Genomic DNA, 227,944 nt, shown 5'->3' with positions numbered 1-227,944 from the left:
GTTGGCCTCCGACCTGGTGAAGGAGTACCCGCGGGTCGCGGCTGTTGATGCGATCGTCAAGAAGGCCCTCGCCGCCGCGGCCGAAGTCGGCAACCAGCCCATCGGTTCTGTAACCAAGGACATCACCACGGCGTTCTCGCCGGATCCCGCCGGCGGTCCGGCCAAGCGCGATGACCGCGGCAGCGAATCCACGCTGGGCAACCTCGTGGCGGACTCGCTGGTGGATGCACTCAAGGACACGAACCTCGGGGGCGCAGAAATCGGCGTCGTCAACGCCGGCGGCCTCCGCAACGAGCTTTACTACGCACCGGACGGCACCATCACCTACGCCGAGGCGAATGCAGTACTGCCGTTCGTGAACAACCTGTGGACCACGTCCCTGACCGGCGCGCAGTTCAAGGTCCTGCTGGAGCAGCAGTGGCAGACCAACGCTGACGGCACGGTTCCCAGCCGCGCCTACCTGCAGCTGGGCCTGTCCAAGAACGTCAACTACACCTACGACGCATCCCGTGCCGCCGGTGACCGGATCACCTCGATCCGGGTGGGCGACGCCCTGATCGATCCCGCGAAGTCCTACCGTGTGGGAACGTTCAGCTTCCTGGCCCAGGGCGGTGACAACTTCCGGATTTTCAAGGAAGGCGCCACCACCAAAGACTCCGGCCTGATCGACCGCGACGCGTGGATCAAGTACCTGCAGGCGCAAAGCCCGGTTTCGCCGGACTTCGCCCGCCGCTCCGTCGCCGTGGTCAACACCACGGCCGCCGAGGTCAAGGCCGGGGACGCCATCACCCTGGCGGTATCCAAGCTGGACCTGACGTCGCTGGGCAGCCCGGTCAACACCTCGCTGCGCGCGGAGTTCACCGACGCCGCAGGCACTGTAACCCTGCTCGGCAGCGTGCCGGTCACTGCGGGCGCGGCCACGGTGGACCTTCAGGTGCCGGCAGGAGCGGCCGCGGGAACGGGCACCCTGGTGCTCACCGCCGTCGAGTCCGGCACCGTGGTCAGGACCGACGTCAAGGTGGCGGCCAGTGTCCCGGCCCAGCCGGTCTGCACGGCACCGGTCAAGCCCGCACGCCCCGGCGACCTCGTTGGCCAGGTCAACTACGGCAGCGCCATGGCCGCCTATCGCCACTGCCTGAACGGCGCGAAGGGCTAGCTCCTCCGCATTAGGCCAACGCGGGGTCACTTCGCGCCCAATCCGGAGAGGATTTCGGGCGTAAAGTGACCCCGCGTTGGTTAAGGTTCACGCGTTGGTTTAAGCTCCTACGCGCCCAGGATGGCCTGCGCGATTTCGTCGGCGTCGCGGAGGGTCCGCTGCCCGCTGGCGTAGACGGGTCCGCCGGGCTGGACCGCTTCGGCTGCAATGGCCGTGCCCCACTGGGTGGCGGAAAGCTGCAGGCCCAGAACGTACAAACCGTCCGTTACGGAGCCGTTGGCCGCCACGGGACGGTACGGATGCGGCCTGACGTCCAGGCCGGTCGCCTCCACCGGGGCACCCTCCGCCGTCATCATCAGCCGCGGACGCACCAGTCCGTCGTCGAGGAGCTGCTGCAGCAGCGGGGAGTCGTTGGCGGCAACCCGGTTGGCAGGTGCCAGGGCCTCGACCATCGTTGTCGCGGTTACCGGCTGGCCGCCCACCCATGGCGAGACGGCGGTGAAGCGGCGTGCCCGGCGGTCCACGCTAAACCGGGGATCGGGGCCCACAAAGCTCACCACCCCCGTGCGCGCCAGTGCAGCCAGCTGTTCAGCGCGCAGCGCGGGCGGCCCGCTGGCCAGGCCCTCCACGAACGACTCAAACCAGCCCCGCAGGCCGGCCACCCAGGACTCGTCGGTGATGCCGCCGTCGGCCACTGCCGTCTTCAGCACCGCCCGCCCGCGGTGCAGCGCCCCGATGGCCATTTTGACCGGGTCCTGCTCACCCAGTGCGGAGCGGCGGGCGTCATCGAGGAGGTAATCGACGACGGCGGCGTCCAGGTCCGCGCGCGACGGGAACGACCGGCCCGCGAGAGGGGATGCAAGGCCCAGCAGGTCCAGCCGGTGCCGCGGACCGACGTGCACGGCCAGCACACTCTCCACCGCGTCTTCCCAGTTGGTCGAACTGTGGGCGTGCGGCCGCATGGCCTCATCCAGGGCAGCGAGGAACGCCGGCACGTCCGGGACGGCACCCGGCTGCGAGCGCACCAGGGTGGAGTAGTAGGCCCAGAGGGTGTCACGGTGCAGCAGCGGCCAGAGGTCGTGGTCGAACCCGGGGAGGATGCCGGCGGCCGCGAACCGCTCCAGCGACGCTTCGGTCAGGTACCGCAACGTGACCGACGACGGGTAGTAACCGTCCAGCGCAGCTTTGGCGCGGTAGGGGGTACCTCTGCGGGAGGCGGCAATGATGAGCGGTTCCTGGCCGGACGGCTGGTACTCCAGCCCCGCGCCGGCGTCGATGAACTTCCCGCCCCTGCCCTCGGTGAGCTGGCCCATGGCGTCGAAGAAGTTCAGGCCCATGCCGCGGACCAGGACGGGCTCGCCGGCCGGGATGGCGGACCAGTCCACGTCGGCGGGCACGGCGGGCGGGAGGTAGCGCAGGCCCAGCTGGCCGGCCGAGGCCTGGAGTTCGCGCTGCTCCAGGTTGAGCCGGGACGGAATGTGCCCGAGGGCGAGGACCACGGAATCCACCGTGAGCGAACCGCCGCTGCCGAGTCCGACGTCGAGCGCGTCCCCCGTCCGGTGCACCGACTCAGCCGCCGTCTCATGAAAAGCGACAGTGACGCCGTCGGGCAGCCTTCCGAGGAGTTCCTCCACGGTGCAGCGAAGGTAGCGGCCGTACAGTGCACGGCTCGGAAAGTCACGGGATTCGAGGACGGCCAGCTCCTCCAGTTCCTCCGGCGTCAGGGTGGGCGACGGATCGGTCCGCTGGCGGGCACGCCACTGGTCGAACGTGGCGCCCGCCAGGGGCGCCGGGAGCCGGGGGTCTTCGGGAATTATCGTGGGGTAGAAGGACTGGGTGTTCATGAGGTACAGCCGGGACTGCGCCGGCTGCCAGACGTGCCCCGGGCCTGCCGGATAGGGGTCGATGACGTCGATGTGGACGGCGACGGAGCCGCTGAGGGTGGCGGCGTGGGCGAGCAGACGCTCCAGAACGCTGGTACCGCGGGGGCCTGCGCCGATGATGGCTGCCCGGATGCTCGTCGATTTACCCACGGAATCCAGAGTATCCGCCCGAACCCGGGCCCTTTGACGAGCGTTTGACTTGCTTGCCGGCCGGAGATGTTGTTTGGATGGGGCGCATGACCACCACTGCAGCTGATCAAGCGCCCGGTTCATCGTCCGCTTCCACCCCCACGCCCACCGGAACTGTCCAACCGGGGGTTGGGTCGGGGGTTGCGCCGGAGCCTCCCGATGAGAACGTTTGGCTGGAGGATATCTACGGCGAGGATCCCCTGGCCTGGGTCCGGGAACAGAATGCGCGTACCGAGGACCTCCTGGAGGACGCTGAGTACGCGGTCCTCGAGGGACGCATCCTCGAAGTGCTGGACTCCACCGACCGGATCGCCATGGTGGGCAAGCGCGGCGACTGGTACTACAACTTCTGGAAGGACCGTGCGAACCCCAAGGGGCTGTGGCGCCGCACCACGTGGGAAAGTTACCTGACCGACTCCCCGGAGTGGGATGTGCTGCTGGATGTGGATGCACTGGCCGCCGCCGAGGGGGTGGAGTGGGTGTTCCACGGGGCCACGTTCCTGCGCCCGAAAACCGGCGCACCGTACCGTCAGGCGCTGGTGGCGCTGTCCCCCGACGGGGGCGACGCCAACCGCTACCGCGAGTTCGACGTGGACGCCCGAACCTTTGTGGACCCGGCAGCCGGCGGTTTTGACCTGCCGACGGCGAAGGGCAACGTCTCCTGGCTGGACGCGGACACCCTGCTGGTCGCCTCCACGGCGGAGGACCTGCCGCGCACGGCGTCCGGATATGCCCGCACCGCCGTCACACTGCGGCGCGGCGAAGCCCTTGGCGCGGCTTCCCCTTTGTTTGAGGTCCCCGAGGCCCACATGATGGCCGTGGTGGCCCACGATTCCACCCCCGGGTTCGAGCGAACGTTCGCCGTAGACTACGTCGACTTCTACAACCGCAGCACCTTCGTCCGGTCCGCTGACACATGGGTGGAGATCGAGGCGCCCACCGACGTGAACCTCAGCGCGCACCGCGAGTGGCTGCTGTTCCGGCCGCAGCAGGACTGGGCCCTTGACGGCGAAACCTATCCCGCCGGCTCGCTGCTGGCCGCCAAGTTCGACGACTACCTGGCCGGGTCACGGGACCTGCTGGTGCTGTTTTCCCCGGATGCGCACACATCGCTGCAGTCCTGGAGCTGGACACGGAACTTCCTGCTGTTGAACCTGCTGCGCGACGTCTCGTCCGAAATCCGGGTCCTGGATCCTTCCATGCCGGCCTCCTCCGCCCCTGCTGTCTCGGCTGGCGGGGCTGTAACCGACTCTGCTTCCGGAGCGTGGGCTTCCTCCCTGCTGGATGCCTGCGCGCCGCTGCACGACGTCAATGCCTACGCCGTGGATGATGAGGATGAAGGCCCGGTCGACGGCGGTGCGGGCGACGATTTCTGGCTGGTCGCCACCGGCTTCACCACCCCCAGCACGCTGATGCGCGGAACGCTGGAGCGGGCTGCTCCCGGGAGCGCTGCCGAAGTAAGCACTGCCGCCGTAAGCACCGGCGTAGTGAGCCGGCACGCCCAGGTGAAGGCATCGCCGTCGTTCTTTAACGAGGCCGACTACGAAGTCGAGCAGCACTTCGCGGTGTCCGCGGACGGCACCCGCGTTCCCTACTTCCAGGTGGCCGCCCGCGGCCTGGTCCTGGACGGCCAAAACCCCACCCAGCTCTCCGGCTATGGCGGCTTCGAAGTCTCCCGCACCCCGGCCTACAGCGGGACGGTGGGCCGCGCCTGGCTGGAGCGCCGGACGGCCGTGACCGGCGATGCCGGCGAGCCGCAGCACTCCCGCGGCGGCGTGTATGTGGTGGCCAACATCCGCGGCGGCGGCGAGTACGGACCGGGCTGGCACCGGGCCGCGCTGAAGGAGAACCGGCACCGGGCCTTCGAGGACTTCGCGGCGGTGGCCAGGGACCTCGTGTCCCGCGGCGTCACCTCCCGCGAGCGGCTGGGCTGCGTGGGCGGATCCAATGGCGGACTTCTGGTGGGCAACATGCTCACCAGCTACCCGGAACTGTTCGGGGCAGTCTCCTGCGGGGTTCCCCTGCTGGATATGCGCCGCTACACCAAGCTCTCCGCCGGGCACTCGTGGATTGCTGAATACGGCGACCCGGACGTGCCGGAGGAATGGGAGTACATCAGGACGTTCTCGCCGTACCACCTGCTCCGGGACGGCGTGGAGTACCCCGAGACGTTCATTTGGACTGCCACCTCCGATGACAGGGTTGGCCCGGTCCAGGCGCGCAAGATGGCCGCCCGCATGGAGGCCATGGGGATTCGGAACGTCTGGTTCCACGAGTCGCTGGAGGGCGGTCACGCCGGGGCGTCGGACAACCGGCAGGCTGCCGCGCTGCAGGCCCGGAGCCAGCACTTCCTCTGGCGTGCCCTGGCTGGCGGCTGATGCCCAGCTTGTCCGTGCGGCGGGCGGGGCCGCCAGACGTTGCACGCCTGGCAGAGGTCCACGTCCGCTGCTGGCAGGAAACGTACCGCAGCATGCTGTCCGATGCCTTCCTGGCTGCCGTGGATCCGGCCGGCCGGCTGGCGCTGTGGCAGCAGCTTCTGGACCGGCCTGAACCCGCGTAGGCCTGGGTGGCGTGCGACGACGGCGTGGTGGGTGGGAGGGCGGCCAGCCTGTGGGTTGCGGCAGACAACCGCAAGGCCGTCGGCTTCTACACCCGGCTCGGCTTTACGCCCGACGGCGCCGAGGACACCATCGCGGACTGGGAAGGTCTCCGCGAAATCAGGATGGTCCGCCCCGCGCAGCCGGCGGCCTGAAGCAACGCGGGGTCACTTTCCGCCCGATAACCAGCCTTTTATTGGCGTGGAGTGACCCCGCGTTGGCCGTTTTGCGCTCGGTGCCCGCTTCTGCGTATCCTTGGTGGGCTAGGAATAGCAATTGGAGACGTGCCAGAGCGGCCGAATGGGCTTCACTGCTAATGAAGTGTGGGGCACAACTCCACCGGGGGTTCAAATCCCCCCGTCTCCGCGTTTGGCCCCGGTCCTGGACCGGGGCCTTTTGCGTCCCCGCGCCTGGGTCTGTTGCACCCTCCTCGCCCAACTGGGCAGCAGCAGATGTCTTTTGAGCCTTCATGACGGCATCAACTGCCACTTCCATGGGCGACGGGCGGCCCGGCGATGGCAGGATAATGGGATGGCATCAAGCAGCGTCCCGGCGCCCGAACCCGGCACAAGCCCCGCGTGGAATCCGCGCCTGGCGCTGTTGGTAGCGGCCACGCTCTTTATGGAATTTCTGGATGGCACCATCCTCACCACCGCCATCCCCAACATCGCAGGCGACTTCGGCGTACCCCCCGCGGACGTGAACATCACCATGACCGCCTACCTCATGACCGTGGCGATGGGGATCCCCTTGAGCGGCTGGCTCGCGGAGCGTGTGGGTGCGCGGAAGGTCTTTTGCGTGGCCATCACCCTTTTCACGCTCGCGTCGCTGGCCTGTGCACTGAGCCCCGACCTGGCGGTGCTCACTGTCAGCCGGATTGTGCAGGGCGCCGGCGCGGCAATGATGGTGCCGGTGGGAACGCTCCTGGTGCTTCGCGGCACCCCCAAATCTGAACTGCTGCGCGCGACGGCGTTTCTGGTGTGGCCTGCGTTGTTGGCGCCGGTGCTCGCTCCGCTCGTCGGCGGTGCCCTCACGACGTATCTGTCCTGGCACTGGATCTTCCTCATCAACCTGCCGCTGGGAGCGGCCGCCTTCATCACGGCATTGAGGATTGTTCCGGCTGTTCCCGGGGATCCGGGGCGGAGGCTGGACTGGCTGGGGCTGGTCCTCACCACCGCGGGAGTGGGCTCCCTCGTGGTGGGCCTGGAGTTGGCAACGGCGCACCCGGACGGGCCATGGGCCGCGATCTCAGCGCTGGCGGGCCTGGCCGCCGTCGTCTGCGCGGTCCTGTGGATGAGGCGCGCCAAAACCCCGCTCTTTGATCTTTCGGTGTTTCGCACCCGGACGTTCCGGGCGATGGCCACGGGCGGGTTTGTGTACCGGCTGACCATCAGCTCTGTCCCTTTCCTGCTGCCGCTGATGTTCCAGACGGGCTTCGGCTGGTCCCCGCTGCATGCCGGGATCATGGTGGCGGCTGTGTTCATCGGCAACATCGGCATCAAACCTGCCACCACACCGCTGATCCGCCGCTTCGGTTTCCGCGCCATGCTGGTCCTGGGCTCGCTGGCGTCCGCGGTCACCTTCGCGTTGTGTGCCCTGCTCACCCCTGACACTCCGCAGGCCCTGATTTTCGCCCTGCTTGTGTGCAGCGGGGCTTTCCGCTCGATCGGCTTTTCGGCTTACGCCTCGGTGCAGTACGCGGACATTGTGCCCGCGCAGCTGACGTCCGCCAATTCGGTGTCAGCCACGTTGGTTCAGCTGGCCGCCGGTTCCGGCATCGCTGTGGGCGCGCTGCTCATCCGCGTCTTCGACGGTGTAACGGTTTTTGATGCGGATGCCGCCGGGCCGTTCCGTGGCGCGTTCCTGACCATGGCAGTCCTGATGCTCTTGAGCACCGCGGACAGCCTGTCGTTGCATCGACAGGCCGGCGCGGAAGTCAGCCGTCCCGGCGATCCGGAACTCAGCCGGTCAGGCCACGCAGATCTTGGACGTCAGACAGTCACCCCGCCTGCCCCAGGACCAACGGAAGAACAGCGCCCGCTCCGGCCTGGCGCAGGGCGCGTCCGGCGACAGTAAGGCTCCACCGGCTATCCACCAGATCGTCGATCAGCATCACGCCCTGGCCACGGAGCGCCGCCACCGCTGCCTCGAGTTCGGGTCCCACAACCAAACGGTCCCAGACCCCCGCCAGCCGGTAGGCGCTGTTCCCGCCCCGGGTTCCCGTAGGTCCGCCGTGGCCAAGAGACAGTTCCCCGAGATAGGGCATCCTGCCGATTTCCGAGATCCCCTGTGCCAGGGAGCGGACCAATTCGGGTTTGCTCCGGGACGGCATGCTGACGATCGCCGCCGGCCGTCCCGCGCCGCTCCAGCCCGGGGTACGGGCATCTCCGGTGGCCCATTCGCGCAGGACCTGAACGCAGGCCTGGAGCATGGCCGGGTCCACCGGCCGGTCCGCCGCGCCGGCGGCAAAGAGTTCCCGCAATGCCCCGCCCCACCCCAGGTCGGTGAGCCGTGCCAGGATGCGGCCATCGGCAAGCCCATCATCTGCTTTGATCTTGCCCTTCACGGGTACGCCGAGTCGGTCCATGCCGCTGGGCCACTGCAGCCGTGCTTCCAGGACACCCCCGGCCCTGCTCAGGGTCTGGCCCGCGGCTGCCGTGGCCTCGGCGGCAATATCGGCCGGGAACCAGCGGCCGGCGCAGTTGTCGCAGCGCCCGCAGGCGTGCGCCGTCTCGTCATCAAGGACGGAGGTGATGTACTCCATCCGGCAACCGGCAGTGTCCTGGTAAATGACCATGGAGTCCTGCTCGTCCACCCGGGCCTCGGCGATCCTGCTGTAGCGCTCGGCGTCATAGACCCACGGTTTCCCGGTGGAACGCCACCCGCCGCCCACGCGCTCCACCGCACCGTCCACCGCCAGAACCTTCAGCAACAGCTCCAGCGGCGTGCGGCGGAGGTCCACCCGTGCTTCCAAGGCAACTGTGGAAACAGCGGACCCCGCTTCGGCCAGTGCCGTCAGCACCGCCGTGGCCTTCTCCTCAGACGGCATGGACGCCGTTGCAAAGTACTGCCAGATATCGCGGTCCTCGGACCCGGGGAGCAACAGCACGTCGGCATCCGCCGCGCCACGGCCTGCACGGCCCACCTGCTGGTAATACGCCACCGGAGAGGACGGCGCGCCGAGGTGAACCACAAAACCCAGGTCCGGCTTGTCAAAGCCCATGCCGAGCGCCGAGGTGGCTACGAGCGCTTTGACCTGGTTGTCCTTCAGCAGCTGCTCGGCACGCTCCCGGTCCGCGGGGTCTGTCCGGCCGGTGTAGGCCTGGACCTCGTGCCCCGCCTCAGCGAGGAGCCGCGCGGTATCCTCCGCTGCAGAAACGGTCAGCGTGTAGATGATTCCGCTGCCGGGGAGGTCGCCAAGGTGGGTCAGAAGCCAGCCCAGGCGTTGGCGCGAGTCGGGGAGGGTGAGGACGCCCAGCCGGAGGGAATCGCGGCCCAGCGTGCCGCGGATGGTCAGGACACCGGCGCCGAGCTGTTCCTCGATATCGTGGACCACGCGCGAGTTGGCCGTGGCGGTGGTGGCCAGGACGGGCACCGAGTCCGGAAGTTGCGTGATCAGGTCCGCGATGCGCCGGTAATCCGGCCTGAAGTCGTGGCCCCAGTCGGAGATGCAGTGGGCCTCGTCAATGACCAGCAGGCCGGTGCGCCGGATGAGCTCGGGTAACTGGTTCTCGCGGAAGGACGGGTTGGTGAGCCTTTCCGGGGAGACGAGCAGGACGTCCACCTCGTCGGCGGCCAGCTGTTCGCGCACGGAATCCCATTCCAGCTGGTTCGCCGAGTTGATGGCCACGGCACGCACGCCCGCGCGGGCGGCTGCAGCTACTTGGTCCCGCATCAGGGCGAGCAAGGGCGAGACGATCAGGGTGGGTCCGGCGCCGCGGCGCCGGAGCAGCAGTGACGCCACGAAGTACACAGCCGATTTTCCCCAGCCGGTGCGCTGGACCACCAGGGCCCTGCGGCCGCCGTCGACCAGTGCCTCAATCGCCTCGTACTGGCCGTCGTGGAATGCCGCTTCCGGATGCCCCACCAGTTCGCGGAGGACTTCCAGCGCCTGGGCCTTGGTGGTGGACGGCAAGTCAGGGGAAGCGGAAAGAAGGGCGGCGTTCTGGGTATCGACCATTGATTCAGTATCCCAGCCCCCACCGACACCCCATGCCCCGTAGCCGCCCTATGTGGACAACCCCACAGGTTCGGACACTGCGGCCGGGGCAGCGTCCGGCGTCCACTCCCCCTCAACAGGCTCCTGTGCAGTTCCACGTAAGATAAGACCCGTGACTAGCGAACAGACAAAGACTTTTGACCTCTCGGCATCCTTCAAGGCCTACGACGTCCGGGGCATCGTGGGCGATTCCATCACGGCCGAAATCGTCGAAGCCGTAGGTGCCGCGTTCGTCGATGTCCTGGAACTCGAAGGCCAGACCGTACTGGTGGGCGGCGACATGCGCCCTTCCTCCCCCGAGTTCGCCAAGGCTTTTGCCGATGGCGCCGCCACCCGCGGCGCGAACGTCCAGCTCCTGGACCTCATCTCCACCGATGAGCTCTACTACGCCTGCGGTTCCCTCAACGCAGCGGGCGCCACGTTTACCGCCAGCCACAACCCTGCCGAGTACAACGGCATCAAGATGGCCAAGGCCGGAGCGCAGCCCATTTCCTCCGAGTCGGGGCTCAAGGAGATCCAGGCCCTCGCCGAGGAGTACCTGAATACGGGCCACATCCCGGCGGCCGCCACCCGCGGCAAGATCGGCGTCCACGATGTCCTCAAGGGCTACTCGGAGTACCTCCGCGGGCTGGTGGACCTGTCCGGGTCCCGCCCGCTGAAGGTTGTTGTGGATGCGGGCAATGGCATGGCCGGCCTGACCACCCCCGCGGTCCTGGGCGACGCCCTCCTGCCGAAGCTGCCGTTCGAGATCATTCCCCTCTACTTCGAACTGGACGGTTCCTTCCCGAACCACCCTGCAAATCCCCTCGAGCCGGAGAACCTGCGCGACCTGCAGGCCGCCGTCATCAAACACGGGGCGGACATCGGCCTGGCGTTCGACGGCGACGCCGACCGCTGCTTTGTGATTGACGAAAAAGGCGAGCCCGTTTCGCCGTCGGCCATTACCGGCATGGTGGCTCGCCGCGAAATCGCACGCGCCCAGGGGCAGGGCGAGGCCACCCCAACCATCATCCACAACCTCCTGACCTCACGCGCGGTGCCGGAATTGGTGGCGAACGACGGCGGGCGCGCCGTCCGCACCCGCGTTGGCCATTCCTTCATCAAGGCAGTCATGGCCGAGGAAGGTGCCGTCTTCGGCGGCGAGCACTCCGCGCATTTCTACTTCCGCGACTTCTGGAACGCCGACACCGGGATGCTCGCAGCGATGCACGTCCTCGCGGCCCTTGGCGAGCAGGACGGCCCGCTGTCCGAGCTTGGCCGCGAGTACGAGCCGTACGCCTCCTCCGGTGAGATCAACTCCGAAATCGAGGACAAGACGGCGGCTGTGGACCGGGTCAAGGCTGACTTTGCCGCCGAGGACATCATCGTGGACACCATGGACGGAAGCACCTTCACGGCCAAGGACGGCAGCTACTGGTTCAACCTGCGCCCCTCCAACACCGAGCCTTTCCTCCGACTTAACGTCGAAGCCACGGACCGCCTCCTGATGGAACGCGTGCGGGACCGGGTGCTGGCCAATGTCCGGCGCTAATCACCCGGCGCCCCGAACAACGGCACAGTCAGTCGCCCGCGAAGCCGCGGACGGTGCCGCGGACGGCCAGATGGTGCCGTCCTGGCGGGATTCCGTTCCGGAGGCCAGCGCCGCGGATCTGGAGAACCTGATGGGCACCGGACTCGGTGCGGCCCAGGAACAGCTCCAGCGCAACGGCGGGTTTCTGCCGTTCGCGCTGGTGGTGCAGAACGACGGCGAGGTCCGGCTCATGGCCGTCACCCCGGCGGACGCTGCGGAAGGTTCGGACGGCGACTTTGACGCCGATGCGATGATCAGCGACCTCACTGAACTGCTGCGCCAGAACCGGGGCGATTTCCGCGCCGCCGCAGTGGTCTGCGACATCACGCTGGTTGAGGATGAGTCCGATGCCATCCATGTGGCTGCCGAACACCGGGACGGGTCAGTTTTCGCGGCCGTCCTGCCGTACGCCGCCAACACAGCCAGCCGCGAGTGGGAGTTCGGCGAGCTCGCCGCCGATTCCAACGAGCCCGCCATCTGGGTGGACTAGACCGGGGCGAATGGTCGTGAAAATCAATGCCTTTGCAGACGTCAGCCTCAGGGCCCTGATGGTTTTGGCCGCCGCCCCCGAGGCCACGCTCCTCACCACGCAGAACATCGCCGACGCCGTGGCCACACCCTACAACCATGTCAGCAAGGCAATTGCTAAACTGCGAGCCCTGGGCCTGATCGACGTTGAACGCGGCCGGAGCGGCGGCTCCCGGCTCAGCCCCGCCGGACGCGTGGCCACCGTGGGCCAGGTCCTGCGGTCACTGAACACCCGCACCGACGCCGCCGACTGCGTATCCCCCGGCGGCAATTGCCCGCTCATCAACGAATGCAAACTCCGGGCAGCACTTGCCCGGGCACGCGAAGCCTTCTACGGCGAACTCGACGACGTGGTGGTGGCCGACCTGCCCGGCTCGAAGCAGATGGCGCCCGTCTTCCAGATGATCGGCCTCCGCCCCGGCCTTCAGCCGCCGGTTCCGTCACAGTAGCCGCAAAACCGCGCTGCGCCGGGCTCACTTCCCTGTCAAAGCGCCATGTGACGGGCCGATTTGATTTCACATTTCTACAAGGTGTAGAACTTGGGGTATCAATACACGCATTCGAAATGCACGTATTATCCGACCGGACGAAGGCCCCGGTTACCTACCTCAGGAGTACACATGCTCTCGGACAAGTCCCGCCCCGTCATTGAGGCCACCCTGCCGCTGGTCGGCTCGCGGATCGGCGCCATCACCCCTAAGTTTTACGCCCGGCTGTTCGCCGCCCACCCCGAATTGCTGGACGGCCTGTTTAGCCGTTCCAACCAGCGCTCGGGCGACCAGCAGCAGGCCCTCGCCGGAAGCATCGCCGCTTTCGCCACGCACCTGGTCAACAACCCCGGCACGCTGCCGGAAACCGTTCTCGCCAGGATTGCCCACCGGCATGCCTCGCTCGGCATCACCGAACCCCAGTACCAGGTGGTCTACGAGCACCTGTTCGCCGCCATTGCCGAAGACCTTGCGGAGGTCATCACCCCCGAAATCGCGGAGGCCTGGACCGAGGTGTACTGGCTGATGGCGGACGCCCTCATCAAGCTTGAAAAGGGCCTTTACGCCATGCAGGCGAACGGCAAGATGTGGGCCCCGTGGCGGGTGTCCGCCAAGACTGCGGCCGGCGTCGGCGCCATGACCTTCACCCTTGAGCCGGCGGACGACACCCCCATCACCCCGGCGCTTCCGGGCCAGTACGTCAGCGTCAAGGTGGTCCTGCCGGACGGCCTTCGCCAGGTGCGCCAGTACTCACTGTCCGGCGAGGCGGGCACCAGCCGCAGCTTCACCACCAAGCTGGATGACGGCGGCGAGGTCTCCCCCGTGCTGCACAACACCGTGCAGGTCGGCGACGTCCTGGACATCTCCAACCCCTACGGCGAGATCACCCTCAAAGATGGTGACGGTCCGGTGGTCCTGGCCTCGGCCGGCATTGGCTGCACGCCCACCGCATCCATCCTGCGTTCCCTCGCCGAAGCCGGGTCGGACCGGCAGGTCCTGGTGCTCCATGCCGAAAGCACCCTGGACAGCTGGGCACTGCGCGGGCAGATGACGGACGACGTCGAACGCCTGGACAGTGCCGAACTGCAGCTGTGGCTGGAGCAGCCGGTGGAGGGCACCAAGGAGGGCTTTATGTCCCTGCGCGAGGTGGACCTCCCGGCCGATGCGTCGCTGTACCTGTGCGGACCGCTCCCGTTCATGAAAAACATCCGCAACGAGGCCATCAACGCGGGCATCCCGGCCACATCCATCCACTACGAGGTCTTCGGCCCGGACATCTGGCTCGCCAGCTAAGAGTCGCAGTACGACGGCGGCCCCGCACCTTTTCGAAAAGGTGCGGGGCCGCCGTCGTGATGTCTGTTTGACTCCAGCTAATCAGCTGTGGTCCGCCATGCGTTCCTTCAGTGCGTTCAGCTCGGCACTCAGGGCCTCCGGCAGGGAGTCACCGAAATTCGCGTACCACTCCTCGATCGAGGCCAGCTCGGCATCCCATTCCTCGCGGTCCACGCGGACGGCATCTTCCACGTGGGCGTGGGTAAGGTCCAGGCCGGTCAGGTCCAGAGAGTGGGGCGCCGGGACGAAGCCGATGGGCGTTTCGATCGCGTCAGCCTTGCCTTCGAGGCGCTCGATGGCCCATTTGAGGACGCGGGCGTTGTCGCCAAAGCCCGGCCACGCGAAGCCGCCGTCGGCGGTGCGCCGGAACCAGTTGACCAAGAAGATGTGCGGGAGCCGTTCCGGGTTGGCCTTTCCGGAGACGCTGATCCAGTGCTTCAGGTAGTCGCCGGCGTCATAGCCGATGAAAGGCAGCATGGCCATCGGGTCGCGGCGGAGCACGCCCACCTGGCCTGCAGCGGCGGCCGTGGTCTCCGAGGAGAGCGTGGAGCCCATGAAGATGCCGTTGGTCCAGTTGCGGGCCTGGGTAACCAAGGGAACGGTGGTCTTGCGCCGGCCGCCAAAGAGGATGGCCGAGAGCTCCACGCCCTCGGGGCTGTAGTACTCCTCAGCCAGCATGTCGACCTGCGAGATCGGGGTGCAGAAGCGGGAGTTCGGGTGGGCGGCCGGCTGGTCCGAGTCCGGCGTCCACGAGTTGCCCTGCCAGTCGGTCAGGTGCGCGGGGACCTCGTCAGTCATCCCTTCCCACCACACGCCGCCGTCGTCCGTGAGGGCAACGTTGGTGAAGATGCTGTGGCCCTTGGCAATGGCGCGCATGGCGTTGGGGTTGGTCCCCCAGCCGGTGCCCGGCGCGACGCCGAACAGGCCGGCTTCCGGGTTGGTGGCGCGCAGTTCGCCCTCTTTGCCGATCCGCATCCAGGTGATGTCATCGCCGAGGGTTTCGACCTTCCAGCCTTCGATGGTGGGGTCAAGCAGGGCGAGGTTGGTCTTGCCACAGGCAGAGGGGAAGGCCGCGGAGATGTAGTAGTTCTTCTTCTCCGGCGACGTGAGCTTGAGGATCAGCATGTGCTCGGCCAGCCAGCCTTCATCGCGGGCCATCACCGAGGCGATGCGCAGGGCGTAGCACTTCTTGCCCAGCAGGGCGTTTCCGCCGTAGCCGGAGCCGAAGGACCAGATGGAACGCTCTTCGGGGAAGTGGACTATCCACTTGTCCGGATTGCACGGCCAGGGCACATCAGCCTGGCCGGCCTCGAGGGGTGCGCCCAGGGAGTGCAGGGCGGGGACGAAGAAGGCGTTCGTGGAGGTGATCTTGTCCAGCACGGCGGTGCCGATGTTGGCCATGATGCGCATGGAGGCGACGACGTAGGCGCTGTCGGTGATTTCCACGCCGAACTTCGGATCCTCGGCCTCGAGGTGGCCCATGACGAACGGGATGACGTACATGGTGCGGCCGCGCATGGAGCCGGCGAACAGGCCGCGCAGCTTCTGCTTCATCTCGGCCGGAGCCATCCAGTTGTTGGTGAAGCCGGCGTCGCGTTCATTTTCCGAGCAGATGTAGGTCTGCTCCTCGACCCGGGCAACGTCGGCCGGGTCGGAGAAGGCTGCGAAGGAGTTGGGGAACGTTTCCGGGTTAAGCCGTGTCAGGGTCCCGGCGGCGACGAGCTCGTCGGTCAGCCGGGTGTTCTCTTCCTCGGACCCGTCAACCCAATGGATGCGGTCCGGCTGCGTAAGTTCTGCAACCTCTTCGACCCACGCCAGCAGTGCGGCATGGGTGGTGGGTGCTTGTTCAAGCAACGGTTTCTGCGCCAGTTCGCCCATTACGGTTCCCTTCCTCGGGTTCATCGGTGTGTCCTAAATGTTATTGGCCGCCCCGGGGTGGCCGAGGATGGCAGGCGTGCTCGTTTCTGCTCTTTTGGGACGGAAACCGCGCAAATTCAAGGAAACGGTGCGCAAATTGATGGAATTAAGTGATGAAGGTCACGTAGACCGGTCTAGTCACCCATATTACACGCCTTCCGATTTGGCACGAGGGCCAGACTCGCGTAAAGTAATTCGAGGTTCGGGGAGCGAGATACTCCGCGAAACAGAGAATGCGCCCATAGCTCAGCTGGATAGAGCGTCTGTCTACGGAACAGAAGGTCAGGGGTTCGAATCCCTTTGGGCGCACAGAATGAAAGTCCGCATCGGTTCGCCGGTGCGGACCTTCTGCTTTTAAGACCTCGCCAAAAGCCGTGACCGGAATGCGTAACTTTTTGTCACCGGCTTCACTCCGGACCCTGCAACACGGGCCGCCGCTCCCTTGCCTGGTCAACAGCGACGCCAGGCAGCAGCCAATCCGCCCGGCTCCGTCCCGGAAGGCGGGCGTAGGCTGGACAAATGACGCCCCAAACCTTGGAACGGGAATTTGATGTCGTAATCATTGGCGCAGGAGCCGTGGGTGAAAACGTCGCGGACCGTGCAGTCCAAGGTGGACTCACCGTTGTGGTGGTCGAGGCCGAACTGGTGGGTGGCGAGTGTTCCTACTGGGCCTGCATGCCCTCGAAGGCGCTGCTCCGACCGGGCACAGCCCTTCACGGTGCGCAGACCGTGCCCGGGGCCGAGGCGGCGGTGACCCGCACCCTGGATGTTGCGGCAGTACTCAAGCGCCGCGACTACTTCACTGCCAACTGGCAGGATGAGGGCGCGGTGAAGTGGCTCGAGGGTGCCGGCATCGAACTCATCCGCGGGCGCGGGCGGCTCACCGGGCCCCGCGCCGTGGAAGTAGCCGGCCTGGACGGAAACATCTACCAACTCAAGGCGCGGCACGCCGTCGTACTGGCCACCGGCTCCATACCCAACCAGCCGCCCATCCAAGGGCTGGCAGGACTGCACGTCTGGGGCACCCGGGAAGCCACGTCCGCCAAGGAAATCCCGGCACGGCTGCTGGTCCTCGGCGGCGGCGTGGCAGGCACCGAGCTCGCCCAGGCATTTGCCCGCCTCGGCTCGGAGGTGATTCTGGTGGCCAGGAGCGGGCTCCTGGGCAGCTTCCCGGCCGAGGCCAGCAGTCTCGTGGCGGCCGGACTGCGGGCGGACGGCGTGGAGATCCGCCTGGGCACATCGACGGAAAGCATCCATCAAAACGACGACGGCACCTTCACCCTGACGCTGCGTGACCGGACCGCCGGCGAACAGGGCATCGCTGAACACAGCACGAGTGACCAGCACGCCGGCGAACAGAGCGCCGTGACGGCGGACAAGGTCCTGGTCTCCACGGGCCGGCATCCGGCCCTCGAGGGCCTCGGCCTGGAAAGCGTGGGCCTCGGGGCCTCGGACGGGAAGCCACTCCGGCTGCAGACGGACCTGACTGGCCTAGTCCGCGGCACGGACGGGCACGAGCCTTGGCTCTACGCGGTGGGAGACGCCGCCGGCAAGAACTATTTCACGCATCAGGGCAAGTACGAGGCCCGGGCAACCGGTGATGCCATCGCCGCCCGCGCCAAGGGCGAACTGGCGGGAGACCCGGCAGCGTGGAGCCGCTACGCCCAGACCGCCAACCTGCACGCCGTTCCCAGTGTCGTGTTCACCGATCCCGAGCTGGCCGCCGTCGGACGAACCCTGGAGCAGGCCAGGAAGGACGGCTACAACGCCTCATCCGTGGAGCTGCCCATCGACGTTTCAGGGTCTTCCCTGCACTCCGAGCATTACGAGGGCTGGGCGCAGCTTGTGGTGGACGAGGACCGCCGGGTTCTCCTGGGGGCAACTTTTGCCGGACCCGACGTGGGAGAACTGCTGCATGCCGCCACCATCGCCGTGGTGGGCGAGGTCCCGCTTGAGCGGCTGTGGCATGCGGTGCCCTCCTTTCCGACCATCAGCGAAGTGTGGCTGCGGTTATTGGAAAAGTACGGCCTCTAGGCCTATTTGAACTGACTGGTCAGTTTAGTTAGGATGGGTGCAGACATTAATCGTCGAAAGGCCATCCTTGCTATTTGTCCAGCAGCTCCACGTGAAGGGCCGGCGCGATGAACTTCTTCCGCCCACCTCCCTGCGCGTCAGCCCCGGTGAGCTGCTGCTGGTGGCAGCAGACCGGCAGGACCAGAGAACCGCCCTCGCACTGACCATCAGTGGCCGCATGAAGCCCACCGGCGGCCTGATTACCTGGGCCGGCAACTCCCGTACCAAGACGCTTCGGCTGGCCAGCGCCCTGGTCGACTCCCCCGGAGTCAACGAACCCGAGCAGCACCTCAGCGTGCGCGACCTCGTGACCGAGGACCTCGCCCTGGTCCCCCGCCGCTACCGCGGCGCACTCCTCAGCAAGCCCTGGCTCAAAATCAACAGGTTTGAGGACATCGCGGATCTTTGGACCGAACAGCTCCCCGCCGGCAAACGGACGGAGTTGCTGACCGCCCTCGCGCTGGCCAACCCGCACACCGACCTCCTGGTGGTGGATTCCCCGGACCGGCACAGTGCCAGCGCTGCGGACTGGCTCCCGCGGCTTAAAGCGCTGGCGTACGACGGCGGGCGGCCACTCGCCGTCGTCGCTACCGTCACTGCCCTCCCGGACTCGTGGACGGGTCCCGCCGCCGTGATCGGCAACGCGGTCCAGCCGGCGGAGGAAGCGCCCGCCGCGCTGGAATCGGCACCTGAATCCACCCCGGCCCAAACCGCCGTGACCGACCAACCTTCCCTGGCTGACGACGAATCCGAAGCCCTCCTACGCGAAACCGAGGACGCCAAGTGACCGTGTTGCGGCTGGCCCGTTCCGAACTGAAGCGGATGACCGGCGGGTTGCTGCCGAAGCTCACCATCCTTGCCCTGACCATGGTGCCGCTCCTGTACGGCGCGGTGTACCTCTACGCCAACTGGAACCCCTACGGGAACCTGAATCAGATCGATGCCGCCCTGGTGGTGGAAGACACCGGAGCCACTTCCGGCGACGGCACAGAACTCCATGCCGGCACCAAGGTGGCGGACGGCCTGATCGAGGGCCACGTCTTCAACTGGAAGCCGGTCAGCACGGCATCGGAGGCCGATCAGGGCGTCAGCAACGGCAAGTACGCGTTTGCGCTGAAGATCCCCCGGGACTTCTCCACCAACCTGGTCTCACCGGGCAGCTTCGATTCCGCCAGCCAGGCAATGCTGAACGTCACCACCAACGATGCCAACAACTACCTGCTGAGCACCATCGTGGACAAGCTGACCACCTCGGTCCACACCACAGTTGCCAAGGAGGTGGGCGAAGAAACCGCCAACCAGCTCCTCACCGGCTTCGGCACCATCCATGCCCAGATGCTCAAGGCAGGAGACGGTGCCGGACAACTGGCCGACGGCGTGGCCACACTCCGCGACGGAACCGTTACCCTCCACGCGGGTACCACCGAACTCAGCAGCGGAGCCGCAGAGCTCTACGCCGGGCAACTGAAACTCCGTGACGGCGCGAACCAGCTGACCGACGGCGCTGGCCGGCTCAGCAGCGGCCTCACCCTGCTGAAGGATAAGACCGCCACGCTCCCCACGGACACCCAGACCCTTGCCAACGGGGCCGCTCAGGTGGCCGCGGGGAACGCCCAGTTGAACACCAAGGTCCAGTCCGTCGTCACCCAACTCGACGCCGCCGACCGGGGACTGCGGACACGCGTGCTCGAATCGAACACCCGCCTCGTTGCCGCGAAAGTGATTACGCAGGAACAGGCGAACAGCATCCTGGCCGATTTCGACGCCGCGGCAACCTCAAACCCGGTGGCTCGTGCGAAGACCACCCTTCAGGCCGACGCCGCCCAAATCCAGCAGCTGGCTGACGGTGCCGAGGCAGTGAGCGTGGGCGCGGCCCAGCTCGCTGCCGGTATGCCGGCCTTGAAGAACGCCGTGGCACAGGCTTCGGCGGGCGCGGACCAGCTCCACACCGGTGCGGCCGCGCTGGCCACCGGCCAGCAGTCAGCACTGGACGGAGCCGGCCGGCTGGCAGAGGGTGCAAATAAGGTCGACGCCGGTGCCGGGCAGGTGGAGGCCGGCGCCGCGACGGCCGCCGACGGATCGCGGACGCTCGCCACCGAAATTGCCAAGGGTGCCGGGCAAGTGCCCAACCCCGACGACGCCCAGAAGGACAGCCTGTCCCACGTGATCGCCGACCCTGTTGCAGTCAGCAACGTCTCCCAGGCCAAGGCGAACTCCTATGGGGCGGGCCTGGCGCCCTTCTTCATGACCCTTGCCTTGTGGATCGGCATCTTTATGCTGGTCCAGGCCATGCGTCCCATCACCCAGCGGGCCCTGGCGTCGAACGCCCCGGCCTGGAAAATCGCCGTCGGCGGCTGGCTGCCGTTCCTTGCGGTCTCAGCGGTCCAGGCCACCCTCCTGACCCTCGTGGTGGACCTGGCTCTGGGCCTGAACCCGGCGCATCCGGTCCTGATGTGGCTCTTTATGCTGGCGGCGGCGATGGCGTTCAGCGCCATCATCCAGGGCGTGGTTGCGTTGCTGGGATCGCCGGGCAAGCTGGTGGTGCTGATCCTGCTGGTGCTGCAGCTTGTTTCCTCGGGCGGAACGTTTCCCTGGCAGACCACCCCGCAGCCGCTGCACGTGGTCCATGAGGTCCTCCCCATGGGCTACGTGGTAACCGGAATGCGGCACCTCATTTACGGGGCGGACCTGTCCATGATTGTGCCCACCGTCCTGGGGCTCCTCGGCTACACGCTGCTGGGCGCCGCGATGTCCACCTTCGCGGTCCGGAAGCACAAGTACTGGACGCTCAAGACCCTCAAACCTGAGATCGCGGTATGAGCGCCGTCCTGCCCGACGATGGTGCGGCCGGGAAGAAACTCCGGCCGGCCCGGACCAACGCCACCCGGCAGAAGCTGTTCGACGCCTCGATGGAGCTGATCGGCGAGCGGGGTGCTGCCGGCGTGACCGTGGATGAGATCGCCGCCGCGGCCGGGGTTTCCAAGGGTACCGTCTACTACAACTTCGGCAGTAAGTCCGATCTGATTGCACAGTTGCTGCGCTATGGCGTGGACATCCTGAAGGCACGCCTGCTGAGCGCGTCCGCTGATCCCCGCCCCGCGGATGATCCCCGCCCCGCGGGTGATCCCGGCCCCGCGGGTGGTTCCGGCGCGTCGGGTGGTTCCGCCGGCGACCCGCTGCTGGCCATGGAGGCAATGATCGGCCAGGCGATGGACTTCATGGCCGATTATCCGTCCTTCGCGAGGCTGTGGGTCAGCGAAAACTGGCGCACCCCCAGCGTGTGGCAGGATACGTTTGCCGTGCTCAGGACCGAACTCCTGGCGGTTATCGGCGATGCCATCGAGGCGGTGGCGGCCGTCTACCCGGTGGACGCCGGCATCTCGCGCGGCAGCCTGGAGACGGCGATTTTTGGTGCCTGCTTTGTGGTGGGCCTGGACCGGGTGACCTACAACCCGGAGCGGAGCCGTGACCAAAGCGTTGCAGCAATCATGGCCAGCATGCGCGGCTACGTGCTGAAGTAACTCCTCCCTCGGGGATGATTGATCCCATGCGCCACATGGGTATCAGCGGAAAGTTCGCCCTCGTTATGGCCATCGCGGCCCTGGGCATGCTGGTGCTTACTGCCATCACGCTTGAGGAGGCCGTGATGGTCACGTTCCTGGGGCTCGTGGCCTTGGCCTACGTGGCCGCGGTAGGCGAAGTGCTTGTCCGGCGCCGCCATGCAGTCCTGGTGGCCACCGGGGCCGGGTCGAGCCTGGCCGTCGCTTTTTCGCTGGCTTTCCTCAGCACGTGGGAGCTCGCCTTCGTGGATCAGTCGACCATCATCGGCACGCCGCTTCCCACCAACGATCCCGACAATTACTTCTTCTGGGCCGCCGCCTCGGCCGCTGCCACAGTACTGGTCCTGTTTCTGGGTGTGGCGTGGCCCTCGGCACGTCGGCCCGGCTCCCGGAACCGGCCGGTGGCGGGAAGCGGCCGGAAGCCCACGGCGTCCCAGGGCCGCCCCTCGGCCCGGGGCACGTCCGCCAGCCACGGGCCAGTCACCCGGGGCACGGCTGCCCGCAACACTGGGGCACCGGTTCAGCGGGCTTCCGGCTCCCGCGCGCCTGCCCGTTTGCCGGCGGCGGCCAAGCGGGCGTCGTCGTCGGCATCTCCGGCGCGTAAACCGGCCGGCAAAGCGGCGCCCCCGCCGGCACCCAAATCCGGCACCAAGACCACGTCCCGGCGCTGACGCGGGCCGCCGCGTCCGGTGAGTACCGCCGTCGCCACTCCGCCCAGCAGAAGGACGCCACCGGCCAGTTCCGCGGGCGAGGGGACTTCGGCCAGTATCAGCCAGGCGGCACTCATCCCCACCACGGGCACCAGGAGCGTGAAGGGAACAACCGCCGACGACGGGTAGCGGGCCAGCAGCCGGTTCCAAATCCCGTACCCCACCAATGACCCGAAAATAGCCGTGTACAGCGCACTGGCGATGGTGACCGGCTGCAGATGGGCCAGCGTTCCGAGCACGGCGTCGGGCCCGTCCACCAGGAGCGACAGTCCGGCAAGGGGCAGCGGAACAACAGCCCCGGACCAGACCACCAGTCCCAGCCCGGATGCCGCTTTGGCCCGGCGGGCGACGACGTTTCCGGCCGCCCAGGACAACGCCGCCCCCAGCACAATGATCAACGGCAGCAGGGGCGCCACCGCGCTGCGCCCTACTGCCACCACGGCCAGTCCCGCGACGCCAAGGACAACGCCGAACAGTTGGCTCCGGCTGGGGCGCTCCCCCAGGAACCCCGCCGCCAGCAGAACCGTCAGCAGCACCTGCGCCTGGAGCACCAGCGATGCCAGACCGGCCGGCATACCCAGCGCCATGGCCAGGTACAGGAGGCCAAACTGGCCCGCGCTCATAAAGAGCCCGACGCCGATGATCGCCTTCCAGCTGACATCCGGCTTCCGGATAAAAAAGATCAGGGGGAAGACGACCAGGACGAACCGCATGGCAACGAACAGCAGCGGCGGAACGTCACCGCCGTCGGGATGCAGTCCCAGGTCGATAGCGACGAAGTTGACGCCCCAGAGGACGGCGACGAGCAGCGCCAGGAGGGAGTGTGGGAGGTTCACCGGTCAACTCTGACAGACGCTGCGCCTCAGTGGGCGCGCGGAACCTTGAATTTGGTGATCCGGGCGTCCTGGCCGTCGAGTTCGGCCCAGGACTTTTCCGTTTCCAGCACAGTCAGGGCACTGGTGGGGTAGCGCGTGGCGGCGTCCATGTAGGCATCGTGGTTTGAGTCCCGGGAAGCAAGGTGCATGGCGAGGTCCTGGACCCCGGGCATGTGCGAGATGAGCATCAGCGTCGTCACGGTGTCGGGCACATGGTTGACCACGGTCAGCATGCGCAGCGCGGAGGCGGCGTAGAGGCCGTCCTCAAGTTTCGGCGTCGGGGCCTTATCCCCCAGCTCGGCGCACACCCACGTACACGTCTGGCGGGTGCGCAGGGCACTGGAGCAGAGGATGAAATCCGGGAAAATGTTGTGCTTGACCAGCCATTTCCCGGCCAACGGCGCCTCCCGGTGCCCGCGCTCTTCCAGCGGCCGTTCATGATCATCAACCCCGCCGGGCCAGTCAGCCTTGGCATGGCGCATGATCACCAGTCGCTTGATGTGGTGGTCGCTCATTCCCCAAGCCTAGCCCCCAAAAACACCAGCTGCGGGGGTACATGCTCGCTGGCCCGGAACACACGAAAGCGGCTCCCGTGAGTAAGGGCGCTGCAGCGCAGCGGCACATCCCGAAAGCGCCGTTGTTGCGCGAGGAACGAGCGCAGGCGCAGAGGGATCGTGCCGCCTTCTTGCGGTACTGAAGTTAAGACTAGATCGAGTATTCCGGAGCGGCCCAGACCACTACTTCGGGGTGCTCGTAGAACCGGTAGCCCTGGCCTCGGACGGTGCGGACGGTGTTGGCGAGGCGGCCCAGTTTGGAGCGGAGGCGGCGGATGTGGACGTCGATGGTGCGCTCGTTGGGTACCTCCTCGGCATTGCGCCACAAACCTTCGAGCAGCTCGTCGCGGCCGACTGTGCGGGTGCCGTTCTCGACGAGGTAGTTGAGGAGTTCGAATTCCTTGAAGGTCAGGTTCAGGGATTCGCCGTCAAGGTGGACTTCGCGGCGGGCCAGGTCGATGAGGACGCCGGAGGGACGGGGCTCCGCCGCCTGCTGCAGCCGCGCAGTTTCGGTGCGCTTCTGGGCGTTGACAGTGGGGTCGCCAAAGGTGGACCGGACGACGTCGAGCGCGGAACCGGGGGTACCGGCCGGGGCCATGGCCACCGCAGCGTAGCTTTCGGCGCCGGTCACGAGCGACTGGGCGTAGGCGCGGATTTCCTGGGCAAGCTTGGCAATGGAGGTTCCGGCTGCCGCCGCGGTCTCCTCGTCGATGCCCATGTAAAGGACGAATCCGCGAGCAAGGTTATCGTTCGCGGACCTGGGTGCGTTGCTCCCCCCTACTACCGGCGTGGGCGCGGTGAGCGGGGCAGCTTCGGAGGGCTGCACGGCGCGGAGCTGGCCGTAGGAGTTGGGGTTGTAGCCCTGGGGTACGTACCCGGGAGCGGGGAAACCGGTTCCACCAGCGCCAGGCGCGAACGCCTGGCGGGTGCCAAAACCCTGACGGAGGCCGGACGACTGGCTGGGCTTACCGGCGTTACGGACGGAGATGTGGACGTATCCGGATGCAACTGACATGAATGCTTACCTCAAATGTGAATGGCCGTCACTGCGGCTCGAATGCTGGTTGCCCGCAATGAAAAATCTGGGAGGGCGCCCGTCTCTGGACTGGGAAGGCGAATGCCTAAGAACTTCGTGGGTCTGAAGGTCAGGCGTGCATTCGACAACAGCGCATGTCGGCAGCAGCTGATGTGCTGGACCAATATTCTGCGGCTGCAGTTGCTGTTGAGTTCTTGTTCACAATTGAAAGTGTGCAACGTAACAATGAAAACTTGCAAGTAACAAAGGGCCTGTTCGTCCGCATCGTGAGACAAAGCGGCAATAATGTGCGTCGTATCACAATTCGGCGAGTCGGCATTTGTATGACATGGATTTCTGTCGAGGGGCCCCATTGTGCTCAGATGAAGAATATTATTCGATATAACCCATCATCTGAGAATCGACAGGAACTTCATGCGCTTGACGTAAAATTGCCACACCGGTTGAGGCGTGTTGTCCAATCGTCGGCTGATTTTTTCGCCAGGACGCGCATTCTTGGCCGAACGAGCACGACCCTACTGACCGGTAAGGGGTTCTGCCAAGGCCAAAGCGGTTCAAAAGTCTTAGTTCGCAGCAACCGCCAGAGCCCGGTGAGTGCCCCGGTTCGGGGCGATCTCCTAATTCGTAGTTACTCCCGAGCTCGGAGTGCTGGATGTGCCGGAGTTCGGAGTGCTGGACGTGCCGGCGGCCGTCAATTGGATGGTCTCCGCCCGGTAGGAATCAGACTCCTTGAGGGCGGAAACACGGACACTGGCACCGGTGGTGACGGCCGACAGACCGAGTGTGTTGCCGGCAGAGCTCCCCCGCTGCCGCACTCCTTCGGAGACCTGCACATCCGAATCCACGGCGTAGGTGCGGGAAAAGCCGTCATCACTTTTGACGGTGAGGGAGTTCGCGGAGACGCTGGTGACGGTCCCTGCCTGGCCCGCCATGGTGACGTAGCCCGAGTCCTCGAGGATGACGTATTCGGAATGGATGGCGACACTGAGCCCAGCCATTCCCATGCCCAGTCCGGAAGGGCCGCCGTCCATTCCGGCGCCGGCACCGGGGCCGGTCATGCCGCCTTGGCTCCCTGGCCCGAACTGGCCCTGCGCGCCGAAACCCTGCCCGCCCGAACCCTGGCCGCCCGCGCCCTGGCCGTCGGCCGCAGCCGCGCTGGAACCATTCGCGGCGGCGTAAGCGCCGGCGCCCGCTGCGGCAGCAACCACCACCGCCACGCCCCCTGCAACCATGCCCTTCTTCGCCGTCCAGGTCCTGTTCCGGCCGGAACCCAGGGCACCATTCGGGGAGTAGGACTTCGGTGCGCCCCATCCGGTCCCGGCGTTCGCGCCCGCCGGGACTGCCGGCGTCGTACCCCAACCCTCCGGTTCTTGGTAGGACGCGTCCTTCTGCGGCGCGCCCTCCCACACCGGGGCTGGCCCGTTTTCCGGCTGTCTGTTGCCCGCTCCAGACCCCGGGACGGCGTGATTGTTTTGCTGATCCATGGCTTTTCTCCAAAGACGGTCGGTACTGCTGGCTACGGTTGTCCCAACAGCGTCGGCCGCTTTGCTGTGCGCACGCTGTGCCGCAACGAAACCCTGACTGTGACGTGGGTCCGATCTCCGGGCCACGGCATCCCGCCGCTACAAGCAGGTGACTACGCTGGAACTCACAGCACACACACAGGAACCGCAAAGCCCCGGCACACCGGCAGATCAGAGAGTTGTCCCATGGCATCCCCGCACTCCATGACCAACAACCTTCCCCAGCTCACGCACCCGGACGGCTCGCCTATCCGCGCCCTCGTGGTGGACGACGAACCCAGCCTGTCCGAGCTCATGAGCATGGGCCTGCGCATGGCAGGCTGGTCCGTGGCCGTCGCCGCCGACGGGCCCGCCGCCGTCAAGCTGGCCAAGGACTTCCATCCGGACGTTTTGGTGCTGGATGTGATGCTGCCGGGGTTCGACGGCGTGGAGCTGCTGGGCAGAATCCGCACCTTTGCGCCGGAGGTACCGGCGCTGTTCCTTACGGCCAAGGACGACGTCCAGGACCGCATCGTGGGCCTGGCCGCCGGCGGCGACGACTACGTCACCAAGCCGTTCAGCATGGAAGAGGTCCTGCTGCGCCTGCACCGGCTGGTCCAGCGCTCCGGGGTGGCCGCCATGGACACCGCCGAACTGGTAGTGGGTGACCTGGTGCTCAACGTGGACACCCGGGAAGTTACCCGGGCCGGGGAAGAGGTCCAGCTGACGGCCACCCAGTTCGAACTCCTGCGCTACCTGATGGAGAACCCCAAACGCGTGGTCAGTAAGGCCCAGATCCTGGACCAGGTGTGGGATTACGATTTCGGTGGCCAGGCCAACATCGTGGAGCTGTATATCTCTTACCTGCGCAAGAAAATCGAGGCGAACCACCCGCCGATGATCCACACGGTGCGCGGCGCCGGCTACGTCATCAAGCCTGCAGATTAGCCGGGGACCGCATGTCCGCTCTTTCCGGTGTTCCCCGGCGGTCCGGCCGGTCCTGGTTCAACCCCTCGACCTGGCACCTCCGGACCCGCCTCATTTTGCTCTCCATGGCACTGCTGGTGGCCATCTCAGGTGCCATTGGCGTGGTCAGCTACGCCTCCATGGACGTGGTCCTTTCCAAGCAACTGAACGAACAGTTGACCATGGCGTCCCGCGGCCGGCCGCCGGAGGGCAACCCGTCCGGGCGCCCCGACCCCCTGGATGCCCGCGGGCAGGCCGTGGGGACGCTGAACGCGCGGGTGGCGGGCGGGCAGATCAGCCGGGAAGCGGGCTTCCTGTCCTCTGATTTCACCCGCACCCCGCTGACGTCCTCCGATGTGGCCACCCTCCAGGCGCTCCCCCGCGACGGCGTACCGGTGGACCGCCAGCTGTCCAACGGCGACTACCGTGTCATGGCCACTCAGACTCCCTACGGTGACGTGGTGATTACCGGCCTGCCGCTGAGCACCAAACAGAGCACCGAGGCCTCGCTTGTGCTCACGATGGTGCTGGTGTCGCTGGGCGGCCTGCTCGTGATCGGACTGGCCGGCACAGCCTTGATCCGCCGGACCATGCGCCCCCTGGAGCAGCTGTCCGACGTCGCCACCAAAGTTTCCAAGCTGCCCCTCGACGCCGGCGAGGTGGCGCTCGCCGTCCGCGTACCTGCCTCCGCTGCGCATCCCACCACGGAAGTGGGCAGTGTGGGGCACGCCCTGAACCTTATGCTGGACAACGTTTCCAGCGCTTTGGAAGCCCGCCAGCGGAGCGAAATGAAGGTGCGCCAATTTGTGGCGGATGCCTCGCACGAGCTGCGCACCCCGCTGACTGCCATCCGCGGCTACACGGAGCTGATGCGCATGACGGAGACGTTCACCGAGGACGGCAGGAAATCGCTGGGGCGGGTGCAGAGCCAGTCCGAGCGCATGACCACGCTGGTGGAGGACCTGTTGCTCTTGGCCCGGCTGGATGAAGGCAAAGCCCCGGAGACCACCGATGTGGACCTCACCCAGCTGGTGGTTGAGACCGTCAGCGACGAGAAAGTGATGGCCCCGGACCACATCTGGCAGTTGAAACTGCCGGCTGAGCCCATCATCGTGCGGGGTGACAACACCCAGCTCCACCAGGTCCTCGCCAACCTGCTGTCCAACGCGCGCAAGCACACGCCGGCCGGAACCACGGTGGTGACGGGCGTGATGCGGTCAGCCGATGGCAGCGTTGTTGTCACCGTCACCGATGACGGGCCGGGCATTCCGGGAGAGTTCCAGGGCAGGATCTTCTCGCGCTTCGCACGGGTGGACGCTGCCCGGGCCGGGCTGAAGGGCTCAGCCGGTTTGGAAGGCTCGTCCGGGCTGGGGCTCTCCATTGTGGAGTCCATTGTCCAGGCGCATGGCGGGAGCGTTGAACTGACGTCACGGCCGGGCAGGACCGAGTTCGCCGTCCGGTTGCCCGCAGCCAAGGTTGCCTCCGCCTGAATCCGGCCGGCAACTGACTCCGGGCGGCAAGCTGAACGGCAAGCTGAATTACACAGGCACGTCACAGGTTGCGCCTAATGGCCTCAAATGAAGCGGCGCGAGTCTTGATTCATGACGCTCACCGACTCCACCTCAGGAAGCCTGCCGGACGCTGCAGTGGCGCCGCTGAGCTTCCCGCCGCGGCAATCCCGGCCGCAGCCGCCGCAGCCGCCACAGCCCCAGCCCCGGCCCCGGCCCCGGCCCCAGCGGAGCGCCGGGCGGCGTGCCCCTGTGAACACCCGCACCGCCGTCCCGGTCCTCGACGTCACCATCCCCGTTTTCAACGAGGAACGCGATTTGGAGGAATGCCTGCACCGGCTCCACTCGCACCTGCGCGAGTCTTTTCCACACAGCTTCCGTATTACCGTGGCGGACAACGCGAGCACGGATGGAACCCTGAAGATCGCCGAACGCCTGGCCAGGGAGCTTCCGGAACTTGTGGTGGTCCATCTGGGGGAAAAGGGCCGCGGCAATGCGCTGCGGAAAGTGTGGCTCGCCTCGCCGTCTCCGGTCCTGGCGTACATGGACGTGGACTTGTCCACCGATCTCGCCGCGCTGGCACCCCTGCTGGCCCCACTGATTTCGGGTCATTCGGACCTTGCCATCGGCACGCGCCTGACGCGTAGCTCACGGGTTGTCCGCGGGCCCAAACGGGAGTTCATCTCGCGGACCTACAACCTCATGCTCCATTCCTTCATGGGCGCCAGGTTCAGCGATGCGCAGTGCGGCTTCAAGGCCATCCGGGCCGACGTCGCTCAACAGATCCTGCCGCATACTCTGGACAATTCGTGGTTTTTCGACACCGAACTCCTGGTCCTCGCCGAACGTTGTGGCCTTCGGGTCCATGAAGTCCCGGTGGACTGGACCGACGACCCCGATTCCAGCGTTGATGTGGTCCGCACCGCCCTGGCAGACATGCGCGGCATGGCCCGGCTGACCCGGGATCTGGTCTACGGCCGGATCCCTGTTCCGGAATTGCGTGCCGCCTTGGCCCGCGGCCCGCTGCCCGCGTCATCCCGTACTGCCGAGCAGACGCGGGTGGGGAGCCTTTTCGGCCAGTTGGTCAGGTTTGCTGCCATCGGCGGCGCCTCGACGCTGGCGTACCTGTTCATCTTCCTGGTGGGTCGCGGGTTCTTGGACCCCCAGGTGGCCAACTTTGTGGCCCTGCTCATCACCGCGGTGGCCAACACCGCCGCCAACCGGCGGTTCACCTTCGGCATTCAGGGCGGGAACCCGGTGCGGCACCATTTCGACGGGCTGATCGTCTTCGGCATCGGCCTGCTACTCACCTCCGGGGCACTCGCCGTGGTGCACAGTACGACGACGCCGGACCGTTGGGCGGAAGTCCTCACGGTGGTGGCCGCGAATCTTGCCGCTACCGCAGTCAGGTTCCTGCTGTTCCGGCTGTGGGTTTTCCGCGGCCCGGCAGTCCCTGCGGCCACATCCCCCACTACTTCTTCGACGGAAACGGCAGCATCATGACCTCCACCATCACACCGGCTGACGCCGGCCCCACTTCCGGCGCCCCGCAGGAGGCTCCTGCCGTGCCGGACGCCGGCGCACATTCCGGGCACGCAGTTCCCTCGGGAACGGCCCCGGGTCCCGGCACTCGCTGGACCCGGTACGCGTTCGGCAGCCAGCCCCGCTGGGTCCGGCCTTCGGCTGCGGCTCTCCTGGTGGCCACGGCAGTCCTGTATCTGTGGAACCTCGCGGCCACCGGATATGGCAACTCCTTCTACGCCGCCGCCATCCAGGCCGGAACCAAAGACTGGACGGCCTTCCTGTTCGGTTCACTGGATGCCGGCAACGCGATCACGGTGGACAAGCCCCCTGCCGCACTCTGGATTCCTGCCCTCGCGGGAAGGATCTTCGGCTTCTCGTCGCTGAGCATGCTGGTGCCCGAAGCGCTCATGGGAGTGGCCGCCGTCGGCATCCTTTACCTGACCGTCAAACGCATCTCCGGACCGGGGGCAGGCCTGCTGGCCGGGGGCGCCCTGGCGCTGACTCCGGTGGCGGCGCTGATGTTCAAGTTCAACAACCCCGACGCTTTGCTCACCCTTTGCCTGGTCCTCGCCGCGTACTTCACCACCCGCGCCATTGAGCAGGCGGGGTGGAAGTGGCTCGCGGCCGCCGGAGCCGTGGTGGGCCTGGCCTTCCTCACCAAGATGCTGCAGGGTTTCCTGATTGTTCCTGCCCTTGGCCTCGCATATCTCTGGGCGGCGCCCACCACTGCGGGACGGCGGATACTGCACCTTCTCGGTGCAGTGGGCGGCATCGTTGTGGTGGCGGGGAGCTATGTGGCACTTTTCCAACTGACTCCGGCCTCGGCACGGCCCTACATGGCCGGTTCAACCACCAACAGTTTCCTGGAGCTGACCTTCGGCTACAACGGCTTGTCCCGCATCACCGGCTCGGGCGAGGGTATGCCAGGTGGCGGCGCCGGTGCGCCGGGCGGGACGGGTGCGGGCGGCTTCGGCGGCGGCAACGGCGGGTTCGGCGGAGCCGCCGGCCTGCTGCGGATGTTCGGCACCAGCTTCGGCGCCGAGGTTGCCTGGCTGTTGCCCGCGGCCCTGATCCTGCTGGCTGCCGGCCTGTGGTTCACCCGGAGGGAAATTCGGACCTCCCGTACCCGTGCTGCCCTGATCCTGTGGGGCGGCTGGCTTCTGGTCACGGCGGGTGTCTTCAGCTTCATGAGCGGCATCGTCCACCCCTACTATTCCGTGGCGCTGGCGCCGGCAATCGCAGCCCTGGCGGGCATCGGATCTGTGGAACTGTGGCGTGGCCGGGGTTACTGGCCAGCCCGGATCGTCCTGGCCGTCGTTATCCTGGGCAGTTCCATCTGGTCCGCGGTGCTGCTGGGCCGCGATGTGTCCTGGCTCCCATGGCTGCGCATCGTCATCGTCGTCCTCGGCGTCCTTGCCGGCGCGGCGGTGATCCTTCGGCTCGACGCCCGGGGCACCGCCGGCAGGTTCCGGCACGCCGGTGCGGCCGCCGTCGTCGTAGTTTCCATTCTGGCCGGGGGCCTGGGCACCGGGGCGTGGACCCTGGCGACTGCCGCCTCCGCGCACTCAGGCTCCATCCCGACGTCGGGGCCCGCGGGGTCCTCAACAGGCGGCTTCGGCAACCGGACAGCCGGTTTCCGGGACGGCCGCACCGGGGCCGGCAGTTCAAGCGACGGCTCCTCCGCCGGGGGTGCAGGCGGCGATACTGCTGCCGGCGACAGTGCTTTGGGCGGCCTGCCGGGCGCTGACGGCCCCGGCAGTGAGGGAACGGCGGATTCTGCGGTGACCGCCCTGCTCTCCTCCACCACCACAAAGTGGTCCGCGATTGTCTCCGGCGCTACCCAGGCAGCCAGCCTGGAACTGGCAACAAACACCAGTGTTATTGCCCTGGGCGGCTGGAATGGCGGCGACCCTTACCCCACGCTGGCACAGTTCCAGGACATGGTGTCCAAGGGCGAGATCGGCTACTTCATCGAAGGCGGTGGCATGGGCGGGGGCATGGGCGGCCGGGGCGGTAACTCCGAAGTGGCAGCCTGGGTTCAGGCCAACTTCCAGTCCCAAACCGTGGGCAGCGCTACCGTGTACGCGTTGGCGAAGTAGCCCACCGTGGCCATCGATATCCCGGGCCATGCCGGCGGGCTTCAGGGGCCCACGGACGGCCGGCGCGGTGTTCCTGTGCCGGAAGGTTTCCCGGCGGCCCGTTCACAGGACGGCCATTCACGGTCCGGCCCATCACGTGGCGCCCGTCGCAGGCTCCTCCGGCTGCGTCTGGAGTTGGCCGCGGTCCTGGTGGCCACGGCGGTGCTGTACCTCTGGAACCTGGGAGCATCGGGCTGGGCAAATGCGTTTTATTCCGCGGCGGCCCAGGCGGGCTCCCAGGACTGGACCGCCTGGTTCTTCGGCTCTTCGGACGCCGCCAATTCCATCACCGTTGACAAACCTCCGGCATCGCTGTGGATCATGGGCCTGTCGGTCCGGCTCTTCGGCTTGAGTTCATGGAGCGTCCTGGTACCCGAAGCGCTCATGGGGGTGGCCACGGCGTGGCTGCTGTATCTCGCAGTACGGCGGGCAGCGGGGCCGGCCGCTGCCGATAGCCTCCTGGCACACCGGGCGGGCCTGCTGGCGGCCGTGGTTCTGGCGATCACACCGGTGGCCGCGCTGATGTTCCGGTTCAACAATCCCGATGCCCTGCTTGTTCTGCTCATGACCGCCGCCGGCTACGCGACACTCCGGTCCATTCAGGACGGGAAGGTGCGCTGGCTGGTGCTGGCCGGCGTGCTCCTGGGCTTCGGTTTCCTCACCAAACAGCTCCAGGTGCTGCTGGTGCTTCCCGGTTTTGCCGTGGCCTACTTTGTGGCGGCACCGGAAGGAATCTGCCGTCGCCTGCTTCGCCTGGCGGCGGCGGGTGCGGCCATGGTGGCCGCCGCAGGGTGGTGGCTCCTCGCCGTGGAGCTCACGCCGGCAAACTTGCGGCCGTACATTGGCGGTTCGCAGAACAACTCGATCATTGAGCTCACGCTGGGCTATAACGGTTTGGGCCGCCTGAGCGGTGACGAAACCGGGAGCGTGGGCGGCGGCAACGGGTGGGGCGTTCCGGGCCCGTTGCGGATGTTCAGCAGTGAGTTCGGCGGCCAGATTGCGTGGCTGCTGCCGTCCGTGCTGATCCTCGCCGCCGGCCTGCTGTGGGTGGGCCGGCGGGCACCTCGCACGGATGGTGTCCGCGCCTCCGTCATCATGTGGGGCTCGTGGGTGCTGGTCACGGGGCTGGTCTTCAGTTTCATGGCGGGCATTATCCACCCCTACTACGCGGTGGCACTTGCGCCCGGAATCGCCGGCCTGGCCGGGCTGGGCGGCGTCCTCCTCTGGCAGCACCGGCGGCAGCCCGCCGCAGCGCTGCTGCTCGCCGCTGCCGTGGCGGCTGCGGCAAGCATGGGCTTCGCCCTTTTGGGCACCACCTCCGCCTACGGTCCGTGGCTCCGCTGGTTTGTCCTGGCCGCCGGGCTTGCGGGCGCGGCGGGTGTCTTGTTCGGCCGTTACCTGAGCTTCCGTGTGGTGCAGCGGACGACGGCGGTCCTCGCCGTCGCCGCCTCCCTTGCCGGACCGCTGGCGTTCTCGCTATCAACGGCCGCGGCCGTCCACAGCGGCGCGATCGTCAGCGCCGGACCTGCCACGAGCGCAGGCGGGTTCCGTCCAGGCGGTCCTGCTGCAGCCGGCCAAGGTAACCCGTTACGGAACGGCGCCAATCCCAACGGGCCTGGCGGCACCGCCAGCGGCACCGGCGCCAACATCAATGGACCGGGCGGCACCAGCCGGCAGGCCGGCGGAATGGGTGGCCTTCTGGGTGCCACCTCGCCGTCGGCTCAGTTGGTGACCGCCCTGAGAAGTGACGCGTCCCGCTATACCTGGGCGGCCGCCGTCGTGGGTTCCAACAATGCGGCCGGCTACCAGTTGGCAACGCAACTGCCGGTCATGCCCGTGGGCGGCTTCAATGGAACGGACCCCTCCCCCAGCCTTGGCGGGTTCCAGGATCTGGTGGCGCAAGGCAAGATCCACTACTTCATTGCCGGCGGAACGATGCGGTCCACCAGCGGCTCGGACGCCGCATCCCAGATTGCGCAGTGGGTGGCGGCAACGTTCCCTGCGCAATCCATCGGCGGAACCACGGTTTACGCGCTGGTTGGTTAGCCGCGTAGCGTTGCGGCACCCCTCCGGCGCCAGGCACCGCAAGCCAACACGCCGACGTCGTGATCCTCGTTACCAAAATGTGACTTCGACGGCCTCCTCCGGTACCGTTGATAACGTGCGGTTCCCGTTTGGTCCGCACATCCGGATGACGCCAAGCTCTGCCGCTTCCCGGATTCCGTTCGACCGAGGCAGAGGCGGGGGACCCAGAGTCCCGGGCTTTTAGTGCCCTTGGGGTGAAGCCAGCACGTGATATTCCGTGTGGCCGGATGCCCTCATCCGAACCCGACAGCTAACTCCGCAGGTGTGAGAGGCGATCAATCATGTCTGAATCCAAGGTACAAACGCGCCCGCAGGACGGGTCAAACAAGCTCCGCAACCGGATTCCCACGCTGGGACAGCGTGTGGCCGTTATAGGGACGGCGCTCACGCTCCTCATCGGGTTGGGCGCAGCAGGCCAAGCATCCGAGTCCGGCAGCCTGACGGCCGTCAGCGACACGCAGAAACTGTCCGCTGCCGACATCGAATCCCGATTGACGATGGAAAAGGCCGAAATACGAGCCAAATCTGCGCCGGAGGCCGCCGCTGCTGAAATCAGCGTGGCCCCGCAGGCCGCCGAGCCCGCAGCTGCACCCGCACCGGTTCCAGCTCCTGCGCCGGAGCCCGTGCCGGCACCCGCACCGGCACCTGAACCGGCGCCCGCACCTGAGCCTGCGCCCGTGGTGGCAGTCAATGACCCGGCAGGAGCCCAGGCCTACGCCGCCGGCCAGCTGGGCAGCTATGGCTGGTCCGCTGACCAGATGCAGTGCCTCCAGACGCTGTGGACCAAGGAATCCGACTGGACCACCACGGCCACCAACGCCAGCAGCGGTGCCTACGGCATCGTCCAGTCGCTGCCTGCAGAGAAGATGGCCAGTGCCGGCGCGGACTACCTCACCAACTACCGCACACAGATCAACTGGGGCCTGAACTACATCCAGGAGCGCTACCAGTCGCCGTGCGGTGCTTTGAACTTCCACTTGTCACACAACTGGTACTGATCCGATTCCCCGGAATCCGCACAGCCGCAGCAGGCCCTGAATCCCCCGGTTCAGGGCCTGCTGCCTTCTTTGGCTGAATATTTCCCTGGCTGAATCCAGCTGAATCAGCCCTGGGACTCCCGGCCCGGGATGTACTGCACGGCCCACTTGTTGCCGTCGGGATCCGCGAAGTACACAAAATGGCCCCAGTCCTGCACGTCCACGTCACTCACATCCACCCCGTTCTTCTTGAGATGGGCGTGGGCAGCCTGGATATCGCTGACCACCATCTGCAGGCTCGGGGCCGTCCCCGGCGGGGCGTCGTTGAGGCCCTCGCCAATGCAGATGGAACAGGCGGATCCGGGCGGCGTCAGCTGGACAAAACGGATGCCCTCACTGGGCCGCTCGTCGTAGTCAGCGTTGAAGCCGACTTTGTTGACGTAGAAATCCTTCGCACGGTCCACGTCGGACACAGGGACAAAGACAAGTTCAAGTTTCCAGTCCATCCGCACAGGCTAGCGGCGGGGTCCTGAAACCGGAAGGCCCTCTTACCGCCCTCTTGCTCCGGAAGCTAGCCGGCAATGCCGTAGAGGCGGTCTCCAGCATCGCCGAGCCCGGGAACGATGTAGGACTTGTCGTTGAGCTTTTCGTCGATGGAGGCCAGGACGATGGTCACGTTGGCATCCGCCAGTTCTTCTTCCAGCTTGGCCAGGCCTTCCGGCGCGGCCAGCAGGCAAATGCAGGTGACGTCGGAGGCGCCGCGCTTGAACAGGAACTTGATGGCTTCGCGGAGGGTCCCGCCGGTAGCCAGCATGGGATCCAGGACAAAGATCTGACGGTCCGTAAGGTCCTCCGGCAGACGCTCGGCGTAGGTGATGATGTCCAGCGTTTCCTCGTCGCGGGCCATGCCCAGGAAACCCACCTCAGCAGTGGGGACCAGTTTGGTCATGCCCTCAAGCATGCCCAGGCCGGCGCGGAGGATGGGGACCACCAGCGGGGTGGGCTTGGTGAAGGCGGTGCCCACGGTGGTGCTCACCGGCGTTTCGATGGTCACGGGCTGGGTGCGCACATCGCGCGTGGCCTCATACGCGAGCAGTGTCACCAGCTCTTCCGTCAGCATCCGGAAAACCGGAGACGGGGTGTTTTTGTCCCTCAGGACGGTGAGCTTATGGGCGACCAGCGGGTGGTCAACAACAAGAGTGCGCATGGGTCAAAACTATCATCCGGCCCGGGCGGCCCCGCCGGGAGTCAGCTCCGCTGCTCGTCCCGGATAGCAGGGTGTTCGAACGTCGGGGGCGGACCTGCGTGCTCGCGTCTCCGCAATACATGGAAAAGCCTGTGGGCCAGGATCACTATTCCCACCCACGCCAGGCCCAGGAACCAGCCGGCCATGACGTCCGTCATCCAGTGGTGCCCCAGGAAAACCCGGCTCAGGCCCATGGCAATGATGAAGACCACCCCGGCGACGATCGCGGTGATTCGCGCCCAGGTCATCTCAAACTGGAGGCACATGATGTAGATCAGGACACCAATGACCACCGTGGTGTTCAGGGTGTGGCCGCTGGGGAACGACGGCGAGGTCTCATACGGCGGGACCGCATCAGCGTGGTCCGGGCGGGTGCGGCCAACCAGGCGCTTACCCACTGTCGTCGCCGTCGTGGAGACGGCTGCGGCGCCGCCCACCAGGATGATGGGGCGCCATGTCCTGCTCAGGAACGTGAGCCAGGCTGTCAGGATGCTGGCCAGGATGGGCATGCCGATGCCGCCGCCGATGTTGGTGAATGCCGTCACGGCTGCGTCGAGGCCGGGGTTCCGCAGGCTTTCGGCCAGTTGGAGCGCAGGCCGGTCCAGGGACGTCAGCCCGGCATCGTCCACCACGTTGTCGTAGACCTCGGCACCGAGCAGCGCCATGATGACCACCAGAACACCACCCACCAGCATGGTGATCCACAGCGCCGCGTACGGTTTGAACCATTGGCCTGCACGGGCCCTGAATGTGTCAACATCCACGAGTTCCTCCTGGCGTCAGTGGGTGGCAAGGACGGATATCACTCGAAACTATCATTGAGCCATGGCGCCGGGCGAAAAGAAACACAGCGAATGGATGGGCCTTGCCCTTGAGGAGGCCCGGCGCGCCCTTGCCACGGAGGACGTGCCCATCGGTGCTGTTGTCCTCGGACCCGACGGCGCCGTGCTGGGTTCCGGACGGAACCAGCGGGAGGAACTCGGGGACCCTACCGCCCACGCGGAAGTGGTGGCCATCCGTGAGGCGGCCGAGAAGCTGCGCGCTTTGTCGAAGCTTGAGGGCGGAGCCGGGGACGGCTGGCGGCTGGCGGACTGCACACTGGTGGTCACGCTGGAGCCGTGTGCCATGTGCGCGGGAGCGGTAGTACTGGCCCGGATCCCACGGGTGGTTTTCGGTGCCTGGGATGAGAAGGCCGGCGCGGCCGGATCGGTCTTCGATGTCCTCCGCGAGCGCCGCCTCAATCATTGGGTGGAGGTCTACGGCGGCGTCAGGAAAGACGAGTGCGGGGCACTGCTGCGGGAATTCTTCGCCGCCCACCGCGGCAAGCTCTAGCCCCGGGGTTGCCCTTCCCCTTTGAGCCCGCAGACGGCCGGGATGCGCTGGGGCAGGGCTGTGTGCGTGGTTATGCGGGCGCGCCGGGTCAGGCCTGATGGCGCACCTGCGGTCCAACGCCGAGGATGCCCGCCACGTTACGGGCCGCGGATTCCCAGCCTGGCAGGTGTTCCCGAGCAGCAAGTGCAGCAGCCCGCCAGTCTGAACGCTCTACTGGGTCCGATAACCATTTCCCGATCGCCGCGGCGAGAGCCTCCGCCTCACCGCTTTCCCCGCCGGGAAGGTCAACGGCGGCTCCCGGCAGGACCGTCCCGGCGCCGATCGCCAGCGCGTCCACAGCACCGGTGCCGGCCCGAACAATCACCGGGATTCCGCAGGCCAGGGATTCCAACACCACCAGACCGAACGCTTCAGCCCGGGAAACGAGCACGCTCAGGTCGCTCCGATACCATTCGGCCGCCAGGGCTTGTCCGGCGAGTTGGCCAGTCAGCCGAATCCGGCCATCCAATCCGTGCGAGCTTATGGCTGTCCGGACCTCCGCGGCGTAGGCGGAATCGGCGTCGTCCGTGCCCACCAGGGAGGCAGTCCATTCCAGATCACGCAACTTAGCGAGAGCTTCCACCAGCAGTAACTGGGACTTGTTAGGCAGCAGCGCGGCTACCGAAATGATGTGGACCGGGTCTGAACCGGCAGCAACCGGCGCGGTATCGGTGCCCGGGAGTGCCACGTTTGCGGTGATGCCGTGCCGTTCCCTGACGTGATCCGCAGCAGACGCACTGGTGCAGATCACGCCGGCGGCGGCCTGCATTGCGCGCCGTTCTCCCTCGGCATGTCCCGGAAAGGGCATGTGGAGCAGGACCCACGCAGTGTGCCCGGCAGCCGCCGCTGCTTCCAGTTCGTCAGGGGCACCGCACGCGATGAGCCCGTCAACCACGGTGACCGCCGCTGACGTGAGCCCCGGTGCCGGTTCACCTTCTTCCAGCAGGGTCCCCAGGCGCCGTCGTTCAGTTATCCCGGCGTCCGGCCAGTCCCCGCCCACAGCAAGAACCTCAACGCTGATGCCCAGGCTCTGAAGCCCTTCGGCGAGTCGCGCGTTGTAGACATTCCCGCCTGAGTTGTGGCGGATGTTGCCGGGGACCAGGAGTCTGACACGCACGGTCAGGCGGACAGGTCCAGGGCGTAGGACGCCCACGCGTCAGGATTTTCACGCAGGGTGACGTCGATTCCGGCAAGCTCACGGCCGTCAGCGTCGTCCTTGATCCTGCCGGCAACAGTCCGGGCGATGTACTCGGCCAGGGCCTCGGTGGTGCTGAGTTTGCCGGCAAAGTCCGGGTGCTCATCCAGATTGGTGTAGTTGAGCCCTGCCAGGACCTCTTCGAGGATGCCGCCGGCGGCTCCGATGTCAAGCACAATCGCGTCCTCGTTCAAAGCACGACGCCGGAACGTCACCTCCGCGACGAAAGTGGCCCCGTGCAGGGCCTGGGCGGGGCCGAAAACCTCGCGAGGGAGGCTGTGGGCGATCATGAAGTGGCGGCGGATGGTGAGGCTGAACACGGGCTACGTCCTGTCTTGGGAGTTGGTTATTGCAGTGTGGTTACCGGGTGCTGCACCGTCATTACCGGGTACGGCACCGTCATCATCGGGGTACTCGATCACGTGGCACAGCGCTTCAAGTCTGCCCTCGGACAGGTTCTGCACCACGTCCGGCAGGTCTGCAAACGGCGACGCGCCGGTAAGGAAGGCGTCAAAAACGGGGTCTTTCAGGAGCGAAACCGCCAGGCTCAGACGCTCGGCGTTGGTTCTCCGGTGCCTCCGCGCCCGGGCTACAACCCCCACCTGGCTGGCCCTGATCGACAGCCGGCGGGCATGGAAGTCTTCGCCAAGGGGCAGCGTGACCTCGCGGTTGGCATACCAGGACATCTCAATGACGTCGGCTTCGTCGCCGGCCAGTTGCAGGCTGCGTGCCAATCCTTCCTGCGACGCAGAGCAGTGGAAGACGATGTCGCAGTCCGCTGCGGCATCATCCGGGTGGGCAAATTCCACGCCCAGCTGGTCCGCCAGCTGTTTCCGTTCAGGATCCAGATCCACCAGCTGCAAACGGGCCAACGGGAACGTCCGCAAGAGGGTGGCCACCATTCCGCCCACCAGCCCGGCACCGACAACCGCAATCCTGTCCCCGAGCCGGGGGCCGGCTTCCCAGAGTGCGTTGATGGCTGTTTCCACGGTGCCGGTGAGCACGGCCCGGCGTGGGGGCACGGCGTCGGGAATCCTGGTCAGCGCCGAAACGTCCACGATGTAGCGGTCCTGGTGGGGGTTCAGGCAGAAGACCTTTTGGCCCAGCCAATCCTCCGGCCCCTGTTCGACGATGCCGACAGACAGATAACCGAACTTCACCGGAGACGGGAACGAGCCCTCCTGATGTGGGGCTCGCATGGCCTCGGCCACTCGCGGCGGGACGGAGCAGGTGTGAACCACAATTTCCGTGCCCTTGCTGATGCCGGAGTAGAGCGTGCGGACCAGGGCTTCGCCCGGTCCCGGGACAGGCAGTTCCTCTGCCCGGAGTTCACCGCGTTCCGGGCCGGTGGTCCAATATGCCGTTGCCTGATCTGTCTGAGGGGTTGGTTCATCTGGAGTAGTCATCTTGCTTATGAATCTAGTCCGCCGGAGGCTGCTGGCGGAAGTTGCGTCGATTCAACAGCAGTGAGTCAGTGGAACCGTGTTGCCCGGACAACGTTGCAGCGAGCCAAGCACGTGCTTGTTGCACCGCTCATTCACGAGGTGCCAACGGATCGACGGACGACACCTGCCCGTCGGCATATGGAGTAGTCGTCCCGGGCCAAATTGGCGGTTCCCAGTCGGGGTGTTCGCTTCGGTAGTGGCGTCCCGCCGGTGAGGTCCAGCCCGGTGGTTCATTCTTGCCGGGTTTGGTGGGGGTCCAGGCGGTGGTGTGCCGGAGCCGGTGATGACGGCGGCAGGGCTGGCCAAGATTGCTGATCCCGGTGGTGCCGCCCTTGGCCCAAGCCAGGACGTGATCGGCGTCGTTGTCCAGGGACTGGTTTGGACAGCCCGGAAACGGGCATCGACCGTCACGGAGCCGAAGCCACCGACGCTGGGCTTTGGTGACCCGGTAACTGGTCCGGCCGATCTCCAGGGGCGCCCCATCGCGGGGGTCGATCAGGACCCGGTGGAACGACTCGGCGCCGTCGGCAATAAGTCTCCTGGCCATGGAGGGCGGGACCGGCCCGTACCCGTCCAGCATCGCCGGTTCCTCCGTGACACCGAGCAGGGCCAGCACCGGGACCGTGATCAGCACCTGCGCCCGCGGCGGGGGCACATTACCGCTGGACACACTACGGCTGGGCACTCCATGTTTGCCCACGCCACGACTGGACACACCGCTGCCGGGCACGCCGGGACCGGGGTTGTCCGCAGCGGCCGCGTGATGGACAGTGCCGTCCCCGTCTGTGCCGCCGACAGCGGCATCCCCGCCCAGGAGCCACGCCGCGGCGATGTCCGCCCGCAACTGGGTCAGTGTGCGGTCCTCACCGGGGCCCTGCAGTGCCCGGGCGGCCGCGGTGGTCCGCTGCCAGATCCCCGACGCCGTATCCGCCGGCAAATACGCCGAGCACCAGGCCATGCCGTCCCGGTCCGGAGAAAACAGCAGCTGCCGGTCCGCCACGCTCTTCGCATGCCGCGTCTCGAGACTGACCGGGTGATGCCGCTCCCGCCACGCCCGGGCCCTGGCACGGAACCGGCCAGGAACCAACTCACCCGCCGGACACCCCCGCCCCGGATTCGAAGCCTCCGGACCCAGAAAATGCGCCTCCAACGCCCCCGCTCCCGCCAGCCCAAGCCCCCCGGCCTCATCCACCACGATCCGGGCGTGCTGCCACGAAATCGACCCGGCCTCCAGCGCGGACAACGTCAACGGTAAGGACGTGCTCAGCGCCCGGGCCTCAACCAGCAGACCCGCGGCGGCAGACTCGCGAACCGTTAGCACGCCCGCCACTTCCGCCACCAGCGACATCTCCCGCGCGGTGTGTTCCTGCGGGGATGCAGCCGGCGGACCGAGGGCTTCCAGAGCCCCGGAATACCCGGCCGCCAGATGGACCCGTACCGCAGCTACTTGGCTATCAATCAGGGATGTCACCGCCAACCCATCCAGGTAATCATCCGCCAGCACCTGCAAGGGATCAGCGCCATAATCCTCAGCGTAGGGTTCAGCAGCGGCAGATTTTGTCCCCCGCAACGCTGCAACGAGCGCATTGGCAGTCGCCGCCAAGGCCTCCGCAACCAACACCGCAGCTCCACGTTCCATAAGAAAATCATCCCGCGAGAATTGGGACTTCAGCGTCAGGTAAAACGCCTATGTGCATAACCCTTCGATTATCGGGACCACATCCTCGATCGCTCTAGGAGGGCCTCTCGGGCCGCAGGCCATCCGGCAGCCGTTTTGGGGATGTGAGCCTTGCTCCGGTACCCTAGTCAGGTTGGTGACGTGTCCGAGCGGCCGAAGGTGCAACACTCGAAATGTTGTTTGGTGTCAAAGCCAACGTGGGTTCAAATCCCACCGTCACCGCCAATGAGAAAGGCCCTGCTTGCCTTGTAAACAAAGGGAAGCAGGGCCATTTCTTTGCCTGCAAATAGGCCCCGCGGTAACGCGGCAGTAACAGAATTCCTGCAGTGCTCCGCGTCCGGCCACGCCGAGACAATGTCTCGGTCTGCGAAGGACACCCATCGGGCCAGTCGAATGGCTGGATGTGTGGGCTTAAGAGGCGGCACATAACAGGGAATGTCCGGCTCCCGAACGCGGGCCTCCAAAGAAGCCCGATTGGACACCGTGATCCAAAGATGGCGACAGGGCAGCCATGCAAAGGCGCCAACAGTCGACGGAGTGCTACTCGCTGGCTACAGCTACTGGTTCTTTATCTCCTCGACAAACTCCTGCGCAATCTGCGACATCAGGCTGAGGCCTTCTTCCGCAGTTATCACCTGCCCCGTGTTGACCCCCATGTCAACAGAAATCGTTCCGTAAAGGACCCGAAGCCCGACAAAGACGCTGTTCCCGTCGAAGGATCCCTTGGTCACGTAAGCCTTCTCTCCGATGGCCGGACCCTGGAGAAGTTGGATGGTGAACCTCTGTGGCCCGGTAGCCGAGGACACCGTCTGGTCGAATGTGGCGCAGTGAACCATCAGCTCCTGACTGTAATCAAAGTCAGCTCTGGCTAGAGTCTCCCGGGGAGCGCTCCTGACATCAAAGAGGATCGTGCCGACTCCGTGTTCGCCAAGGTTGAACACTTCGCCCAGTGCGAAGTTCACAGCGGGATCCAACTGCGCCTCGTGCTGCCACGACCTGTGGAATACGTTGCACTCACCTGGATCGGTGGGGCCCAATATGGACGATGGCGATGCAGACGCTGGCGGCTGAGTCATCAAGGCATAAGACTTGCGGGCCATGGCCGTGTCCTCGGCCCTTCCGCCGTGTGGCTCCAGCACTCTGCTGCTAATCGTCATAAGTTCCTGGTCGGTGAAGACCTTCGGCAGCGTAGCGGTGGGCTCAGCTGATGGTGTGGCAATGCTGGGCGGCGCTGTCTTGATGGTGGTGCTGCCGTTGGTTGGCACAGTGTCAGCAGGCGTTTCGGATCCGCATGCCGTGAGGATCAACAGTCCTGCGACCACGGCCGCCCCGAACGGGGCCGAACGTGAGTTATTCTTCCCGGAGCTTCTGAAATCTCGATACATCTGAACCTCTCTGGGAGATCCGTCGCCAAACCTGTTGAGCCGAAGCGGAGGGTGGGTCAGAAGTCGATGCCCTTGACGAGGGTGACCAGCTGATCCTGCGTCTGCTCGATTGTGGGACCTGTCGGGGAGACGAGGATCTGTGCGGTGAAGATGCCCATGTTTTGGCCGCGGGCCACCATGAGGGACATGTACGTGAGCGGTACATCGCTCGGGGGTCGGAGGGATTTCGATCCCCCCGCGTCCGACCGCACAATGAGGATCGCCCTGTCTCCGACGCCGTCGATGTTTTGGCCGTCCGGCACCGGCCGTGACAGCAATGATGCGCCGCCCTGATGGATTTCGATGGAGAACATGAGCGAGTCCGGTCCGGGCGTGCCCGACGCGCCAAATATGTACCGGCAGTTGCCCTCGCCCGGGAGGACCTGCGGCTGGGTTGTCGCGCCGAAGGCCTGCTTGAGCGCATCGGCGCTGACCAGTGCGCACACGGGACTATCTGTCACGGTCTGCGGACCGACTGGCGGCGCGGACGGAACGCTGGGCGCGCTCCCGTTGCCCCACCCGCCCTGGACGGCTGCCTGGGTGAGCGCGCGGGCCGTGGCGTTGCCGTCCGGGAGCGGGCGCGTGCCAGTGGGTCCCGGGACGGTGGGTGGAGGGAGCAGATAGCGGAGGTCGAGGGACTCGTTGCCCCGGACGGCTTTGAGGACCGTGTTGGCCGACGCGTTGGCCTCGCCACGGAACCACCCCGTCCACTGCATGCATGCTAAGTCGCCGATGCCCTCCACCGCCGAGCAGTCAGGGGTCTTTTTCGCCTGGGCGATCTCCGCCGCCGATGCCGGAGAGGTCAACGACACGGTAAGCACACGGCCCTTGTCCGACATACTCATGTAGCTGCACACGTAGGCCCGGCTCCCGGGCGGTTTGCCGCTCTGCCCCATTTGAGCCAGGCTCGGGTCGATCTTGGCTGCTATCTCCTGCGTGATCAGATCACAGGCCGGATTGCCAGACCTGGATGACGGCGACTGCGTCGACGACGAGGGCTGACCCTCCTGCCCACATCCCCCCAGGAGAAGCGCAAGCGCCACGGAGAGCGCGAGGCCTAATCGAGGATCACGGATCCAGTGAGCGCGCATTACTCCCCCTCAGTGTCCCAAAGCTGCCTTGTCCCACGCCAGAGGGAGGCGCTCCTGCGCTCATGCTATGGATCTGTGGGGAGTGCCAGTAGAGGCCTAGGGCCCGCTGCCATGGGCGAGGCTCAGAAACGCCGCGACGGGGAGGTCAACTGGACCAGGAGAAGTGTCCCAGCTCAGCGGGCACGGCGGATGCACGTCCAACCGAAATCCGGCACACGCCAAGCCGGCTCAACCCTCCAAAGCGAAGTAAAAGCCTGGGTCAGCGCACTCAGCGCCAAGCGCACTCCAACGCAGTGACCGTCAACGGCCATATCATCGTCGGCACACCAAAGACACCTGAACGCACTTGCTCGGGCACGCCTCCGTGCGATGACGCTGGATCGGTATGCTGACCTCTTCGAGGACGACTTCGATGCAGTCGTCGCCGCCCTCCACCAGTCCGGTCCAAGCAGACTTTGCAGTAACGCCGCGGTAACGGAACATCTGCGAGCGGATGTTTGGACGCGTAATTAGACGTGGTCAGGACCCGCGGCCTTTCAAGGATTTTTGGGGTTCCGCTTAGTGCCGCGTGTGTTTATCTCGGTTCAAATCCCACCGTCACTGCCAATGAGAAAGACCCTCCTCCTCTTTACTGAGGGGGCAGGGCCCTTTGCCTTAAGCCATAAGCCCCCCCGGGGTTAATCGACAGGGCGACGTCCTCAACGCAAGTACCGGCGAGGGGACCGTTATACGGGCGTGGCAGGCAAAAGCCACCCATGTTCAAACGCCCGGCCCACGATGGAGCGGTGGCCCCTGTTCTTCCTTGGACCTGAGACGTACCCTTAGCGGAACCCCGGGCCCAGGACTGCGGGCTTGAGGACATGAGAAGGGTGAATTACGAGATGACACTCAAAGAAGAGTGGGATCGGCTTGATTCCAAAACGCGTCAGTGGCTTTTGAACAACCCGGGCTGTGTGATGGTGCCGAGAACCGTCGCTGCGACGATTAAACGGCATTCCGCCGGGCACATTGAAGTCGACGTCCATGGCCAAATGATCCTTTCCCGAGAGGACCTCGATTTCATTCGGGACAAGGGGGCCGGCGGGGAGACGGAGCTGGTTAGCGAGGAATTCCGGTTCTTCGATGCGGCTCAACCCGGAGAACGCACGTAGCCTGTCGGCCGCCCATCTGCTGACAGACCCACGGCTGTCGGCCCCACGTGTGGTCGGGCCGCTGAAGTTGGCTGTTGGCCTACTTCCCTCATAATCAGCTGGGAAGTAGGCCAATCGTTGCGCCCGGAACGGCTGGGGGAGTTAGTGATCAGCCTCGGCAGCGGCCATCTTCTTGGCGTTCTTCTCGGCGTCCTTCTCGGCCCGGAGAGCCTCGGTCTCGTGTTGTTCCTCGGCCTTTTCCTTGTGGATGACCTGCGCGAAGAGCTTCTCCATCTCCTTGGCCACGCCGGCGGCCGAGGCCGGGTTCTGGCCGGTCACCAACCTGTCGTCAACTACGACCATCTCCTCAAAGACACCAGCTGAGACGTGGGTGGCACCCTGCTCCTCCAGCCGGTCTGCCAAAAAGAACGGGATGACCTTGTCCTTCCCTGCCGCAACTTCCTCCTCGTTGGTGAAGGCGGCCACCTTCCGGCCTTCGACGAGGCGGAGCCCGTTCGCCAACTCAACATTGAGCAGCCCGGCCGGCCCGTGGCAGACCGCGCCCACCAGGCCGCCCGCGTTGTAGACGCGGGCAACAAGTTGCTGCAGACCGTCGCTGTCCGGGAAGTCCCACATGGTGCCGTGACCGCCGACGAGGTAGACGGCGTCGTACTGGTCGGGATCCACGACGTCGACGCGGGCCGTGTTGTACAACCCGGCCCGGGTGGTCTCGTCCTCCGTGAAGGCGACCTGGATGGGATCATCAGCGTCCACCTCGTCACGCGGGGGCTGGCCTCCCTTGATGGATGCAAAGTCAACGAAATGCCCGGAATCCTTGAAGACCTTCCAGGGGTGTGCTGCCTCGGCCACGTTGTAGCCGGTCTTCTCTCCCGTATCGCCGATCTCGGAAACGCTGGTCAGTACCATGAGGATTTTCTTCATGAAGTGCTCCTATCGTCCGGTCCCCACCCTACGCGCCCCAATCCTGGAGATCTCCTGCGGAGCGGTTGCCCTGGTCCCGGCGAGACGAGGACCATGGGTTCATGACTCGTCGCACAGCCCCCTTCCGGCAGGAGCAGCAGACCTCGTGATCATCCGCCGCAGCCAAGGGCCCGGCCGGCCGTCCGCGCTGCCTCCCGGCGCTGCTTCAGTCGTGCTCGACCTGCCCTTCCGGGGAAGCTGGCGGGTGGAGAACAGTCCGGCACGCCGTGTGCCGAGCCATGGTACATACGCTTTCGGGACTGCCCACGCGATCGATTTCGTGGCCGTCAATGCTGCCGGCAGGTCCGCGCCCCGAACGTGGCGCTCCCTCATCGCGGCGGAACGCCCCGAAGCGTTCGTCGGGTTCGGACAGCCCATCCTCGCTCCCCTGTCCGGGACTGTGGCAGCTGTTCTTGACGGCCAGCCAGATCATGAGGGGCGCCGTTCGCAGCTCGCGCTCGTGCCGTACATGCTGGGCCAGGCAGACCGGATCCGCCAAGGCATCGGGGCTGTGGCCGGCAATCACGTGGTGATCGCCGCAACAGCCAACGGCCCCTTCGTCCTGCTTGCGCATCTGAGGCAAGGCACGGTCCGGGTACACCCGGGACAGCGGGTGGAGGCCGGCGACCTGATCGGAGAATGCGGGAACTCCGGTAACAGCACCGAGCCCCACGTGCATGTGCAGGTGACTGATTCGACTGACTGGCCTCGGGCTCACGCCGTGCCGATTGCGTTCCGTGGCCGGGATGGGACGGTGTGGATTCCGCAGGAGTCTGAAATCGTCAGAACCTGATCCGATCGGGCCTCCCCGTCCGTGCACCCGGGTTCTTGGCGCGATGCGACGTTCCCAGATCCAGTCCAGCCTGGCTGTCGTGAGCATCGTCCCGATCCCCCGCCGGCGCCACCGCTGTGACACAAGGATCCCTCCCAGGTAGTGCCCCGCAGGCGCCTCCGCCCGGGCCTCGGGATGATGGTGTGTCTTTGCCACGCCCACGAGCTCCCCGCCCACGGTGGCAACCACTACGGTCCTTGCAGGATCCGCAGCGATCATCCCGGCAGTCCAAGCCGCGCCGTCGCCCGCCAGCCGGAGCCCGGCCACTCCGGCCAGGTCACCGTCCCTTGCCTCGCGCACCAGACACGGTGGCACGGCAGCCTCCAACCCAACCGACACTACGTGCCCTCCGCGCCGGCAACCCGGAACCGGCAACCCGGGAAGCGGACCCCGGCCTCCTGCACGAACGCAGGCACAATGTCGATGCCTTCTGCATCTGCACCCAGGCTGGCCAGGAAACCTGTCCAATGACCCGGGCCGCAGCCGGCATCGAGAACCGGCCCGCGCAGCGACTTCGCCCACTGAGTTATGAGCCGCCGGTCCCGCTGGTCTGCCGTGTCCACGGACCCGAACAGTGTGGTGTACTCCGGCGCACGCCTGGCATAGGCATCACGAACCTCTGTTTGTGTCATCAGCTCTGACCCTACCCCGCTCCCGCCAAACTGGACCGTTGACCGTCCTCTCGGCCCGTACGTACTGTTGAGCACCATGATCCGCACCTGCGGAGGCACCAAGGAGAACGCCATGCACCGTGAAGACAAAGGTGAAGTGCTCTGGCTGACTTCGCCCGAAGAGCAGGATTATCCCAACGCGTCCAGCTACCTTTCCCTGCTCGGTGCGGCCGAGGTGGTCGGCTCGCTCGTCGCGGCCCTCCGGGAGGCCCCTCTTGAGTACCGCAAGGCCAAGGACATCCTCAGGGCCGCCCGCTTGGAGCTGCTGCCTCCGGACAACGCCCATGTGGCTGCGGACCTGAAGAAAATCAAGGAGGGCAAGCCGCTCTCGCCCATCCTGATGGTCCGGGGCGCTTTGGCCGGCGGGATACCGGCGCAGGTAGCGGACGGCTATCATCGTGTCTGCGCCAGCTATTATACGGATGAGAATACGGACATTCCGCTCAAAATGGCCCACCTGCCCCAGTAACTGCAGCCGCGTTCACCAAGCGCCAATCACGCACGCCAGCAGAGGAGGCACGTGTCATTTCTTCAGCTTTCACTGATAGCCGCCGTCGCGCTGCTCGGCCCCTTGCTCGCGTTACCCCAGAAATGGCACCTTCCCGTAGTGCTCGGGCAACTGCTGGCGGGGATTGCGATCGGGCGGACCGGCCTGGGCCTGGCGGATTCCACCGATCCAACCTTCACCTTCGTGGCCGACGTCGGCTTCGCCCTCATCATGTTTGTCGCCGGGTCACATGTTCCCGTCCGGGACAAGGCCATCCGTCCGGCGCTCGGCGTCGGCGCCCTTCGGGCCGGCATTGCGGCGGGGCTCGCCGTCGTCATCGGGATCCTCATTGCGCTACTTTTCGGCACTGGCCATGCACCGTTGTACGTGGTGCTGCTGGCCTCCTCGTCAGCGGCACTCGTGCTGCCCATCGTCGACTCCTTGCGCCTGTCCGGGCCCAAGGTCCTGACCACAACGGCTCAGGTGGCGATCGCCGACATCGCCTGCATCGTGGCGCTTCCGCTGGCGGTCGACCCGCCAAACGCCGGGAGGGCCGCCATGGGTGCCGCTGCCCTGGCCGGTTGTGCGGCGGTGCTCTACTTTGTCCTGCGGGCTCTGGAAAACAGCGGCACGAGGGCCCGGCTGCACGAAGTTTCCGAGGACCGGAAGTTTGCCCTCGAACTGCGCATCCAGTTGGCTTTGCTGTTCGCGCTGGCAGGCCTGGCTGTTGCGGGACACGTCTCGATCATGCTGGCCGGGTTTTCCTTTGGCCTGGTGGTGACCGCGGTCGGCGAGCCGCGACGGCTGGCTCATCAGCTCTTCGCGGTCAGCGACGGATTTCTTGGGCCGGTATTTTTCGTCTGGCTGGGGGCGTCGCTGGATTTGAGTGCCCTGGCCGGCAGCCCCCGGATGATCCTGTTAGGGGTCTGCCTGGGCGCCGGAACCTTGCTGGTGCACGGAAGCCTTCGGCTCCTGGGTCAGCCGATGTCGCTGGCTATCATGTCGGCGTCGCAACTCGGAGTTCCGGTGGCCGCGGCCACCATCGGATCACAACTGCACCTGCTGGAGCCGGGCGAAGCGGCTGCCATGATTCTGGGCGCGCTCATCAGCATAGGAGCCAGCGCCGCCGCCGGTTCCCGGGCGGCCCGGGCGTTCGGGAAAAGCAAGCCACCGACTCCCCATGATGCAAGCCCGCAGCCGCCGAAAAACGCGGTGTAGTTCCGGGCCCCGGGCAGCTTAGAGCTTGTCCGTCTTGTCCTCGCCCCGGTGACCGCCGCCGCGAAGGTTCTCCTGGACCTTGCCGAAGAGATCCTTGATGGTGGACTCGGTGTTCGTCAGCATGTCAGGCTGCAAATAAACGTTCTGGCTGCCGGGCAGGCTGTAACTCGACTGCAGGCCGCCGCTTCCTTCCACGCCGCGCAGGGCGATGGTGACCCCGCCTTCCTTCCGGGCGATGGCCGCGATCTTTCCAAAGACCAACGTGAAATCGTCCGGTTCGAAGCTGATGGTCTGCCCAACATGGGTTCGGTTGAGTTCGCTGGCCAGAACGGCTTTCTCGTTGCCAGTCCCTGCGTAGTTCATGGTGTCTCCTGAGATCGTCGGCGACTTACGCGAGCAGTGTAGCCCGCCCCTCGGACAGGGTACATAGCCGTCCACAGGCGGGAGGGGCTTGGGAGCCGGGCGTACGGCTGCGAGACTGGAGCCGAGAAGCCGCCAGCGACCTTCCAGGAGCAGACATGACGCCGGAGCACCGCACCCCCACTCACCGGAACCGCCTCACCGAACTGTTTGGCATCGAAGTTCCGGTGGTTCTGGGACCCTTCGGCGGAGTGTCCTCCGTGGAACTGACTGCAGCAGTGAGCGACGGCGGCGGGCTGGGTTCCTACGGCCTGTACGGCTTCACTGCCGACGCCATCCGTGACACCGCGGCGCGGCTGCGGGAGACGACAGCGAAACCCTTTGCACTCAACATTTGGATCCCCACCGGAGACGAAGCGGCCTCGCTCCCTCCACAGGACTTCAGCAACTACGTTGAAGCCCTGAGGCCCTACTTCGAAGAAGTTGGGCTGCCCCTTCCGGACATGCCGGACCGCTACATGCCTGATTACGACGAGCAGGTGGCCGCCACCCTGGAGGCAGCTCCCGCCGTCGTCAGTTTTGTCTTTGGGGTGCCCGCACCAGACCTTGTGGAGGAAGCCCACAGGCGGGGAATCCTCCTGATGGGCACTGCCACCACCGTGGCCGAAGCCGTAGCGCTGGAGGCAGGCGGTGTGGATGCCGTCGTGGCCAGCGGAATGGAATCCGGCGGCCACCGGGTCTCGTTCCTCAGACCGGCGGAGGAGTCGCTGATCGGCACGTTCGCCCTGGTCCCGCAGGTTGCGGACGCCATCAAGATTCCGGTAATCGCGGCCGGCGGCATTGTGGACCGCCGTGGCTACTCAGCCGCCCGGGCCCTCGGTGCCGACGGGGTGCAGGTGGGCTCGGCATTCCTGGCCACCCGTGAGTCCGCTGCGGTGCCGGCGTACCGCGAGATCCTGCACAGCCCGGCCGCCGGCGAAACTGTGCTGACACGGGTCCTCAGCGGACGGCTGGCCCGCGGAATCCCTAACCGCATCATCCGCGAACTCTCCGAGGCCACGGAGACCGCCCCCTTTCCCGTCCAGAACTGGCTCACCGGCAGGTTCCGGCCCCAAGCGGCGGCTCAGGGAAACACCGAGTTGATGTCGCTGTGGGCCGGCCAGGGCGCGCCGCTGATCCGCCACGACTCCGCCGCGGACGTCCTGGCCGAACTTCTTGCCGGCAGCCCTGTTTTGTAAGCTCGATATACGCGCGGAGGGCCCGCGAACCACCAAGGGGGGACCCTCCCCCGCGACCGGAGGCAAATCCTTGGCGAAGAAAACCAGCAGGTCCAAGACCAAAAGCAAGAACCAGCGGCACCTCAAGGCAGTACCCCAAGCCCCCAAGATGCCCCTGCAGCTGGTCCTGAACCATCGGTCCGTTGATTCGATGGCTGTTGAGTTCATTCAGTGGCACGGGACTGAGTCCCCCGATCCGGCTGATGCCTTCGAATGCCTTGAACTGGTCAAACTCTTCCTCACGGCGCAGCACGCCATCAGCGATTCGAGCTCCGCCACGGAACTTCCCGCCGACAGCGTTGAGCCCGCCGTCGGATCAGTCATGATGTCCCTGGACCCGGCGGAAGCCGAGGACGCCCTGGTGGACTTCTACTTCGCCCTGCACTCTTTCGCCCATTTCCTCAAGGAGACTGGCCGCTGGAGCGGCAGTGAAGAGGCGTATGAGGACTTGCATCTCCTGCTGGAGAGCGGCCTCGGCGCGTCGGGCCCGGACCTTCCGGACATCCTGGTGCCCCGGCTCAGCAACGAGGAGCAGGACGCCGCGTTCGCAACCATGCCACTCATCCAGCGGGCGTCCGCGCTGCTGGAGTGGCTGGGGACGGGCAAGGAAGTCACGGCAACAGGGGCGCTGCGGCTCAAGGACATCGAGCCGGCCGCTGCCGCGGTGAAGGTTGAGGCCCGTGGAAAACGCGGTGCGCGGAGCACGGTGGCACCAGATCCGCAGGACGTCCCCGGAGGCGGGGCGGACACACCTTTGGAGGTGAGCACCACACCTTTGGAGGTGAGCACCATGTTCGATGTGCCGGTGCTCCGTGAGATCTGGACGGCCGTGGTGGGGGCCGGCCTGATCACGCTCAGTTCCACCCGCGCAGTCCCCGGTCCGGCGTTGGCCGCCTGGAACAGTGCCAAGCTTGAGGACCGGCTGGATATGCGTCGGATGCTCGCCGTGGTCCTTCTGGTCCGGGTCCTCAGCGATGCAGACGATGCCTGGGACCGGGAAACCGTATTGGAGACGCTGAGTACTGTCCTCGCCTACGGCACCAGTGAGGAGCCGGTGCCCGTGGCGCAGCTCGACCGTGTGGCTGCGATGGACCCCGCCGGACCCTTCCCCGGTGACGCCGGGTTTGCGGATCAGCAGCTGGTCGAGAGCCAGTTGGAAGCTGCCTACGCGGCATACGCAGCCCTCGCGGCCCGGCAGAGGTTGTCATTGCTGGCCGAATTGGGGCTGGTGGAGGCCGCAGCTGATTATCGTGTTCCGCCGGTGGCCGTGCAGTGTGTGGACCTGGCCTTGGGTTTCCTGAATTCCGCCCCCGAACCGGCCGCCGCGGCCGGGGCGCAATCCAACGTGGTCCCTCTGCACGTCCCGTCACGGACTGGCCGTCCACTCGGAAATCGGTAGAATCTGAACGTTGGCTGTGCGGCATTGCAGTGACCTGCAGTGCTGATGCTCCGGCACCAAAACAAGGGAGGATCCAGTGCGCACCCACGCCCGGGCTCCTTTTCATTTCCTGCGTGCCGCGTCGCTGGCCACAGGCACCCTCACCCTTGCAGCCGGGGCCCACGTGCTGGGCGGCGGCGATCTCCCCGGCCCGGGCATCCTGCTGGCGGTGCTGGCACTTTCAGTTTTGGTGGCCACCGCGGCCACCCGCCTGAAGCTGAATTTAGCCGCCGTCACCGCGCTGCTGGGTGCCGGACAGTTCGCCCTGCATGAAGTCTTCACGGTGTTCAGCACGCCCCTGGCTGCGGGTCCCCCGCCGCCGGACGCACACCACTTTTCCGCCGCGGCGATTCCCCTCCTGGACACCGCCGCCCATGTCCATGCCCTGGCAAGCCCCCCGAGCATCCTGATGCTCGGGGTCCACGTATTGGCCACCGCCGCGTGTGCGCTCCTGCTCGCCAAAGGTGAGGCCGCACTCTGGGCCCTCGCCGCCTGGCTCAAACCCCTCGGCCGGCTTCCCCGCCCGGTAACGCCCGACGCCGGCACCCCGCGGGCGGTGCCCCACACGCCTGCGGTTCTCCCCCACCGCCCCTGGCGGAACCTCAGGCAGGACAGCCGGCGCGGCCCGCCTTCCGCCGTCGTGCTTTCCTGATCCTGCCCGCACCGGACTTGACCCGGGTGGCGGGCCTTCCCCGTACTTCCGCATGCCTCAACCGGCATGCGTCCGAAAGGCATACCCATGAACACCACCGCCCTGCGCCGTACCCTGACCCCGGCGGCCGCCGTTGCCGGCGCTGCCGTCCTGCTCCTGACCGCCGCCGGCGGCGCGTCCGCACACGTCGGCGTAACCCCGGACAAAACCGCGGCCAACTCGTACGCCCTGCTGACCTTCGGCATCCCGCACGGCTGCGACGAATCCGCCACCACCAAGGTGGCCATCACGCTGCCGGCCGAACTCAATGACGCCCAGCCCACGGTCAACCCCAACTGGACCGTGGAGAAAGTCACCGAGAAGCTCGCCGAGCCCGCGAAGCTGGCCGACGGCTCATCCATCACCAAGCGCACCAGCCAGATTGTCTACACAGCCAAAGCACCGCTGGACCATGAATTGCGGGACGCCCTGGTGCTGTCCGTGAAGCTGCCCGACGCCGCCGGCACCACGCTTTACTTCCCCACGCTGCAGACCTGCGAAACGGGGCAGACAGACTGGTCGGAGATCGCCAAGGACGGCCAGGACCCGCATTCCCTGAAGGCACCGGCACCGTCCATCACCATCAGCGGCGCCGCGGACGCGCATGCCGCGGGCCACACCGGTTCCGCTGCTGACGCCGGCACTGCTCAGGCCGGCACTGTTCAGGCAGCCGCCGTGACCAGCACTGATGCTGACGCCCGCAGCTGGGCAGGGCTGGCCGCCGGGCTCGGTGGCCTCGTGTTGGGTGGCCTGGCTTTGGCGCGCAGCGGCTCGAAGCGCAAGGCTGAGTCCGCTTCGTAACGTTGCGTGTTTTGATGCCCGGATCATCACGATCCGGGCATCAAATCGCCCTGCCGGACCGTGGCGTCGTTGACTCCGGTCACGGCAACAATAAAAGTTGGGGCATGACGTCTCAGCGCATTTCACAAGGGTTCTTAATTACGACGGCGGTCGCCGCGGCAGCAATGATGCTCACCGCGTGCGGTTCTGGCCAGGCGCAGCCGCAGTCGCAGGGAACCACGGCACCCGGCACCGAGTCGGCCAAGCCCGCCCCCACCTCGGCGGCTCCGAGCGCATCCCAGGCGCCGACGTCGTTGGCCACAACCGGCCCCACCGGGCCCTCCCGCTGCAAGGCAGCCACCCTGTCCGCCGCCACCGATGCCACCGGCGGCGGAGCTGCCGGCAGCGTCTACATGACCCTCACGCTGACCAACACCGGCAGCGAACCCTGCCTCCTGAAGGGTTACCCGGGCGTTTCCCTCACCGCGGATGCCAACGGCGCACCCATCGGCGCCCCGGCCAAGCGCGACGAGTCCACCCCTGTTGCCGAGGTTCTGCTGGCTCCCGGCCAGGGCGGCAAGGCCGTCCTCCGGTACACGCACGCAGAGAACTACACGGACTGTGCCCTGACGCCCGCGGCCGGGTACCGGATCTATCCGCCGGAGGACACCGCATCCCTCTTCCTGCCCCAGCCCACGCAGGCCTGCGGCAATGCAGGTATTGAACTGCTGACTATCGGAGCGTTCCAGGCGGCGTAACCTTCCGAGCGGCGAGCCTTCCAGAGGCGTAAGGCTGCGTCCGGCTGCGTGCGGCCTATGGGCGTAACGGCAGGTAATAAGTACACTTAGCTTTCATGAAGTCCCTCTGGTTGGACCGCGACAAGACCTTCAGTTCCGATCCCTTCCAGCCCGGCGCCAGGTATGACACGGTCGTGGCCGGCGCCGGGCTGACGGGCCTGACCACCGCCTTGTTGCTTGCCCGGTCCGGGCAACGGGTCCTGGTCCTGGAAGCCCGGTCCCCGGGTGCTGTGACAACAGGGAACAGCACGGCGAAGGTCAGCCTCCTGCAGGGAACCGTCCTGGGCTCCCTGGCACGGCAGTATTCGGAAAAGCAGGTCCAGGCGTACGTTGATGCCAACCGCGAGGGGCAGGCGTGGCTGCTGCGCTACCTCGACGAAAACGCCCTCCCCTACCAGCGCCGGGACGCGTACACGTACGCCACCACCGGGGAAGGGGCCGAGCGGCTCCGCGAGGAACTCATCGCCGCAACAACTGCGGGCCTGGACGTGGAGTACGTGCTCGACGCCGGCCTTCCCTTCCCCATCCAGGGCGCCCTGAAGCTGACCGATCAGGCCCAGATCAATCCGATGGACGTTGTGGAGGCCCTGGTGCTGGACGTCCGCGCCCACGGCGGCCTGGTGGCTGCCGGGGTCCGGCTGCGGGATGTCACCGGGCACGGACCGGTGACGGTACAGACGGAGCAGGGCAACGTCACGGCTGAGCATGTTGTCCTGGCCACCGGCATCCCGGTACTGGACCGGGGACTCTACTTCGCTAAACTCAAGCCGCTGCGCTCCTACGCCGCCGCGCTTGAGCTGCCTCCCGGGCTGACGCCGCCGCCGGGGATGTACCTCTCCGCGGAGGAGCCGACGCACTCGATCCGGGACTACGAATCCTCCGGGCGCAGTCTGCTGCTGGTGGGCGGCCACGGCCATCCCGTGGGGCGGACGGCGTCCGAAAAGTCCCACCTTTCAGGCCTGCTCGAATGGGGCGGCACACATTTCCCCGGCGCCGCGGCCACCCACACCTGGTCGGCCCAGGACTACCAGGCCACCAACCTCATGCCGTTCTTTGGCAAGCTGCCGCGGGGACGGGGAAGGATCCTTTTCGGCACCGGCTATAACAAGTGGGGCATGACCAATTCGGTGGCGGTTGCCCTCGGCATCACGGCCGAGATCCTGGGCGGCAAAATTCCTTGGGCTGACACCATCCATCACCGCATCACCTCACCGGCCGGGGCCTACTCCGCGGTGGCCCTCAACGCCAAGGTGGCGGCCACCCTGGCTTCCGACTGGGGGAAACTGGCCGCGGACAGCATGCGCCCTGAAGGAGCGGCACCGCCCGACGGCGCCGGGAAGGTATACCGCGACGGCGCCCGTCCGGTGGCAGTCTCCACAGCCGGGGGAACCACGTGCCGGCTGTCTGCCGTTTGCACCCACCTCGGCGGAATTGTGCGCTGGAATGACAGCGAACAGTCCTGGGACTGCCCGCTGCACGGCTCCCGTTTCAGCAGCGACGGGCAGCTCCTCGAAGGCCCGGCCACCCGGAATCTTCCGCCGGCGGGGAAGGGTTGATTGCCTCTGTGGACGGCCCCGGCAATCCTGTCGGTGGGGTAAGGCATGATGGAGGAATGCAGGATCAGCAGCCGCCGGCAGCGGCCCCGGACGCCTATGCCGGCACCTCCATGGGCCGGTTCAGCAGGCCCACCCGGGATTGGTTCCTAGGCGCTTTTTCTGAGCCAACGCCTGCCCAGGACGGAGCCTGGAACGCCATCTCGTCCGGCTCCCATGCCCTGGTGGTGGCGCCCACCGGTTCGGGGAAGACCCTCGCCGCGTTCCTCTGGGCCTTGGACCGGCTGCTCGTTTCGGCTCCCGCTCCCGCCGTTGAGCTGCCGGGGCTCGAAGGCGTGCAGGGCAAAGGAAAGCGGCAGCGGGCACCAAAGCGCAAGACCCGGGTCCTGTACATCTCACCGTTGAAGGCCCTCGGCGTGGACGTGGAGCGGAACCTGCGCGCGCCGCTGATCGGGATCACCCAGACGGCCAAGCGGCTTGCGCTGCCTGCCCCGCTCATCACCGTGGGGGTCAGGTCCGGCGACACCACCACCGCTGACCGCCGCTCGCTACTCAGCAACCCGCCGGACATCCTCATCACCACGCCGGAATCGCTGTTCCTGATGCTTACGTCCAAGGCAAGGGAGACCCTCACCGAGGTGGACACCATCATCGTCGACGAGGTTCACGCCGTGGCGGGCACCAAGCGGGGAGCCCACCTGGCGGTGTCCCTGGAACGGCTCGACGCCCTGCTGCCCAAACCCGCCCAGCGGATTGGCCTGTCCGCAACAGTGGAACCGCGGGAGCTCGTGGCCCAGTTCCTGGCCGGCTCCGCGCCGGTGGAAATCGTAGCGCCGCCGTCGCGAAAGACCTGGGACCTGACAGTGTCCGTGCCGGTGGAGGACATGTCAGACCTTCAGGGCGCGGCCGGTGCCTTCGATTCCGGGCCGGCTTCGGGGCTGCAGCCGCAGGCCTCGATCTGGCCGCATGTTGAGGAAAAAATCGTTGACCTGGTACTGGCCAACCAGTCCACCATCGTGTTTGCCAATTCCCGCCGCCTTGCGGAGCGGCTTACTGCCAGGCTCAACGAGATCTATGCCGAACGCCAGCTCGTGACGGCCGGCGGCGGGTGGGATTCGGCGGGTGCCGGTGAGGCCGGGCCCGGCCTGCCGGCTGTCCCCGCGTCCACCGTCACGCCGGCCCACATGATGGCGCAGGCCGGCAGCACTGCAGGGGCGGATCCCTTGCTGGCCCGCGCACACCACGGGTCAGTTTCGAAGGATCAGCGGGCCATCATCGAGGACGACCTGAAGTCGGGCCGCCTACGCTGCGTTGTGGCCACTTCCTCCCTGGAGCTGGGCATCGACATGGGCGCCGTGGACCTGGTGGTGCAGGTGGAGTCCCCGCCGTCGGTGGCCAGCGGGCTGCAGCGCGTGGGCCGGGCCGGCCACCAGGTGGGCGAAATCTCCCAGGGTGTGCTCTTTCCCAAACACCGCGCGGACCTGGTCCACACCGCCATCACCGTGGAGCGGATGCTCGAGGGAAAGATCGAGCGGCTCTTTGTCCCCGCAAACCCCCTGGATATCCTGGCGCAGCAGACCGTGGCCGCCACCGCCCTGGGCAGCATTGACGTGGAGGAATGGTTCGCCACGGTCCGGCGGTCAGCTCCCTTCGCGTCCCTCCCCCGTTCTGCGTTCGAGGCAACCCTTGATCTCCTGGCCGGCCGCTACCCCTCCGATGAATTCGCCGAACTGCGGCCGCGGATCATCTGGGACCGCAACGCGGGCACCATCGAAGGCCGGCCCGGCGCCCAGCGTCTGGCCGTCACCTCCGGCGGGACCATCCCGGACCGGGGGCTGTTCGGCGTCTACATCATCGGCACCGAGGTTGAAGGCTCAGTCTCTCCCTCCGGTGACGGCAAGGCGTCCACTCCCTCGCCGGCCAAGGGCGGGCGCCGGGTGGGCGAACTGGACGAAGAGATGGTCTACGAGTCCCGGGTGGGTGACATTTTTGCCCTCGGTGCCACGAGCTGGAAGATCGAGGACATCACCCACGACCGCGTCCTGGTCTCCCCCGCCTTCGGGCAGCCGGGCAAGCTCCCGTTTTGGAAGGGCGACTCGCTGGGCAGGCCGGTGGACCTGGGCCGCGCCCTGGGCGCGTTTGTCCGCGAGCTCTCCGCGTCCGACGTCGGCCCTGCCACCGAACGCTGTACGGCCAGCGGGCTGGATACGTTCGCCGCGAACAACCTCATCCAATACTTGAGTGAGCAGAAGCTGGCCACCGAGGTGGTCCCCAGCGACACCACGCTGGTGGTGGAACGGTTCCACGACGAACTGGGTGACTGGCGGGTCATTCTCCACAGCCCGTTCGGCATGCCCGTGCACGCGCCGTGGGCGCTCGCCGTCGGGCAGCGGCTCCACCAGCGGTACGGCCTGGACGGCTCCGCGATGGCCGCGGATGACGGCATCGTGCTGCGCGTTCCCATGATGGAGGACGAACCGCCCGGGGCGGAGCTGTTCCTCTTCGATCCCGAGGAACTTGAGCAGATTGTCACCGCGGAAGTAGGAGGCAGCGCCCTGTTTGCCTCCAGATTCCGGGAGTGCGCGGCGCGTGCCCTGTTGTTGCCCCGCCAGACGCCGGGCAAGCGCCAGCCGTTGTGGCAGCAGCGGCAGCGCTCGGCGCAGCTGCTGGACGTCGCGCGGAAATACCCCACGTTCCCCATCGTGCTGGAAACTGTTCGCGAGTGTCTTCAGGACGTATACGACCTCCCGGCGCTGAAGGACATCGCCGCCTCGGTGGAGCGCCGCGAATTGAGGATCGTCGAGACCACCACCCAACAGCCGTCGCCGTTCGCCAAGTCCTTGCTGTTCGGGTATGTGGCCCAGTTCCTGTATGAAGGCGACTCGCCGCTGGCCGAACGCCGCGCGGCAGCCCTGGCACTGGACTCGACCCTCCTGAATGAACTACTCGGGCGGGTGGAACTGCGTGAGTTGCTCGACGCGAAAGTCATCGACGCCACCGAACTCGAACTCCAGCGGCTTGCGCCGGACCGCCGGGCCCGCGGCATGGAAGGTGTGGCGGACCTGCTGCGGCTGCTGGGCCCGCTGTCTCCTGAGGAAATCGCCGCCCGGCTGGACCCTGGAGTTGGACCGGCCACCAGCGGGGTGGCTGAGGCGGCCCCACTGGTGGAGCCGGCCAAAACCCAGCCGGACGCCGCGGTGGTTGAAGTCCCCCATGCCGGCACCGCCCTCGCTGCCGAGCACCTCGCCGTACTGCAACGGGCCAACCGCGCCATCAAGGTCAACATCGGCGGCTATGAGCGGTTTGCCGCGGTGGAAGATGCAGCCCGGCTCCGGGATGCGATCGGTGTGCCGCTGCCCATGGGTGTGCCGCTGGCTTTTATCGAACCCGTCGCTGACCCGCTCGGCGATCTGGTCTCCCGCTATGCCCGCACGCACGGGCCCTTCACGGCGATGGAAGCCGCTGCCCGGCTGGGCCTCGGCGTCGCCGTAGTTGCCACCGCGCTCAAGCGGCTCGCCGCCGACGGCCGCGTCGTGGAGGGCGAGTTCCGGCCACACGTGACACCGCCGGAACCTCCCGCGCTGGAATCCGAAGGGCAGTCCAAGCCGCTCCCGCAGGAACAGCATCCGGAACACCAGACGGCCGCTACCGGCAGCGAATGGTGCGATGCAGATGTGCTCCGCAAGCTCCGGCGTCGCTCGCTGGCAGCACTGCGCGCCGAAGTGGAACCGGTGGATGCCGCGGCCTACGGGCGTTTCCTTCCCGCCTGGCAGCACGTCCGCACACCGGGTTCCGGGCGCGGGCAGCCGTCCTTGCGCGGACTGGACGGGATTGTCACCGCCATCGACCAGCTGTCCGGCGTGCCCATTCCCGCTTCGGCATGGGAGCCGTTGGTGCTGGCCAGCCGGGTTTCCAACTACCAGCCCGCCATGCTGGACGAACTCATGGCCGCCGGCGAGGTCCTCTGGTCCGGTGCCGGCTCGCTCCCCGGCAATGACGGCTGGGTGAGCATGCACCTGGCCGATTCCGCCGACCTGACGCTGAACCCCGCCATCGAGTACCAGCCGGGGGATGCCCAGCAGCGGCTGCTCGACCATCTCCGGAACAACGGCGGTGGCTATTTCTTCCGCCAGCTCACGGACGTTGCAGGCGGCATGGACGCCGTCCTGAGCGACCAGGACGTGGTTGGCGCTTTGTGGGACCTGGCCTGGGCCGGCCGCATCACCGGGGACACTTTCGCGCCGGTCCGCGCGCTCATCGCCGGTGGCCACACCGCCCACCGGCAGGTCGCACGGGCACCCCGGGCGCGTGCACCCCGGCTGAGCAGGCTGGGGCGCTCCCACGGCACCGGCCTGCTGGGATCTGCGGGGCTGGGCGTGCCGGGCTCCGGCGGCCGGTACGGCTCCGTGGGCGGTGCGGCGGCCACGCCGCCGCTGGCTGCAGGACGGTGGTCCGCGCTTCCTTTGCCCGAGCTGGATGCCACCATCCACGCACGGGCCACTGCGGAGTTGCTGCTGGACCGTTACGGCGTCGTCACGCGCGGATCGGTGATGGCGGAGCAGATCCTGGGCGGTTTTGGCCTGATGTACAAAGTGCTCGCCAGACTGGAGGAGGCGGGCCGGTGCCGCCGCGGGTACTTCATCGAACACCTCGGCGCTGCCCAGTTCGCCGTCCCGGCCACCGTGGACAGGCTGCGGTCCTACTCCGAGGACAGCCAGTTGGCGAAACCGGAGCCCGTTGCGCTGGCGCTGGCCGCCACGGACCCGGCCAATCCGTATGGTGCCGCCCTGGCGTGGCCCGCCCTTAACGAGGAAGCCGGTACCGGCCACCGGCCGGGCCGGAAAGCCGGTGCCCTGGTGGTGCTCGTGGACGGCGCCCTTGTCCTCTACGTGGAGCGGGGCGGCAAGACGCTGCTGGCCTTCAACGACGACGAAGCCATCCTCGCAGCAGCAGGCGCCGCACTGGCGGGTGTGGTCACGCGGGGCGCCGTGGACAAGCTGATCATGGAGAAGGTCAACGGCCACGACATCCTGGACACCGCCGTGGCCAGGGCACTGGCTGCCGCCGGCGCCTATTCCACGCCTAAGGGGCTGAGGATCCGTGCCTGAGGGCGATTCGGTCTGGCGCGCCGCCGCCCAGCTGCACCAGGCCCTGGCCGGGCAGACACTTACCGCGTCGGATTTCCGCGTACCCCGGTTTGCCACCCTGAACCTGGCCGGCTGGACCGTGACCGAAGTGGTGCCACGCGGGAAACACCTCCTGATGCGTGTGCAGGGGCCGGGCGGAGACGGGCCCGGCGGAGACGGTCCGGGGGATCAGGGATCAGGGCGCAGACTCACCATCCATTCCCATCTGAAAATGGAAGGCACCTGGCAGGTCTATCCCCCGGGCGGACGGTGGCGCAAGCCGGGATTCACGGCACGGTGCGTGCTCCGCACTGCCGCGGCGGACGCCGTCGGCTTTTCTTTAGGGATCGTCGAGGTGGTTCGCACCGCGGACGAGGACACAATCGTGGGTTATCTGGGGCCGGATCTGCTCGGCCCGGGCTGGGACCTGGACGAAGCAGAACAGCGGATCCTCGCGGCGCCCGAGGTCCCCATCGGCGTTGCCCTTCTGGATCAGCGCAACCTGGCCGGGATCGGCAACATTTACCGCTGCGAGGCCTGCTTCCTCTCGGGGGTTCACCCGGCCACACCGGTTTCCGCCGTCGGCGACCTCCGGACCCTCATGACAGACGCCAAACAACTGCTGGAGGCAAACCTCGGCCCCGGCCGCCGGGTCACGATCCTCAATCCCCACGGGATGCCCGTGGGACGAATGGCCGGCCGGCCGGGCTACTGGGTCTACCGTCGCGAACACCAGCCCTGCCTCAAATGCGGCACACCCATTCGCCGGGGCGTGCTGGGCAAGCTCAACGGTGAGGAAGAACGGGACATCTACTTCTGCCCGAAATGCCAGCCGTTGGCGGACCCGCCGCAGGCGGGTTAGGACCGGACGGCGCAAGGGTCCAGGGCCTCGGGCTCAATGGCCGGAGCCTTCACCGCGGCCGGGACCATAAACCAAGGCAGCATCAACTGGACCAGCGGTCCAATGGCCAAGGCATAGAGCACGGTTCCCACGCCCACGGATCCGCCCAGCAGCCAGCCGATCCCCAGGACCACCACCTCGATCAGGGTCCGGGACACCCGTACGGACCAGCCGGTGCGGTGTGCCAGGCCGGTCATCAGGCCATCGCGGGCGCCGGGACCGAGGCGCGCGCCGATGTAGCAGGCGGAGGCGATGCCGTTGAGCACCACCGCCCCGGCGAGCATGCCGATCTGGCCGCCCAGGTGCGAGAACGCGGGGATCAGTGCCAGCCCGATGTCGGCGAAGACCCCTACCAGGACGGCGTTCGCCAGCGTGCCAAAGCCGGGCTTCTGGCGCAACGGGATCCACAGCAGCAGCACCAGGAAGCTCACTGCCACCACTACTGTTCCGATGCTGAAGCCGCTCAACCCCGCCAGGCCCTGATGGAACACGTCCCACGGGTCCAGTCCGAGCCCGGCCCGGATGAACATCGCCAGTGAAATCCCGTACATCGCGAGGCCGATCAGGAGCTGGGTGATTCTGCGGATCATCATGAACCCCATACTGCGGGAGAACTGGCCTTGTTTTCCATAGCCAGTTTGCAATACTGGACTGATGTCGACGTCCCTGAACGCCTCCGCACTCGTCCGGCTGCTGGGACCCTGGAACACCCGCGCGGGGCCCGCCTACCGGGAACTTGCCGACGTCGTCCGTCTTTTGATCATGGACGGCCGCATCCCGCTCGACGCCGCGCTGCCCAGCGAGCGCGCACTGGCCCAGGCCCTGGGCGTGAGCCGCACCACCGTGACGGCCGCCTATGCCGGACTGCGGGAGCAAGGGTTCCTCAGCGCGGGCCAGGGCAGCCGCGGGCGGACCGGCATCCCGCACCGGACCGTGCCCGTCAGCTCACCGGGGGTTGCTGTCCCGGACGGGATCCTGGACCTGGCGCACGCCTCGCTCCCGGCCACCGGGGAGGTGGTGCACCGGGCCTTCGCGGATGCCCTGAAGAATCTGCCCGCGCTGTTGCCCGGCTTCGGCTACGACGCCCTAGGTTTCCCGCCGCTCCGGGAGGCCATTGCCGAGCGGTATACGGCTGCCGGCGTGCCCACCACCGCCGGGCAGATCCTGGTCACCTCGGGCGCGCAGCATGCACTGAACATTGTGTTGCAGACCATAGCCGGCCGGAACCACAAAGTCCTGGTGGACCACCCCACCTACCCCAACGCACTCGATGCCATCCGCGCCTCCGGCTCCCGGGTGGTTCCCGTTCCGCTGCCGCCGGCAACGGTTGGGGTTGCGGATGCGGGCCCGGGCTGGGACATGGACCTGCTGGAGACCACCCTTCAGGAACAACGTCCCGCCATGGCCTACCTGGTGCCGGACTTCCACAATCCCACGGGCCGGCTGATGTCCGATCTCCAGCGTCGCCGCCTGGCGCGCGCGGCCGCGGCGGCCGGGACAGTGCTGGTGGTGGATGAGACCCTGCGGGCGTTAAACCTCGACGGCGGGACCACCTCGCCGCTGGCAGCGTTCAGTCCCGCCGTGGTATCCATCGGATCACTCAGCAAATCGCACTGGGCCGGGCTGCGGACCGGGTGGATCCGCGCCGAGGAGGGACTGCTTGGCCGCTTCATCGCCACCCGGACCACCATGGATCTGGGCGGGGCCGCCGTCGAACAGCTGGCGGCGACGGGGTTGGTCCGCTCCTTCGACCAGCCACTCGGGGCCCGGCTCGCCCTACTGCGCGAGAACCGGGCCTTCCTGCTGGACCTGCTGGCCGAACATCTGCCGGGCTGGCAGCCGGAGCGGCCGGCCGGTGGCCTCGCGGTGTGGTGCCGGCTGCCCACAGCCTCGAGCACCGCGCTGACCGTCATCGCGCCCGAGTTCGGCATCCGTCTGGCCGCAGGGCCGCGCTTCGGCGCCGGCGGGGCCTTTGAGCAGTACATGCGGGTGCCGTTTACCCTGCCGCCGGCCCAACTCTCGACGGCGGTTCTGGCCCTGCGGGCCGCCCAGGACAGGCTGGATGCCGCCCCGCAACTCCGCCGGACCCTAAAGCACGCTCCGGACGTGGCCATCGCCTGATCCCCAACGTCGGCGGCTCCGCCAGCAGCCACAGACACGGCCGGACACGCCCGTTTCCGGGAGTTCACAGCTGATCGCGTTTGATTCCGTTCGATCGGCGTTTAGCCCTACCTTCCGAAGTGCGGGGGCGCCATTGACGTTTACCGGGCCTTGTTCTAGATTCAGGAATTATAAACCTGCCGGACATTTTCAAAAGTTCAGAAATTCATACCAGGGCTGGAATGGGACTATGAATCAGTCAGTTGACAATACCGTCATGATCCTCGGCGGCGACGGATATTTGGGCTGGACCCTGGGTCTGGCAATGGCCCATCGCACCGACCGGCAGGTGGTCCTGGTGGATAACTTTGTCAAGCGCCGTTGGGAAAAAGAGGCAGGGGCCAAGGTCCTGGTTCCATTGGAAAGCCCTCAGCGTCGAATCGCCGAATATGAGCGGATCTTCGGAAAACGCAACCTGTCCTTTGAAAAAGTGGAACTCCTGGACCCCGAAGCTGTTGAGCACATCATTGCCAAGTATCGGCCGGCTGTCGTCATTAATGCGGCCCAACAGCCGTCCGCGCCGTTCTCCATGAGCAGCGCCAAGAACGCGGCGGCCACATTCTCGAATAATGTTGCCGCCCACCTCAACGTGCTGTGGGCCATCGCCCACCTCAGCAACGCTACGAAATACATTAAGGTGGGCTCCGGCGGCTGCTATATGGCTACGGACACCGACTATGTCCCGCTGGGAAAGAACGACTTCACCTTTGAGCTGGACGGCCAGCAGCACAAAGTCCTGCAGAGCTTCCTCCCCATGCAGGCTACCGACTTCTACCATCAGTCAAAAATCACCGATTTCCTGATCGATGACCTCTGTTCCAAAATGTGGGGACTGAAAGTCATTACCGTCCAGCAGGCCACCATCTTTGGCGCGACGATCCCGGAAAACCATTGGACGGAGCGTGAGGGCCTTGCGGCCCGTTTTAATTACGATGCTGTCTTCGGCACGGTCATCAACCGATTCATCTGCCAGATGGTCATTGGCCACCCACTGACGGTCTATGGTGACGGCACCCAGAAGACAGGCTTAATCAGCCTCACGGATACTGCCGTAAACTTCCTCAAGTTTGCAGACCTCGACGTGACGCCCGGTGAACATATGGTTGTCCACAATTACACCCACCGTTTGAGCATCAGCGAAATCGCCGAAAGGCTCGCAGATATCAGTCCCTCGACGAAGATCAATTACCTCACGAACCCCCGTGAGGAACCGACCGGCAAGTTGGATCCCCAGGTTGAAGTCCATGAAGCCATCAAGGCTGTGGACAGCAACAAGGACGCCCGGCTTCGGGAAGAAATGGCCAACATGCTGGAGTTTGCCAGTCGCTACAAGGACGACATCGATCCCTCCATCATCCTGCCCGAGGTCAAGTGGTTGGCAGCGGAGAAGAAAGCTTAGGCCTTTTCATCCCGGTCCGTCGTTCCGCCGTTTCCGGCTTTCCCAGGCTGCCTGAGCGAATGCAGTTCCTGCCCGCGTGGAGAAATTCATGCAGATGCCGGGCCATGACTTCGACGTCCTCCAGTTTGGACTCATGGATGAATGAAACCCGGGTCACGTCCTGGATAGCTTTGATATAGACGCCGCGCTCCATCAAAAAGTTGGCCAGAGCCGATGGATCAGCGGTGCGCAAAGACACGATGTTGCTCTGGCACATACCGTGATCGATAAAATCGATCTTGTATTCCCGCAGAATAGCTTTGATCCCTTGGAGGATCGCAAGGTTCTTCTGTTCGATGGCGTCCATGCCAATGGCATTGATTTCACGGAGCGATGCGTTCAGCGCCGCCAACCCCGCCATGTTCTGGGTTCCATCCTGGAAGCGGGCAGCCGTATTTCTCAGGACATAGGAGTTCTCGTCGAAGTGCTCCATGCTTCGGATGCCGACCCTGCTGTCACGCAGGGCGGGCAGGACGTTCTGGCTGACGTACATGAAGCCAATGCCCAAACCGGCACGCAGATATTTCTGGCCACCACACACGAGTATGTCCACCGGTGTCTTCGCCACATCGATCGCGCGTGCCCCTATATGCTGCACTGCGTCGATCACCAGGAAGATGCCCTGGTCACGGCACCGTTCGGAAAGCAGGGCCAGGTTCGGCATAAATCCGTCGTAGCGTTGGGCTGAGGACATACTGATTGCCCTGGTCTGCGGGCTGATGCTCTCAAGCAAACGCCGGAACGCGGCCTCATTGTCACTGCCCGTTATCACCTTGACCGTCACACCGTCATGACGCTTACGTAACCAGGGCAGCAGGTTGGCCGGATATTCATTTCCCAGCACCAGCACCTCGTCTCCGCACCCCAGCGGAAGCGCCTCGCTCGCGATAATTATGCCCTCGGTCGTATTCTTCAGGTAGGTGATTTCCGCAGGCGCGCAATTGATGAGCCGGGCCGCTTCGGCGGCCATGTTGTCCGCCAGCGAGTCGTAACGGTAGAGCACTTCCGGCGGCCCGTACTGATAAAAGTCGTCCATGAAAGTGCGGGCGGCTTCATAAGCCGCCCGGCTCATGGGTGCGACGGTGGCGAAATTAAAGAAGCTCTTTTCGGATGAGGGCTTCATGCCGTTGCTGATCCCGACGCGGACGGAGTCTGCATTGAATTCCGGCACCGAGGCAGAATTGGCTACAGTTTGCGTCACTGCTGCCTCCTGGACGTAGCATCAGCGCCGCTGCCAGCAGAGTCAGGATTACCTGGCAGCGCATTCCGGTGGTATCGAAGAAAACCGGCGCTCGGCCGGTTGCCTGAGGCTGCTAGGTTCGCCATTCTCATCCTCGCGAGTGAACCGCGCCTGCAGGTGTCCTTGCAGGCCAGAGACGGTTCAGCCGCTGAGGGAACGGGCCGGGGTCTGACTCTTAAACCTCGCGCCTGGGCCCGGCCGATCGGACTGTCATCTCGTTCAATGACCTTAGAAGAATCACCCGGGATCTACATGCGTAGAAAGTACTCTAAATGTCGCACTGTCATACCTGATTTCACCTTTGTCATACCCGATTCGAAGGACCTCGACGCTAAAGCCCCCCGTTCCACCCATCGCCCGACGCTCTAATTGGCCAGCGACGCGCAATTTACCCGGCACACCCCCCCAGATACGCGCACCCCAGATACGCGCACCCCAAAGATGGGGCGCGCCAGGTAATGCGCGGGTCGAAAAGTACTTTGCGGGTCCTCAGTAGACCTTTGCCAGGAACCTGCCCCACGCCTCGGCGGTTGCCGCCGGGTCGCCGCTGCCGCTGAAATCGTGCACCGTCATGCCCACCGGGGCACCGAAGGCGTTGCGGCCGAAGAACCGGTACATCGCGTCGGCGGTCCGGAGCCCCAGGAAGTGCTCGTTGGCGAAGTCCACTTCCCCGGAGAGCCTCCCGACGCCGTCGACCTCCAGGTCCACTGTGGAACCCTGCGCAGCGGAGTCCACGCCGAGGGCCTTCTTCAGCCGGTCGAATCCGTCCGGCGCCTGCGAGGCCGCGGGCCCCTGGATGTCCGTGAACACCACAGGCCGGCCGTCGAAGTGCGCCAGATACTGCCCAAGGGTATGGAGATAGAACTCGGTATGCTTGCTGGCGCCGTCGTACTGCTCGTCCCAGTTGTCCGCGAAGATGCCGCTGTGCACGTAATGGAGCTTGGCGCGGCCGCCGTCCAGCGGCTCAAGGACATGCTCGAGCTGGTTGAACCAGCCGTCCGGGCCATCCATCCGCGAGACCAGGTGCGTAGGGTATTCCTGCACCGTTTTGACGTCCGGCCACTGGTCCGTGGGAAACATCCATGCCGGCGTACCCGTGGTCACAGCCTCCCAGACGCGCTCCGGAGTGCCCGGCAGCTCAGTGTCGTAGACGATCTCGAATTCACGCTTGTCAGTCATTGTCCTGCTCCTTCGCTGAGGTGGTTTTGGTAGGGGTCTTCAGTGCGGGGTGAAGCGCGACGACGAGGCGGTGCTTCCGCCCGCCGCCCGCCGGGGTGCCGCTGGTTTGGGTGCGTTCCCCGCCCGCACTCGGCGCACCGCCGTCGTGATATTTGTCCACCAGCCGGGTCACCGCGACGCCCAGTTCCTCGGCAAACGCGGCCCTGTCCGCGGCTGTACGGAAGGTGATCTCGCCGTCGATGGCGAAGGTGGCCAGCTTCTGCCGGGCCGCCGCCGCGCCGGCAATCAGTTTGCCCATTTCCTGCACCATCCGGCCGGCCAGCGCCAGGAGCCAGAAGGCCGAAAAACGGTCAGAAAACCGGTGCGGGTCCGGCGCCACCGAGGCGAGGGCCGCCGGCGAGATCAGGTAGGAGGCCGCCGTCGCCTGGAGGACGCGCTCGGTGACGTTGCCTTTGCGCCGCTCCTCCACCAGCTCCACCAGCCCGTGCCGCTCAAGGGCTTTCAGGTGGTAGTTGACTTTCTGCCGTGCCAGGCCAACCTTGGCGGCAAGCTGGGTGGCCGATCCCGGTTCCGACAGCTCCCGGAGGATGCGGGTGCGGATCGGGTCCAGCGACGCTTCCGCCGCGGCCGGGTCCTCGATCACTTCGATATCCAACATGCATCCATCCTGCCAACCGACAAGTTTTCTTGTCAAGAACTTTTTATCCGTCGGTTGTGGTGGCTCGGACCCCGCTCCCGCGAGGCAAAGTAGAATGGACCGGTGATGCAATCCCCCCTCCCCGTGCGCGACGGCGTCAATGCCACCCGCCTGCGCCTCCCGGATGAGGGGCCGTGGGACACCGCAATGGACTACATGATGCACCGCTGGGGCCACATAGATCCGCAGGGGATCGAGGACAGGTTCGACGCCGGCGAGATCGTGGGCGAGGGCGGCGTCCCCCTCGACCGGGCCACGAAGCTCGATGACCACACCTTCATCTGGTACTACCGCACGCTTCCGCCGGAGACCCGCATCCCGGTGGACATCCGCATCCTGCACCAGGACGAGCACCTCCTGGTGGTGGACAAACCGCACTTCCTGCCCACCACCCCCGGTGGAACCTACATCCAGGAATCGGCGCTGGTCCGGCTGCGGAACCAGCTGAACCTGCCGGACCTCATTCCCATGCACCGCCTGGACCGCATGACCGCCGGCGTGCTGCTTCTGTCCACGAACCCCGAAACCCGCGGCCGCTACCAGGTGCTGTTCGAGAAGCGCCAGGTGCAGAAGGAATACGAATGCATCTCCGCGGCGGAGCCGGCGGCCGGCTACCCGGCCATCGACTTCCCCGTGGTGGTACGCAACAGGATGACCAAATCCCGCAGCTACCTGTTGGCCGAAGTGATCGACGGCGAACCGAACGCGGAGACCCGCATCGAGCGGCTGGAAACGTTCGACGCCGGCACCTCCCCGCGCACGCCCGTCACCGCCGGCGCCGGCAACCATGGCATCCGGCGCCTTGCGCGCTACCGCCTCGAGCCGCATTCCGGGAAAACGCACCAGCTGCGGGTCCACATGGCGTCGTTGGGCCTGGGCATCGTGAACGACGCGTTCTACCCGGACCTGTTGGACAAGGCACCGGACGACTACACCAAACCGCTGCAACTCCTTGCCCGCGGCATCCGGTTCGTGGACCCCATCAGCAAGCAGCCCGTGGAATACCGCAGCACCCTCGGACTCAGCGAGGCTGTTCAAACACCGCGCTGAACGAGTCCTCCATCTCGGCGCTGAACAGGACGAACTCCACCACCTCGAGTGCACTCTCCGGATGGGAGGCACCAAACCCGGTAACGGCGTCGTGCGCTGCCTCAGCCACCTGCCGCCCCGCCCAGCCGTACACGCCGCCGCCCACGGCAGGAAATGCGATGGAAGCAGCACGCAGCGAATCCGCCAGCCGCAGGCTTTCGCTGAAACAGGAGACCAGCAACGCCCGGTTTGTCTGCCCCGCGCGCCGGTTGGGCCCCACAGTGTGGATGACCCAGCGGGCCGGGAGCCGGAACCCGGCAGTGGCGACGGCGGCACCCACGGCGAGACCGTGCGGCAGCCTCGCCTCGCGGAGTTCGCGGCAGGCAGCCACAAGTTCCGGCCCGGCTGCCCGGTGGATGGCGCCGTCCACCCCTCCGCCGCCCAGCAGCGACGAATTGGCCGCGTTGACGATCGCGTCGACCTCGCGGGTGGTGATGTCGGCCTGGAGGATGCTGATCCGCATGCGGCCAGTTTCCCACGTGTTGAATCCCGGATAAATGGGCATCCTGGCCCCGGTCGGCCCCCTGCCTGCCGCCCGCGGTCGCGGCTGGTGCCGGCATTCCACCCGGCCGTGTACTGACAGCCTCTCCGCCGAACGAAAGTGCGGTACTTTGTGGCCATGGACTTTGGCAATGCCGATAGCTGGGGCGCGGCGATCTACTTCTGGATCATGCCCGTGGTGCTCGGCGACGCCATCTTCCCGCCCATCCCCTCCGAGATGGTGGTGATCACCGGCGGTGCCCTCTCGGCGGACGGCCGGGCCAACGTTTTCCTCGTGGCGGCCCTGGCTGCGGTGGCCTCCTGGCTCGGCGACATGGTGGTGTTCCAGCTCTTCAAGCGCCGGCTCAGCCACGTGCTCGACCGTTGGCGCTGGGGCAGGAAGGTCCACCACGGCATCCATGAAGCCATCGCCAGGGCGGGCCGCTCATCCACGTACGGAGCCATTATCGGCGCCCGTTTCATCCCCGGCGGCCGGCTGGCAACCTCCGCGGCAGCCGGAATTGCCGATGTCTCGGTCCGCGGTTTCAGCCTCTGCGCCGGGCTCGGGGCGGTGCTCTGGGCCTGCTGGCTGGTGGGCCTCGGCTACTTCACGGGCTCAGCCACCAAACTGCCGTTCTGGGCCAGCTCCCTGATCGGAGTCGGGGTGGGCCTGGTGATCGGCGCCGTCGTCGGTGTCATTGTCACCCGCCGGCGCGGCACCCGTTCCCCCGTGGATGAGCCGGCGCCCGGCGACTGAGGGCCGCCATTTGGCGCCGGGACGTGCGGGCTACACAGGTGCCCAGCGCCCGCGATTGCGTCGCAGCACAGTCAGTGAGCCGGTCAGCGCAACGCGTTCGACGGCGTCGCGCATCATCGCTGCCGATTCCCGCGCCTGCCGGTTCTCGCCGTTGTATTCGGTGGCCTCCACCAGGAACCGGAGGTTCAGTTGCGGCACACCGCCGGCCAGTTCTATCTGGTTGGCCTCAACGTGATGGCGGGTCTCCAGAGCCTCCACCGCGGCGGCCATCACGGCTTCAGGCGGATTGCCGGGCTTCAGGCCGGTGATCTTCAAGCGGGTCTGGAACGAAGGCATGCCCTCCACCCTATCCCGGCCGCCTCCTGGTCCGGCTAGCCGCGCTGTTCGGGGCCGCCCTTCGGAACGGGCAGCGACCAGCGCTCCTCGATGTGCCCGAAACGCCACACGCCCAGTGCAACCAGCCACGTGAAGATGAACAGGGCAACGGTGGTGTAGCCGACGGCTGCGAGGTCGAGCCCGCCGATCACTGCCAGCGGCCCGGACCGGATCCCGGCACTGTCCACCAGGAGGGAAATGAGCTGCACGGAACCGATGCCCAGCGCAACAGCCACGGACAGCCCGGTCACCACCACGTTGAAGTAGATACGGCGGACGGGCCTGGAAAGCGCCCACCTGTAGGCGAAGGTCATGAGGCAGCCATCGAGCGAGTCCAGCAGGCTCATACCCGCCGCGAAGAGGACCGGAAGCGTGAGGATCGCATACCACGGCAGTGTCGAGGCAGCGGCTCCGGCTGCCAGGATCAGCAGGCTTACCTCCGTGGCGGTGTCGAAGCCCAGTCCGAACAGCAGTCCCACGCCGTACATCTGCCACGGCCTGGTGATGAGGCGCGTGACCCGGCCGAACAGCCGTGCCATCAGGCCACCGGCGGCCGGCAGAATCTCCAGTCCGGCGTCCACGTGCCGGTTGGACCGCAGCCGCCGTGCCGAGCGGAGGACCTCCAAGAGGATCACCAGGTTCAGGATGCCGATAATGTACAGGAAAACACCCGATATAGCCGTTCCGAGAGTATGCAGGCCTGCCTCGGTTTCGCCCGAAACCACGCCACCCCCAGCCGATGCGGTCCGGATTCCGGCGGCCAGCACAGCACACAGGCCGAAGACGATGCTCGAGTGGCCCAGGGAGAACCAGAAGCCCACTGTCATGGGCCTGTGCCCGGCCACGGAGTGCCCCGCGGCGCGGGGAGTGCTCCCCAGCAGCGGCGCGGCGCCTGCGGGTTCACCGCCCGCGAGTTTCCGTGTGGTGTTGTCGATGGCCGCGATGTGGTCGGCGTCGAACGCGTGGCGCAGACCCAACGTGTAGGCAGCAACGCCGAGGCCAACACCAAACACTCCGAACGAGCCCGCCGGAAGGTTTTCCGGTGCGACGACAAGCAGAAGCACACCCCAGCCCACCGCGTGCAGCAGCAGCACCACAGCAGCCATTCCAGCGATCGAGGACCGTTCCCGCTTGGTCAACGCGACGGCGGACCCACCCGTCCGGGCCCTGGGCTGCGTGCTGTTTTCAGCTTCCGGTTGCTTCACTTCCCAGCCTCCGGCTTCCGCGTCATTGCAGAACAATGACACGACTATACGCCCATACTCGATGTGCGTGCAGCTGTCAAATAATTGGGTTGCGTTCTGACCGGGACGAGCCTATCTTGACAGGAGGGAGGCACAGCCGATGCATGAACTCTCGATCGTACAAAGCCTCATAGACGCGGTTCTGGACAAGACAGGCAGCCGGGCGGTGACCGGCGTCAATCTTCGGATCGGGCCGCTGTCAGGTGTGCTTCCGGATGCCCTCCGTTTCTGTTTTGATGTAGCCTCGGCGGGAACCCCTCTGGCAGGGGCGAGGCTGCGGATCGATGAGCCCCAGGGCCTGGGCCTGTGCCGCACCTGCGGCAGCGACTTCGCCCTGACTGACAAGTTCCTCCTCTGTCCGTGCGGCAGCGCCGACGTCCACGTGGTGACCGGACGCGAGCTCCAGCTCGTGTCGGTGGAGGTGGCATAGGCCATGTGCGCAACATGCGGCTGCGGCGAGGACGCCACACCCCGGGTTTACGCCCTGGATGTCCCCGGTTCGGAGTCACATGATCACCCGCACACGCACGACCACGGGCACTCCCACCCGCACGAGGACGGACACGACCACGCGCACGACGCCGACCACACGCACGAGCACGCGCACAGCCATACCCACGCCCCGGAGCTCATCTCCCTGGAACAGAACCTGCTGGCCAAAAATGACCTCCTCGCGGAACGGAACCGCGGTTGGCTCGCGGGACGGAAGGTGCGGGCGCTGAACATGATGAGCTCCCCGGGCGCCGGCAAGACAACGCTCCTGGTGCGGACGCTCATGGAACTGGGAGACAGGCTGCAGGCCGGGGTCATTGAAGGGGACCAGGAAACGTCCCTCGATGCCGAGCGTATCCGTGCGGCCGGCCGGCCCGTTGTGCAGATCAACACCGGAGCGGGCTGCCACCTGGACGCCGACATGCTCCGCCGCGGACTCGACGCGCTCGATCCCGCGATGGGTTCCACCGTGTTCATCGAGAACGTGGGCAACCTCGTCTGCCCCGCCCTCTTCGACCTGGGCGAAGCCGCCAAAGTAGTAGTTGTCTCAGTGACGGAAGGTGATGACAAGCCGCAGAAATACCCGCACATGTTTATCGCAGCTGACCTGGTGATCATCAACAAGTCAGACCTGCTTCCCTACGTCGAGTTCGACATCGACGAATGCGTCCGCCGCATCCGTCACCTGAACGCCCACGCAGAATTCCTGGTCCTCTCGGCCACTACCGGCGACGGCATTGCCGCCTGGTACGACTGGCTGGACGGCCGTCCCTCCCGGACAGAGACCCGCCTGGGGTCTCATGCAGGGCCCTTGGAAGAGACCCTGACAGACGCACACTGAGCCCCCTCGCGGGCCGCGGAAAGAGGCAACGATGCCTACTGAGACTTCCCTCAAGGCCGAAGAAACCCTGATTCACGTGCTCTGGATCAACGCAGGGCTGAGCTGCGACGGCGATTCCGTCGCCCTGACGGCGGCCACCCAGCCCAGCGTGGAGGAAATCGCCCTCGGCGCCCTGCCCGGCCTGCCCCGCATCGCCATGCACTGGCCCCTGATCGACTTCGAATGCGGCCCGCAGGAAGGGGCCGACGATTTCCTGGAATGGTTCCGCAAGGCAGACCGTGGCGAACTCGAGCCGTTCGTCCTGGTAGTGGAAGGTTCCATCCCGAACGAGAAACTGCACGACGCCGGGGGCTACTGGTGCGGGTTCGGCAACGACCTGACCACGGGCCAGCCGATTACCACCAGTGAGTGGCTGGACCGCCTGGCACCCAAGGCAACGGCAATCATCGCTGCGGGCACGTGTGCAACGTACGGCGGCATCCACGCCATGGCGGGAAACCCCACCGGTGCCATGGGCGTCCCCGACTACCTGGGCTACGACTGGAAATCCAAGGCCGGCATCCCCATCGTCTGCGTTCCCGGCTGCCCCATCCAGCCGGACAACCTCTCGGAAACCATGACCTACCTGCTGTACCAGGCCACCGGCCAGGCCCCGATGATCCCGCTCGATGATGCGCTGCGGCCCACCTGGCTGTTCGGACAAACGGTCCACGAAGGCTGTGACCGGGCCGGCTACTACGAGCAGGGCGACTTCGCCACCGAGTACGGCTCCCCCAAGTGCATCGTAAAGCTTGGCTGCTGGGGCCCTGTGGTCAAGTGCAACGTGCCCAAGCGCGGCTGGATGAACGGGATCGGCGGGTGCCCGAACGTCGGCGGCATCTGCATCGGCTGCACCATGCCGGGCTTCCCGGACAAGTTCATGCCGTTTATGGACGAGCCTCCCGGCGGCAAGCTCTCAACCAGCACCATCCGCCCCTACGGCGCAGCCATCAGGGCGCTCCGCGGCATCACCACCCACACGCTGAACCAGGAGCCCAAGTGGCGCCGGACCGGAACCGAGCTGCTGACCGGCGCACGGCGCACCTGGTAAATCCCCCATTCCAGACAGGTGAAGAACATGACCTCAACGATTCCAATGCCGTCCGGGAGCGGGACGGAGAACAACAACCTGGTGGAGATGAACTGGGACCCGATCACCCGGATCGTCGGCAGCCTGGGCATTTACACCAAGATCGATTTCGCGAACAACCAGGTGGTGGAGTGCAAGAGCACGTCCTCGATCTTCCGGGGCTATTCCATCTTTATGAAGGGCAAGGACCCGAGGGACGCCCACTTCATCACCAGCCGCATCTGCGGGATCTGCGGCGACAACCACGCCACCTGCTCCTGCTATGCGCAGAACATGGCCTACGGCGTGAAGCCGCCGAACCTGGGCGAATGGATCGTCAACCTGGGCGAGGCCGCCGAGTACATGTTCGACCACAACATCTTCCAGGAAAACCTCGTGGGCGTGGACTACTGCGAGAAGATGGTCTCCGAAACCAACCCCGGTGTCCTGGCCAAGGCGGAGAACACCCGGGCTCCGCACGAGGGCGATCACGGCTACCGCACCATCGCGGACATTATGCGCTCGCTGAATCCGTTCACCGGAGAGTTCTACCGCGAGGCCCTGCAGGTCAGCCGCGCCACCCGCGAGATGTTCTGCCTCATGGAAGGCAGGCACGTGCATCCGTCCACGCTCTACCCCGGCGGGGTGGGGACCGTTGCCACCATCCAGCTCATGACGGACTACATCACCAGGCTCATGCGATACGTGGAATTCATGAAGAAGGTCGTGCCCATGCATGACGATCTTTTCGACTTCTTCTATGAGGCACTCCCCGGCTACGAGCAGGTGGGCCTGCGCCGGACGCTGCTGGGCTGCTGGGGTTCCCTCCAGGATCCTGACTACTGCAACTTCGAGTACAAGGACATGACCGAGTGGGGCCGGAAGATGTTCGTCACTCCGGGCGTGGTGGTGGACGGCAAACTCGTCACCACGGACCTGGTCCGAATCAATCTTGGCCTGCGGATCATGCTGGGGTCCTCGTACTACGAGGACTGGGAAGACCAGGAAATGTTTGTGACTCACGATCCGCTGGGCAATCCCGTGGACCGCCGCCACCCCTGGAACCAGCACACCAATCCGCGGCCGCAGAAGCGGGACCTGAAGGAGAAGTACAGCTGGGTGATGTCCCCGCGCTGGTTCGACGGCGAAAACAACCTGGCCTTGGACACCGGAGGCGGCCCGCTGGCACGGCTGTGGGCCACGGCGCTGGCCGGGCTGGTGGACATCGGCTACCTCAAGGCCACGGGCAGCAGCGTGCAGATCAACCTCCCCAAGACGGCGCTGAAGGGTCCTGTCTCCTTTGAATGGAACATCCCACAATGGAGCAACACCCTGGAACGCAACCGGGCCCGCACCTACTTCCAGGCTTACGCGGCCGCGGCGGCCCTGCACTTCGCGGAGAAGGCGCTGGAAGAAATCCGGGCCGGCCGGACCAAGACCTGGGAGACTTTCACGGTTCCGGACGAGGCCATCAGCTGCGGCTTCACCGAAGCGGTCCGCGGTGTCCTGTCCCACCACATGGTGATCCGGGACGGCAAGATCGCCAACTACCACCCGTACCCGCCCACTCCCTGGAACGCCAGCCCCACAGACTCGTCCGGCACGCCCGGCCCCTACGAGGACGCGGTGCAGGGCCAGCCGATCTTTGAGGAGAACGACCGCGAGCACTTCAAGGGCATCGACATCATGCGCACGGTCCGGAGCTTCGATCCGTGCCTGCCGTGCGGTGTCCACATGTATCTGGGCAACGGCCAGACCCTGGAGCAGTTGCACTCCCCCACCCAGACCCTCACCGGGGAGTAACTGCCATGCCCGCCGGGGAACGGCCGCTGCAGACAGGCGAACGGCGGCCCGGGGAATGGGCGACCGGAGAACTGCGGACCGGCGCACGCATAGGCACGCTCCTTGACGCCCTCGGAGCCGGCGGGGCGGTGGCCCGTTCCCGTGCCGAAGAACTGGTCCGCCAAGTCACGGACATGTACGGCTCCGGGCTGGAGCGGATCCTGGCAATCCTGGATGAGCAGGGAAAGCTCGACGACCGCACGCTGGCGGCGCTCGCGTCCGATGAACTGGTGTCCGGCCTGCTCATCATCCATGGCCTGCATCCGGAGTCTATGGAGGCCAGGGTGGCGGGCGCCCTGGACAGCGTCCGGCCGTACCTGGGTTCCCATGGCGGGGACGTGGAGTTGCTGGACATCAGCCCGGAGGGCGTGGTGCGGCTGAAATTGCTCGGCACCTGCCAGGGCTGCCCGTCGTCGTCCGTTACGTTGAAGTTCGCCGTCGAAGAGGCGATCGAAACGGCTGCCCCGGAGGTCACCGCCATCGAAGTGGTGGAAGCCGAAAAGCACGCCCCCACCCCTGCGTTCATCCCCGTGGACTCCCTGCTGGTCAGGATGAACCACACGGACCGGCCGGAGGGGGCCTGGGAGCCGGTCCCGGGTGTGGCCGACCTGGAACCCGGCGACGTGGCCGGATTCCAGGTGGGCGGCTATTCAATCCTGGCCTGCCGGACCGGGCAGGACGTCTACGCGTACCGGGACTTCTGCCCGCGCTGCGAGGGGTCCATGGCGGGTGCCTTGCTGCAGCGTGCCCTGGCTGCCCCTGCCGGCGGCGGCCTGCTGCGCTGTCCCACCTGCCGCTCACATTTCGACGTCCGCCAGGCCGGCGCCTGCCTGGAGGACCGGAGCTTGCACCTGGACCCGCTCCCACTGCTCGTCCGGGGCGGCGTGATGTCCGTTGCAGTGCCGGTTGCCTCCGCGAAGGGCGGCTGAGATGGAATCGCCCGGCCTGCCCGTCGCGCTGCTGCGCCGGATCGCCGCCGCCCCGCCGGCCGCTCCCGCCGGCGAGCGCTGCGAAATGTGCGGGGAGCCCATCGCGGCCGAACACCAGCACGTGGTGGACCTGGAGAGCCACGCCATGATGTGCACGTGCCGGCCCTGCTACCTGCTCTTCACTGACAGCAGCGCCCACCTGAGATATCGGTCGGTGCCGGACCGGTACCTGTCCTTCCCCGATTTTGAGCTCGGCCCCGGCCAGTGGGACGAGCTGGAAATACCCGTGGGACTGGCGTTCTTCTTCCGCAGCTCCAGGATGGAGCGGACGGTGGCGTTCTACCCGGGCCCTGCCGGGGCCACCGAGTCCGAGCTGCCGCTGGACGCCTGGGACGCCGTGATGGCACGGAATCCCGCCCTGTCCGTTGCGGCCCCGGACACTGAGGCGCTCCTGATCCGCGGACCCGGCAACGACCGTCCCGAGGCCGATTGCCATCTGGTCCCCGTGGACGCCTGCTATGAACTGGTGGGGCACCTGCGGCGCCTCTGGCGGGGGTTCGACGGCGGCCAGGAGGCGCGCAACCAGCTCACCGCGTTCTTCGAAAAGGTCAGCAGCCGCAGCAGGCCGGTCCACGCTGCCGACCGTGCACCCGATGCCGCCGGAGACTCAACGTCCGGGGGCCGGCCGTGATCGCACTCGCCTTCGAAGTTGTGGATATCCAGCCCGAACCGTACGCGGCGGCACCCCAGCTCACGGCGACGCTGCGGGTGACTGAGTCCTCCGGCGCCGCAGTGCACGCCATCGCCCTGCGCTGCCAGGTCCGGATCCTGCCCCAGCGCCGCGGCTACACGCCGGATGAGGAAGCCGGCCTGCTGGACCTGTTCGGCGAGCGCGGCCGCTGGCCCACCACCCTGAAGTCCTTCCTCTGGTTGCAGTGCAGCACCATGGTGCAGGGCTTTACCGGGGAAACCGAGGTGCGGCTGCCGCTGCCCTGCACTTTTGACTTCGATGTTTCCGCTGCCAAGTATCTGCAGTCCCTGCGTGACGGTTTGGTCCCGCTGGAACTGCTGTTCTCCGGCACCGTCTTCACCCGGGGCGAGGCGGGCTTCGGCGTGGAACAGGTGCCTTGGAACCTCGAAGCCTCCTACCGGCTTCCCGTCGAGGCATGGCGCCGGCTGATCGACCAGTACTTCCCCAACACCGGCTGGCTCCGGCTGGACCGGGACGTGCTCTCTGGGCTGCTTCAATACAAGGCCGCCCACGGCCTGACCTCGTGGGATGCCACCATGGAGAGCCTGCTGGCGAACGCCACGGCGGTGTCCGCGGAGTCATTCTCGCCATCTGCGCTGTCAGGAGACCCGCGGCCGTGAGCATGAGCCTGAGCCTGGCCCGCGCCGTGGCAGATGCCGTCCTGTATGAGGGCTACCTGCTGTACCCGTACCGCGCGTCCTCACAGAAGAACCAGGCGCGGTGGCAGTTTGGCATCCTTGGCCCGCCCGGCGCCGCCGCGTCCGGCTCGGGCGAGGAAGCGGACATGTTCGCCGACTGCCTGCTCGCCCCCGGCCCGCAGGCCGACGTCGAAATCCACCTGCGATTCCTGCAGCTGCAGAGCCGGACCGCAGAGAAAACGGACGACGACGGCCGGTTCACGGCGGTGGATGAGCTTTCGGTCGGTGCCGCCCGCTGGCTGAGCTGGGACGAAGCGGTGGAGCGCGAAATTACGCTGGGACCGTTTACCGTTGCCGGCCTCGGTGAGAGGGAAGCAGTTCTGCCGGTGGAGGTTCCCGGCGGCGAGGACACCGAGGAACTGCACGACGCTTCGGGGCGGCTGGCTGGGAGGCTGGTCCGCCGTCGTCGTCCGCTTCATGCTGAGGTGAGGCTGGCAGCGGCGTCGGCCCCCGGGGGCCTGGTCAGGCTGCGCGTCGGAGTCGCCAACAGCGCTGCGAACACAACCGCGAACGGGACAGCCGGCGCGGCGGCTGACCGGGGCAGGCAGGATGCCATCGCGGAATCCTTCATCGGAACGCACCTGCTCCTGAGCCTCCAGGACGCCGACTTCATGTCCCTGCTGGAGCCACCGCCGGCGGCCCGGGCCGCGGCGGCCGCCTGCGGGCAACACCGCTGCTGGCCTGTCCTCGCCGGTCCGGAGGGGCAGTCGGATGTGGTTCTGGTGTCCCCCATCATTCTGTACGACCACCCCGCTGTGGCCCCCGAAAGCTCGGTGGCGCTGTACGATTCCACCGAAATCGACGAGATCCTCACCCTGCGCGTGCTGACCCTCACCGAAGAGGAAAAGGCCGAGGCCCGCGCCACGGATCCGCGGGCAGCGGCCATTATCGACCGGTGTGAGGCCATGTCCCCCGAAGAGCTGCAGCAACTGCACGGCATCCTGCGAAATCCCCATGCCATGGACATTCCTTCGATGGACACTCCGGAAACCCGCCCTTCAGACGCCGGCGCGGCCGCGTGGTGGACGCCCGAGGCCGAAGCCTTGGTCCAGCCACACCTGGATGCCGTCCTGATCAACGGGATTCCGGTGGCGCGGGGCAGCAGGGTCAGGGTGAATCCGAGCAGGCGCGCCGATGCCCAGGACCTGTTCTTCGCCGGGCAGACGGGCCGCGTTACCAACGTCCACTTCGATGTTGACGGCAGCACGCACGTGGGCCTTGTCCTGGATCAGGACCCGGCCGCAGACCTCCACGAGGGCTACGGCAGGTCCTTCTATTACTCGCCCGACGAGCTTGAACCACTGGGTCCGGATGGAAAGGAAGGCATGCCATGAGAATCATAGGAATGGCCACGGTAGCGCTGCTGGTGGGGTTGGGGCTGGGCGCCATCTACGTGGGGATCCGGTCTGTTCCCGACATCCAGCGCTATCTGAGGGCCCGGCGGATGTGAGCCGGGCATGACTGTGCTGGTTGCGGGCGTGGGCAACATGTTCCTGCGCGATGACGGATTCGGGCCCGAGGTGGCCCGCCGGCTGGCGTCGGACGTGCGCCTTCCGCCCGGTGTGGAGGTGGTGGATTACGGCATCCGCGGGATGCACCTCGCCTACGACCTCCTTGCCGGCGTGGACGTGCTGGTCCTGGTGGATGCCGTGCCGCCCGGCCATCGGACAGATGGCGACGGCTCCGGGTCCCCCGTTCCGGGGAGTCTTCGGGTGCTCCGGATCCGCAGCGGGGATCTCGACGGCGGCGCTTCCCTGGACCCCCATGGCATGGACCCTGCCGCCGTCCTGGGCAAACTCCGGACCCTGGGTGGCGAGGTCCCCGAGACCTACGTGGTGGGCTGTGTTCCGGCCGACGTCACCGAGGGCGTCGGCCTGACTCCACCGGTGGCCGCCGCCCTGCCGGGGGCGGTCGCCGCTGTCGTTGATCTCCTCAGCCAGCACACCTCCCGGCCGATCCCCACACCCACCTAAGGCGGACCCACTATGTGCCTCGGAATTCCCGGCCAGGTCATTGGCCCGATTGAAGGCTACGGCGATCAGCTCGCCCTGGTGGACGTGGCCGGCGTGCAGCGGAAGATCAACATCGGGCTCCTGGATGACGGACCGTTGCCAGCAGGCAGCTGGGTCCTGATCCACATGGGCTTCGCGCTCGAGCGGGTGGATCCTGCGGGAGCCGAACAGGCGATGAGCGGCCTGGAACTGATGGGCCGGCCACGGCCATCCGACGACGCCGGCCAAGGCGGTTAGGCGGATGCACTGGCGGCTAGCGCTCCACTCCTTACCGCTCGAGGGCGATGGCCGCGCCGCGGTGCTCCACGCCGCTGTTGGCGATTTTGAGGTGCCTGCCGGTGAAGAGTTTCAGTTGCTGCAGCTGGTGGGGTGTCAGCCGGTCACAAACCCAGTCCCAGTGGAGCGACACCACATCACCCGCCGCAAGCCCGGCAATGAAGCCGGTTCCGTTGACGGCATACTTGGCCGTTTCCACCACAGGCTCCCCCACCGCCAGGGAAATGCCGTCCCAGGTAAGGGGACGGGATTTCACCACGGCTTCATCACCCGTGATGGCCATGACTTCGCCCCACCGGATCCGGCAGCGGTCCAGCACGTTCAAGGCAGTGGCGTAGCGCCGGTCGTCACGCAGCAGGCCCAGCCAGGGATAGATTTCGAAGACGTGGAAGCTGTGGTGCGGGACGCCGCCGGCCAGCACTCCTTCCACGAGGTGCGGAAACTGCCGGCCGGTGCGGGCCCGGAACCGGTCTTCCATCGAGTTGCCCATGGTGCCGATGCCCACGGTGTCCAGGAGGCTGTTTCCCACCCAATAGGCCTCCACCACGCGGGCGTCGAGTGGATCGTGGATTCCGTGGGAGCCGGCAATGAGCTCCAGGTAGGGAAAGGCTCCGGCAAACCCTCTCGCGAGTTCCCGCAGGCCCTGGTCAGTAACTCCGGACTGGCCGTAGTGCAGCAGGGCATCACTGTCGGGAGGGCCGCAGCTGCCTCGGGAATTGGGCGGGTACGCGTACCGGACAAACAACTGGGCACCATCGACAACCATGGCGTGGCCACCTTCTCCGAGGGTCTTTCGAAAGTAGCACCGCAGCCTGCCCCGGACAAGGGCACGCTGCCGGCACCAAAATATCCGTTGACAGCCTCCGCGAAGGTGCGGACGCCAATCAGACCGAAAGCCGGGGTCGCCCACCATGGCATCCACTGATCTGAACCGCCGCACCGCCCTTCAACTTCTGCTGGCGGGAGGCTCCGCAGCCCTGCTGGCCGGGTGCGCCGGCACGCCCGGTGCGCCGCCGCCGTCGGGCCCTTCCACAAACGGCACGAACGGCGGCAGCAGGACCATCAGCGTCACCGACCAGCGTGGCAAGACCCTCACATTCGCCCGGCCCGTGACGCGGGTGGTGACCATTCCCATGCCGGCCGCGTCCCTGCTGGTGGCCGTGGACCGGACCGCGGACCACCTCGCCGCCATGCACAACGCTTCGTGGGTGGCCATGCGCGATGGCATCATGGGCACCATCTTTCCCAAGGCCCTGGAGCTGCCGCACGAAATCGCCACCCAGGACTTCACCGCCAACGTGGAGAGCGTGCGTGCACTGGACCCTGACGTGGTGATCCAATGGTCCGACGCGCAGCTCATCGATCCCCTGGAAAAGGCCGGCCTGAACGTCATTGGGCTCACCAACACCGGCAAGCAGGAGGATGTGGACGCGTGGATGGCCATGTTCGCCGCAATGCTGGGGAAGCCTGAACGCGCCGCGGACATCAAAGCCCGGAGCGATGCGGACCTGGCCGCCGTCAAGGATCTGGCAGCCGGCAGGGGCTCAACCAGGCCCAGCATCCTGTACTTCAACCGCTTCACCGGCGGCCTGAAGGTGGCCGCCGCCAACAGCTACAACGATTTCTACATCAAGCTGGTGGGGGGCACGAATCCCGCCACGGGGAACGATCCCCTGAAGGGCTCGGGGATGGTGGGCCTGGACGTGGAGCAGGTCCTTCGCTGGGATCCGGAGATCATCCTGCTGGGGAATTTCGACAACGCCGTGCCCCAGGATCTGTACTCAAACCCCGTCTGGCAGCCCGTATCCGCAGTCAGGAACCGGCGCGTCTATAAGGTGCCGCTGGGCGGATACCGGTGGGATCCGCCCGGGCAGGAATCACCGCTGATGTGGCACTGGCTGAGCGATATCGCGTTCCCGCGGCAGCAGTCCCTGCTCCGGAACAAGGTGGTGGAGTACTTCGATTTCCTGTACGGCCACAAGCCCACGGCGGCCGAACTGGACAAGATCCTGTGGACCACGGCCAACGCCGGCTCCGACCACTACGGGCAATTCAATGCTGCATGATGCCAGCGGCGAACGGCTCGAGGCCGGCGGGGCCCGGGCTTCGGCTGGTCCGGACCGGGGCACCAGCCCGGCCAAGGACGTTTACGACGCCGGACGGCCGGGACCAGCAGCCCTGAAGCCCATCGCCCTCAGCACCGCCGTCCTCGTCGCCGTGACCGTCGTGGCACTCGCCGTTGGCCGGTACAACGTTCCGGTCTGGCACGTGGTCCAGATCCTCGTAGGGCAGGCCGTCCCGATCCCCTCCGAGGCAACCGCCACTGAGGGGAATGTGGTGCTGCTGGTCCGGCTGCCCCGCGTCCTGCTGGCGCTGCTGGTGGGCGGCGGCCTGTCCATCGGCGGCGCGGCGCTGCAGGCCATCTTCCATAACCCCCTGGTCAGCCCGGACATTATCGGTGTGTCCGCGGGCGCGTCCTTCGGCGGGGCCCTGGCGCTGCTCCTGGGCCTGGGGACCTTCGCGCTCATCACGAGTTCCTTCGCGTTCGGCCTGGTTGCCCTGGCCACGCTGTTCCTGATCACGTCCGGCCGCGGCGGGACTCCCCTACTGATGATTGTGCTGGGCGGCGTGGTCACGGGATCGTTCTTTTCCGCGCTGGTTGCCCTGGTCACGTACATCGCAGATCCGAACACCACGTTGCCTGCCATCGTGTTCTGGCTCCTGGGCAGCGTGGCCACAGCCACCTTCAGCAAGGTGGCAGTGGCACTGGTTCCCGTCGTCGGCGGCGCAATTGTGCTCCTGGCGCTGCGCTGGCGCATCAACGTACTGTCGCTGGGCGACGACGACGCCACGGCCCTCGGGATCCGGCCCCGGCCGCTGCGCTGGGTGGTCCTGGTTTCGGTGGCATTGATTGTGGCCGGAGCCGTGGCTGTCAGCGGGGTCGTCAGCTGGGTGGGCCTGGTGATCCCCCACCTGGCCAGGATGTGGGTGGGGCCGGACCACCGGGTGCTGCTGCCGGTGTCCTTCCTCCTGGGCGGCGCCTACATCATGCTGGTGGACACGGTGGCGCGCACCGCGACGGCGGGCGAAATCCCGCTCGGCGTGCTCACGGCGCTGATCGGGGCGCCCGCATTTTTTGTCCTGCTGCGGCGGAACCGGGACAGGATCTGGGAAAATGCTTGAGCTGGCAGGCGTGGGCTTCGGCTATGGGCGGGCGGAATGGGTCTTCCGGGACGTCAGCTTCCAGGTACTCCCCGGAACTGCAACCGCCGTCCTGGGCCCGAACGGCAGCGGCAAGACCACGCTGGTTCGCTGCGCGGCCGGGCTGCTCGCCCCCGTCGAGGGAAGCGTCATGCGTACGGCCGGGGCCGGCTATGTCCCCCAGGCCCATGGCAGTACGTTCGGGTACCGGGCCCTGGACATGGTGCTGATGGGCCGGGCCCGCCAGATCGGACTCTTCCGTTCGCCGGGGGCGGCGGACCGGGCCGCTTCGCTCGAGGCAATGGACAGGGTGGGCATCGCCGGCCTCCGCAGCAGGTTCTTTCCCACACTCAGCGGCGGGGAGCAGCAGCTGGTCCTGATCGCCCGGGCCATCGCCGCCGGCTGCCCCGTCCTGGTGCTGGACGAGCCCGCCACCGGACTGGACCTGAAGAACCAGGTCCGCGTCCTGCGGCTCCTGCGCGAACTGATGACGGACGGCATGGCGGTACTCCTCAGCACCCACCACCCGGACCATGCCCTCTACCTCGCGGACCGCGCAGTCCTGCTCGCCCCCAACGGACCCCGGACCGGCGACGCCCGGGAGCTTCTCAGCGAGAAGGAGCTCACGGCGTTGTACGGCGTGGGCGTCAGCACCATGCCGTACGCGGATGGGCCCAGCATGCGCCGGACCGTGGTGGTGCACTACGGCGACCGGTGAACGGGCGTCGTCACGAAAACCCGCATTTACTGCAAGAACGTCTGCCGTGTGCTGACGCTCTATCACTTAATACCCAAAATCCACCAACGCTCTATCACTTAAAGTGCCCTTTCGGTCGACGCTCTATCACTTTCCTCAGGAGAGTGATAGAGCGTCAGGGGGGAACCCACTTTAAGTGATAGAGCGTTTGGAAAAAACCCGCATTAAGTGAGAGAGCGTCCGAAGGGGTGGGGGGTTAGCCGGTGTTGCGCAGGCCCGCGGCCACTCCGTTGACCGTGATCAGCATGGCCCGCTGGAGGCTTTCGTCGATCTCCGTGTTGGTCAGGCTTTCGTCCGGTGAACCCTGGGCGGCACGGATGCGCCGGAGCAGCTCCACCTGCAGGTAGCTGATCGGGTCCAGGTACTGGTCCCGGATTTCCAGCGAACGCTTCAGTGTGGGCTGGGCGTCCAGGAGGACATTCTCACCGGTCAGGTTCTGGATTTCGGTGACCGTGAGCTCGTACTCCTCACGGATCGTGCGGAAGATCCGGTGCAGTTCCTCGGGAACCAGCGTGGCCACGTAGTAGCCGGCGATGTCCAGATCCGTTTTGGCCAGGGTCATCTCCACGTTGGAGAGCACGGACCGGAAGAAGTGCCACTGTTCCATCATCTCCACCAACTGGGCGGAGTGGCCGGACTCGCGGGCTGCCTTCAGGCCCGAGCCCACGCCGAACCAGCCCGGCACGATCTGCCGGGACTGGGTCCAGCCGAATACCCACGGGATGGCGCGGAGACCCTCCAGGCCGGCCCCGGAATCCGGGCGCTTGGACGGGCGCGAGCCGATGTTCAGCGAGCCGAGCTGTTCCACCGGGGTGGAGGCCAGGAAGTAGGCGGGCAGGTCGGGATCGTCAATGAGCCTGCGGTACCGGTCGAACGCGCCGTCAGAGATGGTTTCCATGACGTGCCCGTAGCGTTCGCGCTGGTCGTCCGAAGTCCGCGGATCGCGGTGCAGCGCGGAGCCCTGCAGGACCGCTGCGAGAGAGAGCTCCAGATTTTCCCGGGCCAGCTCGGGCAGCGAGTACTTGTCCGAGATGACCTCGCCCTGTTCGGTGAATTTGATCTCGCCTTCCAGCACGCCGTTCGGCTGGGCCATGATGGCATCGTACGTGGGGCCGCCGCCGCGGCCCACGGACCCGCCGCGGCCATGGAACAGCCTGACCCGGACGCCGTGCTTGGCCGCGACGTCACGCAGGTTCCGCTGGGTTTTATGGATCTCCCACTGGCTGGTCATCACGCCGGATTCCTTGTTGGAGTCCGAGTAGCCCAGCATGATTTCCTGGACGTCGCCGCGGAGCCTGACCAGGTCGCGGTAGGACGGGACGGACAGCAGCTGGTCCACGATCTCCGCGGAGGCCCGCAGTTCTTCCACGGTTTCCAGCAGCGGTGCGAAGCCGATCTTGGCGTACGGCGACTCCCCGAACAGGTTGATCAGGCCGGCCTCACGGGCCAGGACCGCCGCTGCAAGGACGTCGTCCGCGCCGCGGGTCATGGAGATGATGTAGGTCTCGATGACGTCAGGGCCGTAGGTGCGCAACGCCCGCCGGATCTCACGGAAGACGTCGTACGTTCCGTCCGCAACGCCGTCGAGCTTAATGGGGTGGCCGGAGAGCGGACGGCGTGAGGCGAGTTCCGAACCCAGCACCTCGAAGCGCTCGGCACGGCTCAGTTCGGCGTAGCGGAGGCCGGGGCCGCCGATCCGGTCCATGAGCTGGCCCACGGCGTCGTGGTGGTGGTCCGCGTGCTCGCGGATGTCCAGGGTGGCCAGGTGCAGGCCGAAGGATGCGACGGCGCGCCGGACGCGGGCCAGGGCACCGTCGGCAACGAGCGACGCCGAGTGGTTGCGGAGCGAGAGTTCCAGCAGTTCCAGGTCCGCCAGGAGTTCGGCCGTGGACCTGTAGTCGCGGCCGTGCTCGTGGGCGGAGTCCACAGCTACCCGCTTGCCCGTGTTGATCAGCTTGGCCTTGATGCAGGTGAGCTTGAGGCGGTAGGGCTCCTGGGCGTTGAGCTCCAGGACGCGGCGGTCCAGGCCCGGGAGTTTTTTCAGGTCCGCCTCGATCGAGTCCAGCAGGCCCTGATCCGCGCCGGACAAGGAAGTGGAGTTGGACAGGATGGAGATCAGTTCATCCATCATGGCGATGCTGATGCGGACCGCGTGCTGGTTCTGGATCTGCAGGATTTCGCGGGTGACCCCTGCCGTGACGTTGGGGTTGCCGTCACGGTCGCCGCCGATCCAGGAACCGAACTTAATGGGAGCATCCTGGGATGCGAGGCTGACGCCGTGCTCGGCGAGCAGGTCGGAGAAGTCCGAGAGGATCTCGGGCATGGCGTCGGTCAGGATGCCGCCAAGGTAGTAGATGGCGTTGCGGGCTTCGTCCACCGGGGTGGGACGCACCTGGCGCAGTTCGTCGGTCTGCCACATCTGGTCGATGACCTCTGACAGCTGGCGGTCCTGCCGGCGTCGCGCTGAGGTGCCTTCCTTGGTGGGCTGGGCCAGAACGTCGGAGATTTTGCGGATTTTATCCAATACTGAACGGCGCGAGGCCTCGGTGGGGTGGGCTGTGAAGATGGGCCGGACGTCCAGCCCGTTCACCACTTCCTGAAGCCGTGCGGATCCTGCCTGCGCCGCGATCTCGGCCACGGCTTTGGCCAGCCAGCCGTCCTTTTCCGGCCGGGTCCGCAGGGTGCGGACGCGGTGGACCTGCTCGGCGGCGTTGGCCAGGTGGAAATAGAAGGCAAAGGCGCGCACCAGGTCGGTTGCCTGCTCAATCGGCAGGGAGCCCAGCAGCTCACGGACCTGTTCGACGACGTCGTGCGCGCTCCACGGGCCGGTGGCATCGGCGCCTCCGCGGGCTGCTTCCTTGGACTCCTTGGTGAGGAGCCGGACCTGCTCCACCAGGCTCAGGAGCTCCGGACCGTGCTGGCGGACCAGGGATTCGCCCAGGAGGGACGTGACCCGCCGGACATCGGCCCTCAGTTCAGAGGCGAGATCGGTGGTGGGATTCACTGCAGTGTTAGCCATGGAAACTGTCTTTCGAGGGTTCGGACTTGGCTCGTACACTGCGCTGGATACTGTGAGCCGCGTTACTACCTCCCGATGCTACCCGCACCCGATGGCGAAGCGGGAATCCGTCTCAGAAGATGTCCGTCCGCTTGACCGGCGCCCCTGGAGCGGGTTTTCCGGGCGCGGGCGGACCCTGGATGGTGACCTTACCGCCGTAAACCCCGTACGGCCCGAAGCCCTTTCCGGACTCCGCCGCTTCGTGGCGCTGCTGTTTCTGCTCTTCCCGGGCGGCGGCCGCCTCCTGCCTGGTAGGCGCCCCGGTGGCGGGGTCCATCATGCTCAGCACGCTCCCCAGCGTTCCGGTGGCGCCCTTGGAAGCGACGCCCCGCTTCATGACAGAAATTCCTGCGAGCGCGGAGCACGCAATCAGCGCCGCGCAAACCACGATGGTTGCCAGGGCCTCCACGTTCACGGCGGGACTCAGCGGGCTATCTTGAAATTGAATTCGCCCGTCCCCAGCGCACCCCATACGCGCAACCAGAGGGGCAGGACCATCTCCGCGCCGCGGGCGGTGGTGATGTCCCCGAGGTCAAGGACGTCCTTATGGCCAAGGGCCGTGAGGATCTCGGTGACTGCCGCCTTGGCGCCGGCATCGTTGCCCGAGACGAACACGGTATGGTCTCCGCCGGCTACGCGCCCGGGATCAACCATCACGCTGTTGGTCATGGTGTTCAGCGTCTTGACCACCTTCGCTTCGGGGAACGCCCGCTGGATCTCTTCGGCCAGGCTGTCTGTGTTCACCGGGTTCAGGGACGGCGGGAAACCCCGGGAGAGGTCAAGCGGGTTGGCGACATCCATCAGGATCTTCCCGGACAGGTTCGCCGTGCCGGCCTCAGCCAGAACCTTGAGTGAGGCCATGCCGTTCGTCGCGTTGACCACCAGTTCGCTGGCCGCGGCGGCATCGGCGAACGTGGCGACGGCGATGTCCGGGTGGGAGGCATGCCACTGGGAAAACGCCGGCCCCCCGGTGGCGCCGGGCTCGGTGCGGGCCAGCGTGGCCTCCGGGTCACGGGTTCCCACCACCACATCGTGGCCAAGAGCTGACAGGGCTCCAGCAAGGGCGGCCCCCACACTTCCGGTTCCAAGCACTGCAATCTTCATGATCGCTCCTGTTCACTTGCGGCGGTCCCCTAAATCAGAGGTTACTCGCCTCCGGGAGTGAGCGCGCCTGGCGCGTGTCAGACGATCGCGGAGACCCCCGTGACGGCCCGGCCCACGATCAGCGTGTTGATTTCGTAAGAGCCTTCGTAGGTGAAAATGGCCTCGGCGTCCGCGAAGATCTTGGCCATCCGGTAGTCGGTCACGATGCCGTTGCCGCCCAGGATGGAGCGGCCCAGCGCCACGGTCTCGCGCATGCGGGCGCTGGTATAGGACTTGGCGAGGGCCACTTGGGGCATGTCCGCGGCGCCCGCGTCCTGGAGCTGGGCGAGCCGGGCCATCATGCCCATGCTGGCCACCGCATTGCCCAGCATGGTGACCAGCTGCTGCTGGATCAGCTGGAACTTGGCCAGCGGCCGGCCGAACTGCCGGCGCTCCACTGCATACTCCCGTGCGACGTCGAACGCCGCCAACTGCTGCCCCACCGCCTGCCAGGCCACCATGATCCGGGAGCCGCGCAGCAACTGGTTGGTGTCCTCGAAACTGTTGATCCCCGCGAACCGGTCAGCCTCGGCAACCTGGACGTCCTTAAAGACGATGTCCGCGTTCTGCACGGTCCGGAGCGCAATCTTGTTTTCGATCCGGGTCCGGCTCACGCCCGGCAACGAAGCATCAACAATGAACCCGCGCACCGCGCCCGGCGCCCCGTCGGCGCCTGCGGATTCGTCCCCGGCCCACACCAGCATGTAATCGCAGAACGTTCCGTTGCCGATCCAGCGCTTGGCGCCGTTGAGCACCCAGGTGTCACCGCCGTCGTCGGCCTTTCCCGTGGCGCTGGAGATGCGCCGCGCCCGCGTCTCCATGCCGCCGGCGACGTCGGAACCATGGCCGGGTTCGGTGAGGGCGAAGGCGCCGGTGATGCGCAGGCCGGCGGCATCCGCCAGCAGCCGTTCTTTTTGGCTTTCCGAACCGAACCCGTAGAGCGACTCCACAAAGAGGTCGTGGTGGACCAGGAAGAATGTGGCGATTGAGGTGTCAACGCGCGTCATCTCGGCGATGACCAGGCCGGCGAAGAGGTTGCTGTAGCCCCGTTGCGCCGGTGCGCTCAGCTCCAGCGCGGCGAGCTTCGGCAGGATGTGCGCGGGAAATTCGGCCCTGTTCCACCAGTCCGCCGCGTGCGGGGCGATCTCCGCGGCGAGGAACTCGCGCAGCTCGGCCAGCTTGGCCTGCTCGTTCGGACTGAGGAGCGACTCGAAGGCGAAAAAGTCGGCGCCGGGCAGCCCGTTCACTTGGGGCCCATCCGGATGGCGCCGTCCAGGCGGATGGTCTCGCCGTTGAGCATGGCGTTCTCCACAATGTGGGCCACCAGGCTGGCGTATTCGGCCGGCTTGCCCAGGCGTGAGGGATGCGGAACCTGCCGCCCGAGCGAATCCTGCGCGTCCTGCGGGAGTGTTGCCATCATGGGTGTTTCGAAAATGCCCGGCGCAATGGTCACCACCCGCACCAGCGAGCGTGCCAGTTCCCGGGCCAGCGGCAGGGTCATCGCGGCCACCGCCCCTTTCGACGCGGCGTAGGCCGGCTGGCCGATCTGCCCGTCGAAGGCCGCCACCGATGCCGTGTTGACGATGACGCCGCGCTCCGGGCCGCCCAGGTCGGTACTCACCGGCTCGGTGGCCACCATCGCGGCGGCAGCCAGGCGCAGCACGTTGAACGTCCCGATGAGGTTCACCTGGATAACGCGGCTGAAGACGTCCAGCGGCAGGACGCCGTCCCGGCCCAGCACCTTCCCGGGCGTCGCAACGCCGGCGCAGTTGACCACGATCCGGAGCGGTCCGAGCGCCACGGCAGTATCGACGGCGGCCTGGACGTCAGCTTCGTTAGTAACGTCCGCAGCGGCAAAGACGGCCCGCGGACCCGCGCCGGTGGCAGTGGCGGTGCCGGTGGCGGTGGCGGTGGCGGTGGCGGGGCCGGTGCCCGCGCTCCCGGCGTTCAGCTCTGCGGCGTAGGCCGCCCCGTCGGAGGACGGCAGGTCAACCAGCACCACCGAGGCGCCGGCGTCGAACAGTCTCCTCGCCGTCGCGGCCCCCAGGCCCGATGCCCCGCCCGTAACCAGCGCGACCGTACCCTTGACGTCCATACATCCTCCTTGATGCGGCCCCGCGAGCATGCCGGCGGCGAGTATTAGTTAGTGAATGTTAACTGAATTACCGCCCGGCCGCACCCCGCACCTGCCTTCGGGGCCCAGGCGCCGCCGCCCATTAGGCTGGACGCATGACTTCGCCGGACACCAGCCCCGCACCTGCAAACCGGACACCGGACGACTGGCAGGCCCGCGCGAACGAGGCCGCCCGCGCGGTGACATCGCGCTTTGGCCGGCGGCTGATGTTCCTGCCCGGAACCCACCTCGGCTCGGTCAGCTGGCCCTCGAACCGGCTGCAGAACCTCTTCCGCCCCTGGCACTACTGGTGGCAGGCCCACTATGTGGACTGCCTGGTGGATGCCGGGCGCCGCGAACTGGGCAACGGTGCCACGCCGGCGGCCCGGTTCAACGGCCCCGGGAACCCCAGCGCCGGAAAACTCGCATCCCGGCTGGTCACCGGCATCAGGCTGCGCAATGCCTTCACCTTCGTCAACAACTACTACGACGACATGGCCTGGCTGGGCCTGGCCACCCTCCGCCTGCAGGATCTGGCGGAGGAGACGCGAAAACCGGGCCGCCGGCGCAATGCCCGGGTCCGGAAAACCCTGACGCTTCAGTTCGATTCCGCCTCCACGGAGGACCTTGGCGGCGGCACGTTCTGGAGTAAGAAACGGGACTTCAAAAACACGCCGGCAACTGCGCCGATAGCGCTCTACTATGCCCGCACCGGCCACCAGGCCAAGGCGCAGCGGCTGGTGGACTGGCTCAATGCGGTCCTCTTTGATCAGGCACAAGGCCTTTACAGAGACGGGGCACGGCTCAACGCGGCCGGCGAAATCACGCTGGAGAACACCATCTACACCTATAACCAGGGGCCGGTGCTTGGGGCACTGCTGGAGCTTGGCGGCGAGGAGAACCTCAGCCGGGCCGCCACCGTGATCAGGGCTGTGGATACACACCTGACCGTCCCGGCCCCCGCGGTGCCGCCCGGAAGCTCCCCCGGCGTTCGGACCAGCATCCTCCGCTGCGATGGAACGGGCGACGGCGGACTCTTCACCGGGATCCTGTGCAGATACCTGGCACTCGCCGCCCTCGATGCCAGGCTTCCGGAGGGCACCCGGACCACTGCTGCTGAACTTGTCAGCGCGACCGCCGAAGCGTTCTGGGCGGGCCGGCGCACCAGCGGCGGTCCGATTTTCTCCGTTCACGCAGCGCAGCCGGCGAGCGCCACCTACCCGGCGGGCGCCGCCGTCGAACTTTCCACCCAGCTGCAGGCCTGGATGGTCCTGGAGGCTGCCGCCACCCTTGGCCCGGGTGCCATCAGCGGGGCAGCGCCGGCTGCACCCTGACCGGCGCCAGCTGGGTGATCACCAGGACGGCGGTGACTGCTCCGGCCGCCATGATCGCCGCGAGCACCACGATCTGGAAGCGGCCCGCTTCCAGGGGCGAAATTCCGCCGAAGATGGCGCCCACGAAGGCGCCCGGGAGGGTGACCAGGCCGGTGGTCTTGGTCTGGTCGGTGGCCGGAATCAGCGCTGCGCGCACCGATTGCCGGGCCAGATCAAGGGTTGCCCGCCGCGGCGTGGCTCCCAGCGCCAGCCAGCCTTCCACTTCATTCCAGTGGTCATGCACTGTCTCCGCGAACCGCCGCCCGGCCAGGACCGCTACTGTCATCGCGTTCCCGATCACGATCCCGCCGATGGCCAGGGCATAACGCGGACTGAAATCGATGGTGCCGGTGCCAAAAATGATCAGCAGGGTGGCTACGATGCCGGCGGCCATGGAACCTCCCACCAGGGCGAAGCCGGGCCAGCTGCAGCCCACCCGCCGGGTGGCGCTCACCGCCGCCACCGTAAACATCACCAGCAGCCCGACGGCCACCCACTGCGGACTCGTGATGACGCCGCTGAGGACAAAGCTGACGGCCGCGAGCTGCACGGCGCCCCTGAGGATCGCCGCTGCCGGGGAAAATGCGAACGGTACCCGGAATGCCAGCAAGACGGCGACGGCCAGAGCCAGGAGCAGGCCGACGCCCACCAGCGTGGGCAGGAACACCGCGAGCTCAGGCATGAGGCCAGCATAGCCAGCGGAGGGCAGGCGTCATGTTTCGTCGATTAGGTCACATAAAGTTTGCATAATTCGGAATGGTCTGAGTAATCTCACTTTAGGTAAGCCTAACCTTGGCTTCCATGAGCGCGAGGTATCCACCCGCAATGACTGCAAACTATCTGATTGGCCTCCGCGAAGGCCTTGAGGCGACCTTGGTCGTGGTCCTGTTGATGGCGTACCTGGTCAAGAGTGGCCGGCGGCATCTTCTACCGCGGATGTGGGCGGGTGTTGGCTTCGCCGTGGCCGTGTCGTGCGCTTTCGGCGCCCTGCTCACCTACGGCCCGCGCGGACTCACCTTCGAAGCCCAGGAGGCCATTGGCGGCACCCTGTCGGTACTGGCAGTAGGGCTTGTCACCTGGATGGTGTTCTGGATGGCCAGGACCGCCCGGACACTCGGCAGCGACCTCCGTTCGCGGGTGGACCTGCGGTCCGACGGGACAGCCTGGGGGCTCGCCCTGGTGGCGGCCGTGGCTGTGGGCCGCGAAGGCCTCGAGACCGCATTGTTCCTGTGGGCGGCCGCCCAGTCCTCGGGCTCCTCGGCGTCCCCGCTGCTGGGTGCGCTGCTTGGACTGGCCACGGCGGCGGCCCTGGGCTACCTGCTCCACCGCGGGGCACTGAAGGTCAACCTCGGAAAGTTCTTCACCTGGAGCGGCGCGGCCCTGATTGTCATTGCCGGCGGTGTGCTGGCCTACGCGGTCCACGATTTCCAGGAGGCAGGCATCCTCCCCGGGCTGCACACCCTGGCCTTCGACGTCTCAGCCGCCGTCCCGCCGTCGTCCTGGTACGGCACCCTGCTCAAGGGAACCCTGAACTTCTCCCCTGCCACAACCTGGTTTGAAGCTGCCGCCTGGCTGCTCTACGTACCGCCCGTCATGTACCTCTACCTCCGTTCCAACCGGCGCGCCCACAGGGTCACCCCGGGCCCTTCCACGGCCGCCGCAGCAATTTCCTGACCCCCAGCCAACGCATCACACCCCAAAGGATCCGCCCGTGCCCAACTTCTCCGCGCCCAAATTCCCCCTGCCCAACTCCCCCAGGCGGACGCTCAGCTACGCAGCCCTCCTCGCCGCCGCAGTACTGCCGCTGACCCTGACCGCCTGCACCGACAACACCGCCGTCCCGGCCGCCGGCCCCGTCAAGGTCTCCAGCACGGCGGACGCCTGCACACTGTCCACCCACACCACCGCGAGCGGCAACATCACCTTCGCCATCCAGAACGACGGCACCCAGGTCACCGAGTTCTATCTGCTGGCTGCAGACGGGCTGAGGATCGTCGCCGAGGTGGAAAACATCGGGCCTGGACTGACCCGCAACCTCGTAGTGACAGCCCCCGCCGGCAACTACACCGCGGCCTGCAAGCCGGGCATGGCGGGTGACGGCATCCGCGCCGGGTTCAAGGTCACCGAGTCCGGCGACAATCCGGCCGTGGACACCAACCTCAAGGCGCTCACGGACCAGGGCACCGCCCAGTACGTGTCCTACGTCAAGGACCAGGCCGAGCAGTTGCTGGCAGGAACCAAGGAGTTCGCCACGGCGTACGCCGCCGGAGACGCCGCCAAGGCCCGTGACCTCTACGCCGCAACCCGCATGAACTGGGAACGCATCGAACCCGTGGCCGAATCCTTCGGCGACCTCGACCCCAAGCTGGACGCCCGCGAAGCAGACCTCGCACCCGGTGAGGAATGGACGGGCTGGCACCGGGCCGAGAAGGATCTCTTCCCGCCGGCAGGCTTCCCCGCCCTGACCGGCCCCGAACGGCAAACACTGGCAGCCCAGCTGGTGGCGGACACGGAGGACCTGGCCTCCCGGACCCGGACTGTGGAATTGACGGCGGACAAGCTCGGCAACGGGGCCAAGGAACTCCTGGACGAGGTGGCGACCGGCAAGGTCACCGGTGAGGAAGAGATCTGGTCCCACACCGACCTTTGGGACTTCCAGGCCAACGTTGACGGCGCCCGGATTGCGTTCGAAAACCTCCGTCCCGTGCTGGAGCGAAGAAACCCCGAGCTCGCCACCTCGCTGGACACGAAGTTCACTGCCCTCCAGGCCGAGCTGAAGCAGCATGCCCGCGGCGAAGGGTTTGCCTATTACAACGAGCTGAGCCCGGACCAGGTCCGGAAGCTCGCCGCCCTCGTGGACGCCCTCGGGGAGCCGCTGTCCCACCTCACCGCCGGCGTTGTGCTGTGACGGGCTGCCCGTTCAGGGGCGGCGCGCACGACGCCGGCGCGGCAGGTTCCGCCCCCCAGGCACCCTCAGCAGCGGCTACCCGCGCCCCTTCCGCAGCGGCCGCACCGGCCGCACCGGCCGCAGCGGGGCCCGGTCAGGAGGCCCCGGCGTCGCGCCTTTCGCGGCGGGGGCTGCTCTCCCTTGCCGGTGCCGGGGGTGCCGGTGCCCTCGCCGGTCTCGCCGCCGGGCTGCTCAGCCAGGACACGCTGGCGGCCGCCGCCGCGCCGATTCCGGCAGGACCCGGCGATACGGTGCCGTTCCACGGGGCAAACCAGGCCGGGATCACCACCGCCGCGCAGGACCGGCTGCACATGGCTGCCTTCGACGTCATCACCGAGGATCGCGCCGCCCTTATCCGGCTCCTGAAGGACTGGACACAGGCGGCCGAGGCAATGACCCTGGGCCGGGAAACCGGCACCACCGGGGCCGTGGATGGCCCGTATGACGCACCGCCCGAGGACACCGGCGAGGCCCTTGGCCTGAGCGCCGGGAATCTCACCGTGACGTTCGGCTTCGGTGCAGGGCTCTTCGAGAAGGACGGGGCCGCACGGTTTGGCCTCGAAGGCCGCCGCCCCGAAGCCCTGATCGATCTGCCCCACTTCCCGGGCGATGACCTGCAGCCCAACCGCAGCGGCGGCGACATCATTGTCCAGGCCTGCGCGGACGATCCGCAGGTGGCAGTCCACGCCATCCGCAACCTGGCGCGGATCGGCTTCGGCAGGGTACGTGTCCGCTGGTCCCAGCTCGGCTTCGGCCGCACATCGTCCACGTCCCGGGACCAGCAGACGCCGCGGAACCTGTTCGGTTTCAAGGACGGCACCAACAACCTCCGGGCAGAAGACACCTCACTGCTTCAGGACCACGTCTGGGCCGGGCCGGGCTCCCGCCCCGGAGAGGCCTGGATGGAGGGCGGCAGCTACCTGGTGGCACGCCGGATCCGGATGCACATCGAGATCTGGGACCGGACGTCGTTGCGGGAACAGGAGCAGCTGATCGGGCGGACCAAGTCCGACGGGGCGCCGCTTTCCGGCGGCAAGGAATTCACCGCGCCGGATTTCGCCATCGAAGGAAAGGATGGCAAGCCCCTGATCGGCCTGGATTCGCACGTCAGGCTGGCCCACGCAGACCAGAACGGCGGCGTCCGGATGCTCCGCCGCGGCTACAACTACACCGACGGTTCGGACGGGCTGGGGCACCTTGATGCGGGGTTGTTCTTTATCGCCTTCGTCAAAGATCCGCGCACCCACTATGTGCCCATGCAGCTCGCCATGGCGAAGCAGGACACCCTGGCCCTGGAATACCTCAAGCACACGGGTTCCGCCCTGGCCGCGGTCCCGCCGGGCATCCGGCCAGGCGGGTTCGTTGGCGAGGGCCTCTTCGCCTGATGGGTGCGCGGAAGGAGTCTCTGCAGGCTCGTTCAAGCTGTTATGCCAGCCCGTGCGGCCGTCCCGCCAGCCAGATCCCCTAATTACGTCACGCAATAGTTTCGTAATGCATGTGATCCTGATCACTTAAGGCTCTTCGCGCTTGGAGTCTTAGGTTTGGCTAACCTACAGTTTTCTCCAGTGAGCCACCGATACCCCGGTTCGCAAGACCCCCGGGTCCACAAACTTTTGTCCCCAGAAAGTAGCCCTCAATGAAGATCCGCAACAGCGCCCTGGCGGGCATTGCCATCGCCGCCACTGCAGCCCTCGGACTGACCGCCTGCGGCGGCTCCACCACCCCGGCAGCCTCAGGCTCCGCATCCGGCTCCGCTGGTGCCGCCTCCGGTGAAATCACCGTTTACAACGCCCAGCACGAAAGCCTGACCCAGGAATGGGTGGACGCGTTCACGGCTGAGACCGGCGTCAAGGTGACCATGCGCCAGGGCTCGGACACCGAACTGTCCAACCAGATTGTGCAGGAAAGCGCAGCCTCCCCGGCAGACGTTTTCCTCACCGAAAACTCCCCGGCCATGGCGCAGGTTGAGAACGCCGGCCTGTTCGCCGACGTTGACAAGGCCACCATCGATCAGGTGCCGGCGGAGTTCCGTCCCTCGACCGGCAAGTGGACCGGCATCGCCGCCCGCTCCACCGTCCTGGTGTACGACAAGACCAAGATCAGCGACGACCAGCTGCCCAAGTCCATGCTGGACCTGGCCAAGCCGGAGTGGAAGGGCAAGTGGGCCGCTTCACCGTCCGGCGCCGACTTCCAGGCCATCGTGGCTGCCCTGCTCGAACTCAAGGGTGAGTCCGCCGCTGAAGAATGGCTGAAGGGCATGAAGGAAAACTTCAAGGCCTACAAGGGAAACAGCACCGCCATGAAGGCAGTCAACGCCGGCGAAGTCGACGCCGCGCTGATCTACCACTACTACTACTACGGCGATCAGGCCAAGACCGGCGAGAACTCCAAAAACGTCACGCCGTACTACTTCAAGAACCAGGACCCGGGCGCCTTCCTCTCCGTGTCCGGTGGCGGTGTCCTGAAGAGCTCCAGGAACGCAGCGGCGGCCCAGGCCTTCCTGAAGTTCATCACGGGCAAGAAGGGCCAGGAAGTCCTCAAGAACGGCACCTCCTTCGAGTACGCCATCGCCTCTGATGTTCCGGCCAACGACAAGCTGGTTCCAGTCAAGGACCTGCAGGCTCCCACCGTGGACCCGGCTAAGCTCAACTCCGCCAAGGTCACCGAGCTGATGACCAAGGCAGGACTCCTGTAATTCTGTGACCTCTGATCTATCGGCTCCCCCCAAGGCGGGGAGCACGACGACGGCGGGCCGGGGCAAGAGCCCCCGCCCGCCTCTCGGCGTTTCCACGGTGTCCATCCTGGCTGTGCTGATTGCCCTGTTCTCCCTGATCCCCCTCGGCTACGTGGTCTACATGACGGCGGCAACCGGGTGGGACACCGCCGTCGAACTCATCTTCCGCCCCAGGGTGGGCGAGCTACTGCTCAACACCATCCTGCTGATGCTGATCACTGTCCCGCTCTGCCTCATCATCGGTGTTGGCGGCGCGTGGCTGGTGGAGCGGACGCGGCTGCGGGGCCACAGAATCTGGGCGGTTCTGCTTGCCGCACCGCTGGCCATTCCCGCGTTTGTGAACAGCTATGCCTGGGTGTCGGCCGTGCCTTCACTGGAAGGGCTGGGGTCCGGTGTCCTGATCGCCACGCTCTCCTACTTCCCGCTGGTCTACATTCCCGCGGCGGCGACGCTCAGCCGCCTGGATCCGGCGATCGAACAGTCCGCGGCTGCCCTGGGCCTGGGCAACTGGCGGGTCTTCTTCCGGGTGGTGCTACCGCAGCTGCGCATCGCGATGACCGGCGGTGCGCTGCTCGTGGCACTGCACCTGCTGGCCGAATACGGCGCCTTCGCGATGATCCGCTTCGACACCTTCACCACGGCGATCATGATTCAGTACCAGTCCACCTTCAACGGCACGGCGGGCAACATGCTGGCCAGCGTGCTCGTGTTCCTCTGCCTGGTCCTGCTGGTGGTGGAGGTCCGGGGCCGCGGCAGTGCCCGCTATGCCAGGATCGGCTCCGGCGCGCAGGCCAAAGCCCTGCGGCTGCCGCTGCATGTCTATCAGTGGCCGGCGCAGCTTGCCCTGCTCGCCCTGACGGCGTTGGCTTTCGGGCTGCCGCTCTTCCTGGTCCTGCGGTGGGTCGCGGCGGGCGGCCCCGCCATCTGGGCGGCGGACGAGTTCCTGCCCGCCCTGCTTGCCACCCTGGGTTACGGCCTGGCTGGCGCCGTGGTGACCACGGTGGTGGCGTTTCCGATGGCCTTCCTTGCGGTGCGGCACCCCAGTTGGTTCAGTAAGTCCCTGGAACTGTCGAACTACGTCACCAGTTCCATGCCCGGAATCGTGGTCGGTCTTGCGTTTGTTACGGTCAGCATCCGGGTGGTCCCCGGCATCTACCAAAGCGCCGGGTTACTGGTGGCCGCCTACGTCCTGCTGTTCCTGCCCCGTGCACTGGTAAACCTGCGCGCCGGGCTGGCGCAGGCCCCGAAGGAACTTGACGAAGCGGCGCAGGCCCTCGGCAAGCCGCCGCTGGAGTCGTTCATCCGGGTGACGCTGCGGCTCACGGCCCCGGCCGCAGCCGGCGGCGCGGCCCTGGTGTTCCTGGCCATCGCCAACGAGCTGACCGCCACGCTCCTGCTCTCACCCAACGGGACCCGGACCCTGGCCACCGAATTCTGGAGCAAGAGCAGCGAAATCGATTATGCGGGCGCGGCCCCCTATGCCCTGCTGATGATCCTGCTCTCCGCGCCCATGACCTACCTCCTCTTCCAGCAGTCCAAGAAAGTGGCCGGACAGTGACCGAACAATCCCCCTCACGCCTCCCGGAACCCCGGATCGCGCCGTCCGTGGAGCCTTCCACCAACAGCCACCTGCAGATCACGGACGTCACCAAGAACTTCGGATCCCAGGCCGTGCTCAAGGGCGTCAACCTGTCCGTGGCCAAGGGCGGCACCACCGCCATTGTGGGCCCGTCCGGCTCGGGGAAAACAACGCTGCTGCGGCTCATCGCCGGCTTTGAACACCCCGCCACCGGCAGCATCTCGCTGAACGGGGTCAAGGTTGCGGGCGACGGCGTCTGGCTCCCCGCCCATAAACGCCACGTCGGATATGTGGCCCAGGACGGCGCCCTCTTCCCGCACCTCACGGTGGGCCAGAACGTGGCCTTCGGCCTGGACCCCGCCAAGCTTTCCGGCGGCCGCCGGGCAGTGGCCGCCCGGATCAGTGAACTGCTGGAGATGGTGTCGCTGGATCCGGCCATGGCCAAACGGCGCCCGCACCAGCTCTCCGGCGGCCAGCAGCAGCGGGTTGCGCTGGCCCGGGCGCTGGCCCGTGAACCCGAACTGATGCTGCTGGACGAGCCGTTCTCCGCCCTGGACGCGGGGCTCCGGGTGGCAACGCGGCGTGCGGTGGCCAAGGTGCTGAGCGAGGCTGGCGTCACCACCATCCTGGTTACCCACGACCAGGCTGAAGCGCTGTCCTTCGCGGACCAGGTGGCCGTGATGCGCGGCGGCAAACTGGCCCAGATCGGTAATCCGTTCGTGGTGTACACCCGGCCCGCCGATCGGGCCACGGCCGAGTTCCTGGGCGACGCCGTCATCCTCGATGCCTGGATGGAAGGTTCGCTCGGCACGTGTTCGCTGGGCGCAATTCCGGTCCGCCGGCCGCCGTCGCAGGGCCGCGTGCAGCTGATGCTGCGGCCTGAGCAGATCCGGATCGCCGAGGACGGCCCCATCCGCGGCGTGGTGGTGGATACCGACTACTTCGGCCCCGAAACCACGGTGCGGCTCAAACTCTCGGTGCCGCCCGAGCTGGCCGGCATCAGCGACCACCGCTACCCCGGCGGCGGCGAGATCATCACCATCCGGCACTGGAACGCCTCCATCGCCCGGCCGGGCATGGAGCTCTGCCTGCGGGTGGTTGGCGAAGCGGTCGCGTTCCCTATGGAGGACTAAACCCAACTAGGTAGCGCTAAGTGTCGTTTTGAGGGGTCAAAACGACACTTAGCGCTACTTACTTGGGCGGGGCGGCGGGCTTCCTCTTCTGCGGGTACGGCGCCTCACCGCGGGCCAGCATCTCCACAAACCCGGCGATCTTCCGTTCGCGGGTGGCCGCCTGTTTCACCGAATTCGTCCGGTAGATCATGGCATACCGGTTCACCGACGTGAGGACATCGAACATGGCCTGGGCGGCGGGATCGGCGGCGATCGCCGCGGCAAGGTCCGGTGGAACCTCCGCCGCCGCCTGGCCCGAGTAGGCCACCTCCCAGCGGCCGTCAGCCTTGGCGCTTTCGACGGCGGCGCGCCCCGCGTCGGTCATCTTGCCGGCGGCTTCCAGACGGGCGATGTGCCCCACATTCCTGGCCGACCAAACGCTTTTGGGGCCGCGGCGGGTCATGCGCTGGCTGTAGCTCCCGGCGTCGCGCTTGATGACCTGGCCGTCAATCCAGCCAAAGCAGAGCGCCTCATCCAGGGCCGCGTCGTAATCGAGTTCCGTGACACCGCCGCCCTTCTTGTGGAGGACCAGCCACACCCCGGGACTGTCCCGGTGGTTGGCTTCCAGCCACCTCCGCCACGCTGCGGCATCCGGCACCAGCAATTCCTCAAGTTCAATCGCCATGGCCCTATTCTGCACGGTGCCAGCCGTTTCAAGAGGTGGCATGATGGCGGTAGTTGCGCTGTCCCGGATTCGAGGAGAAACCCATGCTGCGTGTCAGGCCCGTCCACTACACGTCCCGCCCTGAACGGTGGGAAGAACTCCTGGTTGCCTTGGGCCTGGTCAAGACCGTTGACCAGGGCCCGTGGCGGGAGTTCGACGCCGGCTCCGGGCGGCTGGCACTGCACGCCGCCGCGGCGGGACAGGACGTCGACGGCACCACGGCCCTTGGCGTGGAGGTGGGCGACCTGGCCGAGTTTGCCCGGCGCACCGGCCTGGCCGCGGAAGAGTCCGGGAAAACCACCTCGGAACTCATCACCGCAGCCCACGGCGAGTCGTGCCGCATCACCAGCACCGACGGCTTCAGCTTCCTGGCGGACAAAGCCGCCCACGGCGCGAACTGCGCCGACGCAGACCCTGCCCTGGCCGTCGTCGGCGTCTGGTTCTCCGCCGATCCCGGCGCCGCCGCCATGACGCTGCAGGACATCGGCGCACGGTTCCGTCCGGTTCCGGATGCGGACGAAACCGCGGACTTTACCGCCAAGAACGGCGGTGTGCTGATGGTGCGCCCGGCGTCGGGCGGCCCCCGCTCGGGTTTGGGATTTGAGTACGACGGCGATCCGGGCACCCTGCGGGCGCGGCTTACCGCAGCCGGCTTTGAAGTCAGCGAAACGGAGGAAGCCTTCGGCCGGACCCTGCACGTAGCCAACCCGGACGCCGCTACCCCCGACGCCGCCGAGGGCACCCACCCGGCCGCCCACGTCCCGCCCACCCTCTGGATCTCGCAGCGGCCCAACTGACCGGCGGGATCCCGGCACTAAAACGGCCGCTTTACGCTCAGAGCTCACCACTCGCCGACCCGGACGCGTCCGATGGGGTAGAACTTAACCATGAACGTTCGCACTCCTGACCCCAATCCCGGCTGGCTCTCCGAGGAAGACCTCTTCGAGGCACGCGGGAGGCTTCCCATGATCTACGTGGAGGCCGTACCGGTCAGGCTGGATCCGCTGGGGTTCGTGAACGAGGTCGGCACGCTGCTCCAGGCCGATGAGGACGGCAACATGATCAGGTCGCTGGTATCGGGCCGGGTGATCTACCGGGAGACCATCCGCGGGGCGCTCCTGCGGCACATGGAGAAGGACCTGGGCCCGCTGGCGTTTCCGCAGCTCCCCATCAGCCCCGTGCCGTTCACGGTGGCCGAATACTTCCCGGCTCCGTCCCATACGGGCTTCACCGACGACCGCCAACACGCCGTGTCCCTGGCCTATGTCATCCCCGTCACTGGCGAATGCGAGCCCCGCCAGGATGCCCTGGAACTGACCTGGATGACCCCCGAAGAAGTGCTGAGCCCCGGCGTCCAGCTCGAATTCAGCGGCGGCCGCGGCGCCCTGGTCCGGCAGGCGCTGGCCTTCGCCGGAGTGGGTTTCTGAGGCCCGCGGAGTCCCCACCCTCCCGGATTTGGCCCGCCCCGCTCAGTAGACTGTAGGGCGGACCGCAAGAGAATTTAAGGATCCCCATGACCGAAACCCCAGCCGCACGGCACTACGGCGACACGCAGGCTGGATCTCTGACTTCCGGCGATCACCTCCTCCTTCCTGATGGCGGACGCACCGCCGAAATCGAGCGGGTTGAGCTCGAATTCGACGATTTCGGCGTCGCTGCGGTGATCCTGGCCAGCCTCACCGGCGGCGGCACCATCAGGATCGCGGCCGGCTCCACCGTAAACGTCCTGGACACCGCGGTCAGTCAAGGTGGCCTTGAAGCAGGGCCCGACGACGTCACGCGGCTTCCGGCGGCAGCGTCCGGGCATGAGGCCGCTGCCCGTGTTTCCCAAGGGGAAGCGCCCGACGCGGAAATACCCGGGGCACAGGCGCGCGGCGCAGAACAGCCAGGAAATCAGCCCGCCGCAACCGGCGGCGCGGCACCCACAGCACCCGCCGTCGTCGTGCCTCCCCAGCCTGCCATTCCGCCCGCGGTGAGCGGCCCGTCTGCGGACGAGCTCGCGCTGATCCCCGCGCCGGCCGGCACACCGGAGGCTGTGGTGGAAGCTGCGGCGGAGGCCCACCCGGATGCGGTGGGTGTGCTGCTGCTGGCGGACAAGCTGGCGAAAGGCATCAACTTCAAGTCCGGCAGCTGCCTGAAGGACCTCAGCGACCTCGCCCACGAACTGTTCATCACGCTGAAGGACCCGGACGGCGCACTGGCTGTGGCGGACCTGCTCAACGTGCTGCCGTTCGACGGCAACCCGGGCCGGTGGGCCTCGGTGGAGGCGTCGCTGGCGCTGTCCAGTTACATCTGCCGCCAGGACCGGCAGGAAGAGCGCGCCGAGGTCTACGAAAAGCTGCTCCGCACGCCGGAGAACCAGGAAACAGACCCGTTCAAGGCGCGCATGAACGCCAAGGTCCGCCAGCGCTCCCTGAACGAACCCAACCTGTACGACAAAGAGATCTTCCGCTCGATCGACAACTCCAACCACGAGGCCGAGCGGGAGTGGCGGTTGCTGCGCCTGGAGTCGCTGCTTTTCCTGCGGGCCCATGGCGGATCCGAAACGATCGGCCTCGGCGAGCTGCAGCGCCGCATCAGCAACGAACTCGAGGCCGTCCGCGCCTGAACCGTCAGGGTTGGAGCTTCTGCTCCGGGGTGTCCTGATGGGGGAATTGCCCCCTACCCGGAGCTGCGCACGCGCTGTACATTCGGGCTATGACGAACAATCTGAGCGTGGTCATTAATGCTGATGCGCCGCAGGTCTGGATCATGCTGCGCGAACCCGCCAAGGTGGCCCAGTGGCATGGCTGGGAGACTGAGGAGCTGCCGGCCGAGATCAACCAGATCTACTTTGGCAAGGGCGTGGTGGAGGCCCCGGACCATACGAGCCTCACCACCAACGGCGGCGACGTCTTCGACCTCAAACCCGTGCCCGGCGGGACGCAGGTCAGTGTCACCCGGGCCGCCCTGGACCACAACTCCGAGTGGGCCGCGTGGGACGAGGACATCACCCAGGGCTGGCTGACCTTCCTCCAGCAGCTCCGTTTCGCGCTGGAGCACCACCCGCACGGCAACAGGCACACCCTGTTCTTCGAACTGCCGGGAGGGCACGGCTCCGCCATCGAAAAGCTGGGCTTGTCTGATGTTCCCAAGCCGGGCGAACCGTACCAGCTGACCCTGGCCACCGGTGAGGAAATCAGCGGCAAGGTCTGGTATCGGAGCAACCACCAGGTGGGCCTGACCGTCCACGGCTACGCCGAACACGGCGATGGCCTGCTGATTGTGGCGGACCAGCCTGTCATCGAGGATGTCAGGCCCGACGGCGGTGCGATCGTGATCGCCTCGACGTATGACCTGGGTGCCCGCAAACTGGATTCCATCCGCTCGGCCTGGGACGGCTGGCGGACTGAGAACTACCCCACACAGACGGCGGCCCGCTGAAGGTTGGGCCGGGTTTGCTGGCACACTGTAACGGTGCCAGCAAACCCCGCCTCCGAGCCGCAGTCCCAGTTCTCCTTCACCGTAGGCACCCGCCTGGCTGACAGCTGTCCGCCGTCGGACGCCCAGGTCGCGGAGAACGGCGGCAAGTTCCTGGGCCGCACCGGCACCATCACCACCCCGCACGGCGAGATCCGCACCCCGGCCTTCATCGCCGTCGGAACCAAAGCCACGGTGAAGTCGGTGCTGCCGGAGTCCATGGCGGAGCTCGGGGCGCAGGCGCTCCTGGCCAACGCCTACCACCTGTACCTCCAGCCGGGCGCGGACATCCTGGATGAGGCCGGGGGCCTGGGCGCGTTTATGAACTGGGCCGGGCCCACCTTCACGGATTCCGGCGGGTTCCAGGTGATGAGCCTGGGGTCCGGGTTCAAGAAGGTCATCGACATGAAAACTGTGTCTGCCGCGAACGCGGCCCTCCCCGACGACGCCGTGGCCCCCGGCAAGGAACGCCTCGCCCACATCGACGACGACGGCGTCTGGTTCAAATCGCATCTGAACGGGGACCGGCACCGGTTCTCCCCGGAAATCTCCATGCAGGTCCAGCACCGGATCGGCGCGGACATCATGTTCGCCTTCGACGAGCTGACCACCCTGCAGAACTCCCGCGGCTACCAGGAGGAATCTCTGGAACGCACCCGGCTGTGGGCCCTCCGCTGCCTGGACGAGCACTTCCGGCTGACCGCGTCCCGGGAGGGAAAGCCCTACCAGGCCCTGTTCGGCGTGATCCAGGGCGCCCAGTACGAGGACCTGCGCCGCAAAGCCTGCCAGGACCTGGGCGCGATGAACTTCGACGGGTACGGCATCGGCGGGGCGCTGGAGAAGGAGAACCTGGGCACCATTGTGCGCTGGTGCAACGAGGAGCTGCCGGAGGACAAGCCGCGGCACCTGCTGGGCATCTCCGAGCCGGACGACATCTTCACCGCCATCGAAAACGGCGCGGACACCTTCGACTGCGTCTCCCCCACCCGGGTAGCCCGCAACTCGGCGTTCTACCACCCCACCGGCCGCTACAACCTCTCCGGCGCCAAGTACAAACGCGACTTCGGCCCGCTGCAGGAAGGCTGTGACTGCTACGCCTGCGCCAACTACTCCCGCGCCTACATCCACCACCTGTTCAAGGCCAAGGAGATGCTGTCCGCCACCTTGATCTCCATCCACAACGAACGCTTTGTGGTGAAAATGGTGGATGACGCCCGGCTGGCCATCGAGGCCGGCACCTTCTTCGAGTTCAAGGCCGAGACCCTGGCACAGTATTATTCCTGAGCGTTGTTCCCGGTTGCCTCGGTTATCCTGACCAGATGTTCATTGAGATCCCTGCTGCAGCAGGCACCGCCGAGGCCCTTGTTGTCCGTCCGTCCACCGGCACCGGGCCGTTCCCGGGCGTCATCCTGTACATGGACGCGTTCGGTCTGCGGCCGCGCATCGAGGAAATGGCGCAGCGCATCGCTGACTGGGGCTACATTGTCCTGGCACCCAACGTTTTCTATCGGGACGGGACCGTCGCGGAACTCGCACCGAAGGTGGACATGACCACCCCGGAGGGCCGTTCCGCCGCCGGGAAGGCAGCCTTCCCGCGGGTCGGGCACCTCACCGCCGAGAAAGCCCTCCCGGACATTGATGCGTGGGTTGCGGCCTTGGAAAAGCTCGACGGCGTCGCAGCGGGTCCCATCGGCACGTTCGGCTACTGCATGGGCGCCCGCCTCGCGGTCCGCACCGCCACCGCCCACCCCGAGGTGGTGGCCGCGTGCGGCGGCTTCCATGGCGGCGGCCTCGCCACGGAGACCCCCGACAGCCCGCATCTGGGGCTCCCCCAGGCCAAGGCCCGCTTCGTTTTCGGCCATGCGGACCATGACCAAAGCATGGATTCCGACGCCGTCGCACGCCTGGGTTCGGCGCTCGAGGCCGCCGGACTCGAGGCTTCCAACGAGGTCTACGCGGGCGCACCCCACGGCTACACGATGGCAGACACGTCCATGTTCCATGCTGAGGCGACCGAGCGGCACTTCACCGAGCTCCGCGCGCTCCTCGACGGGACGCTGAAGGCCTAGAGCCGAACCCCATCGGTTGCTCCCGGATGCGGCTAAAAGTACGACGCCGGGCGGCAGCTACGCGGCGCCGGTTACCGCGGCGTTGGTCACCGTAGCGCTCGGGACGCCGTAGCTTGGTTCGCGCTTCTTGATCCAGCCGATCACCAGCGACGTCACGGGGACGAACAGGAACTCCACGAGGGTCTTGTACACAAAGCCCACCACTACGTAGTTCACAAACATGCCGAAGTCCGTGATGCCGATGACGGAGGCGGCGATGCTGCAGAAGATCAGGGTGTCCACGAACTCGCCTGCGCCGGAGGATCCCATCAGCCGTGCCCACAGGGATCTTTCGCCGGAACGGGCCTTCATCTTTACCAGGATCCAGGAGTTGATGGTCTGCCCGGCCAGGAACGCCAGCAGCGAAGCCAGCACAATCTGCGGGACCGGGCCCAGTGCACCCTCCAGGGCGGCCTGCTTGGACGCGCCGAACTCGTCGTCAAAGCCGGGCAGGGCGATGATCACCCAATAGCAGACCGAGGCGAACACGGACAGCGCAAAGGTGGTGAAGATGGCCCTGCGCGCCACTTTGAAGCCGTAGACCTCGCTGATCACGTCGCCCAGGATGTAGGCGAGCGGGAAGAGGAAGAAGCCGCCGTCGGTGATGATCGGGCCGATCGCCACGCCTTTTGACGCGCCGATGTTGGACAGGATCAGCACAACGGCCATAGAGGCCAGCATGATGCCGAAGTAGGGCGAGCCGATGGATGCGAATTTCGCAACCGGGTGTGCGGGGACTGTGGCCGGCAGGACGCGCGGGCCTGAGGGGGATGGCATGGGGGTGTCCGTTCGTAGTGGTTCGCTCGGGCATCCGCCTCAGCCGAAGACTGACCGCGGGACGCCTGGCTGTATTAGCACTGTCACGCCATTCTCCCATCCGTCCGGAGCCCACCTTTTTGAACATGTTCAAAAAGGTGGCATACTCGATTCCCTGAACGTGTTCAAAAAGGGGAGTTCCGTGGCAGCAGTCAAGAGCGAGCAGACCAAGCAACGCCTTGCGGACGTGGCGCTGCGGATGTTCCGGGAGATCGGGTTTGAGAAGACCACCATGCGGGCCATCGCTGCGGAGGCGGGCGTATCCGTGGGCAACGCCTACTACTACTTCGCGTCCAAGGACGATCTGGTCCAGGAACTCTACGTCCGGGTGCAGGCCGAGCATGCAGCCAAGGCGGACGAAGCCCTCGAAGGAGTCAAGGACTTGGCCAGCAGGCTGAAGGCCACGCTGCACGCCGGCCTGGATGTCATGGCGCCCTACCACCGCTTCGGCGCCGACTTCGTGGCCACGGCCATCCGGCCGACGTCCCCGGTCAACCCGTTCGCCGGAGAGTCGACGGAGGCCCGTGAAGCCTCGCTGGGCATCTTCCGGGCGGCGGTGGAAGGCGCCAGTCCGCCCGCGCCGAAGAAGCTGCGCGCAGACCTGCCCGAGCTGCTGTGGCTGGGCTACATGGGGATCGCCCTGTTCTGGGTGTATGACACCTCGGACGGCCAGCGCCGCACCCGGAGACTCGTGGACGGAGCCGTCCCGCTGATCGCCCGGGGGCTCTCGCTCGCAAAAATTCCGGGCGTCAACAAGGTTCTGGACGATGTCCTCAGCCTGAGCCGCAGCATCCGCAACTGAAACATCATGGGGGAACAAATGATCAAAACACAGACGGTGGTCCTCGCCGGAGCTTCGGGCTTTATCGGCAGGTACCTCCGCGCGCGCTTCGAGCGGGACGGCTGGGCGGTGCGCACCATCGGCCGCCGGGTCACGACCGGCACGGCGACGTCGGCGGGCTGGAACGACGACGGCGCCATCGCCCGGGTGCTGGACGGCACCGATCTCCTGGTGAACCTCGCCGGACGCTCCGTCCACTGCCGCTACAACGCGCGAAACAAAGCCGCTATCCTCGATTCCCGCGTTGCCACCACCGCGGCGCTTGGCCGCGCCCTGGCACGCTGCCAGGCGCCGCCGTCGTGCTGGCTTAACGCCAGCACCGGCACCATCTACCGGCACGCGGACGACCGGCCCCAAGCGGAGGCCGACGGCGAACTTGGCAGCGGCTTTTCCGTGGACGTGGCTCGGGCCTGGGAAGCTGCCCTGGCTGCGGCGGACACGCCCGGCACCCGGAAGATTCCGCTGCGGATCGCCATCGTGCTGGGACCTGGCGGCGGTGCGCTGCGCCCTTTCGCCACCCTGGCGCGGCTCGGCCTGGGCGGGCACATGGGCCCGGGAGGCCAGAAGTTCAGCTGGATTCATGTGGAAGATCTGTACCGTGCCGTCCGCTTCCTGCACGCACGGACTGACATTTCGGGCCCGGTGAATGTTGCCTCGCCGGACGTGGTGGGCAACCGCGAACTGATGCGGCTGGTCCGGCGGGCGTACGGTGCCAGGCTGGGCATCCCCACGCCGGAGTGGCTGCTGCGCCTGGGCGCGGTCCTGATCCGCACGGAAACCGAACTGGTGCTGAAAAGCCGGTGGGTGCAGCCGCAAAAGCTGATCGACGCCGGGTTCATCTTCCGGCAGCCCGAGCTGGGGCGCGCCCTGCTCAGCATCACCAAAGGCCGGCCGTGACGGGCGCCTGCGCCGCCATCGGACGGCTGGCGGTAGTACGCCTGGTGACCACGCGTGACGAAGTCGAGATCGGCGCCTGAGCCTGGCGTCCAGTCCTCGGCGTAAAGTTCAACGAGGAAGCCGACGGCCGCTTCCCCTACGACAAATACCTGCCGATCAACCGGCGGCTCGACGGATCGGTGCATGACTGGTGAACAAGCCAACACAAAATCCCGCCACGCCGTTCGACGTCATCGTGATGGGCGAAATCCTCGTAGAGGTCGCCACGGACGTCGCGTTCGCCCACGGCGTCCCGGCCCAGCTCGGCATCTCCGGGGACGCCCTCAACGTCGCGGCGGCCGCTGCGGCAGCCGGCGCCCGCGTTGGCCTGCTCTCGGCGCTGACCGACGACGACCTCGGCAAGGCCATCGCCGCCCGGGTTGTTGAACTCGGCATTTCCCCCGCCCTGCTGACATTCCGGACGGGACAGCAGGGCGTTTACCTGGTGCACTGCGACCCGGAGGGGCAGCGCGAATTCTCTTACGCCCGCAGCGGCAGCGTCGGTTCCAGCCTGGGCCCCGACGACGTCGATCCTGCAGTTTTCGCCGCTGCCGGGGCGGTGGTGGCAGGCGGCATCGCCTGCGCCATCTCCGCGTCGTCCCGCGCTGCCGTGGTGAAGGCGGCCGGCCTTGCCCGGCGCTTCGTCTTCGATCCGAACTTCCGCCCCCGGCTCACGTCCGCGGAGGACGCGACGGCGGCCCTGCTGGAAATTGCGCCGCGCACGTTCCTCGTCACGCCGTCGTTCCCGTCCGAAACATCCGCGCTCCTGGGCTGCAGTACGGCGGAAGAGGCGGCGGCGAAGCTCCGCAGCCTCGGCGCCGCAAACGTTGCCGTGACCTGCGGGGCCGAGGGCATCCAGCTTGATGGCGAAGGCCTGGATGGCTCGTGGATCGACGCCATTCCGGCCCCCGCGGTGGTGGACCAGACCGGAGCCGGCGATGCGTTCGTCGGCACCCTGACCGCCCGGATGGTCTTCGGCGACATGCTCCCCGTGGCGGCCCGGTACGGTGCCGCGGCAGCGTCTCTGGTCGTGGGCGGCAAGGGCGGTACGGGCTTCATCCCCACCCTGGCGCAGACCCAAGCCCATGCAGGAATTACTGGTACCGCATCATCGACACCGACGGGCTGGACGGCCTGAGAAAAGAGATCACCCATGGCTGACGCAACCAGCGTCCTGCACGTTTCCCCCGTTATTCCGGTCGTCACCATCGCCGACCCACAGCACGCGGTTCCCGTGGCCAGGGCGCTGGCTCACGGCGGCGTGCGGATCATCGAGCTCACGCTCCGGACCGGCAGCGCCCTCGAATCGCTTAAGCGGATCGCCAACGAGGTGCCGGACATCCTGGTGGGGGCCGGCACCATCCTCACACCCGCGCAGGCCGACGCCGCGGCGGGAGCCGGTGCGCAGTTCCTGGTGAGCCCCGGGGTAACACCGGCACTGCTGGACCACATGCTGCGGCTGAACATCCCGGTCCTCCCCGGCGTGGCCACCGTGGGCGAGGTAATGGCTGTCCTCGAACGGGGTCTGACGGCCATGAAATTCTTCCCGGCAGGGCCCGCCGGGGGCCCGGACTACCTAGCCGCCATCGGAGCTCCCATCCCGCAGGTGCAGTTCTGCCCCACCGGCGGCGTCAGCCTGGACTCAGCGCCGTCTTACCTCAAGCTGGCGAATGTCTCCTGTGTGGGAGGCAGCTGGCTGACCCCGCGCGCAGCCGTCGAGAGCAATGACTGGGAGCAGATCACCAGGCTCGCGCACGATGCTGCCGGTCTCAGCCGGGGCTAGTTCACGGGCCTCCGGGCGAGATTCGGACCGAGAAAGCCACTGGCGAAAGCCATGCGAAAACCATGGCGGAAAGCCTCGGGCGGAAGCTACAGTGGAAGCCGGTCCGGTTTCCACGTCGACCGGACCGCAGCGGGAAGGGAGGTGTTTTTGATGATTGCCATTGCCGTGCGCCCTCGGCGCCTCGAAACCATCAAAATAACCACCCCCGCCCCCAGCTTCCGTACCGCATAGGGCACTGCCCGCGGGATGCCACACCCTTGGGCCTTGCCCGCTAGTGGCCGGTGCCAGGGGGCTCCTTCCCGAGGTATCACACAGTGAAAAATTCTTCAGGCCCCGGCCTGGCCAGTCCTGTTACGTCCACATCCGGCATCGCCGGCCCAACCCTTTACGGCTACAACCCGGCCGTCGCGCGGCACTTCGCCGAAAACCCCGCACCCGCCTCCAGCGCGGACAATCCCTGCGAGCCCGGCCGCGTGGTGCGGGTTGACCGCAGCCTCGTTCTGGTGGCTGTGGGCATGGAGCTCCTGCACCTCCCCTACCCGCTTGATGCGGATGTGCCGGTCACGGGCGACTGGGTGTGGGTGGGACCCAACCGTGCGGGTGACCGCCAGATCCTCAGCGTGCTGCCCCGGCATTCGGAGCTTAGCCGGAAGCGTGCCTTCGAGGACTCCTCGGCCGCCCAGGTCCTTGCTGCGAACATGGACGTGATCGGCGTCGTGGTCCCGGTTGACCGGCCGCTCACGCACAACCGGCTCGAACGGACCCTCGTCGCCGCCTGGGATTCCGGCGCCGTTCCCCTGGTGATTATCACCAAGGCCGACCTGACGCACGTGGCGGACGACGTCGTCGGGCAGGTCATCCTGCAGGCGGCAGGGGTTGATGTGGTCACCACATCGGCGGAAAACGGGGACGGGATCGATAACCTGCTGGCACATCTGCCGCCGCGCAGCACTCTTGTCCTGCTGGGGCCCTCCGGGGCAGGTAAATCCACCCTGATCAATGCCCTGGTTGGCCACAACGTGCAGCACACCGGCGAGGTCCGGGCCGGTGATTTCAGGGGCAAGCACACCACCACGTCGCGGGAACTGGTGCCGCTGGCGCACGGCACGGTCCTCATGGACACGCCCGGCGTCCGCGGGTTCGGGCTGTTCGACGCCGACGACGGGATGCAGCAGATGTTCGGGGACGTGGAGGAGCTTGGCCGCCTCTGCCGGTTTTCCGATTGCGCCCACCAGCACGAACCCGGCTGCGCTGTGCAGGCCGCCCTCTCTGACGGCACGCTCGATGACCGCCGCTGGAACAACTACCGGAAACTCCAACGCGAACAGGCCGCGCTGGCCCGCCGCAAGGATGCCGCAGCCACCCGCGCCTACCAGCGCGAGTGGCACCAGAAAGTGGTGGGCGCGGGAAAATCCCAGCGTTCAGCAGAACGGGCCAGATCAGAGCGGGAGGAGGAACAGCGCTCAAAGCGGAAGCGGCGCTGAGCCACCGGGTGGCGGATGGCAGGATGGATCCATGACCTTTGCTTCAACCGCTGCCCAGTCCCCCGCCCAGTCCCCCGCCGTCGTCCTCACGATCGCAGGCTCCGAAGCCACCGGCGGCGCCGGCGCCCAGGCTGACCTGAAGACGTTCCAGGAGCTGGGCGTCTTTGGCATCGCCAACCTCACCTGCATCGTCTCCTTCGACCCCAACGACAACTGGAACCACCGGTTCGTGCCCATGGAGCAGCAGGTGATCGCGGACCAGCTGGAAGCCACGACGGCGGCGTACGGCGCCGCTGCCGGGGCGCCCTCCGGCGGGACTGAGCCGGGCCGCCCGGTCCTGGATACCGTCAAGATCGGCATGATGGGAAGCCCTGCGACCATTGGCACCGTGGCAGCAGCCCTGGCGGCGGGTGACTTCCGGAACGTGGTGTTGGATCCGGTGCTGATCTGCAAAGGCCAGGAACCCGGCCACGCGCTGGACACGGACCAGGCCCTCAAAGCGGAAATCCTGCCGCTGGCCACGTTCGTCACGCCCAACCACTTTGAAGCGGAATCGCTGTCCGGCCTGGTGATCACCGACGTCGAGTCCCTGAAGGCCGCGGCCATCCGCATCCATGAGCTCAGCGGGGCCGTGGTGCTCGCCAAGGGCGGGGTGCGGCTGTCAGGACCGGACGCCGTCGACGTTTACTACGACGGCGAGACCCTCGAAGTCCTCAGCGCCCCCAAAGTGGGCGAGGTGGCCGTGTCCGGTGCCGGCTGCTCGCTGGCCGCCGCGGTGACGGCGGAACTGGCCAAGGGCGCCGCGCCGCTCGAGGCTGCGCGGACCGCCAAGGCCTTTGTCACGGCAGGGATCCGGAACCGGGTGGCCTCCGGAGCCCCGTTCGACGCCCTCTGGCAGGGCGGCTCGCGCTAGCCACCCCCCACCATCTCCCCACCCGACCCCACCACACCCGAGGACGCTCTCTCAGTTAATGCCGGTTTTCGGACGACGCTCTCTCACTTTCTTCAAGAAAGTGAGAGAGCGTTCTCGATTTTCTTGCAGTAAGTGAGAGAGCGTCCGGAGCAAACGGACGACGGCGGGCAGTCGCGGTAATGCCCGCAATCACCCGTTCCGAACCCCCGGGCAGCCAGCCGCTCCCCTACCGCGGGTCGGCCACCGTTCCCATGAACAGGGGCAGGCCGGTCTCCACATGCACAACCTGGTAGTGGAACGGCCGGTTGAAGTCGAGGCTCCGCTCGGGCTCCGGCGGGGCACCGGTCACCATGCCGTTGATCTGGGTTACCGCGGCGGCAACGGTGCCCTTCTCGGCGACCGTGATGTTCGCTGCCTGGGCGGCCTGGGTGATCATCATCTGATGCTGGATGGTGTTGAAGTCTTCCGTGGTGTTGAGCATCGTCTGCAGGCCGAGGGAGTCGAAAACCTTCCGCAGGTCAAAGCTGGACTTGTGGTCCCAGCGGGGCAGCCGGATCTGCACGGAGGCCGGCCGGGCAGCATCCAAGGCGTCGGCGATTTCTGTGAGCTTCGCCGGACCGAAGTCCGCAGGGACGGGGCGGCCGGCGGCATCGGATGAGCGTTCCGGCAGGACCAACCGCATGACAAAACTGTCCGCGTAGGGAAGGTCAACCCCCTGCCAGCCGGCACCTTCCGCATATTTCATCCTGACTTCGTTGTGCATGGCCGGCACGTCGATCTCCTCGCCGGCGGCTGTGGTGAAGGGCAGATCGGAGGTGTTGTTCGGGTCGAACGGCGCTCTCCAGGCGGCGGCGAAGTACAGGGAATTGAGCAGGCTGAACGTGTTCCGGGGGTCATACCTTGCGGGGGCTTCCTTGATCCGCCCGCCGGTGTTCCGGTTCACCCACGCATCCATGGCCGGCTTGGTTGTACCCTCATCGCTGAAGTCCACGGGATACACGCCGGTTCCGTAGTGCCGGGCGAGGATGTCCAGGAAGGACTTCCCGGCGGGCACGCCCCTGTCCACGAACAGTCCGTTCGCTGCGTGCATCACCGGTTTCCGCGGCGGGTTCTCCTCATCCACGGAGCCGGGGTCGCCGTCGAACTTCTCAAGCGAGGCGAGAACCGCGTTCATCGCCTCATCGCGCCTCTCCGCAGGGAATTGCAGGACGGCGTCCATCTCGGCGGCCGTACCGCCGGACGCTCCGGTCCGCAGCATGGCGAGGGCAACCAGCAGGCTGCCGGGTGAGGAGACCACGTTCCCGCTCGGACCGTCGCGGCCGTCGGTCAGCAGTGCCGAACCGAGGACGAATGCGGACGCCCGGAAGGCGCGCAGTTCAGCGGCGTAGGAGGCGCGGTCCACCGAAACCCGTTCAACGCCGTCGGCCGTGACCAGCTCCGGCGGCGCCGGGGCCGCGCATCCTGCCACTGCCAGCACCGCGCCGAACGCCATCATCCGCTGTAAACGAAACACTTCCGTTGCCTCCCCCGGCGCATCAGGCGGGAATCCGCCTCGTCCCAGTCAATCAGCGACGGCGGTCCACGGCGAGCGCGGCAGGGTCACGCTTTGCGCTCATTTCCGTCTCAGGCGACGCGCGGGCGCTGGCGGACGCACCGGACCCGGGCTTAGCGCCGTGGAATGTTTCGCAGGTTGCTCCGCGCCATGCTGACCGCCTCGCCGGCACCGCGGTTCAGCACCACCTTGGACATGGCCGTCGCGAACCCCAGCACCTGCGTGCCGGAGATCTTCGGCGGCAGCGAGAGCGCCTGCGGATCGGTGATGAGCTCCACCAGCGAGGGGCCAGGATGGGCAAATGCCGCCCGGTAGGCCCCCTCGATGAGCGCCGGATCGGCGACCCGCACGGCGTGGAAACCCAGCGCCCGCGCCACCGCGGCGTAATCGGCGTCGGGCACGTCTACCCCGAAATCGGGCAGTCCGTCCACCAGCATCTCGAGCTTGACCATGCCCAGGGTGGAGTTGTTGAAAACCACCACGTTGACGGGCAGCTTGTGTGCGGCCACCGTGATGAGTTCGCCCAGCAGCATCGACAGGCCGCCGTCGCCGGAAACCGAGACCACCTGGCGCCCGGGGTAGGCCAGCTGGGCGCCGATGGCGTGCGGCAGGGCATTGGCCATGGAACCGTGCAGGTACGAACCGATCAGCCGGCGGGTGCCCAGCGGATTGATGTAGCGGGCCGTCCAGACGTTGCACATGCCGGTGTCCGCGGTGAAAATGGCGTCCTCCGCCGCAACCTGGTCGAGGAGTGATGCCGCGTATTCAGGGTGGATGGGCTGCTTCTTCTCCACTTTGCGGGTGTAGGCACGGACGGATTTGTTCATCAGCCTGTCGTGCTTCTTGAGCATCTGGTCAAGGAACCGGCGGCTTTTCTTGGGCTTCAGCAAGGGCATCAGCGCGGCCAGGGTGGGCAGCACGTCGCCGTGGACGGCGACGTCCACATCCGTCCGCCGGCCCAGCCGGTGGGCGGCCCGGTCCACCTGGGCGGTGCGGGTTTCCGGCAGGAACTGGTCGTAGGGGAAGTCGGTGCCCAGCAGGATCAGCAGGTCGGCGTCCTCGATCCCCTCGGCGGCAGCGCCGTAGCCCAGCAGGCCGGTCATGCCGATGTCGAAGGGGTTGTTGTACTGGACGAAGTCCTTGCCGCGGAGGGAGTGGCCGATCGGGGCGTTGATAAGTTCCGCGAGCGCGATCAGCTCATCGTGGGCACCCTCCACCCCGGCCCCGGCGAAGATCGCCACCTTCCCGGCGTCGTTGATCGCATCCGCCAGTTCCTGCACGCTTGCCGGGTCAGGCGTCAGTGTGGCGCGCCGGAAGGTGGCCGGGAGGGGCGTCGGTGCGGTCGCTTCCAGCCCGGCAATATCGCCGGGGAGCGTCACCACAGCCACGCCGCCGAGCCCAAGGGCATGCTGGATGGCGCTGTGCACCACGCGGGGCGCCTGCTCGGCGGTGCTCACCATTTCCGAGTAGACGGAGCATTCGTTGAAGAGCCGGTCAGGGTGGGTTTCCTGGAAGAAGCTGCTGCCGATCTGCTTGCTGGGGATGTGCGAGGCGATGGCCAGGACGGGTGCCCCGGAACGGTTCGCGTCGTACAGGCCGTTGATCAGGTGCAGGTTGCCGGGCCCGCAGGATCCGGCACAGACAGCCAGTTTGCCGGTCAGCTGGGCCTCGGCTGCTGCGGCGAAGGCTGCCGCCTCTTCGTGCCGGACGTGGACCCAGTCGATCCCGCCTTCCTTGGCGCCTCCCGTTTGCCGGACCGCATCAACAATCGGGTTGAGGCTGTCGCCCACGATCCCGTAAATCCGCTGCACACCGGCAGCCTGGAGTTGTTCGATGAGCTGGTTGGCGAGTTCTTTGGCCATGGTGCACACTCCCGCGATCAGGTTGAAGGGCTGGCTGGTTGAAGAGCTGGCTGTTGATGAGCCGACAGGGCCAATATAGTCCCGCCGCGTGCGCGCACGTCAGGACCCAGCCGGAACGCTCTCTCACTTAACGCAGAAAAACCCCTGACGCTCTCTCACTTTCCTGAAGAAAGTGAGAGAGCGTCACGGGAAAACCCACGTTAAGTGCGAGAGCGTCCGTGGGTGGCGGGGGCACCGGGCGGAGTGGGCGGACGACGGCGGGTGGGCACCCGCCGTCGTACGTCACCTGAAACTCTCCCCGCCGAAGTCCGCCGGAGTGCACTGTGGACCCCAGGAGCCGCTAGGCGTTGACGGCGTCCTTGTCCTTGTCCCCGTCCGTGGCCGGTCGCTTCCAGGCGTGGCCCTGTTCGTGGTCCAGGTGCGTGGGCTTCTTGTTCTTCAGGGCGAAGATGTATACCACCAGCGAAATGGCAATGGCAACGGTGACGTAGGTGAAGAACAGATCCACCCGCTCGGCCTTCTGGAACGCCGCACCAATCAGCGGAACGGTGCCGCCGAACAGCGAGTTGGCAATCGCGTAACCCAGGCCAACACCCAGCGCACGGATCGAAGCGGGGAACAGTTCAGCCTTCACCAGGGCGTTGATGGAGGTGTAGCCGCCCACGATCAGCAGGCCGCCCATCATCAGCAGGAACGCGGTGAACGGATCCTTGGTGCCGGCCAGCGTGGAGAGCAGCGGCCAGGTGAACAGCACGCCGGTGATGCCGAACCAGAGCAGGAGCGGCTTGCGGCCCACCTTGTCGGAAATGATGCCGTAGACGGGCTGGAGCAGCATAAAGATAAACAGGGCCCAGAAGTTGATCACGGAGGTGTCGGTCTTGGCGATGCCGGAGGTATCGTTCATGAACTTCAGGATGAAGTTGGTGTAGGTGTAGAACGCCACGGTGCCGCCGAGGGTGACGCCGATGCAGATCAGCAGCGGCTTCCAGTAGCTCGTAAGCAGCAGGCGCATGGTGCCCGGCTGCGCTTCGCCGGCCGCAACCGGGGCCTTGGCGGCGAGGACCTGCTCTTCGGAAACGGTCTCTTCCATCGAGCGCCGCAGCCACAGGACCACCAGGGCAGCCACGCCGCCGATGGCGAACGGGATACGCCAGCCCCACTCGGTGAGGTCACTCTTAGGCATGAAGTTCTGGAGGATGACCAGCACCAGCAGTGCCAGCATCTGGCCGCCGATCAGGGTGACGTACTGGAAGCTGGAGAAGAAGCCGCGGCGCTTGGACGTGGCGGCCTCGGACATGTAGGTGGCGCTGGTGCCGTATTCGCCGCCCACGGAGAAGCCCTGGATCAGGCGGATCAGGACCAGCAACACCAGTGCCCAGACACCCACCTGCTGCGTGGTGGGCAGGATGGCGATGGCGAAGGAGCCCGCGGACATCAGCGTCACGCTGAGGGTCAGCGCCGCCTTGCGGCCCTTCCGGTCGGCGTAGCGGCCGAAGAACCAGGCACCGATGGGACGCATGAGGAACGACGTCGAGAACACGGCCATCGCCTCGAGGCCGGCCTGAAGGTCGTCCTTGGAGTTGAAGAAGTGGGACTGGAAGTACGCGGCAAAGACCGTGTAAACGTAGAGGTCGTACCACTCCACGAGGTTGCCTGCTGAGCCCTTGAGGATGTTGCTCACTGCCCGGCGGGTCTGGGCTGCCTCACTCGGGACTTCGGTTTGCTGGGTGCTCATCGCTGAACCTTCCTAAGCTGCGGCGCCGCGGCTTCCTGGCGTAATTTCCTGCTGTCCATGGCAACATTGCCCATGGTTCCTCCTCGACATTGACGGTCCCCCGCACACGCCGAGGGCCTTATCCACGGTATGGGTGATGCACGGCACAACCTACGTGGCAGGCCATTTCCTAACACTTCCTTAGGTTTCGCCGGGGGCTGGGGGTAATCTCCAAAGCGGGCAGATTTCGGGTGCCCACCATCAGGAAGAGGGACCGTGCCATGGAATTGCTGATCGTCGAGGACGACGACGCCATGGCTTCCGCGCTCGCCGCCGCGGTGGTGTCCGCGGGCCACCATCCCACCCGTGTTGCCCGCGGGGCCGATGCCCTGCTGGTGCACCGGACATTCGGCGTGATCCTGCTGGACCTTGGGCTCCCGGACATGGACGGCCTGGAGGTGCTGCGGAAACTGCGCCAGGTCACCGCGGTGCCCATCCTGATCCTTACCGCGCGCGACGACGAACGCAGCGTGGTGCTTGGGCTGCGGTCCGGAGCGGATGACTATCTCGTCAAGCCGGTGAAGCTCGTTGAACTCCTTGCGCGCATCGAGGCGGTCACCCGCCGCGCCGGCCGCTACTCCGCCGCGACGCAAAAGAACATCGTGCTGGGTGACCTGGAGATCGACCTCGAACGGCGGGTGGCGGCCCGCGGTTCGGAAGAACTGCCGCTGACGGCCACCGAGTTCGACCTGCTCGCGCTTTTGGCCGGCCACGCGGGTTCGGTAGTGACCCGCGAACAGATCCTGGACGCCTTGTGGGGCGACGCGTTCGTGGCCTCCTCCCGCGCCCTGGACGTCCACCTGACGGGGCTGCGTTCCAAGCTCCAGCGGCCGGGCTTCATCATCAACGTCCGTGGCGTCGGCTACCGGATTGAGGCGGACCCCGCGTGAAGCTGCGCGTTCTGGCCATCCTGAGCGTGCTGTCCATCGTTATGGTCGTCTTTGGTTCCACCGCCATTCTGGCGTCCGTCAGCCGGGAACTGACCCAGGAACTCCAGATCAAGAGGGTGACGGCGCTCAACCGGTTCGCCCAAGTGGCTTTCGACGCCGCCACGGCCGGCGGGTCCGCGGGGCTCCAGACGGAGATGGACAGATACTCCGAACTCTACGGCGAAGGTGTCCTGATCCGCCTCCAGGGCGGGACGCTGCGCTCCGGCGGTCTCAGCGAGGAACGGGCCGATGCGGGTGAAGCGCTGGCCCGCGCAAACCTGAATCTCAGCGATACCACCCTTGCACCGCTCCAGCCGTTCGGACCCGATTCTGAGGTGGTGTCACGGCCCTTCGGCAGCGCCAGCCAGGTGCTGGGCGCAGTGGTCCTGGAGGTTAATCTGGACCCCGCCCGGCAGAAACTGCGGGAGCGGTGGCTGCTGGTGGGTCTGGCAGCAGCAGCGCTCGCCGCCGTGCTGTTGCTGGTCGCAGCCAGGGTGACCGGCTGGGTGCTCCGGCCGGTCCATCGGTTGAACTCCGCGGTGACGGAACTCGAGGCCACGGGCCGGACCGCCCGGCTTCCGGAGGCCGGGCCGCCGGAACTGCGGGAGCTCAGCCGGTCCTTCAGCAGGATGGCCCGGACGGTCAGCAGCAGCCTGGAATCGCAGCGGCAACTGATCGCCGACACCTCCCACGAGCTGCGCAATCCCGTGGGCGCCCTCCGGCTGAGGATCGACCTGCTCCAGCTCGAACTGCAGACCGCCAGGCAGAAAGATGCGGCGGCCGGTGTCCTGGCGGAACTAGAGCACGTGGAGGGCCTCCTGGAGGGTGTGCTGAAGCTGGCGGCGGCGGAACACAGGGTGAGTGAAGACTCGTTCCGCGCATCGGCCGGTGAGTCCCGCAGCGTTTCGGGCGGGATGCAGGCACCCATCGATCCGTACCCGGCCCTCCAGGAGGAGGCCGAACGGGCCGGGCCGGCCGCCCGGCGCACCGGTGCCTCCATAACCGTGGACAGCCCGCCCGAACCGGCGGCGCACATCGTCTGCAACGCCGCCGAACTGGCCCAGATGGTTGCTGAACTGATCAATAATGCCCTCAAATACGCGCCGGGTGCCCACATCCGCATGGCCATCCGTCCGCTTCCGGGCGCGGTGGGCATTGAAGTGGCCGACGACGGTCCCGGGCTGTCCGCCGACGAACGGGCAGCAGCCACTGGCCGCTTCTGGCGCTCCCCCCGGAACCGTGGCACCCGCGGCACCGGCCTGGGCATGACCATCGTGGACAAGCTGGCGGCCGCCAACGGGGGCCGCCTGATGCTCTCCGACGCCACTCCGCACGGTCTGGTTGCGCGTCTCGAGTTTCCGCCTGTGGCCGCGGAGCCGGAGAAGCCGGAGAAGCCGGATGAATGATCCTCTCGCGTTCCCAATCGCTCTGCCGCGACGGGCGGTGCTTAATGCCGGTTTCGCCGCCGGGCTGGCCGGCCTCTTCCTGCCGGCTCTTAGCGGGTGCACGCGTGATGACCGGCCGGACGCCGTGACCGTCGCCGGCGGCGAACCGGGTGGGTTCTACCTGGAGTTCGCCGGGCTGCTGGCGGAGGCACTGCAACGCCATGGGGTGGCGGGCAAGGCCACGGCGCTGACAACGGGCGGCAGCCTGGATAACCTGGACTTCCTCCTCGCGGGCCGCGCCACGTTCGGCGTCGCACTCTCTGACTCGGCGGCCCAGCGGGCAGCGGCGGGCGACGCAACCGCCGTCGGGATTGCCGCCGTCGGGAAGGTCTATGAGAACTATGTCCACTGCGTTGTGCGGCGGGACAGCGGCATCGTGGACATTGCAGGGCTGGCCGGCCGGACCGTGGCCGTCGGGGAACCCGGTTCCGGGACGTCCCTGACCACACCCCGGCTGATTGAGGCGGCCGGGTTGAGCTCTGCGCCCGGACCGGGACCCGCCGCCGGGGGTACCGTCACTGTCCTGAATCTGGGGCTCAACGAGGGTCTTGCGGCGCTGCAAAAGGGCTCGGTTGAAGCGCTGTTTTGGTCCGGCGGCGTGCCCACTGCTGCCATCGCGGCTGCTCACAGCGCCACGGGCCTGAGGCTGCTGGACCTGGCCGCGCTCCTTCCGGCGCTGCGGGCCAAATACGGACTGTTCTACGATCGTGTCCTGATCCCGGAAGGCGCTTACCCGGGCATTCCGGCGGTCTGGACGGTGGGGGTGGCCAATCTCCTGCTGTGCCGGAGCGATGCGGACGCCGGGACGGTGCGGAAGACAGTGGAAATCCTGGTGGGCCACGCGGAGGAACTCGTTCCGCGGTCCAGCCTGGGCGTCCAGTTCCTCAGCCCCGAATCGCTGATCAACACCCCGGGGCTGCCGCTCCACCCCGCGGCGGCCGCGGCGTACCGGGAGCTCCACGGCTGATGAAACGCTCTCTCACTTAATGCGGAAAAATCCCGGATCCTCTCTCACTTTCCTCAAGAAAGTGAGAGAGAATCCGGGAAAAACCCGCATTAAGTGAGAGAGCGTCCCGGGGGGTGTCCGGGGGGGTCAGGTGCCTGAGTGGGCCTGCAGGAAGCTGTACACCTCGGTCTCGTCCACGCCGGGGAAGGCGCCGGGCGGCATCGCGGCCAGCAGGTGCGAGTGGGCGCGGGCCGAGGGCCAGGCGTTGCCGGCCCACTCAGAGGCCAGCGACGCCGGCGGCCGCTTGCAGCAGCTGGGGTCCGGGCAGGTGGACTTTTCACGGGCGGTGGTTTCCCTGCCGCGGAACCACTTCACGTGCTGGTACGGCACCCCGATCGACAACGAGAACTCGCCGTTGGCCGACCGCTCCGTCCGTGCCGTGCACCAGAACGTCCCGGACGGCGTGTCCGTGTACTGGCTGTAGGCGCTGAACTTGTCCGGCACATCAAAAACCGCCCGGGAGGTCCACGACTTGCACGACGGTTGGCCCTCAATGGCGCCGGTATGGTCCATGGGGAACGTCACGCCGTCGTTCTCGTAGGCCTTATAGATGATGCCGCTCTGGTGCGTTTTCTGGAAGTGCGTGGTGATGCCCAGGTGCTGCGTGGCCAGGTTGGTGAAGCGGTGTGCAGCGGTTTCGTAGGACACCGCGAACGCGTCCCGGATGTCCTCCACGGCGATCTCCTTGGCCGTCTTTGCTTTCTGCAGGAAGTCCACCGTGGCCTGCTCGGGCAGCAACAGCGCGGCAGCGAAATAGTTGGTGGCCACTCGCTGGGCCAAAAAGTCGCCGTAGCTTTTCGGGGTTTCATGCCCCAGGACGTAGTGCCCCAGGGCCTGCAGCAGCACCGAGCGGGGGTCATGATCCTGCCGCTGGCTCTGCGTCAGGTAAATTCTGCGGTTCTTCAAATCCGTCACTGACCGGGTTGAATGGGGCAGGTCACCCACATGATGGAGGGTGAAGCCGAGGTTCTCCGCGATATCGGCAATCACGTGCTGGCTCAGCGGCCCCGCGGTGTACCCGACGGCGGCGAGCACCTTCTGCGCCTCGGCCTCGTACTCCGGAAAATAGTTCCCCCGCTCCCGCATCATGGCACGCAGCTCACCGTTCGCGCGGCGGGCTTCCTCCGGCGTCGCCACCTGCTCGTTGAGCTTGCGTTCAAGCTCGTGCAGCAGCCCCACCTGGGCCTCCAGCACATCAAGCGGGAGCCGCGAGCTGATGCGGATCTTGGGCAGGTTCAGCGACTCGTAAAGCGGCCCGCGCTGGTAGCGTTCGAGCTCGATTTCCAGGGCCGCGCGACGGTTCGGCGGTTCGGCTCCGAGGAGCTGGTCGATGGTGACGTTCAGGGCTGCGGCCAACCCTTGGAGCAGGCTCAGCTTCGGCTCCCGCTTGCCGTTTTCGATCAGGCTCAGCTGGCTCGGCGCAGTACCGACGGCGGCGCTGAGGTCATCAAGCGTATAACCTGCCTGTTTGCGCAGGTGCCGGACGCGGCGGCCCAGGCTGATGACATCCAGCTCAGGACCGGCGGCGGACAAGGACGGCGGGGCCACTTCACGATTCCAGCTTCCAGGCGACATTTCTTGAGAATACGCGAAGAAGTGCATTTCTTTCCACCCTTTTCCCCTATTGAAGTGTTTGGAAGTGCGGAAAAGTAGTGATCACGGAAAGAAACACCGCACCGGGACAGCCGGCCGGAACTGCAACGACGCAGCCCGGCCGGCCACCATCCGGAGCTCAACCAAGGAGATCAACGATGACTGCAGCATTTGAGCCCACCCAGCAGCCGTCCGGCCAGGACGCAGAATCGCAGACCGCCGCCCTGGAGCTCGAGTGGACGGCCAACCCCCGCTGGGAAGGCGTGACCCGCGACTACAAGGCGGCCGACGTCGTCAAACTCCGCGGCCGTGTTTCCGAAGAACACACCCTCGCCCGCCGCGGTGCGGAGAAGCTCTGGAAGCAGCTCACCGAAGAGCACAAGACCGGCAAGTACACCAACGCCCTTGGCGCCCTCACCGGTAACCAGGCCGTGCAGCAGGTCAAGGCCGGCCTCCGTGCCATCTACCTTTCCGGCTGGCAGGTTGCGGCGGACGCCAACAACTCGGGCCACACCTACCCGGACCAGTCCCTGTACCCGGCCAACTCCGTCCCCACCGTGGTCCGCCGCATCAACAACGCGCTGCTCCGCGCCGACCAGATCGAGTTCTCCGAAGGCGTCCAGACCGTCGATGACTGGATGGTCCCGATCGTCGCCGACGCCGAGGCCGGTTTCGGTGGCCCGCTGAACGCCTACGAACTCATGAAATCCATGATCCAGGCCGGCGCCGCCGGTGTTCACTGGGAAGACCAGCTCGCCTCCGAAAAGAAGTGCGGCCACCTCGGCGGCAAGGTGCTCATCCCCACCCAGCAGCACGTCCGCACCCTGAACGCCGCCCGGCTGGCAGCCGACGTCGCCGGCACTCCGACGGTGGTCATCGCCCGCACCGATGCCGAGGCAGCCACCCTGATCACCTCCGACGTCGATCCCCGCGACCAGGAATTCGTCCTCCGCGAAGACGGACAGCCGGTTCGCACTCCGGAAGGCTTCTACAAGGTCCGCAACGGCATCGAACCCTGCATTGCCCGCGCCAAGGCCTACGCACCGTATTCGGACCTCATCTGGATGGAAACGGGCACCCCGGACCTCGAGCTCGCCAGGAAGTTCGCCGAAGCCGTCAAGGCCGAGTTCCCGGACCAGATGCTCTCCTACAACTGCTCGCCGTCGTTCAACTGGCGCAAGCACCTGGACGACGCCACCATCGCGAAATTCCAGCGTGAACTCGGCGCCATGGGCTTCACGTTCCAGTTCATCACCCTGGCCGGCTTCCACGCCCTGAACTACTCGATGTTCGACCTCGCCCACGGCTACGCCCGTGAAGGCATGAGCGCCTACGTCGAACTTCAGGAAAAGGAATTCGCCTCCGAATCCCGCGGCTACACCGCGACCAAGCACCAGCGCGAAGTCGGCACCGGCTACTTCGACGACATCGCTACCGCGCTCAACCCGAACGCATCCACCCTGGCTCTGGTGGGATCCACCGAAGAAGGCCAGTTCCACTAAAAATTTCCCCAAGTAAGTAGCAGTAAGTGTCGTTTTGGAGGCTCAAAACGACACTTACTGCTACCCAGATGGGCCCCTGCACAGGAGACCTGAAATGAACACCTTCACAGACAGCTTCACCATCAACGGAATCACCCTCACCGCGCAGCCGATTTGCCGGCAGAACGAGGTTCTTACTCCGGATGCTTTGGAGTTTGTCGCAAAGCTGCACCGGGCCACCGCGGAGCGCCGGCAGGAACTGCTGCAGGCGCGCCGTACCCGCCGGGCCGAGATCGCCGCCGGGCAGGATCCCCGGTTCCTGCGGGAGACCGAGGACATCCGCAACGATCCGTCATGGCGCGTCGCTCCCCCGGCCCCGGGCCTAGAGGACCGCCGCGTGGAGATCACCGGCCCGGTGGACCAGAAGATGACCATCAACGCGCTGAACTCGGGCGCGAAGGTCTGGCTCGCGGACATGGAAGACTCCTCCACCCCCACCTGGCGCAACGTCATCAAGGGCCAGCTGAACCTCACCGACGCCTTGGAACGCCGGATCGACTTCACCAGTCCCGAGGGCAAGGAATACAAGCTCCGCCCCGCCGGTGAACTGCCCACCATCGTGGTCCGCCCCCGCGGCTGGCACCTGCCCGAAAAGCACATGATCATCGACGGCGCCCCGATCGCCGGCGGCATCGTGGACTTCGGCCTGTACTTCTTCCACAACGCCCGCCGCCTCCTGGCCCAGGGCAAAGGCCCGTACTTCTACCTCCCCAAGATCGAGAACCACCTCGAAGCCCGGCTCTGGAATGACATCTTCATCCTCGCCCAGGACCTCCTCGGCATCCCGCAGGGCACCATCCGTGCCACCGTGCTGATCGAGACCATCACCGCAGCATTCGAAATGGAGGAGATCCTCTACGAACTGCGCGATCACGCCGCGGGCCTGAACGCCGGCCGATGGGATTACATCTTCTCCCTGATCAAGAACTTCCGCACCCGCGGCCCCCGGTTCGTCCTGCCGGACCGCGCCCAGGTGACCATGACCCAGCCGTTCATGCGCGCCTACACCGAACAGCTGGTCCGGGCCTGCCACAAGCGCGGCGCCATGGCCATCGGCGGCATGGCCGCAGCTGTCCCCAACCGCAAGGACGAAGCCGCCAACACCAATGCCTTCGAAAAAGTCCGTGCAGACAAAACCCGCGAGGCCAACGACGGCTTCGACGGCTCATGGGTCGCCCACCCGGACCTGGTGCCGGTCTGCCGTGAAGTGTTCGATTCCATCCTCGGCGACCGTCCCAACCAGCTGGACCGCACCCGCGAGGACGTCACTCCCGATGACCGCGCCCTGATCAACGTGGCCGCCACCGAAGGCACCATCACCGAACAGGGCATCCGGAACAACATCGAGGTGGGGATCCGCTACATCGAATCCTGGCTGCGCGGAAACGGCGCGGTCGCCATCCACAACCTCATGGAAGACGCCGCCACCGCCGAAATCTCCCGCTCCCAGCTCTGGCAGTGGATGTTCGCCTCCGCCATCACCGACCACGGCGAAATCATCACCCACCACTGGATCGAGGAACTGCTCGACGAAGAGTTCGCACGGCTGGAACGCTTCGACGGCGACCGCTTCGAAGACGCCCGCGACATCTTCGAAGAAGTCACCCTCAGCCAGGACTTCCCGTCCTTCCTGACCCTCCCCGCCTACGCACGGTACCTCACCGAAGCACGGGAACGGGCCACCGAGGCCGAAATGGCTGCAGCCTAGCAGCCGCCCAGATTTCCGTCCGCCGGGCAGGCACGCCCTTCGCAAAAGATAGTGAGAGAGCATCCGTGGTTAAGCCACATTAAGTGAGAGAGCGTCCGGGGGTGTGGGAACGGTGAGCGGTTTCGGCAGGGGCGCGGGGAAGGGAAGGCGGAGTACGACGGCGGGGCGCGGCCGGGTCAGCGGCCCTTCGGCACCAACCGTACGGAGGACGTGGTGCCGACGAAGAACATCAGGGTGGACGCCAGGACCAGGAGCAGGGCCGGGGTCCAGGATCCTGTGGAGTTGTGGACGAAGCCCACCAGCGGCGGTGCCACGGCAGCAAAGCAGTATCCGAGGCCCTGGACCGTGGCGGACATGCGGCCCGCGGAGGCCTGGTCCTTGGCGAGTTTGATGATTGCAATGAAGATCAGGGTGATGCCGCCGCCCTGCGCAACGCCGCCGGAAGTGGACCATAGCCACCACAGGTCCGGGGCAAGCATCAGCCCGGCAGGCACGGCGATCCACATGAGTCCCAGGGCGACCGAGACCGTCGTCGTACTGAAGTATTTGGCGGCGAACGGAACCCCGAGGCCGCCCACGATGGCGAAGATCTGGAACAGCGAGGACCCGGCCCCGGCCGCGGAAGCGGACATGCCCAGTTCGTCGTTAAGGTAGCTCGGCAGCCAGGCAGTCACAGCGTAGTAGGAGAACGCCTGACCGGTGAAGCCGGCGGTCAAACCGGCGGTGATCCAGCCGGATCCTTTGACTGCCGGGTGCACTTCGCCGCCGTTCACGGCGGCGTCCGAGGGAACAAAGGCCGCGCGCGGCCCCACCGCCAGGGTCCAGAAAACTATGGCCACCACGGCCAGGATGCCCACGGACGCCAGGGCCACCCGCCAGCCCGCCAACTCGGCCAGCGGAGCCGTCACCATGGACGTCAGGAACGAACCGATGTTCAACGCCGCCGTGTATACGCCCATGGCCGTGCCCTGCCGCTTCGGCGAAAAGTCCCGGCGGACGATCAGCGGCACGGCGATATTGCCGACCGTAATCGCCAGGCCGATGACCACCGTTCCCGCAATCACCAGCGCCGCGCCGCCAGCCGAACGCACAATCACGCCGGCCAGCACGCCGAGGATGGTCAGGGTGACGGCGAACTCCGCACCGAATTTCCGGGCGGTCAGGGAAGCCAGCGAGGCGGCCACGGCAAAGCACAGGACCGGGATACTCGTCAGCAGCCCCAGGACCACCGGTGAGAATCCCAGTTCCGCCTGGATCACGCCCACCACCGGCGGGACGGCCACAAACGGTCCGCGCAAATTCAGCGCCAGCAACCCGATGCACGCGAGCAGGATCCAAGCCTTGGGAACCTTGGCCAACAACTGTCCGCTCACAGGATGGCTCCAGGGTATAAAAATGATTTCATCACCCCCATTGCTATCACGACTCACCGGCGGGGAGCCTTTGCCCGGACAAGGCGTCCTAGAATGACGGGAACCGGCATCATCTGGACACAAACCCGCGCAGCCCGCCTCCCGGACGAAGGAACCTCACATGCAGCAACGGCTTGCCATCCTTGACGACTACCAGGACGTGGCCCACGGTTTCGCGGACTGGTCCGCCCTGCAAAAGTCCGGTATCACCACCTCCGTCTTCCGGGAGCCGTTCCAAACAGAGGATGCGGTTGCCGCGGCCCTGGCCGATTTCCAGATAGTTGTGGCCATGCGGGAGCGGACCCCTTTTCCGCGTGCGGTGCTGGAGCGGCTGCCCGGGCTCAAACTCCTGGTGACCACCGGCATGGCCAACGCCGCCATTGACGTTGCCGCGGCAGAGGACCTCGGCATCACCGTCTGCGGCACGCCCGGCTCCCCCACCGCCGCCCCGGAGCTGACGTGGGCGTTGCTGCTGGCGCTGGCCCGGAACCTGCCCGCGGAGGAACGCTCGCTGCGGGCCGGCACCTGGCAAACCTCTGTGGGGATGGAACTGTCCGGTAAGACGCTGGGCGTGGTGGGCCTGGGCAAAATCGGGCGGCGGATCGCGGCGTTCGGCCAGGCCTTCGGCATGGAGGTGCTCGCGTGGAGCGAGAACCTGACGGAGGAGACCGCCGCCGAGGCCGGCGCCCGGAAGGTCAGCAAAGAGGACCTTTTCAGGAATTCCGACGTCGTCACCCTCCATTTGCGGCTCTCTCCCCGTTCCGAGGGGATCGTGGGGGAACGCGAGTTGAAGCTCCTCGGCCCCGAAGGCCTCCTGGTGAACACCTCCCGCGGCCCGCTGGTTGAGCAGGACGCCCTGGTGCGCGCACTCAATGACGGCTGGATCCGGGGAGCAGCCTTGGATGTGTTCGATACTGAACCCATCCCGCCGGCCCACCCGCTCCTCAGCACCCCCAACACGGTACTGTCCCCGCACCTGGGCTACGTCACGCAGGAGAGCTACCGGCAGTTCTACGGCGGCGCGTTTGAGGACGTCAAAGCCTGGCTGGCAGGATCACCGGTGCGGGTGATCCTGCCCTAGCTCAGCCCGTGGCCTGAAGCGTGGCTTCGATAACCGCGGGCGACAGGACGTGCTGCGTCACCATCCGGCTTGCCCCCAGGATGGCCGCCTTGTCCCCGGCCACGGACAGCGCAATACGCAGATGGGTGGTGGCCAGCGGCAGGGAGCGCCGGTACACCACTTCGCGCACGCCCGCCATCAGGTGCTCCCCGGCCTGACCCAGGCTTCCGCCGATCACGATCACGGAGGGATTAAGCAGGTTCACCGCCATCGCCAGGACATCTCCCAGGTCCCGCCCCGCCTGGCGCAGAGCCTGGATGGCCTGGAGGTTGCCATCGCTGACCAGCTTCAGGACGTCGCTGCCCTTGCGCGCGGGCACACCGTGGCGTTCCAGTTCCGCAGCCACGGCCGGCCCTGATGCAAGGGCCTCGAGGCAGCCGTAGTTCCCGCACCGGCACAGCACGTCATCGCCGCGGGGCACCCGGACGTGGCCCAGGTCGCCCGCTGTTCCGTTGGCGCCGCGCTGCAGTTCACCGCTGCTGATGATTCCGGCGCCGATGCCGGTGGCAACCTTGATAAAAAGGAAGTTCTCGTGCTCCGGCCAATGCGCCGTACGCTCACCGAGCGCCATGATGTTCACATCGTTGTCCACCAGCACCGGGACGGGAAGGGATCGCTGGACGTAACGGACAACGTCAAAACCGTCCCAGCCGGGCATGATGGGCGGCTTCACGGGGCGGCCCGTGGCATGTTCAACAGGGCCCGGCAACCCGATTCCCACGCCGGCCAGGTCCTTGAGGGTCCGTCCGGCCTCGGCCAGGACCGCCAGTCCCTCTGCGGCCACGGTATCCAGGACAGTCTCCGGACCGGCAGCGACATCCTGCGCCAGCCGCCGTTCGGAAAGGACGTTCCCGCCCAGGTCCGTGACGGCGACGATCACGTGCGTCGCGCCCACATCCACCGCCAGCACTGAGCGCGCGGCAGGGTTGAAGGCAAAGCGCGACGGCGGCCTGCCGCCGCTGGAGCTCGCCTCACCGGCCGGGCCCACCAGGCCGGAAGAGATCAGCGCGTCAATGCGTGACGCCACCGTGGACCGGGCCAGGCCCGTGGTCAGTGCCAGTTCGGCGCGCGTGCGTGCCTTGCCGTCACGGAGCAGCTGGAAAAGATCACCCGCCCGGGAAAGACTCCCTGCACCCTCGGGGACGGCATCTGCTCCGGCTTCTGTGCCGGATACTCCAGGCGTGGGATTCATGAATCAGTGATAGCACGAAGCACTTCCGCCTGTCACACCCACGAAAGAATGACGGCTACATTTCAACTTTTGCTTGACGCCCGGCAAAAGTCCTTCTACCTTGATTGTGAGCGGTGTCACTTCAAAGGCACCCACGCCACACCTTCCAGCTAATACATCGAGGTAGATGACTTGTCGAGCCAAGCAGCGGGATCTCCGGCAGTGATCGGCGTCGGAATCCTCGGCGCGGGCCCTGTCACCCAGGCGATCCACCTGCCGTCCCTCGCACGGTTGGGCCACCTCCTGGAAGTCCGGCACATCATGGACGTGGACGCCGGTGTAGCCGAAGCGGTGGCCGGCAGGGTGGGCGCGAACTTCAGCACCAGCATGGACCATCTCCTCGCGGACCCCGCAGTGGACGTCGTGGCCATCTGCAGCCCGCATCAATTCCATGCGGCACAGGTGATCGCCGCCTGCCGGGCCGGCAAGAAGGCCGTCCTGTGTGAAAAGCCCTTCGCCATGAGCGGTGAGGAAGCCGCCAGCATTTCCGCCGTTTCGGCCGAGACGGGCGTGCCCATCATCGTCGGCGCCATGCACACCTTTGATCCGGGCTGGCTCGCCGCAGAGCAGGCCTGGGGCGACCTGCCCGAGCAGGTCCACACCGTCCGGTCCACCATTGTCCTGCCGCCCAACCCCCGCTTCGAAGACTTTGCCACCGAGATTGTGGGCCGGGCGCCCGTGCCGGCCCGCGACTTCAATGACCCGGAGGTCATAAGGGCCATGCTTACCGGCGGAGTCATGGGCCTGGCCATCCATGACCTGCCCCTGGTGCGGCGCTTCACTCCCGCATTCGCCGACGTCGAGGTCCTGCATGCCGAAGTTGTCCGCCCGTTTGGCTACGTCATCTCACTGCGGGCCGGGAACGTGGGCATCGAGCTTCGTGCGGCGATGAACGGGACGTGGGAACCGTCCTGGGAATTTGAGGCAATTGGCGACGATGCCGCCCTGAAGATCGATTTCACTCCTTCCTATGTCCACGCCGGCTCCGCAACAGCCCGGATCAGGACGGCCGGGAAGGTCACCGTCCTGGGCCCCTTTGGCCACAACGGCTATGAGGGAGAGTGGCGCAAACTCGCCGAACTTGCGGCGGGGAAAGGCACGCCACCGTCCGCCGACACCGTGATCCACGACCTCGAGTTTGCGCTGGCCATCGCCGAAGCTGCCGCAGCCCGGATCGGGACAGACCGCATCGAAACAGGCACTAATGATTCCGAACCGCTCAATGACGAGCAGAAGGTCAATGCATGAGTACCCAACTATCTGTGTCGGCGGGTCCCGGGGCTGACGCAGCGGGTACCGTGTCCGCCGTCGTCGCTTCCCTTCCGGTCTCGTTCGCTCCGGCGGCGGAGTCACCCGACGTCGTCGCTGTGGCCGGCCATGCCGGTTGGACGGTCCGGGCCATGGACGCAATCCGCGGCGGAGCCAAGGGGGTTGTGGTGTCCGGCCCCGCAGCCGAGGATCCCGCCGCGCTCAACTCCGCGGCGAGCGCTGCCGAAGCCGTTGTGGTGCTGGACCGCCGGTGGGCCGGGAACGTGGCGCTGGACGCCGCGAATGACACGGTGCGCGGCGTCATTAACACGGCCCTTGGTAACGCGGTCCTGGTGGACTCTGTGGCGATGGCCGCTCCCGGCACCGAGCCGCTCCATCTGCTCGCGGACCAGTTCGCCGTGCTGGTGCAGTGCGGGATCGACGTCCGCAACGTGCGGATGGTCCAATGCAACCGGAACGGCTACACCGTGGCCGCCGTCCTCGGCGACGGGATCCCCGTGGCTCTGCAGGGCATCCTCACGTCAGTCCTCCCCGCCACCGCCAGCCTCACCATCCTGACGGCCGCCGGCCGTGCGGATATTGTCCTGCCGGACCCGGCAGCCGCGTGGCCGGCTGAAGTCCGCGCCGTCACCGCGGAAGGGTCGACGACGCTTCCCACACTTTACGAATCGTCCCACCGGAGCACCTGGTCGAGGGTCCATGCGCACCTCACTGCAGGGACGGCCCCTGACGACCTCGCCCAGCTCGCCACTGTCCTGTCCCTTCTCAGCCAACTCAACCGCTAAGCCGCACTACCCGCAGTTCCAGTACCGCAAGTCAACATCCGCTCACTGTCGAGAGGGGCCCGGGCATTCAGTCCGCTCCGGGCCCTGAAAGGAAACCATCGTGTTTAACAAGTCCTCCATCGCATCCTCCCCCCTCTCCCGGAGGGGATTCCTGGGCCTCACCGCAGCAGCGGCGTCCGTTCCCCTTTTGGCTGCCTGCGGCGGCGGTTCCGCGTCACAGGGCGGCAGTGGCGGTGCGGGCGGGACCATCAAGTTCTGGGATATGCCGTGGGCCACCCCGGCCTACAACGACGCCGCCAAGAAGATTGCTGAGGGCTTCTCCGGAGCCAACAGCAAGGCGAGCTACCAGATCATCCAGTGGAATAACTTCTACCAGACGTTCTCCTCGGCCATCGCGTCAAAGACCGGCCCGGCAGTGTCCACCGGCGGCGGCTTCCAGGCCTTCCAGTTCGAACAGCAGGGCCAGATCGCGTACGCCGACAAGGTCATCGACAAGCTGAAGAGCGATGGCAAGTTCGATGACTTCCTGCCCGGTGTACTGGACCCGTTCAAGACCGACAAGGGCTACGTAGCCGTCCCGTGGCAGCTGGACATGCGGGTGTTCTGGTACCGCAAGTCACTGTTCGAGAAGGCCAACGTGGCACTTCCCACCGACTGGCCGTCCCTCCTCGAAGCCGGCAAGGCACTCAAAAAGGTGGGGGCCTTTGGTTTCACCACCGGTGCCGGGTCAGGAAACAACTACGCCAACCACTCCATGATCATGATGATGGTCAACAACGGCGGCGGCGTCTTCACCAAGGACGGCCAGCTCGACCTGATGAACGACCGCAACGTCGAAGCCATGGAGTTCGTCCTGGAGCTCGTCTCCAACGGCATTGTGGATCCTGCCGCCGTCAGCTACACCACGGACAACATGTCCGCCCAGTGGAAGGACGGCAAGGCCGGCTATGGCCTCTTCCAGGTCAATGTTCCGCAGCGGGTGGGCGATACCTCCGGCGACCTGCTCGTCGCGGACCCCATCAAGGGCCCGCACGGGGACAAGGCAACCATCGTCTTCCCCAACAACATCATGATGTACAACAACACCCCCTCCCAGGCGGCATCCGAGGAATTCCTGGTGTACTACCTGGGCCAGATCAAGGAACTGTGGCGCCAGAAGCTGATGTCCGCCCTGCCGGTGTTCAAGTCCATCACCGAGCTCCCCGAGTTTGCCTCCGACCCCAACAACGTCAAGATCGTCAAGGACTGGCAGCCCATCGCCAAGACGTTCGCGTCGCAGGGCAACACGCTCAATGCCAACCTCGCGGCCCTGGACGGCGGCCAGGCCCTGAACCAGTTCAGCCAGACGATCATTACTGGTAAGTCTGATGCCAAGACCGCGCTGCAGACCTTCCAGTCCGCTCTCGAATCGGTCCTGAAAAAGTAGAGCGCCACACCATGACTACCTCCACAGCGCCGGCGGGATTGAGCCGGGCCCGCAAGGGAATTGCTCCCGGCGGGGGCGGCACCGTCAATCGCAAGAGCAAACTGTCCGCCCAAACCACTAGGACATTCTTCTGGCTCCTGCTCCCTTCCGTGGTCCTGCTCGTCCTGATCCACGGCTATCCCCTGATCTACGCGGCCATCCAGGCCACCCATGACGGCGACCTGCTCCAGACCGGAAACTTCATCGGCGGGGACAACTTTGCCAGGGTCCTGTCTTCGCCGGCGTTCTGGAAGGCCGCGCAGTTCACCCTGATGTTCACCATTGTGGGTGTCTTCGGATCCTGGCTTGTGGGGTTGGGGCTCGCGCTGCTGCTCCGCACCAGGATTCCTGCCGGCGGCACCTTCAAGGTCCTGCTCCTGCTGCCCTGGGTGGTTCCCATTGTGGTGTCCTCCACGGCATGGAACTGGCTGGTGGCCACCCCCGACAGCCTGGTTCCGTCGCTGTTCCGCAACCTGGGGCTGGGTACTCCCCTCTTTCTGGCTGATCCCAATCTCGCGGCCATCACAGTCATGGTCTTCAAGGTCTGGGTCAGTTTCCCGTTCATGATGATGATGATCTCGGCGGCGCTTGCCTCCGTGGACACCACCGTTTACGAGGCGGCGAGCATGGACGGTGCCACGCGCTGGCAGCAGTTCACCCAGATCACGCTTCCCCTGATCGCCCGGTCCACGTACATCTCCTGGATCCTGATGACCATCTTCTGCGTCAACGACTTCCCCACCATCTACCTGCTCACCGGCGGCGGACCGGTCAGCGCCACCACCTCCCTGGTGGTCCTCGCCTACCGCACGGTTTTCCAGGACTTCGCCACCGGCCCCGGCGTCGCCATCGCGTTCCTCATGACCATGACCCTGGTGGTCATCTCCGTCGTCCTGTACCGCCAGATCCGAAAGTCGAGTGTTGAATAATGAGCGCTGCAGTCCACGCCCATCCCCAATCCGGCCCGGCTCTGGGAGTCGCTGACTCCGGCCAGAAACGCCGTGTACTCTCCGACGCGGGCGATCGCGGCCGCTGGTGGCGGTTCACTGCCATCCTGGTCATCACCGCGATCGTGCTGGTGCCCATCATGGTCACGGTGGTTCTCGCGTTCACGCCCGGGCCTAACAGCACCGCAACCGGCCTGACCTTTGAGAACCTCGCCAACGTCTTCTCGGGCACCCTCGCCGCCACCTGGCTTCAGAACAGCCTGATTACCACCCTGTCCACGGTGGTGGTTGCCGTGGCTGTGGCCGCCCCCGCCGGTTACGTTCTCTCCCGCGGCCGCAGCAAGGCGGTGTCCGGCTACTCGCTGCTGCTTTTTGTGATGCAGTCCCTGCCCATCATCACCTCGGTGGTGCCGCTGTTCATCCTCTTCGCCGGCATGGGACTGGTGGATAACCTGCTGGGGATCACCATCATTTATGTAGGGTCCACCATGACGGTGGCCACGTGGATGATGGCGGCCTACTTCGACTCGATCCCCATCAGCCTCGAGGAGGCCTCCTGGATTGACGGCTGTTCCGTGTTTGGATCCTTCACGAAGGTAGTCCTGCGCAACTCGCTTCCCGGCATCCTCTCCACGGCCATTTTCGCCTTCCTGCTGGCGTGGAACGACTACCTGGTGGCCATCGTGTTCCTGCGCTCGAACGAAATCTTCACCCTTCCCATGGGCGTGCAGTCCTTCTTCCAGCAGAACGCCACCGACTGGACCTCGGTCATGGCCCTCGCCGTGGTCATGATGCTCCCGCCCATCATCGTCTTCGCCACGCTGAACAAATATTTCAGTGTGGGCGGCATCGGCGGATCCCTCGCCGGCCGCTAGCCCCTCAAACCGTTTCCTGAACACTCCGCAAAAGGATTACAAAATGTCATACTCCCTGCAGCTGTACACGCTCCGCAACGCCATCCAGGACGACCTGCCCGGCACCATCCGGAAGGTCGCGGAGATCGGTTTCACCCAGGTTGAGCCTTACAACTTCGTGGCGACGGCGGAGGAACTCGGTAAGGCACTGAAGGAAAACGGCCTCACCGCGCCCTCCGGCCATGCACCGCTCCTGAGCCAGGACCAGGACGAAATCTTCGCCGCAGCCAAGGCCCTGGGCATCAGCACCGTCATCGACCCGTACCTGCCGGCCGAGCACTGGCAGAAGGCCGAAGATATCCAGGCCACGGCGGCGAAGCTCAACGAAGCCGCAAAGAAGGGTGCCGAACACGGGATCCGCGTTGGCTACCACAACCACGCCTGGGAGCTGGAGTCCAGCATCGAGGGCCGGACGGCGTTTGAATACTTCGCGGATCTGCTGGATCCCGCAGTGGTGCTCGAAGTGGATACCTACTGGGTTGCGGTGGGCGGCCAGGACCCCGTGGAGGTCCTGGACCGGCTGGGCGACAAGGTGAAGTTCATCCACATCAAGGACGGCCCGCTGAATACGGATACGAAGGCGCAGCTGCCGGCAGGCAAGGGGAAGGTTGCAGTCCTGGATGTCATCGCTGCCGCCAAGTCCCTCGAAGTGGGCGTGGTGGAGTTTGACGACTACGCCGGCGACATCTTCGAAGGCATCGCCGAGAGCCTCGCCTACCTGAACGCCAACACCGCCGAAGGGGCAAACGCATGAGCCGCGAAGCAGCAGCCGGCAAAGGCCCGGTGGGCGTCGCCGTCATCGGCGCCGGAAACATCAGCAAGCAGTACCTGGACAACCTCACGGTCTTCCCCGACCTGAAAGTCCACGTCATCGCGGACATTTTCGAAGACGCAGCAGCCGCCCGCGCCAAGGAGTACGGCATCCCCGAGTGGGGGCCGCCGGAGCTGGCACTGAACCACCCCGCCGTCGAAATCATCGTCAACCTGACCATCCCGGCGGCGCACGTGGAGGTGGCCACGGCCGCCGTCAACGCCGGCAAGCACGTCTGGACGGAGAAGCCGTTCTCCCTGGACCGCGAATCCGGCCTGGGGTTGCTCAAGGCCGCCGACGCTGCCGGCATCCGGCTCGGCACCGCCCCGGACACCTTCCTTGGCGCCGGAATCCAGACAGCGCTGCGCCTGATCCAGCGCGGGGACATCGGCACGCCCCTGACGGCCATGACCACGTTCCAGACGCCGGGGCCGGAGTCCTGGCACCCCAACCCCGCCTTCCTCTTCCAGCACGGCGCCGGCCCGCTCTTCGACATGGGCCCGTATTACCTCACCGCCCTGGTGCAGACCTTCGGCTCCATCCGCAAGGTGGCGGCTGTCGGTTCCAAGGCCAAGGACGTGCGCGTGATCGGTTCCGGACCCAAGGCCGGCGAAAAGTTCACCGTCGAGGTCCCCACCCACGTTTCCGCGATGGCGCAGTTCGAATCCGGCGCCTCCTCGCACAGCGTGTTCTCCTTCGAGTCCCCCCGCACCCGCATGGGGTTCGTGGAAATCACCGGTACCGAGGCCACCATCTCCCTGCCTGACCCCAACTACTTCACCGGCGACATCAAGCTCTGGCGCGCCGGCGACGAGGACTGGACCACCGTCCCGGCCACCGGCCCGGCGAACGGCCGCGGCATGGGTGTCCTGGACATGGCACGCGCCCTCCGGGCCGGCGTGCCGCACCGGGCGACCGGCAACCTCGCCTACCACGTGCTGGACACCATGGTCTCGATTTCGGAGTCCGTGGAGTCGGGCACCTTCATCGACGTCGAAAGCTCCGCCCCGACGTCCCCGGCCCTCCCCGAGGACTGGAACCCCACAGCAGCCACTCTCTAGGATCCACGCCATGAACTCCCCTGACAGCAAGAATGGCACCACCCGGGACGGTCCGCCCTTGGGCGTGGCGATGATCGGATACGCCTTTATGGGCAAGGCCCACTCCAACGCCTGGCGGAACGTCGCAGCCTTCTTCGACGTCCCGGCCTTCGAGCAAAAAGTGCTCGTGGGCCGGGACGCCGGGCAGGTAGCGGCGGCAGCCTCGAAATACGGCTGGACTGAATCCGCGACGGACTGGCGCTCAGTCCTGGAACGGGACGACATCCACATCGTGGACATCTGCGCACCGGGCTGGATGCACGCCGAGATCGCCATCGCGGCGCTCGAGGCCGGCAAACACGTCCTCGTGGAGAAGCCCCTGGCCAACACGCTGGCCCAGGCTGAAGCGATGGCCGATGCCGCCCGGTCCGCCCGGGAACGCGGCGTCCAGTCCATGATCGGCTTCAACTACCGGCGCGTCCCGGCCCTGGCCCTGGCCCGGGAATTCATTGCTGAAGGGCGGCTGGGTACGGTGCGGCACGTCCGCGCCGCCTACCTGCAGGACTGGCTGGTGGACGCCGACTCCCCCATGACATGGCGGCTGAACAAGGAAACCGCCGGTTCCGGCGCGCTGGGCGACATCGCTTCCCATGCGATCGACCAGGTCATGTTCCTCCTCGGCGGCTCCGTCACCGAAGTTTCGGGCCGGCTGCACACCTTCGTTTCCAGCCGCCCCGGGGCGGAGGGCCCCGAGGAGGTAACGGTCGACGACGCCGCCTGGGCCACGCTGACCCTGGACACCGGGACCATCGCCTCCGTGGAGGTATCCCGGATGGCCACCGGGCAGAAGAACTCCCTGAAGCTGGAAATTTACGGGGACAAAGGTTCCCTCCTGTTCGATCTGGAAACCATCAACGAACTCGGCTTCCTGGATGCCACTGTTCCCATCCGGGAACAGGGTTTCCGGCGGATCCTGGTGAATGAACCGGAACATCCCTACATGGACGCCTGGTGGCCGCAGGGCCACGTGATCGGATGGGAACACACCTTCACCCACGAGATCCGGGACTTCCTCACCGCCATCCACGGCGGCGCCGCGCCGTCGCCGTCGTTCGAAGAGGGCCTGGCCGTGCAGCGGGTACTGGCCGCGATCGAAGAGTCCGCCAACGCCAAATCCTCCATCATCCAACTCACCACCGCAGCCGTCCCCGCCACCGAAGGAGCCTGACATGCCCCGCCCGTACACCCTGTTCACCGGCCAGTGGGCCGACCTCCCCTTTGAGGAAGTGGCCAAACTGGCGTCCGGCTGGGGCTACGACGGCCTTGAAATCGCCGTCTCCGGTGACCACCTGGACGCCTGGCGCTGGGACGAGCCCGGCTACGTCGAGTCCAAACTCGCCGTCCTGGAGAAGTACAACCTGAAGGTCTGGGCCATCTCCAACCACCTCAAGGGCCAGGCCGTGTGCGATGACCCCATTGACTTCCGCCACGAGGCAATCGTGGGGTCCAAGGTCTGGGGCGACGGCGATCCCGAAGGCGTCCGCCAGCGCGCCGCCGAGGAAATGAAACACACCGCGCGGCTCGCCAAAGCCCTCGGCGTGGACACCGTGGTGGGCTTCACCGGTTCCTCGATCTGGCAGTACGTGGCCATGTTCCCGCCCGTCCCGGAAAAAGTCATCGACGCCGGCTACCAGGACTTCGCCGACCGCTGGAACCCCATCCTGGACGTCTTTGACGAGTGCGGCGTGAAGTTCGCCCACGAGGTCCACCCCTCCGAAATCGCCTACGACTACTGGACCACCGTCCGCACCCTCGAAGCGATCGGCCACCGCGAAGCGTTCGGCCTGAACTGGGACCCCTCCCACATGATGTGGCAGGGCATGGATCCCGTCTCGTTCATCTGGGACTTCAAGGACCGGATCTACCACGTGGACTGCAAGGACACCAAGCTCCGGCAGACCGGACGCAACACCGTGCTGGGCTCCCACCTGGCCTGGGGCGACCCGCGCCGCGGCTGGGACTTCGTGTCCGCGGGCCGCGGGGACGTCCCCTGGGAATCCTCGTTCCGGGCTCTCGCGGCGATCGGCTATGACGGGCCGATCTCCATCGAATGGGAGGACGCAGGCATGGACCGTCTCCACGGGGCGCCCGAAGCTCTTGCCGCGCTGAAGAAGTTCGACTTCCCGGCGTCGAACACGTCCTTCGACGCCGCCTTCAGCTCCAAGGACCAGGCCCCCGCCACGTGAACCGCACCCTGCAGGCCGGCCGGCGGCTGTGGGTCAATGACCCATCAAAGGACTGAACGCATGACCCAAGGCAACGGCACGTCGGACGGAACAATCCGCTGGGGAATCCTCGGCACCGGCTTCATCGCCGCCCTGCAAACCCGTGACCTGAACGAACATGGTTTCACCGTGCAGGCTGTTGGCTCCCGTTCACTGGATTCGGCCAGGGCGTTCGCGGAACAGCACGGTGTGCCTGCCGCGCATGGCAGCTACGAGGCCCTGGTTGCAGACCCCGCCGTGGATGTTGTCTACATCGCCACCCCGCACCCGTTTCACCACGCCAACGCCCTGCTGGCTCTCAATGCCGGGAAGCACGTGTTGGTGGAGAAGGCCTTCACCATGAATGCCCGCGAAGCTCGGGAGGTTTTCGACCTGGCCGCGTCCAGAGGCCTGGTGGCCCTGGAGGCCATGTGGAGCCGTTTCCTCCCGCATATGATCCGCCTGCGTGAAGTCATCGCGGACGGCACCATCGGTGAGGTCCGGAAAATCATTGCCAGCCACAACCAGGATCTCCCCAAGGATCCCGGGCACCGGCTCAACGATCCTGCCCTGGGCGGCGGAGCGTTGCTGGATCTGGGCGTCTATCCTGTCTCCTTCGCCATCGACATCCTCGGAACTCCGGACACTATCCGGGCCGGCGCGTCCATGACGGCAACCGGCGTGGACCGCCAAACCGCGGCAATCTTCGGGTACGGAACGGGGCAGCAGGCCATCATTGACTGCGAGCTTGACGCGGCCGGGCCCAACCGCGCCGTGGTGCTCGGGACGGACGGATGGATCGACGTCGAACCCACCTGGTACAACCCCACGCCCTTCACCGTTTTTGATGGACAAGGCAACGTCCTCGAGCGGTTCGACCTGCCGGTGAGCGGCCGGGGCATGCAGTACCAGGCAGCCGAACTGGAACGGCTGATCCGGTCCGGTTCCGCTGCCGGAACAATTCTGCCGCCGGATCAGAGCGTCGCGGTGATGGCCGCGATGGACGAGATCCGCCGCCAGATCGGGCTGCGCTACCAGACGGACGCCGTGGCGGATAAACACTGAGCGTCCCGGCGGGCGGTTAGAGTTTTCTGCATGACCCACACCATCCGAAACGCTGTAGCGGACGACGCCGGTGCGCTCGCCGAACTCGCCGCGGTCACGTTCCCGCTGGCGTGCCCGCCGTCGTCCTCACCGGAGGATATCGCCGCGCACCTGGCCAATACGCTCAGCGAGGAGCACTTCCGGAGCTACCTCGCGGACCCGGACATCACGGTTCTAGTGATCGACGCCGGCGGCAGCCTGCGCGGTTACAGCCTCCTTGTGAACCGTCCCGCTGCGGACGCGGACGTGGCGGCGGCATTGACGCTCCTGCCGTCCATGGAGCTCAGCAAATGCTATGTCCACCCCGGGCACCACGGCCTGGGCGCGGCGGCGGAACTCATGCATGCCAGCCTCCAGGCGGCCGCCGCGGCGGGCGCAGCCGGCGTCTGGCTGGGCGTCAACAACCAGAATGCCCGGGCCGTGCGCTTCTACGAGAAGTCCGGCTTCCGGAAGGTGGGCAGCAAATCCTTCAGGCTGGGAAGCACCGTGGAACACGACTTCGTCATGGAACGCGCCGTCTCCTAGCCGCCTGCCCTGCCTAGCCGCCCGCCCTGCCGCCCAGGCCCTCGTCCAGCGGCGGACGCGGCTCCTTCAGCAACTTCAGCTCCGGCGGGAGGCCCTCGATGTTTCCCTCGGTGCGGTTGGCGGTGATGGAGATCCTGGCATGGCCCAGCCGAACGTTGTCGGCCCTGAAGTCGCCCTTGTCCTGAGCGAGGAACGGGGCCAGATGGACAACGCCGCGGGTGAAGTCCGGATCAAAACGCAGCAGGATACGGGCCAGCTGGATGGGCGCCGCGGCCGCCCAGGCCTGCGGGGAGCACGCCGTCGGATAGGGCACCGGCCCGGAATATTCGCTGCGGTCAAACCCGCAGAACAGCTCCGGAAGCTGCCCGTCGAAGTAGGCCGCGGCATCAAAGATCCCCCGCGCCACGCGCTTGGCCTCGGCCACGAAGCCGTAGCGCATCAGGCCGGTGGCCACTAGCGCCGAGTCGTGCGGCCATACCGAACCGTTGTGGTAGCTCACCGGATTGTAGGCGGCCATGTCCGAGGCAAGCGTCCGGATGCCCCAGCCGGTGAACATCATTGGTGACATGAGCCGCTCCACCACCTGCGGCGCTTTGTCCTCATCCACGATGCCAACCCACAGGCACTGGCCCATGTTCGATGTGCACGAGTCCACCGGCTTCTTGTCCTTGTCCAGGGCAAGGGCGAAGTAGCCTTTGTCCGGCAACCAGAACGTCTCGTTGAAGGCCTTCTTCAGCGTGGCTGCGCGCTCCGCCCAGCGGTGCTCGGTTTCGGTGTCACCCAGGGAGCGTGCCAGCAGTGAGCGGGCCACGTACGCGGCGTAGACGTAGCCCTGGACCTCGCACAGGGCAATGGGCGGCTCAGCCATCCGGCCGTCCGCGAAATTGACCCCGTCCCAGGAATCCTTCCAGCCCTGGTTCACCAGCCCGTGGGTGTTGGGCCGCAGGTACTCCACAAACCCGTCACCGTCGCGGTCCCCGTACTTCTCGATCCATTCCAGGGCACGGTCTGCATGCGGCAGGAGGGAGTCCACGATGTCATCGGACAATCCCCACCGGCTGAGTTCGCCCAGGACGCTGACGAACAACGGCGTGGCGTCAGCAGTTCCGTAATAAGCCGTCCCGCCCAGGGACAGGCCTGCGGTCACACCCAGGCGGACCTCGTGCGGGATGCGGCCGGGCTGTTCCTCGGAATCGTTATCCACCTTCGTGCCCTGGAGGGCGGCGAGGGTCTGCAGGGTTCCGGCGGCCAAGCTGGAATCCACCAGCATGGCCATGTAGGAAGACAGCAGCGAGTCCCGGCCAAAGAGTGCCATAAACCAGGGCGCTCCGGCGGCCACGGCAACACGGTCCGGATGCTCGGCGTCGAAAATCCGGAGCAGGCCCAGATCCGTCTGGCTCCTCTCCAGCGTGGACTCGATGCTGCTGTCCGCCAGGGAAAGCCGCGGTACGTTCTCTTCCCACGCCCGTTGCCGCTGGACCCCGAGCCGGAGCCGGGGCAGGCCCGCCTCCGTGAACGGGTCAGCCGGAGCCGCACCGTTGATCAGGGGAACCACAATAACGCTGGTGGACCACTTGCCGCGTGCCGGAATGTGGGCGCGGAACCGAAGGGCATCGGTGCTGACCTCGGCGCCGGCGGCCCGGATGGCGGTGCCCCGGCGCTGGCCGTTGCGGACCGCATCGATGAGGAGCTCGCCGTCGGAACTGCGCCGGATCACCTCGGCGCCCTGCGACGGGCGGCCGCCCTTGACGTCGAAAAGGTCGGCCTGATCGGCGTCCACCAGAAGTTCAATCTCGCAGCTGACGGCCTCGGACGAATAATTCTCCAGGGTGATATCGTCCTGCATTCCCGGGCCCACGTGGCGTTCCTGGCGGACAACAAGGGGGCTGTCGAAGCGTCCATCCGGCCATTTGGCGCGCCCCACGAAGGTGGCCTCATAGGCGTCCGGCCGGTGCGCCACCAGCGGTTCGCGGAGGGCGCCGTTGATTCGAAGGATCCACCGCGACACAATCCGGGTGTCCTGGTAGAACGCGCCGCTTGTGCCGCCGTCGTTGTTCATGTCCCCGCTCGGGGCGGAGATGCAGAACGATGACCCTTCCACCAGGGTTACCGCTTCGGAGCCGCCGATATCAGCTTCCGTGTCGGCGTTCCATGCAGTCATGACGGCCCTCCTTGCCTCGGTGCCTCACTGCCGCCGGGGGGCCATCGATTCTCCGCCCAGGGCCTGGACAACTGTTCCCCCTCCTCGATTCTGCTGCACGAAGGAACGGTCAGGAACCCCTGCAGCCTGACTCTTTTCAACGAGTTTTGCGTACAGGTCCAGGTGGTTCCGGACCATCCGTTCGGTGCTGAACAGCTTCAGCGCCCGCTCCCGGCAATGGGACCTGTCCAGCGATGCCGCAAGGGGCAACATGGTGTGCAGTTCCTCGGTCACGGCCAGGTAGCCGGTCTTGCCGTCGTCCACGATTTCAGGGGCCGACCCAATGGGGGTTCCAACCACCGGAGTGCCGGTGGACAGCGATTCGATCATGACCAGGCCAAAGGGTTCGTGCCACTGGATGGGGTTCAGGAAGGCGATCGCCTCGCCCATGAGCCGATATTTTTCCGCATCCCCGATCTCGCCCAGGAACTCCTCATTGGGGCCGAGCAGCGGCTCAACCACGCTGTGGAAGTACTCCACTTCCGCCCGCTCCCGGATCTTTGCCGCGATCCGCAGCGGAATTCCGGCGCGCCGGGCAATCTGGATGGCTTCCACCACTCCTTTGTCAGGGCACATTCTGCCCACAAAACAGGCATAACCGCCCTGGCCCGAACCAACCGGGACGGCGGCAACGTCCATGCCGTGATGGATCACGCGCGTGATGGGCACGTCCGGCACAAGGGAAGCCTGGTCCCGTGAAATGGCGATAATGGCCGTGTCCGCGGCCATGGTCCGGTACAGGTCAGCGGAGGACGGGATGAGGGGGCCGTGGATGGTGGTCACCACCGGTGCCCCCGACGCCCGCCGGGCCAGCAGAGGCCCCGCCAGGGTGTGGTCGTGAATGATGTCCACATCCTCGCCCAGGCCTTCATAAGCCCTGATGACGTGGCTCAGTTCTGAGAGCGAAAGCCCCATTTCCGTCGGTTCGGAGGGTCTCATGCCCGGCGCCAAAGGCACCGGACAGGTGCTGTCCGAAGCCGCGGCCAGCACCACTTCGTGCCCGGCCGCCGTGAATCCCCGGGCGAGGAGGTCAACAACCCTTTCTATGCCGCCGTATCCCGAGGGCGGGATGGGAATCCAAGGTGCTGCAATCAGTCCAATACGCATGCTTTCCTCCGCAAAGGATCACATGCCACGCCCCCAGACCTGGCGTGTGAGCTATCAGTCGAAGGCCTTTGCTTGACCTTTTGTTCTGACTATTACCCCGGCCGGGGTGCGTTTTCAACCCCCAGCTGTGACAGGTCCAACACCCTGCCGGGGAATGGCCGCGGGAGCTGCGCCGTTGTGTCAGGCATGAAGATAGAGATCTGGTCAGACGTTGCGTGCCCGTGGTGCTACATCGGCAAACGCCGGTTCGAAGCTGCCTTGTCCGAGTTCCCGCACCGCGATTCGGTTGATGTCACTTGGCGCAGCTACCAGCTGGACCCCAGTCTTCCGGAGCACTACGACGGCACCGAGCTTGAGTACCTGAGCAGGATCAAGGGCATGCCGCACGCGCAGGTTTCGCAGATGTTTGAGCACGTCACCGGGCAGGCCAAGGCTGAAGGCCTCAACTACCGTTTTGACCAGGTGGTGGTGGCCAACAGTTTCACGGCCCACCGCCTGATCCACCTGGCTGCCGAACATGGCCGGCAGGATGCTGCCAAGGAACGGCTCCTGAGCGACCACTTTGAGCACGGCAAGGACATCGGCAGCCGGGAGTACCTGACGGAGCTGGGCCTTTCGCTGGGCCTGGACGCCGGCGCGGTGGAGGAGTTGTTCACCACGGAGAAGTACTCCGACGACGTCCGCTTCGACTTTGAGGAAGCCCGTGCCCTGGGCATCACCGGGGTGCCGTTCTTCGTCATCGACCGCAAATACGGGCTCTCCGGGGCACAGCCCGCCGAAACCTTCACCGCAGCGCTGACCCAGGCGTGGCAGGAGACCAACCCGCTGGTGCTGGTCAACGCGGCGGACGGTGAAGCCTGCGGCCCTGACGGCTGCGCCGTCTAAGGTCCCGCTGCTCACGGGCGGCGGGGCGCCACGGACCCCGCCCCGGGGCTGCGATGCCCGATTTTACTGACACATCACGATAAAGTGTCTGCATGCCCAGGATTTCGGCGGCCACCAACGCCGCTCAACGAGCCGACACGCAGCGCCGGATCCTGACCGCCTTTGGTGAACTCCTCTTCACCCACGGCCTGCCCGGCCTGACCATGACGGACGTCGCCCGGCACGCCGGGGTGGGACGGACCGCGGTCTACAACTATTACGCGGACATTGAAGAGCTGCTGATCTCCTACGCTTTGGATGAGACCGAGCGGTTTCTCGCCGAGCTGCGGGACGCCCTGGCCGCCGTGGACAACCCGGTCGAACGGCTGGCGCTCTACGTTCGCACCCAGGTGGAGGACCTCAGCCGCCGCCACCTCCCGCCCGGACCTGCGATGGCAGCGGTGCTCTCGCCGTCGTCCTTTGCCAAACTGGCGGACCACGTGGGTGAACTGAGCGTCATGCTGCAGGGCATCCTGCGTGACGGCATGGCGCAGGGCTACCTGCCGGAGGCGGACATCGGCCAGCTTGCGCAACTGATCCACGGGACGCTGTCCTCCAGTGCCGCGCGCGGCAGCAACGAACCCGCCGAGCTGGAGGCGCGGATCGCCAGGACGGTCCGGTTCATCCAGTTGGGTGCCGGAGCCAGGTTCGACGCCGGGAGCGCGCCGCTGCGCGTTCGCTAAGGCGAGGGTGTCGCCGTCGGAAGGACGGGCCACTTGGCGTCGTCAGCGATCCGGCGGCTTTCCCGCGGACAGCTGAGCTTCCCGGGAGTCTGATCCACCCGGTCCGCCGCGGCAAGCTCTTTGTAGTCCCCGGAAAGAATCACGTCCACGCTCGCATCCGACCGGCCGTCCTGGAAGTAGTCGGAGCCCGGCACGTTCCGCTGGACGGTGAAGGCCGCGGACTGCCCGGCCGCACCGGAGACCACCGCGGCCACGCCACGGTAACCCGCTTCGGTGTTTGCCACGTTACCCACCACAAACTTCCGAGCGAGGAGTTCGTCCGCCACCGTGCGGGCCAGCCCGGGGCGGCTGGTGGAGTTGAAGACGTTGACGTTCACTTTCTCGGGCGGCACATAATCATAGGTGGCCGCCGGACAGGCACTCTGCGGCGCTTCACTGGCGGCCGGCGCGGGCAGCTTCAGGTGGCCGTTGATGATGGCGAACGCGGTGATGACGCCCCCGGCGATCAAACCCAGCAGCAGGACCAGCACCATGCCGTGAATTACCCTGCGCCGCACGCGGATGGGGTCGTCCGGATCATCGGCGGCTTCAAAAGTTGCCCGGAGTTCCGGCCCGGTCACCACCCGATGGCCGTGCAGGATCCGGGCGTCCTTGGGTTTCCTAGCCATCTATCACCAGCACGCGGGCATGGATTGCGGTGCGCTGGTGCAGCGCGGTCCGGACGGCGCGGTGCAGGCCATCCTCCAGGTAGAGGGTTCCCTGATACTGCACCACGTGCGGGAAAAGGTCGCCAAAGAACGTCGAGTCCTCCGCCAGCAGCGCTTCAAGGTCCAAGGTCCGTTTAGTGGTTACCAATTCGTCCAGGCGCACCGGGCGCGGGGGCAGCGACGCCCACTGTTTGGGCGTGCTGAAACCATGGTCAGGGTACGGGCGTCCCTCGCCCACAGCTTTGAAGATCACCATGCAACCCTAGGCACCCGGGCGGCACAAGAGAAGAGTCATGCCCGCGCCGTTCCAAGGTTGTAGCCAAACAGTGACCAACCGTTACTGGAGCAGGGCCCCGCGGCCTGCCACACCGGGCAACACACCCGGACCTAGGCCCTTGGCTGACACAATGGAGGCATGACCGCATCCGATTTTCCGGCCCGCCCCGCCCCCGGCGTGCGCCTGCTGTCCACCCCGCCACTCGCCCTTCTGCTCGACGTTGACGGCCCCGTGGCGAGCCCGGTTACCCGCGACGTGCAGCCGGGCATCATCGCTGACATGGTTGCCCTGGCCAGCGCCGGCATTCCCGTTATTTTCAACACCGGCCGCTCCGATGCCTTTATCCGCGAACAGGTTATGGAACCCATGATCGCCGCAGGCATGCCGGCGGGAACCGTCATCCACGCCATCTGCGAAAAGGGTGCGGTCTGGTTCAGTTACACCGCAGCCGGCGCGGGCCCCGTCCACGTTGATCAGGAACTGGCCGTTCCCAAGGCCTACGGCGATGACGTCCGCTGGCTGGTGGCCGAGGACTATTCGGCCCATATGTTCTTCGATGAGACGAAGCGTGCCATGGTTTCGGTTGAGCAGCACATCGAAGTACCCTCCGCCGAGTACCTCGCCGAACAGGCGCTCTTCGACACCGACGCGATGGACCTGATGGCGCGCCATGGCCTGGGGGTGGTCCGGCTGGACCACCACGCGCCGAATTCCGACGACGCCGTGGACTACCGCGTGGACCCCACCATTATTTCCACCGACATTGAGTCCGTGCGGCTGGGCAAGGACCTGGGCGCCAGCCGCGCCGTCGAGATGCTCGCAGCGCAGGGCATCACGCCGCTGGCGTGGCGGACCATGGGCGACTCCCGCACGGACTACGCCATGGCCGACTGGCTGCACCACAACGACCATCCGGTGAAGCACATCGACGTCCGTCCCGCGGACGGCGTCCCGGTCAAACCCTACGATGTTCTCACCGCCGCGGACCTGGGACTTGACAGCAATGTGATCCACGACGACGCCGGCGCGGCTTTCCTCCGGAAGTGGCGGGAGGCGGTGGGCAGCTGAGCCGCGTTCCGCCTCCTGTAAACGGTCCCGTTTTGAGGCTACCGCTATCATTTCAAGTAAGAACGCTTACCAGTTAATCGCGACGGAGACAACCATTACAGAAGCACCCGTTACAGAAGCAGCTGTCCAGGATGAGATCTACTACGGCGGACAGGCGTCGGTAGAACCGCGAACGCATGCGGAGGTCACCTCTCCCGCTGCTGAAGCCAGGCTCAAGCACCGCGAGGACGTGGTCCGGCACAAGGGCCGGTATGCCCTCATCAACCACAACCGGACGCCATACCAGGCCATGGTTGAGGATCTGCTCTTCCTGCGCAACGTCCTGGCCGGCGCCGGGCTGGACTACCTCCTGGTCCGCGGCAACAATGACCGCCCGGTCATCGCCCTGGACTGGAAGAACCGCAAAAAGCTGCGGGCAGCCCTGGTTGCCGCCTGCCGTAACGAGCCCGTTTACTCCATGACGGTTGACGCGAAGAAGAAATCCTCTGTCCTGGTGGCCGACGGCGAACTTTCCCGCAACCGGCAGGCGCGCATCTTCCGGATTTACCGTCCCCGGGTGGAGCCCGACGGCGGCTTCGAGTTCGGCTCCTCCGCCGGCGTCCAGATTGAGCTCTGGAGCTTCGACGGTAACGAGATCACCCTGCCCATCGAGAACTCCCTCACCCGGCGCACCATGCTGGCACAGGATGCCGTCCGCGGGACGGTGGAGCGTTACGGCCACTCCTGGCCCACCATCGAGAACATGTTCGCGGACCACGCCAGCGACATCAGCTTCGATATTGATCTGGTGTTCTCCTGGGTGGACGGCAGTTCTCCCGAATACATCGCAGCCCGCCGGGCCCAGCAGAAGGACGTAGTCCTCGGCGAGGGCGACGATCATGAAGCCCGGTTCCGGCAGATCAACGAACTCAAGTACGCCCTGCGCTCGGTGTACATGTTTGCACCGTGGATCCGCCGCATTTTCATCGCCACGGACTCGCCTGCGCCGGAGTGGCTGGCCGAGCACCCGTCCGTGACCATCGTCCGCAGTGAGGAGTTCTTTTCGGATCCGTCCGTGCTGCCGACGCACAATTCCCAGGCAGTGGAATGCCAGCTGCACAACATCGAGGGGCTCTCGGAGCACTTCCTCTATTCGAACGATGACATGTTCTTCGGCCGGCCGGTGGGTCCCGATCTGTTCTTCACACCGGGCGGGATCACCAAATTCATTGAGGCCGAGACGCGGATCGGGTTGGGCGACAACGACGCCGAACGCAGCGGTTTCGAAAACGCCGCCCGGGTGAACCGCAAGCTCCTCTGGGACCGCTTCGGGCGCATCACCACCCGGCACCTTGAGCACACTGCGGCGCCCCTGCGGCGCAGCGTGGTGGCCACCATGGAACAGGAGTTTCCGGAGGAATTCCGGAAGACCGCCGCCAGCCGGTTCCGTGCTGCGGACAACATCTCGGTGACCAATTCGTTCTACCACTACTACGCGCTGCTGACCGGCCGTGCCGTCACCCAGACGGCGGCCAAGGTGCGCTATGTGGATACCACCATGCGGGCCGGGCTGAACTACCTGCCCAAACTCCTGGCCAAACGAAACATGGACTTCTTCTGCCTCAACGACGGCAGCTTCCCGGAAGTCCCGGCGGACGAGCGGGCCGAACTGGTGACCGACTTCCTGGAGAAGTACTACCCCATCAAGGCGCCCTGGGAGCTCTGACCGGGGCGGGTGCCGCTACGTGGCGTAGGGCAACGCAACCTTCGTGGGCGATGCGACTTTGGCTTTCTCCGGTATGGTGACTCCGGCTGCGGCCAGGCGCCTGGCGCTCATTTCCGCGGTAACGTGCTCGCCCACGGTGGGCATGCTCCCCACCGGGACCACGGAGTGAACAATGGTGTGCTCGTACACGTGGACCAGGTTGAACGCCTGGCCGCCGTCCTGGCCACGGGTGCCGCCGACACCGACGTTAAGATCCTGCGTGTAACAGGTGGCTGAGGCCACGGACACCGGAATGCCCGCAAAGGTGGCGGTGGTTGAATAATGCAGGTGCCCCGCGAGAATGCTCCGGACGTCCGAGTTGCGGACCACTGCGGCCAGGTTCGCCTGGTCGCGCAGTTCCACCAGGACGGCCAGATCCAGGACGGACGGAACCGGCGGGTGGTGGAGTGCAAGGATGGTGCCGTCGGGCGCCGGCGTCTCCAGCTCGCGGGCCAGCCACTCCAACTGTGAGGTACTCAGCTCACCGTGGTGGTAGCCCGGGACTGAGGTATCCAACGTGATGACGCGCAAGCCGTTGACGAAGTAGCTGTGGTCCACGGGTGAATCGCTGGCCGGCTGATCCAGCAGGCCGGTGCGGAAGTTGGCGCGGTTGTCGTGGTTGCCCATGGCCCAGATGACCTGAGCACCCAGGTCCTTGCACGCGGGGTCCACGATTGCCCGCAGCTTTGAATACGCCTCGGGATGGCCCTGGTCGGCAAGGTCGCCGGTGAAGATCACGGCCTCGGGCCGGGCCCCGGACGCCCGGACTTCGTCGAAAAGCTGTATGAGCTTGGCTTCGCTGTCAACTGCGCCGTAGAGGGGATCCGGACCTCCCATCAGGTGGGGGTCGCTCAGGTGAAGAAGGAAGTGGCGCGGCCGGGGGTGTTCGGCCTCGATGTGCTTCATTGCTGCCTCTGTGGTCGGTGGGAAACGGCGCTTCCCTTCTACCCTTCAGTAACTATTATCCAACCAGACATTGGGGAAATTTGAAGTTAATTTCCCCCGGCAAGTTGGAAAATGCCAAAAGAATTAGGCTTTTGAATGAGATGAGGTGCTCTTCGGTTCATCAAATTCGGCCAGCGCCTGCTGAATTGCTTCGAGGATCTCCGGAGAGTCGGGAACTACGGTGGGGGCGAAGCGTCCCACCACCTCACCCGTGCGGCTAATCAGGAACTTCTCAAAGTTCCACTTGACCAGGCCCGGCAGCACGCTGGTCTTGAACTTGGTCAGTTCCGCGTAGAGCGGATGCTGGTCCTTGCCCCGCACATTGGCCTTGGCGGTCAGCGGGAACGTCACGCCGAAGTTCCGCTCGCAGAACTCGGCGATCTCGCCGTCCGTGCCCGGTTCCTGGCCCGCGAACTGGTTGCACGGCACGCCGAGGATCTCAAACCCCTGGTCCCGGAACTTCTCATAGAGAGTCTCGAGGCCGGCGTATTGCGGTGTCAGGCCGCACTGCGACGCCACGTTGACCACCATCACCACGTTTCCCTTGAACCGGCCGAAGTCAGTCGGGGTGCCGTCGTTGAGCATCAGCGGGATGGTGTACAGAGAGGTCACAGCGCCGTCCTTGGTGAGGTTGGTCATGCAGGTGATTCGTTGCCAACCATCAACAGTACGGGCGGACGCTGGGAGTTTTCTGTCAGTGCTTCGCCGGCGCGGTCGCCGGGGACGTGGTTGGCGTTTCCCCCGGCTGCTCCGACTGCTCCGACTCGGAGGGAGACCGCCGTGCCGGCGACGATGTGGCGCCGGGGACGGCGGCCGTTGGCGCCACCGGGGCGGTTGTCGCTGTGGGTGATGCCGGCCGGGTCGCCGGAGGGGCGGTGGCGGTACGGGAAGCAGACGCGGTGGGCGTCGCAGACGCAGTTGCCGTAACCGTCGGCGTCGGAGTCACGCTCTGCGTTCCGGTGGCCGTACCCGTTGGCGAAGGCGTCGCAGTTGCCGTTCCCGTTGCTGTCCCCGTTGGCGACGGCGTCGAAGTTGCCGTACCTGTTGCTGTCCCCGTTGGCGACGGCGTCCCCGTTGCCGTACCCGTCGGCGACGGCGTCGAAGTTGCCGTCCCTGTTGCTGTTCCCGTTGGTGACGGCGTCCCGGTCGGCGTGCCCGTCGGCGACGGCGTCCCCGTTGCCGTACCCGTCGGCGTCGGCGTCCCGGTCGGCGGCCCCGTCGGCGACGGCGTCGAAGTTGCCGTTGGCGTGGCGGAAGGGGTCGGCGTCGGCTGAGCCTGGGCGGCGGGCGGCGGCGCAGGCAGTTCGTTATCACCGTGGAGAACCGTGTGGCTGTTGTCTGCGGCAACGGGGATCGCCCACGGCAAAGCGGTTCCGGCATCCGCGGCCTTGCCTTCGTAGCTGACCATCGCAATGTCCGCCAGCATGTCCACCTGGTGGATGGGCAGGAGCGTCCAGTTCAGAGGACTGGTATGGATCCCGTGGAGGATGGTCTCAAAATGCAGGTGGCAGCCCGTGGACCACCCGGTGGTGCCCACGCGTGCAATGATCTGGCCCACCTGCACGGTATCCCCCGTCCGGACGGCAATCGCCTGCAGGTGGTTGTAGGTGGTGATCAGCCCGTTGCCGTGGTCAATCTCCACGCGGTTTCCGCCGCCCCATGGGTGCCAGCCAGCGGCGCGGACCACGCCCGTGTCGGCCGCATAGACCCTGGTGCCGCACCCGGCGGCAAAATCCTGGCCCAGGTGGAAGTCCCCGAGGTGGCCCGTGATGGGACTGATGCGGAACCCGAAGGGTGAACTCGCCGTGAGTTCTTCAAGGGGGGCCATCAGGGAGCCTTCCGGCGGTCGCTGCAACTGGGCGGAGGCCACATTCAGCGGAGCCTTACCGTCCCTTGCGATCGTTCTGACAAGGGTGCGGCCAAAGGGAACAAGCGCCCTTCCGTCCGTCAGGAAGGCTGGAGTCAAGGCCGGCGCAGAAACGTAACCGGTGGCAGCCTCCGGCAAAGCGCCCGCGTGTTGGAGCGGCGGGAGGGCGGGAAGCCCTAGAGCGAAAGAAGCCGTGACCATGGCGGCGCAGGCCGCCAAGGCGCGTACCGCCGTCGCGCAGGCGCCTGGAGATTCTGTGTCCCGGCCGGAACCCCAATGATTTCCCACTCGCTGACTCCCGGTTGGCCCGTCGGACCCCAATCCGGACGGACTTTCCATCCCATGGGACCACACGCGCCCCATGCCTGTGAACCCCGTAAACGTCATTCGTGGGCTATTTGTGGCTCTGCGGAAACCCACCTCCGCACGGTCATCGGCAAGAATGGGATATGCACAATTTCCTCAGGGAATGGCAGGGCGAACTGAAGCGCGTCTTCACAGGAAGCGCGGACGCCCTGCCTGAGTGGGTTCCTGGGCTGGCGGACGGGAACGACGCCGGATATCACCTTCCGGGTTCAGCTGTCTGGGCGGTGCACGGGTCCATGACCCCGATCGTCGCCGGCATCCGCGCGCTGCTTATGCAGTCGCTGCACCCCGCCGCGTTGGCCGGCATCCACGAGCATTCCGATTTCCGCGCAGATCCGCTCAGAAGGCTCGCCCGGACCATCCAGTGGATCTTTACCGTCACGTACGGCTCCACAGCCGCCGCCGAGCAGGCTTCGGCCAGGGTACGGCGCCTGCACGTGCCGGTCCAGGGCAGCTATAGCGACCGGCACGGTGTCCGGCACACCTATTCGGCCAACGATCCCGACCTGGCCCGCTGGGTACACCTCGCGTTTGTGGACGCATTCCTTGCAGCCCACAAAATCTGGGGCGGCAGTATCCCCGGTGGTCCTGACGCGTACGTCCGTGAATGGGCCCAGGCGGGACGGCTGATGGGAGTGGCGGATCCGCCGCTGAGCGAAGCTGAGATGAAGCTGCAGCTGGACAGCTACTACAGCAGCGGCGAACTGCTGGCGGACAGCCGGGTGGCCGAGACCGTCGGCTTCATCCGCAACCCGCCACTGTACCCCATGCTCCGGCTGGGGTACCGGATTTTCTTCGCCGGCGCCGTCTACAGCCTGGAACCTCGCTTCCGCCAGATGCTGGGGCTCAAGGTTCCACGGCTGGGGCCCTTCCCGCTCCCGGTCAGGCTGGCCACCAAGGTGACCCTCGGCGTCGTACGCCTTGCCCTGGGGCGGGGCCCCGGACCAAGCGAGCAGGCCGCCCGGCGGCGGCTCCGCCGGCTCGGCTATCAGGCCGGGTAGCGGGTCCGATACAGCAAAAACCCGGCCCTGACAGGTCAGGACCGGGTTTTCGTTTGGCGGAGAATGGGGGATTTGAACCCCCGAGGGCGTTAACCCAACACGCGTTCCAGGCGTGCGCCATAGGCCGCTAGGCGAATTCTCCAGCTGCTTCTGAATCAAAAGCAGGTACTAGACTACCTGAACTTTCCAGCATCGCCCAATCGGGCTCTTTCCGGCCTCCTGGAATGGCCGTTAACGTCAAAATGGACGCCCCCAATGCGCCCATTCCCACGGAACACCGTTGAGCTGCCGGGTCCAGCCCTCCAGCCAGGCCCCGCAGCTCACAACCTTGAGATTGCCCCAATCGGTGTACATACCCATGATCGGCCCTGCCCGCCGGATAAGCAATGAAAATAGCTCCCCTTTACCAGGGTGCTTTGGCAGGATGAAGCCATGACACAGCTGCACGCCATGGTGGCTTACGTTCCGGAGTCCCACGCTGAGTCGCTCCTCCAGGCAATTGGCGAGGCCGGCGCAGGGCGGATCGGAAACTATTCGCATTGCTCCTTTGTAGCGCCGGGGACAGGCCGGTTCACGCCGCTGGATGGCGCCCGGCCCTATATTGGCGCCGTGGGATCGGGCGAACGGGTGCCTGAGCTCCGGGTTGAGTGCGTTGTGGAGGAAGAGATGCTCGACGCCGTTGTGCTGGCACTGCGCGCCGCCCACCCCTACGAGGAACCGGCATTCATGACCTGGCCCGTCAACGGCTGGCGACGGTAAGGCGTGAAAGGGAAGCAGCTGCCAGGCCTGCCGTGGCGCCGGTTCGAGCCGCAGCAAAAGTTCGGGTAAAGTTGTCTGCGGCCCCTCATGTGGCGTCATCCTGTTGAACTCCCCCAGGACCGGAAGGTAGCAAGGGTAAACGGGCTCTGGCGGGTGCATGAGGGGTCTTTACTATTCCCCCACAGGGCGACCGCCAGCGGGGGATCTGATTGTCTGCCCGGATTGGTAGGGTTTTTACGTGACTGTTACAACCACCGCCCTGTACCGCAGATACCGTCCGGACTCCTTCGCTGACGTTATCGGGCAGGAACACGTCACGGAGCCGCTGATGACGGCCCTGCGCAAAAACAGGGTGAATCACGCCTATCTCTTTTCCGGTCCGCGCGGCTGCGGCAAGACCACCTCCGCCCGCATCCTGGCCCGCTGCCTGAACTGCGCCCAGGGCCCCACGGACACGCCCTGCGGAACCTGCCCCAGCTGTGTTGAACTTGCCCGCGGCGGCCCGGGGTCCCTCGACGTCATTGAGATCGATGCCGCCAGCCATGGCGGCGTGGACGATGCCCGCGATCTTCGCGAACGCGCAACCTATGCCCCGGTCCGTGACCGCTACAAGATCTTCATCATCGATGAGGCCCACATGGTCACGCCGGCCGGCTTCAACGCGCTCCTCAAGATCGTCGAAGAACCGCCGGAGCACATCAAGTTCATCTTCGCCACCACGGAGCCGGACAAAGTCATCGGCACCATCCGCTCGCGCACCCACCACTACCCCTTCCGGCTGGTGCCGCCTGAGCCGCTGATGGCGTATCTGGAACTGTTGTGCAACCGGGAAAACGTACCGGTGGCGCCGGGCGTGCTGTCCCTGGTGGTCCGGGCCGGCGGCGGATCCGTCCGCGACTCACTGTCCGTGTTGGACCAGCTCATGGCCGGCGCCGGAGCCGACGGTCTTGACTATGAGCTCGCCGTGGCCCTCCTCGGCTACACCCACGCATCGCTGCTCGATGATGTAGTTGAGGCCGTTGCCGCTTCCGATGCCGCCACGGTCTTCAAAGCAGTGGACCGTGTCATCCAGACCGGCCACGATCCGCGACGGTTCGTCGAGGACCTACTGGAACGCTTCCGCGACCTCATCATCGTCCAGGCCATGCCCGAAAGCGCCCAGGTCATTCTGCGCGGCATGCCGGCGGACCAGATCGCCCGCCTCCAGAACCAGGCGCATAACCTCGGTGCCGCCGAACTCTCACGTGCCGCGGATGTCACCAACACTGCGCTGACCGAGATGACCGGTGCCACGTCGCCCCGGCTACACCTTGAACTTCTCTGCGCCCGGATCCTGCTGCCCAGCTCGGAACAGACCGAACGCGGAATCGCTGCGCGGATCGACCGTGTGGAGCGCCGTCTGAACTACGCCGGGGGCGAGGACGCTGCGCCGCCGGCAGGTGCCCCGGGTTCAGCCGTACGCGTCCCGGCAGCGCCGGGTTCAGCGCCAGCCGCCCGGGTGCACGCTGCGCCCGTTCCGCCTGCCCCCGCGCCCGCAGTGCCGCTTCAACCCGCGCCGCTGCAGGCAGCGCCGGTACAGGCAGCGCCAGTACAGGCAGCGGCCGCTCCGGGAGTGCCTGCGCAAGCGACACCGGTTCCAGAGAGAGCCGCCGCCTCGGCGCCGGCCACCTCCCCCGGCCCGGACCCTGTCCGGCAGCCGGAAATTAGCGCCGCCGACGCAAGGACACCGCTGACGCCGCCACGGGTCAGCACCAGCGATTGGCCCGTGGACGAGAACTCGGGTGCCCGGCCGCAGGCTGAGGCCCGCACCCGGCAGTCAGAGGCCCGTCCCCCGGCTGAGGCCCGCACCCAGCAGGCAGAGGCGCGGCCCGAGACAGCGGTGCAGCAGCGGCCCGGTTCATCCGCGCCTTCGGCTCCCGCTGGCCCCGCTGCGACAGGTGACGTTGAGGTCCTGCGCCGCGCGTGGCCTGAGATCCTCCAGACACTGTCCAAGATCAAGCGCAGCACCTGGGCCCTGGTGGAACCGAATGCCCAGGTGGGCACCTTCGACGGTCAGGTCCTGACCCTTGCTTTCACCACCACTGGTTTGGCCGGCGCGTTCGGCCGGGCTGACCATTCGGAGAACCTCCGGCAGGCGATCCACAAGACGGTGGGAATCGACTGCCAGATCACGGCCGTCGCCGGGGGCGCCAACAGCTCAGCGAGCTCTGAGCCAAACCCAAAAGCACCCGTTAGCGCCCAGGCCCCGCCAAGCTCCGCAATCGCACCAAGCTGGGCAGATGTCGCCTGGGGGCTGGCCCCCGCAGGCGTTGCTGCTACGGCCCCCGGCCAGGCCGCGCCACCAGCCCAAGCACCGGCACCGGCACCGGCACCCAGTCAACCCCAAGTCGCGGCAGCCACCCCGGCCGCCGGCCAAGAATCTTCGGCTGTCCCGCCCCCGTCCCAGGTCCCGGCCCCGGCTGCGACGACGGCTTCAACGGCTCCCGAACCGGCCGCATCAAGCACGGCCGCCGTCGAGCCTGCAGCAGAGACGCCGCACGGAAGGAACGGGCTGGAGCAGCAGGTCCAGCAGCCTCCCGTCGAGCCTGAGGCCGGCTCTTACGCCTACTCCGATGACGACTGGGGTCCCCCGCGGGACGAGGATGCGCCTCCTCTCGACGAGGAACCGCCCCTGGACTGGGATCCTTCTACTCCGCCCGAACCGCGGCGCGTCACGCCACAAGCCCGGCCGGCTGCGGCGAAAGACGGTAAACGGCCACCCCGGCCCGGTAGCGTGGGGTCCGTCTCCGGCAGTGCGCCAACGACCGCCGCTGCGGGCGTCGTCGCGCCCTCACCCGATACCTCCCATGACCCTTGGGGCCGCGCCGTGGAGCAGGCGCCGGGCGTTTGGGTGGTGGGCACCGAGCCCAACGTTGGGAAGAGCCCGGCAGCATCCGTCCCGGACGAAGCCGCTGCAACGCCCGCACCTGACTACGAGCCCGCCACTGCCCAGATCCCCGCAGCTTCGGCCCGCACACAGTCGGCAGCAGACGCCAGCTGGGGCCTGCCGCCCGCGTCATCCAGCCCTTCTTCGGATCATTCCGCGGCCGCCGTCCGTTCAGCGGATACCGGCTCGTCCGGAATCAGCGGAGGCGAGGTCCCCGCGGCCCGCGTGGCTACGGCCGAGCCCCCCGCATCTCCGGCGGGGTTCCCGCCGGCTCGCGTTCCTTCAGCGGACGCCGGGACGCCGCAAAGCCCCGCGGCCGGGCATGCCGCCGCCGGGGCAGGAGCACCGGGAAGCCCGTCCCCGGACGGGGGCGCGGTTGCCCCCGCACCGGCCGAGGTCCGCGAGTATGCCATGGCGTCGACGGCGCCCGTGGCATCAGCTGCGGCGCCGGCACCCTTGCAGCCGGCACCGGCCACATCTGCTTCGGCTGCCCAGGCCCGGCAAAGCCTCTACCAGCGGCTCTCCAATAGTCCCGAGGCCGAGGCCGGGCGTGCCAAGGCTCCTGCCCGTGCGGCGGCCGCGACGTACGTTCAGGACATCCCGAGCGCGGACGACGAGACCATCGAGGAATCGGGCGTCTTCGGACGTGCCGCCGTCGAGCGTATTCTGGGCGGGAAGCTGATCGAGGAGCGCTCCCCGGACGGAACCCCGATCGTTCCCCGTTTCTAGGCACAGTGTTTCCAGGCACAGTGTTTCCAGGCCCCGGCGCCGCCGGGGCACCCCGCTCCATTCATCATCCGAGCCAAACCAAAAGAGGAAAACGTGTACGAAGGCGCAGTCCAAGAGCTGATCGACGAGCTCGGACGCCTTCCCGGCGTAGGTCCAAAGTCGGCCCAGCGGCTGGCGTTCCACATTCTCGAAGCCGACCCGCAGGATATGAAACGCCTCGTGGAGGCGATCACCACGGTCAAGGAACGGGTGAAGTTCTGCACGGTCTGCGGGAACGTCACCGAGCAGGAACTGTGCAACATCTGCCGGGACCCCCGGCGTGACCCCTCCGTCATCTGCGTGGTGGAGGAATCCAAGGACGTCCTGGCGGTGGAGCGCACCCGGTCCTTCCGGGGCCGGTATCACGTGCTGGGCGGGGCCATCAATCCGATCGCCGGTGTGGGACCGGAACAGTTGCGGATCCGTGAACTCCTGACACGGCTGAACGATGGCGCCATCCAGGAAGTCATCATTGCCACCGACCCCAACCTCGAGGGTGAAGCGACGGCGACTTACCTCGCCCGGATGCTGAAGACCATCGGCATCGCCGTCACCCGCCTTGCCTCCGGGCTGCCCGTCGGCGGCGACCTTGAGTACGCGGACGAAGTCACCCTTGGCCGGGCCTTCGAGGGCCGCCGCAACGCCCTGACCTAGGCAGGCTCAGGCGATGCGCGTTCCCCGCGCAAGCCGGTGGGCGGGGGTGCGCAGTTCACGCCATCCCAACCACAGCAGCAGCCCGGCAAACACACACTGCAGGCCCAGCCCGAGCGGCCACAGAGGCGAGGACTGCGCCAGGTACCTTGGCTTGGCTTCCCCGTTGGCGCACGGGTAGGTGCCGTCCGGCCCTGCCATGGCGTAGCGGGCACCCTGGCTGATGGTCTCAATGGCGCCCACCGGTGATGACATGCCGTAGGCATTGGAGGTCCGTACCGGGTAGGGAATGGCGTCGGCCACCACCACGTAGGGGTTCATGGCAAGCATCCATGCCACCCGCTCAGTGTGCACTGCCGGCTGTTCGCGCAGTGGACCGGAGCACGTGTATTCGGGGTCCGCCGGGGCGGGTTGCTCCTCCATCGGCACATATGGAGAGTAGCTGCGGTACTGCGCCTGGTTGGCCATGATGGTGCCCTGCGAGAGCCCCGTTCCCAGCCCGAAGGCGATCAGGGAGCCGAAAACCAGCCCGGCCACGGCAAGGTAGGTGACCACAATGGAGAACAGCGGGCGTCCTGCGAGCGCGGAGATTCCGACGCCGACGGCACACACCACGCCCACTTCCACGGCGAGCATCAGCAGTGCCACCAACACGTGCCCCGGCGTCATGCCGCCAAGGGCGACGCCCGTAATTAGGAACGGCGCACTGGCTACCAGGAACGCGAGGGCGGCCGCCCAGGCGGCGAAGAATTTGCCCCACAGGATCTGCCCGGGCCGGAGCAGTGTCACCTGCAGGATGGCAAGGGTGCCGCCCGCCCGGTCGCCGTTGACGGCATTCGCAGACAGCGCAGGGGCCACCAGCAGCGCGAAGAGGAGGACAAACGCGAGCACCACTTCGAAGATCATGGACCCGGGCCCCGTCGCCGCCGCCGCACCGCCCGGATAGGACCGCTGCGCTTCCTGCTGGGCGTTCCAGGCGGCCCACGTCAGCCAGGTCACGAGCCCGGTCAGGAGGAACCAGATTCCCAACATGATGTACCAGCCGCGAGACCGGAGCCGCTGCTTGAGTTCAAGGACCACCACATCCCAAATACCGCCAAAGTAGCCGCCCCCACGTCCCTGCACGGGCGGCGGCTGCGTTGTTTCCGTCCGCTGGCTCATCGCCGCTCCCCCTCCAGATTCATGTATGTCTCTTCCAGGGCACCCGAGGCGGGCGCGAACGAGCTGACGGGGACGCCCGCCAGCACCAGGTCGCGCAGAAGGCGCGCGGCGTCGTCGTCGTTCATCAGCAGCAGGCTGACGGCCGGCCGGCGGCCGTCCTCCACCCGGAACGTCAATCCCAGTTCGTTGAGTTTCGCGGCGAGTGCGGCGCCGTCCGTTGCCGAGATGGCGTAGCGCCGGCCTGCTGCGGCCGCCTCGTCGGTGGTCTGGTGCCGAATGGACCGTCCGCGGTCAACGAACACGGCGGCGTCGGCAATTTCGTCAAGCTCGCTGAGCACGTGCGAGGAGACCACAACGGCCTTTCCCTCCGCCGCCAGCTGCCGCAGCATCACGCGCAGTTCCACCCGTGATCCCGGGTCCAGTCCGGACGCCGGCTCGTCAAGGAGCAGGACGGAGGGATCGTGGATCAGGGCACGGGCGAGGCTGAGCCGCTGCTGCTGCCCGCGGGAGAGGACCCGGGCCGGCTGGTCGGCGAGATCGCCCAGGCGGACCCGGTCCAGCATGTCCGTGACCCTCGTCGGAATGCCGGCTTTGGGCAGCCGGTAAAAGCGGGCCATTTGTGTGAGGATCTCGCGGGCGGTCAGCGACTCCCATACGCCCAGGGTGTCCGGCATCCAGCCGATCCGCCGGCGCACCTCGGCCCGGTGGTGCTGCGGGTCAAGCCCCTCCACGGTGACGGTACCGGAATCCGGCGCCAGCAGTGAGGCGAGCATCAGCAAGAGGGTGGTTTTTCCGGCCCCGTTAGGCCCGATCAGGGCGGTGACTTTGCCGGCCGGAGCATGGAAGTCCATATGCTCGACGGCGTGCACCTGCCCGAAGCTGCGGCTCACCGCTGTCGCAGTAATGCCGCCCGTCCCAACGCCCGCGGGCTGCCGCGATCCATCCGGTTCGTCCCGATTTGCTGTCATTCCCCGTGCACCTGTCCCCCAAGCCATTGCATGCATACCAATCATCCGAGACTACGCGTGCGGCGGCGGCGCCGGCTCAACCGGAAGGCTGAGATTCGGTCACAATTCCCCGCCTGCGGCCCGCGGCGATAAACTGGCGTGAACACGTCACGCCGTCCAGCCGCATATGGCCGTGCCTGACCCCCGAACTCCGATTGATCCAGTGAAGGTACGCGCATGAGTACGCCCACTTCCGAAGTGAACGCAGCCAGCCAGCAGCAGATGCTGCCCGAAAGTGCTGCCGTCACCAAACAGCTGATCGTGCAGAAGTTCGGCGGTTCGTCCGTTTCGGATGCCGACGGCGTCAAGCGCGTCGCCAAGCGCGTGGTGGACGCCCAGCGCGCCGGCAACGAAGTGGTGGTAGTGGTCTCAGCGATGGGTGACACCACCGACGAACTGCTGGACCTCGCCAGCCAGGTCACCGATTCCGCCCCCGCCCGTGAGATGGACATGCTGCTCTCCGCGGGCGAGCGCATCTCCATGGCGCTGCTTGCCATGGCCATCAACAAACTTGGCGCCTCCGCCCAGTCCTTCACCGGCTCCCAGGCCGGCATGATCACGGACGGCATCCACGGCAAGGCGCGCATCATCGACGTCGATCCGCACCGGATCCGCACGTCCCTGGACAAGGGGCACATCGCCATCGTGGCCGGGTTCCAGGGCATGAGCCGCACCACCCATGAGATCACCACGCTGGGCCGCGGCGGCTCAGACACCACCGCCGTCGCGTTGGCTGCGGCACTTGAGGCAGACGTCTGCGAAATCTACACCGACGTGGACGGCATCTACACCGCCGACCCCCGGGTGGTTCATTCCGCCCGGAAGATCGATACGATCTCCAGCGAGGAAATGTTGGAGCTTGCCGCGTCCGGCGCGAAGATCCTGCACCTGCGCTGCGTCGAATATGCCCGCCGTTTCGGCGTGCCTCTGCATGTCAGGTCCTCATTCAGCCAGAACGAAGGCACCTGGGTCATTCCCAGCGCCGAAGACAAGATCACCACTCAAGAGGGAGTTGCCTTGGAGCAGCCAATCATCTCCGGCGTCGCACACGACCGTTCCGAAGCGAAGGTCACCGTTGTGGGGGTGCCGGACATCCCGGGCAAGGCCGCCGCGATCTTCCAGGTCATTGCCGACGCCCACTCGAACATTGACATGATCGTGCAGAACGTTTCCACGCACGGTACGGGCAAGACGGATATTTCCTTCACCCTTCCCATCGTGGAAGGCGCCGAAGCTTTGGCCGCACTCAGGGCTGCCCAGCCGGACATCGGCTTCGAAAACATCGAGTACAACGAGAAGATCGGCAAACTGTCGCTTATCGGTGCGGGCATGCGCTCCCACCCCGGCGTCTCCGCGACGTTCTTCAAGGCCCTGTCCGATGCAGGGATCAACATCAACATGATTTCCACGTCAGAGATCCGGATTTCCGTGGTCACCCACGCGGACCTTCTTGATGACGCAGTCCGGGCCATCCACAAGGCCTTCGACCTGGACAGCGAAGTCGAAGCCACGGTCTACGGCGGCACCGGCCGCTAGGCGCACCCCGCCCGATCAACGCGACTCAACGCAACGCGGGGTCACTCCCGGCCCGATAACTATGGTTTATCAGGCCGGGAGTGACCCCGCGTTTTTCTGTCGAGAGCGGGCAGGGGCCCTAGGCGGGTCAGGTCAGCTTGTCCAGGTCTTCGCGGCGAATCGCGTAATGATGCCCCTCGGTATCCGTCTCTACAACAAAGTGCGAGAGATCCTCGTCAGAGGCCTGTTCGAACTCGTCATGCTTGTGGACCACGGGTGCATCCGAGTCAAGACGCGTTGCCGGTCCAAAGACAAAACGGAGCCTGTCGGTCACGTTCATAAAGCCAGTGAGCGCGTGTCCCATTATTTCCACCCCCTTCCCGCGTTACGGGCGAAAGAGCTGCTGACCCCTCCTGGAGCCAGTGCCCTTATTTTACGCCCGCATCCCAAAAAAGGATCCGGACGTGGCGTCGGCGGGGCAGGCGCAGGGAGCTTAGCGCAGGGACTGGTCCTCGGGGTTCCGGGGAACCACATAGGTGCTGCCGTCGGCGCGCGTGACCGTTTCCCACTGCTGGGTTTCCCGCTCACGCTGGACGAGGAGGGCCCGGTTCTCTTCGGTCATGTCATGCACCAACGAACTGCGGTTGGCCGGTCCGAAGATGACCCGTAGCTTGCCGGTGGCCCGCATGAACCGCTGGGACGCGTTGCCCTTGCCGGCTGAATTGCCTTTGCCCATTGACGTCAACCCTTCGCTAAACCAATGACTGGTTCCAGTGTACGCTAACAATTAGTGCACTAACCTTTGGAGGATTGTGATGACGGCCCTATCCAACGCCGCCGAGCTTCAGGACAACGATCTCCTGCTGGAACAGCAGCTCTGCTTTGCTCTCACTGTGGCATCCCGAAGCGTAGTGGGCGCCTACAAACCGGTCCTGGACACTTTGGGGCTGACCCATCCGCAGTATCTGGTGATGCTCTGCCTGTGGGAGTCGGCTCCCCGGACGCTGCGGAACATCAGCGAAGCCCTCGCCCAGGCGCCGGCCACCATCTCACCGCTTCTTCGGCGGCTCGAGGAAGCTGGGTTCGTCACGCGCCAGCGGGTGGACGGGAATGAACGCACCCTGGCAGTGGGCCTGACTCCCGCCGGCGCCGCGCTTCGTCAGCAGGCCTTGGCAGTTCCGGGCATCATGATGGACCGGCTGGGCCTGACCCGCGAACAGGTCAGCGAACTGCACAGTTCAATGATGGCGCTCATTGCCGCGACGACGGCCGAACAAGCGGCGGCAGACCACGCGGACGCAGGCAGCGCGTAAAATGGCAGCAATCTAGGAGGGTACATGTCTTTGCGAACCGTACGGCCGTTCCTGGCAATTCTTGCCGTGGCCGGGCTCGCTGCGTGCACGGCCACGCCCGGTCCGGCCCCGTCATCGGGCGGCCCGACGGCCAGTTCCTCCGCCACGGAAAGCGCCTCGGCCACCCCGGCTCCGGACACCGAGACCACCGTTCCCGCGCCGTCGCCGTCCGCACCGCCGGGCCCTACAGCGGGCCCGGGCGCCGGCAACGCCGAGCTTGCCATCATGGTCAAACCGTCCCCTACCGAACCGGCCCTGAATTACACCCTCGTCTGCCGGGACGGAGTCCCCGCTCCCGAAAGCAACCACCCTAAGGCTGACGCCGCCTGCGCCGCCCTCAAGAGCAATGCAGCCCTCCTTAGCCCTGCTCCAAAGAACACCAACCGGGTCTGCACCGAGCAGTACGGCGGCCCGGAGACCGCCACGGTGACCGGCATCGTGGACGACACCCCCGTGGACACCTCCTTCGCCCGGACCAACGGCTGCGAAATTGGGGCTTGGACAGCAGCCGAAGACGTTCTGGGTGCCACCGGTGGAGCCTCTTAGCCTCCTGGCGGGCGATGAGTGGCGCACCCGCGAAGAAGCGCACCAGCAACGCGTCCGCCGGTACGCCGATCCTTACCTTGCCCGCCGCTCCGCCGGCCGGAAGCACCCCGTGGAGGACTTCCTCTTCACCTACTACACCCAGAAGCCCGGCCAGCTGCTGCGCTGGCACCCGGGCTCCGGCGTCGTACTCGCCGGCGAAGCTGCGGCCGCCCGCAGCGGGTGGAAGCATTACAGAACGCTCGACGACGGCGAACTCGCCGCAGCCGGGCTGCCTCCGGGGACCACGGCGGTCACCTTTGACCGCGGCGCCTTCCTGGCGGACCGGCGTGAGGCTGTGGCATTCGTAGACATCATTCTCCGCGGCACCGCCGCCCGGCCCGCCCAGTTCGGCTGCTTCGGCCTGCACGAGTGGGCCATGGTCTACCGCCAGGACAAATTCGACCTGCGTCACGAGTACCTCCGGCTGAGGCTGGGTTCGGAGGGGACGGACAAGGTGGTGGAGGACAACCGGATCCGGTGCTCACACTTCGACGCCTTCCGGTTCTACACCCCCGACGCCGCCGGGCTCAACGAACTGACGCCCACCCGCGAAAACCAGCGGCACATGGAGCAGCCGGGGTGCCTGCACGCCAATATGGACCTTTACAAGTGGGCCTACAAGCTGCTGCCGGCGCTCCCCAGCGAACTGGTCATGGACTGTTTCGAACTGTCCTGGCGGATCCGGGCCATGGACATGCAGGCCTCGCCCTACGACCTGGCCGAGTGGGGCTACCCGCCCGTCCAGATCGAGACCCCCGAAGGTAAGGCCGCCTACGTGGAGCACCAGCGCGCCTTCGCGGCGGAGGCAGCTGCCCTCCGCTCGCTCCTCGCACAGTCGCTGGCCCCACTCTCTGCAACGGTCCTGCCGTGACCGGACCGGCCGGTGAGAACACGGACGGCGTGGACCTTACCATCAGGCTCCGGGAGGATCCCGCCGCCGGAGAGTACGTGTTCCGCCTGGTGGCAGCGGGCGGCAGGGTCCTGGACGGCTCCACGCTCCCGGCGCCGGTTGCGGCACTGGAGGCGGTGGAGCGCTTCGGACAGGACACGTTCTTCCCGAAACCGGGCCCGCCGAGGCTCTGCACACAGCAGTATGGCGGACCGCAGGTGGCCGAAGTGACCGGGACTTTTCACGGGCGCCGTGTGCGGATGGTTTTCCGGCGCACGGACGGCTGCGAGATCGCCCGCTGGAACGCTATGTCCGCACTGCTCGGCGGAACACCCGGGGCAGGGAAGCCCGCCCCTTAGAGGGTCCGCCGCCTGCGGGGTGCAAAACCGAAAGCGCCCCGGCCGCAACTTCACGGACCGGGACGCTTTCATTCCTGCACTTGGAGCAGTCGGTACTTATGTGGTGCCTACTCCTGTTTCAACCGGCGAACCTAGCCGGCCGGGATCCTGTCCGCCGGCGCCATCTGCGGTGCACCCGCCGGGGCCGGGGTACCGGCGCCCACCTGGACGTTGACCAGAGTTTTGATGCCGTTGGTCCCCAGCTTGAGGCGGGACAGGTAGGAGCCCTCCGTGAGCCCCTTCCAGTTCAGCGTCGCTGCCGTGGCTGTGCCGTTCGGCGCCACGATCGGGTTGGGGGTGACCGTGAGGTTCGCGGCGTCTCCCGAGAGGGCGGCCGCCTGGACGGTTGCCTTGGCGGCGCCGTTGTCCGGCGTCGAGTAGAGGTTGGCCACAATGAAGTAGGTGCCCGCCCGCGGCGACTCGAGTTCAAGGAACTCACTGGCGGACGCCGTCGCTACCTGGGTGGGAACCAGCCCACCGGCACCATTCGGGACATAAACCACCATGTCCCAGTCGACGTCGTTCCGTTCCGACTGGACCCCGATGCGGGCGAAGGTGGCACCCGCAGGAACCGTCACGCTCAGCAACGCATTGTGCGCATCATTGGTTGCTGCGTACGCACCCGGCGTCTTGGAAATGGCAGTCTGGCTTACCGGGGCGAGTCCCTCAACCGCTACGGCGAGCGGAGCGTCGGAGCCGGACACGAGGTCCATTGTTCCGCTGCCGGTCCCTGTGGGGGAACTGAAGGAGAAGGACGGCGCGATCCTTGCATCAACGGGCCGCACGGCCATGGGGGACGTGACGGTCCGCGGACCCTTCCAGGTCAGCGTGCCGGTGGTGAATTTACCGACCGGCGCACTGACGTTGCGGATGGTGAGCGTGACCTCGCGGGTCTGGCCTGCCTTGGCGAAGTTCAGCGCCTGCGGCTCCACTGCGACGCTGAATCCGGGCAGGTCCACCTGCGGCCGGTACATGCCCGGAACCAGCGCCGTCAGCCGGCGTTTGACCTGTACTTCTCCCACCAGGCTGCCGACGGCGATGGACGGCAGGTTCAGGTCCTGGGCAGCGACCGTCCCGGCCTCGGGTGCGCCCGTCGCAACACCTTGGCCGTTCAGGAAGCCCAGCCAGTCCTTGACGCCGGAGTCATAGACCAGGCCGGGATCGAGGACACGGAGGGAATCGATGTGCCCGGCGCCGCCGTCGAACGGATTTTTGTTGGGCGTGCCGTCGGCGTTGACCAGCGGGTAGGCGGTGGTCATCATGGCGGACTTGACCGTGGCAGGGCTCCAGCGCGGCTGCGCGCTGAGCACCAGGGCGCCGAAACCGGCGATGTGCGGTGCTGCCATGGACGTGCCGGACATAAACCCGAACTGGGCACCCTTGTTGCCGATGGTTGAAACACCGGCGAGCACGTTAACGCCGGGGGCGGAGATGTCCGGCTTCAGAAGGTCGCCGCCGGACGCGAGCGTGGGGCCGCGGGAGGAGAACCCTGCCACCTGTGGTGCGGGAGGGAGCGGTTCTCCGGTGAGGTCTCCCTTGAGGAGGCTGACCGTCAGCGCCGTGTTGCCGGCGAGCTTGGACTTCAGTTCCAGGCTCTTGGGGGCATTGACGTGGACCGTGGGGATGACGTGGTTATCGGCGTCTTCCGAGCTATTGGTGAGGTTGACCAGGATCATCCCCACACCGCCCTTGGTCTGGACCTCGAGGCTCTTGGCCGTCCGGTCCACCACACCGCGGTCACAGACCACAACTTTGCCGGTCACCTTGGCCGCATCGAGGGTTCCGGGGCCGCACAGGTTGGGGTTGGCCGCACCGGCGGCTGCAGCGTCGGCGGCAACAATCGCGGGTTTGTCCGTGACTTCGGCCTTCATGATGGATGCCCCGCGGTACACGCTTCCGTCTGACAGCTTGACTGTGCCAAGGAGTTCACTGGGGAACGTGGAGGCCGCCACGGTGGTCAGCCAAGGTGAGGCATGGTTGACAGTGGATGCGCCCGGCCCGGAGTTGCCGGCGGAAGCGGCGACGAACACTCCGGCCGCGGCAGCATTGAGGAATGCGAGCGCTACGGGATCACTGGTGCTGTCCGTGTTGCCCGAAATGGAGTAGTTCAGGACGTCAACGCCGTCCTGAACGGCGGCGTCAATGGCTTCGATGGACGCCGAGGTGTAGCAGCCGCCGGTGGCCGGGTTGTCATCCTCCCAGCAGATCTTGTAGACGGAAACCTTGGCGGCCGGTGCCACTCCGGAACTCTTGCCGAAGCTCATGCCGTCGAGTACCTGTTCAACGTTGGCGTTGCCGGCCGCGGTGGTGGCCGTGTGCGTGCCGTGGCTCCCAACGTCCACGGGAGAGATCAGTTCTTGCGGTGCACGGTTTCCCGGCTTGACGGACTGCAGGAAGGCGTCAGCAAAGTAGCGGGCGCTGACCACTTTGGAATTGCACAGGGTTCCGTCGAATGCTGCTCCGGTGTCCACACCCTTCTGGCATTCGCCTTTGAACGTGGTGCCGTCGGCCTTGAGCATGGCGATGCGTCCGTCGGTATCGCGGTAGGGCTGGCCCATCTGGGCGGGGCCGCTGAGCGGCTGGACCGGCTCACCCTTCAGGAAAGGGTTGTCCGGGGCATAGCCGGAGTCAATGACGCCCACCACGACCCCCTTGCCTGCGTTCGCTTCGCCGCCGAAGCGGGTCGCCCAGGCACCCTCTGCGCCGGTGAGCTTCAGGAAGTCCGTGGTGGTGTAGTCGGGTGCATTCTCGACGTCGGGTTGAACCGTCAGCACCCTGGCATCTTTGGAAAGCTCGGCGGCCTGCGCTGCCGTCAGCTCTGCCGCGAACCCGTTCAGGGCCGCCGTGAACTGTTTCGACGGCGTCACTCCCTGCCGGGCGGCGACGTCCTGCTGCGTCTTGCGGAGGTGGGCATCGTATGCCTTGAAGTTAGGGCTGCCTGCGTCGAGCTTGCGGCCGTTCTGCGGCTTGGTGGCCAGCAGGCCCGGCGTCTCCCCCTCATAGGCGGCCGCGGCCTTGGCCGCGAGGACCACAATATAGCGGCCATCCTTGAAGTCACTCGCGGCAGACTTCTGTGCGGTTACTGCCGTATTCAGGCCGGCGGGCGCCGCGGTAGCGGGGCTCATCGCCATCGAGGTGAGGAGCAGCGGCAAGCCCACGGCAAATGCCGTAGCTTTCCGGAGTCCCCTGCCCTGGACGGGGCGTTTTGCAGTTGATTTCACGAGCGACTACACCTTTCACGAAGAACGCCGGCCAGGTCGCCGGTCTGGAGCAGCTGGAGCGGCAAATCGCATTACAGGTTTTGTAATGCTGTGACCAGCCGCTACAAACAGTACAGACTGAGAGCTCAATATGACATAGAACACATCCATGTTTTGTGCTCAATCATCCAACTTTCAGGCTGGCACCGGAAGACCGGCCGGGGACGCGCCGGATCCCCGGACTATGAGGGCCGGCGGCGGGGGTCAGCGATCCACCCCACAACGCCGTGCTCCGCGGGCGACGGCGTGTCAACAGCTTGACAGGGAAGTCACTTCAATGACCCGGGGGACTTGGGCGGGACCGGCGCACCGTCGAGACCGCGGAAGCTCTCTGTGGCCGGGGCTGGTGGTCCGCGGTGACGGGTCGCCTCCCGGCCCTGACACAGACACAGACACACAAAAGCGGGCGCCCCGACAAGGGACGCCCGCTTCCAAAGCTTTCTGGTGATGTGCCCGGCGGCCTACTGCCTCGGAGTGCGCACCACGTCACTGATCCACTGCCGGGTCTTCTCGTCCACGGGTCCGGCTACCCGGGTTTCCCGGGCCGCCCTGTCGGCCTTGATCTTTTGCATGACCATCCGCCCCAGCCCGGCGAATACGGCAACGGCCATGACCGGCAACAGCAGGGACTTCGATTTTTCAGCCATGACGCCATCCTAGTGACGCCGCCTCCACGGGGCCAGAGCCGCCGTCGTTCATCACCTCCGAGAACCCGGAGCCCGCCTGATGAAGTGACGGGGCCCACCGAATACGGGGTGCGGCGTTCCGGCCGGTAGAATGGGCTGGCAAGCTCGCGGAGCGCCCGTCCTCACTGTAAAGGCACTGTTGAAAAGCAGGCCCCCAACAACTTCTGGAACGGCGTAAGACGGCACCACTCCGCTGCGCCCTTACCCAAAGCTCACGCACAGGAGTTGCCGGATGCCCCGGATCGTTGTTGACGTCATGCCCAAGCCCGAGATTCTGGACCCGCAGGGGAAGGCCATCGTGGGTGCACTCCCCCGGCTGGGTTTCACCGGCTTTAGCTCTGTCCGTCAGGGCAAGCGCTTTGAACTGACGGTTGACGGCGAGGTGACGGACGCAATCCTGGCCCAGGCCCGCGAAGCGGCCGAGACCCTGTTGTCCAACCCCGTGATCGAAGACGTGGTCAACGTCGAGGTCGTCGAGGCCTGAGATGAGTGAACTTCCCCTGATCGGCGAGGCGGCCGCCGTCGACCCCGATGCCCGCAGGCTCGCCGGGGCCCGGATCGGTGTTGTCACCTTCCCCGGCACCCTTGACGACCGCGACGCCGCCCGTGCAGTCCGGCTTGCCGGTGGCACCGCGGTGCCGCTCTGGCATGCAGACACCACGTTGGGCGACGTTGACGCCGTGGTGATTCCCGGCGGTTTCTCCTACGGTGATTACCTCCGCGCCGGCGCCATCGCCCGTTTCGCGCCGCTGATGTCCAAGATCATCGACGCGGCCAACTCCGACGCCAAGCTGCCCGTCCTGGGCATCTGCAACGGCTTCCAGATCCTAACCGAGTCGCACCTGCTGCCCGGCTCCATGATCAAGAACGACCACCTGAAGTTCCTGTGCCGCGACCAGGTCCTGCGCGTGGAGAACAGCAACACCGCGTGGACCCTCGACTACGAGGCCGGCCAGGAAATCACGGTGCCGCTGAAGAACCAGGACGGCCAGTACATCGCCGACGAAAAGACCCTGGACGCCCTCGAGGCTGAGGGCCGCGTGGCCTTCCGGTACGTCGGCTTCAACCCGAACGGCTCGCGCCGCGACATTGCCGGCATCTCCAACGCCGCCGGCAACGTGGTGGGCCTCATGCCCCACCCGGAACACGCTACCGAGGTTGGCTTCGGCCCGGAATCGCTGGATGGGATCGGCGGCACGGACACCGACGGCCTCGGCTTCTTCACGTCCGTCCTGAACAAGATTGTGGGAGGCGCCAAGTGACCACGGAAACCACCAAGAAGTTCAACATCGACACCGTCGAGAACGCCGCCAAGACCCCGGACACCGAACTGCCCTGGGCCGAACTGGGCCTGAAGCAGAACGAGTTCGACGAGGTAGTCAAGGTCCTGGGCCGCCGCCCCACCGGCGCCGAACTGGCCATGTACTCCGTCATGTGGAGCGAGCACTGCTCCTACAAATCCTCCAAGAACCACCTGCGCCAGTTCGGCGACAAGGTGACCGAGGAAATGAAGAAGGACATGCTGGTGGGCATCGGCGAAAACGCCGGTGTGACCAACCTCGGGGACGGCTGGGCCGTAACCTTCAAGATCGAGTCCCACAACTCGCCGTCGTTCGTGGAGCCCTATCAGGGTGCTGCCACGGGCATCGGCGGCATTGTCCGCGACATCATCTCCATGGGCGCCCGCCCCGTGGCCGTCATGGATCCGCTGCGGTTTGGCGCCATCGACCACCCGGATACCGCCCGCGTGATGCACGGCGCAGTGGCCGGCATTGGAGGCTACGGCAACTCGCTGGGCCTGCCGAACATCGGCGGCGAAATGGTGTTCGACCCCATCTACCAGGGCAACCCGCTGGTTAACGCCCTCGCTGTTGGCGTCATGCGCCACGAGGACATCCGCCTCGCCAACGCTTCGGGCAAGGGCAACAAGGTGGTCCTGTTCGGTGCACGCACCGGCGGCGACGGCATTGGCGGCGCGTCCGTGCTGGCCTCGGAGTCCTTCGATGACACCAAGCCCTCCAAGCGCCCCGCAGTGCAGGTGGGCGACCCCTTCGCGGAGAAGGTCCTCATCGAGTGCTGCCTGGAACTGTTCAAGGGCTCACTGGTTGAAGGCATCCAGGACCTCGGCGCGGCAGGCATTTCCTGCGCCACGTCCGAGCTGGCATCGAACGGCGACGGCGGCATGCAGGTTGAGCTGACCTCCGTCCTGTTGCGCGATCCCACCCTGACCCCGGGCGAGATCCTGATGTCCGAGTCGCAGGAACGCATGATGGCCGTGGTCACCCCGGAAAACATCAAAGCCTTCGAAGCCGTGATGGACAAGTGGGCCGTGGAGTACTCCTGGCTCGGCGAAGTCACCGACACAGGCCGCCTGATCATCACCTGGGACGGCGTGGTCATCGTGGACGTTGACCCGCGCACCGTGGCACACGACGGCCCGGTCTACGACCGCCCGTATGCCCGCCCCTCATGGCAGGACTCGGTCCAGGCCGATTCCTTCACCGGTTCCGTACAGGACGCCGGCCGTCCCGCCGCCCCCGCGGAACTGGCTGCCGCTGTCACCGAGCTCATCGCCTCGCCGAACATGTGCTCCAAGGCCTGGATCACCAACCAGTACGACCGCTACGTGGGCGGCAACACCGCCATGGCGTTCCCGGACGATGCCGGCGTGGTCCGTGTTGATGAGGAAACCGGCCTGGGCGTCGCCCTGGCCACCGACGCCAACGGCCGCTACACCTACCTTGACCCGTACCACGGCGCACAGCTGGCCCTGGCCGAGGCCTACCGCAACGTGGCCACCTCCGGCGCCGTGCCGATGGCAGTCAGCGACTGCCTGAACTTCGGCTCCCCCGAGGACCCGGACGTGATGTGGCAGCTCGCCGAAGCCATCCGCGGCCTGTCGGACGCCTGCATGGAACTGGGCATCCCGGTCACCGGCGGCAACGTCTCGCTGTACAACCAGACAGGCACCATCCCCATCCACCCCTCCCCCGTGGTGGCGGTACTGGGCAAGCTCGACGACGTTGCCCGCCGCACGCCGTCGGGCTGGCGGGAGGATGGCATGGCCATCTACCTGCTGGGTACCACGGGCGCCGAGCTGGACGGTTCCGAATGGGCCAACATGCGCGGCCACCTCGGCGGACAGCCGCCCAAGGTTGACCTCGCCGCCGAGCGCGCACTGGGCGAGATCCTGATCAACGCCTCCCGCGACGGCATGGTGGACTCCGCACACGACCTCTCCGAAGGCGGCCTCGCGGCAGCCCTCGTGGAGTCCTCGCTGCGCTACGGCGTGGGTGCCCGGATTGCCCTGCAGGACGTCATGGACCGCGACGGCGTCGACCTGTTCACCGCGCTGTTCTCCGAGTCCCAGGGCCGCGCCATTGTAGGCGTGCCCCGCTCCGAGGAAGTCCGCTTCCAGGACATGTGCACCGCCCGCGGCTTCGCCCACCTCCGCATCGGTGTGGTGGACGCGGCAAGCGGCCAGCTGGAGATCAACGGCGTCGACACCCTGTCGCTGGATGCCCTCCGCGAGGCGCACGAAGGGACCCTGCCGAAGTACTTCGGCTAGTCCCCACCTCCCCCATCGATTGCTCCGTAACGGCCCTTTTGAACCCTCAAAACGGCAGTTGCGGAGCAATCGATTTTTAAGCCGCCATCTCGCCGCCGGCCCGGGCAACGAAATTCATCAGGACCAGCCGGTGGTTTGAGTCCAGGACGCGTTGGGGCAGTGCTTGGCCGAGGTCTGCCCACAAGATGCCAAGGCTGCCCCGCATCTGAAGCTGACCAATCGGGCGGCCCATAAACCAGAAGTGCAGGTGCGCCCCTCCGTCGCCCCACCGGTTGACGTGTGCCCTGCCCACAAATTCCTGCGCCTCGATGGCCGCGGTGAGGTGGTTCATCAGAACGCCGAGTTCGGCAGCCAGCTCGTCCGGAAGTTCCCCGGCGTCGTAATGGTCGACGGGTTGGAGCATCAGCCCCACGGGCATGAGCGTCGGGTTCAGTTGATGTATACGCCAACGTCCGTTCTGCCACAGGCTGCTCGCTTTGCCCTCGCAATCAGTACACTCTTCGCCATTCTCGCCACGTCGGGGCGGCTCCGGCATTTCCGGGGCAGTAAGCGCTTTGGTGGTCAGTGGCCCGGCGAACGGGAAGGTAGGCCACTCGGCAAACTCCGTTGCCGGGTCTTCGTCATTGGGCTGAGAGGCAAATTTGAAGTACTCGTCCGGGGTCATCATCTGCGTCATGGCATCAGACTAATGCCTGGCCGTGGCCGCCTCCGCCTCCATCCGTTGCTCCGTGAGCGCCCTTTTGAGCCTTTAGAACGGCAGTTGCGGAGCAATCGATGCTTAATAGCCCTTGCGCCACCCTGCCTGTATCAGGGCCGCTCGGATCTTGGCGACCGCGGGCTTGGCGTCGTTGAGCATGTGCCGCTTGGAAATGCGCACTTCCGCCCAGCCCACGGCGTGATAGTTTTCGGAGCGGGCAATGTCCCGGACGATCTGCCCTCCGTCGCCGTGGTGTTCGCCTTCGTACTCGATCCCGATCCGGTACTTTCGGTACGAGAGGTCCGGCTCGTGATGACGCAGGCCGTCCTCGCCGATGATCGGGACGTTCAGCTCGGGTTCCGGCAGTCCGGCCCTGACCATGGCCAGCCGAAGCAGCGTCTCCTGCGGCGAGTCGGAGCCGACCCGGATGAGTTTAATGGCTTCCCTGGCCTTACGAAGCCCGCGCTTTCCCTTGTGCCGATCGATCATCCGTTGAAGGTCAGCCAGGCTGCATAGCGGCATGTCCCTATCCTCGAAGTCCGGCCGCGGCAGCCGTACACAGCTGTCCCCCATGGCCACCAACTCATCCACCGTGAGCATTTCCGCCATGTCCAGCCAAGTTCGCTCAGGAGTGGTCACGGGCACACCGTCAACTGTGGTGACCTCGTCGCTGTAGAGCTTCATGCGGTGCACAATGACATGCGGTCTGTTCAGGTGTGCCGAGCCCTCAGGCCTGATGACGTGATACATCTCTGGTGTCCCCTTCTGCTGACGTCGCGGCAGCACAAGGAGTTCAGCCGCGGTGAGGTGCGACGCGGCGCATCGCTCATTGACCTCGATGAACGGTCGCACTCTGGCACTCAAGGTGAGCTCCGCCGTCGGCCCTTCCGACCGGATCCCTTTCCCCAGGCGATGCAAGCTGCGGTGCCGCAGCCGCTTGTGCGACACTCCGGCCCGCGCCGCTTCGACAACCGTAAACGGGCGGTCCCGTAGTTCCTCTGGTAGCGGGCGCGGGATCTTCATGGATTCATCAGAGCAGAATAAGGCGAGCGCTGCAGAAGTTATCCACAGGCTTCATCGATTGCTCCGCAAACGCCGTTTTGATCGCTCAGAAGGGCGTTTGCGGAGCAACCGATGGGGGTCAGTCCTCGCTGTGGAGCTCCCGCTGCCGGGCGCTGAGCAGCTCGATTTCCGGCCTCGCAGCCACAAAGCGTTCGACGGCGGTGAGCACCTCCACGAGGTGCGTCCGGTCAGCTGCCACCAGGCCCGCGCCAAGCTGCGAGCGCCGGTACTGATCGTGGTCCCCCACCTCGGCCACCGACACATCAAAGCGGCGCTTGACCTCGGCGAGCAGAGGCCTGATGACGGAGCGCTTTTCTTTCAGGCTCTGGACATCGCCCAGGAGAATGTCGAATTCAATCCAGCCGATCCACATGCCGTAATCGTATCGACTGCTCCGTAACCGCCGCTTTGGGGGCTCAAAACGGCCGTTACGGAGCAATCGATGGGGATTAGATGGTGAGTTCGCCCATCCGGTCCCAGCCGTCGCCGTCGAGTTGGCGGCTGATGATTCGGGGTGTTTCCGCCAGGGCCTGCGGCATGTCCGCCATGGCCTGCTTGAAGTGCGCGCTGTTGACGTGGTCCTCTGCGGCGTCGTCCTTGAAGGCTTCCACCAGGACAAACTCGTTGGGGTCATCCACGCTGCGGGACCAGTCGAACCAGAGGTTGCCTGGCTCCTCCCGGGTCGCTTTGGTGAAGCTGTCCACGAGGCCGAGCCAGCGCTCGGACCAGTCGGGCTTTACCTTGAATTTGACCACAATGAAGATCATGGTTGTTCCTTTCCGTTTGGTGATGATTGAACTACTCGGACGTCCCGGACTGCTCCGCCATTGAACTACCCGGCCGCAGTCATGTCCAGCTCACAGGCGAGGATGGCCTCGCGGGCATCCTGCTGCTGGGACGGGGTGCCGGCCTGCTCGGCCCACTGCTCAGCCAGCTGGAACTCCACCAGGGCCTGGGTGAACCGGCCCGCAGCGTGCAGCATCCAGCCGAGGTTATTGTGCAGCCCGGCCATCCAGCGCCGGGTGTGCGGGTCATGCGCGGTGGAGGCGTACTCGAGCGCGCTCCTGGCCCAGGATTCAGCATGGGCGGAGTCCGCCACGGCGAGCATCTGCAGGGCGTCCACTGCCAGGAATTCCTCACCAAGGTGGTCCCCCAGTTCGGCGGCCTGCTCAAACAGCGGCACCGCCATGGCCGCGTGGCCGCAGGAGTTCAGGAGCCGCCCGCGCTCCAGCAGGATGCGGACCCCGACGGTGGGCTCCTCCTCGCCGTCAAGTGAATCCAGCAGGGCGTCGGCTTCCTCGTAGCGGCCCTGCAGGCCGATGGCGCGGCCCAGTTGGGTGGCAAGTTCGGCTTTTTCGTCCGTGTTGTAGGCCGGATCGTCGAGGGCATCCCGGAAACGCTGTTCGGACAGCTTGGGATCCTCGAAGTTCCAGAGGCGGTCAAGGGTAGCTTGGTCCAGCATGTACCTTCTCCTGATCAGCTTTCACCTGCGGCGAGTTGGCGTGCCCCTTCAACGTATCGCGAAGTGACGTACCTCTGCGCCGCCCGGGTGACCACCCCGCCTGCCCGGTAGAACCAGTTGGCCGGTTTGCTGAAGGCCGTGATCTTCAAAAACACCTGTCCGGTGGCGTCCATCTCCACTTCGAAGGCCTCCTCGCCGCGGGCAGGGTGGCCCGGAAGTGTCCCGTACCCGAAACCCGCAGACTGCGGCCCGTCACCGGGTCCCGGCCGCCGGACCCACACCACTTCACAGGGCGCGTTGACGCGGAAAGGCCCGACGCCGAAACCGCTCACCACACGTGTTCCCGGCCGGACAACGCTGGACTCCGCCCTAACCCGCAGCCCGGACCTGCGCTGCAGTTCCCAGCTCAGGATTCCCTGCGCCACGCGGCGGTAGAGCTCCGGTCCGTCACCAAGGTAGACCTGGGACATCTGGGACGGGTACCCGGCCGGCGGCCGGCCGTTTTCCGTCGCGCCGACACCGGGGTAGTCGAGCCGGCCGCCCACCAGGCGCTTCTCCGTCATGCCCGTTCTCCCGGCCGAGTGGGGCCCGAAGCGGAGGCGGAGAGCCGGGCCCATCCGAGCTGTTCCTGCTGCTTGCGGCTTAGCGTGGCCACCACCAGGTCATAGGAATCCTCCACCATGTCACGGACCATGGCATCCGGGAGCGCTCCGTCCAGCCGCACCCCGTTCCAGTGTGTCTTGTTCATGTGCCAGGCACCGGTGATTTCGGGGTGCGCGGCGCGCAGCTGCTCCGCCAGGGCGGGTTCACATTTCAGGCTTACCGACAGGTCCCGGGCATCCAGGGCGGACGCTGCAAACATTTTCGCTTCGTGCCGGGCTCCCCCCGAGACTGCGGCGCGCACTTTGAACACGGAAGTCTCCGGGCCAAAGGGAAAGTCCTCGAAGGCGCCGGGGAAACTCAGGCAGATCTCCCGGAGTGCAGCAGCATCCATGGGATGAGCCTATCCGGCCGGCCGCGACTAGCGTCGGGTGGGCACATCCCCGATGCTGTGCAGTCCTTCCGGGATGGTGCCGTTGACCTCGTAGTCGCCCACAATCCTGGCTTTGAACACCGCCGGGTTGTGCGTGGAGACGGTGCGGGCATTCCGCCAGTGCCGGTCCAGGGACTTCGCTTTGGACGTGGACGAGGCTCCGGTGACGTCGAAAAGCTGCTGGGCGGCCGCCTGCACCAGCTCGGGAACCAGCAGCTGGGCCTTTTCCACCGCTACGTCGCCCCGGACGTAGCGCTGTACCGGGGTGAGGTGCAGCACCGGATCCGCGGCGGCGTCAAGCTCCCGGGCAGCGGCCAGCACCACGGACTCGGCCGCGAAGGCCTTGGCCGAAAGATGGCCCACCAGCTGCAGGATCAGCGGGTCGTGCCGGAACAGTTCGCCGGACCCGGTGTTGAAGGTGCGCTTCCGGTCGCGGACCAGCGCCCGCGCATCAGCCAGCGCCGCCCGGCCAATGCCCGCAAGGACCGCGAGCAGGACCAGCTGGAAGAACGCGGGTTCGTGAGTTGTGGACACCGAACGCTGAACAATGTTTGCGGCGGGCACGACGGCGTCGCGGAAGATGGTGGTGCCCGTCCCCGTCAGTTGCTGGCCGAAGCCGTCCCAGTCGTCGAGGATTTCCACGCCCGGCTGGGTGGTGCTCACCACGGCGTACTGGCGGCCTTCGATGCCCTCAGTGCTGGCGGTGACCGCAATCCACTCGGCGAAGATGGTGCCGGTGGTGTAGAACTTTTTGCCGTTCAGCAGCCAGTTCTCACCCTCCCGGGTCAGGCTGGTGCCGGTGGCGCCAAGGACGTTCCCGGACTGCTCAGTGGCCGCGTTCCCGAAGATCTCCCCGGCCACCACCCGCGGATACCAGCGGTTCTGGAAGTCCGCGGGCTCCAATCCCACCGTTTCCACGAAGGCGAAGTGTGACCGGTAGAGGTGTGCCACGGACGAATCAGCTTCCGCCAGTTCGATGAGCAGGCGGAAGAACGGTTCGAAGCCAATCCCGTCACCGCCGTGCTCCGCGGGAACGCGCAAGCGTCCGAAACCGGCATCGTTCAGCCAGCGGACCTGCTCGAACGGCAGGACGCGGTCCTGTTCCCGGGCCAGCGCCCCTTCGGCTATCCGCGCAAAGACGGGCCTGAACCGGCCCGCCAGCTTCTCGTAGCCGGCTTCGCCCGATCCTGCCTCCGCGGGCGCTACGGCCTCCGGTGCGTACGTCATATCTTCTCCCCCTTCATGAGCTGCGATGCCTGGTTAGAGCTTGGTAATGTCAGCGGCCGGATCCTGGTCCCACGGAGTGGGAAGTATCCCGTTCTGGTAGCTGGCGAACCAGGCCTTGACCTCGGGCGACTGGAACGCTTCCCTAAGGGCGGATGCCTTCTCCGAACCGGCGAAGTCCTTCCGGCCTGCGACGACGATCCGGAACGGAACCTGGTCTGCGTCGGATTCGAAAGCGAGCGCATCCGCCCTGGTGTGCTTGGCGTCGGCCGCCATGCGGGCCACGAGGAATCCGGCGTCGACATCAGGCAGGGTCTTGGCAAGGGACTGCTGGTCCACCTCCACGAACTGCAGCTTCTTCGGGTTGGCAGTGATGTTCTTCTGCGAGGTGTGGATCACCGTGGCCTCCGAGAGTTCCAGCAGGCCGGCGTCGCGGAGCATAAACAGGGCGCGGCCGTTGTTGGCCGGGTCCACGGGAATCCCGATCTTGGCGCCGTCCGGAAGCTCGGCGAGGGACTTGTACTTGTCAGACCAAATGCCGCCCGGGGCGCTGTAGACGTAGAACAGGCCCACGTTCTCCAGGCCCTTGTCCTGGTTGAACTGCCTCAGGTAGGCGTTGTGCTGGAAGAAGTTGGCATCGAACTCGCCGTTGGCCACGGCAAGGTTGGGCTGGATGATGTCCGTGACGTACGTGGGTTCCAGGGTCCAGCCCTTGGCTGCGAGGAGCTTCTGGGCAATCTTGGTGGGTTCCTGGTACGGAGCCGACTCGGTCACGATGATCTTGATGGTCTTGCCGTCGCCGGCCGCGCTGGCGCCGCCCGGGTTGACAAGGCCGCAGCCCGTGAGGGCCGAAACCGAGACTGCACCGGCGCCTGCGAGGGCATACTTGAGGAAACTTCTACGCTGCATTGTTCGGGGTCCTTTGAGGGTCAGGGTGTGGCGGGGAGGTGGAGTGAGCTAAACGGTGATGGTGGCTGGCTTGTTCTCAGCGGCCGCTGAGAACTCGGTGAAGGCTCCCCGAAAAGCTGAGGCCGGGTGCCGGTCGTTGAGGCGCGGTCCGGCGCCGAAGAGCTTCTCGCGCAGGGTGCCCGGCGCATAGTCCGCCTGAGCCAGCCCACGCCTCCGCAGTTCCGGCAGCACACCCTCGATGAAGTCGGTGTACGAGCCCGGGAGGGTCTGGTTGATGATGTTGATGCCGTCGATTCCGGCGTCCTGCCACTCTTCAACCCGGTCGGCGATCTGTTCCGGCGTACCCACCACGCGGTTGGCGCGGCTGCGGTAGAGGGCAATGTCCCGGAGCGTGGGGTTGCCGCCCCGGACGGAGGCCCGGATCGCAGTCAGGTGGCCCTGGCTGCCTTCGGTCTCAAGGTCGCCGAGCGGGGTGTCCAGCGGCAGTCCGCCGAGATCGACGCCGAAGCCGCCGCCCACATGGGCCAGCAGGGCTTCGATATCCAGAGTCTCCTCCAGTTCGGCAGCCTTGCGGTTGGCCTCCGCTTCGGTGCCGCCCACCACGAAGTGCATGCCCTGCAGGAATTTCACGTCATCCGGGTGGCGCCCTGCGGCGGCGGCCTGTTCACGGACGGCCGCCGTGTACTTCGCTGCCACGTCCGTGTTCGGGGCCAGGGTGAAGGTGGCCTCAGCGTTGGCGGCGCAGAACTGCTGGCCGCGGCCCGAGCTGCCGGCCTGGAAAAGCACCGGGGTCCGCTGCCGTGACGGCGCGGAGAGGTGCGGCCCGTCAATGGAGTACCGGGGCCCGCGGTGGTAGATCTTGCTGACCTTTTCCGGGTCGGCATGGACGCCGGTTTCCTTGTCCAACAGCAGGGCGTCGTCCTCCCATGAGCCCTCCCACAGCTTGTAGGCCGCCTCGACATATTCGTCCGCCCAGTCATAGCGCTCGTCATGCTTGGTCAGTTCGGTGGCGTTGAAGTTCCGGTGGGCGTTCTCCAGCACACTGGTGACAATGTTCCAGGCCACGCGTCCGTTGCTGATGTGGTCCAGCGTGGACATCTGCCGGGCGAACTGGAACGGATGGCTCTGGATGACGGACGAGGTGGCAGCCAGTCCAATCTCCTGCGTCCCGGTGGCGAGTGCGGACAGCAGGATCAGGGGATCGTTGGAGGGCACCTGGATGCCCTTTTTCAGCAGCGACGCCCACCCGCCGTCGTAATCGCCGTACAGGCCCACGACGTCGGCGAAGAAGATCGCATCAAACTTGGCGTCTTCGAGCTGGCGGGCCAGGTCGAGCCACAGCGGCAGCTCGTTGAACCGGTGCTGCTGCGCCTCCGGGCGCCGCCACTGGCCGCCCATGATGTGGCTGGTCGTGTTCATCACGAACGCGCTGATCAGCAGGCGTGGGCGGGGTCCGTCGAAGCGGGTACTGGGTGTTGAAGTCATGGGGGTGCCTTCCGGAAGAAGTGGGTGTGCGGACGCCGGGCAGGATCAGAGCCGCTTGTCCAGGCGCCGTGCAATGTAGGAGCCGCCCAGCTGGACGATGGTGACCAGCAGGATCATCAGCACAATGGCGGTGATCATCAGCGGTGTTTCGTAGCGGTAGTACCCGTAGCGGATAGCGAAATCGCCGATCCCGCCGCCGCCCACCAGGCCGGCCATTGCCGAGTAGGAGATGAAGCTGACGGTCATGATGGTGATGGAGCTGACCAGCCCGGGCTTGGCCTCCACAATGAGGACATCCCGGACGATCTGGGACCGGCTGGCGCCCATCGACCGGGCCGCCTCCACCACGCCGCTGCCCAGCTGGCTGAGGTTTTGTTCCACAAAACGGGCGAAGTAGGGAATGGCGTTGATGGTCAGCGGGACAATGACGGCGGCCGTGCCGATGGTGGTGCCCACGATGAACCTGGTGACGGGGATGATGGCAATCAGCAGGATCAGGAACGGAAAGGACCGGATCAGGTTGACCAGCCCGTCCAGGATGCGGTGCAGCCTGGGGCGGTGCTTCAGCCCGTTGGGCCCGATGGTGTAAAGCAGCACGCCCAGGGGTGTGCCGAGGAGCACCGCCAGCGGAATGGCCACCAGGAGCATGGTGAGGGTCTGGCCCATGGCCACACCGATTTCGGGCAGGACTTCAAGGATGCGGTCAAACATTGAGCAGGCCTTCCGAGGCGGCGGTCGCGTGGGCGGAACGGTCGAGCTGGATCTCGTCAGAGATCAGGTACCGGCCGCTCTGGGTGGCCGGGTGGAAACCCGGGCGCTGCAGCTCGCTAAGGTCGAACTGCTCCACAACCCGGCCCTCTTCCATCACGGCAACGTTGTCCGCGATGGCCTTGATGACGTTCATTTCGTGGGTGACCACCACAATCGTGATGCCGAATTCGGCATTTACATCAGCGAGGTACTGCAGGACAGAGGCCGTTGTACGAGGGTCAACTGCCGACGTCGGCTCATCGCAGAGCAGCACCTTGGGTTCGGTGGCAAGGGCGCGGGCAATGGCCACGCGCTGCTTCTGGCCGCCGGACAGTTTGGCCGGGTACGTTCCGGCCTTGTCGCTAAGGTCCACGATCTCCAGGGTTTCGGCAGCCCGACGGCGGCGCTCGGACTTTCCGATGCCGGCGAACTTCAGGGAAAGCTCAACGTTCTCCTGCGCAGTGAGGTTGTTGAGCAGGTTGAAGTGCTGGAAGATCATCCCGATGTGGTGCCGCTTGGTGCGCAGCTCGGCATCGGACAAGGTCAGGAGGTCAACGCCGTCCACCAGGACGCGGCCTGACGTGGGGCGCTCCAGGAGGTTGATGTTCCTGAGCAGCGTGGACTTTCCCGCCCCGGAGAACCCGATGATGCCCTGGATGGTGCCCCGCTGGATGTGGAGGCTGACATCATCAACGGCGGTGAAACGTCCGTTGGGAGAGTCAAAGGAGGTGCTGACGTTCTGGATCTCAATCACAGGTCATCACCTGATGGGGCTGCCGCGCGGCTGCCGGTCTGTACGTTCATGAATTCCTCCGGGATAACCCGAGGAAACCTTCGCAGCCCGGAACCCGGGGTCGCTTGCGCAGCCCAAGGGCCGGGAACACTGAGGTTCTCCATCGGTCCTGGCAGTAGCACCGTCTTCAAATGAAGGGGGTTGCTGCGGCGTCACAGAGCCAGGTCTCTCAGCCGCTCGAGATGGTTACAGCAACGAATCTGGCACACGCGGCACCGGATGAAAAACTAAATGTCACAAGGCGTAAGGCGACGACACCCAACTCAATGTGGGGTGCCCACGGGGAGCCGGCCGGTGCTAGTCTGCGAAGATGTCACCCGATCAGGCAACCATCCCCGTTCTGGACATGAGCGCCGCCCGCCAGCCGTACGGTTCGTTCAGTCCCGAGTTCATTGACCAGTTGCGGGATGCTGCCCACAACGTGGGGTTCTTCCAAATCACCGGATACGGAGCCGCGCCCGGCCAGGCCGAGGAGCTCCTGGCCCTCATCAAGCGCTTCTTCGACCTGCCCCTCGAGGAACGGATGAAGCTGGATAACAGGCTCTCCCCACATTTCCGGGGCTACACCAGGATGGGCACCGAAGTCACCCAGGGCAGGGCGGACGCCCGCGAGCAGATCGACTACTCCCCCGAGCGGGAACCCGTCCACGACTACCCTGCAGACCAGCCCTACTGGCTGCTGCAGGGCCACAATCTGTGGCCGGATGAGGCAATGCCGGAGCTTAAGCCGGCAGCCATGGCCTGGGCCGAGCTGATGTCCGAGGTGGGCATGGAGCTCCTGCGCGGCATCGCCGTGGCCCTCGGCTTGCCCGAGGACCACTTCGATGAGCCCTTCGGTGACGAACCCGCCTGGATGGGCAAGCTGGTGCACTACGTTGGCGGTGTGGTGGAAGCGGCCGGCGATCAGGGTGTGGGCTCCCACGCCGACTACGGTTTTGTCACCCTCCTGCTCCAGGACGACGTGGGCGGGCTCGAAGTACTCCCGCCGGGAACCACCGAATGGGCGCCCGTTGAGCCTATTCCGGGCGCGCTGGTGGTGAACCTGGGTGAGATGCTCGAGGTGGCCACCGAAGGGTACCTGGCCGCCACCATCCACCGGGTGCAGGCGCCGCCGCCGGGGGTGGACCGCTACTCCGTCCCGTTCTTCTGGTCCCCGCGGCTGGACGCCGTGATCGACCCGGTGCCGCTGCCACCCGAACTGAAGGCACAGGCACGCGGAGTCTCAGACGATCCGAACAACCCGCTGCTCGCCTCGTTCGGCCTGAACATGCTCAAGGGCCGGATGCGCGCGCACCCGGACGTGACCGAGCGGCACTACCCGGAACTGATGCAGCGCTGACCGCTGGTGATGCAGGAGTGACCGCTGGCCGCGCCCTCCCCGGGGCCGGTCAGAGGTTGTATTTCCACGCCTGCTGCGCCGGGCAGACGTTCATCACCACATCGAGGCCGGCGACTTTCGCCCGCTCGGCGGCGGCCTCGTCTATGACGCCCAGCTGAAGCCACACGGCCTTCGCCCCCACGGCGATGGCCTGGTCAACCACCGCGCCCACTTTCTGCGAATTCACAAAGCAGTCCACGACGTCGATGGGCTGCTTTTCCGCCGGGATGTCAGTGAGGGTGCGGTACCCGGTTTCGCCGTGCACCGGGTCTCCGGGCAGGTTCACTGGGATGATCTCCATCCCCAGGCGGTCACGGATGAACAGCGAGGTGTCGTACGCGGCGCGCCATTCATTGGTGGTCAGCCCAACAATGGCCCACCGCCCTTTGTTTCGCATGAGGCGTTCTATGACTGCAGGATCGTTGGTGTGGCCCATGCCCCCAGCCTACGCCGCTTTCCCAAGCTCCCTGTGGCCGAATTTATGAATGATGGTGCAGGTCCGCAGGAGATGTGAACGAACATTACGTGCGGCGAGCCGCGGATTTGGATTGTTTGTTCATCTCAGGTCTAGTGGGTAGTGACCATCCCGAGCGGCCGAGAGACCTGGATCGATGAAGCCGCAGCAACCCTGGTCAGCGTGAGCCCCCACGGCACACGCTGATAACAAGGAATGAGCCTTGGGGTACGCGGAACTGACCATTCCGCTAAGAGGCTTGACTCCGTAGGGTGCTACTGCCAGGACCGATGGAGTGATCCCATGACTGCAGTCCTGTCTTCCGAGCGTGCCGCCGACCATGCCGGCACGTCCTCCGCACTTTCCGTCTCCTTCCGGGGGCTGCGGCGCAGCTTCGGGACCGGGGAGGCCGCCCACACCGTGCTGCAGGACGTCACTTTCGACGTTGCAGCAGGTGAGGTGCTGGCCATCCTGGGACCGTCCGGCTGCGGCAAATCAACCCTGCTGCGCGCCGCCGCCGGTCTGGACTCGCCGAGCGCCGGTTCCGTTGTCATCCAGGACACCCCCGTCCAGGGCATTGATCCGCGCTGCGCCTTTGCCTTCCAGGAACCCCGGCTGCTGCCCTGGCACACGCTGCAGGCGAACGTGGCGATCGGCCTGCCCACCGGCTGCAGCGCCAAAGAAGGCAAGGCCAAGGTGTCCAGGCTGCTCGAACTCGTGGGCCTGGACAGCTTCGCCAAGCACCGTCCCCGCGAAGTCTCCGGCGGGATGGCCCAGCGGGCCTCGCTTGCCCGGGCCCTGGCACGGAACCCCGGTGTCCTGCTGCTGGATGAGCCCTTCGGCGCCCTGGATGCACTGACCCGGATCAAAATGCAGGACCTGCTCCTGGACGTTCACCGGGCGGAACCCACCACCGTGCTCCTGGTCACCCATGATGTTGATGAGGCACTGCAACTGGCAGACCGCATCATCGTCCTGGGCGCAGCCACCCATGGCCCGGGCGCCACGATCGTCCGGACCGTCGAGGTCCCCGGCAGCCGCCCCCGCAACCGCGCCTCGGCAGAACTCGCCGCCCTGCGCGCCTCCCTCCTCGCCAGCCTGGGCGTGGACGGGCACTGACTCCCCGCGGCACCGCCGGCAAGCCGATTCACGCACGCAGGCTCCGCCGTCGGGCATTAACCCGCCAGGGCCGAACTCTTCATCACTCCGCATCACCAGCGCAAAGGAAAACAATGCAGCACGCACGCCCCCTCACCCGCCGTTCCCTCCTCGGGGCGGCAGCCGTAGCAGCCGTTTCGGCCCTCGCGCTGACCGGCTGCGTTGCAGGCGAGGGCTCTTCCGGCCAGGCGGCGGCCGCCGGCAGCACCTCGGGCAGCACGCTGAACATCGACTTCGCCACCTATAACCCGCTCAGCCTGGTCATCAAGGACCAGGGCTGGCTGGAAGCCAGCCTCAAGGACCAGGGCGTCACCGTCAACTGGGTCCAGTCGGCTGGTTCCAACAAGGCGAACGAGGCACTCCGCGCCGGTGCCATCGACGTCGGATCAACCGCGGGCTCCGCCGCCCTCCTGGCCCGCTCCAACGGTTCGCCCATCCGCACCATCAGCATCTTTTCCCAGCCGGAATGGGCGGCGCTGGTTGCCCCCGCCGGTTCGTCCATCACGTCCGTGGCCGACCTCAAGGGCAAGTCCGTAGCCGCCACCAAGGGCACGGACCCGTACTTCTTCCTCCTCCAGGCCCTCGAAGCGGCCGGCCTGAAGCCTGGCGACGTCACGGTCCAGAACCTGCAGCACGCCGACGGTCGCACCGCACTGGAGAACGGCTCGGTCCAGGCCTGGTCCGGCCTGGACCCCATCATGGCCGGCGCCGAACAGAAAGGCGCCAAGCTCTTCTACCGGAACCTGGACTTCAACACCTACGGCTTCCTCAACGCCACCGAGTCCTTCCTCAAGGACAAGCCCGAACTGGCCCAGGCCGTAGTGAACGCGTACGAAAAGGCCCGCGCCTGGGCCGCCGCCAACCCTGACCAGACGGCCCGGATCCTGGCCAAGGTGGCCGGCCTTGACCTGTCCGTGGCCAAGACGGTGGTGCTGGAACGCAGCAACCTGAACGTAGACGCCGCGCCCGGAGAGGCGCAGCGCAAAGTACTGGAGAAGATCGGCCCCACCTTCGTGGAAACCGGCGACGTCAAGACCCAGCAGCAGATCGACGACGCCGTGGCCTCCCTTCTCGACGACTCGCTGGTGAAGAAGGCTGATCCGTCAGCCATTAAGGGTTCCTGATGAGCACTCCCGGAAGCCCCTACCTCACCGGCAACAGTGTTGCGGATGAGCGCGCTGCAGCCGCTCCCGCAGCAACGGCAGACGCCGCCCGGACGGGCGCCCCCAAGGCATCCGCTCCGGCAACGGGATGGTCTCCCGCCGGAGTCCGTTCACGGAACTGGGCGCGTCTGCCCCTTGGCCTGATCATCCCGGCAATCCTGCTGGCAGCCTGGCAGGTGGCCTCCTCCACCGGCCTGTTCAGCGTGGTGCAGCTTCCTCCCCCGGCAATGGTGCTGGGGGCGGCCGGTGAACTGCTGGGCCGCGGCGAACTGGGCACCCACATTGCCATCTCCACACAGCGGGTGCTGATCGGGTTCCTGATCGGCGCCGCGCTGGGCCTCATCCTGGGTGCCACCGTGGGCCTGTCCAGGATTGCCGATGCCCTGCTTGCCCCCACCATCGGCGCGCTGCGCGCCGTCCCCTCACTGGCATGGGTTCCGCTGCTGATCCTCTGGCTGAAGATTGGCGAGGATTCCAAGGTCACGCTGATCATCATCGGCGCCTTCTTCCCGGTGTTCACCACCGTTTCGCTGGCGCTGCGGCATGTGGACCGCAACCTCGTGGAAGCCGCCCGGGCGTTCGGGCTCAAAGGGGTCCGGTTGCTGACCACGGTCCAGTTGCCCGCCGTGGTTCCCGCAGTGTTCTCCGGACTCCGGCTGGCACTGGCGCAGGCGTGGCTGTTCCTGGTGGCGGCGGAACTGATTGCCTCCTCCATGGGGCTCGGCTTCCTGCTGATCGATTCACAGAACAACGGCCGCACGGACAGGCTCTTCCTCGCCATTGTCCTGCTGGCCGTGATTGGAAAACTGACTGACGCCCTGCTGGGCCTGGCAGAGAAATGGGCGGTAAAACGATGGGCCTGAGCACCTTGGAAACAGCGCACCCCGGCACCGAGGCGGAACGGATCGCCTTCTGGGAGGACGCCGCCCGGCGCCTCGAATGGGCCGAACCCTGGCACACCGCCCACACCTTCGAAAAGGCGGTGCGCCTCAGCGGCCCGGACGTCCCGGCCGACGAGGCGGAATACTCCGTTCCGCGGATCGAGTGGTTTGCCGGCGGACGCCTGAACGTGGCCTACAACTGCGTGGACCGCCATGTGGAGGCCGGCCGCGGCGACAAGGTGGCGCTTTTCTTCGAAGGCGAGCCGGGTGACCGCCGCGCCATCACGTACGCCGAACTCCAGCGCGAAGTCGCCAAGGCCGCCAACGCGCTCCTGGACCTCGGCATCACCAAGGGCGACCGCGTGGTCATCTACCTCCCGGTCATCCCCGAGACCATCATCATCACCCTTGCCGTGGCGCGGATCGGTGCCATCCACTCGCTGGTGTTCGGCGGTTTCTCGGCCGAAGCCCTGAAGTTCCGTGTTGAGGACACCCGGGCCAAGCTGCTGGTCACCACCGACGGCCAGTTCCGCCGCGGTGTGGCCGTGCCGGTCAAGGACAACGCGGACGCGGCCGTCGCCGGGGACAACGCCATCGAGCACGTCCTCGTGGTCAACCGCACCACCGCCGCCGGGGACCTGGACAGCGTCGCCATGACGGAAGGCCGCGACGTCTGGTGGCATGACGCCGTCGGAAACGCCCCGGACGTCCACGAACCGGAAGCGTTCGACGCCGAGACTCCCCTGTTCATCATGTATACCTCCGGGACCACCGGTAAGCCCAAGGGCCTGGTGCACACTTCGGGTGGCTACCTCACCCAGGCGTCCTGGAGCTACGAGCACCTGTTCAGCAACCCCGATCCCGCCCTCCGCGAGCAGGATGTGCACTGGTGCACGGCAGACCTCGCGTGGGTCACCGCGCACACTTATGAGATCTACGGGCCGCTCTCCAACGGCGTCACCCAGGTGATCTTCGAAGGCACCCCGAACACCCCGCACCCGGGCCGGCATTTCGAGATCATCGAACGCTACGGCGTGACGCAGTACTACACCGCACCCACCCTGGTCCGCTCCCTCATGGGCTGGTTCCCGGACGGCGTGCCGGACACCTACGACCTGTCCTCCATCCGGATGCTCGGCACCGTGGGCGAGGCCGTCAACCCCGAGGCGTGGCGCTGGCTGCGGCAGAACGTGGGCGCCGGCACCGCCCCGGTGGTGGACACGTGGTGGCAGTCCGAAACCGGGGCCACCATCCTCTCCCCCGCCCCCACGGACACCGAGTTCAAACCCGGCTGCGCGGCCCGCCCGCTGCCCGGGGTCAGTACCAGGATCGTGGACGACGCCGGCAATACCGTTCCGCCGGGCGTCCAGGGCTTCATTGTGGTTGACGCTTTCGGGCCGTCCATTGCGCGGACCGTCTGGGGCAACCCCCAGCGCTACCTCGACTCCTACTGGCGGCAGTACGCCGACCAGGGCTGGTTCCTGGCCGGCGACGGCGCCAAATATGACAAGGATGGCGATATCTGGATCCTGGGCCGCGTGGACGACACCCTTAACGTGTCGGGCCACCTGCTGTCCACCATCGAGATCGAGTCGGCCCTGGTGTCCCACCCGGACGTGGTGGAGGCCGGCGTCTGTCCGGTGGCTGACGCCAAGACCGGGCACGCGATTGTCGCGTTTGTTGTCCTGCGGGGCGACGCTCCGCAGGACTGCGCCAACGACCTCCGCAACCACGTCGCGAAGGCAATCGGCCCCATCGCCAAGCCGCGCGACGTCGTCGTGGTTCCCGATGTTCCCAAAACCCGCAGCGGCAAGATCATGCGCCGGCTGCTGACCCAACTTTTTGAGGGGACCGCCCTGGGCGACACCACCTCACTCCAGAACGAGCCGGCGATAGCCGGAATCCAGGACGTCCTGCGCGAGCGGACCCTAGCAAAGGAAAATTCATGAATGACATCAGCAACGTTGCCCGTCTTTCCGAGCCGCTGAAGTTCGCCTACTGGGTGCCGAATGTTTCCGGCGGCCTGGTGGTCTCCACCATCGAACAGCGGACCGGCTGGGACTTCAACTACAACAAGAAGCTGGCACAGATCGCCGAGAACTCCGGCTTCGAGTACGCCCTCACCCAGACCCGGTACGCCGCGTCCTACGGTGCGGACAAGCAGCACGAGGCCACGTCCTTCAGCCTCGCCCTGCTGGCAGCCACCGAGCGGCTCAAGGTCATCTCCGCGGTTCACCCGGGCATGTGGCACCCCGGCGTGCTGGCCAAGTACATCATCACCGCGGACCACATCTCCAACGGCCGCGCCGCCGTCAACATCGTCTCCGGCTGGCTCAAGAACGAGTTCACCAACTTTGGCCTCGAGTGGCTCGAACACGACGAACGCTACGTCCGCACCGAGGAGTTCATCCGGGTCCTGCGGGGCCTGTGGACCGAGCAGGAGTACAGCCAGTCCGGCAAGTACTACAACATCACCGATTTCACGCTGAACCCGGCCCCGGTGGATGTCCCCGGCCGTGCGCACCCGGAGATCTTCTTCGGCGGCAACTCCACCGCGGCCCAGGCCACCGCCGGCCGTGTGGCGGACTGGTACTTTTCCAACGGCAAGGACCTGGAAGGCTTCAAGGAGAACATTGCCGGCGTTGTTGCTGCTGCCGGTGAAACGAAGCGCGGCACCGACGGCGCCCTGCCCGCACCCCGCTTCGGACTCAACGGGTTCGTCATCTCCCGTGACTCGGAGAAGGAAGCCCGCGACACCCTCCGCGAGATCGTGGCGAAGGCACACAAACCCGCAGTCCAGGGCTTCCGCGACGCCGTGCAGGAAGCCGGCGCGTCCACCAAGGACGGCAAGGGCATGTGGGCCGACTCCAGCTTCGAGGACCTGGTCCAGTACAACGACGGCTTCAAAACCCAGCTGATCGGCACCCCGGAGCAGATCGCCGAACGGATCGTCGAATACAAGAAGATCGGCGTGAACCTGATGCTGACCTGCTACCTGCACTTCCAGGAGGAAGTGGCCGCATTCGGCCAGGACATCCTTCCGATCGTCCGCGAACTCGAAGCCGACCTCGCCCGCAGGAACGGCACCGAACTGGACCTCTCCGCTACTCCTGAAAAGGTGGCCGTCTAATGTCTGACCGCAAATTTGGTTTCCGCACCCGCGCCCTTCACGCCGGCGGAACCCCCGACGCCGAGCACGGCGCCCGCGCGGTGCCCATCTACCAGACCACGTCCTTCGTGTTCAAGGACACCCAGGATGCGGCCAACCTCTTCGCGCTGCAGAAGTACGGCAACATCTACTCCCGCATCGGCAACCCCACCGTCGCCGCGTTCGAAGAGCGCATCGCCTCGCTGGAGGGCGGCATCGGCGCGGTGGCCACGTCCTCCGGCATGGCGGCGGAGTTCATCACCTTCGCCGCGCTGACCCAGGCCGGGGACCACATCGTGGCCGCCTCCCAGCTGTACGGGGGAACGGTCACCCAGCTCGATGTCACCCTTCGCCGCTTCGGCGTGGACACCACCTTCGTACCCGGCACGGACCCCGCGGACTATGCCGCGGCGATCCGGGAAAACACCAAGGCCATCTTCGTCGAGGTGGTGGCCAACCCGTCGTCGGAAGTCCAGGACCTTGCGGGGCTGGCAAAGATAGCGCACGACGCCGGCATCCCCCTCGTGGTCGACGCCACCTTGAGCACGCCGTACCTTGTGCGCCCGATCGAGCACGGCGCCGACATCGTGATCCACTCCGCCACCAAGTTCCTCGGCGGTCACGGCACCACCCTGGGCGGCGTGATCGTCGAAAGCGGCCGGTTCAACTGGGGCAACGGCAAGTTCCCCACCATGACCGAGCCCGTGGCCTCCTACGGCAACGTCTCCTGGTGGGGAAACTTCGGCGAATACGGCTTCCTCACGAAACTGCGCTGCGAACAGCTGCGCGACATCGGGCCGGCACTTTCGCCGCTCTCGGCCTTCCAGCTGCTGCAGGGCGTGGAAACCCTCCCGCAGCGGCTGGACGAGCACCTGAAGAACGCCCAGGCCGTGGCGGAATGGCTCGAAGCCGATCCCCGCGTGGCCTACGTCAACTTCTCCGGCCTGCCCTCACACCCGCACTTCGAACGGGCCAAGAAGTACCTGCCGCTAGGCCCCGGCTCGGTGTTCTCCTTCGGCGTGAAGGGCGGCCGCGCCGCCGGGCAGAAGTTCATCGAAGCCCTGCAGCTGGCCTCCCATCTGGCCAACGTGGGCGACTCGCGGACCCTGGTCATCCACCCGGGTTCCACCACCCACCAGCAGCTGAGCCCGGAACAGCTCCAGTCCGCGGGCGTTCCCGAGGACCTGGTGCGCATCTCCGTGGGCCTGGAGGACATTGACGATATCCTGTGGGACCTGGACCAGGCATTGACTGAAGCCTCTGCAGCCGCCGCCTCGACTGGCTCAACCACTGAAGGCTTCGCCCCCGAAGCCGAGTCCTGCACGATCGGAGCACGCGCATGAGCATCGAAACCCGCACCTGGGAGGGCCCTTCCGCTCCGGAACGCCTGAACCTGCTGCGCTCGGCCAAGTCGATTGCCATTGTGGGTGCCTCTGACAAGCCCTCACGTGCCAGCTACTTTGTTGCCACCTACCTGCAGTCGTCCACGCGGTACAAGGTCTACTTTGTAAATCCCGTGGTCAAGGAGATCCTGGGCCAGCCCACCTACGCCTCGCTTGCCGATCTGCCCGAAAGCCCGGACATTGTGGATGTCTTCCGTAAGCATGATGACCTCCCCGGCGTGTTGGATGAAGCCATCGCTGCCGGTGCCAAGACCCTGTGGCTGCAGCTGGGTTCCTGGCACGAGGCCGTGGCCGCTGACGCCGAGGCAGCCGGCCTCAACGTGGTGATGGACCGTTGCGTGAAGATCGAGCACGCCCGGTTCCACGGCGGGCTGCACCTGGCCGGCTTCGATACCGGCGTCATCTCCTCCCGCCGGCAGCTTCTGTCCTGACCGCAGGCGGTTAGTGGTTGAACTTCTTCAGCCAGATCGAACCGGGGCCGGCATCGCCGGCTCCGGTTTTTTCCTTCCTTGCCGGGGCGCGGACGGCCGCCTTCGCGGTGTCCGAGGGTGCGTTGGTCATGAGCTTCCCGGTTCCTGCGAGCCCGTCAGCAGGAGTGCCGCCGGGAACGCCGGGCGCTTCTGCCGGGCGAGTCTGGTTCTGTGCCGGGCCGGCACCGTTTGTGCGGGGCGCCTTCGGTGACGCGCTGTCGCCAGCCGGGGTGCGGACTGCCTCGGCATCCGCCGCCGGGTTATCCGTGCCCCGGTCCGCGGCATCGTGCTTGTCGCCCCGTCCGGAGTTGGCCGTTTCCGCCTCTGCGGATGTTTCGGCATCAGACCCCGACTGCTCCTGCCCGGCAACGCTACGTTCGGCAGGTTCCGAATCCGGTTGTCCGGGGCCGGCAGGCGCCGCATCCCCGGCGCCGGACTCCTGCGCGGCCGTCCCGGTCTGACTATCTGCGGGACCGCCGGCGGCCAGAGTTCCCGCAATGGTCCATTCAGGGGCCCAGTCCTGCAACATCTGCTGGATGGAGGCGCTGGCATGCACTTTCGGCGTGGACACCGTCGCTGCCACTCCGCTGACACCCAACCCCATACCGGCGATCACGGCAAGGCCCACGGCAGCCGTACGGTGCCTGCGGCGCAGCCGGTGGCGGACCAGCAGGGTGGTCTGTGCCGAGAGGAGCGCAGCCAGGTCAGGGCGCGGCTCAGGGACCGGCAGGGACCCGAGGGCTCCGAACGAGACCAGGGCGGCACGGAGCGCCGGGTCGGTTTCGCCGGCGTCGTGCAGCATTTCGTCCACGGTATCGAGCAGGCTGCTGGTGTTGGCCATCATGGCGTTACGTACTCCTTCACTGCGGCCTGCTCGCGCAGCCGGATCAGTGCGCGGCGCTGCAGCTGTTTGACGGCGCCGTTGCTTTTTCCCATCACTTCCGCTGACTGTTCGACAGTCAGGCCCGCCACCAGGCGGAGGGTCAGGACCTCCCGTTGCTCATCCGGGAGGACGCTGAGGAGGTCCTGTACCTCCTGCGGGGCGATGCGCTCCATCACCGTGTCTTCGGCTGATGTCTCTTCCCGCCCGTCCAGGTCGGGTTCGAACGGAAGCTCAAGGGGCGCCCGCCGCCGGCGCCGGTGGTCGTCCACCATCCGGGCGTGGGCCACCGAGAAGACGAAGGTCCGCAGCCCGGCCACGCCACCGGTGACCGTTTCCAGCCGCGGCAGGACGGCGAGGAACACTTCCTGCATAACAGCCTCCGGATCTTCTACCCCGCGGGCTGTGAGGTAGCCCAGGACCTGCCCTGCGTAGGTTCGGTACACAACGTTGAAAAGTTCCGGATCCCGGGCACGCGCACGCAAGGCAGCGTCTGTCAGCGCATCGATCACGGACGTAGGGCCTTCGTTGGGGGGACGGTGTTCCCGCTAACTTTACCCTCCGGTAACCGCATGGCCCCGGAACAACGTGTGTACCCGCGAGGAACAAAAGAGCCAGTCTGAAACCTGATGGGGGACAAGTTTCAGACCGGCGCTTCATAGGGGTAATCGTTCCGGACCTGCCGGGGGTTACGCGCTCTCGGAAAAAGATTTGGAAACTTTCGGAGCTGCCCCGGCCCGGGGACCCGGAGCCGTGCCTATCTAGACGGCGCCCGTCCAGCGGGCCCCGGAAATCCGTCCCCGCACCGCGTTGAAGTGGGCGAAGGCGCGGACCCGGCTGACCGGCACAAACTGCTCGTCGCAGGCCTGCTGGGCAGCGTCCTGAGTCATGGCGGCCGGTGCGGTGACGTGCAGCACCGGAACCGGGGCGTGGACCGGCGTCTGCCCGGGCGCGGCGGAGAGGTCGGTGACGAGCCCCGTTCCTGCGCATTCCCGGACGGCGGCAATGCCGGCCGCCACCGCAGGCCGGTCCTGGAAAGCTCCGGACACGGCCATCACCGTACCGTCCGGAGCCTTGAGCCTGAACCGGAATTGTGAGTCCGCATCGAGAAAAACCTCAAACATGCCGGCCATGACAACATCCTTCCGGTTCGTGCTGATTGGGTCATTCCGTGTTAAAAAGTCTGCTGGCCGCGGCTGCACCCTCACAAGACCGGCACCGTTAACCCTGTGTAAATTGCATCCATCCACACACAACGACGGCGGCGGACCACCCCTCAGGGTGACCCGCCGCCGTCGAACGTCCTCCCCGCTACCTCCCCAATCCCGCAAGCTCGATTGGGGCCCCTCGGTAGCGTGGGCCCACGTGTCAGTCGTTGATGAGGTCGTGGACCACGATGGTCTGGTCACGGTCCGGGCCAACGCCGATTGCGGAGAAGCGGGTGCCGGAGAGCTTTTCCAGGGCCAGCACGTAGTTGCGGGCGTTCTCCGGGAGGTCCTCCAGGGTCCGGGCGCCGGTGATGTCCTCGGTCCAGCCGTCGAAGTACTCGAAGATCGGCACAGCATGGTGGAACTCGGTCTGGGTCATGGGCATTTCGTCGTGGCGGATGCCGTCAACGTCATACGCCACGCAGACCGGGATTTGCTCAATGCCGGTGAGGACGTCCAGCTTGGTGACGAAGTAGTCCGTGAAGCCGTTGACGCGGGATGCGTGGCGGGCCAGCACGGCGTCGTACCAGCCGCAGCGGCGCGGCCGTCCGGTGTTCACGCCGAACTCGCCGCCGGTCTTCTGCAGGTACATCCCCATCTCGTCGAAGAGCTCCGTGGGGAACGGACCGGCACCGACGCGGGTGGTGTAGGCCTTGATGATGCCGATGGACCGCGAGATGCGGGTGGGGCCGATGCCCGAGCCAACGGACGCGCCGCCGGCAGTCGGGTTGGAGGAGGTGACAAAGGGGTAGGTGCCGTGGTCCACGTCCAGGAAGGTTGCCTGGCCGCCTTCCATCAGAACCACTTTGCCCTCGTCCAGGGCGTTGTTGAGGACCAGGGTGCTGTCGATGACCAGGGGACGCAGGCGCTCGGCAAAGGAGAGGAAGTAGCTGACAATCTCTTCCACCTCGATGTCGCGGCGGTTGTACACCTTGACCAGCAGTTCATTCTTCTGGCGCAGTGAGCCCTCCACCTTCTGGCGGAGGATCGACTCGTCAAAGACGTCCTGGACCCGGATGCCCAGGCGGGCCACCTTGTCCATGTAGGCAGGGCCGATGCCGCGGCCGGTGGTGCCGATGGCGCGGCTGCCGAGGAAACGCTCGGTCACCTTGTCCAGCACCTGGTGATAGGGCGCAACCAGGTGGGCGTTGGCGGAAACCCGGAGCTTGGAGGTGTCCGCGCCCCGGGCCTCCAGGCCGTCGATTTCCTGGAAGAGGGCCTCAAGGTTCACCACGCAGCCGTTGCCGATGATCGGAACCGCGTTGGGGCTCAGGATTCCGGCCGGAAGGAGCTTGAGCTCGTACTTCTCACCGCCTACGACGACGGTGTGCCCGGCGTTGTTGCCGCCGTTGGGCTTCACGACGTAGTCAACACGCCCGCCTAGAAGGTCGGTTGCTTTGCCTTTTCCTTCGTCGCCCCACTGGGCTCCTACGATCACGATTGCTGGCATGGGATCCTCCCCCATTCTTTCGGGCCGGTCCCGGAGGGATTACCAGGGCTCAGCGCCGTACATGAGAATGCCCCGAAGTTTCAGGTGCTGTCCGCCGGGAGGCGACGCAAACGCAAGAGTTCCGGGGCCCTTACCACCCAAGTTTAGCCGATGACGGACTTTGTCCCCCCGTCCGGCCCGGGGGGACCGGCAGGAAGACACAATCGACATATAGCCGGGACGACTTGCCGAGGGCCGTCAGATCGAATTAAGTGGGAGAACCCATCCGGAGCGGCCGAGAGACCTGGCTCGTTGACACCGCAGCAACCTCGGGGGCGGCGTTGCTGTCCGCGGAGGTGCTACTGCCAGGACCGATGGAAAGGAAGCTTCCATGCCCCTGAACACTGACCACGTCCGCGTGACCCATGCAGGTTCTTTGCCCCGCACCCCTGAGCTGATTGCGGCAAATGAGGCCAAGGAGTCCAGCGGGGTCACGCCGGAATTCCTGGAGCTCCTGAAATCCTCGGTCGTGGACGTGGTCCAGCGGCAGAAGGACCTCGGCATTGATATCCCGAACGACGGGGAATACGGGCATGCCATGTCCAGCACGGTGGACTACGGCGCCTGGTGGAATTACTCGTTCTCCCGCTTGGGGGGCCTGGAGCCGACCAACGTGGACCGCTGGGCTGACGCCGAGGTTCACCGGTCCTCGCCCGGCAATATTGTGCTCACGTCCTTCCCGGACCGGCGGGACCGGAAGAAGTTCAACGATGCCTATAACGACCCCTCCTCAGGCATCCTGTCCCACCGCAAGAGCGTCGCACAGCCCAAGATAGTTGCTCCGTTGACGTACACCGGCCAGGACCTGGTGGCCTCGGACGTCGCCAACCTGAAGGCAGGGCTTGCTGCCGCAGGCCTTTCTGACGGTTTTGTGGCGTCGCTCTCTCCGGGCTCCTGCGCCCGGGTGTCCAACGAGTACTACAAGACCGACGAGGAACTGGTCTACGCGTGCGCGGACGCGATGCGGGAAGAGTACAAGGCGATCATCGATGCGGGCCTGACGGTCCAGCTGGATGACCCGTCGTTGGCCGAGAGCTGGGACCAGATCAACCCTGAACCGTCGCTGGAGGATTACCTCAAATTCATCCAACTGCGCGTCGAGGCCACCAACTGGGCCCTCCGCGGCCTGCCCGAAGAACAGATCCGGCTGCACGTCTGCTGGGGTTCGTGGCACGGACCGCACACTACCGACATTCCTTTTGCGGACATCATCGGCTCGGTGCTGCAGGTGAACGCAGGAGCGTACTCTTTCGAAGCAGCCAATGTCCGCCATGAACACGAATGGCGCATCTGGGAGGACACCAAGCTCCCGGAAGGCAAGGCCATCATTCCCGGCGTGGTGTCCCACGCCACCAACGTCGTGGAGCACCCTGACCTCGTGGCCGACCGGATTGTCCGTTTCGCCGAACTGGTCGGCCGGGAAAGCGTCATCGCGTCCACCGACTGCGGGCTGGGCGGCCGGGTCCATCCGCAGATTGCCGTGGCCAAGCTGGAAGCCCTTGGGGAGGGCGCCCGCCGCGCCACCAAACGGCTCTGGTAGGTTCCTGACCGCTTACCACCCGCCGGGCGCCGTCCACTTGCAAGTTAGTGGAGGGCGCCCGGCGTTTCGTTTCGCCGGGCTTGATAGACTGGTGTAGATCGACTAGGAATCGGTCCACACCACATTTCAAACCATCCCGGAATGGTCGCGTCCCCCTGCGCCCATTTTCCGGATTGGCGCAGCACCGAGCCCCGCAGGAGATTTTGCACTATATGACAGCCCTGGCCCCCGAATCCCTCCGTGAACAACTCATGAGCCGCCGTTACGAGCCCAATGTCGCGGCCGTCAACGAGCTGTGCGATTCCCTGCAGAGCGTCAAGCCCCACACCGAAGTTCCGTACGTCGACCCCATGCACGACATCGACGAGTGCCGCATCATCAGCCTGTACTCCAACATCGGGGAAGCGGACCCCTCCGGCTTCATCACCGCCGGCGACGACGACGCCGCCACCCGGATGCTCGGCATCCAGTGGAAGCTGGGCCTGCGCCCGGAGTTCGTGATGCCGTGGAACGTCCACCCGTGGCACACCCCCGGCGAGGTCAACGGCAAGTTCACGCCGGACCAGATCTCCTCGGGCCTCAAGCCGCTGCTCAAGTTCCTGGCCCTGGTCCCCCGCGCCTCGGTGATCGTGGCCCATGGCACCGAAGCCAACCGCCTCGCCAACCTGCTGCTGAAGACCGAGGTGCCCATGATCTGGCGCCGCGGCCTGAAGACCTACAAGGTCCGGTCCCTCAGCGGCCGTGCATTCGCCGGAACCCCTGCCCGGCAGGAACAGTACCTCGAGGAAATGCGCGTCGTTTACGCTGACGCCATGGCCCGCACCGGCCTGGCAAAGGCCGCCAGCTAGAGGCGCCATAAGACAAACGACGGCGGGCGGTCGCCTTTTTCTGAAAGGTAACCGCCCGCCGTCGGACTTTAACCAACAACGCGGGGTCACTTTCTGCCCAATAACAATGGGTTATCGGGCGTAAAATGACCCCGCCTTGCTTTGTTCTAGGCGCCGGCTTCGATGGCTGCCTTCGCGGTGGGGTCCGAGTCGTTCAGGAATTTCTCGATCCGCTCGGGCTCCTCGGCCTCACCGATGGCGGCAGAGGCCCGGCCCAGCGAGTAGAGCGCCCGCAGGAAGCCCTGGTTGGGTTCGTGCTCCCACGGGATGGGCCCCACGCCGCGCCAGCCGTTGCGCCGCAGCGAGTCCAGGCCCCGGTGATAGCCCACGCGGGAGTAGGCGTAGGAGTCGATGGTGCGGCCCTCGGCCCACGCCTCCTCCGCCAGGACGGCCCACAGCAGGGACGATGTGGGGTGCTTCTCCACCAGGTCCAGGGCTTCCGCGCCGGCGTCCAGTTGCTGGTAGACCTCCGTCTCGGCTGGCAGGAGCGTCGGCTCCGGGCCCATCAGGTTCCTGCGGAACTCGTCGGACATCCTAGAACGTCTTTCCGGCGGAACCGAGCTGCTTGGTGGCCTCAGCCACGCGGGCTGCCAGGCCGGCTTCGGCGGAGGCGCCCCAGACGCGGGGGTCGTAGGTCTTCTTGTTGCCCACTTCGCCGTCGACCTTCAGGACGCCGTCGTAGTTCTTGAACATGTGGTCCGCCACCGGACGCGTGTAGGCATACTGCGTGTCGGTGTCGATGTTCATCTTGATCACACCATAGGAAACGGCGTCGGCGATTTCCTGATCGGAGGAGCCGGAGCCGCCGTGGAACACGAGGTCGAACGGGTTGTCCTTGCCGATTTTCGCACCCACCTGGGCCTGGATGTCCTTGAGGATCTCCGGGCGCAGCTTGACGCCGCCGGGCTTGTAGACGCCATGCACGTTGCCGAAGGTCAGGGCGGTGATGTAGCGGCCGTTTTCGCCGGCGCCAAGGGCCTCGATGGTGGCCAGGGCATCCTCCACCGTGGTGTAGAGCTTGTCGTTGATGGCGTTCTCCACGCCGTCCTCCTCGCCGCCGACGGTGCCGATCTCCACCTCGAGGATCATCTTGGCGGCAGCGGTGCGGGCCAGCAGGTCGCGGGCGATCTTCAGGTTCTCCTGCAGGGTCTCGGCGGAACCGTCCCACATGTGCGAGCTGAACAGTGGGTTGCGGCCGGCCTTGACCTCAGCCTCCGAGGCCGCCAGCAGCGGCAGGACAAAGCCGTCCAGCTTGTCCTTCGGGCAATGGTCCGTATGCAGGGCGATGTTCACACCGTAGTTCTTGGCCACTTCGCGGGCGAACGCCGCGAAGCCGAGCGAGCCGGCCACCATGTCCTTGGTGGTAGCGCCGGACCAGTAGGCCGCACCGCCGGTGGAGACCTGGACGATGCCATCGGACTCCGCCTCGGCGAAGCCACGCAGTGCCGCGTTCAGCGTCTGCGAAGAGGTGACGTTGACGGCCGGGAACGCATAGCCGCCGGCCTTGGCGCGGTCGATCATTTCGGAGTAGATCTCTGGGGTTGCAATGGGCATGCTGACTCCTATGGTGAGTTTTCGTCTATGGGTTGTGACCCTGGAGTAGACCTCTTACGGCTAGCCACCATCCTAGCCATTTCTCTGCAGCGGCAGTGTTTCCGGTCACGCGGGCGGGTAACACTTGCGTACACGCCTGCGCCGAGAGCGCACTTCGCGCTAGTGTCCGGCGCCGCGACCAGCACGAAGTGCACTCTGGGCGCGATAGGCAAGGGCACTGCGGACCTTGCCAACGACGCCTTGCCGGTCACCCTTAAGATCGTTCTTCGAAATCCGGACCTCGTGCCATCCATAGCGGGCGGCCACCTCGGCCCGGACTATGTCCCTTTGATACTGATCCTCACCGGTATGGTGCTCACCGTCATATTGCAGGGAGATCCGGTGATCGGGGTAAGCCGCATCGGGCCAGAGAACCGGCAGCCCGGAATCACCACGGACGACGAAGTTCAGAACCGGTTCGGGCAATCCTGCCGTTATGAGGGCTAGACGCATCCTGCTTTCGGGGACGGAGTCAGCACCCACACGGATCAGTTCCAGCGCCTCGCGTGCCTTCCGGATCCCCCGCAACCCAGGATGCCGGTCAATCATGTCTCGCAACTCCTGAATTCTGCATATGGACTCGCGCGGGAACGGAAAATCCTCCCCGTGACTGTTCACCAGGTAGTCCCCCGCGGCTACGAGATCGTCCACGGAGTTTCGCATGGAGGCCAGGTCGAGCCACGTCCTGGCCGGTGTGGTGAGGCGGGCGCCGTCGTACTCCATGACCTCATCCGGTGTCAGCGTCAGGCGGTGCCCCGCTACGTTGGCCCTGCGTGGGGCGGCGAAACCGCGGCGCCTTGCCAGATGGATACGCCAGTCGCCTTCCTGTGGAGCCGGCACCGGTATCCCTATCATCCGCGCGGCCGAGCAAAGGGCGAGTATCGATGCGTCATCCACATCCGTATAGGCCCGCAGCGCGTCAGCACCGGATGGCTGTGCGGACAGCGGAACCCGTATCCCGCGGGACACCGGCACGAGATCCTTTGCCCTGGTCCGGGTGCGTGTCACGCCTGCTTTGTCCGACGTCCGCAGGGCAAAGGCCACGCCCTTGAGATGGTCTGGCAACTCAGCTTTGCGCATGCCTCCCATTGTTGCCCTGGCGCACTGCCTCGCAGGAGTTATCCACAGCCTTGGGCTCGTCGGGTGGAACGAAAGCGCACTTCGCGCTGGTCCAGGGCAACTCGACTAGCGCGAAGTGCACTCTCGGCGAGGTTAGACATGCTGGTTGAACACGTGCCGGCGGATCCAGGCGTGCATCGCGATGGCCGCTGCCGAAGCAGCATTGATCGACCGGGTGGAGCCAAACTGCTCAATGGACAGGGTGGCCAGCGCGGCATCGTGGACCTCCGGGGTCAGGCCCGGACCCTCCTGGCCGAACACCAGGACACAGTCCCTGGGGAGTTCGTAGGTCTCCAGCGGCACGGAGTCCGGAAAGATGTCGATGCCGATAATCGCCAGCCCCTCGCCCTGCGCCCATGCCACAAAGTCCTCCACCGTGGGGTGGTGGCGGACATGCTGGTAGCGGTCGGTCACCATGGCCCCGCGCCGGTTCCACCGGCGTCGGCCGATGATGTGGACTTCCTTGGCGAGGAACGCATTGGCGGTCCGCACCACGGTCCCGATGTTCATGTCGTGCTGCCAGTTCTCGATGGCGATGTGGAAGTTGTGCCGCTTGGAGTCGAGGTCCGCCACAATCGCGTCATGCTTCCAGTACCGGTACTGGTCCACCACGTTGCGCCGGTCCCCGTCCGCCAGCAGCTCTTCGTCCCAATGGTCCCCCTCGGGCAGCTCACCTTCCCAGGGGCCGACGCCGATCTCCGGCTTCGGCGCGTATTCCTCCTCAGGAGGTGGCACGGGCAGCGGCGTTGGGGAATGGGTTTGGGGGTGGTCAGTCACCCTTCAACTCTAGCCGGGGTCAGCCTGCCGGCACCCAGCGGTTGGCCTGGTGGGAGTCGGCGCCCGGGACTGGCCGTTTTGTTTGCCGGCAACGCATGCTCCGGGCCCAAAGAATGACAGACTGGACCAGCGAACAGCGCCTATCTTGTGGAGGTAAAACGTGGCAGACGCAGACGAGGTAACCGGAAACCCGGCCGTATACCGCAGTGGCCAGGAGATCGAATGCTGGCTGACGGACATGGACGGTGTGCTCGTTCACGAAAACCATGCTGTGCCGGGCGCCGCGGAACTGATCCAGCGCTGGGTGGACACGTCGAAGCGCTTTTTGGTGTTGACCAACAACTCCATCTTTACCCCGCGCGACCTTGCGGCCCGGCTGCGTGCCTCCGGCCTGGAAGTTCCCGAGGAGAACATCTGGACGTCCGCGCTGGCCACCGCGCAGTTCCTCAAGGACCAGGTGCGGGGCTCAGGTTCGGGGAACCGCGCCTACACCATCGGCGAAGCAGGGCTTACGACGGCGCTGCACGAGGCCGGCTTCATCCTCACCGATCAGGACCCGGACTTTGTGGTGCTCGGCGAAACCAGGACGTACTCCTTCGAGGCAATCACCATGGCCATCCGGCTGATCCTGGCGGGGGCCCGCTTTATCGCCACCAACCCGGACGCCACCGGCCCCTCCAAGGACGGGCCGATGCCCGCCACAGGCGCCATCGCCGCGCTGATCACCAAGGCCACCGGGCGCGAACCTTACATTGTGGGCAAGCCGAATCCCATGATGTTCCGTTCCGCCATGAACCAGATCGACGCCCATTCCGAAACCACCGCGATGATCGGCGACCGCATGGACACGGACATCGTTGCCGGCATGGAAGCCGGGCTGCACACGGTGCTGGTCCTCACCGGCATTACGCAGCGGGAGGATATTGCGGCGTTCCCGTTCCGGCCCAACCAGGTGCTGAACTCCGTGGCCGACCTAAAGAACCAGATTTAGAAGACGCTCACTTTTGAGCCGCCGCGGGGCAGCGGGAAGAATTCGTCCATCAGCTTTTCCACGATGGGCCGGTAAACGAGCGGACTCCAGCCCGGGCTCGCGTGTGCCGGCAGTGCGCCTTCGGTCTGCAGATCGGTGGACACCATGTTGCTTGCGAACGCAACGGACCACGCGCCCCTGGCCGCCGGGTACCGGACGGTACGGTCATTCGGGTTTCCGATGTACGCCATCCGGGTGCCTCCCAGCCGGTCCACAAAGCGGCTGCCGTCAAAGTGGTAGATATACGCGGATTCAGACTGGATCAGCACGCTGGAGGGAGCGATCGGAGACAGCTGCTCCCACGACTGGTCAATGATCTGGCGCCAGGTCCGCTCGTCCTTGTGGATAACGCGCTCGCCCAACTCGTAGCCGCCGCGGAGCACGGACGGAAACCGGAAGCCGCTCTCGTAGAGGAGCACCACGCCGTCGAACCAGCTCTCGTCGAGCACGTCGCTCCGGCTGTACGGGGTGGAGTCCAGCAGGATGAACTCAACCTCAACCCCGTAGAGTTCCCGCAGCCGCGCGGCCACCTGGGTGGCCACCATTCCGCCGAAGCTGTGTCCGTAGAAGTAGAGCTTGGTGAGCTTCCTGGCGCGCACGTACTCGATGACCGCGGTCACCACCCGGTCGATGTCCAGGCCCTGGTTGGAATAGCCGACGGCGGCGAGCTGGCCCCGCTTGTTCAGCGCCCCCCGCAGGGCATTCAGGATCCACTGCGCTTCTTCCCAGCTGGTCTTGAAACCGGGAAAGAGGAACCAGCTGGCGTTCGGATAATAGGCGTCGGCGAAGTCGTCGGGCACCTGCAGGATCTTGTTGACCCGCCGCTCCGCCTGGACCCGGCGGGTGAAGAGCATGTCCGCGGCGAGCACGGTTGACAGGCCCGCCCCGGTCAGGAAACCGCGGCGGGAAAACCGCTTCAGGGCAGCGGCATCGGCAAGCAGCCGGGCTTGTTCAGCTCCCGGCCGCCTGTGCTCCTCCAGCGGTTCTTCTTCCTCCCTGTACGGCACATCTCTACCGTAGCCACAGGAGAAGCCGCCGCCGCAACCCGGTTTCCATCTTGCTGATGTCCGGGCAGGGGGCGAGGCGCTGTCAGCTGGCGGCTTGCCGCTCGCCGGCGGGGTTCAGGAGCTCACTGAGCGGGGTGCGGCGCAGAATTTCCTGCCCAATGTCGTTGTACCGGCCCAGGAGGTCCGGGCCGCCCACGGCCTCGGGATCGTCAAGCAGCGAAAAGACTTCGTCGCTGGCGAGGAAGAGCTCCTCGTCGGTGTATTCCTCAAGCGGGCGGAGGGACAGCGGCACAGGCGGCCGTTCGCTGGTCGCGTTACCACTTGCTTCAGCTGTCGCGGCTTCCACGGCAGTGGCAAATTCGGCCTCGAGTTCCGCGGAGATTTCCCGCAGGGCCACCACGGTGTGGTCTTCCGACTGTTCGGCGTCAACGCCGGTCAATACCAGGGAGACGCCGCCACCGAGCGTTCCCGGGGCGCCCTCCATGGCGTTCAAATCGCTGCGAAGACCCGCCAGCGCGGCTGACTCCACGCGGACCGCAGCGGACAGGTCCACGCGGATGTGGGATTGGATTCCACGGCCGCGGAGCCTTTGAATCATGGTGACGAGGGACGGCCGGGTTGCGTGGTCGAGGCTTCCCAGGACGTCGATCCGGACGGTGTCTGTCTGCTCGTCACGGTTGGTGGTGGCCTGAAGGCCGGCGCTGCCTTGTGAGGTGCGGTCCATAGGTACTCCAAATAAAGGGGGTGTCTATGGCCGACGGCTCAACCTCCGTAAGCGTAACCTTCGGATTGACCCTGCACAAGCACAGTCGGCTCGCGGGACCCGGCCGGTGCCTGGCCCGGCTGCTGGTAATGGGTGCGGGTGCCGGTGCCGCCCACGGAATCCACGAGCGCCTTGGCAATGTCCCGCAGCTTGGTATTGCTGTTGCTTGAGGCGTCGGTCAGGATCTGGACCGCGGCATCCTGGCTGCAGCGGTTCTGGGCCATCACCACGCCAATCGCGATGTCGATGACGGTGCGGGATTCCAGCGTGGCGCGGAGGTTGGTGGCGTTGTCGCTGTGGACGGCGAACCTGACAGCCAGCTGCAGGGCCTGGGAAATCTCCCGGGTGAATCCGCGGGCCTTGGCTGCGGCATGTTCATCGAACTTGTGCGGCACGTCCGAGTAAAGGTTCATGGCTGCCCGCGCCTCGCCCTGAAGGTTGAAGGGCACCGAAAGAACTGACCGCAGCCCGTGGGACGCCACGGCATCGGCGTAGGCCGGCCCCCAGCGGTCCTCCTCCAACAGGTCCGGCACGTTCACTTCGCGCTGTTCCTCGGCCGCCGTCAGGCAGGGACCCTGCGCCAGGGAGTACTGGATCTGGTCCACGTCGCGGGCGTCGTCGCTGCTCCAGCCGATGGTGGCAGCCTTGCGGTCACGGAGCAGCGTGATTCCGCACAGGGCGTCATCGCCGTCGCCCGCCATCTGGTGGGCTGACAACCTGGCAAGCTCGTTGAGGAACTCCTCGAAATCAGCACTTTCCAGGATGAGGCCCTGGATCTGTTCGGTGGTGTTCAAGGGTGCGTCGGGTGAGAGCATGGTGCATTTCTCCAAGTGGTGCGAAAAGGCCTGAGAATATGATACCGGCCCCTCGCGCTTCTCCGCCCTGCTTCACCCCTCGTGATACTGCGGCTGTTATGAAAGTCCCAGCTCGTCCTTGCCGAACGCGAACAGGTACGGCACCCCGGTCTCGGCCTCAATTTTCTCCTTGGCCCCGGTGTCCCGGTCAACAATGACGGCCACAGCGACCACGTTGCCGCCTGCTTTGCGCACGCCTTCGACGGCGGTCAGCGCCGACCCGCCGGTGGTGGACGTATCCTCGAGCACCAGCACTTTGCGCCCCTCAACGGACGGCCCTTCAACCTGGCGGCCCATACCGTAGGACTTCTGGGCTTTGCGGACCACAAAAGCGTCCACCGGCCGGCCGGCGTCAACGGCTGCATGCATCACTGCGGTGCCCACGGGGTCAGCACCCATGGTCAGGCCGCCGGCGCACTCAAAGTCGATCCCGGCGTCGTCGGCCAATGCCAGCATGACCTGACCCACCAGCTTGGACGCTTCGTGGTGCAGGGTGATGCGGCGCAGGTCAATGTAATAATCGGCCTCGGCGCCGCTGGACAGGGTCACTTTGCCGCGGACAACGGCAAGTTCCTTGATCAGTTCCAGGAGGCGGGCACGTGCGGCTGCGGCATCAAGAGGGGAAGTCATGGTGTCCACTTTAGTGGTTTCCGGGTTTGTGACGGCGCGCCCGGGTGCGGCCGGCAACGGACTGCGGCGGGCAAAAGCCGGCGCATGCTCGGGCCTGGGCCCGAAGGCGATCATCCGGGGCATGAGTCGCCGCGCCACTGAAACATGCCGGACCACAAACAGCACGAACGGCGGCACCCCGGTGCGTTTCCCGGCGAACAGCGGAACGAACACCGTCCGGTGCATGAGGCGTTGGACGCTCTGAACAACAACGGTGGGCATCCTCCGCCGCCGCTGCACCGCAGCCAGGTCCTTCACCGGCACGCGCCCCCGGAGCAGCGCCGGAGCCAGCCTGGCCGCCGCCGCGACGGCATCCTGGATGGCAAGATTGATGCCCACACCCCCGGCCGGCGACATGGCGTGCGCGGCGTCCCCGATGCACAGCAGCCCCTCCACGTACCAGCGCTTCAGCCGGTCCAGCCGCACATCCAGCCAGTGCAGGTCCTCCACCGAACGGATCGCATCGACCCGGTCGGCGAGGTCGGGACGCAGGGCGGCAACCCGCTCCCTGAACCGCTCCACGCCCTCAGCCCGGATTTGCGCGTCCATGCCCTTCGGGCCGAGGTATCCCATCTGGTAATAGTCGTCACGGAACAGGGCAATCATGGCCTCCCTGTCCCGGAATGCGGGCACGATGCCGGCCACCTCGCCTTTCTCGGAGGCAAAGCGGGGAAGCCTGAACCACCACGTATCGAACGGCACCGGGTACTCCTTCGGCTGCAGCCCGGCATCTTGCCGGACCACCGAATGCCGGCCGTCGGCGCCCACCACCAGATCCGCGGACAGTGTCCCTTCACCGCCATCACCTGTCCGGTAGCGGACACCGGTGACGCGGCCGCCGTCGAAGGTCAGTGATACCGCCTCATGCTCCATCAGCAGGGTGAAGGTCGGTTCGCGCGCAGCCGCGCGGGCCAGGAAGTTCAGGAAGTCCCATTGCGGCATCATGGCGATGTAGTTGTACGGGGGCTTGAGGGACGCGAAGTCGCCGAAAGTGAGAAGACCGGCGCCCGGGACAGGCAGGGCAACAGTGTTCAGCCGGCTCTGCGGAAGTTTGCGGAATCCGTCGCCGAGTCCCAGTTCGTCGATCAGCCGGATAGTGGAGGCGTGGACGGTGTCACCGCGGAAGTCCCGCAGGAAGTCGCCGTGCTTTTCCAGGACCGTGACGTTCACGCCGGCCCGGGCCAGCAGGAGTCCCAGCATCATGCCTGCCGGGCCTCCGCCCACAACAGCGCACCCGGTTCGCTCCATGCCCTAACGCTACGCCTGGGAGCCCGCGCTGGGTATGGGCCCCAGGTGCCGTTTTGTCGAGCCGTCCTTAGGTGTGGGCGGCAACGCCCCGACCTGTCGCCCTGGCACGCATTCGTGTCCAGACAGGCTTGAGTCTCACCGCAGTGTCTTTCTCAGTCAGGCTTTCCGCGGCGGCAGTGCGAGCTTGCAGACCTTCGCCCAGGTAGAGCCGACCTGCTTCCAGATGGGGCCGGTGGTGTAAATCAGGCCGTAGCGCTGGCAGATTTCGCGGACCTGTGGCGCGATCTCGGCGTACCGGTTGGAGGGCAGGTCCGGGAAGAGGTGGTGTTCGATCTGGTGCGAGAGGTTGCCGGTCATCAGGTGCATGAACTTGGAGCCGGAGATGTTGGCCGAGCCGATCATCTGGCGGACGTACCAGTCGCCCCGGGTTTCACCTTCCACCATGTCTTCGGTAAAGGTGTCCGTGCCCTCGGGGAAGTGGCCGCAGAAAATCACGGCGTGCGCCCAGAGGTTACGGACGGCGTTGGCTGTCAGGGTGCCGTAGAGGGCCTGTTTGCCGGAGCCCGTGAGCGTGGCAACGGCGGGCGTGGCCGCGTAATCCTTGGTGAACTGGGTGACCACCTTGCGGCCCAGTGCTTTGAGGTCCTTGAAGAGGGCTTCCTTGGTCTTCCTGCCTTCCTTGAATTCGGTCAGCTCAAGGTCGTAGATGGCGATGCCCCATTCGAAGACGGGGGCCAGGAGTGCGTTGTAGAGCGGGTTGCCCAGGTTGTAGGGCGTCCACGGCTGGTTCTCGTCCATGCGGAGGAGGTTGAATCCGACGTCGTTGTCTTTGCCCACGACATTGGTCCAGCGGTGGTGCGAGTCGTTGTGGGTGTTCTGCCAGGCGCGCGAGGGGGTGACGAAGTCCCATTCCCACGTGGTGGAGTGGATGTCCGGGTCCCGCATCCAGTCCCATTGCCCGTGCAGGATGTTGTGGCCAAGTTCCATGTTTTCCAGGATCTTGGCCAGGCTCAGGAAGGTGGTGCCGGTGACCCAGGCTGCCTTGTTCTTGCTGACCAGCAGTGCCGCGCGGCCCGAGATCTCCAGTCCGCGCTGGATCTTGATCATGCGCCGGATGTAGGCGGCATCCGCAGCGCCACGTTTGGCCAGGATGTTGTCGCGGATGGCGTCGAGTTCCCGGCCCAGCTCGGCGACCTGCTCGTCAGAGAGGTGCGCCGCGGACGGCGGCCTCCGCGTGGGGCCGCCGGACTTGGCGAGGGCGCCGGGCCGGATTTTCGCCGCAGCGGGCGCCTTCTTCGTGGGGGCATCGTTCGGCACTGCACCGTCCCCGGAAACATCAGGCCTGTTGGTAATGATCGTCATGTACTGGTACTCCTCAGAGGTCGAGGTTCACGGGGTCCGGCAGTTGCCGAAACGCGCGTCTGGATTAGTTGGTCCGGTCCGCATGGACCTCGCCGGGGCCCGCATCACCGGAATGGCTGGCCCGAAGCGAAGAAGACGTTGGCTGCTCGCTGTCTGTGGTTGCGGCCCTGTCGTCCGCGTAGAAGAGCCAGGGCGGCATGAAGCTCACGAGTTCGCGCGCCAGATCGTGGGCGGTGGAGGGCTGGCCGGTGCTGAAGGCGTGCATCACCCCACTCACGATTAGCCCGCCGATCGAGCTCGCCATGAGGTCAATTCTCGCTTCCGGCCACTGCGGTTGGGAGATCGCAATGATCGGACGGGCGCCCCGGGCGAACCCGTTGATGGCTCTCGCTACTGTGCCGCCGGCGCCCTCGGAGAGCAGCAGGTGCTCGTACAGCTCCCCGTGCTCGAAGACTGACTGGAGAATGAGTTCGAGGGCGAACTCGGAGACAGCTTGTCCCTTGGCGCCGCGCACGGTCCGGGCCTCAAGGTCGAGGGCACCAATCTCGAGGATCAGGTCGTCAAGGATGAACAATGCGAGCTCGTCGACGCTGGCGAACTGCTCGTAGAACCCGCTCCGGCTGAGTCCCGCGTCGCGCGCGATGCGGGTCACGGACGCGGCGCCGAAGCCTTCCGCCTTAACGACCGCCGTCAGCGCTTCGACTAGACGGCGCTGCGATGTGATGGCCCGGGGATCGGTCGATCCCCTCCTGGTCATGCGGGCGTGACTGCGTCCATGCTGTGCCATAAACCCATTCTAAAGACATTTACAGCACATGTGTGCAGTAGTCTGCGGGGAGGCAAATGGCAGGTGATGCGGAAATGGCCTGGCCCTGCGCGTGTCCGCGCAGCGCCAGGCCATTTGCGTTTCCTCCAGTACGGAAGCCCGTTGGGTCAGAGCCGGGTGTCGAAGGAATCGCAGAAGACGTTCTCATTGAACGTCCCCTGGAACTCGGACCTGCCCATGATCTTTTCGATCGTGGCCCGGATGGCCTCCACGGAATCGGCGTGCGTGTGGATGGCGGTCTTGACCATCGGCACATCGATGAGGTGGTTGGGCTGGTTCAGCGATACCAGCACAGTGGGAACCTCGGTGACGTACCACGGGATCTCGGCCGCCATGGGGGTGGACCACTTGATGCGGATAGCCGCTTCCTGGGCGAAGCCCTTGACGTTGGCAAAGATGAACGCGGCGTCATACTTGTCCGCGTAATCCCCTGTGGCTTCCTCGGAGATGACGGTCATGAAGTTGATGCCTGTCTCCCCCGCGGCTTCGCGCTGGGCTGCGGTCTTGAACAGGTGCACCTCGAAGCCGGCTTTCTCCAGCTCAACCTTGACCTTGTCCAGGTAGGCCAACGGGTCAGCCCGGGTAAAGTCCGAGTCACCGGAGATGCCGTAGAGGCGGATCCGTTTGTGCGTTTCCGGCGTGATGGGCAGGTTGTTCGCGGTGTCCTTGACGAGGGTGACGGTCTTGTCCGCCACCTCGGCGGCAACGGCACGGTGTGCCGCGCTGCCGATCCCGGCCAGGGCCTCCACCGGCGGAACCAGTTCGCTGCGTTCCTTGCGGTGCAGTCCCAGCGAGGCCTTCAGCGCCAGGATGCGGCGCAGGGCGTCGTGCAGGCGCTGCTCGGTGATGATGCCGGACTTGTAGCCCTCCAGCATGTACTGGAAATCCTCCGCCGGGTTGCGGAAGAACAGGAACATGTCACACCCCGCGGCGATGGTGGCAGGGACCAGGTCCTTGCGCTTCATGGCCTGGGTCAGCCCGATCATCTGCGAGGCATCCGTCAGGATCAGCCCGTTGAAGCCGAGCTCGCCGCGGAGCAGGTCCTGCAGCAGTTCCGGGGCCAGCGTGGCGGGCTTGATGTCCTTGTCCGCCATGCCCGGACGGAAGTGCCGGGACAGCCCGGGCGCGCCGATGTGGCCGATCATGATCGACTGCACGCCGTGCCCGATCATCTCCCGGTACACGTGCCCGTAGGTTTTGTTCCACTCCTCATAGCCGAAGGTGTTGTAGGACGTAACCACGTGCTGATCGCGCTCGTCCACACCGTCGCCGGGGAAGTGCTTCATGGCGCAGGCGGTGGGTGACTCAGTGATGCCGTCGAAGTACTCCTTGGCGCGCTCCACCACGATTTCCGGGGTGTTGCCGAACGACCGGGTCGAAATGACCGTGTTCCGCCAGTTGTAGTGGATGTCCACAATCGGCGCGAAAGCCCAGTTGCAGCCCAGGGCGGCAGTCTCAACCCCGGCCACCTGTCCCATCTTGCGTGCGATGGACTTGTCCGGGTGCGATCCGGCCTGCAGGTGCGTGGACACAAACGTGCCGTCATCGCAGCTTCCGGCGCCACCCATTTCCGGGTTGGACGCCACCAGCAGCGGCACTTTGGACTTGGACTGCGCGTAGCGGATGTGTTCCTGGACGGCGCCCGAGGGGCCGGGCCGGTAACGCATGCCGCCCACGTGGTAGTTCTCCAGCACACCGTCGAGGTACTCCGGGGAGTAGTCGTTGTTGTGGTTGATGAAGAGCTGGCCGATCTTCTCCTCAAGCGTCATGGATTCCAGGGTGCTGTTCACCCACTCAACCGCAGCGTCATCGAGGTTGAACGGCGCGGCCTTAAGGTCGACGTCGAACTGGCGCCCCTGGGTGCCGGCGGCACCGGGGGTACCGCTCCCGGAGGTACCTGCCGGGCTCCCGACGGCGGGGCTGCCGCTGGCTGCCTTCGCTGCGGTGGCGATTCCCGCCAGCGCGTCGGCCATCACCTGGGTCACCGGGCCGGCGATGTCCACCACAACGCCCACCTCGTCCGCTTCCAGCGGTTCGAGGGTGGCGAGCTGTGATTCGAGCAGGGCAGGCGGCATGAAGTGCCCGGAACGGCCTTCAGTGCGGGCTTTCAGGACCTCTTTGCTGCCGTGCAGGTGGAGGAAGATCGTGTCCGGCGCCTCGGCGCGGATGGCGTCCCGGTAGCTGCGGCGCAGGGCCGAGCAGGCCAGGACCAGTCCGCCGCTGCCGGCGGCCGCCAGTTCCGAACCCACCGTGGCGAGCCACGGCCACCTGTCCTCGTCGGTCAGCGGGGTGCCGGCGGCCATCTTGGCGACATTCTCCACCGGGTGCAGGGAGTCGCCGTCCAGGAATGGCACCCCCAGTTCACGGGCCACAAGGTCGCCGATGGTGGTCTTGCCGCAGCCGGAGACGCCCATGACGATGACGCGCGGGCCCTGCCTGCCTTCGGGGGCAGGGGCGGTGTTGTTGCTGATCACCATGGGTGCCTCACCAGTCATGGACAGTGCCGTCAACCAGGCGGTTGTACGGCAGGTAGGCCTGCTGGTACGGGTAGGCCGCTGCGGCTTCCTCGTTGAATTCGACGCCGATGCCGGGCTTGTCGCCCGGGTGCAGGTAGCCGTCAACGAATGTCATGGACTGTTCGAAGACCTCGTTGGTCTTGTCCGAGTGCTGCATGTATTCCTGGATGCCGTAGTTGTGGATGGCCAGGCCCACGTGGAGCTGGGCCGCGAAGCCCACCGGGGAGATGTCCGTGGGGCCGTGGAAGCCTGACTTGATCTGGTACTGGGCCGCGAAGTCCATGACCTTCTTCAGCGGGGAGATGCCGCCGAAGTGGGTGGAGGCTGCGCGCACGTAGTCAATCAGCTGTTCCTTGATGATGGTCTGGTAGTCATACACGGTGTTGAAGATTTCACCGATGGCCAGCGGAGTGGTGGTGTGCTGGCGGACCAGGCGAAGGGCCTCCTGGTTTTCGGCCGGGGTGCAGTCCTCAAGCCAGAAGAGGTCGTACGGTTCCAGGGCCTTGCCGAGCTTGGCGGCCTGGATGGGGGTCATGCGGTGGTGGCCGTCGTGCAGGAGCGGCAGTTCCGCGCCGAACTCGTTGCGCACGGCTTCGAAAACGGTGGGCAGGTGGCGCAGGTAGGCGCGGGTGTCCCAGTCCTCTTCCACCGGGAAGGCACCGCGGCCGGCCGGCTCGTAGTCGTAGCGTTCACCTGAGGCTTGTGCCTGCGCAGCAACACCGTAGACGGCCTTGATGCCGGGGACGGCGGTCTGGATGCGGACGGACTTGTAACCCAGTTCCAGGTGCTCGCGGACGGAGTCGAACAGCGACTCGATGTCCGAGCCGGATGCGTGGCCGTAGGCGCGCAGGCCGTTGCGTGAGGCACCGCCGAGGAGCTGGTAGACGGGCATGTTGGCCATCTTGCCCTTAATGTCCCACAGGGCCATGTCCACGGCGGCGATGGCCGCCATGGTGACCGGGCCGCGGCGCCAGTACGAGCTGCGGTACAGGAACTGCCAGGTGTCCTCGATCTTGTGCGGATCCTTGCCGATCAGCAGCTGCGCAACATGCTCCTTGAGGTAGGCGGCGACGGCCAGTTCGCGGCCGTTCAGCGTGGCGTCACCGATGCCGGTGACTCCATCGTCCGTTGTGATGCGCAGGGTCACGAAGTTACGCGACGGGCTTGTCACGAACACCTCAGCGGCAATGATTTTCACGGCAGATCCTTTCGGGGACAACAGGTAGTTGGTCGTGGGTGGAGTTATCGGCCGGCGGGCGTGCCGGCGTGGGCTGGGGTGGCAGCATCGGCCGGCTGGCCGGCGTCGGCCGGAGTGCCGGCATATGCCGTTTTGGTGCGGCGGGACTGGATTTCCTGGAGGATTTCCGCGTGCTTGGCGTCAGTGAGGGTGTACTTGGTCATGACCAGTACCGCAAGGATAGTCAATACGGCCGGGAGCGCACCGGCAGCAATCTGGATACCGAACACTGCATCGGCAGTCTGCGTCGCGCCGCCGGACTTGTAGCCGCCCAAAGCGAGGGCGTAGGCGGCGAGGGCGCCACCCACGGCCTGGCCGGACTTGCGGGTGAAGGAGAACAGTGCGTAGGTGATGCCCTCCGTGCGGACGCCGGTCTTCCATTCGCCGTATTCCACGGTGTCCGCTTCCAGGGCCCAGACCACGATGTTGACCGCCAGGACGCCCACCACGCTGATGACCAGGCCGCTGAAGCCGATCCAGACCTGGCTGGCCGGGGTGAAGAAGATGATCGCGCCGCCTGCCACGCTGATGAGCGAGGAGTAGATGTAGACGCGCTTCTTGCCGACATTGCGGACCAGTTTGGGCATGAACGCGGCGAGCACGAAGGTCAGGGCCAGCTGAATGATCGACAGGACGGGGTAAAGGTCCAGCCGGCCCAGGACGTCGCGCAGGTAGTACAGCTGCACGGACGTGAGGGCCAGGTAGCCGGTGAGGAAGAAGAAGGAGCTCAGGCACAGCATCAGCAGGGGCTTGTTGGTCTTGAGCGTGTCCAGGCTCTGCTTGAGGGTCACGTTGGGGACCTCGCGGTGGACGCGTTCCTTGGCGGTCAGTGCCGTGAAGAAGTAAAGCGCCGTACCGATCACGACAAAGACCAGGGTGATGGTGGTGAACGTGGTCTGGAGGTCGGCGCCGGGCTTGATCAGCGGTGCCACGAAGATGCCCAGGCCGGAACTGACCAGCAGGGCACCCACCATGCGGGCCGAGCCGAGTTTGGCGCGCTCACCCGGATCCTGGGTCATGGCGCCCGCCAGCGAACCGTAGGGAATGTTTACGAGGCTGTAGGCCAGGCCAAGGGCGGCGTAGGTGACATACGCGTACAGCAGGGCGCCGGATTCACCGATCTGCGGGACGGAGAAGACTGCCATGCTCAGCAGGAGCAGCGGAATGGAGCCGAACATGATGAAGGGGCGGAACTTGCCGAAGCGCTTGCTGTAGGTCCGGTCCACGATCCGGCCGGCGAAAACGTCAGCGAAGGCGTCAAACAAACGGACTACAAGCAGCAGGGTTCCGGCGGCCGCTGCGGAGATACCGGCGACATCCGTGTAATACACGAGCAGGAACATGGTGGCCGTAGTGAAGGCGAGGTTGTTTGCGGCATCACCGGCGCCATAGCCGACAATGCTGAGCTTGTTTAGCTTTTTCATGATTGGGCTCCTTTACCCTTGCCGCCTTGGGGGCCGGCGAATTTTGAAATGCTATGCAGCGGTGAACCCTCGGCCATGCCTCAACCGGAAATCCACGGGGGACGGCAGTGCCGCCGCCTGTAACTCGTTGTTGTAATCCTAATCACTTGGCAATCAAATGGCAAGCGGTTGCCATAAATTTCTGTTGAAAGTTCATGAAACTGCAGGTCAGCAGAAACAGCTCTGCCCGGTCCGTAACTCCGGACCGGGCAGAGCAATTCTGTTGGACTCCCGGCTAGGAGCCTGCGGTGAATGTTCCGAGCAGGCCGGCAACGAGCTCCACCACGGCCTCATCGGCAGCCAGGGCCGGATCAATGAGCGCCAGCAGGGCCCCAACCCGTTCGGCGCCTTCGAGCGTGTTGGCCGCCGAGACCTCGGCCGCGAGCGGATCATGGAACGCCTCGGCTGCGGCGCTGAAGTCCATCCAGGCGGCAATCATCAGTGCGGCAGCAGCTCCGGTTCGTCCCTGGGCGCGCTCGGCCAGCAGCACCGGCACCGCCCGCATCCGGAGTTTGGTACTGCCGTCCATCGCGATCTGGGCCAGGTGGTGGGCGATCCGTGCATTGCTGAACCGGGCCAGCAGGGCGTCGCGGTAGGCCGGAATCTGCAGGTCGGTGCCGGCGGCTGCCGCGCCGGACAGGTTGGCTTCGGCCTCATCCCAGAAGCTTTCCACGGCCTTTCGGCACTCCGCGTCGGCCAGGGCTTCGGCCACGGTGGTGTGGCCGCGGAGCTGACCGGCGTATGCCAGCAGGGAATGGGCGCCGTTCAGGAGCCACAGCTTGCGGTTCTCGAAAGGCTCGATGTGGTCCACGAACACCGCGCCGGCATCTTCCCAGCGCGGCCGCCCGGCCGGGAAGTCCCCGCTGAGCACCCAGTTGGTGAAAGGTTCGGCAACAACCGGCGAGTTGTCGTGGTACCCGCATGCGGCCTCGACGGCGGCGATGTCGGCTTCCGTGGTGCGCGGCGTGATGCGGTCCACCGACGTGCTGACAAAGCTGACGTTCGCCTCAATCCAGGCGGCGAGGTCCGCGTCCCAGGCAGCGGCGAGGCCGGTCACGGCGTTGTGGGCAACGGTGCCGTTGTTGGCGAGGTTGTCACAGCAGACCACCGCCATGGGTCCGGTTCCGGCAGCCCGGCGGGCGGCGAGGGCAAAGACCAACCGGCCCAGCGGCGTCGACGGGTTTCCGGTGCCTGACTTCAGCAGCTCAAGGTCCGCCGCGACGTCGGACGCGTTGACATCAAGCTGCCCGTCGGCACCGAGCCGGTACGCGGCTTCGGTGACGGTCAGCGTGACCATGGCGGTAGCGGGTGCTGCAACCAGTTCGGCGAGCCGCGGCACGTCCGCGCCGTCCACCGCTTCGGCAATGCTTCCGACGACGGCGAACGAGTCGCCGCTGTCAGCGCGCTCCACCAGCGTGAAGAGTCCGTCCTGCTCGGCAAGTGCCAGGGCGGCGTCCGGGCGGCGTCCCGTGAAGGCCGCGATGCCCCACTCCGCGGCATCGCCGGCCTGGCTGGTGAACCAGGTCTGGTGCGAGCGGTGGAAGGCGCCGAGCCCGAGGTGGACGATCCGGACCGGCGGCTTGGGGGCCGCGTGGAGGGTCCGGTTCAGCCGCGGAAGGTCTTTCGACCCGGCGGCTGAACTGACCTGGTCGGGGCTGCCGTGGTCGGGGCTGGTCTGGTCGGGACTGGTCTGTTCGGTAGTCACAGCTTGAATACCCTTCGCGGGGACGAATCGACGATATCCACGATAATTTCGTGGGCACGGTCCTCACTGACACGGTGCTCGGCCACGAGCCGGGCCAGGAAAGCGGCTTCGATCCGGCGGGATGCGTCGTGGCGGGCGGGGATGGAGCAGAAGGCGCGGGTGTCATCGATGAAGCCGGAGGAGCGGGAGAACCCGGTGGTCTCCGTGACGGCGGAGCGGAAGCGCAGCATCGCATCGGGAGCGTCCAGGAACCACCACGGTGCACCAAGGTAGACGGACGGGTAGAAACCCGCCAGGGGCGCGAGTTCGCGGGAGAACACGGTCTCGTCCAGCGTGAACAGCACCAGGTGGAAGTCCTTCGCCGTGCCGAAGTCCTGCAGCAGCGGGCGGATGGCCTCGGTGTAGTTCACGGCGTATGGGATGTCATGGCCGGTGTCGGCGCCGAAAGCCTCGAACGTGGGCGTGTGGTGGTTGCGGAAGGAGCCCGGGTGGATGGTCATGATCAGCCCGTCCTCCACCGACATGCGGCCCATCTCGTACATCATGTGGGCTTCGAAGGTGTTGCGGTCCTCAGCAGTGGCCTTCCCGGCCCGGGCGAGTTCGAAGATCCGCTCAGCCTCGGCACGGTCCAGCTTCAGCGTGGCGGGGGTGGCCACGCCGTGGTCGGCGGAGACGGCGCCGTGCTCCACGAAGTACCGACGGCGGTTCTCCAGGGCCGTGATATAGGCGCTGTAGCCGGTGGCGCCGTCGCCGGCGGCGTCGATCAGCCGGTCCACGTTGGCGCCCCAGGCGGGGTGCGCGATGTTCAGGTACTGGTCCGGGCGGAACGTCGGCAGGACCCGGCCGGCGAAGGTCGGGTCCTCGGCGATCGCTTTATGGCTGGCCAGGTTATCCAGTGGATCGTCGGTGGTGGCCAGGACCTCGATGTTGAAGTCCTTGAAAAGCTGGCGCGGACGGAACCCGGGCTCAACCAGCTTGGCGGCAATGGCGTCATAGCTTGCGTCAGCGGACATCTCGCCCAGGTCTGCGCCCAGCTTGAAGACGCTGTCGAACTGGGTGCGCAGCCAGTAGCCGGACGCCGTGCCCTCGAAAAGCGGCCAGGCTGCAACGAAGGTGCGCCAGATATCCCTTGATTCGGGCGTGCTGGTTCCGCCCGCGCGGAGCATGTCCAGGGGGACGCCGCTGGCGTGGATCAGCCGGGTGACGTAGTGGTCCGGGCTGACCAGCAGCGCCGCCGGATCAGGAAAGGGGGTGTTGTTTTCGATGACAGCAGCGTCAACGTGGCCGTGCGGGGAGATGATGGGGAGGTCCTGGACGCGCTGAAGAAGGTCGCGCGCGATGCTGCGCGTTCCTGGATCCGCGGGCAGGAGCCTGTCTGGGTTGGCAGCAATCGACTGTGACATAGGTCAATAATCCGGCCTGGTCCCCGCTTTTGTCAACCGGTTGCCAAAAATTGCCAAGTGAAGCTTGCAGCCGCCCTCGGGTGGTCAGGCAGACAGGATCCGTCCGCTCGAACCGCGGAGGACAAGCTCCGTCTCCACACTCAGGGTGCCGGCCGGTTCGCCGGTTCCGTGCAGCAGATCCAGGAGGCGGGTGGCGGCGCCGGCGCCGCACTCCCCCAGCGGCGAACGCACGGTGGTCAGTGGCGGCGTCGTGAAGTCCGCACCGAAGATGTCATCGAAGCCAACGATGCTGATCTGGTCCGGCACCGATATCCCGGCGGCCTGGAGTTCCTGCATGAGGCCAATCGCCAGAAGATCGTTGTATGTCAGCACCGCCGTGGCACCGCTGGCGCGGACATCACGCGCCGTCTGCCGGCCGCCGTCGACCGTTGGTTTGGTGGATTCCAGCCGGACTGCCTCGAGCCGGGACCATTCGCTGGCCGCCTGCACGCCTTCCCAGCGCCGCTCGGACATCCAGGACTCCGGCGGCCCCGCAACGTAGGCGATCCTGTGGTGGCCGTTCCCGGCAAGGCTGCGGACCGCCTCACTGAGCCCCTTGTGCACGTCCGGCACCACGCACGGCACACCCTCCACTTCGCGGTTGATGACCACTACCGGCTTGTCCCGGGCCAGGGCTCGGATATTGTCGTCGTCCATGCGGGGGCTCGCCAGGATGAGGCCGTCCACGGTGGCCATCAGACGGCGGGCGGCGGTCAGTTCCGTTGCCGGGGACTCGGCCGATTCGGCAAGCACCAGGGTGTAGTCACGGTCCGTCGCGGTGGTTTCCGCGCCGCGGATAATGTCGAAGAAGGTGGGGTTGGTGATGTCCGCGACGATCAGGCCGAAGGTGTTTGTCTTCCCGGTGGGAAGGGCGCGGGCAAACGGGTTCACGTGGTAGTTCAGCTCGGCGGCCGCATCCTCGATCAGCTTCTGAGTTTTGGGACTCACCCGGCCAGGCTTGCTGAGTGCCCGTGAAACCGTGGAGGCGTTGACGCCGGCAATCCTCGCGATGTCGTAAATCGTTGCGTTGGATTTTCCGTCCCGGCCGTGTTTTTTGGCCGCGCCGGCAGCGGTGCCGGCATCCGGGGTCTTGGGTTCAGTCACCGGCCCATCTTAGCGATGAAAGCGCTTAACGCGACGGCGGCTGCGGCCCGTTTTGAGGTTCCAAAACGGGACGCAGCCGCCGCGAAGTGCCGCTGTTCAGCCCGGCGTCAGGCGCGCTGCGGGAATTTGCCCTCTTCGGCGATGCGCTTGTTGAGCTCCGCGAGGAACTCGTTTTCGTCGAAGTCCAGTCCCACTTCCTTGCCGGTCCAGGCGGAGAGGTGGATGGCGTTGGCCAGCCGCACACCGTTGATGCCGTCCGAGCCCGGGGCCAGCAGGGGGGTTCCGTCCAGGATGTTGGCGGCGAAGTTCTCCAGCACGCCGGAGTGCTGGGCACCCCAGGCGGACTCAAACTCGATGACCTCGGTGGTGTAGTACTGCTCCGGGTTCAGCTCGCCCATAAAGAGCTTGCGGACATCTTCCATGTCCATGCCTTCGCTGAGCTCGCGCTCGGGCTTGTGCAGCCGGGTGACGGTGGCCGTCTTGCTGTTTTCGACCACGATCTTGCCCTGGTCACCCAGGATTTCGAAGCGGTCCGTGCCGGTCAGATCGTGTGTGGCCGTGACGAAAACGCCGGTGGCGCCGTCGCCGTAGTCCACCACTGCCGTCACTTCATCCTCGACGGCGATGTCGCGCCGGAAGCCGAACGCCACCTTCGCGTAAACCGACTTGGGCACGCCGCAGATCCACTGCCACAGGTCCAGCTGGTGCGGTGCCTGGTTGACCAGGACGCCGCCGCCCTCGCCTCCCCACGTTGCACGCCACGCACTGGAGTTGTAGTAGCCCTGCGGCCGCCACCAGGTGGTGATGATCCAGTTGGTGCGGCGGATCTTGCCGATCTCGCCGTTCGCCACGATCTCCTTGAGCTTCTGGTACAGCGGGTTGTTGCGCTGGTTGAACATGATGCCGAACGTCAGCTCCGGCTTGGTGGCAGCGAACTCGTTGAGTTCCTTGACCTGCTTGGTGTACACGCCGGCCGGCTTCTCCACCAGGGCGTGGATGTTGCGCTTGAGCGTCTCGATGCCCATCTCAGGGTGCAGGAAGTGCGGAACGCAGGTGACGACGGCGTCCACGTCACCGCTTTCCAGCATGGTGATGTAGTCCTCGTAGAAGGGCACTTCCGGGTAGGAGGCGGCGGCCAGTTCCTTCTTGGCCGGGTCGATGTCGCAGATGGCGCCGATCTCCATGTTGGGGACCAGTCCGTCCGTGATGAACTTGGCGTAGGCGCCGCCCTGCTGGCCCAGGCCGATGATGCCGAGGCGTACTTTCTTGCTCATGAATTGAATCTCCGTTTTCTGTGGTGCGTCGTCGGGGACGGGGTTAGAAGAGTTCGGACTGGCCCAGCGCAACGAGGTTGTCGTAGGAGGTCTGCAGCGCTTCCCAGACGGTGCGGCCGTAGAGCTCGTCCTGTTCCACCAGGAGGTACTCGGCACCGGCGGCCTGGGCGGCCGGGATGATGGCGGCAAAGTCAAGGTTGCCCTCGCCTACTTCGGCGAACTGGACAACGTTCTTGAACTCGGTCATAAAGCCGGCGAAATCCCCGGCATCCAGGAGCCCCAGTGCGGACTCCGGCATGACCCCGATCCGGTAGTCCTTAAGGTGCACCATCGCCGTGCGGCCGGCGTACTTTTCCAGGGTGCGGACCGGGTCGAGGCCGCCGCGCTGGACCCAGTGCACGTCAATTTCCATGCCCATGGCCGGGGAGTTCTCGGCGATGATGTCCAGCATGTACTTGCCGTCGAACTTCGCGAACTCGATGTGGTGGTTGTGGTAATACAGGCCCAGGCCCTGCTCCTGAAGGCGTTCGGCGTAGTCGTTGGCCTGTTTGGCGAAGTCAACCACCGCCCCGATTGAGGTCATGGCCGAGAACGGCAGCATGCCGATCCGCAGCAGTTTGGAGTCCAGCCGCTTGGCGTCCTCAACGATCTTGTCGAAGTGCTCCGCCAGCGAGTCGCCCGGGCGTCCCTTGGGGGTCTCCATGGCCACGGACAGTGCCGCGATGTCCATGCCCAGTTCGGTGCGGGACCGGTCCAGCTCAGCCACGTTCTCCGGCGTCATCGGGATCTGGGAGATCTCGACGGCGTTGTAGCCGATTTCGCTGACCTTGCGGAGCGTTTCGAATGCCCCGGCTTCGGCGAAGCTGTCCTTCAGCATCATTGCCTGTACGCCAATTTTGGCTGATGTGGCCATGTTAGCCCTCCATTGTTGTTTGCTGCTGTTGAGTTGGTTGCGGGACGGCCTAGGCGGGGACGCCGGCCTGTTCGGCCTGCTGCCGCTGTTCTTCGAGCAGGCGGTGGCGGTCAGCGCGGCGCTTCTCCTGGCGGTCCGGATCCGGCACCGGGGAGGCGAGGAGCAGTCGCTGCGTGTAGGGGTGCTCGGGGCTGCGTGTGACAACCTCTGCCGGCCCCTGCTCCACGATCTCTCCACGGTACATCACGGCCACACGGTGGCTGATGTGGCGGACCACGTCAAGGTCGTGGGAGACAAACAGGTAGGAAACGCCGGTGTCCTTCTGGATCTGCAGGAAGAGATCCAGGACGCGGGCCTGCGTGGAAAGGTCCAGTGCACTGACCGGTTCGTCGCAGACGATGAGCTTGGGAGACAGCGCCAGTGCACGGGCAATCGCTACGCGCTGGCGCTGGCCGCCGCTGAATTCGCGCGGCAGGCGGTGGATGGCGTCCGAGGGCAGGCCAACCTGGTCCAGCAGTTCCTGCACACGCTTCCTGGCCGCTGTGCCTTCCATGCCCTGCACGCCCAGGGGCTCGGCGAGGATCTCGCCGATCTCCAGGGCCGGGTTCAGCGAGGTGTAGGGGTCCTGGAAGACCACCTGCATGTCCCGGCTCAGGACGCGGCGCTCCTTCCGGCTGGCATGGCTGATGTCCTTGCCCTCGAAGGTGATCCTGCCCCCGCTGACCGGGGCCAGGCCCAGGACCGCGCGGCCGAGGGTGGTTTTGCCCGAACCGGACTCCCCCACCAGGCCCAGGGTCTCACCCTGGCCGATATGAATGTTGATGTCCGTCAGGGCGCGGAACTTCCGGGCCCGGAAGCCCTTGCCCGCATAATCCACCACCAGGTTTTCCACGCGCAGGAGTCCGTCGCGTGCCGGGACCGACTCCGCGGCATTGAGGGCTACAGTTTCGGTCACAGCACGTTCTCCTTTGCCATTGAGGGCACCAGCATGGTCATCGGTTCCTTGCCTTCGAGCATGGAAGCCAGCAGCGTCTGGGTGTAGCGTTCCTTCGGTTCGCGCAGGATCTCCCGTACGGGGCCTTCCTCCACCAGGCGTCCGTTCTGCATGACCACCACGCGGTCGCACAGGTCAGCCACCACACCGAAGTTGTGGGTCACCAGGATGACGCCGACGCCAAGGCGGCGCTGGAGGTCGCGGATGAGGTCCAGCACATCGGCCTGCACCGTCACGTCCAGGGCAGTGGTGGGCTCGTCCGCGATGATGAGGTCCGGTTCGCAGCTGATGGCACCGGCGATCAGGACGCGCTGGGCCATGCCGCCGGAGACCTCGTGGGGGTAGGCCTTGAACGTCCGCTCGGGGTTGACGATGCCAACGTCCGAGAGCAGCTTCATGACACGGGTGGTCGCTTCCGCCTTGGAAATTCCGAGGACCCGCACCATGGGGGTGACCAGTTGGTAGCCGATGGTGAAGGCCGGATCCAGGTTGCTCATCGGTTCCTGCGGAATGTACGAAATCCGCTTGCCGCGCAGCTTGGACAGCCGGCTCTGGTTGACTTTGTCCTCCCCCGGCGCCACCGTGTACTGGCCATCGAACTGGATGGCACCGGCCACGATCCGTGCAGTGTCCGGCAGCAGGCCCAGGATCGAGAAGGCGGTCTGGGACTTGCCCGAACCGGACTCGCCCACGATGCCGAGGATTTCACCGCGGTCAACGTGGAACGAAACGTCGTCCACCACCTTCTTGATCGAACCGTCGGCCTGCGGATAGCCGACGCCCAGGTTGGTCACCTTGACCAGGTGGTGTTCCGTGCCGGACTCGACGGCGGCAACGGTCTTGCGTGCTGCCTTGGCGGCGCTGGCGGCAGCCGCGTCCCGGGCCGCGTACGTTTTCTTCCTGCGGTGCCTGATCTTCTCGCCGTCTTCAAGGGCATCGCGGACTGCGTTGCCGAGCAGGACCAGGGCTCCGATGGTCAGGGCCATGGCGAAAGCTGGCCAGAAGAGCAGGGACGGGGTGAGGTAGACGTTTTTGAAGCCTTCGCTCAGCATCACTCCCCAAGTGGCCTTGGCCGGGTCGCCCAGCCCCAGGAATTCCAGCGCGGACTGGATGGCAATGGCAACGCCGGTGATGGCTGCGGTCTGGATGATGATCGGAGCACGGACCACGGAGAAGATGTGGCGGCTGATGATCCGGACGTCGGAAAGGCCGGAGACGCGGGCTGCGTCAACATAAAGCTCGTTGCGTACCGACTGCACTGCGGAGCGCACCAGGCGGAAGTACGACGGGCTGATCAGGACGCCGAAAGCGATCATGGCAATCCAAACCGACGGGCCAAAGGCGGAACGGATGGTCATCAGCACGATCAAGCCGGGAAGGCTCATCAGGATGCCCACGATCCAGTTGGCCACCGCTTCGAACTTTCCGGCATAGTAGCCGGCCACGAGGCCGGCGGGCAGGCCGATCAGGATGGCGACGGCGGCGCACAGAAGCGCCGAAAGGAGCGTTAGCTGGGCTCCGTAAAGGAGCCGGCTCCAGACGTCGCGGCCGGAGCTGTCCGTACCGAGGATGTTGACCCCGTCGGGGGCGGCCAGTGTTTTGGAGATATTGGCGAAGTTCTGGTCGAACGGCGCGAGCACATTTGCGAACGCTGCGAGCAGGATCACGCCCAGCAGGATGACCAGGGCAACCACACCCAAGGGGTTCTTCAGGATGCGTTTGAAGGCTGAGGACCGGACCACGGTGCCGGTCTGACCGGACGTTCCTGGTACGGGACTGCCTGGGGGCGGCGTGAGGGCTGAGGTTTCGACGGACTCGGTCACGAGACACGCACCTTCGGGTTGAGCCAGCCGTTGAGCAGGTCAACAATCAGGTTGACCACAATCACCACGGCGACGGTGTACATAACGACGCCCATGACCACCGGCTGGTCGCTCTGGATAGTAGCGGTGACAGCCATGGGGCCCATGCCGGGCAGGGCAAAGATCGACTCGAGGATGACGACGCCACCAAGCATGCCGATCAGTTGGAGGCTCAGCACGGTCAGCCCGGCAGGAGCGGCGCTGCGGAGCACGTGCTTGAACAGGACCTCCCG

The 227,944-nt window shown here is 66.2% G+C and carries 205 protein-coding genes, 4 tRNA genes, 1 other RNA gene, 3 pseudogenes and 3 riboswitches (2 of these 216 cut by a window edge); of the genes and pseudogenes, 118 read left to right on the top strand and 95 right to left on the bottom strand.

Annotation, left to right across the window (positions count from 1 at the left end; translation table 11 throughout):
• On the top strand, positions 1–1,156 hold the 3' end of the coding sequence (locus SBP01_RS03455) for an ExeM/NucH family extracellular endonuclease (protein ID WP_320537491.1). Its footprint begins 3,407 nt before the window's first position; only the last 1,156 of its 4,563 coding nucleotides appear in the window; its start codon lies beyond the left edge, outside the window; the stop codon is at positions 1,154–1,156.
• Positions 1,157–1,263: 107 nt separating this feature from the next.
• Here SBP01_RS03455 and SBP01_RS03450 read toward each other — a convergent pair whose 3' ends face one another.
• Entirely contained in the window at positions 1,264–3,189 is a 1,926-nt protein-coding gene (locus SBP01_RS03450; protein WP_320537490.1) for an FAD/NAD(P)-binding protein, read from the bottom strand.
• Between the two features lie 86 nt (positions 3,190–3,275).
• On the opposite strand from SBP01_RS03450, the gene SBP01_RS03445 reads away from it, so the two are divergent.
• From SBP01_RS03445 to SBP01_RS03425, 5 genes are all read left to right on the top strand, one after another.
• Positions 3,276–5,606, top strand: a complete 2,331-nt coding sequence (locus SBP01_RS03445; protein ID WP_320537489.1) for a prolyl oligopeptidase family serine peptidase — start codon at positions 3,276–3,278, stop codon at positions 5,604–5,606.
• On the top strand, positions 5,606–5,788 hold the full coding sequence (locus SBP01_RS03440; protein WP_320537488.1) for a hypothetical protein: 183 nt from the start codon (positions 5,606–5,608) through the stop codon (positions 5,786–5,788). Before SBP01_RS03445 ends, SBP01_RS03440 begins: the two co-directional genes overlap by 1 nt.
• Before the next feature lie 6 nt (positions 5,789–5,794).
• Positions 5,795–5,980, top strand: a complete 186-nt coding sequence (locus SBP01_RS03435) for a hypothetical protein (RefSeq protein ID WP_320537487.1) — start codon at positions 5,795–5,797, stop codon at positions 5,978–5,980.
• Positions 5,981–6,103: 123 nt separating this feature from the next.
• Positions 6,104–6,191: transfer RNA gene (locus SBP01_RS03430), tRNA-Ser, on the top strand.
• Between the two features lie 165 nt (positions 6,192–6,356).
• Positions 6,357–7,901 carry an MFS transporter gene (locus SBP01_RS03425; RefSeq protein WP_320537486.1) on the top strand — a complete coding sequence of 515 codons (1,545 nt, stop codon included), beginning with the start codon at positions 6,357–6,359 and terminating at the stop codon, positions 7,899–7,901.
• On the opposite strand, the gene SBP01_RS03420 is transcribed toward SBP01_RS03425, so the two are convergent.
• Positions 7,825–10,005, bottom strand: a complete 2,181-nt coding sequence (locus SBP01_RS03420; RefSeq protein ID WP_320537485.1) for a RecQ family ATP-dependent DNA helicase — start codon at positions 10,003–10,005, stop codon at positions 7,825–7,827. The two genes, SBP01_RS03425 and SBP01_RS03420, sit on opposite strands and share 77 nt — an antisense overlap.
• A 151-nt stretch (positions 10,006–10,156) precedes the next feature.
• Between SBP01_RS03420 and SBP01_RS03415 the strand changes: the two genes are divergently transcribed.
• From SBP01_RS03415 to SBP01_RS03400, 4 genes are all read left to right on the top strand, one after another.
• Complete coding sequence (locus SBP01_RS03415; protein ID WP_320537484.1) at positions 10,157–11,575, top strand: phosphomannomutase/phosphoglucomutase; 1,419 nt, start codon at positions 10,157–10,159, stop codon at positions 11,573–11,575.
• Positions 11,576–11,645: 70 nt separating this feature from the next.
• A complete protein-coding gene (locus SBP01_RS03410; RefSeq protein WP_275214778.1) occupies positions 11,646–12,104 on the top strand; it encodes a hypothetical protein in 459 nt (152 codons plus the stop codon).
• Between the two features lie 16 nt (positions 12,105–12,120).
• Positions 12,121–12,591, top strand: coding sequence for an Rrf2 family transcriptional regulator (locus SBP01_RS03405; protein ID WP_320538274.1), 471 nt, complete (start codon positions 12,121–12,123; stop codon positions 12,589–12,591).
• A gap of 171 nt (positions 12,592–12,762) precedes the next feature.
• Entirely contained in the window at positions 12,763–13,923 is a 1,161-nt protein-coding gene (locus SBP01_RS03400) for a globin domain-containing protein (protein ID WP_275214727.1), read from the top strand.
• Between the two features lie 81 nt (positions 13,924–14,004).
• Here the strand turns inward: SBP01_RS03400 and SBP01_RS03395 are convergent, their stop codons facing one another.
• The gene (locus SBP01_RS03395) at positions 14,005–15,840 is read right to left on the bottom strand and encodes a phosphoenolpyruvate carboxykinase (GTP) (protein ID WP_275214775.1); all 1,836 of its coding nucleotides are present in this window, start codon (positions 15,838–15,840) and stop codon (positions 14,005–14,007) included.
• A 274-nt stretch (positions 15,841–16,114) separates the two neighbouring features.
• Between SBP01_RS03395 and SBP01_RS03390 the strand changes: the two genes are divergently transcribed.
• From SBP01_RS03390 to SBP01_RS03370, 5 genes are all read left to right on the top strand, one after another.
• A tRNA-Arg gene (locus SBP01_RS03390) sits at positions 16,115–16,188 on the top strand.
• A gap of 210 nt (positions 16,189–16,398) precedes the next feature.
• Positions 16,399–17,913 carry an NAD(P)/FAD-dependent oxidoreductase gene (locus SBP01_RS03385; RefSeq protein ID WP_320537482.1) on the top strand — a complete coding sequence of 505 codons (1,515 nt, stop codon included), beginning with the start codon at positions 16,399–16,401 and terminating at the stop codon, positions 17,911–17,913.
• 67 nt (positions 17,914–17,980) lie between these two features.
• On the top strand, positions 17,981–18,739 hold the full coding sequence (locus tag SBP01_RS03380) for an ABC transporter ATP-binding protein (protein ID WP_275214724.1): 759 nt from the start codon (positions 17,981–17,983) through the stop codon (positions 18,737–18,739).
• The gene (locus tag SBP01_RS03375) at positions 18,736–20,772 is read left to right on the top strand and encodes a YhgE/Pip domain-containing protein (protein ID WP_320537481.1); all 2,037 of its coding nucleotides are present in this window, start codon (positions 18,736–18,738) and stop codon (positions 20,770–20,772) included. Before SBP01_RS03380 ends, SBP01_RS03375 begins: the two co-directional genes overlap by 4 nt.
• Entirely contained in the window at positions 20,769–21,473 is a 705-nt protein-coding gene (locus tag SBP01_RS03370) for a TetR/AcrR family transcriptional regulator (protein WP_320537480.1), read from the top strand. The genes SBP01_RS03375 and SBP01_RS03370 overlap by 4 nt, the downstream gene beginning before the upstream one ends.
• 559 nt (positions 21,474–22,032) lie before the next feature.
• Here SBP01_RS03370 and SBP01_RS03365 read toward each other — a convergent pair.
• The 4 genes from SBP01_RS03365 to SBP01_RS03350 form a co-directional block, all read right to left on the bottom strand.
• A complete protein-coding gene (locus SBP01_RS03365) occupies positions 22,033–23,058 on the bottom strand; it encodes an EamA family transporter (RefSeq protein WP_320537479.1) in 1,026 nt (341 codons plus the stop codon).
• 26 nt (positions 23,059–23,084) lie between these two features.
• Positions 23,085–23,612 (bottom strand): SixA phosphatase family protein, encoded by a 528-nt coding sequence (locus SBP01_RS03360; protein ID WP_320537478.1) that lies wholly within the window; start codon positions 23,610–23,612, stop codon positions 23,085–23,087.
• A gap of 190 nt (positions 23,613–23,802) precedes the next feature.
• On the bottom strand, positions 23,803–24,666 hold the full coding sequence (locus tag SBP01_RS03355; RefSeq protein WP_320537477.1) for a winged helix-turn-helix domain-containing protein: 864 nt from the start codon (positions 24,664–24,666) through the stop codon (positions 23,803–23,805).
• Positions 24,667–25,304: 638 nt separating this feature from the next.
• On the bottom strand, positions 25,305–26,171 hold the full coding sequence (locus SBP01_RS03350) for a hypothetical protein (RefSeq protein ID WP_320537476.1): 867 nt from the start codon (positions 26,169–26,171) through the stop codon (positions 25,305–25,307).
• Between the two features lie 225 nt (positions 26,172–26,396).
• Between SBP01_RS03350 and SBP01_RS03345 the strand changes: the two genes are divergently transcribed.
• The 6 genes from SBP01_RS03345 to SBP01_RS03320 all read left to right on the top strand — a co-directional run bounded on the left by SBP01_RS03345 (position 26,397) and on the right by SBP01_RS03320 (position 35,408).
• Positions 26,397–27,137, top strand: coding sequence for a response regulator transcription factor (locus SBP01_RS03345; protein ID WP_275214715.1), 741 nt, complete (start codon positions 26,397–26,399; stop codon positions 27,135–27,137).
• Positions 27,138–27,148: 11 nt separating this feature from the next.
• The gene (locus SBP01_RS03340; protein WP_275214714.1) at positions 27,149–28,645 is read left to right on the top strand and encodes a sensor histidine kinase; all 1,497 of its coding nucleotides are present in this window, start codon (positions 27,149–27,151) and stop codon (positions 28,643–28,645) included.
• 111 nt (positions 28,646–28,756) lie between these two features.
• Positions 28,757–30,166, top strand: a complete 1,410-nt coding sequence (locus tag SBP01_RS03335) for a bifunctional glycosyltransferase family 2/GtrA family protein (protein WP_320537475.1) — start codon at positions 28,757–28,759, stop codon at positions 30,164–30,166.
• Positions 30,163–32,286: a glycosyltransferase family 39 protein gene (locus tag SBP01_RS03330; protein ID WP_320537474.1), complete on the top strand. Its 2,124-nt coding sequence runs from the start codon at positions 30,163–30,165 to the stop codon at positions 32,284–32,286. Before SBP01_RS03335 ends, SBP01_RS03330 begins: the two co-directional genes overlap by 4 nt.
• A gap of 6 nt (positions 32,287–32,292) precedes the next feature.
• Entirely contained in the window at positions 32,293–34,371 is a 2,079-nt protein-coding gene (locus tag SBP01_RS03325; RefSeq protein WP_320537473.1) for an ArnT family glycosyltransferase, read from the top strand.
• Between the two features lie 156 nt (positions 34,372–34,527).
• Positions 34,528–34,688: riboswitch (cyclic di-AMP (ydaO/yuaA leader) on the top strand.
• 3 nt (positions 34,689–34,691) lie between these two features.
• Positions 34,692–35,408: a hypothetical protein gene (locus tag SBP01_RS03320; protein WP_320537472.1), complete on the top strand. Its 717-nt coding sequence runs from the start codon at positions 34,692–34,694 to the stop codon at positions 35,406–35,408.
• Between the two features lie 104 nt (positions 35,409–35,512).
• Here the strand turns inward: SBP01_RS03320 and SBP01_RS03315 are convergent, their stop codons facing one another.
• The 3 genes from SBP01_RS03315 to SBP01_RS03305 form a co-directional block, all read right to left on the bottom strand.
• Positions 35,513–35,893 (bottom strand): VOC family protein, encoded by a 381-nt coding sequence (locus tag SBP01_RS03315; protein WP_275214706.1) that lies wholly within the window; start codon positions 35,891–35,893, stop codon positions 35,513–35,515.
• Between the two features lie 65 nt (positions 35,894–35,958).
• Positions 35,959–36,594, bottom strand: coding sequence for a uracil phosphoribosyltransferase (gene upp / locus SBP01_RS03310; protein ID WP_164202329.1), 636 nt, complete (start codon positions 36,592–36,594; stop codon positions 35,959–35,961).
• A gap of 41 nt (positions 36,595–36,635) precedes the next feature.
• Positions 36,636–37,328 carry a phosphatase PAP2 family protein gene (locus tag SBP01_RS03305; RefSeq protein ID WP_275214773.1) on the bottom strand — a complete coding sequence of 231 codons (693 nt, stop codon included), beginning with the start codon at positions 37,326–37,328 and terminating at the stop codon, positions 36,636–36,638.
• 130 nt (positions 37,329–37,458) lie between these two features.
• Here SBP01_RS03305 and SBP01_RS03300 point away from each other — a divergent pair, with 130 nt between their 5' ends.
• Positions 37,459–37,965, top strand: coding sequence for a nucleoside deaminase (locus SBP01_RS03300; RefSeq protein ID WP_320537471.1), 507 nt, complete (start codon positions 37,459–37,461; stop codon positions 37,963–37,965).
• A gap of 88 nt (positions 37,966–38,053) precedes the next feature.
• Here SBP01_RS03300 and SBP01_RS03295 read toward each other — a convergent pair whose 3' ends face one another.
• From SBP01_RS03295 to SBP01_RS03280, 4 genes are all read right to left on the bottom strand, one after another.
• A complete protein-coding gene (locus tag SBP01_RS03295) occupies positions 38,054–39,121 on the bottom strand; it encodes a glycosyltransferase family 4 protein (RefSeq protein WP_320537470.1) in 1,068 nt (355 codons plus the stop codon).
• Positions 39,122–39,123: 2 nt separating this feature from the next.
• Positions 39,124–39,519, bottom strand: a complete 396-nt coding sequence (locus SBP01_RS03290; RefSeq protein WP_275214701.1) for a 6-pyruvoyl trahydropterin synthase family protein — start codon at positions 39,517–39,519, stop codon at positions 39,124–39,126.
• Positions 39,520–39,522: 3 nt separating this feature from the next.
• On the bottom strand, positions 39,523–40,605 hold the full coding sequence (locus SBP01_RS03285; protein ID WP_320537469.1) for a dehydrogenase: 1,083 nt from the start codon (positions 40,603–40,605) through the stop codon (positions 39,523–39,525).
• A 127-nt stretch (positions 40,606–40,732) separates the two neighbouring features.
• Complete coding sequence (locus tag SBP01_RS03280; RefSeq protein WP_320537468.1) at positions 40,733–42,283, bottom strand: HNH endonuclease signature motif containing protein; 1,551 nt, start codon at positions 42,281–42,283, stop codon at positions 40,733–40,735.
• 174 nt (positions 42,284–42,457) lie between these two features.
• Here SBP01_RS03280 and SBP01_RS03275 point away from each other — a divergent pair.
• Positions 42,458–42,547, top strand: a tRNA-Ser gene (locus SBP01_RS03275).
• A gap of 332 nt (positions 42,548–42,879) precedes the next feature.
• On the opposite strand, the gene SBP01_RS03270 is transcribed toward SBP01_RS03275, so the two are convergent.
• Together SBP01_RS03270 and SBP01_RS03265 are read right to left on the bottom strand one after the other, a co-directional pair.
• Positions 42,880–43,284 (bottom strand): hypothetical protein, encoded by a 405-nt coding sequence (locus SBP01_RS03270; protein WP_320537467.1) that lies wholly within the window; start codon positions 43,282–43,284, stop codon positions 42,880–42,882.
• A gap of 479 nt (positions 43,285–43,763) precedes the next feature.
• Positions 43,764–44,642, bottom strand: coding sequence for a hypothetical protein (locus SBP01_RS03265; RefSeq protein ID WP_275214697.1), 879 nt, complete (start codon positions 44,640–44,642; stop codon positions 43,764–43,766).
• Between the two features lie 1,076 nt (positions 44,643–45,718).
• Between SBP01_RS03265 and SBP01_RS03260 the strand changes: the two genes are divergently transcribed.
• Positions 45,719–45,988, top strand: coding sequence for a hypothetical protein (locus SBP01_RS03260; protein ID WP_275214695.1), 270 nt, complete (start codon positions 45,719–45,721; stop codon positions 45,986–45,988).
• A 141-nt stretch (positions 45,989–46,129) separates the two neighbouring features.
• On the opposite strand, the gene SBP01_RS03255 is transcribed toward SBP01_RS03260, so the two are convergent.
• On the bottom strand, positions 46,130–46,909 hold the full coding sequence (locus SBP01_RS03255) for a type 1 glutamine amidotransferase domain-containing protein (protein WP_275214694.1): 780 nt from the start codon (positions 46,907–46,909) through the stop codon (positions 46,130–46,132).
• On the opposite strand from SBP01_RS03255, the gene SBP01_RS03250 reads away from it, so the two are divergent.
• Positions 46,908–47,741, top strand: a complete 834-nt coding sequence (locus SBP01_RS03250) for a M23 family metallopeptidase (protein ID WP_320537466.1) — start codon at positions 46,908–46,910, stop codon at positions 47,739–47,741. The two genes, SBP01_RS03255 and SBP01_RS03250, sit on opposite strands and share 2 nt — an antisense overlap.
• Before the next feature lie 102 nt (positions 47,742–47,843).
• Here SBP01_RS03250 and SBP01_RS19730 read toward each other — a convergent pair.
• Together SBP01_RS19730 and SBP01_RS03245 are read right to left on the bottom strand one after the other, a co-directional pair.
• Positions 47,844–47,999, bottom strand: a pseudogene (locus SBP01_RS19730) (GNAT family N-acetyltransferase); the annotation flags it as partial.
• Between the two features lie 119 nt (positions 48,000–48,118).
• Positions 48,119–48,412: a class I SAM-dependent methyltransferase gene (locus SBP01_RS03245; protein ID WP_320537465.1), complete on the bottom strand. Its 294-nt coding sequence runs from the start codon at positions 48,410–48,412 to the stop codon at positions 48,119–48,121.
• A gap of 112 nt (positions 48,413–48,524) precedes the next feature.
• Between SBP01_RS03245 and SBP01_RS03240 the strand changes: the two genes are divergently transcribed.
• Complete coding sequence (locus SBP01_RS03240; RefSeq protein WP_275214692.1) at positions 48,525–48,920, top strand: hypothetical protein; 396 nt, start codon at positions 48,525–48,527, stop codon at positions 48,918–48,920.
• Positions 48,921–48,971: 51 nt separating this feature from the next.
• On the top strand, positions 48,972–50,156 hold the full coding sequence (locus tag SBP01_RS03235; protein WP_320537464.1) for a cation:proton antiporter: 1,185 nt from the start codon (positions 48,972–48,974) through the stop codon (positions 50,154–50,156).
• Positions 50,157–50,174: 18 nt separating this feature from the next.
• Here SBP01_RS03235 and SBP01_RS03230 read toward each other — a convergent pair whose 3' ends face one another.
• A complete protein-coding gene (locus tag SBP01_RS03230; protein WP_275214689.1) occupies positions 50,175–50,519 on the bottom strand; it encodes a hypothetical protein in 345 nt (114 codons plus the stop codon).
• Between the two features lie 155 nt (positions 50,520–50,674).
• On the opposite strand from SBP01_RS03230, the gene SBP01_RS03225 reads away from it, so the two are divergent.
• The 8 genes from SBP01_RS03225 (at position 50,675) to SBP01_RS03190 (ending at position 63,040) form a co-directional block, all read left to right on the top strand.
• Entirely contained in the window at positions 50,675–51,754 is a 1,080-nt protein-coding gene (locus SBP01_RS03225; protein ID WP_320537462.1) for an NAD(P)H-dependent flavin oxidoreductase, read from the top strand.
• A gap of 70 nt (positions 51,755–51,824) precedes the next feature.
• Complete coding sequence (locus SBP01_RS03220) at positions 51,825–53,192, top strand: hypothetical protein (protein ID WP_320537461.1); 1,368 nt, start codon at positions 51,825–51,827, stop codon at positions 53,190–53,192.
• 76 nt (positions 53,193–53,268) lie between these two features.
• Positions 53,269–53,883 carry a hypothetical protein gene (locus SBP01_RS03215; protein WP_320537460.1) on the top strand — a complete coding sequence of 205 codons (615 nt, stop codon included), beginning with the start codon at positions 53,269–53,271 and terminating at the stop codon, positions 53,881–53,883.
• Between the two features lie 87 nt (positions 53,884–53,970).
• Positions 53,971–54,723, top strand: a complete 753-nt coding sequence (locus tag SBP01_RS03210) for a YcnI family protein (protein WP_320537459.1) — start codon at positions 53,971–53,973, stop codon at positions 54,721–54,723.
• Between the two features lie 104 nt (positions 54,724–54,827).
• Complete coding sequence (locus tag SBP01_RS03205) at positions 54,828–55,460, top strand: DUF4232 domain-containing protein (RefSeq protein WP_320537458.1); 633 nt, start codon at positions 54,828–54,830, stop codon at positions 55,458–55,460.
• A gap of 95 nt (positions 55,461–55,555) precedes the next feature.
• On the top strand, positions 55,556–57,055 hold the full coding sequence (locus tag SBP01_RS03200) for an FAD-dependent oxidoreductase (protein WP_320537457.1): 1,500 nt from the start codon (positions 55,556–55,558) through the stop codon (positions 57,053–57,055).
• Between the two features lie 56 nt (positions 57,056–57,111).
• A complete protein-coding gene (locus tag SBP01_RS03195) occupies positions 57,112–62,160 on the top strand; it encodes a DNA glycosylase AlkZ-like family protein (RefSeq protein ID WP_320537456.1) in 5,049 nt (1,682 codons plus the stop codon).
• The gene (locus tag SBP01_RS03190) at positions 62,153–63,040 is read left to right on the top strand and encodes a DNA-formamidopyrimidine glycosylase family protein (RefSeq protein ID WP_320537455.1); all 888 of its coding nucleotides are present in this window, start codon (positions 62,153–62,155) and stop codon (positions 63,038–63,040) included. Before SBP01_RS03195 ends, SBP01_RS03190 begins: the two co-directional genes overlap by 8 nt.
• Here SBP01_RS03190 and SBP01_RS03185 read toward each other — a convergent pair.
• Positions 63,037–63,672, bottom strand: coding sequence for a hypothetical protein (locus SBP01_RS03185; protein ID WP_320537454.1), 636 nt, complete (start codon positions 63,670–63,672; stop codon positions 63,037–63,039). The genes SBP01_RS03190 and SBP01_RS03185 overlap by 4 nt on opposite strands.
• Positions 63,673–63,733: 61 nt before the next feature.
• Between SBP01_RS03185 and SBP01_RS03180 the strand changes: the two genes are divergently transcribed.
• On the top strand, positions 63,734–65,200 hold the full coding sequence (locus tag SBP01_RS03180; protein ID WP_320537453.1) for a PLP-dependent aminotransferase family protein: 1,467 nt from the start codon (positions 63,734–63,736) through the stop codon (positions 65,198–65,200).
• Between the two features lie 229 nt (positions 65,201–65,429).
• Positions 65,430–66,638, top strand: a complete 1,209-nt coding sequence (locus SBP01_RS03175; RefSeq protein ID WP_320537452.1) for an NAD-dependent epimerase/dehydratase family protein — start codon at positions 65,430–65,432, stop codon at positions 66,636–66,638.
• Here the strand turns inward: SBP01_RS03175 and SBP01_RS03170 are convergent.
• The 3 genes from SBP01_RS03170 to SBP01_RS03160 form a co-directional block, all read right to left on the bottom strand.
• Positions 66,607–67,878: an aminotransferase class V-fold PLP-dependent enzyme gene (locus SBP01_RS03170; RefSeq protein ID WP_320537451.1), complete on the bottom strand. Its 1,272-nt coding sequence runs from the start codon at positions 67,876–67,878 to the stop codon at positions 66,607–66,609. The two genes, SBP01_RS03175 and SBP01_RS03170, sit on opposite strands and share 32 nt — an antisense overlap.
• Positions 67,879–68,406: 528 nt before the next feature.
• Positions 68,407–69,096, bottom strand: a complete 690-nt coding sequence (locus SBP01_RS03165) for an SRPBCC domain-containing protein (protein WP_320537450.1) — start codon at positions 69,094–69,096, stop codon at positions 68,407–68,409.
• The gene (locus SBP01_RS03160; RefSeq protein ID WP_320537449.1) at positions 69,089–69,754 is read right to left on the bottom strand and encodes a helix-turn-helix domain-containing protein; all 666 of its coding nucleotides are present in this window, start codon (positions 69,752–69,754) and stop codon (positions 69,089–69,091) included. The genes SBP01_RS03165 and SBP01_RS03160 overlap by 8 nt, the downstream gene beginning before the upstream one ends.
• Before the next feature lie 105 nt (positions 69,755–69,859).
• On the opposite strand from SBP01_RS03160, the gene SBP01_RS03155 reads away from it, so the two are divergent.
• Positions 69,860–70,843, top strand: coding sequence for an RluA family pseudouridine synthase (locus tag SBP01_RS03155; RefSeq protein ID WP_320538273.1), 984 nt, complete (start codon positions 69,860–69,862; stop codon positions 70,841–70,843).
• On the opposite strand, the gene SBP01_RS03150 is transcribed toward SBP01_RS03155, so the two are convergent.
• Positions 70,815–71,345 (bottom strand): O-acetyl-ADP-ribose deacetylase, encoded by a 531-nt coding sequence (locus tag SBP01_RS03150; protein ID WP_320537448.1) that lies wholly within the window; start codon positions 71,343–71,345, stop codon positions 70,815–70,817. The two genes, SBP01_RS03155 and SBP01_RS03150, sit on opposite strands and share 29 nt — an antisense overlap.
• A gap of 156 nt (positions 71,346–71,501) precedes the next feature.
• Between SBP01_RS03150 and SBP01_RS03145 the strand changes: the two genes are divergently transcribed.
• Positions 71,502–72,119 (top strand): DedA family protein, encoded by a 618-nt coding sequence (locus SBP01_RS03145; RefSeq protein ID WP_275214670.1) that lies wholly within the window; start codon positions 71,502–71,504, stop codon positions 72,117–72,119.
• 30 nt (positions 72,120–72,149) lie between these two features.
• Here the strand turns inward: SBP01_RS03145 and SBP01_RS03140 are convergent, their stop codons facing one another.
• On the bottom strand, positions 72,150–72,455 hold the full coding sequence (locus SBP01_RS03140) for a hypothetical protein (protein WP_320537447.1): 306 nt from the start codon (positions 72,453–72,455) through the stop codon (positions 72,150–72,152).
• A 35-nt stretch (positions 72,456–72,490) separates the two neighbouring features.
• Entirely contained in the window at positions 72,491–73,699 is a 1,209-nt protein-coding gene (locus tag SBP01_RS03135; protein ID WP_320537446.1) for a HoxN/HupN/NixA family nickel/cobalt transporter, read from the bottom strand.
• A 139-nt stretch (positions 73,700–73,838) separates the two neighbouring features.
• Between SBP01_RS03135 and SBP01_RS03130 the strand changes: the two genes are divergently transcribed.
• From SBP01_RS03130 to SBP01_RS03085, 11 genes are read left to right on the top strand one after another with little or no spacing between them, the layout of a single operon-like run.
• On the top strand, positions 73,839–74,168 hold the full coding sequence (locus tag SBP01_RS03130) for a hydrogenase maturation nickel metallochaperone HypA (protein WP_275214667.1): 330 nt from the start codon (positions 73,839–73,841) through the stop codon (positions 74,166–74,168).
• Between the two features lie 3 nt (positions 74,169–74,171).
• The gene (gene hypB / locus SBP01_RS03125; RefSeq protein ID WP_275214666.1) at positions 74,172–75,071 is read left to right on the top strand and encodes a hydrogenase nickel incorporation protein HypB; all 900 of its coding nucleotides are present in this window, start codon (positions 74,172–74,174) and stop codon (positions 75,069–75,071) included.
• Between the two features lie 31 nt (positions 75,072–75,102).
• Entirely contained in the window at positions 75,103–76,161 is a 1,059-nt protein-coding gene (locus SBP01_RS03120; RefSeq protein WP_320537445.1) for a hydrogenase expression protein HypE, read from the top strand.
• 27 nt (positions 76,162–76,188) lie between these two features.
• Positions 76,189–77,982 carry a nickel-dependent hydrogenase large subunit gene (locus tag SBP01_RS03115; protein ID WP_275214664.1) on the top strand — a complete coding sequence of 598 codons (1,794 nt, stop codon included), beginning with the start codon at positions 76,189–76,191 and terminating at the stop codon, positions 77,980–77,982.
• 5 nt (positions 77,983–77,987) lie between these two features.
• Positions 77,988–78,950, top strand: coding sequence for a NifU family protein (locus SBP01_RS03110; RefSeq protein WP_275214663.1), 963 nt, complete (start codon positions 77,988–77,990; stop codon positions 78,948–78,950).
• Between the two features lies 1 nt (position 78,951).
• Entirely contained in the window at positions 78,952–79,641 is a 690-nt protein-coding gene (locus SBP01_RS03105; RefSeq protein WP_275214662.1) for a DUF5947 family protein, read from the top strand.
• Positions 79,638–80,321, top strand: coding sequence for a DUF6084 family protein (locus SBP01_RS03100; protein WP_320537444.1), 684 nt, complete (start codon positions 79,638–79,640; stop codon positions 80,319–80,321). Before SBP01_RS03105 ends, SBP01_RS03100 begins: the two co-directional genes overlap by 4 nt.
• A 2-nt stretch (positions 80,322–80,323) precedes the next feature.
• A complete protein-coding gene (locus tag SBP01_RS03095; RefSeq protein ID WP_320538272.1) occupies positions 80,324–81,733 on the top strand; it encodes a hypothetical protein in 1,410 nt (469 codons plus the stop codon).
• Positions 81,730–81,849 (top strand): DUF6893 family small protein, encoded by a 120-nt coding sequence (locus SBP01_RS19725; RefSeq protein ID WP_414004256.1) that lies wholly within the window; start codon positions 81,730–81,732, stop codon positions 81,847–81,849. The genes SBP01_RS03095 and SBP01_RS19725 overlap by 4 nt, the downstream gene beginning before the upstream one ends.
• Before the next feature lie 7 nt (positions 81,850–81,856).
• Positions 81,857–82,372, top strand: a complete 516-nt coding sequence (locus SBP01_RS03090) for a hydrogenase maturation protease (RefSeq protein ID WP_275214660.1) — start codon at positions 81,857–81,859, stop codon at positions 82,370–82,372.
• A gap of 12 nt (positions 82,373–82,384) precedes the next feature.
• Positions 82,385–82,648 carry a HypC/HybG/HupF family hydrogenase formation chaperone gene (locus SBP01_RS03085; protein ID WP_275214659.1) on the top strand — a complete coding sequence of 88 codons (264 nt, stop codon included), beginning with the start codon at positions 82,385–82,387 and terminating at the stop codon, positions 82,646–82,648.
• Between the two features lie 31 nt (positions 82,649–82,679).
• Here the strand turns inward: SBP01_RS03085 and SBP01_RS03080 are convergent, their stop codons facing one another.
• Positions 82,680–83,453 (bottom strand): DUF6390 family protein, encoded by a 774-nt coding sequence (locus SBP01_RS03080; protein ID WP_275214658.1) that lies wholly within the window; start codon positions 83,451–83,453, stop codon positions 82,680–82,682.
• A gap of 145 nt (positions 83,454–83,598) precedes the next feature.
• Between SBP01_RS03080 and SBP01_RS03075 the strand changes: the two genes are divergently transcribed.
• The 3 genes from SBP01_RS03075 to SBP01_RS03065 are packed head-to-tail and all read left to right on the top strand — an operon-like array spanning position 83,599 to position 86,606.
• Positions 83,599–84,753: an ABC transporter substrate-binding protein gene (locus SBP01_RS03075; RefSeq protein ID WP_320537442.1), complete on the top strand. Its 1,155-nt coding sequence runs from the start codon at positions 83,599–83,601 to the stop codon at positions 84,751–84,753.
• Positions 84,743–85,870: a FecCD family ABC transporter permease gene (locus SBP01_RS03070; RefSeq protein WP_275214656.1), complete on the top strand. Its 1,128-nt coding sequence runs from the start codon at positions 84,743–84,745 to the stop codon at positions 85,868–85,870. The genes SBP01_RS03075 and SBP01_RS03070 overlap by 11 nt, the downstream gene beginning before the upstream one ends.
• Positions 85,863–86,606: an ABC transporter ATP-binding protein gene (locus tag SBP01_RS03065; protein WP_275214655.1), complete on the top strand. Its 744-nt coding sequence runs from the start codon at positions 85,863–85,865 to the stop codon at positions 86,604–86,606. The genes SBP01_RS03070 and SBP01_RS03065 overlap by 8 nt, the downstream gene beginning before the upstream one ends.
• Positions 86,607–86,841: 235 nt before the next feature.
• Here the strand turns inward: SBP01_RS03065 and ppc are convergent, their stop codons facing one another.
• The 5 genes from ppc to SBP01_RS03040 form a co-directional block, all read right to left on the bottom strand.
• Positions 86,842–89,664, bottom strand: a complete 2,823-nt coding sequence (ppc, locus tag SBP01_RS03060; RefSeq protein WP_320537441.1) for a phosphoenolpyruvate carboxylase — start codon at positions 89,662–89,664, stop codon at positions 86,842–86,844.
• 112 nt (positions 89,665–89,776) lie between these two features.
• Entirely contained in the window at positions 89,777–90,118 is a 342-nt protein-coding gene (locus SBP01_RS03055) for a hypothetical protein (protein WP_320537440.1), read from the bottom strand.
• A gap of 8 nt (positions 90,119–90,126) precedes the next feature.
• Entirely contained in the window at positions 90,127–90,807 is a 681-nt protein-coding gene (locus SBP01_RS03050) for an NADPH-dependent F420 reductase (protein ID WP_320537439.1), read from the bottom strand.
• Between the two features lie 77 nt (positions 90,808–90,884).
• A complete protein-coding gene (locus tag SBP01_RS03045; protein WP_320537438.1) occupies positions 90,885–92,093 on the bottom strand; it encodes an acyl-CoA dehydrogenase family protein in 1,209 nt (402 codons plus the stop codon).
• The gene (locus SBP01_RS03040) at positions 92,090–92,941 is read right to left on the bottom strand and encodes an SDR family NAD(P)-dependent oxidoreductase (RefSeq protein ID WP_320537437.1); all 852 of its coding nucleotides are present in this window, start codon (positions 92,939–92,941) and stop codon (positions 92,090–92,092) included. The genes SBP01_RS03045 and SBP01_RS03040 overlap by 4 nt, the downstream gene beginning before the upstream one ends.
• Positions 92,942–93,075: 134 nt before the next feature.
• On the opposite strand from SBP01_RS03040, the gene SBP01_RS03035 reads away from it, so the two are divergent.
• Positions 93,076–94,293, top strand: a complete 1,218-nt coding sequence (locus SBP01_RS03035) for a glycoside hydrolase family 76 protein (RefSeq protein ID WP_320537436.1) — start codon at positions 93,076–93,078, stop codon at positions 94,291–94,293.
• Here SBP01_RS03035 and SBP01_RS03030 read toward each other — a convergent pair.
• Positions 94,265–95,014: an ABC transporter permease gene (locus SBP01_RS03030; RefSeq protein ID WP_320537435.1), complete on the bottom strand. Its 750-nt coding sequence runs from the start codon at positions 95,012–95,014 to the stop codon at positions 94,265–94,267. The genes SBP01_RS03035 and SBP01_RS03030 overlap by 29 nt on opposite strands.
• A gap of 143 nt (positions 95,015–95,157) precedes the next feature.
• On the opposite strand from SBP01_RS03030, the gene efeU reads away from it, so the two are divergent.
• From efeU to SBP01_RS03000, 6 genes are all read left to right on the top strand, one after another.
• Positions 95,158–96,006 carry an iron uptake transporter permease EfeU gene (gene efeU, locus SBP01_RS03025; RefSeq protein WP_320537434.1) on the top strand — a complete coding sequence of 283 codons (849 nt, stop codon included), beginning with the start codon at positions 95,158–95,160 and terminating at the stop codon, positions 96,004–96,006.
• Between the two features lie 37 nt (positions 96,007–96,043).
• Positions 96,044–97,240 carry an iron uptake system protein EfeO gene (gene efeO / locus SBP01_RS03020; RefSeq protein WP_320537433.1) on the top strand — a complete coding sequence of 399 codons (1,197 nt, stop codon included), beginning with the start codon at positions 96,044–96,046 and terminating at the stop codon, positions 97,238–97,240.
• The gene (gene efeB, locus SBP01_RS03015; protein WP_320537432.1) at positions 97,237–98,664 is read left to right on the top strand and encodes an iron uptake transporter deferrochelatase/peroxidase subunit; all 1,428 of its coding nucleotides are present in this window, start codon (positions 97,237–97,239) and stop codon (positions 98,662–98,664) included. Before efeO ends, efeB begins: the two co-directional genes overlap by 4 nt.
• A 251-nt stretch (positions 98,665–98,915) precedes the next feature.
• Positions 98,916–99,974: an iron ABC transporter substrate-binding protein gene (locus SBP01_RS03010; protein WP_320537431.1), complete on the top strand. Its 1,059-nt coding sequence runs from the start codon at positions 98,916–98,918 to the stop codon at positions 99,972–99,974.
• A gap of 4 nt (positions 99,975–99,978) precedes the next feature.
• The gene (locus SBP01_RS03005; RefSeq protein WP_320537430.1) at positions 99,979–101,571 is read left to right on the top strand and encodes an iron ABC transporter permease; all 1,593 of its coding nucleotides are present in this window, start codon (positions 99,979–99,981) and stop codon (positions 101,569–101,571) included.
• Complete coding sequence (locus tag SBP01_RS03000; protein ID WP_275214642.1) at positions 101,568–102,725, top strand: ABC transporter ATP-binding protein; 1,158 nt, start codon at positions 101,568–101,570, stop codon at positions 102,723–102,725. Before SBP01_RS03005 ends, SBP01_RS03000 begins: the two co-directional genes overlap by 4 nt.
• Positions 102,726–102,783: 58 nt before the next feature.
• Here the strand turns inward: SBP01_RS03000 and SBP01_RS02995 are convergent, their stop codons facing one another.
• Positions 102,784–103,389, bottom strand: a complete 606-nt coding sequence (locus SBP01_RS02995; RefSeq protein WP_275214641.1) for a YdeI/OmpD-associated family protein — start codon at positions 103,387–103,389, stop codon at positions 102,784–102,786.
• 83 nt (positions 103,390–103,472) lie between these two features.
• Here SBP01_RS02995 and SBP01_RS02990 point away from each other — a divergent pair, with 83 nt between their 5' ends.
• From SBP01_RS02990 to SBP01_RS02965, 6 genes are all read left to right on the top strand, one after another.
• A complete protein-coding gene (locus tag SBP01_RS02990; protein ID WP_320537429.1) occupies positions 103,473–104,225 on the top strand; it encodes a VOC family protein in 753 nt (250 codons plus the stop codon).
• A 90-nt stretch (positions 104,226–104,315) separates the two neighbouring features.
• The gene (locus tag SBP01_RS02985) at positions 104,316–104,855 is read left to right on the top strand and encodes an NUDIX hydrolase family protein (protein ID WP_164202427.1); all 540 of its coding nucleotides are present in this window, start codon (positions 104,316–104,318) and stop codon (positions 104,853–104,855) included.
• A gap of 86 nt (positions 104,856–104,941) precedes the next feature.
• Entirely contained in the window at positions 104,942–106,036 is a 1,095-nt protein-coding gene (locus SBP01_RS02980; protein WP_320537428.1) for a DUF6707 family protein, read from the top strand.
• An 89-nt stretch (positions 106,037–106,125) separates the two neighbouring features.
• Complete coding sequence (locus SBP01_RS02975; protein ID WP_275214638.1) at positions 106,126–106,851, top strand: SRPBCC domain-containing protein; 726 nt, start codon at positions 106,126–106,128, stop codon at positions 106,849–106,851.
• Positions 106,852–106,884: 33 nt separating this feature from the next.
• Positions 106,885–108,171, top strand: a complete 1,287-nt coding sequence (tgt, locus tag SBP01_RS02970; protein WP_320537427.1) for a tRNA guanosine(34) transglycosylase Tgt — start codon at positions 106,885–106,887, stop codon at positions 108,169–108,171.
• Positions 108,172–108,206: 35 nt separating this feature from the next.
• Positions 108,207–108,956, top strand: a complete 750-nt coding sequence (locus SBP01_RS02965) for a dienelactone hydrolase family protein (RefSeq protein WP_320537426.1) — start codon at positions 108,207–108,209, stop codon at positions 108,954–108,956.
• A gap of 57 nt (positions 108,957–109,013) precedes the next feature.
• Here SBP01_RS02965 and SBP01_RS02960 read toward each other — a convergent pair whose 3' ends face one another.
• Positions 109,014–109,772: a queuosine precursor transporter gene (locus SBP01_RS02960; RefSeq protein ID WP_320537425.1), complete on the bottom strand. Its 759-nt coding sequence runs from the start codon at positions 109,770–109,772 to the stop codon at positions 109,014–109,016.
• Between the two features lie 238 nt (positions 109,773–110,010).
• Between SBP01_RS02960 and SBP01_RS02955 the strand changes: the two genes are divergently transcribed.
• The 6 genes from SBP01_RS02955 to SBP01_RS02930 all read left to right on the top strand — a co-directional run bounded on the left by SBP01_RS02955 (position 110,011) and on the right by SBP01_RS02930 (position 115,768).
• Entirely contained in the window at positions 110,011–110,613 is a 603-nt protein-coding gene (locus tag SBP01_RS02955; RefSeq protein ID WP_320538271.1) for a TetR/AcrR family transcriptional regulator, read from the top strand.
• Between the two features lie 18 nt (positions 110,614–110,631).
• A complete protein-coding gene (locus SBP01_RS02950) occupies positions 110,632–111,549 on the top strand; it encodes a TIGR01777 family oxidoreductase (protein ID WP_320537424.1) in 918 nt (305 codons plus the stop codon).
• Between the two features lie 190 nt (positions 111,550–111,739).
• Positions 111,740–112,726 (top strand): PfkB family carbohydrate kinase, encoded by a 987-nt coding sequence (locus SBP01_RS02945; protein WP_320537423.1) that lies wholly within the window; start codon positions 111,740–111,742, stop codon positions 112,724–112,726.
• A 15-nt stretch (positions 112,727–112,741) separates the two neighbouring features.
• Complete coding sequence (gene eda, locus SBP01_RS02940) at positions 112,742–113,371, top strand: bifunctional 4-hydroxy-2-oxoglutarate aldolase/2-dehydro-3-deoxy-phosphogluconate aldolase (RefSeq protein WP_320537422.1); 630 nt, start codon at positions 112,742–112,744, stop codon at positions 113,369–113,371.
• Between the two features lie 314 nt (positions 113,372–113,685).
• A complete protein-coding gene (gene rsgA / locus SBP01_RS02935) occupies positions 113,686–114,855 on the top strand; it encodes a ribosome small subunit-dependent GTPase A (RefSeq protein ID WP_320537421.1) in 1,170 nt (389 codons plus the stop codon).
• A gap of 31 nt (positions 114,856–114,886) precedes the next feature.
• Positions 114,887–115,768, top strand: a complete 882-nt coding sequence (locus tag SBP01_RS02930) for a hydroxymethylpyrimidine/phosphomethylpyrimidine kinase (protein WP_320537420.1) — start codon at positions 114,887–114,889, stop codon at positions 115,766–115,768.
• A gap of 226 nt (positions 115,769–115,994) precedes the next feature.
• Here the strand turns inward: SBP01_RS02930 and SBP01_RS02925 are convergent, their stop codons facing one another.
• The 3 genes from SBP01_RS02925 to SBP01_RS02915 all read right to left on the bottom strand — a co-directional run bounded on the left by SBP01_RS02925 (position 115,995) and on the right by SBP01_RS02915 (position 120,917).
• The gene (locus tag SBP01_RS02925) at positions 115,995–117,263 is read right to left on the bottom strand and encodes a serpin family protein (RefSeq protein WP_320538270.1); all 1,269 of its coding nucleotides are present in this window, start codon (positions 117,261–117,263) and stop codon (positions 115,995–115,997) included.
• A gap of 170 nt (positions 117,264–117,433) precedes the next feature.
• Positions 117,434–119,182 carry a pyruvate dehydrogenase gene (locus SBP01_RS02920; RefSeq protein ID WP_320537419.1) on the bottom strand — a complete coding sequence of 583 codons (1,749 nt, stop codon included), beginning with the start codon at positions 119,180–119,182 and terminating at the stop codon, positions 117,434–117,436.
• Between the two features lie 340 nt (positions 119,183–119,522).
• Entirely contained in the window at positions 119,523–120,917 is a 1,395-nt protein-coding gene (locus SBP01_RS02915; RefSeq protein WP_275214134.1) for an MFS transporter, read from the bottom strand.
• Positions 120,918–121,177: 260 nt separating this feature from the next.
• Between SBP01_RS02915 and SBP01_RS02910 the strand changes: the two genes are divergently transcribed.
• From SBP01_RS02910 to SBP01_RS02900, 3 genes are read left to right on the top strand one after another with little or no spacing between them, the layout of a single operon-like run.
• Complete coding sequence (locus SBP01_RS02910) at positions 121,178–121,846, top strand: response regulator transcription factor (protein WP_320537418.1); 669 nt, start codon at positions 121,178–121,180, stop codon at positions 121,844–121,846.
• On the top strand, positions 121,843–123,291 hold the full coding sequence (locus tag SBP01_RS02905) for a HAMP domain-containing sensor histidine kinase (RefSeq protein ID WP_320537417.1): 1,449 nt from the start codon (positions 121,843–121,845) through the stop codon (positions 123,289–123,291). Before SBP01_RS02910 ends, SBP01_RS02905 begins: the two co-directional genes overlap by 4 nt.
• A complete protein-coding gene (locus tag SBP01_RS02900; protein ID WP_320537416.1) occupies positions 123,284–124,297 on the top strand; it encodes a TAXI family TRAP transporter solute-binding subunit in 1,014 nt (337 codons plus the stop codon). Before SBP01_RS02905 ends, SBP01_RS02900 begins: the two co-directional genes overlap by 8 nt.
• Before the next feature lie 126 nt (positions 124,298–124,423).
• Here SBP01_RS02900 and SBP01_RS02895 read toward each other — a convergent pair whose 3' ends face one another.
• On the bottom strand, positions 124,424–125,938 hold the full coding sequence (locus tag SBP01_RS02895; RefSeq protein WP_320537415.1) for a helix-turn-helix domain-containing protein: 1,515 nt from the start codon (positions 125,936–125,938) through the stop codon (positions 124,424–124,426).
• Between the two features lie 149 nt (positions 125,939–126,087).
• On the opposite strand from SBP01_RS02895, the gene aceA reads away from it, so the two are divergent.
• Together aceA and aceB are read left to right on the top strand one after the other, a co-directional pair.
• Complete coding sequence (aceA, locus tag SBP01_RS02890; protein ID WP_275214129.1) at positions 126,088–127,431, top strand: isocitrate lyase; 1,344 nt, start codon at positions 126,088–126,090, stop codon at positions 127,429–127,431.
• Positions 127,432–127,525: 94 nt separating this feature from the next.
• Positions 127,526–129,178, top strand: coding sequence for a malate synthase A (aceB, locus tag SBP01_RS02885; RefSeq protein ID WP_275214128.1), 1,653 nt, complete (start codon positions 127,526–127,528; stop codon positions 129,176–129,178).
• A gap of 176 nt (positions 129,179–129,354) precedes the next feature.
• Here the strand turns inward: aceB and SBP01_RS02880 are convergent, their stop codons facing one another.
• Positions 129,355–130,551, bottom strand: a complete 1,197-nt coding sequence (locus SBP01_RS02880) for a CynX/NimT family MFS transporter (protein ID WP_275214127.1) — start codon at positions 130,549–130,551, stop codon at positions 129,355–129,357.
• 160 nt (positions 130,552–130,711) lie between these two features.
• On the opposite strand from SBP01_RS02880, the gene SBP01_RS02875 reads away from it, so the two are divergent.
• Positions 130,712–131,671, top strand: coding sequence for a D-2-hydroxyacid dehydrogenase family protein (locus tag SBP01_RS02875; RefSeq protein ID WP_320537414.1), 960 nt, complete (start codon positions 130,712–130,714; stop codon positions 131,669–131,671).
• A 1-nt stretch (position 131,672) separates the two neighbouring features.
• On the opposite strand, the gene SBP01_RS02870 is transcribed toward SBP01_RS02875, so the two are convergent.
• Positions 131,673–132,902, bottom strand: coding sequence for an ROK family transcriptional regulator (locus SBP01_RS02870; protein WP_275214125.1), 1,230 nt, complete (start codon positions 132,900–132,902; stop codon positions 131,673–131,675).
• A 171-nt stretch (positions 132,903–133,073) separates the two neighbouring features.
• On the opposite strand from SBP01_RS02870, the gene SBP01_RS02865 reads away from it, so the two are divergent.
• The 11 genes from SBP01_RS02865 (at position 133,074) to SBP01_RS02815 (ending at position 144,065) form a co-directional block, all read left to right on the top strand.
• The gene (locus SBP01_RS02865) at positions 133,074–134,189 is read left to right on the top strand and encodes a Gfo/Idh/MocA family oxidoreductase (protein WP_320537413.1); all 1,116 of its coding nucleotides are present in this window, start codon (positions 133,074–133,076) and stop codon (positions 134,187–134,189) included.
• Positions 134,186–134,995 carry a hypothetical protein gene (locus tag SBP01_RS02860; protein ID WP_320537412.1) on the top strand — a complete coding sequence of 270 codons (810 nt, stop codon included), beginning with the start codon at positions 134,186–134,188 and terminating at the stop codon, positions 134,993–134,995. The genes SBP01_RS02865 and SBP01_RS02860 overlap by 4 nt, the downstream gene beginning before the upstream one ends.
• Before the next feature lie 100 nt (positions 134,996–135,095).
• Entirely contained in the window at positions 135,096–136,421 is a 1,326-nt protein-coding gene (locus SBP01_RS02855) for an ABC transporter substrate-binding protein (RefSeq protein WP_275214121.1), read from the top strand.
• An 11-nt stretch (positions 136,422–136,432) separates the two neighbouring features.
• On the top strand, positions 136,433–137,389 hold the full coding sequence (locus tag SBP01_RS02850) for a carbohydrate ABC transporter permease (RefSeq protein ID WP_275214120.1): 957 nt from the start codon (positions 136,433–136,435) through the stop codon (positions 137,387–137,389).
• A complete protein-coding gene (locus SBP01_RS02845) occupies positions 137,389–138,282 on the top strand; it encodes a carbohydrate ABC transporter permease (protein WP_275214119.1) in 894 nt (297 codons plus the stop codon). The genes SBP01_RS02850 and SBP01_RS02845 overlap by 1 nt, the downstream gene beginning before the upstream one ends.
• A gap of 43 nt (positions 138,283–138,325) precedes the next feature.
• The gene (locus SBP01_RS02840; RefSeq protein WP_320537411.1) at positions 138,326–139,075 is read left to right on the top strand and encodes a sugar phosphate isomerase/epimerase; all 750 of its coding nucleotides are present in this window, start codon (positions 138,326–138,328) and stop codon (positions 139,073–139,075) included.
• On the top strand, positions 139,072–140,193 hold the full coding sequence (locus SBP01_RS02835; RefSeq protein WP_320537410.1) for a Gfo/Idh/MocA family oxidoreductase: 1,122 nt from the start codon (positions 139,072–139,074) through the stop codon (positions 140,191–140,193). Before SBP01_RS02840 ends, SBP01_RS02835 begins: the two co-directional genes overlap by 4 nt.
• A 10-nt stretch (positions 140,194–140,203) precedes the next feature.
• A complete protein-coding gene (locus SBP01_RS02830) occupies positions 140,204–141,400 on the top strand; it encodes a Gfo/Idh/MocA family oxidoreductase (protein ID WP_320537409.1) in 1,197 nt (398 codons plus the stop codon).
• A gap of 1 nt (position 141,401) precedes the next feature.
• Positions 141,402–142,418: a sugar phosphate isomerase/epimerase family protein gene (locus SBP01_RS02825; protein ID WP_275214115.1), complete on the top strand. Its 1,017-nt coding sequence runs from the start codon at positions 141,402–141,404 to the stop codon at positions 142,416–142,418.
• 60 nt (positions 142,419–142,478) lie between these two features.
• The gene (locus tag SBP01_RS02820; RefSeq protein WP_320537408.1) at positions 142,479–143,501 is read left to right on the top strand and encodes a Gfo/Idh/MocA family oxidoreductase; all 1,023 of its coding nucleotides are present in this window, start codon (positions 142,479–142,481) and stop codon (positions 143,499–143,501) included.
• A 30-nt stretch (positions 143,502–143,531) separates the two neighbouring features.
• A complete protein-coding gene (locus SBP01_RS02815; RefSeq protein WP_275214114.1) occupies positions 143,532–144,065 on the top strand; it encodes a GNAT family N-acetyltransferase in 534 nt (177 codons plus the stop codon).
• Positions 144,066–144,078: 13 nt separating this feature from the next.
• On the opposite strand, the gene SBP01_RS02810 is transcribed toward SBP01_RS02815, so the two are convergent.
• Together SBP01_RS02810 and SBP01_RS02805 are read right to left on the bottom strand one after the other, a co-directional pair.
• Complete coding sequence (locus SBP01_RS02810; protein ID WP_275214113.1) at positions 144,079–146,226, bottom strand: glycogen debranching N-terminal domain-containing protein; 2,148 nt, start codon at positions 146,224–146,226, stop codon at positions 144,079–144,081.
• A 24-nt stretch (positions 146,227–146,250) separates the two neighbouring features.
• Positions 146,251–147,372, bottom strand: coding sequence for a glycosyltransferase family 4 protein (locus SBP01_RS02805; RefSeq protein WP_320537407.1), 1,122 nt, complete (start codon positions 147,370–147,372; stop codon positions 146,251–146,253).
• A 186-nt stretch (positions 147,373–147,558) separates the two neighbouring features.
• Here SBP01_RS02805 and SBP01_RS02800 point away from each other — a divergent pair, with 186 nt between their 5' ends.
• Positions 147,559–148,257, top strand: a complete 699-nt coding sequence (locus tag SBP01_RS02800) for a DsbA family oxidoreductase (RefSeq protein ID WP_320537406.1) — start codon at positions 147,559–147,561, stop codon at positions 148,255–148,257.
• Between the two features lie 92 nt (positions 148,258–148,349).
• Entirely contained in the window at positions 148,350–148,979 is a 630-nt protein-coding gene (locus tag SBP01_RS02795) for a TetR/AcrR family transcriptional regulator (protein WP_320537405.1), read from the top strand.
• On the opposite strand, the gene SBP01_RS02790 is transcribed toward SBP01_RS02795, so the two are convergent.
• Positions 148,976–149,647 (bottom strand): LytR C-terminal domain-containing protein, encoded by a 672-nt coding sequence (locus tag SBP01_RS02790; protein WP_320537404.1) that lies wholly within the window; start codon positions 149,645–149,647, stop codon positions 148,976–148,978. The two genes, SBP01_RS02795 and SBP01_RS02790, sit on opposite strands and share 4 nt — an antisense overlap.
• Positions 149,640–149,939, bottom strand: a complete 300-nt coding sequence (locus SBP01_RS02785; RefSeq protein ID WP_275214150.1) for a type II toxin-antitoxin system VapB family antitoxin — start codon at positions 149,937–149,939, stop codon at positions 149,640–149,642. The genes SBP01_RS02790 and SBP01_RS02785 overlap by 8 nt, the downstream gene beginning before the upstream one ends.
• Positions 149,940–150,101: 162 nt before the next feature.
• Here SBP01_RS02785 and SBP01_RS02780 point away from each other — a divergent pair, with 162 nt between their 5' ends.
• Positions 150,102–151,031 (top strand): hypothetical protein, encoded by a 930-nt coding sequence (locus SBP01_RS02780; protein ID WP_320537403.1) that lies wholly within the window; start codon positions 150,102–150,104, stop codon positions 151,029–151,031.
• A 229-nt stretch (positions 151,032–151,260) separates the two neighbouring features.
• Positions 151,261–152,736: a stealth family protein gene (locus SBP01_RS02775; protein ID WP_320537402.1), complete on the top strand. Its 1,476-nt coding sequence runs from the start codon at positions 151,261–151,263 to the stop codon at positions 152,734–152,736.
• Between the two features lie 15 nt (positions 152,737–152,751).
• Here the strand turns inward: SBP01_RS02775 and SBP01_RS02770 are convergent, their stop codons facing one another.
• Complete coding sequence (locus tag SBP01_RS02770; protein WP_320537401.1) at positions 152,752–153,681, bottom strand: phosphodiesterase; 930 nt, start codon at positions 153,679–153,681, stop codon at positions 152,752–152,754.
• Positions 153,682–153,804: 123 nt separating this feature from the next.
• Entirely contained in the window at positions 153,805–154,359 is a 555-nt protein-coding gene (locus SBP01_RS02765) for a glutathione peroxidase (RefSeq protein ID WP_275214106.1), read from the bottom strand.
• Between the two features lie 86 nt (positions 154,360–154,445).
• On the opposite strand from SBP01_RS02765, the gene SBP01_RS02760 reads away from it, so the two are divergent.
• Entirely contained in the window at positions 154,446–154,994 is a 549-nt protein-coding gene (locus SBP01_RS02760) for a hypothetical protein (RefSeq protein WP_320538416.1), read from the top strand.
• A gap of 257 nt (positions 154,995–155,251) precedes the next feature.
• Here the strand turns inward: SBP01_RS02760 and SBP01_RS02755 are convergent.
• Positions 155,252–155,548: pseudogene (locus tag SBP01_RS02755) on the bottom strand (M23 family metallopeptidase); the annotation flags it as partial.
• A 488-nt stretch (positions 155,549–156,036) separates the two neighbouring features.
• Here SBP01_RS02755 and SBP01_RS02750 point away from each other — a divergent pair.
• Positions 156,037–156,954 carry an oxygenase MpaB family protein gene (locus SBP01_RS02750; RefSeq protein ID WP_320537400.1) on the top strand — a complete coding sequence of 306 codons (918 nt, stop codon included), beginning with the start codon at positions 156,037–156,039 and terminating at the stop codon, positions 156,952–156,954.
• Positions 156,955–157,008: 54 nt separating this feature from the next.
• Here the strand turns inward: SBP01_RS02750 and SBP01_RS02745 are convergent.
• A tRNA-Ser gene (locus SBP01_RS02745) sits at positions 157,009–157,096 on the bottom strand.
• Between the two features lie 290 nt (positions 157,097–157,386).
• On the opposite strand from SBP01_RS02745, the gene SBP01_RS02740 reads away from it, so the two are divergent.
• The 4 genes from SBP01_RS02740 to recR all read left to right on the top strand — a co-directional run bounded on the left by SBP01_RS02740 (position 157,387) and on the right by recR (position 162,061).
• Positions 157,387–157,713, top strand: a complete 327-nt coding sequence (locus tag SBP01_RS02740) for a hypothetical protein (RefSeq protein ID WP_320537399.1) — start codon at positions 157,387–157,389, stop codon at positions 157,711–157,713.
• Positions 157,714–157,789: 76 nt separating this feature from the next.
• Positions 157,790–157,886: signal recognition particle sRNA small type (gene ffs, locus SBP01_RS02735), an RNA gene on the top strand.
• Positions 157,887–157,951: 65 nt separating this feature from the next.
• Positions 157,952–161,368, top strand: coding sequence for a DNA polymerase III subunit gamma and tau (locus SBP01_RS02730; protein ID WP_414004255.1), 3,417 nt, complete (start codon positions 157,952–157,954; stop codon positions 161,366–161,368).
• A 93-nt stretch (positions 161,369–161,461) separates the two neighbouring features.
• Positions 161,462–162,061 (top strand): recombination mediator RecR, encoded by a 600-nt coding sequence (gene recR, locus SBP01_RS02725; RefSeq protein WP_164202505.1) that lies wholly within the window; start codon positions 161,462–161,464, stop codon positions 162,059–162,061.
• A gap of 6 nt (positions 162,062–162,067) precedes the next feature.
• Here the strand turns inward: recR and SBP01_RS02720 are convergent, their stop codons facing one another.
• Together SBP01_RS02720 and SBP01_RS02715 are read right to left on the bottom strand one after the other, a co-directional pair.
• Positions 162,068–163,219 (bottom strand): ABC transporter permease, encoded by a 1,152-nt coding sequence (locus SBP01_RS02720; RefSeq protein ID WP_275214103.1) that lies wholly within the window; start codon positions 163,217–163,219, stop codon positions 162,068–162,070.
• Positions 163,216–164,187: an ABC transporter ATP-binding protein gene (locus SBP01_RS02715; protein WP_275214102.1), complete on the bottom strand. Its 972-nt coding sequence runs from the start codon at positions 164,185–164,187 to the stop codon at positions 163,216–163,218. Before SBP01_RS02715 ends, SBP01_RS02720 begins: the two co-directional genes overlap by 4 nt.
• Before the next feature lie 216 nt (positions 164,188–164,403).
• Here SBP01_RS02715 and SBP01_RS02710 point away from each other — a divergent pair, with 216 nt between their 5' ends.
• The gene (locus SBP01_RS02710; protein WP_275214101.1) at positions 164,404–165,762 is read left to right on the top strand and encodes an aspartate kinase; all 1,359 of its coding nucleotides are present in this window, start codon (positions 164,404–164,406) and stop codon (positions 165,760–165,762) included.
• A gap of 127 nt (positions 165,763–165,889) precedes the next feature.
• On the opposite strand, the gene SBP01_RS02705 is transcribed toward SBP01_RS02710, so the two are convergent.
• Entirely contained in the window at positions 165,890–166,105 is a 216-nt protein-coding gene (locus SBP01_RS02705) for a hypothetical protein (protein WP_275214100.1), read from the bottom strand.
• Between the two features lie 129 nt (positions 166,106–166,234).
• The gene (locus SBP01_RS02700; RefSeq protein ID WP_275214099.1) at positions 166,235–166,477 is read right to left on the bottom strand and encodes a hypothetical protein; all 243 of its coding nucleotides are present in this window, start codon (positions 166,475–166,477) and stop codon (positions 166,235–166,237) included.
• A gap of 79 nt (positions 166,478–166,556) precedes the next feature.
• Between SBP01_RS02700 and SBP01_RS02695 the strand changes: the two genes are divergently transcribed.
• Genes SBP01_RS02695 through SBP01_RS02680 form a run of 4 tightly spaced genes read left to right on the top strand, consistent with a single transcriptional unit; the run spans position 166,557 to position 168,926 of the window.
• Positions 166,557–167,054: a MarR family transcriptional regulator gene (locus tag SBP01_RS02695; RefSeq protein WP_320537398.1), complete on the top strand. Its 498-nt coding sequence runs from the start codon at positions 166,557–166,559 to the stop codon at positions 167,052–167,054.
• Positions 167,055–167,078: 24 nt separating this feature from the next.
• Complete coding sequence (locus SBP01_RS02690) at positions 167,079–167,639, top strand: SSI family serine proteinase inhibitor (RefSeq protein ID WP_320537397.1); 561 nt, start codon at positions 167,079–167,081, stop codon at positions 167,637–167,639.
• A complete protein-coding gene (locus SBP01_RS02685; protein ID WP_320537396.1) occupies positions 167,617–168,549 on the top strand; it encodes a 3-methyladenine DNA glycosylase in 933 nt (310 codons plus the stop codon). Before SBP01_RS02690 ends, SBP01_RS02685 begins: the two co-directional genes overlap by 23 nt.
• Complete coding sequence (locus SBP01_RS02680; RefSeq protein ID WP_275214095.1) at positions 168,546–168,926, top strand: serine protease inhibitor; 381 nt, start codon at positions 168,546–168,548, stop codon at positions 168,924–168,926. The genes SBP01_RS02685 and SBP01_RS02680 overlap by 4 nt, the downstream gene beginning before the upstream one ends.
• A 131-nt stretch (positions 168,927–169,057) precedes the next feature.
• Here SBP01_RS02680 and SBP01_RS02675 read toward each other — a convergent pair whose 3' ends face one another.
• Positions 169,058–172,096: a S8 family serine peptidase gene (locus SBP01_RS02675; RefSeq protein WP_414004285.1), complete on the bottom strand. Its 3,039-nt coding sequence runs from the start codon at positions 172,094–172,096 to the stop codon at positions 169,058–169,060.
• Between the two features lie 590 nt (positions 172,097–172,686).
• Positions 172,687–172,872, bottom strand: coding sequence for a hypothetical protein (locus SBP01_RS02670; protein WP_320537394.1), 186 nt, complete (start codon positions 172,870–172,872; stop codon positions 172,687–172,689).
• Between the two features lie 271 nt (positions 172,873–173,143).
• Here SBP01_RS02670 and purS point away from each other — a divergent pair, with 271 nt between their 5' ends.
• From purS to purL, 3 genes are read left to right on the top strand one after another with little or no spacing between them, the layout of a single operon-like run.
• Positions 173,144–173,395, top strand: coding sequence for a phosphoribosylformylglycinamidine synthase subunit PurS (gene purS, locus SBP01_RS02665; protein ID WP_066287204.1), 252 nt, complete (start codon positions 173,144–173,146; stop codon positions 173,393–173,395).
• Position 173,396: 1 nt separating this feature from the next.
• On the top strand, positions 173,397–174,173 hold the full coding sequence (gene purQ / locus SBP01_RS02660; RefSeq protein ID WP_275214092.1) for a phosphoribosylformylglycinamidine synthase subunit PurQ: 777 nt from the start codon (positions 173,397–173,399) through the stop codon (positions 174,171–174,173).
• On the top strand, positions 174,170–176,479 hold the full coding sequence (purL, locus tag SBP01_RS02655; protein ID WP_275214091.1) for a phosphoribosylformylglycinamidine synthase subunit PurL: 2,310 nt from the start codon (positions 174,170–174,172) through the stop codon (positions 176,477–176,479). Before purQ ends, purL begins: the two co-directional genes overlap by 4 nt.
• Positions 176,480–176,555: 76 nt before the next feature.
• Here purL and SBP01_RS02650 read toward each other — a convergent pair whose 3' ends face one another.
• The 12 genes from SBP01_RS02650 to SBP01_RS02595 form a co-directional block, all read right to left on the bottom strand.
• Positions 176,556–177,155, bottom strand: a complete 600-nt coding sequence (locus SBP01_RS02650) for a hypothetical protein (protein ID WP_275214090.1) — start codon at positions 177,153–177,155, stop codon at positions 176,556–176,558.
• 102 nt (positions 177,156–177,257) lie between these two features.
• Positions 177,258–178,199 (bottom strand): hypothetical protein, encoded by a 942-nt coding sequence (locus tag SBP01_RS02645; protein ID WP_320537392.1) that lies wholly within the window; start codon positions 178,197–178,199, stop codon positions 177,258–177,260.
• Positions 178,200–178,317: 118 nt separating this feature from the next.
• Entirely contained in the window at positions 178,318–178,611 is a 294-nt protein-coding gene (locus SBP01_RS02640; protein WP_320537390.1) for a DUF503 domain-containing protein, read from the bottom strand.
• A 76-nt stretch (positions 178,612–178,687) separates the two neighbouring features.
• Positions 178,688–179,005, bottom strand: coding sequence for a putative quinol monooxygenase (locus SBP01_RS02635; RefSeq protein ID WP_320537389.1), 318 nt, complete (start codon positions 179,003–179,005; stop codon positions 178,688–178,690).
• A gap of 65 nt (positions 179,006–179,070) precedes the next feature.
• Positions 179,071–179,700: a hypothetical protein gene (locus tag SBP01_RS02630; protein WP_320537388.1), complete on the bottom strand. Its 630-nt coding sequence runs from the start codon at positions 179,698–179,700 to the stop codon at positions 179,071–179,073.
• Between the two features lie 14 nt (positions 179,701–179,714).
• Complete coding sequence (locus SBP01_RS02625; RefSeq protein ID WP_275214085.1) at positions 179,715–180,263, bottom strand: DUF1990 family protein; 549 nt, start codon at positions 180,261–180,263, stop codon at positions 179,715–179,717.
• Complete coding sequence (locus SBP01_RS02620) at positions 180,260–180,694, bottom strand: MmcQ/YjbR family DNA-binding protein (protein WP_320537387.1); 435 nt, start codon at positions 180,692–180,694, stop codon at positions 180,260–180,262. The genes SBP01_RS02625 and SBP01_RS02620 overlap by 4 nt, the downstream gene beginning before the upstream one ends.
• A 27-nt stretch (positions 180,695–180,721) precedes the next feature.
• A complete protein-coding gene (locus tag SBP01_RS02615) occupies positions 180,722–181,960 on the bottom strand; it encodes an acyl-CoA dehydrogenase family protein (protein WP_320537386.1) in 1,239 nt (412 codons plus the stop codon).
• 33 nt (positions 181,961–181,993) lie between these two features.
• Positions 181,994–182,866 carry a MetQ/NlpA family ABC transporter substrate-binding protein gene (locus SBP01_RS02610; RefSeq protein WP_275214082.1) on the bottom strand — a complete coding sequence of 291 codons (873 nt, stop codon included), beginning with the start codon at positions 182,864–182,866 and terminating at the stop codon, positions 181,994–181,996.
• Positions 182,867–182,914: 48 nt separating this feature from the next.
• Positions 182,915–184,351: an LLM class flavin-dependent oxidoreductase gene (locus tag SBP01_RS02605; protein WP_275214081.1), complete on the bottom strand. Its 1,437-nt coding sequence runs from the start codon at positions 184,349–184,351 to the stop codon at positions 182,915–182,917.
• 45 nt (positions 184,352–184,396) lie between these two features.
• Positions 184,397–185,062, bottom strand: coding sequence for a methionine ABC transporter permease (locus SBP01_RS02600; RefSeq protein WP_275214080.1), 666 nt, complete (start codon positions 185,060–185,062; stop codon positions 184,397–184,399).
• The gene (locus SBP01_RS02595; protein WP_275214079.1) at positions 185,055–185,855 is read right to left on the bottom strand and encodes a methionine ABC transporter ATP-binding protein; all 801 of its coding nucleotides are present in this window, start codon (positions 185,853–185,855) and stop codon (positions 185,055–185,057) included. Before SBP01_RS02595 ends, SBP01_RS02600 begins: the two co-directional genes overlap by 8 nt.
• 136 nt (positions 185,856–185,991) lie before the next feature.
• Positions 185,992–186,083: riboswitch (SAM riboswitch) on the bottom strand.
• Between the two features lie 121 nt (positions 186,084–186,204).
• Here SBP01_RS02595 and SBP01_RS02590 point away from each other — a divergent pair.
• A complete protein-coding gene (locus SBP01_RS02590) occupies positions 186,205–187,233 on the top strand; it encodes an isopenicillin N synthase family dioxygenase (protein WP_275214078.1) in 1,029 nt (342 codons plus the stop codon).
• 49 nt (positions 187,234–187,282) lie between these two features.
• Here SBP01_RS02590 and SBP01_RS02585 read toward each other — a convergent pair whose 3' ends face one another.
• A complete protein-coding gene (locus SBP01_RS02585; RefSeq protein ID WP_320537385.1) occupies positions 187,283–187,708 on the bottom strand; it encodes a CoA-binding protein in 426 nt (141 codons plus the stop codon).
• Positions 187,709–188,029: 321 nt separating this feature from the next.
• On the opposite strand from SBP01_RS02585, the gene SBP01_RS02580 reads away from it, so the two are divergent.
• The 7 genes from SBP01_RS02580 (at position 188,030) to SBP01_RS02550 (ending at position 195,910) form a co-directional block, all read left to right on the top strand.
• Positions 188,030–188,845: an ABC transporter ATP-binding protein gene (locus SBP01_RS02580; RefSeq protein WP_320537384.1), complete on the top strand. Its 816-nt coding sequence runs from the start codon at positions 188,030–188,032 to the stop codon at positions 188,843–188,845.
• 113 nt (positions 188,846–188,958) lie between these two features.
• Positions 188,959–190,008 carry an aliphatic sulfonate ABC transporter substrate-binding protein gene (locus SBP01_RS02575; RefSeq protein WP_275214075.1) on the top strand — a complete coding sequence of 350 codons (1,050 nt, stop codon included), beginning with the start codon at positions 188,959–188,961 and terminating at the stop codon, positions 190,006–190,008.
• Positions 190,008–190,910 carry an ABC transporter permease gene (locus SBP01_RS02570; RefSeq protein WP_320537383.1) on the top strand — a complete coding sequence of 301 codons (903 nt, stop codon included), beginning with the start codon at positions 190,008–190,010 and terminating at the stop codon, positions 190,908–190,910. The genes SBP01_RS02575 and SBP01_RS02570 overlap by 1 nt, the downstream gene beginning before the upstream one ends.
• Positions 190,886–192,877: an acetate--CoA ligase gene (gene acs / locus SBP01_RS02565; protein WP_320537382.1), complete on the top strand. Its 1,992-nt coding sequence runs from the start codon at positions 190,886–190,888 to the stop codon at positions 192,875–192,877. The genes SBP01_RS02570 and acs overlap by 25 nt, the downstream gene beginning before the upstream one ends.
• Positions 192,874–194,058 carry a dimethylsulfone monooxygenase SfnG gene (gene sfnG / locus SBP01_RS02560; RefSeq protein ID WP_275214072.1) on the top strand — a complete coding sequence of 395 codons (1,185 nt, stop codon included), beginning with the start codon at positions 192,874–192,876 and terminating at the stop codon, positions 194,056–194,058. The genes acs and sfnG overlap by 4 nt, the downstream gene beginning before the upstream one ends.
• On the top strand, positions 194,058–195,419 hold the full coding sequence (locus SBP01_RS02555; RefSeq protein ID WP_320537381.1) for an O-acetylhomoserine aminocarboxypropyltransferase/cysteine synthase family protein: 1,362 nt from the start codon (positions 194,058–194,060) through the stop codon (positions 195,417–195,419). The genes sfnG and SBP01_RS02555 overlap by 1 nt, the downstream gene beginning before the upstream one ends.
• Complete coding sequence (locus SBP01_RS02550) at positions 195,416–195,910, top strand: CoA-binding protein (RefSeq protein ID WP_275214070.1); 495 nt, start codon at positions 195,416–195,418, stop codon at positions 195,908–195,910. The genes SBP01_RS02555 and SBP01_RS02550 overlap by 4 nt, the downstream gene beginning before the upstream one ends.
• Positions 195,911–195,920: 10 nt before the next feature.
• Here SBP01_RS02550 and SBP01_RS02545 read toward each other — a convergent pair whose 3' ends face one another.
• The 4 genes from SBP01_RS02545 to SBP01_RS02530 all read right to left on the bottom strand — a co-directional run bounded on the left by SBP01_RS02545 (position 195,921) and on the right by SBP01_RS02530 (position 199,487).
• Positions 195,921–196,793: a hypothetical protein gene (locus tag SBP01_RS02545; RefSeq protein ID WP_320537380.1), complete on the bottom strand. Its 873-nt coding sequence runs from the start codon at positions 196,791–196,793 to the stop codon at positions 195,921–195,923.
• Positions 196,790–197,341 (bottom strand): RNA polymerase sigma factor, encoded by a 552-nt coding sequence (locus SBP01_RS02540; RefSeq protein WP_275214068.1) that lies wholly within the window; start codon positions 197,339–197,341, stop codon positions 196,790–196,792. The genes SBP01_RS02545 and SBP01_RS02540 overlap by 4 nt, the downstream gene beginning before the upstream one ends.
• A 249-nt stretch (positions 197,342–197,590) precedes the next feature.
• The gene (locus tag SBP01_RS02535; protein ID WP_275214067.1) at positions 197,591–197,962 is read right to left on the bottom strand and encodes a YegP family protein; all 372 of its coding nucleotides are present in this window, start codon (positions 197,960–197,962) and stop codon (positions 197,591–197,593) included.
• A gap of 235 nt (positions 197,963–198,197) precedes the next feature.
• Positions 198,198–199,487 carry an adenylosuccinate synthase gene (locus tag SBP01_RS02530; RefSeq protein WP_275214066.1) on the bottom strand — a complete coding sequence of 430 codons (1,290 nt, stop codon included), beginning with the start codon at positions 199,485–199,487 and terminating at the stop codon, positions 198,198–198,200.
• 258 nt (positions 199,488–199,745) lie between these two features.
• Positions 199,746–199,847: riboswitch (SAM riboswitch) on the top strand.
• A gap of 10 nt (positions 199,848–199,857) precedes the next feature.
• Between SBP01_RS02530 and SBP01_RS02525 the strand changes: the two genes are divergently transcribed.
• Both SBP01_RS02525 and SBP01_RS02520 read left to right on the top strand, forming a co-directional pair.
• On the top strand, positions 199,858–201,066 hold the full coding sequence (locus tag SBP01_RS02525; RefSeq protein ID WP_320537379.1) for a cobalamin-independent methionine synthase II family protein: 1,209 nt from the start codon (positions 199,858–199,860) through the stop codon (positions 201,064–201,066).
• Between the two features lie 212 nt (positions 201,067–201,278).
• The gene (locus tag SBP01_RS02520; protein WP_275214064.1) at positions 201,279–201,914 is read left to right on the top strand and encodes a uracil-DNA glycosylase; all 636 of its coding nucleotides are present in this window, start codon (positions 201,279–201,281) and stop codon (positions 201,912–201,914) included.
• Positions 201,915–202,060: 146 nt separating this feature from the next.
• On the opposite strand, the gene SBP01_RS02515 is transcribed toward SBP01_RS02520, so the two are convergent.
• From SBP01_RS02515 to SBP01_RS02500, 4 genes are all read right to left on the bottom strand, one after another.
• On the bottom strand, positions 202,061–202,486 hold the full coding sequence (locus SBP01_RS02515) for a DUF3151 domain-containing protein (protein ID WP_275214062.1): 426 nt from the start codon (positions 202,484–202,486) through the stop codon (positions 202,061–202,063).
• 1 nt (position 202,487) lies between these two features.
• Positions 202,488–203,507 carry a class II fructose-bisphosphate aldolase gene (fbaA, locus tag SBP01_RS02510; protein WP_320537378.1) on the bottom strand — a complete coding sequence of 340 codons (1,020 nt, stop codon included), beginning with the start codon at positions 203,505–203,507 and terminating at the stop codon, positions 202,488–202,490.
• Positions 203,508–203,666: 159 nt separating this feature from the next.
• A complete protein-coding gene (locus SBP01_RS02505; RefSeq protein WP_320537377.1) occupies positions 203,667–204,626 on the bottom strand; it encodes a hypothetical protein in 960 nt (319 codons plus the stop codon).
• A gap of 132 nt (positions 204,627–204,758) precedes the next feature.
• Positions 204,759–205,406, bottom strand: coding sequence for a TrmH family RNA methyltransferase (locus tag SBP01_RS02500; protein WP_275214147.1), 648 nt, complete (start codon positions 205,404–205,406; stop codon positions 204,759–204,761).
• Between the two features lie 196 nt (positions 205,407–205,602).
• On the opposite strand from SBP01_RS02500, the gene SBP01_RS02495 reads away from it, so the two are divergent.
• Positions 205,603–206,433: an HAD-IIA family hydrolase gene (locus tag SBP01_RS02495; protein ID WP_320537376.1), complete on the top strand. Its 831-nt coding sequence runs from the start codon at positions 205,603–205,605 to the stop codon at positions 206,431–206,433.
• Here the strand turns inward: SBP01_RS02495 and SBP01_RS02490 are convergent.
• The 18 genes and pseudogenes from SBP01_RS02490 to SBP01_RS02405 form a co-directional block, all read right to left on the bottom strand.
• Positions 206,430–207,479, bottom strand: coding sequence for a thioesterase domain-containing protein (locus tag SBP01_RS02490; RefSeq protein ID WP_320537375.1), 1,050 nt, complete (start codon positions 207,477–207,479; stop codon positions 206,430–206,432). The genes SBP01_RS02495 and SBP01_RS02490 overlap by 4 nt on opposite strands.
• Before the next feature lie 82 nt (positions 207,480–207,561).
• Positions 207,562–208,203, bottom strand: a complete 642-nt coding sequence (locus tag SBP01_RS02485) for a hypothetical protein (protein ID WP_320537374.1) — start codon at positions 208,201–208,203, stop codon at positions 207,562–207,564.
• Between the two features lie 38 nt (positions 208,204–208,241).
• A complete protein-coding gene (locus tag SBP01_RS02480; RefSeq protein WP_275214056.1) occupies positions 208,242–209,057 on the bottom strand; it encodes a GAF and ANTAR domain-containing protein in 816 nt (271 codons plus the stop codon).
• Positions 209,058–209,153: 96 nt separating this feature from the next.
• Positions 209,154–209,726 (bottom strand): orotate phosphoribosyltransferase, encoded by a 573-nt coding sequence (pyrE, locus tag SBP01_RS02475; protein WP_320538412.1) that lies wholly within the window; start codon positions 209,724–209,726, stop codon positions 209,154–209,156.
• A 123-nt stretch (positions 209,727–209,849) separates the two neighbouring features.
• Positions 209,850–210,965 (bottom strand): annotated as a pseudogene (locus tag SBP01_RS02470) (FAD-dependent oxidoreductase); the annotation flags it as partial.
• A gap of 204 nt (positions 210,966–211,169) precedes the next feature.
• Entirely contained in the window at positions 211,170–212,375 is a 1,206-nt protein-coding gene (locus SBP01_RS02465) for an acyl-CoA desaturase (RefSeq protein WP_320537373.1), read from the bottom strand.
• A 64-nt stretch (positions 212,376–212,439) separates the two neighbouring features.
• Entirely contained in the window at positions 212,440–213,162 is a 723-nt protein-coding gene (locus tag SBP01_RS02460; protein ID WP_320537372.1) for a TetR/AcrR family transcriptional regulator, read from the bottom strand.
• 146 nt (positions 213,163–213,308) lie between these two features.
• The gene (locus SBP01_RS02455; protein ID WP_320538411.1) at positions 213,309–215,678 is read right to left on the bottom strand and encodes a gluconokinase, GntK/IdnK-type; all 2,370 of its coding nucleotides are present in this window, start codon (positions 215,676–215,678) and stop codon (positions 213,309–213,311) included.
• Between the two features lie 7 nt (positions 215,679–215,685).
• The gene (gene manD, locus SBP01_RS02450; protein ID WP_275214053.1) at positions 215,686–216,915 is read right to left on the bottom strand and encodes a D-mannonate dehydratase ManD; all 1,230 of its coding nucleotides are present in this window, start codon (positions 216,913–216,915) and stop codon (positions 215,686–215,688) included.
• A 44-nt stretch (positions 216,916–216,959) separates the two neighbouring features.
• On the bottom strand, positions 216,960–218,378 hold the full coding sequence (gene uidB, locus SBP01_RS02445) for a glucuronide transporter (RefSeq protein ID WP_320537370.1): 1,419 nt from the start codon (positions 218,376–218,378) through the stop codon (positions 216,960–216,962).
• A 274-nt stretch (positions 218,379–218,652) separates the two neighbouring features.
• A complete protein-coding gene (locus tag SBP01_RS02440) occupies positions 218,653–220,026 on the bottom strand; it encodes a mannitol dehydrogenase family protein (protein ID WP_320538410.1) in 1,374 nt (457 codons plus the stop codon).
• Between the two features lie 92 nt (positions 220,027–220,118).
• On the bottom strand, positions 220,119–221,525 hold the full coding sequence (gene uxaC / locus SBP01_RS02435) for a glucuronate isomerase (protein ID WP_320537369.1): 1,407 nt from the start codon (positions 221,523–221,525) through the stop codon (positions 220,119–220,121).
• A gap of 84 nt (positions 221,526–221,609) precedes the next feature.
• On the bottom strand, positions 221,610–222,668 hold the full coding sequence (locus SBP01_RS02430) for a LacI family DNA-binding transcriptional regulator (RefSeq protein ID WP_320537368.1): 1,059 nt from the start codon (positions 222,666–222,668) through the stop codon (positions 221,610–221,612).
• A 107-nt stretch (positions 222,669–222,775) separates the two neighbouring features.
• On the bottom strand, positions 222,776–223,942 hold the full coding sequence (locus SBP01_RS02425) for a Gfo/Idh/MocA family oxidoreductase (RefSeq protein WP_320537367.1): 1,167 nt from the start codon (positions 223,940–223,942) through the stop codon (positions 222,776–222,778).
• Between the two features lie 43 nt (positions 223,943–223,985).
• The gene (locus tag SBP01_RS02420; RefSeq protein WP_275214048.1) at positions 223,986–224,855 is read right to left on the bottom strand and encodes a sugar phosphate isomerase/epimerase family protein; all 870 of its coding nucleotides are present in this window, start codon (positions 224,853–224,855) and stop codon (positions 223,986–223,988) included.
• Positions 224,856–224,904: 49 nt separating this feature from the next.
• Positions 224,905–225,810, bottom strand: a complete 906-nt coding sequence (locus SBP01_RS02415; protein WP_320537366.1) for an ATP-binding cassette domain-containing protein — start codon at positions 225,808–225,810, stop codon at positions 224,905–224,907.
• Positions 225,807–227,672, bottom strand: a complete 1,866-nt coding sequence (locus SBP01_RS02410) for a dipeptide/oligopeptide/nickel ABC transporter permease/ATP-binding protein (RefSeq protein ID WP_320537365.1) — start codon at positions 227,670–227,672, stop codon at positions 225,807–225,809. The genes SBP01_RS02415 and SBP01_RS02410 overlap by 4 nt, the downstream gene beginning before the upstream one ends.
• A protein-coding gene (locus SBP01_RS02405; RefSeq protein WP_320537364.1) for an ABC transporter permease crosses the window boundary here: on the bottom strand, positions 227,669–227,944 show its end. Its footprint extends 666 nt past the window's final position; the window shows 276 of its 942 coding nt (coding positions 667–942); its start codon lies off the right edge, out of view; the stop codon is at positions 227,669–227,671. The genes SBP01_RS02410 and SBP01_RS02405 overlap by 4 nt, the downstream gene beginning before the upstream one ends.

It is taken from the genome of Pseudarthrobacter sp. IC2-21, from assembly GCF_034048115.1.
Lineage (GTDB): Bacteria > Actinomycetota > Actinomycetes > Actinomycetales > Micrococcaceae > Arthrobacter > Arthrobacter naphthalenicus.
This window is presented reverse-complemented; position numbering and strand designations above follow the sequence as displayed.

Excerpts from the sequence above, each read along its gene's own strand:
- SBP01_RS03175 (WP_320537452.1), top strand. The coding sequence starts at position 65,430 with ATGAATCAGTCAGTTGACAATACCGTCATGATCCTCGGCGGCGACGGA.
- ppc (WP_320537441.1), bottom strand. The coding sequence starts at position 89,664 with ATGGCTAACACTGCAGTGAATCCCACCACCGATCTCGCCTCTGAACTG.
- SBP01_RS03400 (WP_275214727.1), top strand. The coding sequence starts at position 12,763 with ATGCTCTCGGACAAGTCCCGCCCCGTCATTGAGGCCACCCTGCCGCTG.
- SBP01_RS02550 (WP_275214070.1), top strand. The coding sequence starts at position 195,416 with ATGAGCATCGAAACCCGCACCTGGGAGGGCCCTTCCGCTCCGGAACGC.
- SBP01_RS03320 (WP_320537472.1), top strand. The coding sequence starts at position 34,692 with ATGTCTGAATCCAAGGTACAAACGCGCCCGCAGGACGGGTCAAACAAG.
- SBP01_RS02960 (WP_320537425.1), bottom strand. The coding sequence starts at position 109,772 with ATGCCATCCCCCTCAGGCCCGCGCGTCCTGCCGGCCACAGTCCCCGCA.
- SBP01_RS03185 (WP_320537454.1), bottom strand. The coding sequence starts at position 63,672 with ATGATGATCCGCAGAATCACCCAGCTCCTGATCGGCCTCGCGATGTAC.
- SBP01_RS03095 (WP_320538272.1), top strand. The coding sequence starts at position 80,324 with ATGAGCCTGAGCCTGGCCCGCGCCGTGGCAGATGCCGTCCTGTATGAG.
- SBP01_RS03105 (WP_275214662.1), top strand. The coding sequence starts at position 78,952 with ATGGAATCGCCCGGCCTGCCCGTCGCGCTGCTGCGCCGGATCGCCGCC.
- purS (WP_066287204.1), top strand. The coding sequence starts at position 173,144 with ATGCCCCGGATCGTTGTTGACGTCATGCCCAAGCCCGAGATTCTGGAC.
- SBP01_RS03110 (WP_275214663.1), top strand. The coding sequence starts at position 77,988 with ATGCCCGCCGGGGAACGGCCGCTGCAGACAGGCGAACGGCGGCCCGGG.
- SBP01_RS02545 (WP_320537380.1), bottom strand. The coding sequence starts at position 196,793 with ATGATGGCCAACACCAGCAGCCTGCTCGATACCGTGGACGAAATGCTG.
- SBP01_RS03180 (WP_320537453.1), top strand. The coding sequence starts at position 63,734 with ATGTCGACGTCCCTGAACGCCTCCGCACTCGTCCGGCTGCTGGGACCC.
- SBP01_RS02625 (WP_275214085.1), bottom strand. The coding sequence starts at position 180,263 with ATGACGGAGAAGCGCCTGGTGGGCGGCCGGCTCGACTACCCCGGTGTC.
- SBP01_RS02900 (WP_320537416.1), top strand. The coding sequence starts at position 123,284 with ATGAATGATCCTCTCGCGTTCCCAATCGCTCTGCCGCGACGGGCGGTG.
- SBP01_RS02870 (WP_275214125.1), bottom strand. The coding sequence starts at position 132,902 with ATGAATCCCACGCCTGGAGTATCCGGCACAGAAGCCGGAGCAGATGCC.
- upp (WP_164202329.1), bottom strand. The coding sequence starts at position 36,594 with ATGCGCACTCTTGTTGTTGACCACCCGCTGGTCGCCCATAAGCTCACC.
- SBP01_RS03160 (WP_320537449.1), bottom strand. The coding sequence starts at position 69,754 with ATGTTGGATATCGAAGTGATCGAGGACCCGGCCGCGGCGGAAGCGTCG.
- SBP01_RS02485 (WP_320537374.1), bottom strand. The coding sequence starts at position 208,203 with ATGGACCGCACCTCACAAGGCAGCGCCGGCCTTCAGGCCACCACCAAC.
- SBP01_RS02620 (WP_320537387.1), bottom strand. The coding sequence starts at position 180,694 with ATGGATGCTGCTGCACTCCGGGAGATCTGCCTGAGTTTCCCCGGCGCC.
- SBP01_RS02950 (WP_320537424.1), top strand. The coding sequence starts at position 110,632 with ATGATCAAAACACAGACGGTGGTCCTCGCCGGAGCTTCGGGCTTTATC.
- SBP01_RS02875 (WP_320537414.1), top strand. The coding sequence starts at position 130,712 with ATGCAGCAACGGCTTGCCATCCTTGACGACTACCAGGACGTGGCCCAC.
- SBP01_RS03440 (WP_320537488.1), top strand. The coding sequence starts at position 5,606 with ATGCCCAGCTTGTCCGTGCGGCGGGCGGGGCCGCCAGACGTTGCACGC.
- SBP01_RS03305 (WP_275214773.1), bottom strand. The coding sequence starts at position 37,328 with ATGCTGGTGGGTGGTGTTCTGGTGGTCATCATGGCGCTGCTCGGTGCC.
- SBP01_RS02985 (WP_164202427.1), top strand. The coding sequence starts at position 104,316 with ATGAACGTTCGCACTCCTGACCCCAATCCCGGCTGGCTCTCCGAGGAA.
- SBP01_RS03035 (WP_320537436.1), top strand. The coding sequence starts at position 93,076 with ATGACTTCGCCGGACACCAGCCCCGCACCTGCAAACCGGACACCGGAC.
- SBP01_RS02645 (WP_320537392.1), bottom strand. The coding sequence starts at position 178,199 with ATGAAGATCCCGCGCCCGCTACCAGAGGAACTACGGGACCGCCCGTTT.
- SBP01_RS02710 (WP_275214101.1), top strand. The coding sequence starts at position 164,404 with ATGAGTACGCCCACTTCCGAAGTGAACGCAGCCAGCCAGCAGCAGATG.
- SBP01_RS03065 (WP_275214655.1), top strand. The coding sequence starts at position 85,863 with ATGCTTGAGCTGGCAGGCGTGGGCTTCGGCTATGGGCGGGCGGAATGG.
- SBP01_RS02790 (WP_320537404.1), bottom strand. The coding sequence starts at position 149,647 with ATGGCTAGGAAACCCAAGGACGCCCGGATCCTGCACGGCCATCGGGTG.
- SBP01_RS02780 (WP_320537403.1), top strand. The coding sequence starts at position 150,102 with ATGACCGCATCCGATTTTCCGGCCCGCCCCGCCCCCGGCGTGCGCCTG.
- SBP01_RS03360 (WP_320537478.1), bottom strand. The coding sequence starts at position 23,612 with ATGAGCGACCACCACATCAAGCGACTGGTGATCATGCGCCATGCCAAG.
- SBP01_RS03420 (WP_320537485.1), bottom strand. The coding sequence starts at position 10,005 with ATGGTCGATACCCAGAACGCCGCCCTTCTTTCCGCTTCCCCTGACTTG.
- SBP01_RS02750 (WP_320537400.1), top strand. The coding sequence starts at position 156,037 with ATGCACAATTTCCTCAGGGAATGGCAGGGCGAACTGAAGCGCGTCTTC.
- purQ (WP_275214092.1), top strand. The coding sequence starts at position 173,397 with ATGAGTGAACTTCCCCTGATCGGCGAGGCGGCCGCCGTCGACCCCGAT.
- SBP01_RS02600 (WP_275214080.1), bottom strand. The coding sequence starts at position 185,062 with ATGTTTGACCGCATCCTTGAAGTCCTGCCCGAAATCGGTGTGGCCATG.
- SBP01_RS02825 (WP_275214115.1), top strand. The coding sequence starts at position 141,402 with ATGCCCCGCCCGTACACCCTGTTCACCGGCCAGTGGGCCGACCTCCCC.
- SBP01_RS02720 (WP_275214103.1), bottom strand. The coding sequence starts at position 163,219 with ATGAGCCAGCGGACGGAAACAACGCAGCCGCCGCCCGTGCAGGGACGT.
- pyrE (WP_320538412.1), bottom strand. The coding sequence starts at position 209,726 with ATGACTTCCCCTCTTGATGCCGCAGCCGCACGTGCCCGCCTCCTGGAA.
- fbaA (WP_320537378.1), bottom strand. The coding sequence starts at position 203,507 with ATGCCCATTGCAACCCCAGAGATCTACTCCGAAATGATCGACCGCGCC.
- SBP01_RS02590 (WP_275214078.1), top strand. The coding sequence starts at position 186,205 with ATGTCACCCGATCAGGCAACCATCCCCGTTCTGGACATGAGCGCCGCC.
- SBP01_RS02995 (WP_275214641.1), bottom strand. The coding sequence starts at position 103,389 with ATGGCGATTGAACTTGAGGAATTGCTGGTGCCGGATGCCGCAGCGTGG.
- SBP01_RS02650 (WP_275214090.1), bottom strand. The coding sequence starts at position 177,155 with ATGACGCAGATGATGACCCCGGACGAGTACTTCAAATTTGCCTCTCAG.
- SBP01_RS03345 (WP_275214715.1), top strand. The coding sequence starts at position 26,397 with ATGGCATCCCCGCACTCCATGACCAACAACCTTCCCCAGCTCACGCAC.
- SBP01_RS02520 (WP_275214064.1), top strand. The coding sequence starts at position 201,279 with ATGACAGCCCTGGCCCCCGAATCCCTCCGTGAACAACTCATGAGCCGC.
- SBP01_RS03145 (WP_275214670.1), top strand. The coding sequence starts at position 71,502 with ATGGACTTTGGCAATGCCGATAGCTGGGGCGCGGCGATCTACTTCTGG.
- SBP01_RS02930 (WP_320537420.1), top strand. The coding sequence starts at position 114,887 with ATGACCTTTGCTTCAACCGCTGCCCAGTCCCCCGCCCAGTCCCCCGCC.
- SBP01_RS02920 (WP_320537419.1), bottom strand. The coding sequence starts at position 119,182 with ATGGCCAAAGAACTCGCCAACCAGCTCATCGAACAACTCCAGGCTGCC.
- SBP01_RS02820 (WP_320537408.1), top strand. The coding sequence starts at position 142,479 with ATGACCCAAGGCAACGGCACGTCGGACGGAACAATCCGCTGGGGAATC.
- SBP01_RS02975 (WP_275214638.1), top strand. The coding sequence starts at position 106,126 with ATGACGAACAATCTGAGCGTGGTCATTAATGCTGATGCGCCGCAGGTC.
- SBP01_RS02955 (WP_320538271.1), top strand. The coding sequence starts at position 110,011 with ATGTTCCGGGAGATCGGGTTTGAGAAGACCACCATGCGGGCCATCGCT.
- SBP01_RS02525 (WP_320537379.1), top strand. The coding sequence starts at position 199,858 with ATGCCCCTGAACACTGACCACGTCCGCGTGACCCATGCAGGTTCTTTG.
- uxaC (WP_320537369.1), bottom strand. The coding sequence starts at position 221,525 with ATGTCACAGTCGATTGCTGCCAACCCAGACAGGCTCCTGCCCGCGGAT.
- eda (WP_320537422.1), top strand. The coding sequence starts at position 112,742 with ATGGCTGACGCAACCAGCGTCCTGCACGTTTCCCCCGTTATTCCGGTC.
- SBP01_RS02765 (WP_275214106.1), bottom strand. The coding sequence starts at position 154,359 with ATGACCAACCTCACCAAGGACGGCGCTGTGACCTCTCTGTACACCATC.
- SBP01_RS02460 (WP_320537372.1), bottom strand. The coding sequence starts at position 213,162 with ATGGCACAGCATGGACGCAGTCACGCCCGCATGACCAGGAGGGGATCG.
- SBP01_RS02845 (WP_275214119.1), top strand. The coding sequence starts at position 137,389 with ATGAGCGCTGCAGTCCACGCCCATCCCCAATCCGGCCCGGCTCTGGGA.
- SBP01_RS02840 (WP_320537411.1), top strand. The coding sequence starts at position 138,326 with ATGTCATACTCCCTGCAGCTGTACACGCTCCGCAACGCCATCCAGGAC.
- SBP01_RS02980 (WP_320537428.1), top strand. The coding sequence starts at position 104,942 with ATGACCGAAACCCCAGCCGCACGGCACTACGGCGACACGCAGGCTGGA.
- SBP01_RS03070 (WP_275214656.1), top strand. The coding sequence starts at position 84,743 with ATGCTGCATGATGCCAGCGGCGAACGGCTCGAGGCCGGCGGGGCCCGG.
- aceA (WP_275214129.1), top strand. The coding sequence starts at position 126,088 with ATGACTGCAGCATTTGAGCCCACCCAGCAGCCGTCCGGCCAGGACGCA.
- SBP01_RS02610 (WP_275214082.1), bottom strand. The coding sequence starts at position 182,866 with ATGCAGCGTAGAAGTTTCCTCAAGTATGCCCTCGCAGGCGCCGGTGCA.
- SBP01_RS03370 (WP_320537480.1), top strand. The coding sequence starts at position 20,769 with ATGAGCGCCGTCCTGCCCGACGATGGTGCGGCCGGGAAGAAACTCCGG.
- SBP01_RS02910 (WP_320537418.1), top strand. The coding sequence starts at position 121,178 with ATGGAATTGCTGATCGTCGAGGACGACGACGCCATGGCTTCCGCGCTC.
- SBP01_RS02505 (WP_320537377.1), bottom strand. The coding sequence starts at position 204,626 with ATGCGCAAAGCTGAGTTGCCAGACCATCTCAAGGGCGTGGCCTTTGCC.
- SBP01_RS02465 (WP_320537373.1), bottom strand. The coding sequence starts at position 212,375 with ATGACGATCATTACCAACAGGCCTGATGTTTCCGGGGACGGTGCAGTG.
- hypB (WP_275214666.1), top strand. The coding sequence starts at position 74,172 with ATGTGCGCAACATGCGGCTGCGGCGAGGACGCCACACCCCGGGTTTAC.
- SBP01_RS02455 (WP_320538411.1), bottom strand. The coding sequence starts at position 215,678 with ATGGTGATCAGCAACAACACCGCCCCTGCCCCCGAAGGCAGGCAGGGC.
- SBP01_RS02675 (WP_414004285.1), bottom strand. The coding sequence starts at position 172,096 with ATGGCGATGAGCCCCGCTACCGCGGCGCCCGCCGGCCTGAATACGGCA.
- uidB (WP_320537370.1), bottom strand. The coding sequence starts at position 218,378 with ATGAAAAAGCTAAACAAGCTCAGCATTGTCGGCTATGGCGCCGGTGAT.
- SBP01_RS03155 (WP_320538273.1), top strand. The coding sequence starts at position 69,860 with ATGCAATCCCCCCTCCCCGTGCGCGACGGCGTCAATGCCACCCGCCTG.
- SBP01_RS02615 (WP_320537386.1), bottom strand. The coding sequence starts at position 181,960 with ATGACGTACGCACCGGAGGCCGTAGCGCCCGCGGAGGCAGGATCGGGC.
- SBP01_RS03300 (WP_320537471.1), top strand. The coding sequence starts at position 37,459 with ATGGCGCCGGGCGAAAAGAAACACAGCGAATGGATGGGCCTTGCCCTT.
- SBP01_RS03265 (WP_275214697.1), bottom strand. The coding sequence starts at position 44,642 with ATGGGGCAGAGCGGCAAACCGCCCGGGAGCCGGGCCTACGTGTGCAGC.
- SBP01_RS03395 (WP_275214775.1), bottom strand. The coding sequence starts at position 15,840 with ATGGGCGAACTGGCGCAGAAACCGTTGCTTGAACAAGCACCCACCACC.
- SBP01_RS03210 (WP_320537459.1), top strand. The coding sequence starts at position 53,971 with ATGAACACCACCGCCCTGCGCCGTACCCTGACCCCGGCGGCCGCCGTT.
- SBP01_RS03130 (WP_275214667.1), top strand. The coding sequence starts at position 73,839 with ATGCATGAACTCTCGATCGTACAAAGCCTCATAGACGCGGTTCTGGAC.
- SBP01_RS02795 (WP_320537405.1), top strand. The coding sequence starts at position 148,350 with ATGCCCAGGATTTCGGCGGCCACCAACGCCGCTCAACGAGCCGACACG.
- SBP01_RS03260 (WP_275214695.1), top strand. The coding sequence starts at position 45,719 with ATGACACTCAAAGAAGAGTGGGATCGGCTTGATTCCAAAACGCGTCAG.
- SBP01_RS03340 (WP_275214714.1), top strand. The coding sequence starts at position 27,149 with ATGTCCGCTCTTTCCGGTGTTCCCCGGCGGTCCGGCCGGTCCTGGTTC.
- SBP01_RS02515 (WP_275214062.1), bottom strand. The coding sequence starts at position 202,486 with ATGTCCGACGAGTTCCGCAGGAACCTGATGGGCCCGGAGCCGACGCTC.
- SBP01_RS03255 (WP_275214694.1), bottom strand. The coding sequence starts at position 46,909 with ATGAAGAAAATCCTCATGGTACTGACCAGCGTTTCCGAGATCGGCGAT.
- SBP01_RS03315 (WP_275214706.1), bottom strand. The coding sequence starts at position 35,893 with ATGGACTGGAAACTTGAACTTGTCTTTGTCCCTGTGTCCGACGTGGAC.
- SBP01_RS02635 (WP_320537389.1), bottom strand. The coding sequence starts at position 179,005 with ATGATCTTCATTGTGGTCAAATTCAAGGTAAAGCCCGACTGGTCCGAG.
- SBP01_RS03355 (WP_320537477.1), bottom strand. The coding sequence starts at position 24,666 with ATGTCAGTTGCATCCGGATACGTCCACATCTCCGTCCGTAACGCCGGT.
- SBP01_RS02425 (WP_320537367.1), bottom strand. The coding sequence starts at position 223,942 with ATGAGCAAGAAAGTACGCCTCGGCATCATCGGCCTGGGCCAGCAGGGC.
- SBP01_RS02815 (WP_275214114.1), top strand. The coding sequence starts at position 143,532 with ATGACCCACACCATCCGAAACGCTGTAGCGGACGACGCCGGTGCGCTC.
- SBP01_RS03150 (WP_320537448.1), bottom strand. The coding sequence starts at position 71,345 with ATGCGGATCAGCATCCTCCAGGCCGACATCACCACCCGCGAGGTCGAC.
- SBP01_RS03010 (WP_320537431.1), top strand. The coding sequence starts at position 98,916 with ATGAAGATCCGCAACAGCGCCCTGGCGGGCATTGCCATCGCCGCCACT.
- SBP01_RS02915 (WP_275214134.1), bottom strand. The coding sequence starts at position 120,917 with ATGAGCACCCAGCAAACCGAAGTCCCGAGTGAGGCAGCCCAGACCCGC.
- SBP01_RS02715 (WP_275214102.1), bottom strand. The coding sequence starts at position 164,187 with ATGACAGCAAATCGGGACGAACCGGATGGATCGCGGCAGCCCGCGGGC.
- acs (WP_320537382.1), top strand. The coding sequence starts at position 190,886 with ATGGGCGGTAAAACGATGGGCCTGAGCACCTTGGAAACAGCGCACCCC.
- SBP01_RS02800 (WP_320537406.1), top strand. The coding sequence starts at position 147,559 with ATGAAGATAGAGATCTGGTCAGACGTTGCGTGCCCGTGGTGCTACATC.
- SBP01_RS02420 (WP_275214048.1), bottom strand. The coding sequence starts at position 224,855 with ATGGCCACATCAGCCAAAATTGGCGTACAGGCAATGATGCTGAAGGAC.
- SBP01_RS02850 (WP_275214120.1), top strand. The coding sequence starts at position 136,433 with ATGACTACCTCCACAGCGCCGGCGGGATTGAGCCGGGCCCGCAAGGGA.
- SBP01_RS03285 (WP_320537469.1), bottom strand. The coding sequence starts at position 40,605 with ATGACTACTCCAGATGAACCAACCCCTCAGACAGATCAGGCAACGGCA.
- efeU (WP_320537434.1), top strand. The coding sequence starts at position 95,158 with ATGACTGCAAACTATCTGATTGGCCTCCGCGAAGGCCTTGAGGCGACC.
- SBP01_RS03225 (WP_320537462.1), top strand. The coding sequence starts at position 50,675 with ATGACGCCGGAGCACCGCACCCCCACTCACCGGAACCGCCTCACCGAA.
- SBP01_RS02990 (WP_320537429.1), top strand. The coding sequence starts at position 103,473 with ATGCTGCGTGTCAGGCCCGTCCACTACACGTCCCGCCCTGAACGGTGG.
- SBP01_RS03410 (WP_275214778.1), top strand. The coding sequence starts at position 11,646 with ATGGTGCCGTCCTGGCGGGATTCCGTTCCGGAGGCCAGCGCCGCGGAT.
- SBP01_RS03115 (WP_275214664.1), top strand. The coding sequence starts at position 76,189 with ATGACCTCAACGATTCCAATGCCGTCCGGGAGCGGGACGGAGAACAAC.
- SBP01_RS02630 (WP_320537388.1), bottom strand. The coding sequence starts at position 179,700 with ATGCTGGACCAAGCTACCCTTGACCGCCTCTGGAACTTCGAGGATCCC.
- SBP01_RS03250 (WP_320537466.1), top strand. The coding sequence starts at position 46,908 with ATGAAGTGCTCCTATCGTCCGGTCCCCACCCTACGCGCCCCAATCCTG.
- SBP01_RS03425 (WP_320537486.1), top strand. The coding sequence starts at position 6,357 with ATGGCATCAAGCAGCGTCCCGGCGCCCGAACCCGGCACAAGCCCCGCG.
- SBP01_RS02530 (WP_275214066.1), bottom strand. The coding sequence starts at position 199,487 with ATGCCAGCAATCGTGATCGTAGGAGCCCAGTGGGGCGACGAAGGAAAA.
- SBP01_RS02835 (WP_320537410.1), top strand. The coding sequence starts at position 139,072 with ATGAGCCGCGAAGCAGCAGCCGGCAAAGGCCCGGTGGGCGTCGCCGTC.
- SBP01_RS02480 (WP_275214056.1), bottom strand. The coding sequence starts at position 209,057 with ATGCTCTCACCCGACGCACCCTTGAACACCACCGAACAGATCCAGGGC.
- SBP01_RS02605 (WP_275214081.1), bottom strand. The coding sequence starts at position 184,351 with ATGACTTCAACACCCAGTACCCGCTTCGACGGACCCCGCCCACGCCTG.
- SBP01_RS02860 (WP_320537412.1), top strand. The coding sequence starts at position 134,186 with ATGAGTACCCAACTATCTGTGTCGGCGGGTCCCGGGGCTGACGCAGCG.
- SBP01_RS03090 (WP_275214660.1), top strand. The coding sequence starts at position 81,857 with ATGACTGTGCTGGTTGCGGGCGTGGGCAACATGTTCCTGCGCGATGAC.
- SBP01_RS03030 (WP_320537435.1), bottom strand. The coding sequence starts at position 95,014 with ATGCCTGAGCTCGCGGTGTTCCTGCCCACGCTGGTGGGCGTCGGCCTG.
- SBP01_RS02690 (WP_320537397.1), top strand. The coding sequence starts at position 167,079 with ATGTCTTTGCGAACCGTACGGCCGTTCCTGGCAATTCTTGCCGTGGCC.
- SBP01_RS02570 (WP_320537383.1), top strand. The coding sequence starts at position 190,008 with ATGAGCACTCCCGGAAGCCCCTACCTCACCGGCAACAGTGTTGCGGAT.
- SBP01_RS03200 (WP_320537457.1), top strand. The coding sequence starts at position 55,556 with ATGAAGTCCCTCTGGTTGGACCGCGACAAGACCTTCAGTTCCGATCCC.
- SBP01_RS03280 (WP_320537468.1), bottom strand. The coding sequence starts at position 42,283 with ATGGAACGTGGAGCTGCGGTGTTGGTTGCGGAGGCCTTGGCGGCGACT.
- SBP01_RS02705 (WP_275214100.1), bottom strand. The coding sequence starts at position 166,105 with ATGGGACACGCGCTCACTGGCTTTATGAACGTGACCGACAGGCTCCGT.
- SBP01_RS03230 (WP_275214689.1), bottom strand. The coding sequence starts at position 50,519 with ATGAACTACGCAGGGACTGGCAACGAGAAAGCCGTTCTGGCCAGCGAA.
- SBP01_RS03330 (WP_320537474.1), top strand. The coding sequence starts at position 30,163 with ATGACCTCCACCATCACACCGGCTGACGCCGGCCCCACTTCCGGCGCC.
- SBP01_RS02805 (WP_320537407.1), bottom strand. The coding sequence starts at position 147,372 with ATGCGTATTGGACTGATTGCAGCACCTTGGATTCCCATCCCGCCCTCG.
- SBP01_RS03245 (WP_320537465.1), bottom strand. The coding sequence starts at position 48,412 with ATGACACAAACAGAGGTTCGTGATGCCTATGCCAGGCGTGCGCCGGAG.
- SBP01_RS02695 (WP_320537398.1), top strand. The coding sequence starts at position 166,557 with ATGACGGCCCTATCCAACGCCGCCGAGCTTCAGGACAACGATCTCCTG.
- SBP01_RS03335 (WP_320537475.1), top strand. The coding sequence starts at position 28,757 with ATGACGCTCACCGACTCCACCTCAGGAAGCCTGCCGGACGCTGCAGTG.
- SBP01_RS02585 (WP_320537385.1), bottom strand. The coding sequence starts at position 187,708 with ATGGGCCACACCAACGATCCTGCAGTCATAGAACGCCTCATGCGAAAC.
- SBP01_RS03080 (WP_275214658.1), bottom strand. The coding sequence starts at position 83,453 with ATGGTTGTCGATGGTGCCCAGTTGTTTGTCCGGTACGCGTACCCGCCC.
- SBP01_RS02965 (WP_320537426.1), top strand. The coding sequence starts at position 108,207 with ATGTTCATTGAGATCCCTGCTGCAGCAGGCACCGCCGAGGCCCTTGTT.
- SBP01_RS02740 (WP_320537399.1), top strand. The coding sequence starts at position 157,387 with ATGACACAGCTGCACGCCATGGTGGCTTACGTTCCGGAGTCCCACGCT.
- SBP01_RS02575 (WP_275214075.1), top strand. The coding sequence starts at position 188,959 with ATGCAGCACGCACGCCCCCTCACCCGCCGTTCCCTCCTCGGGGCGGCA.
- SBP01_RS02555 (WP_320537381.1), top strand. The coding sequence starts at position 194,058 with ATGTCTGACCGCAAATTTGGTTTCCGCACCCGCGCCCTTCACGCCGGC.
- SBP01_RS02640 (WP_320537390.1), bottom strand. The coding sequence starts at position 178,611 with ATGTGGATCGGCTGGATTGAATTCGACATTCTCCTGGGCGATGTCCAG.
- SBP01_RS02700 (WP_275214099.1), bottom strand. The coding sequence starts at position 166,477 with ATGGGCAAAGGCAATTCAGCCGGCAAGGGCAACGCGTCCCAGCGGTTC.
- SBP01_RS03040 (WP_320537437.1), bottom strand. The coding sequence starts at position 92,941 with ATGGACGTCAAGGGTACGGTCGCGCTGGTTACGGGCGGGGCATCGGGC.
- SBP01_RS02830 (WP_320537409.1), top strand. The coding sequence starts at position 140,204 with ATGAACTCCCCTGACAGCAAGAATGGCACCACCCGGGACGGTCCGCCC.
- SBP01_RS02580 (WP_320537384.1), top strand. The coding sequence starts at position 188,030 with ATGACTGCAGTCCTGTCTTCCGAGCGTGCCGCCGACCATGCCGGCACG.
- SBP01_RS03120 (WP_320537445.1), top strand. The coding sequence starts at position 75,103 with ATGCCTACTGAGACTTCCCTCAAGGCCGAAGAAACCCTGATTCACGTG.
- SBP01_RS03165 (WP_320537450.1), bottom strand. The coding sequence starts at position 69,096 with ATGACTGACAAGCGTGAATTCGAGATCGTCTACGACACTGAGCTGCCG.
- SBP01_RS02895 (WP_320537415.1), bottom strand. The coding sequence starts at position 125,938 with ATGCACTTCTTCGCGTATTCTCAAGAAATGTCGCCTGGAAGCTGGAAT.
- SBP01_RS02925 (WP_320538270.1), bottom strand. The coding sequence starts at position 117,263 with ATGATGGCGTTCGGCGCGGTGCTGGCAGTGGCAGGATGCGCGGCCCCG.
- SBP01_RS03445 (WP_320537489.1), top strand. The coding sequence starts at position 3,276 with ATGACCACCACTGCAGCTGATCAAGCGCCCGGTTCATCGTCCGCTTCC.
- SBP01_RS02770 (WP_320537401.1), bottom strand. The coding sequence starts at position 153,681 with ATGAAGCACATCGAGGCCGAACACCCCCGGCCGCGCCACTTCCTTCTT.
- sfnG (WP_275214072.1), top strand. The coding sequence starts at position 192,874 with ATGAATGACATCAGCAACGTTGCCCGTCTTTCCGAGCCGCTGAAGTTC.
- SBP01_RS19725 (WP_414004256.1), top strand. The coding sequence starts at position 81,730 with ATGAGAATCATAGGAATGGCCACGGTAGCGCTGCTGGTGGGGTTGGGG.
- SBP01_RS02810 (WP_275214113.1), bottom strand. The coding sequence starts at position 146,226 with ATGACTGCATGGAACGCCGACACGGAAGCTGATATCGGCGGCTCCGAA.
- SBP01_RS03140 (WP_320537447.1), bottom strand. The coding sequence starts at position 72,455 with ATGCCTTCGTTCCAGACCCGCTTGAAGATCACCGGCCTGAAGCCCGGC.
- SBP01_RS03350 (WP_320537476.1), bottom strand. The coding sequence starts at position 26,171 with ATGGATCAGCAAAACAATCACGCCGTCCCGGGGTCTGGAGCGGGCAAC.
- SBP01_RS03195 (WP_320537456.1), top strand. The coding sequence starts at position 57,112 with ATGCAGGATCAGCAGCCGCCGGCAGCGGCCCCGGACGCCTATGCCGGC.
- SBP01_RS03240 (WP_275214692.1), top strand. The coding sequence starts at position 48,525 with ATGCACCGTGAAGACAAAGGTGAAGTGCTCTGGCTGACTTCGCCCGAA.
- aceB (WP_275214128.1), top strand. The coding sequence starts at position 127,526 with ATGAACACCTTCACAGACAGCTTCACCATCAACGGAATCACCCTCACC.
- SBP01_RS03050 (WP_320537439.1), bottom strand. The coding sequence starts at position 90,807 with ATGAAGATTGCAGTGCTTGGAACCGGAAGTGTGGGGGCCGCCCTTGCT.
- SBP01_RS03385 (WP_320537482.1), top strand. The coding sequence starts at position 16,399 with ATGACGCCCCAAACCTTGGAACGGGAATTTGATGTCGTAATCATTGGC.
- SBP01_RS03205 (WP_320537458.1), top strand. The coding sequence starts at position 54,828 with ATGACGTCTCAGCGCATTTCACAAGGGTTCTTAATTACGACGGCGGTC.
- SBP01_RS03085 (WP_275214659.1), top strand. The coding sequence starts at position 82,385 with ATGTGCCTCGGAATTCCCGGCCAGGTCATTGGCCCGATTGAAGGCTAC.
- SBP01_RS02670 (WP_320537394.1), bottom strand. The coding sequence starts at position 172,872 with ATGGCTGAAAAATCGAAGTCCCTGCTGTTGCCGGTCATGGCCGTTGCC.
- SBP01_RS03075 (WP_320537442.1), top strand. The coding sequence starts at position 83,599 with ATGGCATCCACTGATCTGAACCGCCGCACCGCCCTTCAACTTCTGCTG.
- SBP01_RS02535 (WP_275214067.1), bottom strand. The coding sequence starts at position 197,962 with ATGGCCGGCATGTTTGAGGTTTTTCTCGATGCGGACTCACAATTCCGG.